Raw genomic sequence first — 230,686 nt, 5'->3', positions numbered from 1 at the left:
TAGGAAGCTTAATTGCCGTTCCTTTAGAAAAGAAATTTCGACGTGGTGTACTTATTCCTTTACTCCTATTTTTAGGAGCGCTTGGGTTAACATTTGCTTTGTGGAGTACATATTGGCTTGCTCCCGGAATTGCTTTCGGAATCGCGATGACATGTAATATCACATGGAATACGATTGTTACATCAATTCGGCAGGAAACTGTTCCATCCAATTTGCAAGGACGTGTTTTAGGTTTTTCTCGTGTACTTACACGATTATCTATGCCATTGGGGGCATTAGTAGGTGGAATTATTTCAGCCTACAATCCTGTATTTATATTTGCTTTAGCTGCTTTTACTAAAATAATTGAAGTCTTTATTGCCTTATATAGTCCGATACGAAAACTGTAAAGATTAAGATTTATATATTTCGAGATATTAATAAAATAAAAAAGGCATAAAACATGCCTTTTTTTATTACTTATTTGTTTATTGGATAACAAACTTCTGTAACCCACTTATTAGGATCGGATTCCATTGCTGGGCTCACATGATAAATATTAAACATCGGGCCTGCTAATTTGTAACCCTCTGTCTCAATCCATTTTGCTGCAGCCTCATTTACAGCTGTCATCTGTTCATAACTTCCATTAACTGTTATAGAAGCTACATTGGTTGATTTCATATTTTTAAATGTAACGTCTTTTGTATTTTCGTGCTTACCAAGAATACTTAGCTGTATTTCTATATCTACATCATTTTCTTTGTATTCACGATCATGGAAAACCGCAATACTATAACTCGGATGGGCAATACTAATATTTTTCATTTGAATTTCTTGCATTAATATACTCCATAAATCACCTTCGCAATTATACGATGGAATAATCTTTCTAACACTAGCTACAGTTCTTTCTGGAATTTCTTTTATGGAAACATGATAATTCATCTCAACAACATCCTCTCTCATCGTTTTCATTGAGTCTTCGAGGAGACGTAATTGTTTTTGGAGATTATTCATGTCTTCTTTAATTTGAGCACTACGATTAAAAAATTGCTCTTTTATGGTATCTATATTATCGCATTCTATTATTTCTTTGATGGTAGCAATATTAAACCCCATAGCTTTTAACGTTTGAATTTGATTTACTTTTTTTAATTGGTCTGCTGAATAAAATCGATATCCACTCTGCTCATCGACTTTTACTGGTTGTAGTAATTCCACTTTATCGTAGTGTCTCAACATTCGTATACTAATGGAAGATAGTTTTGAAAAATCCCCTATTTTAAACATGATTTCCTCCTATAAGTTACATCTACTTTGAAGCTCAACTTTATTTTAAACAATGACATTGTGTGAGGGTCAACTGTTTATAACGTTTGAATTATATTTCTTTATTTACTTTTATATCCTCTTCCTTCTTTAGGTTATAAAAATTCACTTATTGATTCGATCGCGACTAGCAATCAATTGATTTACCTTCATATGAACCTCTATTCTTATTTCTCATTAAAAACATATTTGCAATATAATAATTACATAATGAATATTACCTATTATGTAATTACCCTCTAACTTCATGAATCTTACCCTTGTATATTTCAAACCATTGTTGCCATTCATCTTTAGAAAATTCTTTCTCTTCTCCTTCTAAAACGCAAGAAAAAAGATTTAAACAAATATGCCAACCAGCTATATCTCTCGGTGTATGATCTGTTAATTCATTAATGTACTCTTTAAGGAATAAAAGAGTACTATTTTCCTCTTTATGTATTTCAAATCGGACACGGTCTTTATCCCAAGTAAATTCAAGTACTGAGTTTAGTTGACACTCTAAAATATCAATATTTATGAATGAACCGTCCATCATGTCGAACTTTATTATTCCACCAGTTTTAAGGCTTTCAATCTGTAAATTGGACATCCATTTTTTCAGCTTACTGTTTTCTGTTAATACAGACCAAACTTCCTCTACCGTATATGGAAATTCGCGTTCAAATTTTACAATATATCCATCAGTTAGTTTCCCAATTTCAGCTATCATTTTGATTGCCCCCTTATACAGAATATATGTTCCCGTTTCGTTTTACACGAATATAAATATAAAATAAATATTTATGTCAACGAAGTGTTAATTTAAAGTGAATGACGCTGAGAAAAACTTAAATATTTTCTAAATCGAGTTATATAGTATTGAAAATTAAATATAGATTTACGTACAAATAAAAAAGCCGCATTTGCGACTTATGAAATCATAGAATTAACTCCTTTTTTTGTTGAATGATTAGCGCTTAATCGCATCGACAATTAGCGATGGAAAACCAAGTTTATCGCCTTTATTTCTAGAATCATACCTTTTCGAACGGAAAATAACACCGTCGTTTGCATCCCATTCGTTGTAATAAAACCGACCACTTTCATCACAATATTCAAGTAAAACTACCTCGAATCCAGCAGTTTCAAACATTTTCGTTAATGTTTTATAATTATGAACGATTTTATGACTTGCTGCTGGATGATCTTTTGGACCGGGTCCCCCTATTTGAACTATATTTTGATATACCTCATCCTGAAAGAATGCATCAGGGACTCCGCACCGAATATGACCAGATGGTTTTAAAAATTCATAACAGATTTCAGCTGCTCTTACACCTTCTTCAAAAGTAAGGTGTTCCCATACATGCTCAGCTAAAATAGCTGAAATAGAGTTGTATTCAAATCTTTCTTCCCACGTAGCTTTATCTAGTAAGTTAAGTTCATCTTCTTGCGTTTGAATCCAGCCTGGATTATTATTAAACACTCCAGCTCCGACAACTACTTTAATTTCGTCTTGTTTTATTGCCACCATGTTCACCTCTTAAACATTTTAATTCATTAATATATTCTATGTTTACTATTATCCTTCCTCCTTCAACAAATGTAGTACCATGAGTCCAGTACAATACCGAACTCATGCCCTAAAACTCTCTAACGCAACGATCTGTCTAACTCTATAAAATTAGTTCATAATATACGATTTTTCTTACAGAAATATAGCACACCAAACATTAGCATAATACCAATTACGTAAAAAATTGTTGTTCCGCTCCCACCAGTATTAGGAATTACCCAATTATTCTTCGCATTTTTCACTGTTATTTTTTGTGTCTTTACTGCTTCTGTAATTTCTATTTCTATTGGATCCCTAAGTAACATGTATCCGTTCGGTGCTTTTATTTCTTTAATCGTATACTTTCCAATTGCTAATTGGTTGGAAATTACCTTTCCTTTTTCATCCGTTATTAATCTACTAACTTCTTTCCCTTCTTTATCTAACACTTGAAATACAGCGCCTTTTAGCTTTAATTCACTATCCTTATCATCAACTTTTTCAATTTCAAATTGCCCAGTCGGATCTGGCAATTTCTTATTTTCTATTTTAATTTCTACTACTGTATCTTTTCCTATTTTTACAGCTATTTTATCTTTTACTAATTCATAGCCTTTAGGTGCCTCTATTTCCACTAGGGTATAGTTTCCTATTGGTAAGTCTTTTGATATTACTTCTCCTTTTTCATCTGTTACTAACTCCCCAACTACTTTTTTATTTGAATCTTCTATATGAAACTTTGCGCCTGCTAGCTTTTTATTTTTATCTCCCGTATCTACTTTCACTAACTTCATTTTCCCCATTGGATCGGGCAATTTCTTATTTCCTATTTTAATTTCTGCTACTGCATCTTTTTCTACTTTTACAGTTATTTTATCCTTTAATAATTCATAACCTTTAGGCGCTTCTACTTCCACTAAGGTATAGTTTCCTATTGGTAAGTCTTTTGATATCACTTCTCCTTCTTCATTTGTTATTAGTTCTCCAACTATTTTCTCATTTAAATCTTCAATTTTAAACTTTGCTCCCGCCAATTTTTTATTATCATTATTACTATCAACTTTTTTTATTTTCACTTTTCCTGTACTAGGCTTGTTCCAATGTTGCCAGTTAAATTTAAAATTGTGAAATTCAAATCCACCAGTTTGTTGTACCGCACCGACAAATGCTTGTCCATTAATCGAACCGCCTTTTGTTTCTAATACAGCATTGGGAGCAAACACACTCCCAACGACACCATATCCCTCTGTTGTAATTTTTTTCGCATTTGGAAAAACCCAAATCATTTTCCCATATAGCTCAGTAAACGGGGAATTAGGCGAATATGGTTGTGATGTAGGAACTATATCTGTAGCCTTTCCAATATTGTTCGTGTCATATAGAATAGACCCATTTTTAAATGTAACCTCTATTGCATCTGAATACATTACAATAAAATCTTTGTCCTTAGCATTGGGCAAAAATACATCTCTTATATCTACATTGATTTTCTCTGTCAATTCTGATGAAACATAAATATTAGGATTGTTTATATCTTTTCCGATTCCATGACTCATATTTGGAATTGGGGCATTCGTTTTATATTGACCTGCATTTTTACTAACTTGGTTCACTATATTGCGAAATTCATTAAATTTCGCGTCAATTTCTAGTTTTTCTTTATAAACGATACGATCATAAGAAGGTTGTATGATGCGATCTGGATCACTCTCTTTTGTCATTACGACTATTCCGTTTTGAATGATAAAAGATTCTTCTCTTGATTTTTTTAGTTTTCCAGACAATAACAAGGACGGATATCTCTCATCAACCCATTTTTCACCTACTATATTAGATGTTCCTGCTGCTGCACCTACAATCGTATACCCCGATGCATCCATATCACCTTGAACTGCAATTGCTCCTTCAATGTCGCCACCTATTGCTTTATGGTTACCAAAGACAACAGCATTATAACGCGATATATCTCCTAGACCTTCTAAGGTAGTCGTGGATCCATATGCTTCTTTTGGTACATATACGACAAAACTTACACTTAACATTAACAAAACAATAAAATGAATACTTACCAGCTTTAATCGTAGCCTCAATTCCTTTGTTCCCACCTTTACCGTTTTTTTCTATAGTCGAATAAAATGAATTTTTATTAATGATGATTTACTTCATCCCCTATATACCGTCTTTACTTATCTTTGAATTTCCGGTCCCACTTCCCATTAATGCAGGATAAATACATTCTATCGAGTTAACTTTTTCTTATAAATTACGACTAGAAGCACACATAACAATAGGATTGTAACTATTACAGCCCACTTATTAAATATAAATATCTCTGTACTCACTTTTTGTTTTTCTTTCTCGTTTAACTCCACACGCTCACCTCGAACTAGCAATCTATTGGTGTTTACTCCATAAGGCGTACACGTAATTAAAGTTGTATAATCTTTATTTTCTACAATTTGTAGATCGTCCGTTTCATGTGGTGACACTACTTTAATTTGATTTACTTTATAAGCAAGAACTTTGTCTAAAGAATGAATAAAAAAAAGATCTCCTTCACTCAACTTATCTAAATCTGTAAATAATTTTGCTGATGGTAAACCACGATGCCCTGTTAAAATAGTGTGGGTATTTTCTCCACCTACCGGGAGCGAAGAAAAATCTAAATGACCTATCCCGCGGCTCAATACTTCCTCAGAGGTCCCTTGATAGATTGGCAGTTTTATATTAATTTTCGATATTTCAATATACCCCATTACATCTCCTAAATTTAACGCATCAGCATACGCTTGATGATTACTTTTTTTTTCAGAAAATGGATCTGTAAATGTTTTCATGGAAGTTTGAACTTGTTTATTATATTCGGCTGCTTCTTTTTCCCTACGTTCGACTTCTTTCTTTTGTAGCGCTTTAATCTTCTTATCGTAAGAGCTAATCTCAGAATAATGTGCACGGGTCGCCAACCAATTACTAATAGTAGGATATAAAAAAATACCTAATCCAAATAAAAAAATACCCCCCAAAACAAGATTTCGTTTCATATTTCCACCTCTGTATATGCTTAAATATCGAAAAGAGGAAAGCATTTTGCTTCTCCCCTTTTCATATAGTTACATGTTCCTAAAATCTTAATTTCTAGCAAATTTTTTTCTAAAGAAAACAAGTGCCGCTGTAAGCATTAAAGTAAGGCCTATTACAGTAAAAAGAGTCGTTCCTATACCACCCGTTACCGGAAGAATCCATCCACTTTTATTATTTTCTATCGTTAATTTAACCGTTTGATTATTTTCGCTAATCTTTACATCAATAGGGTCTTTTAATAATTGATAAGAAGCTTTTGTACCATCTTCTTTTGTATATGTCGGTGCTTTCGTTTCAAAAATTTGATAATCTCCATATGGAATGTTAGACCATTTAATAACACCATGCTCATCAGATACACCTGTTACTTCTTTTCCTGCTACGACAACTATTTTTCCATTATGATCTTTAAGTACAAACTCTGCACCTTTTAATTTATTCTTATTAGCACCATCAATTTTTGTTAACTCAATTATTCCAGTTGTTGGAACAACAACTACAGGTTTAGACTCCTTTTCTCCCATTACATCATTTTTATTTGTAAAATCAATTTTTGCTGTATTTAAAATTTCCGAACCAGATGGTACCCCTTCTTTTACTTGGGATTTAATTTGCAAATGAAATTCTTTTTTACCATCTAATTTTGTGAAATCTTTTACTGTAGCTGTTACTTTTTGACCTTCTATAGCTAGCTCAACAAAGTTTGCATTTACTTCTGCTCCATCAATTTTCACGATTGGCTTTCCTTGAATCACTAAACGATTGTCCAAAGTATCTGTTACCACATATTTTTTGTATTCCTTAATGTCTTCAGGAATTAATGTTTTAATATCATAATTATAATTAGTTAGCGGATTTATTGGTAACGCTTCCAATTTTGCGTTAATCTTTTTATCAATAGTTGCTTCTTCATAGTTTTTCACTTCTAATTTAACTACTGTACCAGAAGTAATAGTTCCATCTTCATTAATTGTTCCGGAATTCTTAACAAAAAACTCACGTTTAGTTGGATCTATTACGTAGCCCTTCGGAGCTTTTGTTTCTTGGAAATAGTATTCACCATACTCCAATCCTTGCACGCGAATATGACCATTAGCATCTGTTACTAACTCTTTTTTCACTTCTGTACCATCTTTTTTAAATAAAGAGAATACTGCACCTGCTAATACTTTTTCATTTACACCAGTTTTTACTAAATCCACTGCACCACGTTTAATCTCATTTTTGGGATACATGTGAACATCATAGTTTAGCACCTTACCCTCTTTATTCGTTAATGGGATATCCACTGTATACGTATTGGGGTTTAGATTAACATGTGGAGGTCCTGCCACTTCTTTCACCTCATAACGTCCTAGCGGAAGATCTTTTAATACAGCTTGTCCGTTATCATCTGTTACTACTTGATTTGGAGTGGCTCCCATTACAGGTTTCACGTCTTCTTTTACGATTTTCCCATCGTTTGAAATTTTTTCAAAAGAAGCAACCCTTTTCACTTCAAACGTTACACCTTTTAATGGTTTCACATCTTTTGGCACCTCTTGATTTGCAGAACCATTACCTTCTAGTCCCTGCGCTCCATCTTTTTCTTGTTCATACTTATGAATCGTTAAAGTACCTTTAGATGGTGAGTCTGCCTTTACTAATACACTAGACCATGTAGAAAATGTTAAGAATAACACTAAAAGCACACTAAATATTTTTTTCATTTCTCTTATCCCCTTTACTACTTCTATCATTTTAAAAATTTCTTTATTACTATTACCTTCTTACAAGCAATAGTGTGCCAAGTATCAGATTTAAACCAATAACATAAAACATAGTCGTCCAACAATCCATTGTTTACAATCACTTATTCACTTTTCTTATCTTCTATTATTACGTTGTCTCTCTGCATGATATATGTAATTTTCTCCCCTGAATTACCCTCATATCTCTACTTCAAGACTTATTACATTGTTACATAATAGCTTTCACTGCTAATTTCGACTAATCACTTACTGTCAATCCATTCATTTCTCCCTTCCTATCCCTATTTAAAATCCAATCTTAATCCTTTTTTGATACATATAAGTAATAACCAACAAATAAGTGTGACGATTCATATTTTACGCTACTGTCCAAAACTATTACCTGTATATTCAAATAATATGTGCTATTCATGTTAAATTATGGTATTATTCTTAGAAGTTTATAACTTTTATTTATATTTTTTATTGATAAAGATTTTCCGTTTCTACTTATGAAAAAAGGAATATATAATTATTCAACTATCACGCATAACTGTAAGGAGGAAGAATATGACTAAAAAGCTCAGTCTAGTTGAGATAGAGTACATTTGCAATATGTTTTTCCAATCTTTCGAAATTCCAGTTTGTTTTTTAGATTGTAACAACAATATTCTTTTAAAATTTAAATCAAAAAATGATTCACATTCGTTGTATACATCAAAAATAGAACAGTTACATATGCTTTTTCAAAGAAATGATACATATAATTCTCCCATCTTCAGAACTCACGAACATCTAGGGCACTTCATTTTAATTCACATAAAGAGTGATTATATGGTGAACGGTACTATTATTATTGGGCCCATGGCACATGTAAATTTTTCTACAAGTAAAGTGGATAGTAACCTTAATTTTATTCCGAATTATAAAAGAACAAGAGACCGTTATTTTTCATTGTCAGTGAAAGATCAAAATTTCTTTGTAAATATAGCAATATTGTTTTATAACATTCTCTATAAAAAAAATTCAGATGTAAGCACCTTTTCAAATAACAGTGACTCAGTTCATATAAGTCATAGCAGAATTTTAAACGAAGATGTATATATTTCAATGCAAAAAGACAAATCTGTTTATCATAATTTATATATAGAGCAGCAACTACTTGGGTCTATAGAAAACGGGGATAAAGAAACCGTACTCAAATATTATTACGAATTCCAACAAGAGACTCTTTCATCTTTATCTTCATTCCATCAATTAAGACGTCATAAAAACATTTGTATTTCATCCATCACGCTCGCTACTAGATATGCGATAAAAGGGGGACTTCCATCTGGGATTGCTTACAAAATTTATGATTTACATATTCAAAGAACAGAAGATTTAAAAGACAAAGAATCTGTTTGGGATTTATTAAAAAATGCTTTTTGCACCTTTGCAGACCGTGTAAAGGCACAAAAAACACAGCAACATTCACAGACTATTGCTATTTGCAAAAACTATATTTTTAAAAATATTTACAATCCAATATCTGTTAAACAACTTGCTAAATTTGCAAATGTGAATTCAGATTATTTATCTATATTATTTAAAAAAGAGGTCGGTATTTCATTAATTGAGTACATTCAACGTGAACGAGTCGAAGAAGCAAAGAAATTATTAACTTTCACCACCTATCCCTTATCAGACATATGCGCTTCGCTTAATTTTAGCGATCAAAGTTATTTCACTAAAATTTTCAAAAAATTCACCAATGAAACACCTGGTAAATATCGAAAATCTCATGTTGTCATTTAGAGTGAAACTTCCATTAAAACAAAATGTTTTCAGTAACTCATCAATGGCAGATTAGAAGCACTCCCAGATTCATGAACTATAGGATTTATGCTTTTTCCAAACCAAAAAACACGTTACTATTCTTTTATTTTAATGAGAATAGTAACGTGTTTTTTATGTAATGTAGTTTTGTAGACAGAACATGATCCAACTACAAATTTTTATAGAAGCCAAATGCACCGCTTAACTACTAAAATCTTATTAAGTAAAAAATCCATATTTTGTTTTACTTACTTTCTACTTTATTTCTTCTGAATAATGAACTCTTTTCTTCAAACGAATAATCCCTACTATTATTTTTGTATCTTTCTAAATTTGCGAACAAAAGTGAGTACTGTGCCTGTAATAATCATCAATATGCCGATTGCTGCACTGTTATTTGTACTTACACCCGTCTTTGGAAGCTCCTTATATGTATACTCTTTTTTATCGCTATTACTGTTGTTTGAGATATTACTCTTATTTGCCTTATTAGCAAGGCCATTAGCTTTGCTAGTTTCTTTATCTTTCACTAATACTTTTTGTTTTGTATTTACGTCATTACCCATGGAATCTTTGACACTATATATTATTTCATAAGTACCAGCTTTAGTTGTATCTATAGTTCCTTCATACGCTACTTTAGAAGTAAGGTCACCGTCCTCTTTATCAGTAGCTGATACCCCTACCAACGGATCAAATTGATCACCCTCAGTAATTGAAGTTGTAGCAGGTACTTTTAGTATTGGTTTTTCATTTGTAACTTCTTCTCTAACTTTAACCGTTACAGTTTGTTTCGCCGTTACTTCATGACCTTTAGAATCTGTAACCGTGTACGTTAATACGTAAGTACCGACTTTAGATGTATCTACTCCACCATCAACTTTTACTTTAGAAGTAAGATCGCCGTCTTCTTTATCAATAGCTTTTACTTTTATCATTGGATCGAATGAATCTCCTACATGCATTGTCGCTCCAACAGGCACTGTTAATTTAGGTTCTAAATCTAATATTTCTCCATTTCCCTCTACAATTACAGTCTGTCTAGCCGTTGTAGTTCTCCCTTGGGAATCAACAACCAAGTATTCCACAATGTATGTACCTGGTTTTGAAGTATCTACATCGCCTTTATGCTTTACTTTATTTGTTAAATCACCATCTTCTTTATCAACAGCTTTTACATTTCTCATTGGATCAAACGTATCACCTACACGTAGTGTAATGGTAAACGGCACAGTTAACTCTGGAGCTTGATTTTCTGCTGTTTTTTCGTTTTCTTTCACTGTTCCTGGAATTTTTGCCGCATCAAAAGCATTTTGGACTGCTTGAACTTCAATTGAGTTCGTTCCATATTTATTAGTTGCAACTTTAAGGCATGCCAATTTCAATTCAGAGAAATTAGAAGTCATGTTCAATTCATCAGTATTTGCATAATAGAAAATATCAAACATTTTATCTTCACCAATACCATTTACATTTACACCGTTATGAGTACCGCCTTGTGCAATTAAATACGCAACTTTATTAATAATACTTGAGTTAAAATGAACGCCTCCATAATCCTCTCCATTTAAATCATTATATTTACTATAATCATCGGGATACGGTAGTCCTTCTGAAAAATTAATTGCAGTTGGATTTTTCATATTACGAAAAATCGATCCAGTTTGTTCTCCTATTGTCCAGTTAAATTCCCTATTATTTATGTATTTCTCTATAGCCGTTCCCATAATATCCGATAATGCCTCGTTAATTGCCCCAGATTCTCCTGAAAATTCAAGGTTAGATTCACTTGATGTAACTGCATGTGTAAATTCATGACCGGCTATATCGAACGCTTTTACCATAGGATCTCCATATAAAAGCATACTAATGTTATTAATATTAGTACTAAATGCATTCTCCCAATTTTCAGGATCATTTGTCCCTCCAGAATCCCATGCATGTACCACTGAAACTACTTTTTTTCCTTTATTATCAAAACTATTACGATTATATTTTTCTTTATAAAAATCATATACCTTTGTTGCTAAGAAATGAGCGCTTACCGCCTTTGGATCATTAAATGTTGTTGAAGCGCTAGTTGCTAGTATGCCAGGATAATAACTTTCTTCATTTGTAATATCTCTATAATTTACATCATATGTCTCAATTCCTTGCCCTCTTGTGTAATCAGCAAGCGCATAATTCCCACTGGTCTGTTTAGAAATACCAAATGTACGAGTTACGCCTAAATCATCTTTTCCTGTTCCAGTTAATGATGTGAAATTGCTAGTTTTATTTTCCTTAACGGATTCAACATACTCTTCACTTATTTTCAAACTTGATTCTTGTACCATATCTTTTAACATATCGCCATTATGAGCATTCACTAAATAAGTTCCAGATACATAATTTGGTGTTGTAGCAGCAAATGTAACTTGATATGCATTGCTAGCCTGCCCATGATTTTCATCAACAAAAATAACCGCCTTAACTTCTGGTTCAGAAATAAATTTAATGTCGTTTCCGTACTTTTTATAAATATATTGTTTCGCTTCTTCTTTTGATAAATTAATAGGTTTCTTTAAATCTTCTTGTGTTAAATTTTGTGCGCTAGCTCCTGAAATGCTTTTAATAATACCTTTTTTATCTACGTGAGCAGTCAACTGGTGGCCATACACTTCTTTTCCTTCATATATTTGTTGCATGCGCACAAGTGTAGTTCCATCATAAGAACCACGTTTTTGAAGAACCTTGTAATCTACTCCTGTTTCTGCACTAACTTGTTTTGGAGACAAAGCATGCTCTGTATTTTCCTTAAGTGCATCTTTCACTACATTCTCTGGCGCCTTTTTTGATGGTTGTGTAAGATCACCTGTACGGAACGAATCCTCTTGAATTTCAACTTGCATTTGACCAGGTTCCTCTGCATGACCTACTCCATATGGTGTTACACTTGTTAAAACGAATCCTGTTGTTAATGCAACTATAGCTATTTCTTTTTTATTTCCCATGATATTTACCTCGTATAAATTTCTATTATTTATATGAAACTGCTAAAATGTATACAATCTATTCCTAACATAAAAAGATGACTTTTGTAATCTACAAAAGCCACCTCTTCAATATGTAATATCCCTAAAATGTTTTTAATACATAATTTCTATACAAAAAAGAAAAAAGCATTCATTAACGAGCATTTTGCAATACTTTTATTAGGTCATTTATATTTTCAACTTTCTGCTGAAACTGATCAAGTCTGCTATGTAGCAATGAAGGATTTTTATCTTCAGTTGAAATAACTTGTTTTAATTCATTTTCTAATTTATCATACATATCAAAGAAATTATCAAATTCTACACTTACAAGTTCTTCATTTTCACGATAGAATCTTTTTGCTTCTATATAAGTCATATATGATTTATTTAAAAATCCTAATGAAATTAAATATTTAGAAGTGTTTTCTTGATAAATAGCAATATCACATGCTATTTTAATATCAGAATAAGTCTTTTGAACGAGACAATGCAATTCAAAAATCTTAAACTTTAATCCATTATTCATTTCATCCCCTCCCATCGTATCTATTCTACATAAAATTAGAATATTATACAAAGAAAATTATTAGCATAAAATTGACAATTAAAAAAATAACTTAAGGATAAACAAAATCCCTCTCATTACAAATTATAATTGCGGAGCATTTACCAACATAACGGCTAAATAAAAAACGAAAAGAATAAATCTTTCCGCTCTTAGAGTAATAAATACATTTCATATTGCGCTAAAGAATTCTTTTCAAATCCACATTTCTTTAAAAAACCCTCCAATAAATTATTGTTAGGAAACCCAATTGATAAACTTGATAAATTTAATTCTTCTCTTGCTACTTGTAATAATTTCATCCCAACACCAATATTTCTATAACCTTTGTCTACGAAAATAAAACTAATTTTACCTTGTTCATTTACGCATAGAGAGCCTTTTAAGTCATTATCGACATATACTAAATCAATATTTACATCACTACACCTTTTATATTGAATCATATAAAATTGCCCTCCAATTGCTTGTATTAAACTAAACATGTACCCATATAATATATTCCATCTATTATAAATTTCAGCTCTTTATTTGAAATGAACGGACATTTCCCTACATATAACTCACTCTTAATTTGTTTTATAACAAACTATCTATTATTTACTACATTAATCTCATAAACACGTAAAAAAGCAATTAAATGCTCACATGCTCTTTCACATGCTAGCATTTTAAAGATTTTTTGTTCTTCTTTCGTTTTATCATTTGCTTGATCTGAAGCAGCTTTTAAACAGAGAAATGGTTTTTTATTTATTTGGCATACATAGGCGAAAGCTGCTAATTCTTGATCAACTGCTAATGCTCCATATACGGTATGGAGTAAATATCTCATTTCCGAACTACGAATACGTTGATCTCCTGATAAAAATGTACCGAAATGGATCGGATCATACGATCGTATTTTTTTTATTCTTCTTACAAGTGATTTTGTTGTTTCAATAGGTGCTGTTCTACCGTTATATAAATTAAAAACATCTTCCCCTGAACCAGCAGCAGTAACATCATGTTGTATTGCGTTTAGTGCGACTACAATATGACCGTTTTTCACCTTGTTTGATAAACTTCCGCATATTCCTGTCATAAACAACTCATCTGGCTGAAACTCACTAATTAACAATTGTACACAACTAGCGCAGCTTACTTTACCAACACCAGTAACAACTGATATAATTTCCAGCTCATTAATAGTATGAAAATGAAATTCCCAAGCAGCTCTTTTTTCAACACGTTCACTTGGATAATGTTGATGCAAATACGTCAGTTCTGGTTCCCATGCAGATACAATTGCAATACGTTTCATTACACACTTCACTTCCCCTATTGTCATTTAAATAAGTTATCTATACTTTCTCGTTCATAATCTGGAATCCATTCTTTGTATTTCTTATATAAATCTCGTATTATTTCTTTATTCTTCGCAATTACTTCACATCCTCTATCATCATACATAAACATGACAATATCTTTCGTTGCATTTATGAGAAATACATCTGGATAAGAAATTTCTTTTTTTCGTCCAAATCGAGGATATAGATCAAAGAAATCCTCATGATTAACAACTTGTATAAGCGATTCATATTTAATATGTTCCGCAAGGCATTGTAAAGAAAAATGATATGTACAATATAAATCTGCTTCTTCATCTTCAAATAAAAACGGTAACGTTTCTTATCTTATATGAAATCTTAAATCTCTTTTCTTAATATATTTATTGTATACATTTATTTTCTGTGGAGTTTTTATATTTTCCTTTTTAAATCTATAAACATTTGTCACTATAAACACTACATCTTCTTTTGAAAATATGTCTTCAAATAAGAATTTATTATATGTATATAGTTGAGAAAAGTATTCCGTATTTAAATTGTCGGTTCCTTCTACAATTTGATATTTATCTTTTCCAAAATCAAAATGTAAATGATTTTCCCATTAAGAATATAAGTAGGGTACTAATGTAACTCCTGGAAATGTTTGATTCATATATTCTTTTAATTGCATTTCCTTGTCCTTTCTACTGTACAATTCCTTTTAAATCCCAATATGCTTCTTCTAGCCATGGATGTATAACTTTCAATATATCTTTCCTTTCCCACAAATATGAAATATATACAAAAGCTGCTTTTTCCAAAGATTTTCCCAATCCTTTTTTTATTTTTATTAAATATGGTGGTGTCCCTTTTTGATCCCATTCTATTTTATCTGCAACAAATAATACTAAATCCATCTTCGTTGCATGTTTACGCAACGTTGTGTGGCAACAAATTGCATTTAAAATCTCTTCATCTTCTACTTTAAATATTTCTTTTGCGATTACTCTCGATAGTTTTTGATGAATGATCATAGGAAACTTTCTTTCTGCTTCCACTATTTCTATCCCAAATTCTTCAGCAACTGCAATCCGCTCCTCGTTCGGAAAAATGCCACTAATATCATGTAAATATCCTGCAATTGCTGCTTTTTCTTTATCTACGTGAAACTTTTCTGCAATCTTTTTTGCCACATTTGCCACACAAATTGAATGTTTATATGTAAACTCTTTATTATATTTTAGTAAAAAAACTTGAATATCATTTTCTATTTTTCCCGTTGCAGTAAATGAATATATATCGTCATACAGCATAACAAATCCCCCTCACAACTAACTTTCAGTATAATATAGAATATAAATATCCTCGTTATTTTATATTCGTTATTAATCTTTTTACTCCTTTTTAATACGTTACATGAAATTTTATACAGAATCGTCACTACAAGTACATAAATGTTTGATATTATAGTAATGTTGATGATTTGTAAGGAAAGGAACTACACAATGAATAAAAACATATTAATTATTGATGATGATAAAGAAATTGTTGAATTACTTGCTGTTTATTTGCGAAATGAAGGCTATAACATTTATAAAGCTTATGATGGCGATGAAGCATTGCAAAAGGTTTCTACATATGAAGTTGACCTTATGATTTTGGATATTATGATGCCAAAGCGAAACGGATTAGAAGTTTGTCAGGAAGTGCGTGAAAATAATACTGTACCAATTCTAATGCTTAGTGCAAAAGCAGAAGATATGGATAAAATATTAGGTCTTATGACAGGTGCCGATGATTATATGATCAAGCCATTCAATCCATTAGAATTAGTAGCAAGAGTGAAAGCTTTATTACGAAGATCCTCTTTCCAAAACGCTACTTCGCAAAAGAATGAAGATGGTATTATTCGTATTCGCTCTGTTGAAATACACAAACATAATCATACTGTTAAAGTAAATGGAGAGTATATTAAACTAACCTCTATTGAGTTCGATATTTTATATTTACTTGCAAGTAATACAGGAAGAGTATTTAGTTCAGAAGAAATTTTTGAACGCGTTTGGAATGAAGATGGTTACGGTTCAAATAAGACTGTAATGGTTCATATTAGCAACTTACGGGATAAACTTGAAACAGTAATAAATGGAGAAAAATTTATTCACACTGTTTGGGGAGTTGGCTATAAAATTGAGAAATGAAGCATTTGATATATTAAAAGATATCCCTAAATGGAAACTTATTTTTTGGCTCTTATTAGCTATCACACTCACGCCTATTACTGAATTAATTATTTATCGCCTCGTTACGAGTGTAATTGAGAGTTCACTTACTCTAACCGAACTTGGTAAAGAATTCATTCGAATTTTTGGTTATGAAAAGTATAAAGGGATTAAAGAATCTTTATGGATGATGATTGTATCTTATTTGTTTTTATTTTCTATCTTTTCATCCTATCTTTACATTTTTTATCGTCACGAGAAAAAACTTTATTATGAAACTTGTATTAAAAAAATGATAGAAGAAATTCGTTATATTGCAAATGGAAACTTCAATCATAAAGTTTCTATTGTAAATCATAATTATCTAGAAGAATTAGCAATCGGGGTCAATGAAATTGTTGAACAATTAAAAGTCTCCATTGATGAAGAAAGACAAGCAGAACAAGCAAAAAGTGAACTTATTACAAATGTATCACATGACTTACGTACTCCCCTTACTTCTATAGTTGGATACGTAAATTTAATCCATCATGATAATTATAGAGATGAAGTGGAATTGCGATACTATATTCAAGTCATTTACGATAAAGTCACTCGTCTTAATGCATTAATGAATGACTTGTTCGAATATACACGTGTTCAAAATAAAGAATTAAGCTTGTATTCTGTCCCTATTGACATAGTAGAATTACTTGGGCAATTAACTGTTCAATTCCGTATACAATTTCAAGAAGCAAATATAGAATGTCGACCTTCTTTCTCATCTCAAAAGCTCATGGTATTAGCTGATGGTGACAAATTAGTGCGTGTGTTTGAAAATCTTATTATAAACGCTATCGCTTATGGAAGCGAAGGTCGCTATATCGACCTTACTGCTTATGAAAGCAATAATATGATTACAATTGATATAACAAATTATGGACAACCTATTCCTAGTACGGATTTACCTTATATTTTTGAACGTTTTTATCGCGTTGAGAAATCTCGTTCTACAAACACTGGTGGATCTGGACTTGGATTAGCGATTGCAAAAAGTATAGTCGAATTGCATAAAGGAACAATTGAAGTATATAGTGATGATGAAAAAACAACATTCACTGTAAAACTACTCCCATACAAATGTTAATATTATAAATAAAAAGTTCAATTTCTTATCATACAAGAAATTGAACTTTTTCCATTAACACCCAAAATTTAATAATCCTTTATAATTCTTTAGAAATTCTTTACCTTTTCTTTCTTCCTAATTAAGCATTCCTTTTTACAATACTAGTATTGATGTCATAATAGGAGGATCGCTTATGCAATTCTTAAAGAAATTCGCTATTTTATTATTATCTTTTTTTATTACTGCACTTATCGTTTTATATTTTTATCTTTATGTAAATGGTCCCATTATTCAAGCTAAATCAGCTATTTTAATAAATGCTAATTCAGGTGAAATTGTTTATAAAAAAAATGAAGAAACTCCAGTACAATCAGCTGCTTTATCTAAATTAATGACAGAATATATCGTATTGGAGCAACTAAATGATAGAAAAATACAGTTAGATGACTTCGTACAAATAAGTAACGAAGTTTTCCGAGTAGAAACAAGCCCTATACAAGTAACATCGAATGATAAAACAACGGTTCGTGATTTACTTCATGCATTGCTACTGGCAGGGAATAATCGTTCTGCACTCGCTCTAGCAGAACACATTGCTGGAAATGAAGATAACTTTACAATATTAATGAATAAAAAAGCAAAAGAACTAAAGTTATTACAACCATCTCCATTTCTAAACTCTACTGGAATTAATAATGATACAAATAAACAATCAACTACAACAGCAATAGATGCAGCTAAACTAGCAGCACGATTAGTAAAAGATTTTCCAGATGTATTGAATATTACGAAACTAACCTCTTACCAATTTACCTTCAAAGATTCCCAGGTTTTCAATACGAATAAAATGATATATTCCCTTAATGAAAACATTAAACTTCAAGGTGTTGATGGCTTACAAACTAGTTTTTCAACTAACGGTAATTATAGTTTTGTCAGTACAGCAAAACTAGGAGACACTAGACTAATTTCAGTAATATTAGATGCAGATGAAGAAAACATTTCATTTATTGAAACAAAAAAGTTACTACAGTATGGTTTTGATCCTTCCTCGTGCTCTGCACTCCAAGCGTTTAAAGATGCTGTTACATCTTGGGCAGTTTTGCTTCAGTTTAAAAATTTGATCATACAAACATTATTGGTTTTCTTTATAATTACAATTTTAATGTTTTTACATATACGTCAAAAAAAATCCGAAGATTTCAATTAAGAAATCTTCTTATATATAAAAACCGACTTGCGTTTGAGATGCAAGTCGGTTTTTAATTCTATCATCCTCGTCCAATCAAATTTGCTGAAACAAATTGCAAGTTTAACTCCCTCGCCCATATAGATAGCTGACCAATATGATGAATTTTATATCTCATTACATGTCTTAAAACCTATGTTTTTCGAGGCATACATCCATCTCTGTTTCCGTTCGTTGTGTTCTTTTGTTTAGTATAAATGGGTTAATCTATTAATTCTATTAAATCCAACAATTTAACTATTACATATTAAAGTTCTATCCATATACTATAGTAGATTACTAGAAAGGAGGCTTAACTATGGATAGTTGCGTTGTATTTGTAAACGGGCAACCTTTTTTAGTTCTTTCAGTAGCTGGTATTGAAATTGCTAGATTAGAGATTTCCCTTCAAGTAGCATTAGCTCTAAGAGTGCTTGGGATACCAATCTGTGATTAATTACCAAATTAAAAGAAAAAGAGGGCATTAGCCCTCTTTTTTTATTTTCTTCTCACCTTTTCTTAACAACAAACAAAATTCAAATTTAATTAATTATAAAAAATTAAAGTATATGAACGTTACATGAAACACTTGCTAAGATAGCTGTCCTTCACACTATTTATTTCGCGACATTATATAATCAAAGCACACAATGATTAACTCTTTATACGGCTTATTTTAAGTATGCTAGCCAATACTTTTACTTGTATGTTCTATACACTCATTCTCTACGGTATACTGATACCAACTTATATTTTTTGATGAGGGCTCATTTCCCTATATCCCTCTTTATTCCCATGCACTTTTTTCTCAAATCCAAGCTAAATAATCTATATTGTTATCTTTTAAACTCGCCTCACTATCCGATTATATTAATAACCTATCACCTGGTAACCATTATCTAATTTATCTTCAATTGGATGGTCCATCATTTATACTTACGGATTGGCTTTCCCGTATCTATTGTGCATGGACATTAGGTTTTCTAGCATCTAGCTCATTTCTTTAAAAGTGTAGGGTTTTTCGTCTATTATTAAATGAATAATGTTTGGAAGGGTGATGTAATATGACAGAAATTAAAGTAGGGCTTACACAATTTTTAGACTTCACACTGAAAGGTAGTACAGCTAAAACAACCTTTATAAAAAATCTAAAATCCCAACCTGAATATCAACCAGCTTTTGATTACTGGAAACAATTACGAGAAACTGTTATTAAATTTCATCAAAACAAACTACCTTTTGAATGTTTTGAAACATTAGTACAAACGGTTGATCAGAAAAAAAAACAAAACTACATTGATGTCATAAAGCAATACAAAAAATTCATTAAAAATAAAGAAATCTCTTGGTTTGATCCAGGTAAATCATATTGGAAATCAGATGATTTAATCGTCCGTTCATCGCCTGAACTTGGCTTATTCATTAATAATGAGCCACATCTTATCAAACTGTTTTTTAAAGGAAAAAAAGAGCGAATTGATAAATACAACATTAACTCGACACTTACACTATTAAATGAATCAACATTTTCAAATGAACGAAACGATGTGAATTATACGGTACTTAACATCCAAAAGAACAGAATGTATACGAATAACTCTATTAATAATAATTATTTAGTAGCGCTTAAATCAGAAGCTAACCAGTTTTGTTATATATGGAATAATCTGTAAAGTTTACTATTCATCCCTTTCAATACCTTGTTGATGCATACTTTAGTTACAATTTTTACAGATTCATTCAGTTTCGTTTAATTAGGGCTCGTCCTCTTATTCCTCAGAAACAATGCAGGTGGGCCTTTTTCAAAAATGGTTTCTTTCTCAGTTTTAATATACTAGCTCTCCCCTGAAACAGCTGCAACTGAAATAATTTTTGTTTTATTATCCACTATATCCACCAATCCCCTTTTGTTAACATAATATAATTATAAATCACTATTATTACTACTTCTTCCATTCATATTCTAACATACTCATTTCCCATAAATTCCAATACGTTTCCCCTACTTTTTTCGACTCTCTTAATAATCCTTCTTTTACAAATCCTATTTTTTCGTAACATGAAATAGCCGACGTATTAAAATCATAAACACCAAGAGTTACTCTATGTAGTTTTAATTTGTCAAAAGCAATATGAAGTACTTCTTTCATCATATGTTTTCCTATAGAACGTCCTCTCATCTTCGTATTACCAACTAATACTTTTCCAATTCTAGCGGACTTGTTAATATTATCTATTTGCCCAAGCGAAATATGACCAATAACGTCTGAAGTCTCTTCATCTACCACTTTGAAAGCGAATGTATTTGCACTTTCTATATACTTCTCTAATTGCTGTTCGTCTAAAGGAAATGTGAAGGCATTACCTGACCATTGTATTAGAAATTCTTCGGAATTAATCCAATTTATTAATTGTTTAAAATCAGATTTTTTAAAGGTTTCTAGTTTAATCACTTCCTTGCTCCTTTCGTACATCATGCTTTATAACCTCAAACTTATTTCTATATAAAGAATATATTCTCCTTTTATATGAAATTAAAATAAAGCCATTCATGTGAATGGCTTTACAAAAAAGCAGCATAATTATGCTTTGTTTGCTACATCAATACCATTAAAATCAAAGTCAGCAGTAACCGTTGTAACAGGTGGGAAAATTGCTTCAATTTTGCAAATGGAAATAATTACTGCAACCGATCCAGGAATAGCCGCAAGCCTAACTACATCACAACTTACAGACGAGACAGTACCTACATAAGTACGTCCCTCTGTATTAATTTGAACTGTTCGATTAATTAATTTCTTAAGTTCATCTCTAATTCCTTGTACACAAGAATTATCACATTTCTCATGCTGTTCTTTTTTACACTCTTCGAATACTTCCCAACAATCATCTTGTTTACATGTACATTTCTTTTTACAATTATTAAATCGAGAACCCAATACCTCACCTCCTAATCCTTTCTATTAGTAAAGTATGTCCATTAGCTTAAAAGGGTACGAGGCAAACACATAAAAAGAAAAAAACAAACAATTGTACCAAACTTTCTTTTCATTATTCATTATAAAAACAGACCTGCCCTAATTAAAAGCTTGTTTAATTAGGGCAGGTGAGTTTAGTCCTACTTCATTTAATGTTTAGACACCACTTTTTAAAATAAATCTTTTTTCTTTTAAATAAGACGCCTCTTAAAAACACACTAGATTTTCCCATTAACTCATATATACATAGACTTTATTCATGGATTTTTCCTTTGTTATCGTAAAATATACATTTTAAAAAACGTACTTGAAAATAAGATATTATTTGTAATCAGAACATTTTCTTCAACAAATGTTTATTGAAAAATACCATAACTAGTAGTAGTTCCCTCCACTATCTCTTAAAAATTAGCATAGTTTGTATGAACTCTATACCGAGTAGAAAACACTCTATCATATAAAAATAAAATAGTAGGTTAATAAACAAGCCATTTTTTTATTAAAACATAGAATAATATGAACACTATTGAAAGGAGGTAGAAATGAATGTCCTGGAAAAATGATTGCTGGAGTTCTCAGAAAAAGCATTGTTGTGATGATTGGTGGAAATCTAAAGAAAAGCGTCATTGTGATGATGATTGGAGTTCTCAGAAAAAGCATTGTAATGATGATTGGTGGAAATCTAAAGAAAAGTGTCATTGTGATGACGATTGGTGGAAATCTAAAGAAAAGTGTCATTGTGATGACGATTGGTGGAAATCTAAAGAAAAGTGTCATTGTGATGACGATTGGAGTTCTCAGGAAAAACATTGTAATGATGATTGGTGGAAATCTAAAGAAAAGTGTCATCGTGATGACGATTGGAGTTCTCAGGAAAAACATTGTAATGATGATTGGTGGAAATCTAAAGAAAAGTGTCATCGTGATGATGATTGGAGTTCTAAACGAAATAAGTGTCGTTGTAAATGTTTCTTTATTTGTTGCCATTGTAAAAGAAAAAATTGGTAATATTCTTAATGTCAACTTAAAGGAAAGAATATGTCTTTTGGAACCAATCGGACTTTTCCGGAAAGTTGACCCCTCACCTACTTCCTTGCTTTCGCTGAATTTTTAGGTGGGGGCATTACTGCCTGACAAATAGCGAGATAAATACTAGAATGTAATATATAAAAAGCTGACTGAGTATAGTCAGCTTTTTATATATTAACACGTAAAGGTTTAAACAGACATATAAGCAGTCACGCTTTGTCATCACCTTGTTGTTGTAAAATAGTATTTCTCCATTGAATAGACATTCCATAATATCGTATTTTGATTAAAACTAAAAAACATACTTAACACTAATAGTAAAATTTTTCTTCTTCATCAAATTCACTTTTTTCTTTTTATAAACATAAAAAAGGAGCTCTATTTATATAGAGCTCCTTTCTAATTTTATAATTTACTAGACTGTAACCCCTGAATAAACGGAACTACTTCAGGATTTACAAGTGAAGACAAATCACCTAATTCTTTTCCTAAGTAAGCTGCTTTAATAACACGGCGCATTACTTTAGAGTTACGTGTTTTCGGTAAATCTTCTACAACGTGGATGTCTTTAGGACACAACGCTTTTCCAATATGAGAGTTTACTAAACTCATTAATTCTTTCTTTAATTCTTCTGTGAATGTTACATGATCTCTTAATACTACAAAACAATGACAAACTTCACCTTTTACTTCGTCAGATACACCAATTGCAGCAGCTTCAATTACATCGTTATGTTTCACAAGAATAGATTCATATTCAGCAGGTCCAATACGTTTACCTGCAATATTTAACGTATCGTCTGAACGCCCTGTGATAATATATTGTTCACCATCGTAAATGACCCAGTCACCGTGGACCCATTTATTTTCAAAACGCGACCAATATGTGTTTACGTAACGTTCATCATCTTCCCAGAAGCTTTTCGTCATACCTACCCAAGGTTTCTCTAAGCATAATTCTCCGACTTCATCTCGAATTGGTTTACCTTGATCATCCAGTACGACAGCTGCCATTCCTGGTAAAGATGCGTTAAAACTAATCGGTGCTATTGGCTTAATAAGAACATTACCGAAAATCCCACCAGAGATTTCAGTTCCACCTGAGTAGTTACAGATTGGGACATTTCCTTTTCCAACTGTTTCAAACAGCCACATCCATGGATTAGGATTCCAAGGTTCTCCTGTTGATGCGAATACTTCCAAACTCTTTAAAGAATGTTTATTGACATACTCATCACCTTTTGCCATTAATGCTCGGATTAACGTTGGCGAAATACCTAAATGAGTAATCTCATATTTATCAACTGTCTCCCATAACCGGTCTGCTTCTGGGAAGTCTGGAACACCTTCGTACATAACCATCGTTGCTCCATTAATGAGTGAACCGAATAATAGAAACGGCCCCATCATCCAGCCCATATCAGTTACCCATAATACACGATCACCTTGTTTAATATTCATTCCAAATCCTGCATCAAAAGCTGCTTTCAAAGGAAATCCTGCATGCGTGTGTACTGTTCCTTTCGGCTTACCAGTCGTTCCTGATGTATAAATGAGCATTAATGGATCATCACTTTGCATTTCCTCTGCATGTATGAATGGTTTTTCTTTTTCTAGCGTACTCCACGAAAAGTCATAGTTATGTGGTGTAAAATCATTCCCTGCATGACGAACGATAACAACTTTTTCAACAGTTGGGCAATGTTCACAAGCTTTATCTACTTCATCTTTTAAAGAAACAATTTTACCTCGGCGTGAAAATCCTTCTGCGGTAATAATCATTTTTGAACCTGCCGCTTGCACACGTGTCATAACTGCATCAGACGCAAAGCCTGAGAATATTGGTGAAATAATTGCTCCGATTTTCATTACAGCTAGCATCGCAACAACGGTTTCTGGAATCATTGGCATATAAATTGTTACACGGTCACCTTTCTCAATACCCGCGTGTTTCAAACCATTTGCAACACGGCTTACCCAGTTGTCAAGCTCTTCATATGTAAATGATTTTGAAGTTCCATTTTCCCCTTCGTACTGAAGTGCTGGCTGTATTCTCGTCTCTTCATCCGCAAGCCAGCGGGATAAAGCTGATTCTACAACGTTACATGTTCCGCCATTATACCACTGTGCAAACGGTGTACCATTTTCTAAATCTAACACTTCTGTATAAGGTTTCATCCATTGATAGCCCACTGCTTTTTCTGCCTCTCCCCAAAACCAAGCTGTTTCCTCAATAGATTTATTATAAAAAGTTTCATAGTCTTCATATCCCAATGATTTCATCCAACCATATAAACGTGTTTTTCCCTTGTACTCTTCTGTTGGAAACCAAACTGCTTGTTTCAATGTTTTCCCCTCCTTAACTTTTTGAGCAAGAAAGCCCTAAATAGGGCTTTTAAACTGGATATACAGGATGTTTACGATCCGTGAATACTTGATATTTACTCATATACATTTCGAAACGTCCTTTTAACTCTTCACGTAAATTGTTTGGATGAACAATACCATCAATCACCATCTCTGATGCTAAGTGGTATATATCAATATCTTTCTTATACTCTTCACGTTTTTCAGCAATGAAGCTAGCACGCTCTTCTTCTGGTAAAGCTGCAATTTTATTTGCAAATACAGCATTAACCGCAGCTTCTGGACCCATTACTGCAATAGAGGCTGTCGGTAATGCCAAGCAGCAATCTGGTTCAAATGCTGGACCTGCCATCGCATATAAACCAGCGCCATATGCTTTACGAACAACGATAGAAATCTTAGGTACAGTTGCTTCACTCATTGCAGAAATCATTTTTGCACCGTGGCGAATAATACCGGCACGCTCTACTTTTGTACCAATCATAAATCCAGGTACATCTGCAAGGAATAATAATGGAATATGATATGCATCGCATAAATTAATAAACTTAGCAGCTTTATCAGCTGAATCGTGGAATAATACGCCGCCTTTCATACGCGGTTGATTTGCAATAATACCAACTGGCTTACCATCAATACGTGCTAAGCCTGTAATTAGTTCTTGAGCAAATAATTTTTTCACTTCATAGAAAGAACCTTCATCAATAACTCTATTAATGAGATCTTTCATATTGAAAGGCGCATTTTGATTTTCTGGAATGATTTGTTCTAATGTTTTTTCGAATTGTTTCGGTTCTTGAGGTGTAACCAATGGAGTCTTCTCTAAGTAGTTGTTTGGAAAATATGAAATATATTGTCTTGCTTGTGTAATTGCATCTTCTTCGGTCTTACATAAAACATCTCCGCATCCTGATACAGAGCAATGCATACGAGCTCCGCCCATCTCTTCTAACGTTACCTTCTCACCGATAACCATCTCAGCCATACGAGGAGATCCTAAATACATAGATGCATTTCCTTCTACCATCATTACAACGTCACAAAAGGCTGGAATATACGCACCACCAGCTGCAGAAGGTCCAAATAATAAGCATACTTGAGGAACTTTACCTGATAACTTCACTTGATTATAGAAGATTCTTCCTGCACCGCGGCGCCCTGGGAACATTTCTACTTGATCTGTAATACGCGCTCCAGCAGAGTCGACTAAATAAAATAACGGAACACGTAGTTTTTCAGCTGTTTCTTGAATACGTAAAATCTTTTCAACTGTGCGTGATCCCCATGATCCAGCTTTTACAGTAGAATCATTGGCCATTACACACGCAGTACGACCATGTATTTTACCCGTTGCCGTTACAACGCCGTCCGCAGGTAAGCCTGTTTGTTCACAGTTAGCAAATAATGCATCTTCTACATATTCGCCATTATCAAATAGAAGCGCTAAACGATCTCGAACGAATAATTTTCCTTTTGCTTTATTTTGCTCATGATATTTCGGTGCCCCGCCTTGTTTAATTGTTTCAACTCGTTCTTCAAATGAATTAGATTGTTGTTTTTGGTCTAACATATTTACTCCCCCTTATACATCGGTTTGCGTTTTTCTTTGAATGCCTGTAATCCTTCTATTCGATCTTTCGTATGGATTACACCTTCATACGCTTGTTTTTCCATTTGTAATCCGGTATGTAAATCAACTTGAATACCGTTTGAAATTGCCTCTTTTGCTAATCGAACAGCAATAGGTCCATTACTAGCAATTTTCTCTGCTATTTCAATCGCTTTCTCTTCAAGTAAATTAGCTGGTACAACGAATTCTACTAAACCATATTCTTTCGCTTCTTGCGCTGAAATACGTCTACCTGTATAAATTAATTCTTTCGCTCTACCAACACCAATTAATCTCGGTAAGCGCTGTGTACCACCTGCTCCTGGTATAATTGCAAGTGTCGTTTCAGTAAGACCAAGACTTGCAGTGTCTGAAGCAATTCTAAAATCACAAGCTAAACTTAATTCCGTACCACCACCAAGTGCAATTCCATTTATAGCAGCAATAACTGGCTGTGGTAATTGTTCAACCATTTCCATAGTAGTGCGAATCATACTAACAGCATGGCGAACTTGTTCTTCATTCATGCCAGCACGTTCTTTTAAATCAGCTCCGGCACAAAATGCTTTTTCACCAGCCCCTGTTAAAATAACTACACGAGTATTTGACTCTTCACTTATTTGAGTTAGTATGTTTTGCAACTCTTCTAATAACGCTAAAGATAATGAGTTTGCTTGTCTTTCACGATTTAATGAAATCTTTACAACGTGTGGTGTTACGTAATCAACTGAAATGTTTTGTAATTGTAGCATCTTCTCACCTACTTATCGTTTTATGTTGAAGCGCTCTATACACATGACTCGGTAATTGGATATTTAATTTACTTTGAATAAATTGACTCGCTCTCAATAACTTCTCTTCATCAATATTCGTTTGTACCCCTAACTTATGGAGCATATGAACTAAGTCATCAGTTGCAACATTACCTGATGCTCCTGGTGCATATGGACATCCACCAAGACCACCACAAGAACTATCAAATGTTGTAATACCATATTCTAATGACTTAACTACATTCGCCAGAGCCATTCCATACGTATTATGGAAGTGCATTGCAAACTGTGAAGCATCATATTTCTTTAATAAATGTTCTAATACTTGCTCTACTTGTAACGGATTTGCTACACCAATCGTATCACCAAGAGATACTTCATAAATGCCGTATGAAAATAGCTGATTACATAATTCGTCAACTGCTGCGAGACTTATATCCCCTTCATAAGGACATCCAAATACAGTAGAAATATAACCTCTTACCTTTTTCCCTTCGAATAATGCCTGTTTTGTTATATCTTCAATTACAACTAATGCTTCTTTAATCGATTTATTAATATTACTTTTATTATGAGATTCACTTGCTGATAAAAAAACATTCACCTCATCTACATTTTGCAAAAAAGCTCGTTCCAAACCATTTTGGTTCGGAACAAGCGCAGCATATGTAACATTGGGATCCCTTTTCAGCTCAGAAAACACATCATTTGCATCCGCTAATGCTGGGACCCATTTTGGGTGAACGAATGAGGAAACTTCAACATACGACAATCCTGCTTCTGTAAGTAGTTGAATCCATTTTACTTTATCTTTTGTGCCAACAATCTTTTTTTCATTTTGTAAGCCATCACGTGGTCCTACTTCTTTAATGACAGCAAAATTAGGTAGTTTCAATTCGCTTCCCCCTATATCTCCCTATTCAATTTCTAATAATACATCTCCTTCATTTACAAAATCGCCTTCTTGCACATTAATTTTCATAACTGTACCGGCTTCCTCTGAAATGATTGGAATTTCCATTTTCATAGATTCCAAAATGACGACATCCTGCTCTTCCTCTACTGTGTCCCCTACTCCTACAACAATCTTCCAAACGTTTCCTGCCATCGATGCGTATACTTTCGTCATCATTTTTCCCCCTTAAAATTGTTAAATCTTATTTTTTAACGAGCTGTTTCGTTACAAAACCCGTTGTATAAATACCCTCTTTGAACACTTCGTCTTCCAAAACTTGCAGTAGCATTGGAGTATTCGTTTTAATACCTTCTACTTTTAATTCTTCTAGAGCATCATGTAATTTCGAAATTGCTTCTTCACGAGTCTCGCCATGTGCAATGACTTTCGCAATCATTGGATCATAGAAAGGTGTAATCGTTACATGATTTTCTAAGAAGTGATCAATCCGTACATTTGACGGTAATGTTAAATCTGTAATTTTCCCAGGTGATGGGAAGAATGTTTTCGGATCCTCTGCATAAATACGAGCTTCAATGGCATGACCACTACGTTTTACATCATCCTGAGTAAATGATAGTTTCTCTCCACTTGCGATAAGGAGTTGCTGTTCTACAAGGTCTAATCCCGTAATTTCTTCTGTCACTGGATGCTCTACTTGTAATCTCGTATTCATTTCTAAGAAATAGAAATTTTTCTGATCATCTACAAGAAACTCAACTGTACCTGCATTTGTATAGCCAAGTGCTTTGGCAGCTTGTACAGCAACTTCTCCCATCGCTCTTCGTGTACCTTCATCTAAAAATGGTGAGGGTGCTTCTTCGATTACTTTTTGATTTCGGCGCTGTACCGAACATTCACGCTCCCATAAATACACTGTGTTACCATGTGTATCTGCTAAAAGCTGAATTTCAATATGATGCGCGTCTGCTATATATCGCTCTAAATACATTTCTCCGTTACCAAAAAAGTTTTGCGCTCTTGTTTTATTACTTTCAAACGCTTTGGTGAGCGTTTGCTCAGTTTCCATCAACTGCATACCAATGCCTCCGCCACCTGCGGATGCCTTAAGCATTAATGGATAACCAATTTGTTTTGCAATTTCAATTGCTTCTTCAGCAGTTTCAATATTTGTAGTAATACCTGGGACTACTGGGACATCTGCTGCTTGCATTGCGATACGTGATTCAATTTTACTTCCCATCTTCGTAATAATTTCTTCTGAAGGACCGATAAATACGATTCCTTCTTCTTTGCAGCGAACCGGAAAAGACGGATTCTCTGATAATAAACCATAACCCGGATGAATTGCTTCTGCATTTGTCTTCTTAGCTATTTCAATAATTTTTTCAAGGTTTAAATAGCTTTCTTGAACACGCGGTCCACCTACTAAGTAAGCTTCATTTGCCATTTTCACATGAAGGGCATTTTCATCTGCTTCAGAATAAATAGCAACAGTACGGATGCCTAGTTTTTGACAAGTTTTCATAATACGAACAGCGATTTCTCCACGATTCGCAATTAATATTTTTTGAAACATAGTGATTCCTCCCTTTTATCTACATCCTAAATGTCTAGCAATTACGAGACGTTGAATTTCAGAAGTTCCTTCACCAATTTCTAATAGTTTCGCATCACGAATATGTCGTTCAACTTCATATTCACGCATATACCCATATCCACCATGAATCTGTACTGCTTGATTCGCAATACGGCTTGCCGCTTCCGATGCAAATAGTTTTGCCATTGCCGCTTCTTTGCCGAAAGGTTTATCGTTATCTTTTAACCAAGCTGCTTTATGTACTAAATTACGAGCTAACTCTACTTCAGTCGCCATATCAGCCAATTTAAATTGAATTGCTTGGAAATTAGAAATTGACTTTCCAAATTGTTGACGTTCTTTCGCATATTGCAATGCACGTTCAAAGGCTGATTGCGCAATACCAACTGCCAATGCTGCGATTGAAATACGTCCTCCATCAAGTGTATATAAAAATTGTTTAAAACCTTTATTTACATCACCAAGAATATTTTCTTTCGGTACACGAACACCATCAAGTACGATTTCACAAGTATTAGAAGCGCGAACGCCCATTTTATCGTAAGGACTAGAAATCGTTAATCCTTCACTAGTAGTAGGTACGATAAATGCTGAAATGCGTTTTCTACCATTCTCTTCAATACCATTGACAGCGGTTACAATAATGGTATTTGCATACTCTGCGTTTGTAATCCAACACTTCTCACCACTGATTACATACTCATCACCATCTAATACCGCTTTCGTTTGAGTACCACCTGCATCTGATCCAGCATTCGGCTCCGTTAATCCGAAGGCACCTAATGTTTTTCCTGACGCCATTGGAACTAAATACTTTTGTTTTTGTTCTTCTGTACCGAAATAATAAATTGGAGAAGCACCTAATGAAATTGTTGCAGCATAGCTTAAACCGGTGCCACCACAAGCGCGACCAATTTCTTCAACTGCTAACGCATACGATACCGTATCGCCACCTGAACCTCCATACTCTTCTGGGAATGGGATGCCTAGTAATCCTAGTTCGCCCATTTTTTGAAATGTTTCATATGGAAACTCTGCAGTTTTGTCATAATATACAGCTTTCGGTGCGATTTCCTTTTCAGCAAAGTCACGTACCATTTCTTTAATCATTTGTTTTTCGCGAGTTAGAGTAAATTCCATTCCGCTACACACCCCTTATCGAATATTGAGTTTCGACAGCGTGCGAGTTTCTACTACAAACATAACAACTTAAAAGACAAAAGTATTAGTTAGACAATTGCTATAATTCTGTCATAACTTAATTTTAAAACAGATTCTGTACTAATGCACAAAAAAATTCCTACATTGTTCTACAACAACATAGGAGATTTTGTGTCGAATTATGTAATTTATTGTTTAATAATCTCTACCTTTTCCTGAATCAGAAATTTCTACTAATGCTTCAGGATATGGTTCGAAATACGTCTGTCTTAATAAATACTTCTCATCAAATCGAATGGCCCATGATTTTAAAATTGTAAGTAAACTACTAAGTGGTATTTTCTTTTCTGCATACTTTTGTAACAGTTCTATAAAATGATCTTTTTCTTGTTTTTTTAGCTTTGTTTTAAAATATCCAAAAATGTGCTCGCATACATTTACATTCGATGTATAACGGGGTGTGCGCATAAATAATTCATATAAAGTCTTCTCATAGTTTTCAAATACCACTTCAATCTTTTCATTTTTGTGATTTGCAATTATACGCCCTAATTCCTTTTGTTTCACCTGATTATATGCCATAAATAAATATTTATTGTCCGACTGAAACGATACAAGGTCTTTCATATTTTTATTATGTTTAATCATTTTGTAATATGCGATTGTAAATAGCCTTGTAAAGAAATGCTCTCTAATAATAAAATTCGACAATCTGCCTTCCTCTTCAATAGGAAGATGCGAAAATTTTTTTATTACTGCTCCGCCAAATAAGCCTGATCCTTTTCCCTTTGCTGGTGCTTTTTCAAAACCAGAATAAATTTTCACATCGCGCGTACCACAACTTGGCGAACGATTCTTTAAAATAAAACCATCCACATCCGGTATCGTTTGTAAAAAGTCATTTGAAAACTGTTCCATTTTTTCAGTTACATCTTCTCGTGTCGACGGTTGCACAAGTCTATTCTCACCATTTTCTTCTACAATTCGTATCGTTTCTCGAGGAGTCCCCAATCCAATCTCGACTTCTGGACAAACAGGTATAAATGTAACAAATGGCTGCAAATTTCGTATTGTTACATCTGGAATCATCTCTCCATTATAACGACAAGCATCAAATTCTAAACATTTACTTACGACGATTGTAGGTTTTGCAAATTGTCGCATCTCATTACCTCCTTATTGCTAGTCCGTATAATATAAATTGTACTAAGATTAACATTTTAAGCAAAGTTTGATGCATTTATTTTTATGAGAAATATATATCCAATGAAATATTAACAATCATTCAACTCTATTTTCTATAAATGTGCGCTCTATTTAATGAGGGTTTAGATATTGTGAAATGAATAATACACACATGCTTCGGAGAACTTAATTATTAAGAAAGGAGGGATTGTTATGAAAAAGAAATTATCATCAACCTTAAGTGTTTTAGCACTATCTATTATGTTTTTAGGTACATCTGCGCAAGCTGAATACGATGGAAATAATATGAACAGAGTTAATAACACTGATATTTCAACTCGAGTAAATGACAATAATTTAGACAGAGTTAATAATGATGTGAGAACTCGAAATGTAAATACAACAAATGATTTAAATGATAATCGTGATAGAAATAATAATTGGGCTTGGCTTGGTTTATTAGGACTAGCAGGATTATTAGGTCTTAGAAGAAGAGACAAAGAAACACGCTGATTTAGAATGTTTTTATTAAACAAGTACTTATTTATCAAAAATATATAATGAAAATAAATCGCCTTTTTAAAGGCGATTTATTTTCACTTAAAAGTAATGTATGTAATTCACACTTCAACGATTAAATTCGTGGAGTTAATCCATACAATATAAATTGAATCGTATTTTCAATTTCCGCTTCATCATCCCATTTTTCTTCAGGCAATAATAAAAATCGTGTTAATAATAAACCTAATACAGCTGATAAAGTAAGACGTAATACGGAAGATGGTGGTATCTCAATTATTTCCCCTTCTTCTTGAAATTTCACAATCAACTTTTTGAAATGTGAAAACAGTTCTGTTTCTACTAATTGCTGTATTTCATTTTTCAGTTCTGGTTGAAATGGTACTTCTTGAATTAATATTTTTATCATAGGAAAGTGTTTTTGAGCAAATTTAAATCTATTATGAATTACAACCCTTAAAAGTCCTTCATACGATTCATACTCCGATTTAAATATTTCTTTTGCAAAGGTTTGTACGAAAAATGGTGCAGCGAACTTAGTTAAAGTTGGCATTACGACCGCTAGTAATAAATCTTTTTTCGTCTTATAGTAGCGGAAGATGGTTCCCTCCGCTACACCAGCACGCTTTGCAATTTCACTTGTTGAAGTTGAAGCGTATCCTTTTTCTCCAAACATATCAACAGCCGCCTCTAATATTCGCATTTGACGTTCATTTCGTTTATCCGTATTAGTTGCAGCTATTAATTCCTCCAGCCAATCTTTCTGCATTTATAAAGCTCCTTTTTGTCATTATTATATTTTGCGATGTTTCTTTAAAGCAAATACATTTCCTACTGCAAATAATAGTGAAAAAAGTAATAACACAGTAAGATCTAATGCAATCTCTGTAAACCCTTGATTCCGAATCATCACTTGTCTTATTGCGTCAGCGCCGTATGTGAGTGGAAATGCTTTCCCTAACATTTGTAGCCACTTGTTCATAGATTCCATTGGAAATAATCCAGAAAAGAAGATTTGTGGCACAATAACAAGCGGTATAAATTGAATCATTTGAAATTCATTATTTGCGTATGTCGATAAAAACGTACCTAATGTTAGTGCAGTTAAAGAGAGCATACATGTAATAAGTAGCGTTAGCCATATGGAGCCAGCTACGTATAAATCTAAAATATAAACGGAAAAGCTTACGATAATAATGGATTGTATAAAGGCAAAGAATCCAAAACCAATAATATAACCTGCGACTATTTCCCATCTTCTTACTGGGGTGGATAATAACCTTTCTAGCGTACCACTTAAACGTTCTCTTACGAAAGATACACCTGATAATATAAATACAAAGAAAAATGTAAAGAAACCAATTAATACAGGACCAAGCCCATCAAACATCGTAAAGTCTTTAGAGCCATGTAAATAATTTACTTCAGGTTTCATAATCGATACATCATTCTTCTCTGTGCTTTTTTGCAATACTTGAAGTACAGCACGATTTTTTGACGAATCACTACCTTCCAACAGAAGTTTCATTTTTCCATTCTCTATACGAAATACTGCATCTACCTTTTGTTTTTCCAACTCAGAAATCGCCTTTTCCTTACTGTATTCATAAATTGACGCTTCTTGATTTTTCATCACTTTTACTATTTGAGCGGGCATATCAACAACAGCAATTTGCGGTACATAGTCTTTCTGTGTAAACACTAGTGACAAAAGCCAAAGTAATAACATCGGTGCTCCAAACATCATTGCTAACGAACGCTTATCTCGAAAAAATTGACGAATAATACGAATGATTACACCAGTAACTCTCATGACGGAGCCACCTCTTCCAGCAAAAAGACATCTTCAATCCGTCCAGATGACACGCGTTTTTTCAATTCTTCAGTTGTTCCAACCGCAACTAGTTTCCCTTCTCTAATTAACCCTAGACGCTCACAAAATTCAGCTTCATCCATAATGTGCGTCGTTACAATAATCGTTGTACCTTTCTTTTTAAGGTCATAAAATTTTTCCCAAATTGTTTTTCTAAGAAGTGGATCTATCCCCACTGTAGGCTCATCTAAAATTAATATTTCTGGTTCGTGAAGGAGTGCTATCGCTAATGATAAGCGTTTTTTCATTCCACCTGAAAATTGTTGTACTTGCTTTTTCATATACTGTGACAATTGTACAAGTTCAAAAACCTGTGCAATTCTTGTCTTTTTACGTTTTCCCTTTAGTCCATACATCGTTGCTATAAAATCTGCATTTTCATATGCTGACAATTCTTCGTATAATGCATCCGCTTGGGCCATATAACCAATTCTTTTCATTTCATTTAAATTAGGCATATTAGTATTATTAACAAGCACTTCACCTTTCGTTGCCTCATTAATACCTGCAATCATTTTAATGAGCGTTGTTTTCCCCGATCCAGAAGGTCCAACAAAACCAAAAATTTCTGCTTTTTCAACTTGCAATGAAAGATTGTGTAACACTTCTTTTTTTCCAAAACTTTTTGATACAGTCCGTAAAATAATTGAAGGTTGTTGCACGTTTCATCCTCCTTTTCCAATGAAATGAGTGAGTACTCACTTTTATTTTACCCTTGCTTAATTATATGTCAAACTTCATTGATTAGTATGTATGTTCAATCAACGATATTAAACAATGAAACAGAGTCGACATTAGAATTTCATTTCCTAAAGCCGACTCTGTTTCATTTAAACTATAAATTTCACTTTACGTTTTTAAATTCATATACTTCCGAATTCTAGCAACATCTAAAGAATATTCAATAACTAATTGCTGTAACGGTAAAATAACTGTGTCAGGATATAAATGTGCATATTGTAATGTTTCTGCATATTTTTCTAATCTTTTTTCTAAATACTTTATTATTTGATCAGGATGACTTACTAATAAACATTTACAATAATAATGTATTTGTTCCTCAATCGCCGTGTATTCTTCAATTTCATATTCTTTATGCATGTGTACACCCCTTTAAGTTTTTTACATGAATTACTTATCACAATTTTCACTCGACAATTTTTAAGTTTTTTGATTATTTACACTATAACAAACAATCAGGGTCAAATTTTGTTACTTTATGTAACGTAGAAAATTTTTAACAAAATTGTAATGTTAACTCCTGCAAAATACATAAAATCTCTTTACTCACTTTTGTATAAAAAATCGTACAGCTTAATTTAACTGCACGACTACAATCTCTGGCCTATTCAAAATTCTTTGCGGAATGATACTATTTCCTAATCCTCTACTCACTACCATTGATGTATTTTGTTCTACATATAAACCTGCTGTATATTTAGGTAAAACACCTTGATTTGGAGCAACTAATCCACCGATAAATGGCAATCTAACTTGCCCTCCATGAGCATGTCCCGATAAAACCAAATCCAACCTCTCATTCGTATATTCCTTTATAAATTCAGGCCTATGGGATAATAATACATTATATCTCTCTGGCTGCATTTCAATTTTTGCTTTTTTAATTTCATCTATTATAATATTTCCTTCATCACGGTTTCCAGTACCAAACTCTGGATCATCAATACCTAGCAAGTTTATTTCTTGCTCACCCTTTCGAATACCTACATGTTCATTTCTTAAAATATTGACACCATATTTCTTCAACTCTTTTTCTAAACTGTTATACTTTCCAGACCATTGTTCATGGTTTCCTGTCACAAAATATACAGGATACTTCTTTACCATTTCTCGTATTAATTGCATACTAACTTCTGCATCGTATGATTTACTGTCAATTAAATCACCCGTAATCGCAATAATATCTGGGTCTATACTTTTTATTTTTTGAATTAACACATCTTGATTATCGCCAAATTTTTTATTGTGTAAGTCTGAAATTTGTAGAATTTTATACCCTTTAAAAGAGGATGGTATTTTACTAGAGGTTATTTTAACCTCAGTTATACTTATTAAATTGTTCTGTAAATATAAAAAGATTGTAAAACCTACTAATATACAAATAATCATTACAATTCTATTAATTTTCTTTTTCATATTTTCTCCTTTACATTCTCATCAAACACTTCTATATGCTAACTGAATTATATTATACTTTCTTGAAATTTATTTAAATTAATAAAATAATACAGTACATGAAATTTCGTATGAGATATGTCATATATATTCGTTATATTTTTACTTTTACCTTTTTAATAATAAGAATACAAAAACGACTCTTATCACAAGAAAAGAGTCGTTTTCTAACTTTATACTTTTAATACTTTCATGTTAAAAATGCGAAAACTAAAATACTATTACCTAAGAGCCTTAACTATAACTTTAGTTGCCTCTGCAATGAGTTGATTATCATAGGTTGCCTCTTTCTCATCTTTACTAGATAAAATTGCGATGATAATTGGTGCTCTATTTGGAGGCCAAACGATAGCAATATCATTTCTTGTCCCGTAACTACCAGCACCTGATTTATCTCCAACTACCCAGTCAGTTGGTACGCCTGCACGAATAAGTTTGTCCCCTGTAGCATTTCCTTTCATCCACTCTGTAAGAATTTTACGTTTTTCAGCTGGAAGTGCATTTCCGACCGTAAAAGCTTTAAGATTCGTAGCAATAGCTTTCGCTGTACTAGTGTCACGAATGTCTCCTGGAATAGCTTCGTTTAATTCTGTTTCAAAGCGATCAGACATAGTAATCCGATCCCCCATATGCCTAAGCGCTTTTTCATATCCTTTCGGTCCTCCTATTTTATTAAATAAAATGTTCCCTGCAGTATTATCGCTTGAACGAACAGCTGCCTCAGCAATTTCTCCTAGTTTCATTCCAGTATCTACATGTTTCTCTGTAACAGGTGAATAATCCACTAAGTCTTCTTTCGTATATGTGATTACTTCATTTAATGAATCAATTGAGTTTTGCTGTAGTAATACTCCCGCGGCTAAAGCCTTGTAAGTTGATGCGAAGGCAAATCTTTCGTTAGGTCGATAAGAGATTGTTTGATTTGTACCAGTATCAATCACATATACACCTAATCGAGCATCAAATTTTTTCTCAAGTTGAGAGAACTCTTTATGCGTTGCCTGATTTTTATGTTTCACTTGTCCAGTCTTTTCTTTCGCTTCAACTTGCAGTGACTCTCCTGTAAAAGCTTCTAGGCTTGTAATACTTAAACCTAATATACCAACGCATATTCCTATTTTTAGCATCCTCTTATTTTTCAAAATCATCATTCCTTCCAAATTTTTAGCACCTTTTTATACGTACACATAATAGACAATCACCGAACCAAATTTGTTCCATAAACTGAAAAAAATTTATAGCTAGTATGAGAGTTATTAACAAAATAAGAGATAGTAGCTATGATCGCCACTATCTCTTATTTCATATTTCATTTTTTTACTTATAAATGGCTTTATATAAACAGGTTCTCTTCCCTGAGAAAAGTATTCTAATTTTGCTTAGAACTACCTGTACTAGTAGATTCAGCATGTATGCGTTGCTGTTTCAAATCAAAGTATACATCTAAAACTTCCTTTCCAATTATAGAATTAATTCCATTTTTATCATCATGAAGCCATGGAACTACTACGGAAAATGCTACTTCTGGATTATCATATGGAGCATATCCAACTAACGTTAAGTTGTAACATTCCATACGTTCTCCTTTTGCATTTCTGCCAATCGGGTCATCTCCACCATATACAGTTTGGGCTGTTCCTGTCTTTCCTGCTGGTTTATATGGCGCGTTTTTGAAATATTTCACGCCAGTTCCATCACCTTCTTGGAATACCCATCTAAACCCTTCTTTTATACGATCAATATGTTCTTTCTTCATATCAATTCGATTTAATACGACAGGCTCTATGGAACGTATAACTTTGCCAACCTCTTCTTTTATTGATTGTTCTCGTATTTCTTGTACAATTTGAGGTTGCATTCTATAACCACCATTCGCAATCGTTGAAATATATTGCGCTAATTGCAACGGCGTATACGTATCATACTGACCGATAGAAAAATCTAGTAAAAAACCAGGTTGACTATCTACTTTTCTCGTTTGTCCAATTATTTCATTCGGTAAATCAATACCTGTTGGGACACCTAAACCAAATTGCTTGAAATAATAGCGCATCGTATCAAATGCTCCTTGTTTAATATCTAATGAGCCATTTGGTACGTAATTGACTCCCGCAATTTTTAAAGCTGTCTGGAACATGTATACATTCGAAGATACTTGTAAAGCCCGTAAATCATTAATATTACCAAATCCGGATACATTCCACGATTTCTTAACTTGTGTACCTTTAAATTTCATCGGTGCGTCATAAAATTGATCTCCTGGATGTATTGCCCCTGTCTCATATCCAGTTAATAAAGTAGCACCTTTTACAGCTGACCCTAGCTCATACGAAGTTGTCATGTTTCCTAATGCCAAATCCTCAACCTCTATTTTCCCTTCTTTTTCTACAATCTTTTTGCCTGCCATTGATAAAATTTGTCCGTTATTTGGATTCGTCATGACAACAAAAGCTCGATCGAGCAGTGGCTCTGAACTCTTAAAAGCTCTCAAGTTTTTCTCTATACTTTCTTCAACTTTCTTTTGTAATTCCATATCAATCGTTAATGTTAAACTATTACCACTTTTTCCTTTAGAGATTATTTCTGTGTTAACAATGTTTCCTGATTTATCAGTAATATTTTTCACTTCTTCTTTTGTGCCGTGTAATACATCTTCATATCGTTGTTCAATATAACTTTTTCCAACACGATCATTACGGTTATATCCACGTACTAAATAAGAATCTAAATTTTCTTTCGGTAATCCTTCTTCACTACTCGTAATATTTCCTAATACAGAACGAAATAAATTACCGTTTACATAATTACGTTCCCAATCAACAGTTGCATCTACTCCTGGAAAATCCGCAAGATTTTCGCTTATCCGCGCATACTCTTCATCTGTTACATCTTTTTTAATGATTTGTGGTGTTAGTTGATAACCTGAACTCATTTTACTTTTAATAGCTAACACCTTTAAATCTTGTGCTGTTAATTCTGCTAATTCTACCTCTGTAACACGACCTCGTCTTAAGTCTTCTATTTTTTTATCTAACTCTTTTCCCTCTATACCCTTTTCTTTAAACTTTTCTATATCTTTCTTAGTAATCTTTGCCTCCGCACGTTTCGAATTCAACTGCATCCAAAAATCTTTTTTATCGATATCTGTTAATTTATTTATATCTTGTTCAGGCATTTCAAGTACTTTCGCCAAGTCTTTTGCTGTTTTTAAAGTATCTTCACTCGTAATTCCCTTCACCCTTGTATACGTAATTGTGCGAAGAGATTTATTATTAACAACTGTTTTCCCTTCTCGATCTAAAATTTGTCCACGTGGAACTGGAATACTAGTTATTGCATTTTGACTACTTTCCACTTGGTTCTTATAAGCCTCTCCCTCAACGATTTGTACCTTTCCTAGCTGCATAATAATAGCTGAGAATAGTACAAATATGCAAAGGAACATTATATTTAATCGAATAGATATATATGTCTTCTGCTTCTTGCCTTTTTGTTCTTTCATAAATCCTCCATTTAATCCTTTCAGGAATTGCTACAAATACTAAAAGCATTCCTTATATATTAGATACCGATAATCGGTTATAAATATCGCCTCAATTTTTTGCTTAATCCTTGTAAGCAACCATTCCTTTTCGTTTAGCTACGGAATTAATAACTCTCCCTTCTTGTTTTCTCTCTATTTTTTTTGCCACTTACATTAGAAGTGCTAAACTGTATAATGACTCTTATTAATCTTACATATAAACTTGCTAGTAAATTTTCATGCTAATTATTCCTTTCTTCATGCTGTAATACTTAATAGACAACCTAAACAATAAAGTTGTTCCACATTTACAAAAAAAATAATTAAATATAAGATGAAATAGGCTACATAAGGGAGGGTTATATGTTACATACAAGAAGATGGAGATTTTTTGCGATTCTTTCTATTGTAGGTTTGATTTTACTGATTTTATTAAAAATCAACTTCATTTCAATTACTATCGCAACTTCTTCAGCTGAAAGAGGAAAGATTTTTGATAAAAATGGTGTAATGCTCGCTACAAATAAGAAAGTTAAGTCTCTATATTGCACTTCTAATGATGAAAAGCTATCGAAACAAGATACATCAAACACATTAGCTTTTTTCAACCAATTTTCAAGCGAGTTTCAACATGATATTTCTACAGAGAACATAAAATCTCAATTACAACAATCTTGTAAAAAGCAGACTATGAATGATATACCGTTATACTCTGATATAAATGAGAATGAACTTGCATTCATAAACAAAAACAAACCCAATAATGTAATAATTAAAGATGAATGGATTCGATATTACCCTAAACACGAAATTGGTTCACAAGTAATTGGGTATGTAGAAAATGACCTTAATTCAAAGCATATGGCTGTTGGAAAAAACGGGATTGAGCTACAATATGAAAATGATTTAAAAGGAAAACCAGGCAAAACTCTTATTTTTAAATTGAATAATAAAAAGTTCTTATGGAACATTCAAAAAGTACAAAAAGGAAAAGACGTGCGGCTAGCTTTAGACTCTGAGTTGCAGCAAAAGGCAGAAGAAGCATTAAAATCTCAAATTAAGAAAACACCTGATGCTAAAGCTGGTTATGCTATAGTGAGCGATGCAAAAACTGGCGCAATTTTAACTATGGCCAACTCGGTAGTTTTTGATCCAAATATATTAAATACACATGTATCTTCTAGAAAAGAAAACATTAAATCTCTTTCGCAAAATAAAGCAATTCAAAAATTAAAGTATGGTGAATCTTATGTAAATATGGCTTCTACTATAAAACCACTTACTATTTTAATTGGATTAAACGAAAAGCTTTTTCAACCAGAAGATACTTATTTAGATAAAGGTACTTTTCAGTATGATAATCAAAATAACATTACGAATGCGCCTGAAACACCAACAGGGGAGATTACACCGAGGCAGGCTATCATTAATTCATCTAACACATTTATGACAGCAAAAGTAGCTCTGCCCTTATTCAACCAAAATAATGGAAATATAGAAAAAGTGGCACATATATGGACAGATTATTTAATGCAATTCGGCCTACGTTCTAAAACTGGGATTGATTTACCCTTTGAAGAAGACGGACAATATGAATTCCATCCATCTAATAAATTTGAAAATGGGATTTCAGCATTATTAAATGCCTCTTGGGGAGGAAATGAAGTGCATACTCCTCTTCAACTCGCTCAATATGCAGCAACTTTGGCAAGTAAAGGCGACAAATATAAACCTCAAATCGTAAGTGCGATTATTGGTCAAGATGGTAAGGAAACCAAAAAGTTTAAACCCATTTTAGAAAGTTCAAATCGTTACCCGATGAACTTTTGGAGTGTCGTGCAAGGTGGGATGAGTCAAAATATAGAGGAAATTAAAAAGTTGCCCTTTGACGTCGCAGGTAAAACAGGTATTACAGGTTTTCCAAATGAGCAAGCAAGAATGATAAATCACTCTCTTTTCATTGCGTATGCTCCTACGGAAGATCCACAAATTGCCGTTTCTGTCGTTATCCTTGGTAGTAATTCAGAAAAAAACATTGCCGCTCTCGTTACATCAGAAATTTTAGAGTACTGGAATACTCTTCAAAAAGACAATAAAAACAAAGAGGAAGGTTCATTTAAGTGAACCTTCCTCTTTTACCATATAGAATTTATATTTATTATTTTCCATATACCTTCATTATTCTTTTCGAATGTAAATGAATATTTAATATCAGTTAAAACGTACTCTTTCTGTACATATCCAGTATTACCGTTAATTGTCGAAACTTTTATATATCCATTATTCTGTACTTTTTCTGGAATCCAAGCTTTTACCATTTCATTAGATACTTCATATAAAACTTGTGATTCTCGCTTTGGTTCAGCTAAAATTTTTGTTTTATTTCCAGTAACAGTCGCATATATAAAATGCGCTTGGTTTGGTTGATTACTTTCTGTCAATCCACTTGGTACTTTATATACTTGCTTTGTATCTTTGGCAAACTCTCCTCCCATTGTAAGGGCGACTTGCAACTCATGAAAGATATCTTCATCAAACTTCAGTTCATCCTTCTTATAACTCTTCTCTTTAAATAGAACTTCATCATTTAACGCTTTGTACAATTCATTTTCATTTTTTGAGTTCGTACTTTGATATAGTTCATTCATAAATTGTTTTAATGATGAATCTTGAGCAGACTCATCTTTTGTTTTAGGCTTAATTTGAGTACTACTTTGTACCGGCGATTTATTATCATCAAGCCAAGGTTGTTGAACAATGAAAAATAACATCGTACAAACCAAAACAACTACAATAGGTAATGCTTTTTTACGAAATGGTCTTTTATGTTTTACAAAATCCACTTCATTATTTTCATATATAGACTGCTTTATTTTAGAAATAAATTCTTCTTCATCTTTACGATTCTCCATTGGCCCTTTTTTTATTTTTCTATACCAGTCAGGATTTTGTTTATTGTTCATCACTACTACCCTCCCCTATTAATTTTGAAACCTTACTTCTCGCTCTACTTAATCTCGATTTTACAGTTCCAATGGATACTCCTAATGTTTCAGCCATTTCTTCATAAGATAATTCATATTTTGCGTCCAATATAATTATTTCACGGTGCTTTTTAGGTAGTTCTAATACAACCTTCCACACATCATTCATTTCTTCTTGCTTAAAAAATTCTTGTTCTGCTGACAGGGATTGCTTATCGTCACTAAAAAATCCTATTAAAGATATCCTTTTAAAATAGGAGGATTTCAAATAGTTTATTGCCGTATTTCTTGTGATTTTTAATATCCACGTTTTAATAGATGACTCCTTTCGAAATGAATTCCAATTTTTAAACACCTTTATAAATACATCTTGCGTGATATCATCTGATAAGTGTGGATCTTTCGTAATAATAAATGAATAATTCCATACATCTTGCCAATAGTCTTTTATAACATAGTCCAGCTCATCATGATTACACTTTTCAATAAACGTCTGTTCCATTTCCACACCTCAAACTTATTTGAATAAACATAAAACTGCCCTCACTTTTATTATGGTTTCAATATATAGACAAGATACAAGTTTCATTTGTTCCATTGTTTATCTTTTTTCAGGTAGAATAATACTACTAAAAAACAAGTAAAGCATACAATGATAAAAATCCACTCATGAAAATCTATTTTTTTGAATTTAACGTAACAATCTACTTGTCCATTTCAATTTACTATACTCTTCTATTTACCATTAGCAATGCCAACTTTTCAGAAATGAAAATAAAGATAAGGTATCAATTTTCTATAGTCGCAGCAAAAAAGCATTCTCGATTAGAAAGAATGCTTTTTTGAAATTTAATTGTTCTATATTTTCCCCAACTTATATCTTTGAGTTAAGCAAACATATAATAAAGTGAAACTTTAATCCGCCCTCAACAATCGGGCTTTTACGGGCAAATAGCGGGATAAATGTAGTGAAAAAAATTCACCTTATAATTAAGTTTTATTTCTGAAATACATGTTTTACTTTTTCACCTGGAACGTTACTTCCTCCTCTTCCTTTTACACCTTCAATCATCATGGTAACAATCATGTCTGGCGCATTTGCATCGAAAGCTGCGAACCATCCCAGTTCTTTTCCGTCTGCTTCTTTAGACTCTTTCAGTTCTGCCGTACCGGTTTTACCAGCAAGCGTAACACCATCAACCTTTGCAATTCTCCCCGCGCCATCAGGGTCATTAATGACTTTGATTAATGCACTCTTTAATATCTCTTGATTCTTTTTAGAAATCACATTTTCTTTCCAATTCCCCGCTACTTTTACTTCTTTTAAAAGGTGTGGCCACGGAATATTCCCTTCATTCACAATCGGTGCATATGTTAATGCTAAATGAAGTGGCGTCATTAATACTTGTCCTTGTCCATAGCCCGTGTCTGCTAGTTGAATATCGTTTTTTATCCCATCTTTTGCAATGATTGAAATAGGAAATTCGTATTCGATTGGTAATTTTTCATGAAATCCGTACTTTTTAAATTCATTTACATACTGATCTTTTCCCATTTTCAAAGCTTGTTGAGCAAAATAAATATTATCAGAGTACTTCATTGCCTTCTCAAAATTAATTGGACTTGCATCCTTTACACGCGTGACATAGTAATTTCCCCAAGATGAATCTTTTGTCCACTTCAATCCTTGAATTTTAAATTCTTCCTTTGGATTTATTGTTTTTGTTTCCAAACCAATTGCACCTGTAATCGTTTTAAATACGGAACCTGGTACAAATGCTTGCGTGAAGCGATTCATCATTGGTAGTTTCAAATCGTTACTCCATGCTTCTCGTTGGGCTTTCGATGCTCCTCTAACTATTATATTGGGATTATAAGCAGGGCTACTTACAAGTGCGATTGTTTCACCCGTTTTAGGGTTGACCGCTGCACTAGATCCTGCTTCAGTTTTCATCTCATTAAAGATTTTTTCTTGAATTGCAGCATCAATTGTTAACGTAACAGTTTCTCCTTCTTTTGCTTCTTTTTTTGCTACGTTTTTAATCTCTTTCCCCTTCTCATCTTCTATAAATACGCGTCCACCCTTTTCACCACGCAATTTATTTTCTAACACTTTCTCTAAACCGGTCTTACCTACTAAATCATCTGCTTGATAACCTTGTTTTTGAAGTGATTTTAACTCCTCCGCATTCACCTTTCCTATATATCCAGTTAAGTGTGCCGCTGCTTCACCTAATGGATACGTACGAATATTTACTGGGCGAGATGAAACTCCTTCTAATTCAATATAATCATTCTGTCTGGTTCCCTCTTTTAAAATTCCAATTGGTACAAAGGAGTCTGGTTTTATCCATTTCGCTGTGAGCTTTTGTTCGACCCCTTCTATAGACATATCAAGTAATTGTGCTACTATTTCTTTCGTTTGCGCTGCTGTTTCGCCTAGTTTCTCTGGAATAATTCCAACCTCAGTCGCTTTACCATTCGTTGCAAGCCCTTTTCCATTTCGATCATATATTTCTCCGCGTTTTCCTTGCTCTACTTGCATACGTACTTTGTAATCTTTTTTCATTCCTGGAAAAATGAAGTCCGGTGTCCAATCTATTTTCCAAGATTCTTTATCTTTCACAAGTTTTGCTTCATGGATGAATGAAACTGGTCCTACATCCGTATCCATCTTAACTTCAAAAAGAAAAAGCTCTTTATCTTTTGTATTCTCTCCTTTCATTTTAACTTTTAAATTCTTAGCTCCAATCCCCTCATAGATTTTTTGATATTTTTCTGTGAATTCTTTTTTAGAAATCGATTTTTGAGCATGATCTGATAATTGATCATACATATTTGCAAATTTTCTATCATTCCATAAATTAATATATTCTTCAAATGCTTGTTTTGGCGGTTCGTTTTTATTACATCCTACCAACATAACCGCGAAACAAACGAAAAGCAGCATCCATAATTTTTTCAATTCAATCTCTCCCTTAGTTAAAAATGATGATTCCTTTCTTAATTTATTTAATAAAAAATGTTTTAACGCTTAATAGACAGTGTAAGTAATGACATTGTTCCATATTTACAAAAAATAGACCTAATTGGAATTCATCAGTAATCAATAGATACAAAAAAACACTATACTTTCTGTCAGTTTCTACAGAAAGTATAGTGTTTTCTTATTTTATCTTTCTATATATGCTATACCGTGAGCTCCTTGATTTACAGAAGGATCTGCATTTCGATCTCCTGGATTAACTTTAATGGTATGAACATTCTTATAATCAACTAAATCTAATATACTTATTGTCCTTGATCTAAGGTTAGAAACGTATCTAACCGTTACGTCCGTAAAAGAACGCATTATAATTGGGAGTAAATCTCCTTCTATTGTACCTAACACATTTAACGATTCTCCATCAAGAACAGAAACATACCCTGGTGATGGAGAAAACATATTTCTTGTTCTCTCTCCATTCTTATTCTGGAAACATGTATGCCCTATCAATACTTTCCCATCATTCGTTACATGAACCGGGGTAATTAAATCTGAAAATAATTTTGTCTTTATAATCTTATCGGTTTCTGTATTAATGATGCTAAGTGTAGTTTTCCAATGCGTACTTCAAGTAAAATCAAGAGCATGAAACCAAGGAACAATCTAACTTTTATAAAGCCCTCACCCTATTAACATACAATCCAATAAAATAATTTGTTTCAGATATGTAGAAATATGGTTTAACCATCAATCAGTGATCAGGTCCTCTTACCCTAAGTAAACCTAAATCTATTTGTTTCCATACCGGAAGAGATAAATAGTTTTGTTCCCATCCATGTAATTAAGCGGATATGTATAATTACATATCCGCTTAATTGCTTTTAGTGCTATATTTTAATAGCGATGAATGCTATTATTTCATAAGTTGTCAACAAGCTTTATGTATGAGAAAAAGGAAGGAGCCAAATAGGCCCCTTCCTTTTTCTACTAGTTAAATAAATTACTCTCTGGTAAAAATTTATATAGTGATTCTCCTTTACAAGCGTCTGATTATGCATAAAAACCGCTAGCTTTGCTTGCTGTCGGAAAAATTAAAGATGATAGAATTAAGTTATTAAGAGACAAAAATTTATCTAGCCAAGACAGATTTGTCTTAGCTAGATAAATTTGGTGATAAATACAGGAAGTAACTCTTACGATTCAATGATTCCTTTTCCTGCCTTCTACACTTGCCACTTCTGTTTCATGACTTGTAAATAGAGATCTTCAAACTCGTTAAAATGGACGCGAAAAGCACCTAATGTATCGATATAAGCAGAAATCACATCTTCTTTATTAAAATGGAGCCCTTTCTGTACTATATCATAGCTATCATCCAGACTGTATAAATTAAAATATTCCTCATCCCAATACAGGCCACTGTTTACTAGTAAACGAGTGGAGCAGGTAAGAGCTTGTTTTACATTCCATTTCTGAGCTACTAACTTTTCATTTAAGACTGAAAGAAGGATGTTTACCGAGTGTTTTTCATCAACTATGCGGCTATATGATAGTAAAGCCGATTCTATATATATCCGTTTTTCTTTAGACATTAAGGATATCTCTATAATTTCATATGGTGGGTAATCAGTTGCTTCGATCAACCTATCACACCATGAAATTACATCCTCTCTATTCCAAAGTCTCCAGCCTAGTCCTAATGCATACAAGTGAGATAACGTTTGATAAGATTTCAACATGAATGTCATAGTGTAGTAGTCTCTAGTATCTTTTCATAGTATTTTAACGGCTATGCAATAAGGAGGCATAAAAAAAGACCTCTTACGGAAAGATAAGAGGTCATCAAGAAGATAAAAATGTTGTATTTGAAACACGCGAGTTTCTAATTCACATTATATCACTATATATCTATATATTCAACATATACATTTAAATGAGGAATGTATGTATAAAAACACACGTAATATTAATTTAGAACCGTATGTGTTCTTCTGTTATCCTATTTCTTCTACAATGCCGTGATTGTATGTATACTAATGAGCAATTGTAGCAAGTTCTTCTAAATTCCCTTCCGTTACCTCATAAATAAACAGAACAAAATTACTGTCGGATTTGGAGCCTGTTGAAATGGAACCAATTATGATTTAATACCGCTTCTGTTACTATTTCTTCGTAGGACTTCTTCACTTCAAACTAATATTTTTCCAGACGAACAAACATATCTTTCCAGACTAGATCTGCAATTTCTGTTTAATGATACCAGATAATACTTTTATATCCGGCTATCATGCCAGAAGTTTATTGGAAGATGATTGTTCTCATCATAAGCTTCAAATTCATACCCTTTTTCTTTTAATCCTTTTATAATTGCTGGAACAGCCGCAACAGATTGTGGATGAATATCGTGCATTAAAACAATTTCCTTTGAAGACGTCGCACCTGCTAAGACATTTTGAACAATTTTTGCGGCTGCTACATCCACAGGTAATTTATTGTATTTCCAATCTAGAGAATCAATTGTCCAATCCCATACTTTTAAATTATTTCCGACCACCTCATTTCGAAGTGATTCATTTAATCCAGGCATTGATCCATATGGTGGGCGTGTTAATTTCGGGGAGTTTCCAATAACATTTCTAATTAAAGATTGATCCTCTTTCATTTCCTTCACATATTCCTGATTGGTATATAGCTTTTTAAAATTATGTGTCATACTATGCATGCCCACATAATGGTTCTCTACATGCTCTCGTTTCACTAAATCTGAGAACCTTTTCACATTATCGCCAATTAAAAAGAATGTTGCTTTCACATCATTTTTCTTTAATACATCTAATAGATTAGCTGTATATTTTCCTGGTCCATCATCAAAAGTTAAATATGCAACTTTTCTTTCTTTACCATCAAAACGATTAGGTATGGATTTTTTCAATTCATTTTTAGGTAGACTGCTCACTTGTTGAACACTACTTGCCTCTTCCGCGTTTACCAGCTTAGGATTCGTAATAGATTGAAACATGTAATATCCTATTGCTACTAATGTAATAGACAACAATACACTTATAATTCTCTTTTTCTTAAGCTTAATTTTCATATTATAATTCTCTTCCTATCTTATTATCCCACTTTATGTTGTTATTTTTATTATTCTATTTGCTTATAGATTCATTAGCTTAACCAAACTCACTTTTGGACTAATCGTTTTAATAATCTATTTAGGTGAAAGTTAGTGGCCTGCACTAGCGTTCATGCCATTTCCTATAATAGTTAGAACCACAGGATATAATACTGGTCCTAAGGTAAGGAAAATGTTTAAAAGTATAATAAATTTATATAGTAAGCTATAATTTTTATCATTTCGATTTACAAATACCAGGACGACCAATGTTATTACAGTAATTAAATGTAGTAATAAGATTATCAACCAATAATACATCATTATAGTAAGATTCCACTTTCCTAATAGTTGGTATGTTATCCCTATTATTATTCCTAATACTGTAACATTAAAGGAAATAAACAAAGTTCTTTTTAGTATTTTAGAAAATGTTTTATAATTCACAATTTCATTATATAAATCTATTAAAATACTTAAAGATAGATATGCCAGCAATACCCCTACCCAATTCAAGACCCAATCTTGATTTCCCATTAAATTAAACAAAAACGCAATGATCCCTCCTACTGCAAGAATCAAGGAGATCATAATACTATTTAAAGCTGATTTCATAATATTTTCACTTCCTTAAAAATTTTATAATACAGCATTGATGTTTACTCTTAAGTTGTTCTTTACTTATTAGAATTCTTTTCATTCAGAATCTTTTATGGAAATACCATCAAATAATCCGGTCATCATACCTAATAGCATATACGAAGAATGGGGAATTACAGCAAAAAATACATGTACATGATCTTCATACAATAAACATCACCATATCCTACTCCACATAGTAGATATACAAATAGAGGATGAGATTCAGCAACTTTTATTTGCATATGTATTATTCAAACGAGAAGCAGCTGCTGACATATGTATATATGATGTTTTAAAATTAATCATACTTTATTATAATTAAGTATATATTAACAATATATTAAGTATAAGTAAATAAAATTAATTAAAATTTAATTTTATTACTTATTTAAAGGGGGTTACATATATGAACAATATTAATGTTGGTCAAAAAATTATGGCATTTAGAAAAGGTGCCGGATTAACCAGTAAACGTTTAGCAGAGTTAGCTGATATAACACCTTCCATGTTAAGTCAGATTGAGAAAGGAATCACAAATCCATCATTACAAACACTAAAATTAATTTCTGTAGCATTAAATATTCCATTGTTTAATTTTTTCTTAGAGGATACCAATACAGAAGAATTAGTTGTAAGAGCTAACCAAAGGAAAAAAATAACTTTTCCTGAAAGCGGCAATGTTTCGTATGAGCTATTATCTCCTAATCTAGATGGATCACTAGAATTGGCTCTAATGAATCTGTTACCTCAAACTGCTTCATCTATGCAGCCTGTGGCGCATAAAGGGGAAGAAATAGCATTTATTATGGAAGGACAAGTAAAACTACATCTAAATGATGAGGTTTTACTTCTCAATACAGGTGATAGCGTTAAAATTCCACCTTATGCAAAACATAAATGGGAAAACACTTCTTTAAACAAAGTCACTGTTATATTTGGAGTAACCCCACCATCTTTTTAATTTCAAATACTAGCAAAGAAAAGTTAGAGAAAATAATTCTCTAACTTTTCTTGTATACATAACTTTATTGTAAGAAAGTAAAAAACTTGTCTCATAATTATATGAGATTAAAAGTAGTGAAATATATCTTTTTAATTACATACTTAATTTATTTTTTAATGTCCAGTATTTTTCTCCATTCGCTTCAAAAGAGAATTCTACCCATCCATTTGGATCTTCACGATAAATAAAGATGGTTGTTCCAGGAGTTACTGTACCAACTTTATTCTCCTCGACAGCTACATCTGGTCTACTTTTAATTTTTAAATTAAATGGATAAGGTACCTGATAGTAAGTAGCTGATGATACAACATTTGAGCTTGAACCGTTTGCATACATTTTATACGGAATTTCATTAGATAACGCGTCGACATCTAATGTTTCAGCATTCTTTGGTAATTTTTTTGCATATGTATAGTCTTCTGCACGAAACGGTTTAATACGTTCCATAATACCCGCAATTTTTTTAGCCCAGCCTTTATCTGATGCATATTTCACGTTCATGCCAGTTAATGTTGGCCCGTTATAATACATACCACTTTCTTCTAAATATCTTTCTCGTACATAATTAGCGTTATAAGCAATACTATCGCCGTAGCTTGGTAAATATTTCGCATATTTAAACGGATCTCCATCATATGCACGTAGACCGAATAAATTATGTTTTTGATATGCGATTTCTGATTTTCCGTATCCAGATTCTAAAATCGCATGCGCCGCTAAATAATGAGCACTCACGCCATATTGATTTTGCGCATTGATAAAATCTTGCCCATGTCCAACTAAGGGACTATCTGAATGATATTTTGCAATAAAACTATCAATCTCTTGAGCTGTAATTTTCGAAGCTACTGTTAAATTTAGATCTTCATATGACGTAGCAGTAATAACCTCTTTTTCATCGTTTAAATTTTGTTGTAACATATCTGTTTTTGCAGTAAGTTGAGCAGCTTCCGCACGTGTTATAAATCTATTTGGTTGCCAACCGTTCTCAGTACCATTAGAAATTTTCAAACCGATTAAAATATTAGCATATTTTTCTCCCCAATGCCCTTTTAAATCTTCAAATTTAACCTGCTCGTTATGATTTGGTGTGCTTTGTAGTTTATATGCATTTACTAGCATCGTAGCCATAGCAGCGCGAGTTACTTTTCCGGATGGATTGAAGATTCCATTACCTTCCCCTTTAACAATACCGGCTTTTTCAGCAGCAGCAATATAAGGAGTAGCCCAGTGGTTTTGTGAATCTGTAAAAGATGGTTTTGCATTAGGATCAATTTGTATCCCTAAAACTTTTGTCATAATTTTTGTAGCCGAAGCTCTGTCTAATGAGTCATTTGAACCAAAAGTTCCATCTGGATAACCATTCAATACCTGTTTATTAACTAAATAATTAACAGATTTATCAGCCCAGGCAGGAACATCAGGGAATTTATGAGTATCTGCTAAAATATTAGAAGAATAGGATAATATAGCTCCTGCAAGGATACCTGTTGCAATTAATTTGTGCTTCATTAAAATAAACACCTCTACCATTGTATTTATCAAATTGAGATTTTCTATTTTTATATTTACATGTTTGTAATAAAAATAAAATCGTATTATCACTCATTCAATTTGATGTAACGAGTATAGTTACTTATATACACAAGTGTCAATGAATTTATTTTACAAAAATGCATAATATTTGCATTGATTTATAATTGACTTATGTATAAATCAGAAAGTTTTATTGCCAAATCTTCATACTTTCCCTCTTATATGCTCTGTTATTTACTCAAGTTCCATTCCTTGGTTGATTTATTTTTATACTGCTCTCCAATAACTCTATTCTGATTTTGTGAATTGCTGCAACAGCAGAGTTAGGGGCTATTTCAAACTCTTTCATTAATTTTTGTATTTCCACAGCTCTACTATCCTTCTAGGCTACAAAATAATTCATTATAAAATGAATTATTTTGTATGAAAGCTAAAATTAGCCTAAATAAATCTAGTGATTTATTGGTATAATCAATATCGTATTCCATTTTATGGATAAACAAATTAATATAAGGCTATGTTTTAAAACATATGAAAATACTGCTAATTTAATATTAAACATAATAAAATACATAGCCCTTTCTTTTTACTATTAAAAAACATATTGAAGTAAGGAGTTATATTATAATGGCAATCTTTCAAAGTAATGTTCTAAAAGCTGAACAAATTGCTACTCAAATGAGATCAGCTTCTGACGCAATTCAAAATGCAACAGGTAAATCAATAACGCACGCAACGCGTACAACTTTAACCGTTAATTCCAAAGCACAGGAAGCAAACCAACAAGCCTTAGAATTAACTAGACAATTTCTTGCTGCCTTTCAGCAATCCATTGACAATATACAGTCTGTAGCAACAGAGTTTGAACGAATGGACAACGAATTACAGAAGAATTTTTAGCTTTTTTAAGAATTTTTCCTTTATCCCTTCTATTAACTTATATATAAGCAAAAAGGTAGGCGGAAAAAATGAATCAAGAAATAGAACAAAAAATGAAGGTCTTGAGTCGAAATCTAATGAATCTATCCGAGGAACAATACCAAAATCAACGCGCAATACAAATACAAGAACAAGCAGAAGCAGACTTTCAAGAATTAAAAATACGCAGCCATCGCTTTTTTCATCGTATTTTAGAAACATGGCATGGTGATAAAGAACTCTTTCGCTTTTTTACCAATATACAATTAGACACTCAACAAATTGAAAGAAGCCTTTCTTATAAATTAGAAGAACAAAAGGAAATATTAATTCAAGAGAAACAAAAAATGCGCTTTCTTCATTTTTCCCTAAGGATTGGGATAGGGTACAGATACTTGATTCTATCAAAGAAGCATACGATAATAAGATTCAAGTCGATACAGTTAGATATGTAGGACAAACATCCCACGGATTTAAAGTAGAAATGATTATACAAAATAATGAGATAATAACAGCATATCCTGTTTATACTAGGAGGTAAAAAATGAAATATACATACGAATTTTATCGTGATGGACTTGGCGGATTAAGAATACGTTTGCCAAAAGAAATTTCTATAATTTCTCATTTCTTGGAAGATATTTTAGATGATGAAGCAGATGAGTATATACAAATTTTAGATAATGTAGTAGACCAAAAAGTTCCGCAATATGAAATAGAAGGGAACGTAGCAGCAGTCTACATTGAACCTAATTACACCAGTGCTATTAACTTATTTATGAGTGCTCCAAATAACCAATGTAAAATTGAGACCTCTGAATTTAGAAAACTACTTGTGTTGTGGCGAGATACAGTAGTAGCAGAAGGGAAAGATATAGAAGTATAAAAGAAAACTACCTTCTGTGATATTTAGATCATAGATGCTAAACTCAATAAAATCAAAGGTAGGGATATAAAAGATTTTACAATTAAGATGCTGCACTTAATATTGTTAACAATTATTTTTGCTTATCCCTCATTAAATGTAAACTACCACCCTTAACATCCCATGTTTTTCCGGTACAAGAATAAAATGTTAAAAACAGTTTTAAAATGAGTTTCTTTTTCACCTTGTAAGCTGTAGAGCTTTCATATATTCCCCTTTTCTTTCAAGGGCCTTTTTTGCATCCTCAGCCGTTAATGCAAAATCTACTGCACTGTTCTGTAATAACTCCTTATTAGCTTACCTGAAGAAATCTCTTAGTTGTTAATTTGCCAACCTTTCTTGTTTACTATTAATCAATTAAAAAAAGAATTTTTTGTTTAAGAGCTACTTTAAAATCTTAAGTTGATGGATGTGTGAACGTACCGCTACTAAAATTCTTGCTTTTAAATGATTATTACTATATTATATTTATGTATCAATATAAGGATTATGGTATATAAAAAGGAATCAAATCTATAAGTAAGAATTAAATCCTTTTCAAAATCAAAAAGACTTTACCAAAGTCTAATATAATTTATGCTTGTCTTTTTAATATGTATCTAGTAAAAACATATTTTTTATCAATAGAATTCTGTTTTCAATATAAATTGAAACTTTTAAAAGACGTTTATTTAGTTTCAATGATAGTGATTAGTGTTCTAAACAAGGAACCATGCAAAGTGATCTGAAAAACCTGAGAGGTATTGTATCTAGTTTGCTCATCTCCAGATACTACAATAAAAGAGCCTTACCTCTCTAGGCAAGACTCTACTAGTTTAGTTGTATGACATTTACATGATAACTAAGAAACAGAAAACATATAACACCAAATAGCAGCACCCTATTATTCCTCCTACAGCTAATACCTGTTTAACCCAACTCTTAAATTTTTGATTACTGTAAATCGCTTGCACTCTTTCCATATTTCCTCCTATTAAGGAGAACCTTTAAAGACTCTCACCTCGCTATAGTACCATTAAAAAATGAATAATAGAGATCTAATGTATAAATATGCAATATTGCATACGAAAATGCATTGTTTTAATTGTAAGCGCTTACTATAATAATGTTATAAAGATTTATCACATCTTAATACGAAAAAAGAGGAGAGAATAATATGGAAATCGCAATGGCAGTTTTAAAATTTATAGGTGGAGCTATCCCATTAATTCAAGAACTTCTAAAAGCATTTATGTAAATTCACTATTTAGCAATTATTTATAAAAATTATCATACAAATGATCTGTCTATCAAAAATAAATTGATTTACAGATCATTTGCGTGATCAAGGTCCCTTTAACATGATTAAGGGGACTTTTTAAAATTTTTAAATAATTAAGGTTACGTCACATCACCATCAAGTTAGCAAAATAAAATGAAACTTTAACTTGATGATGATGGGGTAACAGTTGTGATTTAGAGATAAGATCAGATTATACAAAGTTTTGCACGTCAGCGATACCGGAAATAGACTTCGCCTTTAGTAGCAAGAATCCCCACGAAAGATAGTCAAACTTGCCTCTTTAGGAATAAGAGTGTCAATTTAAATAATGCATTCTGAAACACTACTCTTCTTCTAAAATAGCGTAATAATATTCATCCCACCATTCATTCCCATGTGGTATACACTTCCTAAAATAACCTTCCCTTCTCATTCCAATCTTCTCCATCACTCGATATGATGGAATATTTTGTGGCTGACATGTAGCTATAATCCTATGTAATTTCATTTCCTTAAAGCCATATTTCAGTGTAGCTTGTGCTGCTTCAGAAGCATATCCTTTATTGAAGTATTTTGAATTGAACACCCAACCAATCTCATAAGTATGCTCACCAAAATATTTATGAAAAACTATATGACCAATCAGAATATCCCTATCTATTAATACTACAGGAAAGTTCTTAGCGTTTTCACCAATGTTTTCATTCACAAAGTTTCTTGTATTTTCTTCAGTAAAAACCCCTTCAGGTATGTACTTCATAACATTGATATCTGATGTATACTCATGAACAGCTGGCCAATCTTTGAACTCAAATTTTCGTATCAATAATCTTTCTGTTTTTATAAACATTTACTTTCCCCCCTCAAAAAATTACAATTATATTTGAAACCCACATTTAACCCTTAAAACAAAAAGAACTTGTAGGAATCTCTACAAGTTCTTTTTAGTTTAAGGTGAATATAAGGGACAAACAAACTATCTTACAGATTGACCGTAGAAACTTCAAGGGTAATGCTTTGACAAATATATTATATAACAAATATTAACATCTACAGAATTTATTTTTGAAAATTATGTGAATTAATAAATAAAATAGTTTTTTCTTAGCTATTATTGTTAATAACTGACGGTATCATTATATTTCATTCTGCAACTTATTTAGAAGAGCTATGTACATTTTGAAGAAGTTCTTCAATAAGTTTTGTTTTTTCATTTACCTTTGTGGCATATTTGAAATCACCATAACAATATGGATACCTAAAATTATTTTTATTTCCACCACAAGTGTACATTGCTGGATTTTGATCAACTTTCATCTTAGAAAATTTTTTGGCCGAATCCTCCGAGTGTTGTTTAATTTCTTGACTAGCAATAAAATCAATATACCCTGGCCCCATATTATAGCTTTGAATAATTGTATCCATGCTAACATCTTTTTCCGTTCCATACTTGTACATTTTAGCAAAGTGCTTTACCCCTTGTTTAATGCTCAAGCTTGTCTCTTGAATTTCATTTGGCTTTAATCCAAGTGATTCGGATGACTGCATAGGGTCGTTTCCCTCACCTCTACTCTCTTGATACATAATTCCTAATAAAATTGGTGTTTTCTCTCCTAAATTATATTTTTCTAATTCTTTTTTTAAGGTAGACTCATATTGCAATACACGTTTTTCGGTGGCTAGCGCTTTATTTTGTTGAATATTGGTTTTATGATTAAAATATAGCATTCCAAGTATTGTTCCTAAACCTAAAATACTAATAAGGAACACTTTTATAATTTGTTTTTTACTTGTATCCTTCATATATTCCTCCTCGTATAAGAAATTCAATTTTTTCAAAGGTAATTGGTTATACATAAACTATGTAATGAACATCTATCTCCCGCCCTTTTAGACTTATACATCAATACTTTAAGGTTTCAAGTTTAATATAAAAATTTAAAGATAAGGTAAAGATAAGATAAAGATAAAATAAAGGGTATTTTTTAGCCTACTTTAAAAGATATTGCTACAAAGGGATATGTGGGACAATTTGTTGATATGAATGGATTTAGTGATAATTGAAAAGTTATTGTACAAGTTATTAATTATGGAGATATCATTCCAGAAGAATTAACCTATCTTTTCAATATGCTTTATATAAAAACTACAACGTAACATATAATAAAAAACGGTAAACCCTCCACCTAGGAGAATCCACCATCACAAATAACTGATTATTTTACACCTAGTTTTTCTTTTGCTTTCTTAGAGAGCTCGTCTTTCTGGAATTCTATATCCCAGACTTCCTTGTAACGTTTTTACCCATGTTCTCGATGGGTGATGATCACTTGATAACGACCTTGCATGAATAGCATCTTTATAAAGGAATGTATTTTCACCATCTAACTTTTCTAGTGCGACCACATCTTGAGTTTCAAATACGTCCATATTTTGTAGAACACGGTCATCACTTGTTACCCTTATCGTACCCCTATCGACCAAGGAACGTGCAATATTCGTGGATATTTTACAAGCTTTTTTTCACCTCTCTACTTCGCAAATGCATCTGCATCTCGGAAAAAATATAATTTCGTAATCATCTCATCACCGCAGTAATGATAGATTTCACGTGCTGCCTCTTTCCCCCCATGTAACACCTTCATATGAAACTCTGTAATCATTAATACTTTCTCAATAAACTCCCACTCGAAACCAAGTTCCATTAAAAAGTGGCAAGCTCAAAGGGTACTATTCATGACCGTAATACGAATAGTACCCTTTGAGCTTTTTAAATACACAGCAAACGGTTTACCTGTATCATGGAGTGCTGCAGCACTTTGCAGAAGAAATAAATCTTCCCCTACATAATTCTCTGTTAAATGAGCGTATACCATATATGTGTGCTGACATAATGGTAAGGAATGATAGGGGTTTCCTTGATCATATTGAAACATATCAGAAAAGAACGGGATGTTCTTCATGACAAATTGAACACCACACCCATGCGTCCCCTCCTGGTTCACCATTACAGTTTGCTGTAAGTCCCGCTTTACTTGTTCGTTCATGGTTTCTTGTAGTTCGAATAAGACGATACATAATCCGCTCTGGTTTTATGTAATCTATTGGCTTGAATCGTTACTTAAATATAAAGGGTGTCTCGTTAACACATCCTTTTTTTCCTAAGGTAGTGTAAATGGTAACCTCTGAATAATTCATGAATATCTTTATACCGATTATGAAATTTATAATTTTCTCCCCAAGCAGCAATCAACCTATTTTCCATTAAAGTTTTTCTTTCCAATATTTCATCTAACTTCGTACGATTAATTACTTCCTGTAGTAGTCTTTCTACTGTATCTGCTTTTATCTCATTTGGTTTTCTCAATATTTTTTACTTCTATTTTTTGATTGTTATGACTGGCACTTGCTCAGTTTCGGAAATTTCACTGTAACCATAATAAAGTAGAAAAAACAATAAAATAATTTTCCAAATAAATATAAACACTTTATAACTATACTTCATATAAAAAACCTCATTTTCCCTATATAAGTGAATGTACATACACCTTGTAAATCCAATTACATAAATTATCGGATATTTTAGTTGTAGAGAATCATTAAGTATTAGAAATTGTTATTCATAAACATATCCAAGAAATCTTCAAAAAATATCATCTAGGCATTTTAACATTTCATAAAAATGCACAGATAATATTTTTACGTTTAGCTAAGTAATGCTTATTATGTAATAAATCCTTATCTCTATTTCACCTTAATGTTTATATGTACAAGAGTCTGTGTAGCAACTAGGCTGTACTTTAAATATGTACTAAATTGTGTGTGGGAAAGGAAGCACATTGTATTTAAAGTTGTTACTTTAACCCCCTTAATTAGTTGGTAGTCTTCTTCATTCAGACAGAAAGGAAATTTAAAGTGTGCACGTATTTTTACTCAGACTCTTTACTACACACACTCCTATACACATAAAAACATCTATAGTTTTTTGTAACAATACAGAAATTACAAGAAACAAAACAGAAATATTTTTAACACTGAGTAATGAATTTGTAACAAAAATGTAACATACTACATTTAATCGTACAATACTTTTTTAACTAATTATCAACAAATTTCTGTTAATATCGTTCAAATTTAATAATGTTCCCATATAGTATTACAATTACAGTTGCTTGTGTTTTATTTGGATAGATACGAGAGTTATATGCTTTATTAATTATCATTCATTTCAGTTCCATTTCGGCATGTGTCTTTTATACAATAAACATATATTTGAAAGACAGTGGAGTAACATTTTATGTATGTCCAACAAATAAGATAGCTTCCTGGGGACGTCATACATTGTCATCAATCTAAAGCTTATGAAGTTATACGTGATGGAATGCTAATGTTTACCATAGGTGATATTGGCTATAAAAGTATAAAAACTATTAACAAAGCATCTTAATGTTTATGAAATACTTTGTTAATAGTTTCTCTTCTCCCTAATCTCCTGCGAGACTATATTTTTTTATTGAAATTTTCCATATCTTATTTGATTTATTTATTCTGTAACACCAGATTGGGTTACTGTTACATCAGCTGTTACACGAAAACGTAAATGTTTATAGGATTCTTCCCATTCTTGACTGTTCCATTTTCTTACGTGAGTTCTACCAAGCTTCCTAAGTCCTATAGGATCTGTGTCTTTTTTAATAAATCTCTTTATCAATGTAGTTGCCTTTTTTTCTATTTCTGTTTCCATAATTTTTTCTAATTTTTTTATTTCTTTAGGATTATCTAGATTTTTTGTTTTTGTAAATTCTTGAATTTCAGCTTTAACTTGAATATGAGCATTTACGAATGGATGCTTACTATTCCCCTCCATCTTATATTTTGTTCTAGCTTTTATATTCTCTATCGTGGCGTAAGTATTTGAAGAACCAGGTAATTTGAATTGGTATGTACCTTGTTTAAAATTATCTGTCAACAATTTAAATACAAATAAATCTTTAGGGTTCACTTTATCAACCATTTTACATCTTTTAAAAAGTGCTATTCCATTTAACTCCAACACGTTACCTTTTTTAGATATCATCGGTAAATATGAATCTCTCGCATCATCATTAAGTTGGTTTAAAAACATAAAAAAATTTGTTTTTGGCTGCGTTCCGTTGTCCATATTTTGCTCCAGTAAAGAGGATAGATAGGAAGAAATTTCTTTTTCTTTAGAATAGTTCCCCTTTAATAGTGATTCCCCTTTTACATTTGTAATTGCTAAATAAATTGCATTTCCTACACTAGGATTTCGGTTCAAAGTCTCTAAAATTTCCTGCATTCCCTTTTCAATTATTTTTTCATTAAATATAATCACACGCAATTGACCCAACTCTAGAGGTCCAGAAGATTTTTCGGATGCTCTTGCAAGAACTTCTCTACCAGTCTGGCCTGATGCTGAATAGATTTTCGTTTCACCTTCCCCCCCTCCTTTATAAGCTGAAATCGCAAAGGTTCCTTTTAGCTTACCTTCTGCTTCAGTATCATATGCCGCAACTTGAACTAAATCAATGTCATCCACAATTTTCGTTTTAGCACAACCTATTAAGAAGACACTTACTATAATGAAAAGTATCCATCGCTTCATGTTTATCTCCTTAACTTTATTTTGGCGGTTTGAATTAGCCATAGTACAGGTAAGTATACATATATATATATAAAGCCAATTTGACCTGTCCAAGTATTTAATAAGTTAATTTTATTACGGTTATTCAAGAAAAATGATAAAACGAAGATGAATACGATGATAACTGGCAAAACATATTTTTGCTTTATCCCCAGCGCCTCTTTTATACCACGACTTACTCCCCACAATGTAAAGGAAACGTTAGGTAATATAAAAAAAGCCCAAACAGAAACAATAATGTATTCAAACCGCTCTATAAAGGGAAATTGTATAATTTTAATCATACTTAAATATGCCCATATCGCGCTCGCGAGTTGTTTTTCACTAAAAAACGCAAGAGTTAAAATCATAAGGTATGTGTAGACAATAGTCGTTACTAAATTTGCATAGTGCGCATATTTTTGAGACTTTCTTGCCTTTTTAATAAATGGGTAGTACAACAATAACATTTCAAATCCAAAAAAACTAAACATATTTCCTTTCATTCCTTTCATAATTTCTAGGAATGAATGCTGTGCAATTGGAAATAAATTTCGAAAATCTGCATACTGCAAAGGATAAAAAAATGTGAAGATTAGAATGCTTGGGATAACGATTCCAAAGAAGCCAATTCCGGCAACTACACGAAATCCTCCAGTCACAATGTAATAACATAAGCCTAAAAAAGCCCCAGCTATAACCCAAGATGAAATGGAAGGAAACATCCAAACATGTACTACTTCGATATAAGTATGTAGTGTTGTTGCACCTAACAATACAATATAGGATAAAAAAATGAAGTTGAACAATCCACCAATCCATTTTCCAAGTACGTCTTGATTGATTGCAATGATGTCTCCATTACCCTGATTTAAAATCTGATATATGATCCAAATCATAAGATTAACAGATATTCCAAAAAGTAGCGTACTAATCCACGCATCATTTCCAACTAATTTTGCACTAATCCTTTCAAAACCAAGCATACCAACCCCCATCTGTATAGTAATAATTAAAAAAAACACCATATATGGAGAGACTTGATACTCAATTGGGACCTGTTTCATAATGCTCCTCCCTGTTAATTTCAATCATCAAAATCATTTCGTGATTTGATTTTATTTTTCTCTACCTCTTCTGGATTAAAACGAAAACGCTGTTTAGATCTTGAAAAAATTGGGCGTCGGAACATCGCTGAGATTGGCAAACGGATAATGCTGTCTTTCCAATCTGTAGGGCGTGTAGGATAAAAAGGAAACAAATAAGGACGTCTTAATGATTCTGTACGTAATAAGCGTGCTAAAAGTAAAGAACTTGTTAAAACAATTCCTAATAAGCCCAACAGGTGTGCAGCTATTATAAAAGGAAAACGAATTACTCGAATTGTATTACCAATTCGATATATTGGTGCTGTAAATGAACTAAGAGCTGAAAGTGCAACAATGATAATAAGTACGTTACTTGTAAGACTTGCCTCTACCGATGCTTGTCCAATAACAATACCCCCTACTATACCGACAGTTAGACCCACTTTAGTTGGTAAACGTGTCCCCGCTTCTCTCAGTAATTCAATCGTTATTTCTAAAAAAAGTGCTTCAATGACTGGAGGAAAAGGTACTTTACTTCTCGATATAATCAACGTTTCAAGAAGTTCTTTTGGAATTAGCTCATAATGATATGTTAAGATCGAAACATATAATGGAGTCGTTAAAACAGAAAAGATAAAAGCAAAAATCCTTAACAGTCGAAAAAATGAGGCCATAATCCAAGGCATGGTGTAATCTTCTGTCGTAGAAAAAAAGTCAATTAATGTTGTTGGAAGAGTGATAGCATAAGGCGAGCCATCTACAAAAAGTGCAATTTTCCCTTCTGCTAATACAGCTGCCACACGGTCCGGACGTTCTGTATTCAAAAATTGAGGGAATATAGAATTCGGGTTGTCTGCAATTAACTGAATCAAATACGTGCTATCCAAAACGTGGTCTGTTTTTATTAGACTCACCCGTTTTATAATTTCTTGTAGATTTTGATCATTTACAATTCCCTCAATATATACAATCGCAACGGTTGTGTTAGATAGCGCGCCTACTTTCAATTCCTTCATTTGTAAATAAGGTGTTGGAAGCTTTCTACGTACTAAATTTAAGTTTACATCTAAATCTTCAACAAACGCGATTTATGGACCCACAATATTGTATTCAATTTCAGCTTTTGTAATATCTCTTTTTTCTTTCTTTGCCACATTAATTAACAAGCCATTTAATTTATCTGTATCGAACTGAATAAGTATATAGCCGTTTAAAATACTATCCTGAATATCTTCCATTTGATTTGTTATTTTTGAATTTTCAAAGGGTAAGACAGACCGAATATCTTGTAATGAATCGAAGCTCTTCTCTTTTATATAAGTTAAAACCTCTTCATGAAATATATTTACATCGATTAAGGTTCTAAAATATGAAATGACTATAGAGGATTTGTTTGAAGCGATCTCCAACGTTATAAAATCTTTAGATTTTTTTAGTAATTGCATTAATTCCTGCAAAGATTTTATAGAGTGAACAGGTACTTTTTCATGTGGTTTCAATTGATAATACCCTTCCTTTCAAAAAGAACCTATATATAGTTTTTAGAAATTTCTATTTTAAAAATGAGGGATATTTATATGTCAATATGCTCATTAAAAATAATACCTTTTTAACTAACTTAACCAAAATTAGTTAAAAAATGTATTACGAGTAAAAATTTGAAATGTCCCCAAGAAAAATTACAATATTAAAAACATCCTTTCTTTTGGTTCTAAAGAAAGGATGTTTTTATAACAGGCTTTTTCAAGTGTCTATTCTATAGGGTACATTTACCAGTGTTCTTCTCTTTATTATTTCATTAAGTAACATTAGCATTACATTCTGTATGGTTTCTTAAAAAATTTCAGTAAGAGAATATCTTAATTTTGAAGTGTACAAATAGGGAGAGTGACTTCAACTATAGTCCCCTTATTCATTTCACTCTCAATAAATATCTTTCCCTGATGTGTTTCAATGATTTTATAACAGATCATTAACCCTAAGCCAATCCCCTCTTCTTTAATACTATAAAAAGGTTCTCCGAGGTATGGTATACGTTCTTTTGGAATCCCACACCCTTCGTCGATAAAACGAATGCTTACTTGATTATTATCAAGTATATTTAATTGAATGAGAATTTCTCCTCCCATCGGCATAGATTCAATTGCATTTTTTAATATATTAACAAATACTTGTTTTAATTGATTTCCTTCACATGAAATCAATGGAATACCAGGGTTAAGATCGATTCTAAATTTTATATTATGCATCATTGCTTGAGGTTGTAGTAGCATTAAAACTTGATCCATTAGCACACTAATGTCATTATGTTGTATTTTTACCACCTGTGGTTTGGCTACCGCCATAAATTCAGTTGTAATGCTCTCTATACGCTCAATCTCTGATGATACTATATTAATATAACCCTGATTATTCTCATTTTCTGTTGATTTTAGTAATTGCATGAACCCTTTCATTGCAGTTAATGGATTATTAATCTCATGAGCCATTGCAGTCGCTAATTGTCCTACAACAGCAAGTTTTTCAGATTTTCGTAATAATTCTTCTGTTTTTAGCCGTTCAGTGATATCACGAGAAATACTTAGGAAAACCTTTTTACCATTTAAGTTAAAAACACGAACACTAAACTCAGTTGTTATTACTTTTCCTGTTGGAAAAACATATTCATCTTGCAAAGTGAAGGAAGTTTGTCCCTTTTTAATTTTTTCTAATAGCCTTACGATCATTTGAGAATCTTGTGGTACTATATTTGAAAATGATAATGAGAGCAACTCTTCTCTACTATATCCAAATCTTCTACACCCAACAGGGTTCACCTCAATAAATCGACTTGGAGCATTATCTTCATTCAGCTCTACTACATATACCGCATCAGTTGCTTGTTCGATTAGTGCACGGTACTTCATTTCACTATCTCTTAATTGCCGGTGTAATCGATGCCGTTCTCTTTCTGCTTGTTTTCTTTCAGAGATGTCTCTACATATTGCTGATAAAGCTATCACATTTCCTCTTACATCTAGTATAGGAGAAACTGTCAGACTAACATCAAGAAGACTCCCATCGCTCCTTTGTCTAACAGTTTCTAATTTAGTAAACACAGATTCAACTGTTAGAATTTTCTGAATATTTTCGAGCGATTCTTCCATTAAAAAATCTGGTACACAAGGTAATCTCTTACCTATGATTTCTTGTGATGACCACCCAAATATCTTTTCATAAGCTTTATTGGCTTGTAAAATATGCCCTTCTCGATCAGAAATGGTAATAGCATCTAGATTGTGCTTTATAAATGATTCCAATAATTCTTTGGTAGCGCTTAATTCTGATTCTACCTTTTTCCTTTCGGTTATATCAACTGTAGAACCAACAACTTCAATAACTTGTCCATTTCGTTTAATTGGCCTAAGCGCAATAAGAATAATAGTTTTATCATTTGGCCAAGGTAATTCAAATATAATTTCTTTTCCTTCCCATGCCTGAAGATAGTACTTCATCAATTGTGGAACTAAATGTGGAGGAACAATAGAAGCATCAATAGTACGTAAGCTTTTTCCTACCACCTGTTCAGAATAAAATCCGTTTTGATAATAAAACTGTCCATCACATAAAGTGTGTATAAAGTGCTTATCCACTTTTTTAAATTTAAAAATTCCTCCTTGAAGCTCATGTACGGTATCTGCAAGTTCTTGCTTCGATTTTTTTAATTCTCGATTCATTTTAGATAAGTCCTGTGTTAAATAATACAATCTCTGGTAGGCTTCCATAAGGAATAGCCCAATTAAAAGTCCTAACGCTATATATAATAGGCCTCCTGTGTAAAGTAATGTAGTATTAAATAATACGCCAACTAACCACTTTATTCCAATAAAAACAGAAAAATATAACGATGCACTTTTAAAAGGACGTAGTTTTTTAAAATAAGTTTTAAAGGTAGAAAATAGAATCCCCATACCTAAATAAGCAATCACAGGAGGTTCCCAATACCCTCCAGTGTAAAAGATACGCATTACAATTATGCTAATTAACGTAATCCAACCAGCAATACGACCAAAGTAAATAAAAGATAGAATAAGAGGAACAACTCGAAGATCGTAGGAAAATCCCATGTATGGAAAAGAAAAGAACATTAACGTAACTGCAATAATCCCTCCATAGAGCTTTTCGAAATATCGACTAGAATTAATTGTAAACACTTGAATAAATATTGCTGCGCTAACTAATAAAGAAAAAATAGAAAGGTTGATGAAATAATCTTTAATAATCATGTAATGTCCCTCCTTGAATTAAGTGTATTCGACAAAAAAGCTAAAAATCCTACAAATTGTATAAACAGTTCAAATGCATAAATTTTAAACTAGGATAAAATCTGGAAAAGTAAATAAGGAGCACAGCAGATGAGATATTTTAATGAAAAATAGTTCAAAAAAGATAATAGTAACCGTTGACTACTATTATCTTTTTTCTTTAAGTTATCGTAATACGTATGAAACTCTAAGGGACGTGGTATGTCATTTCATCAAACAATGATTATATGCTGAGTCATGAATATAGAAACTTCAACAGTAATTTTTGAAAAATAACATAAAAAACAAAACTATCTTTGAAAATGGAAAAAATCTATATAAATGTCAACTAATCTATGTACAAAAACGTTCACTTAATTTTGCATAAAGTCACTCCACTTAGGAAGCTAAGTAGTTCTTCAAGGTCGATAAGAACACCTGTAGATGCTTCAGGATAACTACATAATTGTATGAGTAATGTACTTGAAACATTTCGGTAAAACCATACACATAATACAACTAACTCCTTGGTTCAATATTTACTTTTTCGCTGAACAAATTCTTTTTCTTGAGCAAAATATTCTAGGATATAAGGAGATTTTTCAATTAACTTGGTGTCTAGTTTATTCTCCAGCTCCAATTACTTCCTTACTTTCAGATTCAGTTCATTATATTTTGTACTTTGTCTTTATACACAACATATTCCTTACCATCCACTACTGCTACTACCGCAAATTCATCATTTGGATTGAATGAAAGCCAATCAGCCCACATGTTAGTATTAGCCCCTCCACTCCACATATTATGAACAGTGTTTTTAGTTAAATTCATAACTTTATAAGACGCATTTGGCGCATTTGTTCCAGTCTTTATTTCAAAAGTGTATGCGTTATGAATTTTTTTATAAAAGTAGAAAACGTTTGATGGACGAAGCTGATTCAAAAAATCCTGTTCTTTTTTCTCTGCAATTTTTATCCCTTCTTGCAAAGTGACAACATCTGTTTTTAATGTTTTCCAACTGTTTTTCGCTGCATTCAAGCTAGGGGTTAAGAATTTATATTTATTTTGATCAGCTTTTTGATCAGCTTTACTAATATGTCCCAGTACACCCGAATATTGAGAATCTAAATCCTCCCATTGCGTAGACATATAAGTAAGAGCAGTGATAGCACTATCAAGCATACTATGCATATCACTAATATTATGAAACGCAACTCCAACTACACGATTCAATGTTATTTTATAATCTACAGTCTGACGCAATTTTGCTAATTCAGGTTCTAGCCAACCTAACTTACCTCTTGCATCACCTATCATTATGCCACCAGCAATCAAGGTTGGAATAAAGGGGATTTTCACCATGTCTAATCCCTTAGATTCTATGTCTTTCTGATATTTTACTTGTCCTAAAAGGTCCTCTAGACGCTTTTGGTCAGCCTCCACATCAGCACCTTGGTTTTTTAAAATCGATTGCAATGTCTCTTTATGACTTCCAAATGTTCTAACATCTTCTCCAATAGCATTTTTTAATTGAATTAATTCTTCTATTAATGCTTTTGCAGACTTTTGATTTTGTTGAATTCCTCCTTGTAAATCTGTAATCCCTTTTTTTAAAGTATCTCCATTTCCAGTATTGATCGCCTCTACTAATGTTTCATAATGATTTTCAAATTTTGTATCGTATTCTATAATGCCTGTCAATGTATCAAAAAGATGTTTTTTTACTTGTGTATTCCATGTCACAGCATGTGCTCTTGCATTCTTTTGATCTTGTACAATTTTACTAGGTAAATCTGCATTTCCATTAATAGTTATTCCTTCAAAACTCACATCTGGATTATTAATTAGCAAATAAGAATATTCATTCATAGCTTTTGCAAATAAACCAGCATCTTGCAAAGCTTTTTTCATCTGTTCTTCATTTGCTGAAAGAGACATATTTTCAGTGTTCGTTTGTTCAATTTCAATTGCAAAAGTTTCTAGTGGTATGACTGCATAAGTAGTTGTTATAGTTAAAAACGCTGATACAGCGAGTAGTTTATTAGGGATTTTTTTCATCATTTCGTATTCCTCCTATATAGGGTATGGTTTCAAGTTCTAATCTTATTAAAAAGCGATGTCTTTCAAAATAAGTTCTACCTCTTTTATCAGTATCGTTTGAACTTTCTTTAGCAGTCTTCAAATCATTAAGTATTAAAGAAAATGTATATAATCAGCTTCAAATTAACCGATTCTGTTGCAAATTTAAAAAAAGCAATTAAACTACAAGGTTATTCTTTTATTAGAATCATACTTATATATAATTGAAAGGCGAAGTCTTTAATGAGACTCCGCCTTTCTGTTATATAAGGATTTATCAATTATTACTTTTCTGTTTAACAGTGTAATCATAGACTTTCTATGTTTTAGTTCACTTTACAACAGAATTAATATTTCCCTATTTTTGTGGAGTAACAGTTTCCACTTTTAATTCCTTTATTCCTTCTTTTAATGTAACTGCATCTGTTCGTAATGTTTTCCAACTGTCTTTCGCTGCATTTAAATTAGGTTTTAAGAATTTAAATTTATTTTGATCGGCTTTTTGAGCTGCATTCTCAATATGCCCTAGAACGCCCGAATATTGAGAATCTAAATCATGCCACTGTGTGGACATATAAGTAAGAGCGTTAATAGCATCATCAAGCGCCTTGTGCATTTCATTAATATTACTGTAAGCAACTCCAACTACACGATTTAAGGTTACTTTATAATCCACGGTCTGACGTAATTCTGCTAATAAAGGCTCTAACTTACCTAAATTATCCCTTGCTACTCCCACTATAATACCGCCAATTATTGGTAGACCCAAAATAGCACCCTTCATTACATTAAACCCATCAGATTCTAATTGTTTATAATAGTTTACTGATCCTAATACTTCTTCTAGACGCTTTTGATCGGCATCAACATCTGCACCTTGATTTTTTAAAATTGACTGCAAGAGCTCTTTATTACTTCCAAATGCTCTAACATCGTGTCCAATAGAGTCTCTTAATTTAGTTAATTCTTCTATTAGTTGTTGTGCATACTTTTGATTTTGTTGAATTTCACCTCGCAAATCTGTAATCCCTTCTTTTAAAGTTTCTCCATCCCCTGTATTAATCGCCTCAATCATTGTTTCATAATAATTGTCAAATGTTGTATCGTATTCAACAATACCATTCAATGTATCTAAAAGCTGTTTTTTTACTTTCGTATCCCAAGTAACAGCATGTGCCCTTGCATTCTTTTGATCTTGCACGATTCTACCAGGTAAATCTACATATCCATTAATGGTAATTCCCTCAAAATTCACATCAGGGTTCTTAATTAACATATAAGAATAGGCATTCATAGATTTTGCAAATAATCCAGCCTTTTGCAAGGTCTCTTTCATTCTCGCTTCATTTGCAGAAAGAGCCGTATCTCCATTGTTCGTTTGTTCAATTTCACTTGCAAAAGTTGTTACTGGTGAAACTACATTTGCGGTTGTAATAGTTAATAGCGTCGATACAGCGAGTAATTTGTAAGGGATTTTTTTTATCATTTCATTTTCCTCCAATTTAGGTTTTAAATTTCAGTTCTACTCCTGTTTAAAAGCAATATCTTTTGAAATGAATTCTGCATCTTTATGAATATCATTCCAACTTTCTTTAGCGGCTTTTAAATCATCTGGTATTAAAGAGAATTTGTGGTCTTGCATAGAATCGATATTATCCAGTAAATCTGTATAATTTGCGCCCATTGTATTCCATTGCTTTTGAATATTTGTTAGAGACAATATCGCTTGATCTACAGTCTGATATAGATATGCCAATGTTTCTTTCGCGTTAGTAAGCGAAAGAACTGCTTGATTAGCACGATCTGCTTTCATACTTAATTCTCCGATTTTGTTAGAAATTTCATTATAGGAGTCCATATGCTTAGATGCTGTGACACCAGCCGCAGTTCCTAGACCGATACCAGCTGCACCAAGAGCCGAGAGTCCACCAACAACAGCCGGTGTTGCTGTACCGCCAGTTACAACAATAACTACCGCTCCTCCAATAGCTGCAATAACTAAAATAGCTGCTCCCAATCCACCACCAATTGACCATGCTAATACATCATCAAAATGTTTTTTCTGAGTAGAACGAAGTTGCTCAATTTCAGCTTGAAGTTGTGGAATCGTTGCCTGTTGACCTGCTAATATTGCAGTTAATCCACCTTTCCCATCTGGACCACCAACATTATTTTTAAAATCTGTAGAATTTTGATATAGTTTCCCTTTGAAGTCTTGTAGCATCTTAATCACATCTGTAACTTCTTTTGAATTTGTATTGATTGTAGTAATTAAATCATTTATACCCTCTTTTAGACCTGCCTTATCTTTCTTTTGTACAGTTTCTACTAATGTGTCGTAATAATTTTGAAATTGTTCATCGTAATTTACAATATTACGAGCAGTTTTTTGAATCTGTGGCTTCGCTGTATCTAACCAGTAATTTGCATTGATTCGTGACAGCTCTTGATTAAGGTGAATATTTTTGAGCAACTCTCCCCCCTCTGAGCCTAAATCGATATTAGATAAATTTACATTTGGTTGCTTAATCATTGTTTTTGCGTATAAATCCATTACTAGAATATGAGACCCTGTTTCAGCTAATGCTTTCTTCAGTCCTTCGGGGCCTAATGCATAATTGCCTACTTTTTGTTCTTGAGCGGTCGTTTCTTGTGCAAATGCATGAATAGTGTTACCGGTAGTAGCAGTTATAACAGTTGCTAATGTAGCTAAAGTTAGTACTTTGAATGGAAATTTTTTCATGACTATTCTCCTTCTTTCGCTAAATACTTATACTCTTTATAGATTTCCAAAAACGTAATATCAAAATTTATATACTTGCTCTTCAAGGTAACTTATTACATTTTTTAATTGTCTTAATGTATCTTTTTGAGACTGCTCGTTAGTTGTATCAACATTAGTAGATAATTTTGTAATGCTATTTTTTATTAGATTTAAATCTTCTTTATAGCGCTTTAGTAGATCAAGTTCTAAATCTACTTGATTTGCAAACGTATGCAAATCATTTTGTGTAAGAAGAAGCATTGATTTTTGTAAATCAGCTATTGATAATTTCGTTGTTAAATCATATATTTTTTGATTTTGTTTCTCTAAATCATCTAAATATGCTCGCTGTTCTGCTGTTAATTTATTTACTTCAGCAAAAACGCCAAATGTTTTCTTAATCTTTTCGGTATCAATGACCTTCATCAGGTCATACTCTTGTGTTTTTGCTGCGGCTGCGGCTGCTATTTCACCTTGTTTGCTTTTCTCAATTGCTTCACGAGCTGCTCTTTTTGCTGATTCAATCTCTAGAGCAGTTTTACCTTGCTCTGTTGCTTCTTGCACTGCTTTTTTCTCAGCTTCTAGAATAGAGTTGTTAATTTCTTTTCCTTTGTTATACGCTGCCACCCCTGCTTGCGCAGCTGGTTCAATAATTTCTTTTGAAAGACTATAAACTTCTTTGAATATAGCAAATCCCTGTTCATTTAAAGCCCCTGGTATTAATGCAATTTGCTGTAAATCATTTTGAATTGCTTTTTTGGTATTTAATATTTCATTTTTTAACTGATCTATTTTTCCTGTTCCATCTGTACTTAGTATGCCTTGCGCAGTTGCCACATTAGTATCAAAATCTTTTAATTTTTTATCAAGCTGTAATTTAAGATCTGTTAATTCATTGATTTGTCGTTGCGCATTTTCTTGATTCGTCATAGCCATTTCTTGAAGTACTTCAAGTCTATCCGAAAACCCTTCTCTATCTTCTTTATTGTCTACAAACGATTTTAATGCCGGGTAATAACTTTTAAATTTTGTTACAAACCCTTTACTTTTTGAATTTAATAGAATTAACTGTGGATAGAGTTCCGATGACCATTCCTTCATATCTTGTTTGATTAGGAATTGATTGGTATTTAAAGCTGGGACTTCCTCTAGCTGTACATTAGGACTCATTAAAGATTGATCAATATACGTTTGGATTAATTTAGATTGCGCACCTAATTTTCGTAATGAAGAGGAAATATCCATGCCTTCCTGTTGAGTTTCCGCTTGAACGATTGGTGTTGCGAGAGTATTGATAGGAATAGTTGCTCCAGTTACAATGGATGTGACTAATAATCCTGTCATTATTTTAGTTTTCATTCCGTACACTCCTTTACCATTGTTTTTATAACTTAATTCATATAACTTGTACGACCGCTCTCTTTGTAAACTGGATAAGAAGGAGAAATCTTTCAGATACGTTAATATCGTTGTTTTTTACTTCTAATAGGATGTAAGGATTTTATTTATCTCTCATTTCGATACTCTATTTTTTTAAATATAAATAACAAAAATTTATTAACTATATTTGAATCAGGCACCTTATGAGTAGTAAATTATTAATTCTTTCCTAAAGTTGCGGTTTAACTTACAGAATCGTGAGGATCAATAAACCAATGCTTACAGTTAATCTTGTCATAACATTGTTTAATTTTAATTTGATAATATCCCTCTTAGTTTTGTCAGCAAACTCCTTACTAGACAACAAAAGGTGAAATTATACTGTACATTGCTTATACTTTTATTGCGGAATAACTTCACTTTTGTTATGCAGAAACTTAGAACACGTTTATTACCAATTTGATTCTTGACCTCTTGTAAATAAATTTACTATTCAGAAAATTATTAAAGACATAATGTTACTTATAACTTCACTATAATTCCTATTAGCGTAACCTTCTCCTTTCTGTCTGGTCATACCAGTTATGTTGTTCATTAAAACATTAAATTTTCAATGCGTAAATAGAAAAATTTTGTCGATTATGCTCGATAATTTACTGTTAAATAAAAATATGAACCAAAAAAATTATATAAATATAGTTATTCGTAAATTTCATTTCTGTAATTGTAATGATTACAAATTAATGTGTATACGGTTAAAAATAACTATTTTAGCTCAACCAAGAAATTTTATTTTAGAAAAAATACTTATAGAATAATATAATAGGTTTTTTTATACTTTTTTACCTTTATTTAGTTATGTATAATTGCATAAAATGTAGATATATTTAGTAATATATGTTATATTGTTGATTTTTTTAAAAAACATCCTGATATCATCATTATTAAATATCTAATATGAAGATATTAATCTATAAACTTATCTTCGTTATAAACGTAGGTTCTAAATTACAAAAAAGCTGCAAAGCCTCCTTGAAACACTTTGCAGCCTTCTATCTTTTTGTTTCCTTTAGCAAAATAATGGTTAGTGAATTTTTATTTTTTAGGATACTTATACCCATGTTTAAGTCTTTACATTGGAGACAGCAGATAACAAGCTTATATTACTGTATATTTTTCACGGTACTGCCTAGGAGTCATACTAGTATTTTTTTTGAAAACTCTTATAAAATAACTTTGGTCATTAAAATTAAGCCAAGCACAGATATCTGATAAAGAATAAGTAGTAAGTGTTAATAATTTTTTTGCTTCTTCCACTCGTTCCCTTTGAATATATTCGCTGAAAGTGATTCCCATTTCTTTTTTAAATAGTTTAGACAGATAAGTAGGCGTAATTTCTAATTGATTAGCAAGTTCATTCAGAGATATTCCATCGTAAACATTTTTATTAATATGTTTTATACATGTAGTAACCGCGTAAGAATACTTTTTTGCATTGTATTCTTTCACACGATCTGCAAAGGTACGTAAAGCGTCCCCTGACAATCGCTTTACAGATTCTACATTATCTAATTGTTCTAGGGTTTGTATATATAAAATACTATGAGCAAAAGCAATATCTGGTGGCAGGTTTCCTTCTATTGCATATCGAGTGGCTAAGGTAATCGCAATAATTCCAAGGTTTTTTTGATTCCTGAGCGGATCCTCTATTAGCATAAGTTCAACATCTTCTTGCGAAACCGCATACATATACTGTATTAACTTTTTTTTATTTCCTTCTTTAATAGTCGAAAAGAAATCATTTACTAATGCCATATTGTGCGTTTTAGGTTTGTTTTGTCGGCGTTTTAAAATATATAAATCAGGTTTCACATTTTTATTAGGAATTTCCTCTAGTACTCTATTTTTTTCCAAGACAATATCTACATCTAACTTTTCATTGAAAATCATGTAATGTAATAAAATTCCCATATCAATTAATGTAGTTTTTTTAATCTCAGATAAACACTGATAATAGGCAAGTCTTTCTTGAATGTTATCATTTGATTTAAATTCTTTCTGAAATTTTATGATCATATCATCTGAATCTTTTGGATGTATAGTAGGACCGATTATAATAGTCCCTTTAATATCATCATGATTTTCTATATGAATTAGAACAAAATTTTCAAGATAGTTGTTACTTCGGAAAAGTGGCAAGTTAAAGGGATCGTTTTCTTGATAAATATCACTAAGATGTTCTTCTTTTGAAGAATAAAAAGGACTACAAACATTATCAGATGTAGAATGATATAAAATTTTTCTGTCTGCAGATAAAATATGTACAGGGGCATTAAATGCTTTATGTGCAAGATCACACAAGTGTTGTATATCGATAGAAGTATTCATTACATTCTCCTTTATAGATCCATAAAATATATTCTGTTAGATATAATTCATGACAAATAATACTATAAAATATCAAATTAGTACAATTCACAACAAAATATTACTATATCTTTTTTATAAAAATCATATATTATTTAATTGTAGTTAGCATCTAAATATCAGAGTAGATAAGTAAATGAAATACACTAAGTTCTTTTCTTAATTCTACAAGATATAATTATTGAACTTGAGAAAACAGTGAAGTACTACAAAATACAGTGGTAGTCAATGCGAGGACCAAGCTGGAAAAAGGTTTAAAATGCAGCGAAAGTTACAGGAGATACTGTACCACCGCAAGAAATAACAGTCAAAGTTCCAATTCAATCATTTATACAAATTGAATTCAAAAAATAAATACTGCTAATTTAAATGTGAAACTGAAAAACTATTTTGCTCCAAATTTTAGAAAAAGATAATAAAGAAGTTGTGAAATTGGAAACAGATGAAAGCGATACGGCTATTTTTGAAGCACTATGCTTTGAAAAATACAAGGTAGAGGAAATTCAAGTACTCAATTAAACATTTAATTGAGAGAAAGGTCTTTTCATCAACTAAAAATAAAAAACGAATGGAATATTCAAAAAATGACACTATATTACTGGTCGTAACATTAGTTTTACTTTCCACAAAAGAGGAAAAAATATATAGACTTTACAAATACTAAGAATAGCAAACTAGCTAGTTTTATTACCGTATCACATAAAGTGAAACTTTAATCAGTGGGGGTTTTGTTCATCCCCCACTGATTATTAGCCCATACCAATCGGGGTCTTACTGCCCGGCAAATAGCGGGATAAACTTATTATTAATTTCCAAATACAATAGTTGTTAATCAACAAAAAACTTCAATAATTAAGGTACACAGTAAATTGATCTCAAAACAGTAATTACTACAGTATCAGTTTTTACTTATTCTATAAAAAAAGAAATATCACTTAATAATTATTATTTTATATCGATTTAGACATAAAACATTTTATTATATCAGCTTAAGTATTATAGAATTAAAATTGCAAATAACACCAAAATACTTTTAAGGGCTCATACATCGTTCATACCGAATTTATCACCTTTAGATACCTATGTCATTAACATAACTAAAAAAGATTGTTACAAAGGAATCTGAGAGGTCTTTTCGATTTCGAAATTTGTTTTTTGTAAATTAAAGGAAAATAATCCGTATATATACGGATTATTTTCTTAGTGTAATCTATATTGACCTGTTAACTATTTTTCAGCCATTCGAACTAAGCGTTTTGTAATCTCTCCACCGATCCGAACCATTTGCAGATGATGTGATGTATCAGGTCCCAGTGTGACTCCTAGTTCAAAAGCAATTTCATACTTCATTTGCTCAATAGTACTTGTAGTAGCAGAAATAAGAATTTCATTTGTATTACTTTCGTATCTTTGAATATTTATAAATAACATGTGCCTAATTATGCTATTTACGCATGAGTAACCTAATTTCTTCTAGTACTTTTATGGGAACCCTTTCCCTCCCCTTATTCTACCAATTGAATTTGAAACACAAATGTACATTGCATTTCAATATAACAATAAAAGCTACAAAAGCAACGAATTTACTACTTTAAAGTTAAGTGTTTAACCTTGAAGTACTTAAATTCTTTTTTCCAGATAAAGCATACATTATATCTTGATGCTTTATTGTCCTCTTATAATTATGTGGTATCGGAAATTTGTTTCGGTGTTCTTTCATTATAATTAAAGTTTGAAGTTCTATGCTCAATACTTTTGCGAGAACATGATAGTTATATCCATTGTTTAACAGAGAAATTATGTCATAAAACATAGTTTTTCCGCCTACTAATTTTACTAATCTATTCTTTAACTCATTCCTTTTTTCTTTAGCTTCATCCATTTCTAACAACATGGATTTTTTATTTGTTTGCTTAATGTATTGAGTATATAACTCTGGGAATTCTTTTTGGACTTCTTTGTTTAATACTGGTTTATATTTAATCATATAAGTAACTTGTAACAATGAGCGTTTTAACAAACTATCTTCAATAAGATACGCTACTTTATTAAATAAATGTACATATTCCTTAATATTGGAATAACTATTAAAATGAGCTAATACTCTACTTTTTATACTAAAAGCCTTACCTATATAAATAATATTGTCATTATAATCTCTAATAAAATAAATACCACTGTCATCTTTTTCTAATTCATTATCCAGTTCTTCTAGACTCATAAAATGCAATTCACTCATACTTTCCTCTCCTTATTAGTTTTAAATCATGAAAAACAGGCAAGGTTTCTAAAAAAGGCACTCAGCTGTCCTAGGATTTTTCATTTTATTTCTTGCTAAATATCAAAAAACTGCTTCTATGTTACTCAACTATCAATATGATTATTAATACAATTTTCTCTCGTTATTATCTCGCAATTTTATCATGTAATTTCGAGATCGTTTCCTCATTTAAATTACTGTGTTTTATCGAATAAAAGAAATATATGACTGCCCCAATAGTAATCCAAATACTAAAGTACATCCATGTTCTTAACGGTAAATTTAGCATTAAAAACACACAACAAACAATTGAAACGCTTGGTAATACAGGTACAAAAGGTACCATAAATCCACGTTTTAAATTTGGGTGTGATTTACGGAGAATAATAACTGATAGACAAACTAACGCAAACGTCACCAAACTACCGATATTAACTAAATTAACCAATTCTTTCAAATCAATAAACCCAGCTATTATAGAACTCCCTATTCCTGACAATCCAGTTATAAAAGTGGGTGCTCCAGTTTTCTTATTAACTTTCGCAAATGATTTCGGTAACAATCCATCACGACTCATTGCAAAGAAAACTCGTGTTGCCGCATACATATTTGAAAAAATAACAGCCATAAGGCCAATTACAGCACCTGCAGCAATTGCACCAGCGACTTTTCCTTGTCCTACCACTTCCATTACATAAGCCATTGCCTCAGGAACATTTAATTCTTTATAGGAAACCATTCCTGTCATAACAATGCATACCATAACATAAATAATTGTACATATGATTAATGATGCAATAATACCGATGGGAAGATTACGTTTCGGATCTTTTACTTCTTCTGCTGAAGTTGCTAATATATCAAAACCCGTGAAAGCGAATAAAATAGCTGCTCCACCCGTAAAAACCCCACTTAAACCGTATGGTGCAATTGGTACCCAGTTCATTGGTTTTACATAGAATATACCAACTGTAATAAACAATAAAATCATACCAATTTTAATCAATACCATTATATTATTGATTCGTTTACTTTCCCTCGTACCACGGGATAACATCCATGCTAATATCAATGTAATGATTACTGCTGGTAGATTTACAATACCACCATGTGAAGGGATCGTTACTAGAGCTTTAGGTATCTCTAATCCAAATCCTTTTATTAAATTGTGGAAATAGCCTGTCCATCCAGCAGCGACAGCCGCTGTTGCCACGATATATATTAACAGTAAAGACCAACCTACTAGATGAGCAACAAACTCACCAATTGTTGCATATGAGTATGTATATACACTACCAGATGCCGGGAGTGTGGAAGCAATTTCTGCGTAACATAATGCTATAAATCCGCATATAATTGCTGCAAGTACAAATGAAAAAATAACTGCTGGACCAGCATCTCTTGCTGCTACTAATCCAGTTAACACAAGAACGCCCGTTCCAATTATTGAGCCTACCCCTAACATAATTAAATCAAATGCTCCTAATGTTTTCGTTAAGGTCTTGCTTTGATTATGCTCTAACAATTGTGTAACGGATTTCTTTTTTAATAACTTACTCATATTCTCTGTATCCCCTTTAAAATAAGGTTTGCTCTTCTCATTATTGTTGTATATAAATTTACTTAGTTATTACATAGTCTTATAATATTTCTTTTACGTTAAATAAATTTGTAACATTCTATTTTTTCTCTTTCCTCCACTGTTCAACAAACATCAGCTATAATGTGTTATAACTCATTCAATTTACCTCCAAAGATATAAATAAAAGATTTTGTCATTCCAAAGAGATAATTAGTTTTGTATGTTCGATAATGGTATGATAAACAAAAATAATTTATTTATTTAATTGAGTTTCACTAGAACTTAAGTTATTTTTCTTCCGTAATACACTAACAATATACCCACATACACCGCCTATAATAGCCGGAACCCCCCACCCTAAACCTACACTATATAAAGGAAGAAAATGTTCAAGAAAATTATGTATTATTTCACTTTCTATTCCAGCAGCTTTTAATCCATCTAACGAACTAAAAATAAATGTCAATATCAAACTCCCTTGATATACTTCAAATCTACCATTGAATACAGAGTGTAAAAATATTAGGAATATTAAGGTAATAGCAATTGGATACATAGTTATTAATACAGGGATTGAAATCTTAATTAATTGTGTTAACCCTATATTCGCAACTAGTATACTGAAAACAGACAAAATAATAGCAAGTTTTTTGTAAGAAATTTTTGGAAATAATTTATGAAAAAAAGAAGAACAAGCAGTGATAAGTCCTACGCTTGTAATTAAACATGCTACTATAATCATTACACCTAAGAAAATTGCACCATACGAACCAAAGTAATAGTCCGAAACTTTTTCTAAAACTTCAGCCCCATTATTTAAACGACCTAGTTTTTCTACACTAGAAGCGCCCATATAGGAAAGGGCAGTATAAATAAGAGCTAAGAGTGTAGCAGCAATAGCCGTTGCTTTTACACAAACAATCATAAGCTGCTTTTTAGTCGTAGCCCCTTTTTCTCTAATTGCATTCACGATAATGATTCCGAAAACAAAAGCTCCAAGGGCATCTAATGTTAAATATCCTTCTTGAAAACCTTTAAAAAATGAATCTGATGCATACAATTCAATAGGCGCTTGAATTCTTCCAATTGGATGAATAAAAGTCACAACTACGAGCATCCCAATAACAGTCAATTTGATAGGAGTCAAAATTTTCCCAACTATGCCAATAATCTTTGTAGGATTAAGGGATAACAAGCATGTAACTGTAAAAAATAAGATTGTAAATACAGTTAAGGCAACAGGACCTGCATCATGTGATAAAAAAGGTTTAATTCCAATTTCAAACGATACATTACCAGATCTAGGGATGGCGTAAAAGGGGCCAATCGCTAGATAGAGAACGGTCGTAAATACAATACCAAACACCGGATGCACACGACTAGCTAAAGATTGCAAATCATTTTCACCTGAAAAAACAAATGCTGTTATTGCTAACAATGGTAAACCAACTCCAGTAACTAAAAAGCCTGCATTGGCTATCCATACATTATTTCCAGCCATTTGACCAAGCATAGGTGGAAAAATTAAATTTCCTGCTCCAAAAAACAATGCAAACAGCATCAATCCTATAATAATGATAAAGGAAGTAGGAACTTTATTTGACATAACAACTCCTCCGATTATACATTTGTATACACTTTTTATTTTCCCTATAATTTATATATTAATCTATTTAATTCCATCCTAGAGCACCGTTGCGGAAGGCAATGTATGCCCCCGCTCCCTATAAGAGAATAGCAACAAATTTTCAATTTAAATAACTACTTACATTAATGGATGTGAAGTTACGCCTAAACAAAGCCTCTCACTTACTAGTTAAACGAGACATTTCCATAGATTTTTTCGTACAACGTTTCATAGCTGAAATGATAGCTGTTCTTAAACCTTTTTCTTCTAGTGTTGCTACAGCTTCTATCGTCGTTCCACCTGGAGAACAAACCATATCCTTCAATTCACCTGGATGTATTCCCGTTGCCAATACCATTTTTGCAGAACCTAATACAGCCTGAGCCGCAAATTTATAAGCTTGTTTTCTCGGCATACCGTCAAGTACAGCAGCATCTGCCATGGCTTCTATAAACATATACACATATGCTGGAGAAGAACCACTAATAGATGTAACAACATCCATTAGTTTTTCATTTACGACCTCCGTCTGGCCGAAAATATTAAATATATTTAGTACCTCTTTTATATCTTTTTCTGTAACCATTTCATTAAAAGATAATGCAGACATTCCTTCCCCAACAAGTACCGGTGTATTAGGCATTACCCTAATAACCTTTAACTTTCTATCAAATTCATTCTCAGTGCTCTTAATACTTTTTCCTGCAGCAATAGTTACAACAATTACATCATCTTTTATTTGGTCTTTTATTTGGTTAATTACCGATGTGTATAGGTCTGGTTTAATTGATAAAATTAAAATGTCAGCACTGTTAGCGACTTCATTATTGTTAGTAGTTATAGTTATGCCATATTTATCACTAGCATTTTTTAAATTGCTGACGTTTAAATCTGAACAAATTATTTGATTTGGAGACACTATATTTTTATTAATCATCCCACCTATCATAGCAATACCCATGTTTCCACATCCGATAAATCCTATTTGTTTATTCATAATAATTTGATCTTGCTCCTTTTATTCTAAACTTTATTGATTTTGAAATTATTATTCTAAGTTAGGGCTATTACAATTACTGGGTTTATCAATAGAATTTAAAAATTCTCCTTCCTATAATGAGCTACACTTTTGTATGTACTTTACAAGCATGCATTTAAAAAATGTAGAGACTTTCTATTCATAGAACTATTAAAAACAAGAGTAAAATGGTGATGATTTTTCGGAATTAATATTCTTTAACTATTCACCATTTTAAATAGAGCTTACATATTCCTCTAATAATTACTTATTTTCAAAATTTATAGTTACGCTTAAGAAAATGTATTTAAGTTCCAAATAATTATCGCCGTAGATAGTATGAAACAAAGTAATGCAGGAATTATCATTAAAATAGATTGTTTTGCTCGAAAAATATGAGCATGAATGGCTCCGACCATGAGAACTGCTAATAATATATTTGCTCCTAGCGCTAAGTATTGATTCCAAATACCACCGATTATACCTATTGCTCCAATAATTTCAATAAAACCAATTATAGACATAAACCATAATGGATATTGATATTGTTGCCAATGTTCCACCTGAAAAGATATACGAAAAATTTTTATGAATCCCCCTACTACAATAAAAATTGCTAAAACTACCTGAAGAACAATCATCATTTAAACTCTCTCCTTTTAAGACTTTGTTAATTTCTATTTTAAAATTGTTTCAATTAAATATTTTGTAATCCTTTTAGATAGCTCTCTATTGCTATCTTCTTTCCATGTATTCGGTGGAAACCTACTTCTTTTACCGTCTAATATTTCTTGATAGATTTCTTTTATTTGCACTGCTTTCGCTTGCACTTCAAACTCCCTCCTATTCAAGACATATAACGATTCCTCTTTCCTAACGTTAAATAAAACGCCAATAGTAACTATTGTGATCTACTTTTATAACGTAAAAGAAATGTATAGGGTAAAATCATTTCTTTAATCTATAATAAGAAGGACATAAAAAAACAAAAAGTTACAAAAATTTTCAAATTAAAATTTTTGTAACTTTTTGTTTTTGTGTAAATATAAGGTCAATTAAGACGTCTCACCGTTTTAAACTTGACGCTCCATAATCTTGTATAGTTACATTTATATGATATTTAATCGGTACCTTACTAAATGTTCGATCCCAATCTTTTTTGACTTCCTCCCATGTTCTCGGGTGTTTAATTCTTAATTGGTTGCCAAAACCCGCAATATCGACTTGATATTCTTTTTGTATTTTTTTTGTAACATGATGTACTAAGTGCTTTACTTCATTTTCAATAGCGTTTTCTTCCCTTTTTAAAAATTCATTTTCAAAATCTTTTCCTGGTTGCACCCAATTTTCAGACAAACGTCCTTCTGATTCAATGTTTACATCAAAGGAAATATTATTTCCGTTAACATGTGGTATGATTTTGCTTTTTATTGACTTTATTTCGTATATAATGAGTTTCTTTGATTCTTTATCAAAAGTTTTTATCACACCACCATTCCTTTTTCCGTTTATCCATACTACTCCTTCCAATTCCTGTTCATTTAAAAAGCCCATCAATTTTTTTGTCTTCCCTTTAATTACAGCAGCTCCTGCAAATTTTGTTTCCCCATTCATCGAGATTACATTTTGCAAAAGAAAACTGGACCCTGACCGCATCTTTCCTTCTAATTTAGCGAGCGATACAGGAGCCAAAATCCTTGTTGTTCTATTTCTATTATCTGCAATTCCAGACAAACGAAATGCTGGGATTTCTCCTTTTTTGTTTGATTCCAGTACCTCCTTCGCTAGCCCCTTGCTAATTAAGATCATAGAGCTCAGCCGAACTTCATTGTCACGGAGATACTGTTCAAGTAATTGTTCTAAACTGTATGTACGTACAAGACTATCACTAATAACAATGTTTTTTAAATGCGGGCTGAACATTTCGCTCTCTCTTTTCAATGAAAGCTCCCGAACAATTTGATGAATGGAATCACCGGTCTCAGAAACATTTATATACCGTTTTTGTTGTCCGTTTCCTTTACTTTGTGCTTGCGAACTAACAATTTGATAAGTAGCTGTTATAAGATTTCTTTTAGGATATCCTCCTTCCTCATCCTCTTTCTCAATTGTTGAATCCTTCCCTTTATCTAGTGCTATACCTGCAGTTAAACTCAACTCTTCTACTTCTTTACTGCTCCAACATCCTGTTAAAAATAGGAGCACAAGCATCGATAACAAAACCAAATAGAACCGCATATAATTAAATTTCGTTTTCACACTATTCCTCCTTTTAATCGCTTAATAATAAGAAGGAGCAGTGGCAGTAAACCAAATAAAAATATAGCAGCATTACCGAGCATATCCCCCAATTTAAGCAAATGATTTATATTTTTCGAAGTCATAGCAATGATGTAAATGATTGGAATCAAAGCAAAAATAAATGGATGAATACTCTTTTTAAAGAGTTGGGCTAATCCTAATGCAGCTGCATAGTAACTAATCGTATAGGTAGCAAATATTTGCATAATCCATATTACAAGTAGTAAAGATTCAAAACGTTCAAATATCAAACCAGAAATTTCAAAACTGCGCATAAGGTCAATTGTCGGCCATGTTCTTGTTACAACCCCATCAATTGATAATGCACCGATGACCATTACAACAGTTATTACATAAAAGATTAACGGAATAGAAATTCCAACTAAAATAGCTTTTACTGCTTTATTTCGTTGTTCCATAAACACCAAAAGAATTAACATAATTTCAGGACCTGTATATGCGAGAGACGTTGTTTTTATCCCATCTAACACTGGTTTAATCCCAAAACCCAATACGGGACGGAGATTATCTATCTCAAATATTCCGATACTCATAAAGGAAATGACTAAAAAAATAAAAACAGTAATAGGGAATATTATTTCAAACATCCGTGCAATTGAGTTAATACCACTCATAATCAAATAAAGACCTATCCACATAAAAGGCATAATAATAGCCCATGTAGGAGTTCCTTCGAGCAAAAAAAAGCTTATTACTTCTGCCATTGAACGAATTTGAAAAGCTGAGGTTGTAAGAAAATAACCTATAATAAGAAAACTAAGCAACCTGCCTATCCATTTCCCTACAATTTCTTGACTGTATTGATAAAAGGTTTTTTCTGGGAATCCTTGACTTAATTTGACCATGATTACTCCTGAAACCATTGCGAGTATTCCACCTAATATCACACTTAGCCATACATCTGGTGTTTTCACTTTTTCCACAGATGCTCTGGGCAGAGTGAGGATTCCTGTTCCGAGTATGTAATTTACAATAATAACAACTGCTTGCGAAGTTGTTATTCGGTCTTGGGATTTAGTAATCACTGAAGGCCACTTCCTTTCGTCATCAGCTACTTTTTGCGGATAGTTTTTTTAGTATGCATTATTTTTGGTCTACGTCTCATTATTTTTAATGGCATGCGAACCATAAAATCTTTCCAGTCACTAAATCGATACGGAACAGCAGGGCTAGTATAAGGAACGCCAAAACTTTTCAGTTTCACTAAATGACTGCAAAGTAAAAGAAAGAAGAGAATAACTCCATACAATCCAAATATCGCAGCACAAAACATAGCTACAAAACGAAGAATGCGTAACGTAATTCCCACACTATATTGTGGGATAGTAAAAGAAGAAATAGCTGTTACCGCAACAACGATAACCATTATTGGGCTAACGATTCCTGCTTCTACGGCAGCCTGACCAATTATTAAACCGCCCACAATTCCCATTGCAGGTCCAATCGGTTTAGGCAGACGTAAACCTGCTTCTCGTAAAACTTCGATGGCTACTTCCATAATCAACGCTTCGATTAAAGCGGGAAAAGGAACTCCTTCTCGCGATCCGATAATAGAAATAGCTAGCTTGGTGGGAATTAATCCTGGATGAAATGAAATAAAAGAAATATACAGTGCTGGAGCAAATAATGAAACAAACGCTGTCATGAAGCGTAATAAGCGGAGAAGCGTACCAGGAAGCCACCTTTCATAATAATCTTCTGGTGATTGCAGCAGCATACTAAATGTAACTGGAGCAATTAAAACAAATGGTGTTCCATCTAACAAAATAGCTACTCGGCCTTCCATCAAAGCACTAATAACACGATCAGGTCGTTCTGTATTTTGAATCTGCGGGAAAGGACTGAGATAATTATCTTCAATGAGTTGCTCTATATAACCAGATTCGAGTACACTGTCTATGTCAATTTTCTGAATTCTGTTTTTTATTTCTTCCACCAATTCTGTACTAGCAAGATCTTTAATAAATGCGACAACTAATTCTTTCTTTGCACGTTCTCCTACTGGTAGCTTTACTAATGATAAGTTCTCATCTGCACAATGCCGTCGCAAAAGTGAGGTATTATCACTTAATACTTCAGTAAAACCAACCCGTGGCCCTCTGACTAATGCCTCTGATACTGGTTCTTCCATGTTTCGTTTATTTGCTTTTGTTGTACCAAGAATAAACACATCTGCTAAACCATCAATTAAAAGAGCTGTTGAACCTATCAATACTTTGGATATCACATCTTTTATGTAATGGACTTCTGCTACTTCACTAATTGTAAGAACTTTATTTTTAATATATTCTTTTGAAACAGTCCCCTCCACATAAGAAGATTCATTTTTATATTCGTCAGAAAAATCATCCATTAGTAATTTCATAATATGTTTGTCAATGATCTCTTTATCTGATAGACCATCAACAAAAATGATCCCAGCTTGAATATCTGTGCGTCCAATATTAAACTTCCGAAAGCGAACATCAGAATTATGTCCGATCTGTTGCTTTATAAGTTCTAAGTTAGAGGCAAAATCGTTTGTGAAATGAACGGTTGCATTTTGAGAAGGTTTATACTCTTGTTTCGTTTTACTTTGAATATTATTTTTCTTCACTTGTTTGTCTCTGGACTTCCACCAACTCATTCTTCCCACTCTTTCTCTGTCATACGAACCCAATGAAAAAATCTTGAGATAGTATACGGAATTAAAAACAAAATAAAAGCTTGTACAAAGACTTTCCAATCTGGAAAATAAGAAGTAATTATGTTCCACATGTTTATCACCCAATTTATATACTCTGTTAGGATTGAAATTTCTAAAGAACGATATGTACTTAATAAAAAATAACGATAAGATTAAAGAGCAGAAAAGCGAGACATTATACTTATTTAGTACCAATAACCTAGTTAGTATAAAAACATTTCTGACCTAAAATACCATTTTTAATTATAATTTGTTAAATATTATCTCCTATTCCTTCATTTGTATGCCTGCATTTGAATTTCAAATAATATAAGTATGAATGATATTTTCTCTAAAAGAAAAAAAGATGCTAGAAGATAGCATCTTTTTTTAAATTCAACTTACTATGTAGTTATATTTTATTTTGGAAATACTCGTTTTTAAATGAATATTAATGTGTAAGAAATACATATTCTTTTGTTCCAAGTTAGTACATTTCTACCAAATCGATACGGAATTTTCTGATTTTAAAAATGATATGAAAGAAAGGAAAATACTCTCTTAGAAAAACTATATAAAACAAATAACATGAAAACAACTATCAATCTATTAATTGAAAATGATAATGAGCAAGAGTTTATCATCTTAATTCCAAGTGTATTCGTTTTGCTTCAAAATAAAGAACTTGAATGAATTTTTTCGTATCAATACGAGCAGGTACTGTTGGTTCATTATTCAATTCTGTCATCTTTCTCCTTACGGTAGTAAAATCAAAAAATCTAGAAGCATAATTTTCGAACTTCGGGTTTAAAAAATCAGTAAGTCCAAGAGATGCTAAATGGTTTAATGATTGATAAATTGCTCTCCGAATCCGTTGTTTGGAAGCTTCTATGAACCTTTTTAATTCGGTATCTTCAGCTGAATCCCCAAGTTTTTTTTGAGCTAAATTCATAAAAATCTCTTTTAGTGAGGGAAAACCTTGTTCCAACGTGTTATCTTGTTCATATTTATATAAATAATCTAGCATATCCATTAAATCTTTACTTCCATTTTCACTGGCTATTCCTAATTCCGACAAAAGAAAATGAATGGAATTTTGAAAATGATTAAAAGTATTTAAATGTTTTTCATTACGGTATTTTTCTTGCGCACTTGAATTACTATCCAATTTTAGTACCGTATTAAGCGATTCTTGAATGTTTTTTATCGATTTTTCCAAACGAATTCTTTCAATGACTTTCCGGACAACTGTTAATACTTCAATCCGGTTAATTGGCTTAATAATATAGTATTCAACGCCAAGCGAATAAGCTTCAGCAATTAATTCTTTTGATTCTACTTGAGAGACCATGATGATTTTCCCTTTAAACGAAGGCTTTATTTGACGAATTGTTTTTATTCCATCTTGAATGGGCATTAACAAATCAATAAATAAAATGTCTATATTTTTAAGGATCGGCATGTATTGCTCTAAAGATAAACCATCCTCAGCTTCTCCTATAACCTCTCCAAGATCTTCATCCTCGATAATTTGAGCCAACATTGAACGAACCGCTTTTTCATCATCTACTATATAAAAATACATAGAATCACCCTTTCGAAATTATATGATCAATCCCTAATCTAATTATAAAAATTGATCCTCTTCCTTCGGTTCTGTCCTCAAGCGTAACATCACCTTCAAGTTGTTCGACCATTTCTTTAACATACGATAGTCCGATGCCTGTCGATGGATTGCCTAAACCATCATATTTAGAAGTAAAACCAGGCTCAAAAATTGAATCTTTATATTTTGAAGAAATACCTGGACCGTTATCTCCTATTCGAAATTCAACGAAATGATGGTCTTTATTAATGTCAATTATAATAGTTCCCATACTTTGGATAGCCTCTACAGCGTTTGTCACGATATTATTTACAATAGATAGGATTGTATAAATATGATAATGAGGATGCACACCATCAATTTTATATACAAATTGGATGTCTTTCTCTAGCAACCGTGCATATTTCGTATTTGCCCGTATAATGATGTTTACTAGTTCATGTACAGACATATAATCTGTAAAACTTTCATCAGAAATTAGTTTTGAAAGTCCCGCAAAAATACGTTGATTATCCTTTTTAACGTCATGCACCTCACCAGCAATTTGTAATGCCTGTTGCCTTAAATCCTGAAACTGAAAATCCATCTGTTTATGCTCAAAAGAGTCTAAGGTTTTATATAAATCATAGGATTTTTTTGTTATATTCTCAGTATCTTGTAATGTTTTTTTTAAATGAACAGCATCTTCATATAAATTAGAAATGAGCATAAGCATATGTTCATTTTGTTTCTTTATGTGTCTCTCCCTTGATTGCGCTTCATACAATTTCATCATATTGAAAAAGCTTAGAACTATAAAACTATGGGAACATGCGATAACAACGATCTCATTTATTGCCTCGGATGTGATCGATGTTTTTAATACGAAATATTGAATCATTAATTCCACACAGTCTGACAATATTTCAATAACGCAACCAATCAAACCGATCATTAGTGGTTGATGATAAAAACGTTTAATTTTTGCTAAATGAAAGAGATACGAATACGTAAAATAAAAGAAAAAACTAGGATAGTGAGTATGAAAAGCGGCTAACCAATCCATATTTCCCTTTATTATTACATCCATTGACATACGAAATACTACAACGACTATTGCTGTTAAAAAACCCGGTAAAAATGCTGGAACTCGTCGAAACAATAACAAAAAAAAGAAAAATGTCGGTGCACCAAAGCTCATTCTAAATGTTTCGTTTAAGGGAAATGACTTTATTTCACCTACTAAGGGTACTGTAAGTATCATTAAAACAAGAATATAGATGTCTTTTTTTACTAAATTACTAAGATTCAAAATAATCACTTCCCACTTTCGCCTAACAGTCAGTATACAAACCTATTTGTATTAATACAACACTTACTCTATTTTTTTCAAAAACTAATAAATAAGATATAAACGAAAGTATTACAGATTGTGAGTATTCATTACAGTCTTCTACTTTAGAAAGATACTTTATAACTCAAAAATGTTCAGACACAATATATGGCCTGAACACTTTTGGACTCGCTCTAACACCAAAATATTTGTGCTCCTTTTTAAAATATACTCAAATCCCATTCTTTTGCAATATGTTCTAACAACATAACTCCTGGTAAACTATTCCCATATTCATCAATGGCTGGTCCGTAAATACCAATACCACATCCATCTTGAAACGATAAATCCTTCCTAGATTTTGAGGGAACAAGTGTCATAATTCCGCCGGATACCCCACTCTTAGCTGGTAATCCAATAAAAGCAGCAAATTTCCCGGAAGCATTGTACATTCCACAAGTAAGCATTAAAGCTTTTGTTAACCTAGCTACTTCTTTAGGGAGCACTTGTTCTTTGCGAATAGGATGATATCCATCATGTGCTAGTATAAGCCCTATTAAGGCAATATCTTCTGTATTTATTTCAATTGAACATTGTTTTAGGTAAACCTCTAGTGTCTCCTCCACATCTGATTCTAGAAAACCATTCTCCTTTAAATAGTATGCTAAAGCTCTATTACGATGAGCCGTTTCCCATTCTGATTGAAATACTATTTCATTAATAGCAGGACGCTTCTCTATCATTTTTTCAATTAATACGTATAGAGATTCTAATTTTTCTTTCACCGATATCCCTGGCAAAAGTGAAGCTATCGTAATCGCTCCAGCATTAATCATAGGATTAAAAGGTTTTCCTGGTTTATGTATCTCTAAACGAATAATCGAATTGAAGGCATCTCCAGTTGGCTCTACGTCAACTCGTTCTAATACATAAGAAATACCACGACTTAAACAAACGGCTATAAACCCGATTACTTTTGATATACTTTGTAATGTGAAAGGTACCTCCCAATCTCCTGACTTTATCATTGTTCCATCTGGCTTTACTATACAAATCCCTAACTGCGATACATTTATTTCCCCCAGAGCGGGAATATAACTGGCGCTTCGTCCCTTAGCTGCATACGTTCGATAATGAGCTACCCATTGATCTAAGCAAACTTTTTCTTGACCCTCAATTTGAACGATAGAATCCTTTATCATTTAACAATATTCCCCCGTACTATTAACTTTATATAGAATAATTTTTTCTTTAATATCATCAATAATATTTGCACTAGAACCAAGAAAGATATTCAGACACATTGCAGTCTGAATATCTTTCTTATTACACACTTTTCTTTTTTGAAGTTTCCTCATAACTATCCCAACATTCAACATTTTCAAGTCCTTTAATGCTTTCTTTATAAAAAACAGGATCTTTACCAGTTTTTTTCTGGTTTATATAATCTTGTAACGCCGCAAATGCTACTTTTGAAAGTAAGGTAATAGCAATTAAATTAATAATAACCATAAATCCCATAAATAAGTCCGCTAAATCCCATACAATTTGAACCTTTGCAACAGAACCAAATACAATCATAGCCAACACACTTATTCTGTATGTCATTAACCACACTTTACTTGTATGTAAGAAGCGAATATTTGTTTCACCATAATAATAGTTGCCAATTAACGCACCAAATCCAAATAAAAAGACAAAGATAGCAAGACAACCCGATGCCCAAGAACCGATGTGTTCACTTAATGCTGCTTGTGTAAGTGCAATACCATTTAACCCCGGTTGTTTATATGCATCAGACAGCAAAATAATAAAGGCAGTACTAGTACAAATGATCAGTGTATCGGTTAATACACCAAATGCTTGAATCAGTCCTTGTTTCACCGGATGACTTGTTGTTGCTGTTGCAGCAACGTTTGGTGCACTTCCCATACCAGCTTCATTTGAAAATAAACCACGTTTAACTCCATTCATAAGTGCTGCACCAATTGAACCTCCTGCTATTTGTTTAAAACCAAATGCGTTTTGAACAATAAGAGAAAGAACTTCCGGCATTTTTGATATGTTGGTAACTACAACAAATAATGCAACTCCAATGTATAATACCGCTAAAAATACCACCTTGTATTCAGCCATTTTTGCAATACGTTGTACACCACCAAAGATAATCGCGGCGAAAGCAATGGCCATGATTATCCCAACTGTTAAACGATCTGTACCAAATGAATTTTGAAAAGCAATTGTAACTGTATTTGATTGTACTGAATTGAATACAAGACCGAAAGTAATTGTAATTAAAATAGAGAATAATACTCCCATCCAACGTTTATTTAACCCTTTTTCCATATAATAGGATGGCCCACCGCGGAAACCAGTTTTATCTTTTACTTTATATATCTGTGCTAATGTGCTTTCAACAAAACTGGATGCCGAGCTAATAATAGAAATAATCCACATCCAAAATACAGCTCCAGGACCTCCTAATGCAATCGCAATCGCAATTCCTGTAATATTCCCTGTTCCAACGCGAGCTGCCATACCAATACAAAACGCTTGAAAAGGAGAGATTTGATCTTTAGAACCACTTTTTCCCTCCATTAATACACGGACCATCTCTTTTAACATTCGAAACTGTACAAAATTCAATTTAAATGTAAAATAAATTCCGCAAATAACAAGCATAATAATTAACAATTTAGACCATAAAAAATCATTTGTTGATCCGACTAACTCTACAAAAAATCTTTCCATATTATCACTCCATACCAAAAATTTATCTATCATAATCTATATAAAATCACCTATATTCCGTGGCATAAATACCTCATTCATATTCAAATACAACAAGGATAAAAATTTTCTATATGAATAGAATTGGCCTGTTTAAGCAAACATCGCAACATGCACCTAAAAACCCAAATTTTCAAAAAAATTATCGATTATACACACGATGCTCTATCCCTTTCTGCAAAACTAATATTCTTATCCACTATTGTTGTTGTACTATTACGTTTGTTTCGTTTACCGGTGATTTACATTTAAATCATAATAATCAATAGTGATTAAGTGGTTTTTTGTTAATTTTCTCAAGAACATGGAAATATCTCCTTTCTCACTACTAATCTCAAAAATAGGCTAGATAAAAACTTCACGAAAAATCTATAAAGCGCTTTCAATCTTCAACTAAGAGAAGCTTGTCTTTAATTTATAATTAAAAGTACAGAATGTTACGAAAAAGTACAGATTTTTATAAAAACAAAAAAATATTTTAAGATTTTTCATCTAAAAAACAGTGAGATTTTGTGAATTTTATACAGTATCCAAACATCGCGGATGCTGTTCTACCTAACCTTTGACAAGCCTCTATTTTCTTCATAAAAACATGCATATTTTTTCTCTTTTAGAAGTTCATATAAAGTATTTGAAATCAAGAATCAACGGGATATTATAAGAATATTTAAAAAATAAAACATTTAATTTATTTATGGTATCATACAAAAAACATTTGTTTTCTCAATTAATCCCCCTAGTTTGATTCGTCTATATTGCACATATTTGCAACATGAAAGACACTAAGAAAAAAAGGATTTTGTTGAAGGGATGAAACATTACAAAACTCTTATTTAGGACCTTATGACATCCTCTTTTCTAGCAATATCGAGTTATCCCAAAAAACGTATATTTACTAACATAGATTACAGGTGGTGTATTGTGAAAGAAATAGTATTCGTTCAAAATAAAAAAAGACTCCTTATGAAATTCGAATTTTTAAAAAAGGATTTAGTACTTACCATTTCACTGATACTAGCAATTGTAAGCTGCTTCATACATTCGCCAAAGGTCGAATATATTAACTTTGAAGTGTTAATTAGCTTATTTAATCTAATGGTGGCCATTAAGGCCTTGGAACAACTAAAGATATTAGACAAACTTGCCGTTGCGATTTTAAATAAATGCAATAACAGCAGGTCAATATCTATTATTCTAATTTTGTTATGCTTTATTTGCTCCATGTTTGTAACAAATGATGTTGCTCTCCTCACTTTTGTACCAATAACACTTGTCATTAGTAAAAAAACACAAATGAACATGATGGATACAATCATCCTGCAGACAATTGCGGCAAACATCGGTAGTAGCTTGATGCCTATGGGAAACCCACAAAATTTATATCTATATTCTTACTATGGAATTAAGCTCATCCCATTTTTAGGTTCAATCCTGCTTTTAGCTGTACTTGGAATTAGTTTGTTGTTTATATTTACTCAAAAACTTCAAAAAACAGATTTAAAAATAGAACTACCTGTTATTACCGTGAAGAATCGAAAAAAAGCTACCATCTGGATTTTGATACTTATCACTATCATTGCATCTATTTTTGGTTTCATTAATTATTACATTGCGCTAATAGTTACATTGATGGCAGCTTTTACGTTAGATAGAAACTTACTATTAAAGATTGATTACTTTCTTCTAATAACCTTTGTCTGTTTTTTTATTTTTATTGGAAACATTTCTCATTCTGATGCGCTGGGGACCTTTGCTCGCGCTAATTTAAGAGGAGATACTTCAGTCTTCTTTAGTTCCATATTTTTGAGTCAATTGATTAGCAATTTTCCTACTTCAATTCTTCTATCAAACTTTACTTCTGATTGGAAAGCTTTATTACTAGGAGTAAATATTGGAGGGCTTGGAACAATTATCGCATCTTTAGCCAGTGTAATCTCCTATAAACTATTCATTCAGGCCAATGTTAAAGAGAGTAAGGCGTATTTAATTAAATTTAGCATTTACAACTTTTCATTTTTAATCATACTTACATGTATACAATACTTTATTTTTAAATTTCTATAACTTTAAAAAGTGATTACTACTAGAATAATAAAAACCAAAACTTTCTCAACATTAAATTGAGAAAGTTTTGATTTTAAAGTAAATAATACTTACAATTAGCATTATAAGCAAGATCCACCCCTTACATCAATTAACTCACCAGTTATCCAACGACTGTCTGATGATGAAAGAAAACCTCTAAAAACTATTTGATAATCTTTTAGAATCTAACTTTCTTATAATACTCTTTGCTATTTCTTCAATATTTTCATTTAGAAAGAAATGATTACCTTCAAAAGAATGAAGAGTACACGTTCTACTTGTATATTGCTCCCATTTTATTACTTGATCATATGTAGTAAATTCATCATTTTCCCCATTAAATATAAGAAAATCAATATCACATGGTTGTATATTATTGTCATGAATATATGTCTCGACAATTTTAAAATCTGCTCTTAGAATTGGGAGAAAAATCTCCATTAATTCTTCTGATTGAAGTACCCCGGATGGTGTACCTCCCATTGCAATAACTTCTCTTTTAAATTGCTCATTAGAAAGATTATGTCGGATATTTTTTATTTTACTATTTGGATGATTTCTACCGGACAAAACAAGAAATTCAGGCGATACGTTTTTAGAATCTTTTATTTTTCTTGCTACTTCATAGGCAATCAAACTTCCCATGCTATGCCCGAATAGAATGTAGGGCGAATCATCTATCTGCATAACTATTTTATTGTAGACATCATTTACTGCCTCTTCCATACTTTGGTACAAGTTTTCTTCAATTCTATATCCTCTACCAGCTAACTCTATCGGGACTACCTCAATATATGGATTAAAGTGATTTTTCCATTTTGCGTAACTAAACGCAGATCCCCCAGCATGTGGAAAGCAAAAAAGTTTAGTCTTCTGCATTGATTTTCTCCTTACTTTCAAATTTGTATATATTTTGGCAAATTGCATAAATGTCTTTAATTATTATCTCTTGCGGAAATTCATCCCTTGTTGCACAAGCAGATATCTTATAATTTGGCTCAATGTTATATTGTCTAAAGTAAAAGTTTTGAGGTATATACTTATATGAAATTAAAGTTGGTGACTCTTTTTTTATAGAGAATGAATTTAACGGGATATAAAGCCCTTTTCCAATCGTTTTTATATAACTTTCTTTTAATGTCCATAAATCATAAAAATAATTAATTTGTTCATCAGAATTTATATTAGATATATCATAAAATTCTTCCTCTGAAAAAAATTCATTTGCTAATTTAAGAGCCTCTATCTCTGAAACCTTTTCTATATCAATACCCACATTAAAATTAGCAGTAGTACAAACCACCCATTCTCCTGAATGTGACAGATTAAAATGAAAGTCAGAAAAATTTTCAACAAAAGGTTTTCCATACTCATTATATATAAATCTAATTTCTTCATTATTAATTTTATACTTTTGGCAGATTAGAGATTGGATTAGTAAATCCCCTATCAAAGTTCTATTAGCATGAGTTTAATAAACGCTTCATTCGTTCTTTCTTCTCATTTGAAACCAAGTTACTAAGTTGCTTAAACAAATGACTTTCAATATTCTTTGGTATTTTCACAGCTTGAATGTGTATGATAAATCACTTCCTTTTTTTAAAGGATGGCTTCATATATGTGCGTTACATAAATTCAAATTAACTTTATTAAATTGCAAATACAATAGAAAAGGTGCATATTTACATATCAATGAAAATATGCACCTTCCCTCAGTAATATCATCAGGCATTCGCTTCTATTACAAAGATTTCATAGTATTTACATCATACTATGAATAACTCATAAAGATTTCTACGTCTTTACCAATTACTTTTTACATTATCCCCTTAAAAAGTAATGCTCTTAATATATTCATTATTCCCTGCACTTGATATGCAGGTATTGGTCTACCCTTTTCGTTCATTGCGTTGCATCTTTTATACTCTCTACTTTTCCGTTAATAAAATGGATTTCTCTTTTATCCCTTCAAATTCATTTAATAGGTACTTAGCTATCTTTTCAACTGCCGGGGAGCTCACTATTTCTTCATGTGATCCAGGGACAGAATACTTATTTACTCTTCCTTTTAATAAAGGTCCCCAATCTGTAAACAACTCTTTTCCCTCCTCAGCACTAAAGTAGATAACTTCCCCAAAGTATGGTATCAAGTCATGCTCTGCCATTATGTTCAGGCATTTCCTATGAGCATTGATAACTTGCTTCAAATTCATAAGATCTGCATCAGGTGGGAGTACGCCTTCAATAATTAATCGCTCCACAAGCATATCTTGTTGATGGACGAGGCCTCCTTCCTGCTCAGTAAGATCTCTAGGAATGAAATGCTTAGATATATATGAGAGCATATCCTCACTCGTTTTATAGTCCTGCTTTGAAGGTACTTTAGTATCCATGAGTACCAACAACTCAACTTCCTCACCTTGATTCTTTAACACAGTTGCGATTTCATAAGCAATTGCACCGCCTAAAGACCATCCTCCAAGACGATATGGGCCTTCTGGCTGAACACGTTTGATTTCTTCAATGTAAAGTTGAATTACTTCCGGCAAGGTCAATTCATCAATTTCTCCCTTTTCTATAAGAGGATTCTGTAAACCATAAAATGAACAATGGTTCTTAAGTAATCTTGCTAGTTGAATGTAACAGAATACATTCCCCATAAACGGATGAACACAGAAGAAAGGTCTTTTTTCTGATTCTTGTAGTGGAACTAGCCCTGCTACTGATTTCGTCATATCATGCTTATCACGAATAAGGCATGCGATTCCTTCCAATGTTGGATTCTTAATCAATGTAGACACCTTAATCTCTTTTCCAAACTTCTCCTTAATTTTTGAAATCAATTTAATTACAAGGAGAGAATGTCCCCCTCTATTAAAGAAATCATCATTTACATAGACATCTTCTATCTGTAACACATCCTGCCAGATTTTAATCAACTGATATTCAATTTCATCCCTTGGAATGATTGGTGTAGACAAATTATTTTCTCTTTGAATTGTTAAACTGTTCAATGCCTTTCGATCAACTTTTCCATTCGGTGTAAGAGGAATCTCGTCTACCTTTATAAAGTGTGCGGGAACCATATAATTTGGTACTTGTGTCTTGAGATACTCACGCCACTCATGCATACTACCATCTCCAACTACATAAGCAACCAATCTCTGCTCTCCTAATTTATCCTCTGTCACCAAAACTACTGCTTCTTTTACCAATGGATGCCTCTCTATACTCGCTTCAATCTCTTCAAGTTCAATACGAAAGCCCCTAATTTTCACTTGATTATCAATTCTTCTCAAGTAATCTAAATTACCATCAGGTAAATAACGAACCAAATCTCCCGTACGATATAAACGCTCTTCTTCATTAAATGGATGACAGATGAATCGCTCTGCTGTTAATTCTGGACGATTCAAGTATCCTCGCGCTATACCTGCACCACCAATATATAGCTCACCTGTTACACCAACTGGAACAGGTAACAAATTTTTATCCAATACATAAGTTTGCACGTTCGGCAACGGACGTCCAATTGTAACTCTCTTACTATCTTTTTTGATATGATAGCATGTTGCATCAACCGTACATTCTGTAGGACCGTATACGTTATAAAAATCAATTTTTTCGGTCTCTACTAGCTGTTCCCATAATGACGGCATGATTGCTTCACCACCGACTAATATCTTACTTGGTACATGAACATCAGCACTTATTTCTAGCAATCCTCCATCTATTAGTAATTGAAGTAATGAAGGTGTCATATCAAACATTTCCAATTTATTCTCCCTAATATAGGACACAAATTGTTCTGGATTAGTGCGAACTTCACTTGGAATAATATATAAACTTGAACCATAAAGCAGCATTTGTAATTGCTGAATAGATACATCAAAGGCAATTGACGCATTCAAACCGACGCGCATATTACTAGGTATCTCATGTGAGAAAACTTCTTTTTGTAAACCATAGGATAGGTTTATTACAGAATGGTGCTGTACTAAAGCCCCCTTTGGATTCCCTGTCGAACCAGAAGTATAGATAACATACGCTAAGTTTTCCCCTGTTACCTCACATATTGGTGAAAGTTTGCTTTCTTGAGAAAGCATTGCTTGGTCCCTATCTAGGCAAACTGTCTTAATGTCTTTAGGTATCCATCCTAGTAATACCTCATTTGTAACTAACACTCTAATTCCCGTGTCTTCTAAAATATATTGTAGGCGGCTTTCCGGATTCGATGGATCTAATGGAACATAGGCTGCTCCGGCCTTCCAAATTCCCATTAGACCAACAACCATCTCAACTGAACGCTCAAAGCAAAGGCCAACTAATGACTCTGTCCCAATTCCACATTTCTGTAAATGATGGGCTAATTGATTAGCTCTTTCATTCAGCTCCCGATATGTTAGTTGCTGTTTTTCATCTACCACTGCCAACGCGTCAGGCGTACGATTTACTTGCTCTTCGAATAGTTGATGGATTGCATTCTCACGTGGATAGAATATAGTATTATTATTCCATTCTTCCAATAGCTTTCTTTGTTCAGCTTCCGTAATATATACTAGCTCCGATAGATTTTGATCAATGTTTTTGAGCATTTGCATTAACACTTGGTGTAAATGACCCAGCATTCGTTCAATGGTTACTCTATTAAACTTACTACGGTCATACATTAACTTTAACGATAACTGGATTCCTGGAACTACAGCTAACCCTAATGGGTAGTGGGTTTGTTCTACCCCTTCCAATTCACCAATTTCCAGATTTTCTGAAGACTCCTCTTTCACTGGATAATTTTCAAACACATATAAACTATTGAACAGCGGTATTCCTCTAGGAACTTCACTCCACCCCTGAATCTCTGTCAAAGAAGCATACTCATATTGTCTTCTTTCTATCTCTTCCTCTTGTATCTTCTGCAACCAATCTATTAATTTTATATCATCCACCAATTGAATTCGCGTCGGTGACGTTGTAATGAAAGGACCTACGATGTTTTCAACATCAATAATCTCCGTAGAACGCCCTGAGCTTGTTACACCAAAAACAATGTCATTTTCTCCACTATATCGGCTCATGAGATATGCCCATGCACCTTGAATTACTGTACTCAAAGTAAGTTTATTGCGTTTCGCCCATCCTTGTAACGCTTGAGTCTGCTCTTCTGATAAATACGTAACCTTCTCTGTGTAACCTTTTTCTTCCTCTTTATTTTCTAAGCCCAGCAAAGTTGGCGCAGTAAAACCTTTTAGCTTCTCTCTCCAGAATTGTTCCGCCTGCTCCTTATCTTGCTCTCTTAACCATTGGATATATTTCTTATATGGTGAGGACTTAGGTAACTTCACAGCTTCTCCATTCATTCTCTTCTGATAGACTGTAAGTAATTCATTAAATACTAATGGTAAACTCCATCCATCCAGTAAAATATGGTGATGGGTCCAAACAATCCGATATTCTTCCTCACCTTCTTGAATGACTGTTACCCGCATCAATGGTGCTTCATCAAATTGGAAGGCTTGTTTTCGATCTAATGCCAAAAAGACTTTTCTTTTTTCCTCTATCTCTTCACTTGTCATTGTACGCCAGTCTTCTTTGTTCACTTTAAATGGGATATTTTCATACACCACTTGTACAGGTTCTTCAATTTCGTCCCATACAAATGCTGTACGAAAAATTTCATGCCGCTGAATTACAGATTTCCACGCCTGCTCAAATGTAGGAATATTCATTTTTCCTCGAATCATAAAACTCAATTGCACTATATACGGTGCAACATGTTCATCCCCTTGGTCATGCAATGTGTGGAAAATCATACCTTCTTGCAAAGGTGATAGTGGATATAAATCAGTAATCTGATTGTTCTTTCCGCGATGCATTTTGTTTAGTACATTTGTCAAACCTTCTTGGCTAAGATTAGCCATTGCAAAATCCGAAATGGTCAGTGCAGATTCTCTGTCTGAAAATTGAATCAATGTACTCAGTTGATATAGCATATTCTGTGCAATACTTTGAATCGTTGATTTGGCAAATTGTCCAACATTGTATACCCAAGTGAACTGAAGTTTTCCATCCGTTACAACCCCAATTACATCAATTACATGCGATCGCTTGGAACCGGCTGCATGATCTAAACGCTTAAATTCGTTCTCCGGAATAAACATTGCATCGCTAGAAAACATTTGGTCAAATTGTCCAAGATAGTTAAAACTAATAGACGGTGTATATTGGGAGCTTAATTGCTCACACATTGTTGCGTTCATGTAACGCAACACCCCATAATCAACACCCTTATTAGGAATTTTGCGAACTTGTTCTTTAACTGCTTTTAATGCTTCAATTGGCGTATTAGCACTAGTAATATTTAAATGAACTGGGTAAATACTTGTAAACCATCCCACAGTTCTCGATAAATCAACATCTTCAATAATCTCTTCTCGACCATGTCCCTCTAAATCTACGCTCAATATCGGCTGCCCCGTACATGCTGCCGTAGCTTGTACTAATGCTGCTAATAATACTTCATTGATTTGGACACGGTGAGTGCTTAAAGTCTCTTGCAATAACATACGGGTCTCATTCTCATTTAACACCACAGTAATTTCCTCAGTTACTGCGCTTACTGGATTACTTATAGTACCATCTACCGGCAATTTAACTACGTCTTGTTCAGCCTGCTCCTCCCAGTAATGTAGCACTTCTTTTGATAGTCCAGTTTCAGCGTAATGATGTAATTTCTCCGACCATTCTTTAAAAGATGTACTCTTCATAGGTAATTGAATTTTCTGCCCTTGGACTACTTGCGTATATGCTGTTTGCAAATCTTCCAATAAAATTCGCCAAGAAACACCATCCACGGCTAAATGATGAATTGTCCAAAATAATCGGCCAGCGTGCTCACCTTCATCAAAATACACCATTCTCATTAGCGGACCATCATGTAAATTCAAACTTTCTTGTGCAACATTAATCTCTTTTTGAATAACCTGATGCCAATCAGCTTCCGGCACTTCGTCTAATGAAATGACAGTAAGCATCAATTGTTCTTCTATTCCTTCATTCCACTGTTTCCAAACCCCATTAGGCAAACGTTCATATCTTAAACGCAGAGCATCATGATGAAGTAGAAGGTTACCTGCCGCCTTTTCCAGTGATCCTATGTCCAATTTCTCTTTCGTTCTAAAGAACATGGATTGATTCCAATGATGTGGGTTAGGATGATTTTGTGCAAAAAACCTTTGCTGAATAGGTGTAAGTATCGTCTCTCCAGTTATAATTCCCTGTTCAGCTTGTACACCTTGTTCTTCTTTGACTACTTGCGCCAACTCAGCAATCGTTTGGTGTTCAAATATTTGTTTTGGTGTCAATTGTAAACCAACTTGCTTCGCGCGCGAGACAATCTGAATGCTAAGAATTGAATCCCCACCAATTTCAAAGAAGTTATCATTCATACCAATACGTTTTGAACCTAGCACACGTTCCCAAATGATAGAAAGCCTATGTTCACGTTCATTTCTTGGGGCCACGTATCCTTCTTTTGTTCCTTGATAATCTGGTATAGGTAACGATTTCCGATCAACCTTTCCATTTATGGTTAGCGGTAATTCTTTCATTTCGACAAAGTAGGAAGGTATCATATGGATTGGCAGTTTTGTTTTAAGATACTCTCGCCATTCTTCTAAACTGCCTTCGCCCACTACATAAGCTACCAGCCTCTTATCTCCCGACTGATTTTCCCTAACCATTACAACTGCCTCTTTTACTAAGTAATGCTCCTGTAAGGTCGACTCAATCTCTCCAAGTTCAATTCGAAATCCTCTAATCTTCACTTGATTATCTATTCTTCCTAAGTAGGCTATATTACCATCAGGAAGATATCTCACAAGATCACCTGTTCTATATAACCTCTCGCCTTCTTTGAATGGATGAGAAATAAATCGTTCGGATGTTAACTCTGGACGATTCAAGTACCCCCTTGCTAGACCTGCTCCTCCGATATAAAGTTCCCCCATCACACCAACTGGAACTGGCAACCTATTTCTATCTAATACATAAGTTTGGATGTTAGGCAATGGACGCCCAATTGTTACTCTCTTACTATCTTTTTTAATATGATAGCATGTTGCATCAACCGTACATTCTGTAGGACCATATACATTATAAAACTCCATTTTATCAGTCTCTACTAGCTGTTCCCATAATGACGGCATAATTGCTTCGCCGCCAACCAATACCTTACTTGGAACATGAACGCCATCGTACGTTTCTAACAATCCGGCATCTATAAGTAATTGAAGCATTGAAGGCGTTATATCAAAGATTGCTAACTTGTTCTCCCTAATATAAGCTACAAACTGTTCCGGATCACTTCGTACTTCATTCGGAATAATATACAAACTTGAACCATAAAGCAGCATTTGTAATTGCTGAATAGATGCATCAAAGGCAATTGACGCATTTAAACCGACATGCATGTTAGATGGTATCTCATGTTCGAAAACCTCTTTTTGTAAACCATGCGACAAGTTTAGTACAGAATGATGCTGTATCAAGACACCCTTTGGATTCCCCGTCGATCCCGAAGTATAGATAACATACGCTAGGTTTTCTCCTGTTACTTCACATTTTGGTGAAAGAATGCTTTCTTTTGAAATCATTGCCTGATCCCTATCTAGACAAACTGCCTTGACTTCTTTGGGTATCCAGCCTTCCAATGACTCATTCGTAACTAATACTTGAATTTCAGTGTCCTCCAAAATATATCGTAGGCGACTTTCTGGATATGATGGGTCCAATGGAACATATGCTGCTCCAGCCTTCCAGATCCCCATAATACTAACAATTATCTCAACTGAACGCTCAAAGCAAATTCCAACTAATGATTCAGTCCCAATCCCACATTGCTGAAGATAGTGGGCCAATTGATTAGCTTTTTCATTCAGCTCTCGATATGTTAACTGCTGTTTTTCATCTACCACTGCTACCGCATCAGGTGTACGATTTACTTGCTCTTCAAACAGCTGATGAATCGTACTTTCCTGTGGATATGCTACATTATTATTATTCCACTCCTCCAACTGTTTTTGCTGTAATCCTGATAATATAGGCAACTTAGCTAATGATTTATCAGGATTCTCCACGATTACATTCAACCAGTTCCCAAAATGTTCAGCCATGGATTCAATAGTTAAGCTGTCAAATAAATCAGTTCTATAAACAAAAGTAAGTAATAAACCCTCTTCCACTTCTGCAGCAGTTAAACTTAAATCAAACTTAGTGATCGGAGCATTACTTTCCATTACTTCTATATTTCTTCCATGTAATTCTGGTAGCTTCTGTCCCGTATTTTGCAAAGTAAACATGGTTTGAAAAATCGGGGAATGGCTTGTATTTCGTTCAGGTTGGATAACCTCTACAATTTTCTCAAACGGAACATCTTGATACTCATACGCCTTCAATGCTTTTATCCGCACTTGAGACAACAACTCTTGAAATGCCGGTGCATTACTTAAATCAGCTCGATAAACCAAAGTGTTGACAAAGAAACCAATCAGCCCCTCAATTTCTCGATAATTTCGATTTGCAATTGGGCTACCAACAATAATATCCGTTTGTCCCGTATAACGAGCAAGGAAACTTTGATACGATGCCAATAAGGTCATGAAAAGTGTGGCCCCTTCTTGACGACTTAGTTCGTTTAATTTATCCAGTAATGAGCGTGACAACAAAACATTATGAGTTAATCCATGATGGGTTTGCACTGGCGGACGCGGACGATCCATTGGCAACATTAAGACTGGTAACTCACCAGATAATTCTTCCTTCCAATATGCAAGCTGTTGATATAGTACTTCATCTTTCAACCAGTCTCTTTGCCACTGAGCAAAATCGGCATATTGAACTTGTAGTGGTTCCAGCTCTGCTTGTTTTTCACCAATCGCATTCTCATAAAATGCCATCCATTCTTGAAGCAAGATTTCCATCGACCACCCATCCGAGATAATATGATGCATATTACACAGAAGAACCCATTCTTCTTCTGAAATTCTTATGAGTTTCCCACGGAATAATGGCCCTTGTTCTAAATCAAATGGAGATTCGACTTCAGTTTGAATCCATTGCTCCAACTTTCTTTCTCGCTCCTCTAATGAAAGCTTATTTAAGTCCATTTGCAGAAGCGGACGGAAAACGTACGTTTGAATCTGCTGCACAGGATGGCCATCCTCTTCATAAAATACAGTCCGCAAAGATTCATGACGCTCTATCAACTGATTCCATCCCAACTCCAATGCCTCAGGTAACCAATTCCCTGTAAGCCGGCATACCATCGGCATATTATAAAGTGCACTATTAGGTGCAAATTGTTCAATAAACCATAAGCGCTGTTGGGCATAAGACAGTGGAATATTTCCCCCTCGTTCCATCGGCATCAATGGTGGAATTTCTCGTTTTTCGCTCCCCTTACGTAACTGATCTATTCGTTTCGATAATGCCTCGACCGTTGAATATTCGAACAGTTCACGTACTGGCAATTTGATTTGAAAGACTTCCTGTAAGCGTGAGACCACTTGTGTAGCAAGTAGAGAGTGACCACCGAGCTCAAAGAAAGAATCCTGAACATCAATGTCTCTTATTCCTAGCACTTGACTCCACACTGAAGCAATAAGTTCTTCCAGCGGAGTTCTTGGGTATACAGTATTTTCAGCGGATTGTTCACTAAGTATAGGCAATGCCTTCAAATCAAGTTTTCCATTCGGTGTAAGTGGTAAAAATTCCATCTCAATAAAGTTTGTTGGAACCATGTAATTAGGTAAATGTGTTTGTAGATGTTCTCGCCATTCATGGACACTTCCTTCACCAACTACATAAGCTACTAATCTCTTATCACCTTGATTATCCTCTCGCACCAATACAACAGCTTCTTTCACAGAAGAATGCGCCTGCAAAACAGCTTCTATTTCTCCCAATTCAATCCGGAAACCACGAATTTTCACTTGGTCATCTATACGTCCATGGAACTGGAGATTACCATCAGAAAGATAACTTGCTTTGTCTCCTGTATAATAGAGACGTTCTCCTGACTTGAAAGGATGTGGAATAAATTTTTCCTTTGTAAGATCCGGACGATTAGCATATCCACGTGCAAGACTCTTCCCTCCGATATAGAGATCTCCAATTACACCAGTTGGTACTAGCTGAAGATGAGAATCTAACACATAAACTTCTGTATTCGCAATCGGTCGACCAATCGATGGCGTACCTGTTGTCACTCCTACAGGTACATAACAATCTGTGGTAACAACGGTATTCTCCGATGGACCATACTGATTAATTACCGCAAAAGGAATATCGTTAGATGGATACTGCGTTAATTGATCCCCACCAGTAATGATAAAACGAAGATCCGTTTTATCTGGCCAAGATAATTTCAAGAGTCTTTCCAGAATAGGCGTAGGTGCAAAGCTAGCTGTTATTCGTGAATCAATGAGCCAGTCCCTTAGTGCTTCTGGATTAATTCTCAGTTCCTCTGTTGACAAGTAGAGCGCTGCGCCAGCAGTTAGATACGGCCAAATCTCCTGGACAGCCGAATCAAAAGCAACCCCTGCAATCTGAGTCGCACGATCCTCTGCTGAAATATGATAAACTTCCTGATGCCAAGAAACCATATTCATTAATGAGCGATATTCAACCATTACACCCTTCGGTTTTCCTGTAGAACCAGAGGTATAAACAATATAGGCTAAGTTCTCTGGATTTATTTGACGTGTAGGTGCGATTACGCTTTCCACCGTTAATTCTTCTAACCTCACCATTTCGACGTGTGCGAAATGTCCGTCTTGTCCTTCCGCCGTCACTACAAATTGAATTCCTGCATCTTCAATCATGTATTCTAACCTTGATTTTGGATACAACGGATCTAAAACGACATAAGCTCCACCAGCTTTTAAAATGCCTAGTAAACTTACCATCAGCTCAGCTGATCTCGGAAGATAAACCCCTACCACTGACTCTGGAGCTACTCCCTTTCGCTGTAAAACATTTGCCAACTGATTTGCTTGTGTATCCAATTCACCATAAGTCCACTGTTTTGTTTGATCAACTACCGCAATCGCATCAGGACGCCTTGCTACTTGCTCCTCAAATTTGTCGCAAATAAGACCCTGATGAGACATTTCCATTACAGTGTCATTCCATGTTTCTAATAACAAAGTACGCTCGGTTTCTGATAGCATGCTCAGGTCATGCAACGGATTTTGTGGGCGATGAGAAACTTCATGTAGCCATTTCTCAAAGTGTCCTGCCATCCGTTCAATAGTAGTAGCATTGAATAAATCCTTATTGTACTCAAAAGTAAAAAGTAATCCCTCTTCCGTCTCAACTGCCATTACACTTAAATCAAACTTTGCAATTGGACTATGGCTTTCTATCATTTCAATACTTCTACTAGATAACACCGGTAACTCTTGTTTCATATTTTGCAAGATGAACATAGTCTGGAAAATTGGCGAATGACTTGTACTTCGCTCCGGTTGCACAACTTCTACAATTTTTTCAAATGGAATATCTTGATATTCATACGCCTTCAATGCCTTTTGACGAACCTGATACAGTACATCTTGAAATGTCGGTCTACCACTCAAATTAGCTCGATAAACCAGCGTGTTAACGAAGAAACCAATTAGTCCTTCAATTTCTCTATAATTCCGATTCGCAATTGGGCTTCCGACCAGAATATCTTCTTGTCCCGTATAACGAGATAGAAAACTTTGATATGCAGCTAAAAGCGTCATGAAGAGTGTAGCCCCTTCTTTTCGACTAAGTTCATTCAATTTATCATGTAGCGTGCTTGGCAGAACCAGAGTGTATGTCGACCCGTGATGTGTTTGTATTGCGGGACGCGGGCGATCCACAGGAAGTTGGAGTACAGGAAGCTCCCCAGACAATTCTTCCCTCCAATATTGGAGTTGTTGATCAAGCACCTCCTCCTTTAGCCATCCCTTTTGCCACTGAGCAAAGTCGGCATATTGAACCGGTAATGGTTCAAGTTCCGCTACCTTTCCATCCGTTGCTTTCTCATAAAATGCCATCCATTCTTCAAGTAGGATTCCCATTGACCATCCATCTGAAATGATATGATGTAGAGTACAAAGGAGTATCCATTCTTCCTCTCCCACGTGCAAAATACTTGTCCTGATTAATGGACCCTCTGTTAAATCAAATGGTACTTCTGTTTCTTGTTGAATTAAACGTTTAACTTCTTCTTCTTGATCTTCAGAAGAAAGCATAGTTAAATCCGTTTTCGGAATTGATTGAAAAGCATACGGTTCAATTTGCTGTACGGGTTGACCATTCACCTCTTGAAAGACCGTCCGCAGTGATTCATGACGTTCTATTAGTTGATTCCATCCCGTTTCCAATGCTTCAAGTAGCCAATTCCCTGTAAGACGGCATACCATTGGCATATTGTAAAGGGCACTATTAGGTGTAAATTGATCAATAAACCATAAACGTTGTTGGGCATAAGATAGTGGAATAGCTTCTCCTCGTTTCATTGGTATTAGTGGCGGAATCTCTCGTTTTTTATCTCCTTTACGTAACTGTTCTAATCGCTTTGCCAGTGACTCCACCGTTGTATATTCAAATAGTTCACGTACTGGTAATTCGATTTGAAAAATTCTCTGTAATCGTGACACTACTTGAGTAGCTAGTAGTGAATGACCACCGATTTCAAAAAAGGAATCCTGAACACTAATATTTTTTATTCCTAACACTTGGCTCCAAACGGAAACGATGAGCTCCTCCACTGGTGTTCGTGATGAAGTAATATCTTCACTTATGAACTGTTCTTCTAATTCCAATAATGCTTTCCGATTCACTTTACCATTTGGAGTGAGTGGCATACCTTCAATTTGGAAAAAGTATGCCGGAACCATATAATGTGGTAATTGCTTCTTGAGATATTCACGCCATTCTCCAGCATCCCCTTCACCCACTACATAAGCTACTAACTGCTTATCTCCTGGTCGTTCTTCCTTCACCAACACGACTGCCTCTTTTACAGATGAGTGATCATGTAAAGCTGCTTCAATTTCTCCCAATTCAATTCGGAATCCTCTAATTTTAACTTGGTTATCTATTCTTCCAATATATTCTAAGTTACGATCATTCATATATCTCACCAAGTCACCCGTTCGATATAATCGTTCCCCGTCCTTAAAAGGATGCGGAATAAAACGTTCAGTAGTTAAATCCGGTCGATTGAAGTAGCCACGTGCCAATCCTACTCCTCCAAGGTAAAGTTCCCCTGCCACACCAATCGGGACTACTTGTTGATATTGATCTAACACATACAACTCTGTATTATCAATTGGACGACCAATCGGAATAATCATTGCTTCTTTTTCTAAATCACAATTGTAATAAGTCACATCCACAGTCGCTTCAGTAGGACCATACAAGTTAATTAACTTTGTTTGCTGAACATTGTAAAAGATCCCCTTAAACCGGCGAACATGCTCAGTGTTTAACGCTTCTCCACTAGTAAAAACTTGAATTAAAGACGATACATCCCTTTTCGAATTATATAGTTCCATATAATCTAAGAAAGTAGATAACATCGACGGAACAAAGTGTATGGTGGACACGCGATATCGTTCAATATACTCCTCAATCACCGCAGGATCTTTCTCTCCTCCTGGTGGAAGTAAACAAACACGTGCTCCTACAAATGACCACCAAAATAATTCCCATACAGAAACATCAAATGAAAACGGTGTCTTTTGTAGGATTGTATCCTCCTCGGACAATGGGTATTTTTTCTGCATCCACTGTAGGCGGTTGATAACGGAATGATGTTCAATCATTACCCCCTTTGGATTTCCCGTCGAACCCGAAGTGTATATAATATAGGCTAAGTTATTTGCTGTTACTCCACTTACCGGAGCTAAATTACTCTCTTTAGAAATCATCACTTGATCCCGGTCTAAACAAATTGCTTGAATATCTTTAGGTAACCAGTCCTGTAGTGCCTCTTTTGTTAACAGCACTTGAATTTGTGAATTCTCCAAAATATATCTCAGGCGGTTTTCAGGATAACTTGGGTCCAGTGGGACATAAGCCCCACCTGCCTTCAAAATCCCAAAGAGACCGATAATCATATCAGGAGAACGTTCAATACATATACCAACCAATGATTCAGGTCCGATACCTCGTTTTTGTAGAAAATGTGCCAATTGATTCGATTTTTCATTTAGTTCTTGATACGTTAGCTTTCCACCCTCATAAACTACCGCCACTGCGTCAGGTGTCCGTGCAACTTGCTGCTCAAATAGCTCATGAATCATACAATCATGACCATAAACTACGTCCGTATCATTCCATTCTTCTAGGAGTTGTTTTTGCTCAGTATCCGATAACATTGACAGCTTTGTATATGATTCATCTGGATGATACGTGATTTCATTTAGCCAGTTCTCAAAATGTCCTGCCATACGTGCAATGGTACTACTATCAAATAAATCCGTGTTGTATTCAAATGAGACGAATAGACCTTCTTCCACTTCATAGGCAGTTAAGCTCAAATCAAATTTAGCAATAGACATATTACTTTCTACCATTTCAATACTTCTATCAGGCAAATCTAGTCGTTCTTGTTTTATATTCTGTAGCGTAAACATGGTCTGAAATATAGGGGAATGACTCATGCTTCGTTCAGGTTGCACAGCTTCTACCACTTTTTCAAATGGTATATCTTGATATTCGTAAGCTTTTAACGCTTTTTTCTTTGTTTGGTTCAAAATCTCCCGAAAGGTAGGGGTGCCACTCAAATCTGATCGATAAACCAACGTATTAACAAAGAAACCAATTAATCCTTCTACTCCCTTATGGTTCCGATTTGCAATCGGGCTACCAACTAGAATATCTTTTTGTCCCGTATAACGAGCAAGAAAGCTCTGGTATGCGGCCATTAAAGTCATAAATAAAGTGGATCCTTCTTGTCGGCTTATATCCTTCAATTGACTGAGCAATTTATAAGGAAAAATCACGTGATGCGCAGCCCCAGAGTAAGTCTGCTTAACCGGTCGAGGTCGATCCACTGGCAGTTGTAAGATAGGAAGCTCACCAGACAATTCTTCCTGCCAATACGTAAGCTGACGATTTAGCACATCACCTTGCAACCACCCCTTTTGCCACTTCGCAAAGTCTGCATATTGAATAGATAATGAACTTAATTTAGCAGGATTTCCACCCGTTTCTTCTTCATAGAAAGCAAGGCATTCATTCATGAATATACCAATGGACCAAGCATCAGAAATAATATGATGCATCGTACACAGTAATAACCATTCATCCTTCTCTAATTGAACAAGCTGATTACGAATTAAAGGACCATTCATTAAATCAAATGGTTCTTGCGCTTCGCTCGCAATTAAACTATTTACCTCTTTTTCTTTTACTTCTAGAGGAAGTTGAGAGTAATCCCTTACAGGTAATGCTCTAGGAAGGAATTCGACAATTTGTTGCACAGGCTGTTCTCCTATTTCTTTAAAAACAGTTCGTAATGATTCATGACGTTCAATGAGTCGATTGAATCCCTTCTCTAATGCTTCAGGTATCCAATTTCCTTTTAGATGCCATACTGTTGGAATATTATATAAAGAACTGTTTGGGTTAAATCTGTCCATAAACCACAAACGTTGTTGTGCATAAGACAACGGGAGTGCTTCTTTATTCTCCTTTTTTTGCATTTGCTTCTGAAGCCATGCTCTCTTCTCAGGAGAAAGTGAACTCAGCTTTGCAAGTAAATCACTTCTCATTTTTTTACCCCTTCCTCAATCAAATTACTCTCGAATATCCCATGTGCTTCTTCCTCTGATAGCTCTTCTAATTGCTTAAGCAGTTCTAGTAATTCTTCATCATTACTGACTTCTGCTTCTTTTTGAATATAGTCTTGAAGACTTACATTCTCCTTACTATCATTCTGCATTTCTTGATTTTTGTTATCGAGCAATTGATCAATCTGTTCTGCCAATTGCTGCACCGTATGAAATATAAATAAATCATGCAATGGTATCTCGATTCCAAAAGCCTCTTTAAGATTGGAAACAGCTTGCGTAGCAAGTAATGAATGTCCACCAATTTCAAAAAACGAATCTTGAATTCCGATGTTTTCCATACCTAAAACTTCATGCCATATCGAAACAATTGTTTTTTCCGTAGACGTACGAGGAGCAATATAACAACTTGCTATCTCCTGCTTCTCTGGTGCTGGTAAAGCCTTCCTATCAATTTTCCCATTAGGAGTGAGTGGAAATGCATTTAATCCAACAAAATAGGATGGAATCATATAGTTTGGTAGTTGTTCCTTGAGATAATCACGCCACTTTTGAGCATCCCCGTCTCCTACAACATAGGCAATCAAACGTGGATCGCCAGGATAATCTTCCCGCACCATCACAATAGCTTCGTTAACTAATGTATGCTTTTGTAATACCGCTTCGATTTCTCCTAGTTCAATCCGGAACCCACGAATTTTCACCTGATGATCAATTCGTCCAACATACTCCAAATTTCCATCCGGCAAATACCTTACTAGATCTCCAGTCCGGTATACTCGCTCGTCTTCTTTAAACGGATGCGTTATAAATCGATTTTTCGTTAAGTCAGGGCGTTTTAAATATCCACGTGCTAACCCTGATCCACCAATGTACAACTCACCAACTACACCAATTGGAACCATTTTTTGTTCAGCACTCAATACATATACTTCTGTATTGAAGATTGGTTTACCAATTGGTGGTACCCTATGCATGACACCCTTTTCTAATTCCATATACGTGGAATACGTAGTATCTTCAGACGGTCCATATAAGTTGAACACCTTCTCAATCGTACTTCTCTCGTATAAATCTTGAACAAGCGGATATGGTAACGGTTCTCCAGCCAAATTCATTACCTTTACTGAAGAAGGAATTGTTTTTGCTCGAACCAGTTCCTTTGCTGCCGATGGCACAGTATTAACCAAAGTCACACCTTTGGTAGAGAACTTGTCTAGATGTAGAGCATTTTCAGCGACAATCACCTTACCACCCATCGTTAAGGGAACAAATACTTCAAAAACGGATAAATCAAAAGATAGTGAAGTTGAAGCTAATACTCCCGCTAATTCCTTTCGAGAATACGTATGATGCGCCCAATGAATCATTGTTACTGTATTTCTGTGCTCAATCATTACTCCCTTTGGATTTCCCGTGGAACCTGAAGTATAGATAATATAAGCTAAGTTATCACCCGTCGCTTCACTCGTGCATACCGTAGTAACTTCTTGTTCTATTTCTGCTCGATTACGATCAATACAAATGACGTTGACGAATGTAGGTATAACCATTTTTTGTTGTAACTTTTCCTGTGTCACCAGTACCTTTATTTGAGCATCTTCTAAAATGTACTGCAGTCGACTTTCCGGATACGTTGGATCAATTGGGACATATGCTCCTCCTGCCTTCATAATCCCTAAGAGACCGACAATCATCTCGGATGAACGTGTAACGCAAATCCCAACTAATGATTCGCATGTTACACCATTTTTTTGTAAATAATGTGCCAACTGATTCGAGCGTTCGTCCAACTCTCGATATGTTAGTTCTTCATCTTCGCACACTACTGCAATTGCTTCTGGTGTTTTTTCCACTTGTTCTTCAAACATTGTATGAATCGTACTTTCTTCCATATCTATAACACGCGATTTATTCCATTCCTCTAGTAGTTGCTTATATTCTACTTTCGATAACATATTCAGTTCTGATAGGACACATTTTGGATGAGAGACAATTTGATTTAACCAATGTTTAAAATGACTTGTCATACGTTCAATGGTTGTATCATTAAACAAATCAGTATTATATTCAAAGGTTAGTGATAATCCTTCTTCCGTCTCAGAAGCAAATAAACTCAAATCAAATTTGGCAACAGAAGCATGGCTTTCCATGAGTTCCATTTGTCTTTCAGATAGCTGAAGAAATTCTTGTTTCATATTCTGTAAAGTAAACATAGTTTGAAATATTGGTGAATGACTTGTATTCCGTTCAGGTTTTACGGATTCTACCACTTTCTCAAATGGGATGTCCTGATGCTCGTATGCTTTTAGCGCTTTTTTTCTTACCTGCGACAAAAGTTCTTGGAACGTCGGATTTTCACTGAAATCAGCTCGATAAACTAACGTATTTGCAAAGAATCCTATTAATCCCTCAATCTCTTTCACATTTCGATTAGCGATTGGGCTTCCAACTATAATGTCGTCCTGTCCTGTATAACGAGAAAGGAAGCTTTGATACGCTGCCATCAATGTCATAAATAAAGTGCATCCTTCTTGCAAACTTAAATCTTTGAGCTTTTTCTGTAAGGAATTCGCCACTATTAAGGACTGACTTGCACCACGATGGGTTTGAACTGCAGGTCGAGGACGATCCATCGGTAATTGTAAAACCGGTAGTTCCCCAGATAATTCTTCCTTCCAATATTGAAGATGCTGATTCAAACTCTCCTCTTTTTGCCATTCCTTCTGCCACATAACAAAATCTGCATATTGGATAGATAACTCCTTCAATTCCACTGGTTTTCCGGTTAGTGCTCCTTCATAAAAAGCCATCCATTCTTCAAGTAAGATTCCCATTGACCATCCATCTGAAATAATATGATGCATCGTACAAATGAGAACCCATTCTTCCCTGTCCACTTTCAATATTCGTGTTCGAATCAGAGGACCTTGTCCAAAATGAAATGGTTCCTCCGCCTCGTTTTGAATAAGGCGTTTCATTTCTCTTTCCCTATCTTCCAAGGAAAGATCTGTTAGATTCGTTTGAGGAATATGTCTGAACACAGGAGATTGAACTTGTTGAAAAGGTTCACCCTCTCGTTCTAGAATTGTCGTCCTTAATGATTCATGACGCTCCAACAATTGATTCCATCCGACCTCCAATGCTTCAATTGACCATTTACCTGTTAAGCGACACGCTGCATGAATATTGTACATAGCACTATTTGGCATTAATTGATCAATAAACCATAGACGTTTCTGCGCATAGGAAAGTGGGATAACTTCTTCTCGTTTCATAGGTACAAGAGGAGCAACCTCTCGTTTTTTATCTTCTTTTCGTAACTGATCCACTCGTTTCGCCAATGCTTCCACTGTATCGTGCTTGAAAAGTTCACGTAATGGAATTTTAATTTGGAACAGTTCTTGCAATCTAGAGACGATTTGAGTAGCAAGTAGAGAGTGCCCACCACGTTCAAAGAAGGAATCTTGAATGCCAATATTTTCTGTTCCTAACACTTGACTCCAAACCGAGGCAATAAGCTCTTCCGATGGCGTCCGAGGTAGCACATTTAAATCTTCAATAGCTTGCTCATCAGGTGCTGGCAAGGCCTTTCGGTCAATTTTCCCATTCGGAGTAAGCGGGAAGTGTTCTAACTCTATATAGTGCGCTGGAATCATATGATTCGGTAATTGGTTTTGTAAATACTCTCTCCACTCCTCGGTATTTCCATCGCTTATTACATATGCAACCAATCGTTGATCACCTGGACGATCTTCTCTAACTAATACGACAGCCTCTTTAATAAACGAACATTTTTCTAAAGTTGCTTCAATTTCTCCTAATTCAATCCTAAAACCACGCATTTTGACTTGATGATCCATTCTACCTATAAATTCTATATTTCCATCAGTTAGATATCTTACTGAATCTCCTGTTCTATATAGTCGTTCCCCCAATCGAAATGGGTGCGAAATGAATTTTTCAGCAGTAAGATTCTGACGATTTAAGTATCCACGCGCTAAACCAGCACCACCAATATATAACTCACCCTCAGTTCCTATTGATTGCAAGCGTTGGTTTTGGTCTAATACATATAATTGCGTGTTCTGTATTGGCTGCCCAATAGAAACAAATTCTTGATTAGGCTGGATATCAAATGCATTCACATAAATAGTGGCTTCAGTTGGTCCATAAAAGTTGGTTAATTTCACTTGTCCACTATAATTCCATTTCTGCTGAAATCGTCTAACTAACCCTGAACTTAGTTCTTCTCCACCAGAAAATACATGGCGTACAGAGGAACAATTCATGTTCAATTCAATATGATTGAAGTGATCTAAGAAAACAGATAACATCGAAGGTACAAATTGAACTATAGTAACCTGATGTTGTTTAATCACTTCAGCTATAATAGAAGGATCTTTTTCTCCACCTGGAGGTAAGAAAGATACACTTGCACCAACGTGAATGCCCCAAAACAATTCCCAAACAGAGACATCAAATGAGAATGGCGTTTTCTGCAAGACCACATCCTTTTCAGAAAGCGGATATTTATGTTGCATCCATTCTAGATAATTAATTACTGAATGATGCTCAATCATTACTCCCTTTGGATTCCCTGTAGATCCTGAAGTATACATAACATACGCTAAATTTTCTCCTGTTACACCACTTATGCATGGGGTTGATTCTTCTTTTTCAATTGCAGTGTAATCTTTATTCATACAAATCGTTTCTATTTTTTCAGATACAAACAAATTTTTAGAATTTTCTTCCGTCACTAGTACTTCGATTCCAGCATCCTCTAATATATATCGAAGTCGACTTTCTGGATAAGTAGGGTCAAGTGGAACATACGCTGCTCCTGATTTTAGAATACCTAATAACGCTATCATCATTTGTAATGAACGTTCCATATATACCCCAACTAGAGACTCTGGGCCTACACCATGCTTTTGTAGATAATGAGCTAGCTGATTTGCACGCTTCTCCAACTCTTTATAGGTAATTTGTTCATTTTCGTAACTAGCCGCGATTGCTTCCGGTGTTTTTTTAACTTGCTCCTCAAACATCGTATGAATCATGCCTTCAGCCGAATAATTAAATTGAGTATGATTCCATTCCTCTAGTAACTGTATCTGTTCTTCTTCTGTTAAATGAGTAATTTCAAATAGTTTTGAATCTAGGCTCTTCGTCATCTGAATTAATATTTGCAATAAGTGATTCTGAATCAGATTTATTGTTTCTTCATTAAAATAGCTTCGATCATACATCAACTTTAAAGTAATTTTCTTACCGGGCATTACAATGAGTGTTAAAGGATAATTTGTTTGTTCCGTGCTTGTAACATCTAGTAATCTTAAATCATCATTTCTCTCACCTTGAATTGGATAATTTTCAAACACATACAAGGTATGAAATAAGGAGCTATTTCGCGGAACCTCACTCCAGCCTTGAATATCTATCAACGAATTATACTCATACTGTCTTCGTTCCATTTCTTTCATTTGTATTTTACGAAGCCAATCTACTACTGATGTATTATCCGTTAATCGAATTCTGGTAGGTAATGTGTTAATAAATAGCCCCACCATATTCTCTGCTCCCATTAAATCAGTAGGACGTCCAGCGCTAGTTACGCCAAATACGACGTCACTGTCACCGCTATACCTACTCATCAAATAAGCCCATGCACCTTGTACTAACGTATTCAACGTTAATCGACTATTTCGTACCCACTCTTGTAACTTCTCAGTAAGTTTCTCAGATACTTGATAAACACACTCTCCATAGCCCTTCTCTTGTCCTTGATCCTTTCTTTCCATTGCTAATGGCGTAGGTGCATAGTACCCTTTTAATTCTTCTTTCCAAAATTCCTCTGCTTGACTTTGATCTTGTTTATTTATCCACTGGATATATTTTTTATAAGGAAGAGATTTAGGAAGAGTCAATAATTCTCCCTTTATCATCTTGAGATAAACTTCCATCACTTCACTAAAGACCAATGATACACTCCATCCATCTAGCAAAATATGATGATGTGTCCAAATAATTCTCGTTTCCTCTTTTGCTTCTTTAATCGCAGTGACTCTCATCAATGGTGCTTCATCCAATAAAAATCCTTTTCTACGATCTACATTCAAAAACTGTTGTAATTTCTTCACCCTTTCCTCATGTGGATAGGTGCTCCAATCCTCTTGATGAATAGTAAAAGGAAGACGTTGGTAAACCGCTTGTAGTGGCTTTTCTACTTCCTCCCATACAAATACTGAACGTAAAACCTCATGTCGATTAATAACATATTCCCAAGCCTTTTCAAAAGTATCAACATCCAATTGCCCCCCGAGCAAGAAACCTACTTGTACAATATAGGAAAAAGAATGTTCATCATCTTGATCGTATAAAGTATGAAACAGTATTCCTTTTTGCAAAGGTGATAAACCATATATATCAATAACGTCTCCCATTTTTACACCCTCTTCTTTGTTAATTTAAGTAATACTTGGCTCAAGCTTTCTTCCGTAAGATCCTCTGCATCAGCAAAATCTGATACCGTAAAAGCAGACTCTGTTGTTGGTTTATTTATAAGTTGACGAAGATGCCTCAACATACCATCTGCTATCACTTGAATTTTTAATTTAGAAAACTGTTCCCTACTATACATCCAAATAAAATGTAACTTTTCATCTTTCACCATTCCGATAACATCAATTAGATGAGATGGTTTGGAATCTGGAGCATGATCTAAAAATGTAAATCCTGTCTCTTGCATAAACAAAGAGTCCCTTGAAAACACCTGATCAAATTGGCCCAAATAGTTAAAGCTTATTGAAGGCTTTTGCTGATAAAACGGAAGTAATCCTTTATTCAAGTAACGTAAAATACCATAGTCAACTCCGCGATTTGGGATTCGACGCAATTGCTCTTTGACTGCCTTTAACCCTTCAATAGGTGTCTGAGTTCCTTGAAAATTGAGATGAACGGGATAAATACTCGTGAACCAGCCCACTGTCCTTGATAAATCAATACCTTCAATCATCTCTTCTCTCCCGTGTCCTTCTAGATGAATAGAAACGGTTTGCTGATTTGTACAATCGACGATAGCTTGTCCTAATGCCGTTAATAGTACCTCATCAATCCTTGTCTTATGAGTGACTAGAACTTCGTGAAACAATGCTTGTGTTTCTTCTATTCCTAAAGTCCTCGTCACTTGATCCATCGATTCTTCTGTCGTTTCTTGTATTGGATAGTCCATTGGAATTTTCATCGTTTCTTTTTCTACTTGTTCATTCCAATAATCCTTTACTTCTTTTGAAATACCCGAATCACTGTATGTCTGAAGTCGTTCAGACCATTCTTTAAAAGATGTACTTTTCGCAGGTAAGCGAATTTCTTGACCTTGTTTCATCTGGTTATATACCACCTGTAAATCTTCCAATAGAATCCTCCATGACACTCCATCTACTACTAAATGATGTATCACCCAGAATATTCGATCATTTTCAGTCAAGTTATCTTCAAAGTACACTACTTTCATTAACGGACCAGTAATTAAATTGAAACTAGCTTGATGAATATTCATCTCTTCTTGTATTATTTTATTCCACTCTTTTTCATTAACTTGATTCCGTTTTACAACATGGAGTACTGACAGCTCATCAGTCCCTTCATTTCTCTGCCTCCACGTTCCGTTTGGTAACTGTTCGTACCGGAAACGTAAAGCATCATGATGTTTCAGTAAATTTAATATCGCTCCCTCTAGTAACTTCACATCCAATCTTTCTTTTACTCTTAAAAGCATTGATTGATTCCAATGCTCTGTATGTGGATGTTCTTGCTCGAAGAACCAGCACTGAATTGGAGTAAGAGGCACATCACCTATCACAATTCCCTGCTCCGCTTGTACTCCCTGCGTTTCTATAGCCACTTGTGCCAGCTCAGCGATAGTTGGGCATTCAAACATTTGCTTTGGAGTAAGTTTTAACCCCACTTGACTTGCTTGAGATATGATTTGAATACTGAGAATTGAGTCGCCACCAATTTCAAAGAAATTATCATAGATTCCCACCTTTTTAACACCTAATACTCTCTTCCAAATGGTAGTTAGTATCTGTTCGTTACTATTCCGAGGGCCAACACATTCACTATTAATCTGCTTTTTCTCCGGCATAGGTAAGGCCTCACGATCAACTTTACCGTTAGCTGTAAGTGGAATAGCTTCCATCGCCACAAATCCCGCAGGAACCATATAACTTGGTAGTTTCGCTTTAAGATACTCTCTCCACGCATCTACATTTCCATCTCCTACAACATATGCTACTAATCTTTTATCACCCGGCTGATCTTCTCTTACAATTACAACTGCCTCTTTTACATATGCATATGTATGTAAAGTAGACTCAATTTCCCCAATCTCAATTCTGAAACCACGTATTTTAACCTGATGATCAATTCTTCCACGATAATCTAGATTCCCATCTGGCAAATACCTCGCTAAGTCTCCTGTCCGGTATAATCTTGCTTTCGGATCACTACTAAATGGATGAGATATAAAACGCTCTGCTGTTAATTCAGGTCTATTTAAATACCCACGTGCCAATCCTGCTCCACCAATATAAAGTTCACCATCAACACCTATAGGAACAGGTTGTTGATAAGCATCTAGTATATACACTTCTAAATCGGGAATCCGCTTTCCAATATTACTTCTTGAAGCATGCTGCACATCATCTAAAGTAATTGGATAATATGTAACATGAACTGTAGTTTCTGTAATTCCATACATATTAATTAACTGTGGTTTTTTCTCCCCATACCTTTTAAACCACGGTAACAAGCTAATAGGTTCTAACGCTTCTCCGCCAAATATTACGTAACGCAGCTGCAAATTTTTATTCTTATCTTCTTGTTCACACACTCGTATTAATTGTCGAAATGCGGAAGGTGTCTGATTTAGAACTGTGACTTCTTCCTCCACCAATAATTGATAAAAATCCTTAGGTGATCGACTAATCCAGTACGGAACAACAACTAATTTTCCACCATATAATAATGCTCCCCAAATTTCCCATACTGAGAAATCAAATGCATACGAATGAAAAAGCGTCCAAGTATCTTTTTCATTAAATTGATACCAACAATCCGTCGATTTAAATAACCGAATGACATTGTGATGCTCTATCATAACGCCCTTTGGATTTCCCGTTGATCCCGAAGTATAGATTACATATGCCAGATTTTTGGGACCGACATCAGAAACAGGCAAAGTCTTACTTTCTTTCCCAATCTCATCTTGATCACGATCCAGGAAAATCGACTTAACATTTTCTGGTAAACATTTCAATTCTTTTAAACTTTCTTGCGTTACGAATAACTGAATGCTAGCATCTTCTAGAATATATTGAAGTCGCTGCTCTGGATATGTTGGATCAAGTGGAACATAAGCCCCACCAGCCTTCAAAATTCCTAAAATACCTACAATCATTTCGAGGGAACGTTCAACACACAGTCCAACTAAAGTATCAGGTCTTACTCCCTTTTTCTGCAAATAATGAGCTAACTGATTTGCGCGTTCATTAAGCTCCCTATAAGTAACTTTTTCTTTGCCATACGTAACTGCAATATCGCTTGGATAGTTCAACGCTTGCCGTTCGAACAATTCATGAATAGTTACTTGAGATGGGAAATCCAGCTTAGGATTGTTGAACTCAACTAAACTTTTTCTTTTATCTTCATCAGAAATGATTTCGATTTCAGCTACCTTCTGCTTTGGTTTTTCAAAAGTGTTTTCCATTATCGCTAACATCACGTTAAAAAACCGTTTTATCTCTTCCTTAGAAAATAGCTCCTCACGATAATCAATATGTACATGTAAAGAGTCAATATCAATTAGATTTTCAATATGCACTGCAAAATCTTGTACCTCTTCATGGTTTGGAATCCATAGTGAGTCACCACTTTCATCGCGATCCCTATAATCAATCGTAGTTCCGAAAAGTCTCACATTACTATTATTCTCTTTATTAATCTGCTTTAACAACAAATCAAATGGATATTTCTGGTGTCTCAATAATTTGCTTTGTTTTCTGGACACCCTACTAATAAATGAAAGTACTTCTTCTTCTGGATCAATATCCATTCTTAAAGGAACTGTACTCACCATCATTCCAATCAATTTTCGTTCCATTTTAGTCATACGGTTGCCGTAAGCCATTCCTAAACCAATATCAAGCGATAAAGTCCACCGATACATGGACAACGAGAAAGCAGCAACAAAAAAAGTGTATAAACTAATTTTGTAATCTTCAGAAAATTTTTCTATCTTTCTCTTCAAATGCTCCGTTAATATAAATGTCTCACGTGATGCTTTGGTACTAACTTGGTACGTATTATAGGGCTTCAATCCAGTCACAGATGGCAGTGTTTTAAATTCCTCTAACCAGAATTTTTGATCTTTTTGAAAGCGACTACTATTCAAGTATGTTTGTTCATTAGTCAGGAATTGAACATATGAATTTTTAATTTCGCCTTCCTCATTCTCGTTATGCATTTCATAATAATATTTTGCAATTTGCTCAGTAAATATTTGAATTGATAAACCATCCATAATAATATGATGAACATTTCCAAAGACTGCACATTCATTATCGTTTAATTTTATTAAAGCGAAATAGTATAAATTTGAATTAAATAATGTAAACGTTTCTTTTGTTTTCTGCTCAATCCATTCCTCAAGCAAATTTGTATTCTCCACATTACTGAAATCAAAAAACTCAAATTCTTGTTCTTCATGTTTAATAAAATATTGTTTTGGTTCCTGATGCCCATTTTCTTTTAACCTAATGCACAGACCGTCATTTTCACTGATAACGCGATTCACAACTTGGTTTAATTTTGAATAATTCATTTTCCGATGAAGTTTAAATAAAAATCTTAAATTACATATTCCTTTATCAGAATGAATAACTTCTGTATACCATATTCTTCGCTGCGGATGGCTTAATGGATAACATTCCTCATTGGTCATAAAAATCTCCCCTTCAAAAATTATTTGCTCTTATAGGTTCGTGTTTATGTTTAGCCCATAAATATTTCTGCAGTGAAACTCCAATTACTCCAATAATAACAAGCCCAACCCCTCCATAAACATAGAGTTGAGTTACTCCAAACAAATGCACTAATGGGCCACTCATAGCAGGAGAAATAATTAGAACTGCGTTTGTTAAACTGCTTTGAATACCAAATACTCTTCCTACTTGATCTTGATCGGATTCTATTTGTAAAATGACTTGATTAGATACAAGCATCAGCCCACTTCCAATACCAGCGATAAAACTAATTAAGTAGGCCAAAACGAAGACCGTACTGGGCGTTATCAAACCGATCCCGCCAAAACCAATTCCCATTAAAACCATACCTCCACATACTACCCAGCCATATTGAAATTGTTTTAATTTCTGAGTTAGTAATGCACCAAGTATTCCGCCAAGACCAATAATAGAAATGATATATCCCATTTTACTTTTATCATGTGGGAATAAGCTCTTAAATAAAGTTGGAAATTGTGAGTCTACTAATTGTAATACTGCCATGGCTATTGTAACGAAAATCATAGTTGATAATATTATCCGATTAGATAACACATAACTCCATCCTTGTACCCAAGCGGTCCAAGTACTTTGTTTTTGCTTTTCAACAAATTCTTTCGATATAGTTTCTTTAAATTTTATTGTGGGTATCAGAACTAAGGTAGCTAATAAACAACTTATAGCTCTTATAATGAGGCAGAACTCTGGTTGAAACCAACTCAGCAACATCCCCCCTATAAGCGGGCCTACTATTTTGGTACCCTGCTCTACTATTCCGTTGATACTTACTGCTTTAGTAAGCAAATCCGGGGATACAATCTGTCTTGTTAGTGTTTGCTGTGCAGGATAATAGAAAACAATAAAAATGGAACGAATCATTAATGCTACTAAGAGCCAGTGGATATCTTGTACAAATAAAAGAGCAATCGTTATTAGACCAACCATTAGATTACAGAACATCATAATTGGAATTTTTCTAAAACGATCTGCAATAACACCTGCCCATGAGCCAAAAATAATTCCTGGAAGTGCGTATGCAACAGGAATCAATCCAATCATAGTAGGATCTACTTCCCATTCAAATCCAACTATAGTCATAATCGCTAACATATCAATAAAAACACCAAGCATAAGCAATGAATAAGCAGAGAAAACTTGTAAATAAACCCTATTTCCTAATAGGCCTTTTGAATCAGTAGTTTTCATAAAAGCAAGCTCCTTAGGTTACTAATATAAACACCTTTGCGTATAAGGTACCCCTTTATTAAACCTAATTAATCATTATAAAGATTTCACCTAGAATTTAACTTCGTCAAAACCTAGACTAATCTCAAGGTTTCTCATATTTTAAATAGTCTGATAAATAAGATTGCACCTATTTCTTCGTCTTTATATCAACTGTTACAAAATAGACCTTTACCTTAGTTAAACATTACCTTAATATAACCATTTACAGTTGTTTGCACATTCAATTCACATCCTTTTTAAAGTTGGCTTTTTTCTATCTCAAATACTATCACACAAATATTTCACCTACTATATTCATAAAGTTGAAATATTTGAATCAGAAAATTCGGATAAAAAACCAAATCCACAAATCATAACAAAACTATTATTTAGTTATATTTTCATTTTATAGATAGCTTTAACCATAGGGATATTAAGAATAAAGTTTTTTAATTTTATTAACATAATAGTTTATAGAGACTATAAATCCTACTAAATAAAAAGATACATATACATTAAAGTATATGTACCTTTCTCTATCCTACATATTTTCTATTCAAATTAATTCCAATAACTAAAATAGATATTAAAAATATAATACTAACAATTACTAATGCACTCATAACAAAGATTGAATCATATAGTATTGAACCTATACATTTACTACCTATTTAATCTATTAGACATTACTGCTTCAAAAAATTACACATTATACACAATCGGGATAAATCCCTAAAATATAATTTGACTATATTATTATATAATGTTGTTATGAATCTCTTGTAAGATATAATATATTTTACGCTAATGTATCATCAGTTTTTCTATAAAAGAACTTAATTTTTATGTAGTACGAATTTATTTAGTAATCTAATATATTAATTTAGGTATAAGAATGTTTAAAGATCACCTATTTCCGTAGGTGATCTTTTCTTGTAATTCTGTATTTGTACACTACTTTAGAAATATATCGTAGATACGCTTTGTTTGCTAAATGTTTAGTTCTTTCCATTTATTAAAAAACATAGCTTAAATACAATTAATATCATATTTGTTAAATTACAAACTATTATTTTGTCTTCTGTACAGGCAAACTACTAAAAATCAATTCAGCAACTTTTACATATCCTTTTGAGTTTGGATGAATTAAATCCTTAGACCAAAGCGTATTGTCATTAACTAAATGATGATTCCAAAAATCAACATGATGAAGCTTATACTCTCTGCTCAGTGAATGTATAACTTCATTTGCCTCTAATAATTGTTCTTTTATTACTTGTTTTTTTTCAGAAGCAAAAGGAAGCCTAACTGTAAAATCAGGAAGGTTTGCTATAATAATATCAGCCCCTGCTTTACTTAATGTATCTATCATAAATTCCATATCGTTCTTATATGCATCATGATTCCAACGTCCTTTTAAAACATCGTTTGCCCCTGCAATGAGACTAACCAAATTTGGATTAAAAGTTAACGCCTTTTCCAATTGCTGCAAGCGAATTTCTTTAGTTACTAACCCACGCTTTGCAAAATTGGCATATTCTATATCTTCTTCACACAGTTGAACAAAATGATCTACCCAGCTTTTTAATGCGATTCCCTCAACTTCATCCCCTATCCCCTCTGTAAAACTATCACCAATTGCTACAAATCGCTTCCACATATGTATTCCCCCTTTATTTTTAAATATATCTATACTATACAATAGCTCACACCGTAATTGTTATTTCTAAGTGGTTTTCGATTTCAATTATATTCCACTTTACTATATTTACATTTATAATCCAAAATTGACCGATTCCCAAGTATACTTAGGAATCGGTCAGATTCGTATATTTAATAAAGAAATAAGATCTCCCCAGGAATTATACTTTTTTCAAAAAATTTGTTGTTCTTTGTTTTGCCCAGTTGATACATTTCTTTTCGATTAAATGATACGAAACTATAGAAAAAAGTATTGTCATTGCAATGCACAAAGTAAGAAGAAAAAAATACACCCTGACATTCCAAGCTATCCACATAAGAATCTATAGTGCTTTGAAACCTTTTGTTTCAAACTAATATTTAATTGTACCCTATAAAATTAGCTTTTTACCATATCAATCGCACTATCCCACATACCACTAAAAAAAGATCCAGTTTTACGCATAAAACGTGTAAACCAATTTGCTTGTTCGACATCAGATTTTGTTACAAGGTCTATTTGTAATGATTTACCTGATAAGAAACCAGAATCTGTATTATCTCTAGGAGAGATAATCACTTTACTAATAGTTACCCCCTCTTGAATAGGCGCTTCTTGTTCCATATTGGATACTTTAAATTCTTTTTTATAAATGTCTTTATTGCCCTTCGGCATTGGAAGTGAAACAGCTTGCTTCGTTTGAACTACTACATCTTTGTCTTTTGCATTTGCCACTCGAACTGTTTCATGTCCTTTTATTACTGAATCTTTTCCGTAGACATTCTTCACTTTAAAATTCGCAAATCCATAATCGTATAATTTCTTTGTTTCATCAAAACGTGCCGTATGAGATTTTGCTTTTATCACTACAGAAATTAGACGCATACCATTTCTTTCTACTGTACCAGTGAAACAATCTCCCGCTTCTGGAGTCGTTCCTGTTTTCAAACCATCTACACCTTCATATTGCTTAATTAAACCTTTTAACATCCAGTTAAAGTTCGCCATATCAATTGGATATTTACCACCCTCTTGAAATGTTTTTTTAGGAATTTTTGCTGTATTTAATATTTGAGGGAAATCTTGAATAAGACGTTGTGCTAAAATTGCACAATCCCTTGCAGACATTTTATTTTTCTCGTCTAGAGTTGTCCCTTCTAGGTGATATCCTTTTAAATCTTGATTTGTTAAGCCGGTAGAGTTTACAAACTTATAATCTTTCATACCAAACTCTTTTGACTTATCGTTCATCATTTTTACAAAATTCACCTCTTTACCAGCAATCTCTTCAACTAAAGCAATTGTTGCACCATTTGCAGAGTAAATTGCCATTGCCTCATATAACTCTTTTACCGTATAAGAGCCACCATTTTCTAATGGAACATTTGATAGTGAACGATCTTGCGAAATCTTATGTGCATATTCAGAGATTTTAACTTTTTGATCCCATTTAAGTTTTCCTTTATCCACCGCTTCATGAACTAAGTATTCGCTCATCATTTTTGTCATACTAGCAATTGCCAATGATTCATCTGCATTTTTTTCATATAAAATTTTTCCGGAATTTGCTTCTATTAAAATTGCTGATCCTGCTTCAACGTCTATAGCAGGAACTGTTTCCGCTGCTGCTTTTCCAATTGTAACGACCATGCTACAAAATATTGTAAGTACTGTTACTATTGCAATAAATCTCTTGCAAAACATACCTTTCACTTCTGTTACCTCCAATTTCTTTGTACTCAAAAAAAGCGTTATTCCAACATAATCCCGCAAAAAAATAGACAGTGTTCTCAAATTGTATATACATATAAAACGTTAGAATCGCTTTCATATAGACCATCTCATCCGAAACTTTTAGGTGCGCTAATACTTTTTATTCCCACACATATCCTTATTTTTAATCCCCTTATATTTTTCAAAATGATTTGCACTTTCATATTTTTTAGGATTACAGTTAATAGACAATCTAAATAATACGTTTGTTCCACATTTACAAAAAATAAAAAACCACACCCTATACTGGATGTAGTTTTTCTAACTGATTTATTTATTTTTCACTTCATTTTTATAAAAAGCAAATAATGATTCGATGGATGGACTAGATAACAGCGGAATTGCCTTCTTAATCAATTTCCTATCCCAATCAAACCAACGCATTTCCATTAACATATTTATCTCTATATCAGTGAATCGTTTCTTTATTTCCTTAGCGGGATTTCCACCAACTATTGTATATGGCGGAACATCTTTACTTACGACAGATCCTGCAGCAACAATTGCGCCTTCACCAATAGTAACGCCAGGCATTATTATAGCATTCATTCCAATCCAAGCATCACTTTTAATGACTGTATCTCCCTTAGGTTCATATGATTGTTTAATTTGCTCAGCGAATGGATATACTGTAATCCATTCTGAGTGATGATTATGATTACCACCCATTAAAATGACTACCCCACTTGCAATGCAAACATAATTCCCAATAATGAGTTTGTCAAGGTGCCATCCCATCTGTTCAATTGGATTGAACAGTGCTTGGGACTTAGCATCTCCCCACAAATACCTTACACATCCATCTTCAAAATTTTGATGACTATAATAGCCTGAATAATAGGAGTACTCTCCTACTTCAATGAGTGGATTTGTTACTATATCTTTTATATACTTTGTTTCTGACCAATGATTAAATAATGGATACTTCATAACTTTATTCCTCGCTTCTAAGTATTATATATATTGCTATTTACTTAGAAGCTTACTACGACTGCTACATTTTTTAGCTTTCTCAAACGACGAATCATTATCTTCAAGCCTTTCTTTTATACTAGAAAAAGCATAACGCAATACATTACACTAGTCAAATTGTGTAATTTTGAACACATCTTAAATAGCGTAATACTGCAATAGGAACATGAAAACACTCTAACTTTGATACAAATAATATATTGATTACATTTAGTTCATATTTTGTAAAAAAATCTTAATTGCCATGACAAAGCAAACAATAACCACTATTGGTCGTATTAATGCCGTCCCTTTTGTAAGCACCATCTTCGCCCCAATATATGATCCTATTATTTGACCAAGCATCATAATCAATCCAATTGTCCAATCGATTTGGCCAAAAATAATAAAATACAACAAAGCAGCGAAATTACTTGTAAAGTTCAAAATCTTAGCATTTGCAGTCGCCCGTGTAGCACTATATCCATATAAAAGAATGAATGCTAAAGCAATTAAACTACCTGTTCCTGGGCCGAAGAAACCATCATAAAATCCCAGTAACGGAGCCACTGTTAACGCAAACAACAACATACTTATTTTTCTCGGTCGATCTTCGTTTGCTATATTTGGAGATAATAGAAAATAAATGCCAATAAAAACAAGTAAAAAAGGTAATATCATAATTAGATATTCTGCTCGTATCTGTAAAACAAGCCATCCACCGAAAACTGATCCAAAAAAGGTCATTAAGATGGACAAACGCATTTCTTTAAGATTAATTTCTTTCTTCTTAATAAAAAACACTGTTGCCATGAGAGTTCCGCTACTCCCTTGCAGTTTATTAGTTGCTATCGCTACAGAAGGAGACATACCTACTAATAACATTATCGGGATAGTTATCATACCACCGCCTCCAGCAATCGTATCTATCCATCCTGCTAATACAGCTACTAAAAATAGTAGTATGAGTAATTCAATAGTAAAATCCATACAAAGAATATGGGAAGGCTTGAGCTATTATACCCCAAACCTCCCCATCATCCCTCCTCTCTTTAAACTAGTTAATTAAATCTGTAAAGTAACTTTCTTTCTGATCACGTAATCGGCTGGAAACGTATTGCCTGCAAACAATTCTTCTTCCGTATTTATTATTTCCAATCGGGATTTTATATTCTTCCTCAGATAATCTTTCCCTACCATGAGTTACATTTGTTTGTTTACCATAGTATGAATTTGGTATAAGTAATAAATCTTCAGATGTAAGTGGAACCTTATAAGTAGGCGTTGTTCGTAAGAGTTCTAAAAACATGTCAAATTTCAATTTTTCTTCTTCACTTTCTCCCACATAAATCAATCTATTTTCTGCTCCATTTAAACAAGTTGCAATAATATCGCCATTATCATCCAAAAATATAATTTGGTTTATTTCCCCTACAAATCCAGATATTTCACCATCAGCCATTCCTGCGATATGAGCAATAGGCATTTTACTTATCGCCAATATGTCATCTTTACTGAAGTGATTTTCTTCAAGATGCTTTTGAAGTAATTTTGGGGTTCCAATATGAGTTTGAGTTTTTAAATTTAACACTCCTTTTAATAAAAGAGCATCAACTCTAGTAAATTTGCCACAAGTAATTTCAGACACTATTCGTTCCACGGATTTATTAAGTCTATTTGATACAATTTCTAAATTCGTATTGAATGTATTCAATCTCGCTTCAATATCTGACTGGTCTTTCATATCTGTATACACTGTGGCATCGTTATGTTGATAAAAGTTCCCGCCACCGGTGCTTGCACCGACATTTCGCAAAACTTCATCGTTGTTTAAAGGGGAAATGAGATGAAATCTATTTTTCCCTGCATGTTCGGATGGATGAATTAAAGCATCATAATTAAAAAGTGTGGCAAAAAGCCATGTCACCCATTCTGCATAAAAATATTTTTTCATTCTATCGTTTTCGTCTTCACCATAATTAAAACCTTTGCGATTTTCTCCAGGTAATAGGGTTTCCATAGGATCACATGGAGTATTTTTAATAAGAGTAGGCGGTACGTTCCCACCACAATTCGCTACTTTTATCATATGTAGTAGTTTTTTTATATCTGAATTCGGAGTTTCCATTGAGTATTCAATCAAACAAGTAAGCCACTCTTTTGAAAAATATGCTGCTATTTCTTGATCACAAGTATAGGGATTATGGGTTTTCAATTCATTGTCTATCAAACTCTTCATTTTATCATTCAATACATTAGGAATAGTAATTTCTTCAATTTCCGTAATCTGCAGTATTCCTTTATTCATTATAAAACCTCCGTTGTTTTATTTTTTACACCCTATCTTCTATTAAACAAACTATCCACTTCTTTTTTACTCCTTTACTTTTCGTCAGAGCTATTAGAATTACCGATTTACAAATAAAAAACGTGGAGTATAAGAGATTTCTTCTTAGTTACATTTCCCCCACGAACCTCCATTGATTTGGCAAATTTAATTTGAAAATCTGATTCATTTTCATACTTTACTTTCAAACTATGTTTATATGATTTTCAATTCAATTAAGAGTATTTCATTTTCTAAAGCTTTCCTAATTTTAAAATCAGAATTTTCAATACAACTATGTTAACACTAAAAATATAACACGAAACAAAAAAATGTAAATAAATAGTTTTTTTATAAAAAATAGTCAGACTATTCATAAGGTAATCCGTATTTCATTGAACCAACTACGGCCTCTCAATTTTATTGATAACAATAAAAAAGCCCCCTAAATGAATAGAGAACTTTTTCCAAGTATATTCTATTTTAAAGTTCTTACTTACCTTTTACTTTAAAAGATATTGCTGTAACTTCTTTATTAACAGTTCCATACCGTTTGGACTTACGATAATCTTCCCATTCGCTAACGAAATATTGCTGTCTGAAATATCTCCTGTAAGTGCACAAGCTCTTGGAGATTGATATTTTCGTAAAATAATCTGCTCCTCTTCTATAAACATTTCAAGAGAATCTTTTTCTACAATTCCTAAACTCCGTCTTATTTCCATTGGAATAACAATACGCCCCATACTATCTGCTTTACGAGTAATTCCTCTTGATTTCATAAAATGCCACCCTTTATATTTATCTAATATTACGGTATTTATTTTAGCAATAAACAACAATTAGGAATAGTTCGTATTACAGTACTTTTTTAGGAATAAATAACAATTAGGAATAGTTTATGTTAGAATTCTTTCTCGTTTATTTTTGATTTTTAATATATTTTTCCTTGATCATTTTTATATATTGTTTTCTCTCTGTTAGTTCAAATATAAATAATGCCTTTTTTATGTATGTTAAACCAACTTCATTAGAGTGCTGAACTTTTAATAAAATTGCACCTTTTTCAAAGAATAATTCACCTAATAAGTATAAAGTATTCATATTTATGGCTAATTTTATACCTATTTCACTATACTTTATCGCTTCTTCATATTGATTTGCAAGGTGTAAACATTTTGTTAACGTATGAATGAGTCTTAATTTGATTTCTTTTTCTCTAGGGAATTCTATCTTATTAAAATTAATTAAACTTTGTTTTAATATATTTATGCTTTTCTCATACTCTTCATTTTCTGCATGTATTATAGCGATTGAATTCATTATGCTTATTTCTTTCTCTGATAAAAAGTTACTACTACTTAAAGTTTGTTTTAGTGCTCTATTTAAAATGTCAAAAGCATTAATTGTTGCTCCATTTACATAATATATAGCAATCGCTTCATGCCATAATAGAAATTGTTTATCTTCTTTTGATTGGAAATTATTTTCGTTTTTCTCTTTTTTCACTATTTCGTAAAGCTCATTATATTCTTTTTGTTTCACACAATCTCTCATTACACATTTTACATTTTCAATATATTTTATTTTTTTATTTTTAGTTAGTGCAAATATATAATTTGGATCAATACCAAGTCTTTCAGATAATTGATACAACAATATGCTAGATGGATAAATAATACCTTTTTCTATCTTACTAATTTGACTTTGTGAACATATTCCATGACATAATTCAGATTGTGACATGTTTTTTTTCTTTCTAAGTTCTTTAATAATAATACCAAGATTGTAGAATTCCATATTTCCTCCCTCAAATGTAACACTTTATGAGTATAAGAATATTTTCCAACTTTTAATGTAATGTAAAATTAATATAGTTATAATTACTAATTATATGGATTTATAGTTTCTTTTACAAACTTGTATCACAATACGAGAAATTATTAAAATATGGTTCACTAATAATTAAGGGGAGTTTTATCCCCCCACTGATTATTAGTCCACTCCAGGCAGGCTTTTACAGGGAGTCCGACTTCTTTGCCACATCTAAATTTTGAGGTGGAAGTCTTACTACCCGCAAATAGCCGGATTAAAATAAATATGATTTTTCACCTTTATTTCTTTTAATAGTTTCTTTTGATTTTTATATAAATAATTTCGAAGGAGCGTATTTTATGAAAAGAATGTTGACCGAAAGAGAGTTAGAAGTGGCTATTTATGTAGCAAAAGGATATACAGATGCAGAAATTTCCAAAAAAATATATGTTACCCCTCGAAGAATTTCAACGATAATTAATCATATTAAAGAAAAATGGCATATTAATTCTAGAGTGGAATTAGGTATTTTAGTTTATCATTATGGTTTTATAGATGCACCCTTATTTTCAAATAAAAAAATTCAACTATGTAAAAAGGTTGTACAATAGATAGCGGAATATAACGAGTTTAAATTGCAAATAAAAATATAAGAGCAGACATACTTTTATTATTTGGTTTACTCCATCACTTTTTAAATTTCAGACATTAATATAAAAAGGTTAGAGAATTAACTTCTCTAACCTTTTTATATACACTACTAGGTTTCAAACAGTAAAGATGCCCTAATGCTACCATTAATCCTGTTCCCTATTCAACCTTGTATAAACAAAAAAAAATCAGACATTCTCACTATTCAAAACCAGTTACAATTCTCTCTTTCATTTTCTGTATTACTTCACTGCTCAATACTTTTTGACCAGCAGGAAGTTTTAATATGGCAGCGGCACCTTTACTAAGGTATATTTCTTGATCATTATTTTGATTTACTACCAATATTCCTTGCCCTTCAAATTCGAAATAACTAATATCTTTTGTTTCATTTGTATTATTTTTTATTGCTTTATATAATCCATATAAATCTTTACTTTTATTTTCTCCGCCCGTTCGAATCGGTTCAATATCATTCGCAACAATTAGTCCTTCTGGCTGCTCACCCTTCATAATAAACCATAGCTTTTCATTTGTTGGTAATAGTAAATGCTTAAATTCAAAGCTATTTAAAATTTGCTGTGCTGAAATTGTTTCATAGATTGGTAACGAAAATGGAGATGTTGTTATTTTTTCAAAACTTAAATTTTCAGAAGAACTTCCCTTACTATATTGATAATCTTTTAATGCGATCGATTGTACTGATTCACTTTTATTTTTTGATGCATAACTAATTTTACTAGCGAAAATAATAACGGTCATTAAGCACATGCACGGTATCACAAGCTTAAGTAGTTTTCCCATTTATGAACCCCCGCTTTTAATATTATTAGTTTGCATGGATATTATAAACAGTTTCACTCCACCAAAAATTATTATTGTTATGGAACGTACTGAAATTATGATTATAATGATCACCATACCAAGGGTCCATGTACGTTATATAATCTGTTCCATTTGTCCCTTTATAAAATCCATCAAGTACTAGAAAGTGTCCGATGTTAGCTCCATTTTGCCACATAATGAGTGCAATCATCGGCTGATTACTATTAATTTGACTTTTGAACCAATCATACGATTTTGCTCCAGAACTTATAGCTGAGCTAACCCCATATCTTGATAATCCATATTGTATTTCACGTGAAGTTGCAGGATTATTATATGATCCACCCTTAACATACCTAACGTACTGATCTTGTGAAGGAGTTTTCCCAAAATAATTTAAAACTGAAACCGAAGTGCCTGCCCAACACCAATTTGATCTTTCTTGTAATATGTTAGGTACAGATAATTTACGGTCTTTTGGTGTACTTGGAGGATTTCCATTAATATACGCTGACGTTACATATACTTTTTTTCCATCTTTAAAATAATAAAACCAACGATTATCTAAATTTCCTGTCCAGTAATCTTTAACCGCTTCACCATACTCCCATCCTTTAAAAGATACTTTTGTATTTCCAGGAATCATATCTACAATATTTGCATTCAAACTTTTTGCCTCTCTAACATTTACATTCAATGGAGCTGTTGTTCCTGAAAATTCAACTTCTTCTGCTATTATTTTCTCAACACCAACAAAACTAAATATAAAGAACAATAAAAACATAATAACGATAAAATGTTTTCTTCCCTTCATTTCTCCACCCCTTCATCAGTACTAAAAAACATCAACAATTCATCCTTATTAATTGTTCAAGCTTAATATTACATACTAACGAAAAACGACTTCTCATAAAGTGAAACTTTAATCCGTAGTGGTTTTATTCATCCCCTACTGATTATTAGTTAAACCAATCGAGCTGCCCGGCAAATAGCGGGATAAATTCCAATACAAAAAAGGAGCCTATAAATTTTTATAGGCTCCTTTTTATTTCGTCGTTATTACTTAGCTAATTCTTTCGTACCCTTCATTACATCAACGAAGAATCCCCAGTTATTCACTACAGAAGAGATACTGATATGTTCATCTGGAGTGTGGACGTTAAAGATGTCTGGTCCGAATGAAATTGCATCTAATTCAGGCATCTTTTGAACGAATGCGCTACACTCAATTCCCGCATGTACAGCGAAGATTTCAATTTCTTTATTGTATTTTTCTTGATGTACTTTTTCAAATAAATTACGAATTTGTGAGTTTGGATTGTATGGCCATTCTGGATACTCTGACTCTATTTCAAATGTAGCACCAACTAATTCAGCAATATATTTGATTTCTTCTGCAACATGTTGTTTTAAACTACTTACAGAACTTCGCACTTCGTTACGTAATTTAATTTCATCTTGCAACGTTTCAATAACGCCTAAATTTGTTGAGCTTTCTACAAGACCTTTAATATCCATGCTCATACTTTGAATGCCATTCGGAATTAAGAATAATGATGAAATAAGCTGCTTTTGTGTCTCTTTAGCAAATACTTTTTCAACTTTTTTATCCAATTTTGTCAGTGTAACATGAACATCTGGATCAACAGCACGCATTTCTTCTTGTAATACACGTGTCCATGATTCTAGTTTTTCTTCTACTTGTCCTACATCTTCTGTACGAATTAAAATTGTAGCTACACTTTCACGCGGAATTGCATTCGTTTTTAATCCGCCGTGAACTTCACTTATGTAAAACTCCGTATGTACTGATAAATCACGTAATACTCGTCCTAATACTTTGTTCGCATTACCGCGTTGTTTATCAATTTCCATACCAGAATGGCCGCCTTTTAGACCACCAACATATAGACGGTATGCATCCATATTCGCTGGCGTTTCATCCCAAATTACTTGAATTGTTTCAACAGCTTTCGCACCACCTGCACTACTTACAAGTAATTTATGATCTTCTTCAGAATCAATATTTATAAATATCTTTCCTTCAAAATGATTTGGATCAATAGCAAAAGCCCCGCCCATTGTCGTTTCTTCTTCAGTAGTGATAACGACTTCAAGTGCTGGATGCGGAATTTCTTTTGAATCTAATAAAGCTAATGCATACGCAACTGCAATACCATTATCAGCACCTAATGTTGTTTGATTTGCATATAACATGTCCCCAATGATTCGTAATTGAATCGGATCTTTTTCAAAATCATGTACTGTTGCTTGATTTTTTTCGCAAACCATATCCATATGACCTTGAATAATAATAGCTGGTACATTTTCATAACCAGCTGTTGCTTCTTTTTTAATAATGACATTGAATGCTTCATCTTGAATAACTTCTAAATTACGCTCTTTTGCAAAGCCCACTAAATAATCACTAATTTCCTTTTCATTACCTGATCCTCTAGGAATCTTTGAAATTTCTGCAAAATGATAAAATACAGGGTGCTTTGTTAATTGTTCTAATGTAGAATACATTTTTCAAGCTCCTCTCCAAATGGCAAAATAATATGTAAGTCTCATATCATTATACCATGATTCATTATTTTACCTTTCTTTTTACTTTTATTGTTCATTTTATGTACAACACTCTTACAACATTGTAAGGGCGTTGTAAGCTATATCGATTTTTCTTATTAAATAATAGACGTATATTTTTTAAAGACACACTTTGAAGGAGATAAAGAAAATGAAAAAGTTTTTAACAATTATTACACTATGTTTATTATTTTCTAGTTTTACTATTAGCTGTGAGAGAGCGTCACTAAATAGAATTGGTAAAGATGTATATTACATGCAGATAAAAGGCGAAGGAAATATCGAAAAAGTAGATGGTAGAAACTTACGAAACTATACGCTGCCCGCATATGATGAAGATGGCGTCAAAAAACAAATTACATTTAGAAGTACAAAAAAAGAAAACGACCATAAATTAAATGAAGACGCGTTTTTACGCCTCTATGTAGATCAAGATGATAATAGCAAAAATGAAATATCATCAATTGAAGTAAAGTCTTATGAAGAAATTCAGAAAACAGATTTACCTAATAAAGTAAAAGATAAGTTTACTATTAAATAAAAAAACAAAAGAAAATGCTCTATGCATTTTCTTTTGTTCTTTTCACCTGTATATATTTTGAACTACTATTATTCATCAGTTTCTCTAACCGATTTATATTCTCCGTTAATGCACCTTTCACAAGAGAGAAATCTGTATTGGATTCTTCTTTTTTTTCTTTAAAAAACGAAGACTTTTGCACATTGACTTCAGCCATCTCTTCTCCCCCTTTTCAAAAAGATACAACCTTTTATTTATATTATATAGCAAATGTAGAAAGAGTGTACACTTATAATTTTCTTTTTAATTCTTCTTCTAATTCTTCTACTTGCTGCAACGTATCCCCTTTTATTAAAGAGAAATCTGTTGTATCTTCGTTACCTTCTTTAAAAAAATCATTGTCATAATTTTTTACCACTACAATCACCTCTACATGCTAGTGTAGGAATGATTGTCCAATTTTATTCAACTTTGTCGGATTTTGTTTTTAATTTATGTATAGAAGATAAGGACAGAAAAAGATTCTGTCCTTATTTACTAAAATAACTATGATGTATTGTTAAATTATATACATTTTCAAAATCCCGATCTTGCAGGTTATTTTTCTTTCCATCAATAACAATGAAAACGTCACTTACTATTTTTGCTGGTATGATCCCGACATTTTCTACTTGTACCGCTTTCTGCTCATTCAATTGCTCGATATGTTCTAACGGAACGATAATACTAAATTGCGAGCGAATACCACGAAAGTTTGTATTTAATTCCTTCGCGGCTTCAAAAACAACAATTTTCGCGCCAATCTTTTCCCCGTATGAATCTAAAAATGCATTTAAGCTCTTTGTATATTCCTCTTCCGTATGCCATTCCATCGTACCGAAAACTGATGGATTAACATTTTGAATAATTGTCGTGTATATTTCTCCTCTCGCTTTAGATGCAATTAATGATCGTTTGATTGATTGAACTGTCTTGCCAATATCGCTAAATTTGGCACCCCATATTTCTGAAATATTAGGTGTTAAAATGAATGCAATATCAACAAAAATAACCATTGCAGTAAACATTAAAAGATTCTTCCAAAGGGTTAAATCGATTCCTTTTATCATGAAATACACGGTGACAGATATGATAAACAAACCATACCAAGTCTTTCTAATACGTTGCTTTTTCTCCTCGTACAACTCCTCATTTTTCCAATAAAAGAAAACAAGGACTACAAAGACAATCGCTAAAACAAATAAGCCAATTCGAATGTTAGAGATCATTAATCACATCACCCTCCATTCAAAAACTACTCACGATACCATTACATGCGCAAGCTGCTCTCTTTATGACAAAAGACGTGGACAAGCTTCTAAATTTAGCTACATTGCATATATATTAGAAGGTGCCACGTCTTTTATCCTGCTATTTGTGGGCAGTAAGCCCCCCACTGATTAAAATTTTACTTTACCATGAGTCTATATTGTATATGTAGACAAGCATTCATTTCAAATTTTCGTATTAAAAAGAAATATGTTTCGGAATTTCGCCTTCAGGTACTTCTCCATCCATACTTAAATAATAATGACGAATCGGACGTAAGTTTTCGTCTAATTCATAAACAAGCGGAATGCTAGTTGGAATATTTAATGAAACTACACCATCATTTGAAAGGTTGTCTAAGTATTTTACTAGCGAGCGAATTGTGTTACCGTGTGATGAAATAATTACTTTATTACCACTTTTTAATGTCGGCGCAATTTCTGAATGCCAATAAGCAAGTACTCTCTTCTCCGTATCCTCTAAACATTCAGTTAACGGAAATTCACCTTTTTTGAGTGTTTTATATCTTGGATCGGTCGCTTCATATCGAGAATCGTCTTCAGTAAGAGCCGGTGGTCTTACATTAACACTTCTTCTCCAAATATGAACTTGCGCTTCACCATATTTTTGAGCAGTTTCATCTTTATTCAACCCTTGCAATGCACCATAATGTCTTTCATTTAGCTTCCAAGATTTATGTATTGGGACCCAAGTAAGATCCATCTCATGAAGTACAATCCATAACGTCCGAATTGCGCGTTTTAATACAGATGTATAAGCCACATCAAAAGTATATCCGTTTTTCTTTAATATTGCTCCTGCTTCTCTCGCTTCACTTAATCCATTCTCTGATAGATCAACATCTGTCCATCCAGTAAAGCGATTTTCAAGATTCCATAAACTTTGCCCGTGACGAATAAGTACAAGTTTTATCATTAAAATTCCCCTTTCGGAAATGTGAATTTTATTGTTCCATTGCGTACACGTATAAAGTATCTAGTAATGTATCTTTTTATCCATTCATTCTATGACCAAACGATAGTTGCCAAATGTATGGATAAAATTTGTTCTTTTTCAAACGATAAAAACAGAAGTTTTTTCATTATTTTTGATCGACTGGTATTTCCCGTTTCGATATCCAAGCATCAAAACCTGATCGGCTATTTGCCATTTCATTCATAACTTGGTGCCAATTGTCCTCACATGATTCACCAAATTTTGAAAAAATAGCACCCATTTGTTGTCTTTGTACATCACTCAGTTTTTTCTCTAAATCTGCACCTTGTTCTGTTAAAGACAACTGTTTCACACGGCGATCATGCATAGCTTCATTACTCTCAATTAAGCCCTTTTCCACAAGTTGACGTAGCGGCCCGTGAAGAGCTTGTTTGCTTATTTCTAATAGTGATAATAACTCATTTACACTTATCCTTGGAAAACGTGCGATAAAAAATAAAATTCGATGATGTACTCGTTGAATGCCATATTCTTTTATAATTTCATCTGGCTTTTCAGTAAATGTTTTATATGCAAAATAAAATAATGCTAATGCCTCATTCATCTGTTCTTCTTTATGTTGTGTCATCTACTTTCCCCCTGTATGTAAATTATACCACAATCTAGTAATGAATATTTTAATCAACGCATTAGAACTTGTTTAGTCTATTGAAACATTCATTGCATAATTAGGAGGTGATTCATTTGAAAAAACAATATACTGTAAGTACATATTTATTGGATAGACTACACGACTTAGGAATTGAACATACATTCGGGGTTCCTGGTGATTATAATCTTGCTTTTTAGATGATGTAGTACCACATGAAAATTTAAAGTGGATTGTATTATTAGTATTGGTGTGAAGTTAACTGATACTATTACAGGCGGCTTCACACAAGGTTTTACAAAAGAACAAGTTATAGAAATCCATCCCTACGCTGTGAAAATTATAGATAAAAAATACGGTCCAGTTGTAATGCAGGATATTTTACAACATTTAAGTGATTCAATTGAGCATCGTAATAAAGATACTCTTGACGTTAAGCCATTTATTCTAAAATCATCTCTTTTTACTGAAGAGTTCAATCCCAAATCACAAATGGTCACACAAAAACGTTTTTGGCAGCAAATGTACCATTTCTTACAAGAAAACGACATCTTAATTGTAGAGCAAGGAACACCTTTCTTTGGTAGTGCTGCTATCCCTCTACCTAATAACACTGCATATGTAGGACAACCGTTATGGGGATCTATCGGATATACACTGCCCGCTCTACTTGGTACACAGGTCGCCAATTTATCACGGCTCAACATTTTAATTATTGGTGACGGTTCTTTCCAAGTAACTGCCCAAGAGTTATCAACTATACTACGTCAAATTTAAAACCGATTATATTTTTAATCAATAACAACGGATACACTGTTGAACGTGCCATTCACGGCCAAAACCAACCTTATAATGATATACAAATGTGGGATTACAATAAACTATCAATGGTATTTGGGGCAGAAGAAAAAAGTCTAACATTTAAAGTAGAAAATGAATCAGAATTAGCAGAAGTCTTAACAAATATAACTTTTAATAAGAATCACCTTATCTTTATTGAAGTTATAATGAGCCAAAGCGATCAACCTGAATTGTTAGCTAAACTCGGGAAAAGATTTGGTCAGCAAAATTCTTAATATAAAAGTATAACCTAATTATACAATTGGTAGTGTAAAACTTGTTTTCAGAATAGTTTCGACACTCAAAATACATAAGGAAAAGGATGGAAAGCACCATCCTTTTCTATTTTAAGAGCGTTCTTCGACTAACGCCCCGTGCGACAAGCAAAAATTCTTAATCCATCTTTAACTTTATAGCTTTTGTCGCAATAAATGTTTTAATATGCTTATCTAATATCCTTGTTCCACCAAAATCATCCTCATAAAAACCTGTTATAGCAAAACCAGCTTCAATTTGGCCTTGGATTTGGTCTTCTAAAGTATGCGCATATTCTATTGTTTGATTTGAATCGATGTAATCTTGAACTTCATCCTCTGGTAAATAATCCAATGTTGATGAAGGAATTGAATGTTTAACATCAAGAATACCTTTTTGCTCTTGGTTATCATCAAAAATCCATAGTAACGGATTTGTAAATCCAGCAATAAGAATACCCTTATTCTTTAAAACCCTAGAAACTTCATTCCATACAAGATGAACATCTTTTACAAACAAATAAGCTACGCTTTTTCTTTTTTATTCAGCAAGAGTTAACTGCCAAGATACACCATACTTATCATTTAACCAGCCAAACTTTTTACTAAACGGATAAGAACCTAAAGGCATAAGAATCGCTCCATCCTGCGCTAGTTTATGAAAGACCGTTTCAATTTCTTCTTCTGTCTCACAAGTTACATAAAGAGACATAGCTGGAGTGAATGTAAAATTATGATTTACATAACTATCAATACACATAAACTCTTGGCCATTTAGCGTAAAAGTTGCATGAATTACAGTTCCCTCTTTACCAGGTCCATTTTCATCGTAGCGAGAAATACTTACAATTTCTGATTGATCAAATAGTGACGTATAAAAATTCATTGCTTCCTCAGCTTTGCCCTCAAACATTAAAAACGTAGTAATTTTTTGATTTGCGTTACTCATATGGAGACAGCCCCTTGTTATGTATTTATGTAAAACATACGCCAACAAAACCAAACGTACGTTCCTTTTAATATATTGTCTATAAAAACGATGAGTTTGTCAATTATCTACTTTATTATTTCTTCTTAAATAATGCTGTCCAAAGAAATGATTCTCCAAACATTTCTTTCGGTTGTTTCATTTGTTTCATTCTTCTAATCTCAATTACCTCAAATTCTTTAAATATCTCTCTTAACTTTTCTTCCGAGTATGCAAGACCCCCTTGTAGACTCCACCCTCTATATACGTCCCAATCTGTTATTTCCGATCCATTTCGCTCATCTAAATCACCTGCCGCAAAACATGTTAATCCGAAATAACCACCCGATTTTAATGAGTTTTTAATTAAATCCACATAATTTATTCTTCTATGCGGTGGAATGTGATGCAAACAGCCCGAATCGTATACAAAATCAAATTCGTTTTGAACCTCTAAATTAAAAATTGAATCACAAATAAAATGAATTGCTACCTCTTTTGCCAATGCCCTTTCTTTAGCCCAATTAATGCCTTCTACAGATAAATCCACTGCTGTTACATCAAATTCTTGAGTCGCTAAATAAATGGCATTTCTACCTGGACCACATCCAAGTTCTAATACTTTCCCTTTTGAAACTCTCTCTTTTTGTATATACGAAACTAGATTCTCATCTGGAACATTTTCAAAAAACGGAATATCCTTTTCTCTATTCTCATAAAACTCATTCCAAAATGGTTCTGCAGGTCTTAATAATGAATCAAGCATTTTTAAAATGTCTTCTTGTGTGTGTAACGTTTCACTTTTCATTAACACCCCTCCATAAATTAATAGTCAGAAAATTATTATATATCTTTTTGAACTTTCAAACAAAGAAAAAACTCCTACATTTTGAAGTGAACCCCTAAAACGGGACACCTATCAAAATACCTAAACCACCTTTCATTTGGTGCGGATGCATCGAATTGGCGTTCCAATCGATGAGGGGCTACTACTGGCTCCGCACCACTGATATATTTCTTTTTCTTTCGACCAACTTTTGAGAGAATCTGATTTTGCCTCATGATTCATAATACTTTTTTATGATTTACACACAGCCCCATTTTCCGAAGAGTTGCGGTCACTCTTCGATATCCATATCGTAATTTATGCCGAAGACAAACATCCTTTATTTTCTCTTCTATCCCTTAGGTCCACTGTTCGTTGTAACTTGTTTAAATTCACCTTAATTCATATCAAGGTTTCTTAACATTCGCATTAATAACTGTATAATATAATTAAACTATTTGTATAAGGGGGACTTATTATGAACTGGAAACAAAAATACAATCCAAGATATCTCTTTTACCGAATGTATAGTTATATTTATAAAGCCCTTGATGATATATCATGCTCCTTAAAATAACGCTTTTGTTCACTTTTTTTGATACATTTACGAAACATTCATGTGTTATCTTCATTAAGTTCTTTTCTTTTTATAATGTCGTGTGAGATATACCAACAGAGGAAGCCCTAGATCCCCTAATCCTAGGGCTTTTTTTATAAGAATTTTATACATTTTATTATTTCCATCAACTTTTCAAATTGTATAAACATAATATATTTTTTTATGTTGTTATATTTTTTGATGGCCTCTTATCTTTCCTTAAAAGGCTTTTTTTTCAAATAACGCTTTTGTTTAATTTATATTTAAAAAGTTCCTTTTCATAAAGACTTCCCTTATATGCTATACTCATTCTTAAATAATTGTATAAGGAATGTTAAAAATGGATGATAGATCGTCAAGACAATGGAAATTGCGACAAAAGTTAAGAGCACTGAAAACCAAAAACAACAATGACACAAACCCTTTGTTTAGTGAATGCCTTGAATCCCTAGGAAACGAAACTCTCATTTTCTCCCAAGAAAAAAGCCAGCAGATTGCTACTATTTTAATGAATTCATTTCCTATAACTGTCTCGGGAAGAATATATTGGGAACAGATAGATAATCAATTCATAGCTTCGAACAAAGAACAACTAATTTCCCTTATTAGAGCAAACCAACTAGATTTTGACGAACAGATTTTTATAATATGGGATAACTATGAAATCCCTGTAGTAAGTACAAATCTTGATAAAGTATTCCAATCACTAGTTGACGTTGATGCAGTCAGTTTTTATTACTGGCTATTAGACAAAGAATATAGATTCGTAATTGAAATAAATGATGAAGAATTGATTAGGATTGGGTTTCGCTAATACTCTAAGCATATGAAGCTAGTTCCCTTCATTTCTTAATATTTTCTTCGTCACCACCGCTATTATTATCATTATGAAACTAATAGCTAATATAGGTAAATAAATTTTCGTACTGAATCCTTCAAACATAAAACCATATACGACTTGCCCAATTGGTGCCATACATTGAGATACCGCTGTTATAATTCCCATTACTTTTCCTAGATTTTCATTTGGTGTTTTCTTTTGGACTACAGTAATCACATAGATGGATACAATTGTCATAATCATTGCGATTAGAAGAGAAGAAAATATAAAGAGGATAAATGGTGGATAGTATCCTAAATTAAGAGTAAACGGTGTAACTGATAGTGCCACTGGTATTACTAATAAAGCTATGATAAACATCCAATTATATAATCTTTTCATCTGTAACTTTTTAGCAAAGAAACCGATTGACAATGCCCCTAATATGGTTGCAAAATCAATTAATCCCATTCCAATTCCATACATCATATCGCTACTCTGCATAGTTACTCGTAACATAATAGGTCCTCCGACAACAAATAACGGTGTCAAAATTAAGTTTAGTAAAGCTGCAAGTAACATAGCCTTCAAAATAAAAGGTTGCTTTAAAACATAAAGAAAACCTTCTTTCATATCTTTTACAAGTGTAGGTACGATATGGCCTTCCTGTATTCTTTTTATAAATGGCATTGTAATAAACATTTCTAAAATCGCAGATAAAAAGAAAGCAAGACAACTTGTTATTACGAGCATTTTCAAACCAATTATGCCATACAATATTCCTCCTAATACAGGAGCAACTATATTAGATAATGCTTGCACACCATTTATGATACCGTTTGCTTGTTCTAACTTTTTCTCTGGAACTAATTGCGGAATACTTGCCATAACAACTGGTGCGTACATTGCACTAACGACTGCTAGTAAAAACATAATTGTTCCAATCAATAAAATAGATATCGATTCAGTTAATAACAAAACTATAAAACTTAATACAATAGCAGCGTTTATAAAATCCAAAATGACCATTACATTACGGCGGTTGAAACGATCTGCTATCGCTCCGCCAAGAGGAGCTAACAAAAACGGGATACTCGTTACGGCATATAACCCTGCAAATATATCGGCACGTCCTGTTATATCTAGCACATATAAAGACAGTGCAAAACGTAATAGTGTTGAACCTAAAATAGTAATAATTTGACCACTTACCATTAAGTGAAAATCTTTCAAGGAAGATTGAATACTTGCTGGCATCCTCATCACATCCTTCATTTAGCATAGACCGACTGCCGGTCTATAATACCCAAACAGAAAAAAGCTATTTCTGTTTCATTAAAACCTCGATCATATAATTAAAGGACCCTTCTTTCGCTCCAACAGATACTTCCATCATTTTAATATAAGCCTTAGCTCTTCTCATCATTTCTTCCGTTTTCCACTGGAATAAACCATCATCAAATATGACTTGTGCTGAAGAGAGTAATAATTCAATTGTTTCTTGTGGGTATGGAGTATAAAATATGCCTTCTTCTATTCCTTGCTCTAAAACTTCCGTTAATACAGGAGATAAATGTATAATGGATTGCACTAAACTTTTCTGATGCATTTCTGCATTATTTGGTTGATGGAATTGTTGGATCATTTTTTCTTTTACATCTCCTGATTTTGGTGATTGTTCCATTAAAATTTTAAATAACTTATCTAAAACGGGGATATCGGGATTGGAGACAATCCTTTTCGCCTTAGTGACATCCTCTTTAATAATCCTCATAATGATTTCATCCATTACTTCCTCCTTCGACTTAAAATAATGATAAAACGTCCCCTTTGCTATACCAATTTCTTTTAAAATATCATTCACGGTTGTTTTCGTATAACCTTTCGTAAGAAACAAAAGCTCAGCTGTTTCTAAAATTTCCTTTCTACGCTCCTCATACTCCTTTACAATTCGCATTCAAGTTCTCCTTCCCACCCGACCGACTGTCGGTCTATTAAAATTATATGTTTAGTTTGCAAAAAGTTTCCTATTACCGTACATATACAACACCATACTTTCCATTTCCTTTATAAATTTTTATTTTTTAACGTCCGCTCAATTTGTTTAAAACGTATCTCATGTTTCTTATCGTCACCTTTCATTTTAGGAAAAGAACGATGCCCTCCGCTTGATCCTATTTTTCTCGATTCTTTATCCAGACGCACAACACTTTGTAGTTTTTCAGCTCCTTCACCACAAGTCAGCGCATCTCCTTTACATCGATGACTTCAAAAAATGACAATTGATTCATACGATACGGTTCCCCTCCGTTCGATCTATGTACTTATCAATGGAGTATTTTGTTGAGTTCCAATATGTAATATTGCATATTTCGCACTTTTAATTTTTGCACATGCGATAATTTATTTATAAAAATATAAATTATTAATAAGGGTGATTTATATGAGCAAATTCCGAAAGAAGATGATTAAATATTTGCAAACATTTTGGGGATGCTTAACATTTGGTGTATTAATGTTTGCTATCTTCTTAATTACGGATTTAACAGATGCATCTTTAAATACATTAGGTTGGAGAGACTGGCTAGGTTCTGTAGCAGGCGCAACCATTTTATCTGTTGGGATGTTTACTTTAAATAAATTGAATTTAAAATAAACATTCGGTCAATACTGTATGTAGGCTGTATGCCAACATTCATTTAAAGTAGTCTTCTCTGTATCTCCTTGTATTGAGTATTGAGCAGTTAGCTTTTGCTAGCCGCTCTTTTATTTTGTTCCGGTTCTTGCCTCTTAAAGAACTCTTTATCTACTTTCCCCCAATAAGTACACATATCTATTCTCCATTGCTACAAAATGAAATCTTTATTTTGTTTTACGCGTCGCTTTTTCAATCAGCCAAGATACAATATTAAAATCATTAGCTTCCCCTTTAAAGATGTTCCGTTCCAAAAGCATTCTTTCATCACTTCAAGTAATTCTTCAACAGCTTCAATTCATCTCATATTCATTTTCCCTTTCTCCCAAATAACTATTTTGTTTTATTAATTAACTGATTAATAAAACAAACACCTTTATTAAACATTCCATGTTTCTTCACCCCTTGAATATTTTTTAAATAAAAATACATACTATTTTCAAGCCGCCGTGTCCACGGCTAATACCTCTTATCTTTTGTTACAGCAAAAGCAGGTAGGTTCTTCACTTATCTGCTTTCTCTGTATATTTTTTAAGAAATCGAAAATAATACCAACAAGCTGTTTGAACTAGCAGCTTCACTCTTCTCGCAATGGGGATGCAAATTATCACAATTAGCTAACTCATTGAGCTCACTGGCAGACAACCAAAATCGTTGTCTGCTTTTTGTATGAGATTTTTCGTTTTACATATACTACTTTTGAACCTGCAGACCAATACGAGCCATTTTGGTGCTTGGGATTTCCCTTCCGGGGATAAGTATCTTTTACTTATCCCTTTTTTGTATAGACATGTATATTTAGGGTAAAACTAATTACAAGCAGATTTTCTGTTTATGCGTAGTTCTAAACAAGATTACTTTTTCTCCTATTAAAGGACGGCAGGTACGACTGCTAGTCCTTTTTTCTTATTTCGCATATTATCACTACATTACCTTCATCGTCATAAGCAATTTCCCCATAAGGATGGCAGTGGTGCTTCTCGAGTTCCTCATCGATCAAAACTAACAAATTAGTTTTCCAGTTTCCAACAATCGTACACCAATACGAGTTTAATCCTTCATAAACTTCTCTTGTTCTATTTCGATAATTGCGGAATGTGTAATGAAAATACTCGCTCGCTTCAATACCTTTTCTTTTAATCAAAGTGTTCTGCTGAATGATAGTAATATCCTTGCTCTAATGGTTTTGGACTATAAAATTTCCTTTATAAATTTCAAATACGGTGAATGAAATTTTTGTTTTTTCTTGCCATCATCCTTGTTGTATACAAACAAAAAAAGAGCCACAATATTTTGCGACTCTTTTACAATTATAACTATTTAACGACCACGCCTTTGCTGACCTTGCTTTGTACTACCTTTTTTATTACTTGGCTTATTAAATGATCGGTTATTTTCATTTCTAGAACTATTTCTAGAACTATTTCTTGAACCACTTCTTGAGCTATTTCTGGAATCACGTCTTGAATCACTTCTTGAACCTTCGCGGCTATCTCTTTGACGATTTTGACCTGATTTCTTCGGAGCCGGCTTTGGTACCGGTTTTCCATTTTCATCAACATGTTTTATCTTTGGTTGTTCAATTATTTCTCTTTGTATTGGTGCACCAAGCGTTTTTTCAATTTCTTCTAAATGTTTTTCATCTTTCGCTGCAACGAACGTAATTGCAAGACCTGATCCACCTGCACGTCCTGTTCGGCCAATGCGGTGAATATAACTTTCTACATCTTCAGGGATATCAAAGTTAAATACGTGCGTTACACCATCTACATCAAGTCCACGAGCTGCTACATCCGTTGCGATTAAGTACTGAATTTTAGCTTCGCGGAAACTCTTCATAACTCTTTCACGTTTCGCTTGAGGTATATCACCATGAAGTTCAGCACAATTATAACCTAGTCCTTTTAAATTATCATAAAGTTTACTTACTCTAAGTTTTGTACGGCAGAAAATAACAGCTAAAAATGGCTGATCACGATCCATAACAAAACGAAGTGCATCTGGCTTTGCACGGTCTGTCGTCTCAATGACACGCTGCTCAATTGTATCAACCGTTACTTCTTCACTTTGTACTTGAATCATTTGCGGTTCATCCATATAACGCTTCGCCAATTTTTTAATATCTTTTGGCATCGTTGCTGAGAATAACATCGTTTGTTTACTACCTGGTGTCTCATCTAAAATATCTTCAATATCATATAAGAAACCAAAATAAAGCATTTGATCCGCTTCATCTAATACAATTGTTGAAAGATTACTTAAATCAATTGTTTCACGGCGTATATGATCTAATAATCGTCCCGGTGTTGCTACAACAATATGTGTATTACCTTTTAATTTTCTCAACTGTTGCGCAACATCTTGTCCACCATATATCGCTAGTACATTAATATCTTCTCTTTGAACAAGCATTTTTTTAATTTCAGTTGTAATTTGCAGTGCTAGTTCCCTTGTTGGTGCAACAATTAAAGCCTGAACATCACTAGACGCTGGATCGATTTTTTCTAAAATCGGTAACACGAATGCTAACGTTTTACCCGTTCCTGTTTTCGCCTGCCCAATAATATCTTTGCCTGACAGAATAACAGGAATTGCCTTCTCTTGAATTGGTGTTGCTTCTGTAATTCCATTTTCACGTAATGTATGATTAAAAGTTTCACTAATTCCTAATTCTAAAAAGTTTTTCAAATAGACCACTTCTTTTCCTTATTTTTCACATTAGCTTTCATTGTACCATTTGTTTCGCTAAATATGAAAAATAAAAAAATTCTTATCTTCTTTTTTTATATTCATCTTGTACTAGATGGACAAATTCTTTTTGCTTTTTCTCTGATTTTATTAGTACTTCCATATTTGCTGAATTCAAAATATACTTCTTAATTTTTCTATTACTCCAAATTAAACTTGTATACTTCGAATCTTCATGTAGATTTCGAAACCACTCTAATTCACTTAATTTTGCGATATGATGTTTTAATTTCATGTCACTTCGAGGGTAAAACAAAATAACATTTGCTATTACATCAAATAACGAACCCATCTTCTTCCCCCTATCCCCTTGCTCAAATTATATATTCTTCTTTACATATATATTTCAATTTTACCGAAATATAATGTTACTGATTTGCTCGAAATCGCAAAATATATGAACTAAAAAACCGATCTTTTCGATTTAGGAAAGACCGGTTTTCATTAGTTTATACAGTAAGCTTTCCTCCATGATAGCAATAATACTCTGCTGCTTTAAAACTTTTAATCCTATTTAAAGACTGTTTCGCTTTTTCTATATCTAAACAAAAATTCGGATTAGCTATTACTAACTCACTATTCTCTTGAACAGCCGCATCTCCCGTAATTACACAATCTAAATTCGGAAAATATAATGAAATATGCCCCGAAGTATGTCCTGGCGTCGCTACTATTTGACATTCATTATTCAAAATCATTTGACCATCATGCACTTTTTCATCGACGGAAATATGTTTTATATTTTTTAACTGTTGTATAAACCATTTACCAAATTCTTTTTCTTCATTTGGCATACGTTCTAACATTTCTTCAGCTTGAACTAACCTCTCTGATTTTATATCACCACTAATATAGTTAGATTCAATTTCACTAGCAATAATATTAATGTGAGGATATTTCACTTTGAAATCATATAAAGCCCCTAGATGATCATCATCATAATGAGTAATAATTATATTTTTTAAGTTTTTCATCTCATATCCAGGTTTTAATATTGCATTTTCAATTAAAGGTAAAAAACTTGTATATCCTGTATCGACTAATGTTAATTCATTATGTACTATAATTAAACTTGGATAAACACATTGTTTTTGCCCGTTAAATTCGAATTCAATTGGTAGTTCTATTATTTTCATTTTTCTTCCCCCATACCGCTTATAAAATGCATAATAATAACTAAATCATCCACATACATTTTACAATATATATACTATGTAACGGAACAATGTGAATCATTGTATAATCCACATTATATTATTTTAAACAGTTAATCCCCTATTTTTATGGAAATATATAATTAAGAAAAACAATAAAATTGATTAATCTCTCACTTCTTTGTCCATCCTTTTAAAAAATCTATATTTTGTAAAAGGAGTGTTTATATGGAGAAACAGACACTTTGGAAAAAGTTCAAAAAAAGCTCTGTAAACCTCGGTAAATCTAGCGTATATGAAAGTATTATTTTATTCTACACAATGAAAAAGAAAGAATTACCTACTAAGGCGAAATTCATAATATTAGCCGCTTTATCTTATTACGTATTAACAATCGATTTCATTCCAGATATAGCTGCTATTATTGGGATTGGCTTATTAGATGATGTTTTAGCAATCGCTGTAGCGCATAAATACGTTATGAGTCACGCAGATGCTGAAATTCGAGAAAAGAGCAAAGTAAAGATGGAATCATTATTTACTTCAGCACAAGCATAATGAAATTATCTAGTCATTTACCTACCTTTTTACTTTCAAATAAAGCTAACTGTAATTAATGATAGTTCCACCTCACTGAATATTCCCCTTCACCATGAGAGCATAGCAGAATAAATCCCTAAACAAAAGTATTTCTCTTAGCTCTCAAACCGTAAACAAATAAGGCGTCAGCACTTGTTCCTAAGTTCTGACTCCCTTTTATTTGTTCTTATATCTATCTGTTATACAGTTGCATGTGTCCCCTTATACAAAACTGCTATTGCCGCTACTATAAGAATCATACCCATAAAAGCAGGTGCGGTATGACCAAGTGATACATAGATTTGTCCTCCAAGAATAGGACCAATCATTCTTGCTAAAGCTTGAATAGATTGGCTTCCACCTTGAATCCTTCCTTGTTCACTAGAACTGACAGACTTTGAAAGCATCCCGTTGAATGAAGGTCCGAAAATTGAATCCCCAAAACCATACATCAGCGTCCCAACGATAAGTAGTGGATAGAGTGAAAACAAAGCTGATGCCGCAATAAAACTGTATCCTATAATCTCCGAAACCATCCCAAGAATTGCTATTTGTTTATCACTAAGCTTGATCAAAAGCTTTGGCATTATAAAACTTTGTGAAACAATGTCTTGAAAGCCCAAAATTGAAAACATAAGTCCGATTAATGCAGGTTTCCAACTGAAAGTATCCATTGTAAATTGCGTGAAAATTGCTTGTAAAGATCCGTTAGGTATCCAAAGTAAAAACGCTGAGACAAGTAACCACTTTAAATTTTTCATGGAAAGTATGTTTGCTAGCTGTACAAAAGGATTTAACCTTACAAAAGTAATCTCTTTCAACCTATTATTTTTTTCAAGGCTCTCAGGCATATATTTGATCCCATATACAACATTTATTAGCGTTATGATTGCACCAAAATATATAGGTACAGTATCACCAAACTTGGCAAGTATCCCCCCAATGGTTGGGCCAATGATAGTTCCCGCACCTACAACTGCACTCACCCATCCAAAATATTTCGTTCTCTGTTCTTTTGGAATGATGTCTGCAAAATATGCGAAGATAGTACTTATGCTCCCGCCTGTTATTCCTTCTATTATGCGTCCAGCAAATAGTACCCATAAAGCTCCTCCTATTCCAAAAACTAAGTACCCAATTGCAGAACCAAATAAGCATATTAAAAGTAGTGGACGACGGCCATACTTATCGCTTAAAGCTCCGAGTACTGGTGCAGCTAAAAACACGCAGGCCGCATATACGGAAGTTAGTAGTGTAACAACTAATGCTTGTTCTTCCGGATTACTTGTATATGGCTGTACTAAGAATGGGACTACAGGCATGATGATACTGAAACCTATACCACAAAGAAATACAGAAATAAGTCCGAATAGTAAAGCATGTTTATCTATGCTTTTTTCAGTTCCCCTTTCATTTTTCGATCTAAATATAGACATTTAACTTCTCTCCTAAAGATTTTGTTGCTTTGTCAACAAAATAATAACTCTGTTTTGTTGATTAGTCAACAAAAATAAAATAATAAAAAAGCAGCCTATTCTCATTAGAGTAAGGCTGCCCGTAAAAGCCCGATTGGTGAGGGCTGATAATCAGTGGAGATGAAGAAAACCCCACTGATTAAAGTTTCACTTTATTATTAAAATGTATTACGATTTAATATGTATACCTTGTTTCTTTATTTCTGCATCCAAATGTCTACTATACTTTTCCACAAAGCTAATTATACTGTTGAATTCTTCTTCAGTTACTTGCTCAAATACAGCTTTATCCCGCTCTTGAAACTCTTTGTGCAGATCTTCATGGATTTTATAAATTTCTTTCCCTTGTTCGGTGAGCCTAAAATAAATTTCTTTCTTATTTTCTGACTTTTGGTAGCTTTCAACAAGGCCTTTTTGTATGAGCTTCTTAGTCATTCTACTTATAGCACCACGAGTCACATAAAAAGCCTCTGCGAGTTGTGTCACGTTAGAATCTGCATTGTTTTCAATATATTCAATACAGTGGACTTCAGAAGACTTAAACCCTTTAAGACCTTCTTCCATCTTATCTTTATTAAGCCAAACCAGCTTATTATATAATTCCCTGAAACCGTTCATGACCTGTTCTTCTTTATTCATGACCTGCCCTCCTCACCGCTCATTAGCACATTAAGACTATTATATTAAATTTCTGCTTACGTTTCGACAATATTGAAATAATTATTGTAACATTAAAGATATGTGCAAAAATTGGCGCTTAAATAATACAATTAATTAAACGGAAAATTCCGCAAGTTTATCGCTACTTACAGTAAACGGTAGACAAAAAGTAAGAGCTAAGATTATTTCTCTTAGCTCTTCTTTCATAAAACTATTTTACTTCATTAGCAACAAAAAAGTGCTCACATACACTCGATATGCGCTGTAAGTCCACGTTCCCACCAGATATAACTGCTACTACCTTTTTTCCTTTTGTATAGCTATCAACTTTTCCTGCAAGAAGTGCAGCAGTTGCTAACGCACCTGCACCTTCTACAACAGCTTTCCCACGTTGTAATAAATCTTTCATCGCTACTTCCAGCTCTTTTTCTGATACAGTTACAATATCATCTACTAATTCTTTTACAATTTCAAATGTTAATTCGCCTGGTATTTTAACTGCACAACCATCTGCAATAGTAGGCGCCTCATAATGTTCTACGATTGCGCCTTTATCGTAAGATGCCTTCATTCCGTGAACATTATCTGCTTGGACACCAATTATATTAATGGATGGATTAAAAGATTTCAATGCTACAGAAATACCAGAAATAATTCCGCCTCCACCTATTGGTACAATGACAGTATCTACATCCCACATATCATCAAGAATATCTAATCCAATTGTACCTTGACCAGCCATTACCTCTACATCATCATATGGATGTAAGTATGTTTCACCTGTTTCCCTTATAATTTCTTCACATTTTGCCTTTGCATCATCAAAGGTTTCACCATGTAAAATTACTTCAGATCCATATCCTTTAGTTGCTTCAACTTTCGCCTGCGGTGCAGAAATTGGCATAACAATTTTACTCTTAATACCGAGTAAATGAGCAGATAATGCAACTCCTTGTGCATGATTACCTGCTGAACATGCAATTACACCTCTTTCTTTTTCTTGATCCGTGAGCCGCGACATTTTATTAAATGCGCCACGAAATTTAAAAGAACCCGTTAATTGCATATTTTCTAATTTCAAATGAATTTCTCCGCCCGTTTTACTAGTCAAGTAAAACGATTTTACTAATGGCGTTTTACGAGCATTTCTATCTAGAATTTTGTGAGCTTTTTTAATATCGTCTATATGTAATGGTAGTTTTCTAGTTATCATACTTACACCTCTTCCAATGTTCTATTCCTAAGTTTTCGTAAGTCTTAGCTCCTTTATACGAAAAGAAAAAGTCTTTATATATGTACCCCACTCTAAAATAAACACATTTGCAAACAATTTAACATCCTCTTCATATCGCGTTCTTTATAATGATTTAAACATGCAATTTGAATCCAATTATTCTTTTGCAAATAAGATGACTCATAATGAACAATGTATCCTTGTAATGCTAACGCATCGCCTACTACTTTAGAAGAATGATCTTCGCTCAATACAATAGTAAGTATAATTGGCGCGGCATGTTCTTTAGGTGAAACAAGCTTTAACCCCATATCAGTAATAACTTCTTCAACATAATCGTATGTCTCTTTAATTTTTACAAATGCCTTTTCATCTTCAAATCTCTTCAACGCTTCTTGCAATGCGTAAATTAAATTCCATGATTGTGAGTATGGAATGCTTTCATTTTCTTCATACATGCCAATGTCCATATAGGCCGGCACAGCCTCGTTTATTTTTACAATGTGGTTATGAAAAACGAAAGAAATTCCGGTATATGATTTAATCGCTTTACCGCTAACACCACTTGCAAAATACACATCTTTCAGGTCTAATGGTATTGCTCCAATTGAACTTATACAATCTACACATAGTTTCATTTGATTCTCGTTACAAAGAGTATTTAACTCGTCTAAATCGTTTAACATTCCAGTAGATGTTTCATGATGAACAAACCAAAGCCATTCATAATTTCCAGTTGTTATTATTTCTTCTAATTCGTTATAAATAAACGGTTCTCCCATTTCTTTTTTATACGTATCAAAATGTAACCAAGCTCGTTTTGCATGTCCAACTAATCTATTTCCAAATTCTCCATTTGTTAATATTAGTCCTTTCCCTTTTAAAGAACGTAACTGTAAAGCAATCGCATCATTTGCTAACGTCCCTGTTCCTAACATAAGCTGTACATGTTTTGCTTTTGTCATGTGAAGTAACCGTTTTTTCGCATTGTCCATTGTCACTTGAAATGACTTAGATCGATGCGAAATAGGCCGCGTAGAAAATGCCTTTCGAACATTCTCTTCAATATCTACTGGACCAGGTAAAAACGTATATTCTTTCGTCATAATCCCCCCAACACTCGACTCTTCAAACATAGCAGGAGTAACATACATTGGCTGGAAGGTTGCTTCTTCTGTACCAACTAACGTATGGAAAGATTTGAATCCCATTTGCTTATATAAAGCTAGTTCACGTGTTGTTGCAGAAATGAGTGCTAATTCATATCCGTTTAGAAGCAAATAACGATGTAGAAAACGAATTAATCCTAACAACGCTCTTCCATTTCTATATTCACGTTCTACTGAAAGTAAACGAATTTCATACACTTTTTCTCCATGCTCTTGCAAATAAACATCTAAATTTGAGATTTTATAATCTAACGAGAATGGTCGTTTTCCCCGCACTGCGACCATACCTACTAATCTATCCTCATCTAAACAAATTAAATATGTATTTTCTTTATGAAACCGATCTATACGAAACCGGTCTTTCGTTTCTTCATGTTGTGGTATCTCTTCCACAAAAGTTTTATAATTTAATTTATGTATACTTTCAAATTCCCAATCTTGATCAGCAACTTTATAAATTAACCCCATGCCTTATCTCCTTTATCTATTTAATAAAAAATGATAAGTGGAGATTATCTCCACTTATTAAACATTCATTTTATTCTCGATTTACATATAGAATAAGTACAATAATCATTCCACTTAATATAGTGGTAACAATAGAATAAGAATAAAGAATCATACAAATTGGTAAACAAGCAATCGTAATTAGTCCTGGCTTCGTAAACCCTTTAAATATTAAATAAAATACAATAAAAATGCCTAAGAGGGTAAGCGCTATCAAATAATCAAATGCGATTAGTCCTCCTATAAATGTTGAAATACCTTTACCGCCCTTGCCTTTAAATAAAACTGGGTAAATATGTCCAATAATAACGGCCAATAATGTTAACATTACGAATGTAGGATCTTTAAAAAGAGATTTTGCTACAGCAACAACTATTGCCCCTTTAATCGCATCACCTAAAAATGTAGCGATGAAATACCTTTTTCCATATACGCGCCCCATATTTCTTGCGCCAGGATTTCCGCTTCCTTCATCCCTAATATCAACGTTATGTCTCAATTTTGTTACTATATAAGCGGTCAATATGTTTCCAATTAAATAAGAAGCCACCAAATATAAAAACTGCATACTATTAATCATGTAATCATTCACTTTCTACATGGGAATACATATACAATATTCAATTACTACGTATATTGTACGTTTTTAACATACATCCCTTTATACATTTTAACATCATATTTTTACAAATCATACAAAAATTCTCATACACTATTTTTTAAAATATATATCCCTCATTAAATAATATGTTCCTTTCACTGCCATTTCTGCTTGTGCTACGAATCTAATTTCTTTCATACTTTCTTCACAGCATTTCTGAAATACAGCAAATATTTCAGGAACTAAACGCAATATACTGCCACTTACTGCAATTGGCGTTGAGTACTTAAAGTTCAACTTGTTATAAACATTTACTGTAATCCTTGCTAATTCCTTTCCAGCTTGCATCATAATTTCATGCGCATCATCATTGCCATTTCTCGCTTCCTGAATAACTAATGGCGCGATTGCTGCAATTTTATCTTTAGAAGAAGTATATACTAAGCTTTTTATATGAGACGGTGTCAAAAGTTGAAACTGCCTTTGAATATTCAAACTCAATGGACAAAGACTGATTCCTTGATCGAACTGAATTGCCATTTTCTTTAAAGCTTGTAATGCAATCCAATATCCGCTCCCCTCATCTCCTAAAATATGTCCCCATCCACCGCTATACTGATATACTTCTTCTTTCTTTCCGATACAAATTGCACCTGTACCACCTATAGTTAATATTCCATCCTTACCTTTTAAAGCAGCTGCATGTGCGATCATTGCATCATTAAAAATTTCAATTTTTGTTCCATATTTCTTTTTTAAACGTAATGTTAATTCATTTGTATTCGCTCCGCTTATACCAGCTAATCCTAAACAAACACAAATGCAATGCCCATTTATTAAACTCTTCTGGCATTGATTAATTGCTTCCATAATATGCACAAGAGCTTCTTCAAAATCTATTAATATGTTTCCAAAACCACTGGTAGCTCTTACAAGTTCATTTCCGTCTTTATCAAATGCAATTGCCTCGGTCTTCGTTCCCCCGCCATCTACTCCAATCATATACTTCATATGTTCGCCTCATTTTCATCTGCGTATGGAGGGAATGTTATATTCCCTAAAATTACGGAATTCTTAGCACCTGTTGCGCTCGGCACATTACTCGGATTACGATGATACGTTTCGTTTGCTAAAATAGCAAATGCAATTGCTTCTTTCGCTGCTGAAGAATGACCAATATCTTCTTGTATACATATGCTACATTTCTCTTCTCTTAATCCATTCCGTAACATTTCAACAAGTGTATTATTATAACTTCCACCACCACCTAAAATCACCTCATCAATTTCATAATACGGCAAAATAAACGCCTTATAATGATGAACAATTGAACATGCTGTAAACATCGTGACAGTTGCCAATATATTTTCTTTACTATGCTTTTTAAATCGATTCAATAATTCAGTCACAAACGCTTCTCCAAACTGTTCTCTACCTGTTGATTTTGGTGGTTTTATGTTCAAAAATGGATGGTTCATACAGTATGTTAAAATTTCATCTACAACTACCCCCTGCTTTGCAATCCAACCATTTTGATCATATGGTACATGAAATAATCTTTGACATACTTCATCGATTACCATGTTGCCTGGTCCAGTATCGAAAGCAATAACACTCTCTTTACTTCGTTTACTTGGAACCACTGTAACATTACTAATCCCACCAATATTTTGTAGTAGTCTATTTTTAGTTTGATGCCGATATAAAATAATCTCTGAATATGGTACAAGTGGTGCACCTTGTCCCCCTGCCGCCATGTCCATCGTTCGGAAATTCGAGATAACCGTCGTGTTCGTTTCATATGCTATTACTGCTGGTTCCCCAATTTGCAATGTTGAAGAAATAATATTCCCTTCTTGCTTTGGCTGATGATAAATCGTTTGTCCGTGAGAGCCTACTAAATCTAATTGTCTCAAAGGAAAATTGGCCTCTTTACAAACTTCCTTTACAGCATTGGCGAAGAATAAACCAAGTTTAAAATTTAAACTACATATAAGTTGGACATTCGAAGTTTCAATTGATAACGCTTGTTGGATCTCATTTTTCATATCATTACAAAATGGAACAGTAGTAAAATGGATGAGTTCGATTTTAGAATCTACACCACTTCCTTCTATATGAACGAGCGCTACATCTATTCCATCTAATGAAGTACCAGACATTATCCCTGCAATATACATAACGTGCATGACCTCCTATTTACTAAAAAACAAGCATGTAAGTAACGAACGTACAACCAATCGAAAACAATATAAATCTAAAAAACAACTGAGCTTTCGATGCAAACGATCCATCAATGAAAGAAACAACTACCGTAAGCAAAACGCTTGCCGCAATACTTGTAACGAGCCATATACTATGCATTTGTGATAGGTTTAGCATGCCTAATAAAGGGACAAAAAGTAAATTTGCACAAATCACTCCAAATAATAATAAAAATACGCCTTTATAACTAAATTTTATATTCATTCTATTTCCCCCTTTCTAGTTTTAATGTGAAAGAAGTGATAGACAAAAAGTCTATCACTCAAAATAACAGCGTGCAGATTAAGGATTAACAGATTCCCCGTCACCATTTTTTTCAATTTCAAGCATATTTTTGTCGTACATTTTAAAGAATGGTAAATAAATAAGGAACGATATTGCTATATTTATAAAAACTAATACAATCGCACGCCAATCTCCACCTGTTGCTAAATATGCACCAATTGGAGCAGGTAGTGTCCATGGCGGCATAATATGCGTTGGTGTTACAAATCCCATCGCAGTTGCTGAATATGCAACAGTTGCTGTTACAAGTGGTGTAATGATAAATGGGATAATTAAAATTGGATTTAGTACAATCGGTAGTCCGAATATGACTGGTTCATTAATATTAAAAATACCCGGAACAATACAAGTTCTTGATAATGCTTTCGAATATTTCGATCGACCAAATACAATCATAGCTAATACAAGCCCTAACGTCGCACCAGAACCGCCAATCCATATAAACCATTGATATAACGGCTCTGGTGAAATAAATGGCAACTGATCTGCTCCACTAGCAACTGCTTCACCATTTTTCCCTAGATATACTTCCCATAATGGCCGAGCAACAGTTCCAACAACCGACACACCATGGATTCCAAATGACCAAAAAAACGTAATTAAAAACACTGGAATAATTACACCGAAGTAACTATCCCCAGCTTTTACTAATGGTGCTGCTAATTTATCAACAACATGGTGTAAATCAATGCTAAAAACGACAGTTACTAGACTCATTATAATAATAACGAATGCTGCAGGTATAAGTGCTTCAAACGAACGCGATACTGACGGTGGTACTTGTTCTGGCATTTTAATCGTTACGTTGTTCTTCTTACAAAACCTTAAAATCTCAACTGATAAAATAGAAACAATCATAGTCACAAATAGTCCATGCCCTCCGAGATTTGTCATCGGAAGCATGAATCCTTTTTTATCAATTAATTCAGGAGTTAATGTTAAAAGTAGTGAACATACTGCAAGCTGAGCTCCCGATAAAGCATCTAACTTATAACTCTTCGCTAAATTATATCCTATTCCAAATGCTATATATAAAGACATAATAAACATAGTTAAACGATATGGTATTAATATACTTGTTTGATTCTTTAATGCCCAAACGGATATGAAACTATCTTTCGGTAATGGTGGAAATGCTACGATTAAAAAGAAACTTCCTACGATGATAAATGGTAATGCTGAAATAACTCCATCACGGATTGCTTGTAAATGTCTCTGTTCAGAAAGTCTTGCCATCGGTCCAGATAAGTTTTTATCAAGAAACGTGACAAACTTATTCATAACGGTTCCCCCTAACGAATTAAATCATTTACAGTCTTTAATAAAGTCGCTCCACCAAGCGGCGTATATGCTTGCGGCGGAATGATACCACACGGAATAGACTCCTCTTCTGCAAATTTTTTTACAGAGTCAAATCGGTGTCTAACTTGTGGTGCAACCATTACAACATCCCAACCATTCTTTACTTCTTCCTCTACCTCATTCGTTCCAATTGCATGCACTTCCATGTTCACACCATTTTTCTCCGCTTCTTTTTTTAAAGCGTTTACAACAATTGCACTGGACATTCCTCCAGAACAGACGAACAAAACTTTCATTTGTTAATCCTCCTATACTTATAATTTATTACCCTTCAAATGAAAGGAAGTTTCACTTTACTAACAAGCATATGAAGTAGTAAATGAATTTATTTATAATGAAAGTAAATTTCATTATAAATATTTCCCCTATTAAATTAATGTTTCAATATGTAATTTTCTCTATTGCAAGGTCAACCTCGCCTCAGATATTATTTTAACTAATCATATGATAGGAGGCGTATAAATGATCGTTAAACGTTTATTAATGATATGTTGTATCGTCATCTTGTTCATCCCTTTCTCTTTCATTCCCCCTCACTCTACTTATGCTGAAGTAAATACTGCATACAAAAAACACGAATTACGTGCTGTATGGATTGCATCTGTTCTGAATATTGATTGGCCCTCAAAAACTGGCTTACCCATTGAAAAACAGAAACAAGAATTTATACGATTATTAGACGATGTAAAAAGCACTGGTATGAATACAGTTGTTGTACAAATTAAACCAACTGCTGATGCTTTCTATCCTTCAAATTACGGTCCTTGGTCTGAATACATTACGGGGACACAAGGAAAAGATCCTGGTTATGACCCGCTCGCATTTATGATTGAAGAAACTCATAAAAGAAATATAGAATTCCACGCTTGGATTAACCCATACCGAATAACGATGAATCATACCGATATAAATCGATTATCAAATAATCATCCTGCAAGGCAACATCCCGATTGGGTTGTACCTTATGGTGGAAAGTTATATTACAATCCTGGTATTCCGGAAGTGAAAAAATTTATAACAGAAGGTGCTTTAGAAATCGTACAAAATTACGATATTGATGCGCTGCATATGGATGATTATTTTTACCCATATAAAGTAGCCGGTGAAGAATTTCCAGATCAGAAAACGTACGAAACATATAATAACGGTAGATTTACAAATATAGAAGATTGGCGACGTAACAATGTAAATGAACTTGTAAAAGATTTAAATACTGCTATAAAACAAGAAAAATCATATGTAAAGTTTGGCATTAGTCCGTTCGGCGTATGGCGAAATATAGCTGACGATCCGACTGGCTCTAACACAACCGCAGGCCAAAGAAACTATGATGACCTTTATGCTGACACACGTGAGTGGATACAAAAAGGATATATTGACTACATTACACCGCAAATATATTGGAATATAGGTTTCACCCCAGCTGCATATGACATATTAGTAGATTGGTGGGTTAAAGAAACAAATAACAAACCGATTCACCTATACATCGGTCAAGCGGCCTATAAAATTAATAATAACTCCGTCCCTGCTTGGTCTGATCCAGAAGAATATCCGAGACAAATTGCATTAAACCGGCTATATCCTGAAATAAAAGGTAGTATGCATTTTAGCTTAAAAGATATTAATAACAATCCACTTGGAGTTAAAGATCGACTCTCAAAAGACATATATAAATATCCTGCATTAATCCCACCTATGCCTTGGCTTGATCATGATCCACCAAAACAACCGACTTTAAAAGGTGCCATTCCAAGAAATGAAGGTATTGCAATCGGTATCATTGACAATAGAGATAATGATTCTGCTTATTACGCTATTTACCGCACGAATGGGAAAAATGAAGTAGATATACAAAACCCCAAAAATTTACTTACTACTGTAAGAAAAACAAAACTTGGAGAAATTTATGTAGATAAAACCGCTATTTCTGGAGAAACGTATACGTATGTCGTAACTGCAGTTGATCGATTGCATAATGAAAGTGTGGCTTCTAGTAAATCTACTATTCAAGCAAAATAAAAGTAAGAGCCCGCATTTTTTTGAATGCGGGCTCTTACTTTTATTTTCGTAGTTCACTATATTGAATATGAATTCTATTCTCAGGGTTTTTATCTACTGTGTAAAGTACAAATAAGAAGAACCATTCTAGTGGCTTCATTAAAATATAAACAAAATCAGCCGACCATTTCGTATTAATATGTTTACTAATTGGATAACCGTATTTATCATAAAAATTACGAATAACTTTATGACATTTTGGTACCCGCTCCTCAATTACATTTTCAAAAGCGTTCGCAATTAATAACTGTCGATTAACTGTAATTCTTTCCCCATGCCTAATTCCTGCTCGTAATGGCTTAACGATGTTTTTATGACCTTTCACAGAAACTGTACATAAATAATGCCCATCCCCGGAGACAATTTGAGGACTTGGGGCGGGAATCTTAGAATAATTAAAACTACTTGTTTCCATAAACACTCTTATAAAACTATCTGGTTTTTGGCCAAACAGTATTAAAATAAATTGAACAATTAACAAGACAGGAAATAAACTTATCATCCAGACTGTAGCCATTTTTTGATATCCAAAAGAAATGCGATACAGCAATAATATAATTCTGTTGCTCTGCGTATAATCTTTCTCATTCTGAGATTGTATGAAATAACCTAATGTATTTCTTAATTTAGCTAAGAATAATAGACTAAATGCAAGCATTCCAACTTGAATACAAAAGACTGGAATGTATCTCAATCCTCCTAATTCCGTATAAAAAGCAGAGCCTGTATGAGTAATATAGATGAATGTATATACAATGTTTACTATCATTAAAGTACTATAAAAAATATAAAATATTGGTGAAAGTTTTATTAAGCCTGTTGTTAATCTCCAATACGAAACTCCACCTAAAATAACTAAAAGAACTACTATCGCAATGTGGTCATGTGCTAAAGAAGCATATTGATCAGACATCATTCCGTTCTTTTCGAATTTATGTAATGGTATTCCTGCTCTTACATCATTTGCATTCCACATAATACCTAAACCAAAGATAAAATAACTCAAACCTATTGATAATATTTCCTGTGGCTCGAACTTTAGTATACTTGAGGAATTCTCCTTCTTCAATTGGAAACTATCCCATGCTTTACTAATAGGGTAGCCAAGAAATAAAAATAGAATTACAAATAGTATGACTAACTCAATTAGCACAATATCATACCCCTTTTATAATAATTGTTTACACAAAGTATAAAAAAACACTCTATATTTTACCACTTATTAACGTTTGTATATACAATTTCACAAAAGATTACACTCTCTCAACTCACAAAAAAAACGCCTAAAAGCTGAAACATTCAACTTTTTAGGCGATCTCTTCTATTTATTCTTAAACTTCTCAGTCGCTGCTCTCATCTTCACATTTAAATCGTGATCAATTGAGTCGCGAATATCTCGCTCTACTACTTCCATTTCTTTTTGGAAATTTTCCAAGTAGATTTTCAATTCTTCTTCCTTCTCTGGTCTTTGTGAAGGTGGTAATTGTACTACCAACGATAACATGGCCGTTAAATCTTTCATTAAGAACGTTTCAAGTTTATGTTGTTGTTCAAACATGCGTTGCTCTTGATAGTACGGAAGTGCATTCAATACTGAAATTGTAATATCATCAACCGTTCTTTGTAATGAAGGATTTATTGAGCGTTTATACGCTTGAATTGTATTTAATGCGTCTGGATAACGGTCATAAAAATACAATTTGTAAAATGATAAGTCTGTCGGTTTTACAGTTTGTTGTGTTTCTTGTCTTAAGAAATCTTTCACTTTCATCGCAGCCACATCGATATCTTCATTCGTAAACTTTTTCGTAGTTTTTGCCATTACATGCACTTTTTTCTGCTTTTCTTTCGGTAACATCGAGAAGACTTGTTCTCTCGTACGTTGACCTGATGCACAAAATAGAGTATTTAATGTATTTTGTTCTTTCTTTCCTTCAGTGCGAATCCAGCGATAAAACAGTGGATGTTGTGTAAATTCTTGTAGAAACGGTATTGATTTGTTTGATAACTTATCTAAAGAATCTTGCGCTCTTTTATATGGCTTCGCCCATGAAAAATACAACTTCCGTCCGAAATATACGACTAAAACAACAACAGTAAATGCTATTAAAAGCAATGTACCGAGTAGTAATAGTACTGTTTGAATGAAACTCATTTGTTCACCTCCTCTAATAATCCGTTATTTCCTTGGACGCTGAATGAGTTTCTGCTTCATCTCATCATTAAATGTGTCTAGTTCAATAACGAACTTCTTACTTGACTCGATAATACGTTCTGACGATTTTTCAGATGCTTCAATTGCAGCGAACACATTTTGGAATGATTCACGTAATTTATCCATGCTAATAGCGGGATTTTCAAGCAATTTCGTCGTCTCTTCTGTATTTTGTTTTAACGCTTGAGAATTACTTAATACCATCGATTCAATTGCTTCATTCGTCGCATTTACAGCGTCAATTGTTTTACGTTGATTCGTTAATGCTAGCTGAATAGCAGCTGAAACTGTTACAACGTTTTGCGTCATCGTAATTGCATTTCGTATTGCCTCTGTTAACTTTTCGTTATTTTTCTTAATGATGTCTACAGAAGCTATCGATTGTAATAATACACTTTTCGCTTGCTGCATATTACGTGTACGTACAAGTATCTTTTCTAACGCATCGTTAATTAACGGAATATCTCTTTGACGCTCTGGGTTTTGTTTCTCAGCTTCAAGCATGCCAGCAAGCTTTTTCCCTAAGTATACTTGTTTATCAAGCGCATGAATTTTATCGTGCGATTGTTCTTTTAACATTTCAAGACCAACTGTATCCTCTTGTAAGTTATCACGGCCAATTAGAAGGGATCTAATAATTTCCTCGATTTGTTTATCTATAGATTGGTATTTATGCACGTATGTTTCAAGTGGATTTTTCTTGAATACTTTAAACATTATTTTCTTCATACCACTTGCTTTAAGTGAATTGGGATCAAGCTCTGATACCACTTTTCGTAATTCTAACAATGTATTTGGAATTTCTTCATTTTTCCCATTCATCATCGCTGTTACAGGGCGTTTTAAAGCTGATAACGTTTGTCCTGCTGCTTGTTGCTCTTTATCCCCTAAATCTCCTAGCTGAGACAATACTTTTGATAAATCTGTATTTTGCTCGCTATTTAACTTTTGTACATAAAGATCAGCTTCTTTATTTAGTTCCTCTAATTCTTCATCTTTTATAACTGTATCAACTACTACTTCTACATTATTATCTTTCACAATGGATACAGGTTCTTTTTTCTCGAGTTCAGTCAACAAAATCGCTCCTTTATTTATATGTGCGAATTTATATGCACTATATTTCATCAATTATATCGTATTTCATATACATTCTGACTGCTTGAAATCGATTTTTTTAGAAATGTCTGTTTATGCAGTCATTCCCTGTTTCTTACTATAAGTATACCTGTAATCAACATAATTTTCCTCAGACTTAAGACCTAGAGAACTACATGCTGAAGGCGGATTCTTCATATATTTCCTAAATAATTTATGTTCTTTTAATCGTGCTACACTCAATCTTTTGACATTCACCCGTTTTCAATGTGATAATTCTATTACACTCACTTCTATTTATTTTTGCGAGCTACAAATGCTCCCTTTTGAAACGCTAATAACACCGTTTCAAACGTATCATCTTCTTCAATCATTTTTATAAACTCATCTAATTCACTCGCATGAGAAGTTGCATTATCAACAACAAGAAAACCTTTTGGTTGTAACATACGTTTTATATGCTCAAACCACCACATGTATTGCGTGCGCTCTGAATCTAGGAAAATAAAATCAAATGAATGATCTAATTGTGAATCTAAAAATGCCCCTGCTTCTTGATTATGAATATCGATTCTTTGTAACAGGTTTGCCTTTTCAAAATTGACAAGTGCCTCTCCAACTCGTTCTGAAGAAAGCTCTACAGTTGTTACATTTCCATTTGTTTCTTCTACTGCATTAGCTAACCACAATGTAGAATAACCATTAGAAGTTCCAATTTCTAAGATGTTTTTTGCATTACACCCTTTTACTAAAATTGATAAAAATTGCCCCATCTCACGAGAAACATTCCGTAATTTTTCTTCCCTTGTTTTTTTATTTCGATCATGCTCTTCTCCATATTGTTCAAGTTGCAATAATAATGAATCTACTGTATCCATTCTTTTCATCGCCTTTCCAAGCAATATGATGAAAAAAGCTCTTGCTGCCCGTCTACTTTTTATTATATGCGAAACAAAAACCTTTTTCCTGTTATATGACAAAGATTTATAATTTTTTATAGCATATTGTTTCGTTTTTTGGTAAAGTTAATTTCTACGTGCAATTATTCCATTCATATTATTTCATATTAAAATTGCAGTTATTAAATTATATAAACCCCATTTAAATGAATCGGTATTTCAAATTCAATTAAGCGCCCTTTTCGGACGCATTTTCTTTGTTTATATATTTCCAGAAGAAAGGATGCTTACAAATGAACGTTATTAGCTTAGATGCTGCTCGAAAACGAAAGCAGCATAAAAAATTAATGATTACTATACCGATTATTACACGTATTTATGAAGAAGACGGGGAAATTAAATTTGAGGTAGCCGGCGAAAAAGATGTACCTCTTGAAATGTTAGAAAAATAATAAAAAACGCATTTCTGAAGAAATGCGCTTTTTTATATTTTTACATTTAAATGCATAAGTTTTTCAGGATTAACCATCATATAAATATTTGAAATCTTCTCATCCTCAAATGCAAACGAAAGAACATACGTTACTTTATTATTTATTGTAACTATAACTCCTGGTATACCATTTACCATTTTGAAATCAACAGTGTACTCTTCTGTCAATCGTTGTGCAATCCCAAAGAACAAACGTATAATTCGATCTGCAGAATAAATCGGATTGATCGCAGTCGTAACTTTACCGCCACCATCAGCTTTGAGTATAGCATCTGTTTTTAATACTTCTAACATACCTTCCGCATCCCCACACTGTAATGATGATACAAACTTTTCAACATAAGAAGCCATTTTCTCCGTGCTTAATTTTGATTGCTTCGGTTTCTCCAACATGCTTTTTCGAGCACGTTGAAAGATCTTCCTGCAGTTCACACTACTCTTATCAACAATTGAAGCTATTTCTTCGTATTCATAACTGAAAACCTCTCTTAATATGAAAACAATCCTTTCTACCTCAGATAACTGTTGTAAAAGTAATAAATATGCGGTGGAAAGGGATTCTTTCATTATAAAAGACTTTGATGGCTCATCACTCTCTTCTACAATTGGCTCTGGTAACCACATCCCTACATACACGTTACGCTTATGCGCTGCCGATCGTAATTTATCAATTGAACGATTTGTCGCCATCTTACATAAATATGCTTTCATATTTTCTATAGATTGAGGATCTTCTATATTATTTAGCGAGATAAATACATCTTGAACGATATCCTCAGCATCCATAACACTCCCAAGGATTCTGTATGCTAACGAAAATAATAATGGTTGATACGCTTCATATAACTGCTCCGTTTCCATGATGAACTGCCTCACTTTCATATTGCTTTAAAATGTGTAACGCTGCACGTTTCCCGCTTGCTACCGCAGCATCAGCTAATATTTCATCATGCCCTGCCCAATCTCCTGCAACATAAACACCTGGCATTTCAGGTATATTAGGGCCCGGTTTTTCAACACGGTCAATATGAGGAAAATCATGTACTACTGTTATTTTCGGTAAATATTGCTGTGCAACAACTTCTCTTTTCCAATTTGGATGTAACAACTCCATCGTACTTTCCAATTGTTCTTTATCTTCATGAATATGATTCATCTCTAGCACAGGATTATGGTACTTAATTAGACTCACTGCAATTGATCCATCTTCACTTAATTTAGCTGCTCTCGATTGATTTGTGAAAAATATAGGTTGATCTAATCCTAATACAAATTGATGTGTAGGATTGGGTAATTGTCTCAAGCCAATATCTAATGCAGCAACAGTAACCGGTACCGATTGTTCACTCCATCTATGCAAACTTGTTCCTTCTGCACCTTTTATTATTTTACAAGCTTCTTTCGGCGGAGTCGTCACGATAACTGTGCCTACTTCAAAAACCTCATGATCAACACAATGTATTCTTTGTTTATCTTCGGAATGCTCAATTTCCACAACATGCTTTTTAGCCAAAAACTGTACCCCAATATCATTCGCTATAGCTCTTAATTTTGTTATTATCGTCTCCCAACCACCATCTACATAAAGCACCCCCTCTTTTATAGAAAGCTGTATTTGCTTTAGTACAGATGATGCTAATTGTATTGTAGGAGCAAACGTATATGTTGTTGTCCGGCATAGCGCATAAAATATATTGCGAACCATTGGATCTTTTATTTCATTTTCTGCCCATGTAGTTAGACTCATTTTCGGAACTTCTCCTACATCTAAATTTCCTAAACGCATCATAAGACGTGAGAATTGTACTTTTGCAGACCAAGAAAGTAGTGGTGTTGATAAAATTGAGTAAAAATCTGTTGGGATAGTGAATATATCCCCTTTCCATATTCCATGTGCTTTTGTAGATGGTATTCCACCTGGAAGATTCATACCGAGCTCATTACAAGTTATAAACGCTGTCCCGCCTCTATATAAAGCATGTGCACCAAGATTCATGCAGATTCCATTTTTATTTATAGTCATCCCTCGGCCACCGAATTGACTAGACTTTTCTAATACAATCACTTTCCTTCCAGCTTTCGCTAAATATATAGATGCTGTTAATCCAGCAAGCCCACCGCCAACAATTGCTATATCAAATGTATCCATAATAAAATCCCTCCTCAATCGTTCTACATACAAGACGAACGATTAAGGAGGGATGTGACATAAAAATAAATTTTTATTACCCTACTTTATTTCATTACTTTTTAATTCGATCATATTGCATACGAAATAACTCAATTGCAAATGGAATATCCTCTTCACTCTTTAAATAATAACTGATCCATCCTGATTCAGGTAATACGTGATGTGGTTTTACCAATCCTTGCTTCACTAATTCATCTCTCTTTAACTTCGGAAATGGTAAATCAGCTAATTTATCACCATGAAGATGCCCAAGTTCTTTCTTACCATAATTTATTTCAATACCACCAAATCGATGCGGTTTTTCAGAAACACCCGCCCAGCTGAGTACTTCATTTCTAATCATTTCACTAAATGACATGAACATTCACTCCTTATAAATGATTGATGTAATTTTAAATTAACATTTTCATTACTTTTTTCCATCAATCCAAAGTATGAATGGGAATACGAATATAGTTTAGTCTTAACACCTTATTCTTTATGGAATAAGTGAATTTATTAAGCTACCGACAACAGCACAAAACAAAGACTAGACACATATCCTAATTTTGTAACCTAACTTACCTATAGAAAGGCGGGTAATACAATTGACTGCCAACATCGACTATACCTCCCCCTCAACCAATTTTACTTATGATGTAAATAAAAGTAATTTTTTTCGGAAAGATGCCAAAAATTATATAAATGTACTTGGTATTAAACAATTAAATACTTTAGAAAATACTTCATTATTAGATATTTATTTAAGTACAGGAAATGTTGTAGAGCCACATATTCATCAAAATGCAGCTGAACTTGTTTATTGTATTTCAGGGTCTGCTGTTGTTTCTTTACTTAATCCATTTACGAATCAAATATTAAACTTACCGATAAAACCCAGGCAAGTTGCCAACATTCCACAAGCATGGTGGCATTATGAAATTGCTACAGCAGATAATACTCATTTATTAGCTATTTTCAATGCCCCAACGCCAGAAGTTATTTTCGGTTCTGACATTTTAAGATTAACTCCTGCTCATATGATGGCCCATACTTATTGTCTCAATGAACAACAATGGAAACAAGCGGTTTCTCCTATCCAATCAACTGCTGTAATTGGCCCTCCGGCAAACTGTAATCAAAACCGCGAAATGAAAAATTATCCACCCCAGCCCCCCGCTCAACAACATAATCCGTATTGCCAAGACTCTTATTACTTTCCTCTTTACTGGGGTTATTAATTTATAATTTTTCAAAAGAATCATCATTTATCTCCTAGGAAAATACCGAGGAGATTTTTTATTGTATCTTCTCTTCCTATTAATAATAGTAACAATTGATAGTGTACATACATATAATATTTATATATTAAATTGGAGGTGATAGTACTATGAGTAATTATAACTATCGAAAAAACTACTCTTATAATAAAAATAGTAGCTCTTCAGCATCCTCTCAATCTTCCAATTCGCAATCTTCCAATTCCCAATCGCAAAGAGACTTAACTCAGCAAGGCTATGTAAAGAAAAAAGGATGTAACTGCAATAAAAATAAATAGTTTATTTTATGGATGAATTCTTTTTTAAAAGAATTCATCTTTTTTTGCTGATTGAAATTTTTTAAGTTACATAATTTATTCCTTAAATAAGAAAGGGGAAATTATACTTTTTTATACGAACTTAACAAAGAGTAATTGTTCATTTAATTTATTACATATTTCCCCCAAAAATATAGTCCTTCCTAAATTTATTAGGAAGGACTATATACGAACCCCTGTTTAATTTCCTATTAACATTGTAACAAATTAGACGATATTAAGACCTGCGCTTACAAATCCGGCAACTGCAGCTATTGGACTAGCTCCTGTTAATGAAACATATACTAATATTTTATCCCCAGCAACTACTGGAACATTATAAGCTTGGATTCCTGTTGCTGTAGTACCAATTGCTATTGCTGGTAATGCTGGTGTTAATAATAGAGGTGGCGCTACTGGTGTAAACGTATTACTTGCAGCAGGTGCGATAAATATTTGCATCTGAATTTGAACAGGTGCTAATGGAGCTAACGCCGCTGTTGCACTAAAGAATCCTGCTAATGACGTGATAATTCCATCACGTGGTGCTACAAATGCATAATCACCTACAACACCTGGTAGTATTGTGAGAGTTCCTCCCACACCTGGAGCTATGCCAGGCTGACTAAATCCAAATCCAAGAAGAGTTCCTGTATTAGCTAATGCCGCATTAACTAACAGAGCTGGTGTTGTACCTGAAGCGAATGGAATAATAGCTCCGCCACCAGTTGCTCCCGTTGCACCAGTTGCTCCCGTTAGACCTGTTGCTCCTGTCGGGCCTGTTGCTCCTGCTAGACCTGTTGCTCCTGTCGGGCCTGTTGCTCCGGTTGGACCCGTTGCTCCTGCTAGACCTGTGTCTCCCGTTGGACCTGTTGGGCCTGCTGCTCCAGTATCTCCTGTTGGACCTGTTGCTCCCGTTGCTCCTGCTAGACCTGTGTCTCCCGTTGGACCTGTTGGACCTGTTGGGCCTGTTGCTCCTCCTCCTGGACCTGTTGGACCTGTTGGGCCTGTTGCTCCTCCTCCTGGACCTGTTGGACCTGTTGGGCCTGTTGCTCCTCCTCCTGGAGTAGCACCAATTAATTGAGTTAATAAGTTTAATAAAAGTTGTAAACTTGCAGGGTCAATAATTAAAGAGAAGAAGAATGGTGCAAGAGCACTATAGAATTGTTGTAATAAAGAAAGCAATTGACCTAAATCTGGGTTAGGAGATTGTAGTAAATTGATAATACTTTGAATTAATTGTTTTAAGAAATTCCCTTCTGGAGAAGGTGCTAATTCATTTAGTAAGTTCAATAGTTGAGTAAACAAATTGAGTAAAGCTAATCTGTTTGCATCACTTGGGTTTGCAAAAAACGCTGCAATAGCCGCTATTAAAGAGTTTAGTAAAGTAATTAATCTACCTAATTGCTCACTAGTAATTGGAACTGTTTGTGGATTATTACAACAATCTGGAGTGAAAACAATCGGATTATTGCAGTGGTTATGACCAAAACAATTATTGTTTGTCATTTATGTCCTCCTTACTTGTTTTATATTTGAGTTTTTCCTATTATAAGGATCATAAAGTTGTAAAAAAACATGTTATATATTGACTTAAAATAGGAAACATGAAATATAATTAAACTTAAAAACGTTATTTAATTATGTTCATGACTCACATATTAATTATATGTTTTTAATAATTGACTGCTTAGATTAAATACCTAAACTTACGGGTTTATTTTATTTTTCCACGTTTATCTCTTAGGTTTAAATACACATATTAATTTGAATATACTCAACAATTAACAGTGCCATTTTTTTATATAAATATACATTATTTCTTTACTAAGATTGTGTTCTCTTTTTAAACATGAAGCCGTTTGTATTATAGAGGACTCTCATATAATATATTGAAAAATTCATTTTATATTTTATTCCAATACACTGTGGAAAGGATTGAAGTTAAAATTCCTATCATTCAACCATTTATGACAGCTAGAAATTGAATGTACCTTCACTTAATTTTAACTATTTAAATATAAAACAAAAAAGGACAGATTCCTTTTCATTAAGGATCTGTCCTTTTAATTAATAATGATAAATTGTAATATAATTGAAGATCCTTGCGATGGTGGTTGCGTATCCAATAAAGTTAATTTACCAGTACTCACTTCATATAATGGTTGTGGTTGTAGTATTCCGTTAACAAACAAATTAATATAAGAAACTTCACTAGGAGACAAAATATTCGTTGTACCATATTGAGGTATCCCGTCAGCATCTGTATATATAAGTTTCTCTCCATCTGCAAAAGTGTAATATAACAAATTGGTTGTGGTTATAGGACCGATACCCCCAGTAGGACCTGTTGCTCCGGTTGGGCCTGTTATTCCAGTCGGTCCTGTTTCTCCGGTTGGACCTGTTATTCCAATTGGGCCTGTTTCTCCGGTCGGCCCCGTTATTCCGGTTGGGCCTGTTGCTCCTGTTATTCCGGTCGGCCCCGTTTCTCCGATTGGGCCTGTTATTCCGGTCGGCCCCGTTTCTCCGGTTGGGCCTGTTATTCCAGTCGGTCCCGTTTCTCCAGTTGGACCTGTTATTCCGGTTGGGCCTGTTGCTCCGGTTGCTCCTGTTATTCCGGTCGGCCCCGTTTCTCCGGTTGGGCCTGTTATTCCGGTCGGCCCCGTTTCTCCGGTTGGGCCTGTTATTCCGGTCGGCCCCGTTTCTCCGGTTGCTCCTGTTATTCCGGTTGGGCCTGTTATCCCTGTTGGTCCAGTCGGTCCTGTTTCTCCGGTTGGAATATAAATTGGTGGAAGAATCGGAAAGGTAGGTCCAATATTTTCTGGTCCTATCATCCCCTTATTCAATGATAAATTGTCATTGCGTTTCAATTTAATACCTCATTCCACATGTTTTTTAATTCATACACATCATTATGACCCTATCATTAAAGAAAAAATTTATAACTATTCTCTTTTTTCTTCCCAAAGAATTATTACATATATTAAACATTTTACCGTTGCTATAACCGCTTTAATTAATATAATAAATTAATCATTCTATTTAAAAAGTACTAAATCTATAACATTCTTATTTAAAAAGTTGAGGTGATTTATATTCAAGATAATAATGAAATTAGAAAAAAGGAATTAATATCAATGGCTCTTGACATTATTTTCCCTTACAGGCTTACTGGACCTACGGGGCCTACCGGGAATACTGGATCTACCGGCAGTACTGGGCCTACCGGCAGTACTGGATCTACTGGGTCTACTGGGTCTACTGGGAGTACTGGGCCTACCGGCAGTACTGGGTCTATCGTTACAACCAACTCTATGTTCGCTAATAATACATCAGGTGGTCCTGTTTCAGTCATATTAGGAGGAACAAACATTCCACTTTCAAATAACCAAAGTCTTGGTAATTTTACAGTTAACGCTTCAAATGACGTATTTACAATTCCTGTAACTGGAAGATATCATTTAACCTATCAAGTTAATACGACAACCGCTCTACTTGCTGGAACTAGACTACTATTAAACGCTTCTACGCCAATTCCTGGCTCTATTTTTTCTCCCGCTTTATCAACTTCAAATTATAGTAATAATTTAATTACTAATTTAAATGTTGGTAATACAATTTCACTACAATTATTTGGTATATTATCTGTCGTGAATTTAGTTGGAGGTGGATCAACAGGTGCCTCTCTTACAATTATACGAATTGATTAAAAAATGATTCATTCTTTTTATAATAAACAACCTAAATACTCAATTGGTAAATATTACGATAGTAATTACGTAATAAAAGTAAATTGTACTATATCCATAGTAGAAAACATCTATACTAAATTTTCCGTATATATATTATCAATTTACACTTCCCCCATGTCGATGTTACATTAAAGATGAAGATTGTTTCTTTTTTACAGACCATCTCAATATGTATTTGAGGAACATCTCCAATCCTATACGCGAGAGCAATACTATATTGACACTCAATTGAGTGTCTTTTTTTATATTCAAAAAAATAAAACCATCTCTTATAGATGGTTTTAACAATACACTTTTACTCTTCATATTATTGCCAGCTTATAAAGCTGGATAATAAATAGTCATACTTAACCGAGTTAATGTTCTTCCTGAGTTAGTATAAGTATGCGGTCTATCCGCCTTAAAGCGAATTGAGTCCCCATTATTTAACGTATATTGACAATCATTTATGTCAATTGTCAATTCCCCTTCAAATACTGTTATAAACTCCTCTGTTCCTTCTTTATGCGCTTCTGAACTTAATTTCCCTTCTGTATCAATTTCAACCATATAGATTTCAAAGTTCCTATCATCTTGGAAAGGAAATGAGGGATACACCTTATATTTCCCATTGTCTTCAGACAATACTTGAACATCATTTCGTAAAACTACTTTCGTATCAGGCTTTGGATTATTGATTAAAGAGGTAAAGGATACTTTCAAACCATTAGCAATTTTCCATATTGTCGTTATTGTCGGGCTTGAATCTCCTCTTTCTATTTGTCCAATCATTGTTTTACTTACACCTGTTAATTGAGAGACCTTTTCTAAACTTAATTTTTCTTTTTCACGTATTGATTTTAAATTTTTTGCCAGAATAAGTTGAATTTCTTCCATAAAAAACACTCCTACACTGTATACAATATAACGACCGTTATGTATAATAAAAAACGTTATATTGTTCTTTTTGGTCATTATAACACACAAAAAATAAGGAGGTTGAAATGCCTATATTTTCTTTTTTGTTATTTGTATTTATAAGTAGCTTCACACCTGGTCCTAACAATTTCTTAGCTATGACATACGCAAATCAACATGGATTAAAGAGAAGCATAAACTTTTGCTTTGGAGTAGCATTCGGTTTTTTCATCCTCACTTCTTTATGTAGTTTCTTTAATATTGTATTAATTAATATTGTCCCTATAATTGAATTTCCTTTAAAAATTTTAGGTGTCACGTATATGCTATATTTAGCCTTTAAAATAATCACTAGTAAAGGCGGTGCAGATCACAATGAAAAAAATAATAAAAACTTATTTACAGTGGGTATTTTCCTTCAATTTTTTAACCCTAAAGGAATATTATTCGGACTCACAGTAGTCTCTACTTTTATACTCCCTTACTACAATTCATATTCAAGTTTTCTACTTTTCTCATTATTTCTAGGTATAGTCGGTTTACTGAGTACATTTAGTTGGAGCCTTTTTGGTTCCATGTTTCAAAAACTTTTATTAAAACATAATCAATTATTTAACATCATTATGGCTGTTTTATTAGTTTTCAGTGCTATTTCAATTGTTATCCACTAGCTATCAACTCATTCTGGATGCTTTTTTTCATCCTCTTTTCTGTATACACCACATCATTATTATAATAATCTTAAAATGTTTTTATTAATAATCCATTTCGTAGTTCTAATTTATGGATTGGGACTACGAAATAAACTAGAATGTTTCTCACTTTATAATATTAATTTTGTTTTGTGACGCTAGCTTAATAAAGCTCTTCAATATTATTCAATTTAATATTATACGATTGTATGCAAAATGAAAACAATAAGTCTACAACATAGGCATTTGAAAATCTTTTTATAATTATAGAAAAAAGATACGTTATAATATAAATTACTGTTCTTTAGGAGGATCACAATGTCTGATAAGTATAAATTTTTAATTCTCATTGTTACCGCATTTTTTCATTCTTTTCTTTAATAAAAGATTTTCGCAATACTTCAAAAAGTTTCTTTTGGGGTAGTTTTATAATTCTTACAAGCTTCATGATACTATTAATACATGCTCTAGATTTAACTCAAATATTTTTTTATCCAAAGCAAATTGCGCTTGAATTTATTACAATACCACGTAAATTATTTCTACCATCTGTCACTGAGGCCGCCAGTTTCCCTCCAACACTAAGATAATAATTTGATGAAGAGCTCTTTCTAAAAGAGCTCTTTTTTAACCTGAACGTACCATATACAAAATCCAACCTTAATCACTTAATTACTTATAAGAATCTAACTTGTAAAACGCATAATAATTATATTTATTTACTAGTATACAAGCCGTATCTCTTAGTAGAAGCACAGCATAATATACGATACAGGACAAAACTTTCAAAAAAACTTGTCTGAGTTAATTCTCAAAAAGGGGTGAATATAAATGCCTATCGTTAAACCTTTTATAGCTGGAAGACGATTTGTAAGTACAGCAGCAACAGGAACTGCTGCTGGAGCAGATTTAACTTTTGCTAACACAGACTTCACTGATGACACTGGTGCTGTAACAACATTCCCTGCTTCATATGCCTTTTTAACACTTTATATTAATGGTGTTATTCAAACAGGTGATACTATTACTGGTGTAACTACTACAGCTGCTACTATTGTAGGAGGAGCTGTCCTAGATGGAGGCACTCCTATCGCAATTGAATTTACTATAACGTAACTTTAGTTGTCTTTTTAGAGGTTTCATTAAAAGAAACCTCTAATTTTAAAAGTTCATATCAATTTTAGTAGCAACTACATAATACAGTGCATATACTAGATAGAATGATAGAAATTTATACTCACTCTCAAAAAGAGCACTTATCTATAGTGATCTTTTATATAGCGCAATAATTTTTCGTCTATTTGCTCTTGGAGAACCTACTAAGCAGTTAGCTAAATTAGCTAACTGCTTTTTCCATATAGTATTTATTATTATTCATAGCTTTATCCGTAATAGTAACGCTTATGCACTATCTACTATAAATTTTCATATATTGTATTATGCTTGTCCAAAATGTGAAGTTAATACTCACGAAATCTAAATACAAGAAAGGAGTGAAAATATGCGCTCATCCATTCGTAAATTCGCTAATTTTAATTGTGAAGCACAAGCATCTAGTACACTACCTGCCCTAGGTTTTGCCTTCAATGCTACTTCACCTCAATTTGCAACATTATTTACACCACTACTATTACCTAGTACAGGCCCAAATCCTAACATTACTGTCCCTGTAATCAATGATACAATTAGTACTGGAACTGGTATTAAAATTCAGGTAGCTGGTATTTATCAAATTAGCTATACATTAACGATTAGCCTTGATAACGTTCCAGTAGCCCCGGAAGCAGCACGCTTTTTCTTGACATTAAATTCATCGACTAATGTTATTGCAGGATCCGGAACCGCAGTCCGTTCTAATATTATCGGAACTGGTGAAGTCGATGTATCAAGTGGTGTCATTCTAATTAACTTAAACCCTGGTGATTTAATTCAAATTGTCCCCGTTGAAGTAATAGGTACAGTAGATATTCGTTCTGCAGCGTTAACAGTTGCGCAAATTCGTTAATAAAGTGAAACTTTAATGAGCTCTCACCAATCGGGCTTTTACGGGCAGTCCAGCCCCCACCTAACTTCTTTGCTTCCACTAAATTTTGAGGTGGGGGTCTTACTGCCCGGCAAATAACAGGATAAAAACAAAAGACTTGGCTAATTAACATTTAATATGTTCCTTATACACAATATCTTTTTATAGATTTTACACACATTTATATCAAACAAGCATATTTTATTGTATGACTATATAGTCATACAAATCTAAAGCGTTCATAAAAGCACACTTATATGTGTGCTTTATTTTTAATTAAAACCTACAACATTCTCACACAATATCCATATATTATCTTGATTCCTCTCTAAATATATGGTTTGTCTCAGAGCGCTTTTAACAGTGCTCTTTTTATTTAAATTCCAATTTTTAAGGTTCAATTTTATGATTTACGTTATACACATGCTACGCTACTTTTGAAACAAGGTATACATCCAAAGACTGTAAGTGAACACTTCAGTTATAAACATATGTTCATAACATTAAATCGCTATTCACATGTTTTGCCTGGAATGCAGGAGGATACTGTTAAAACATGTAGTGAAAAACTATTTGAATAGTAATATTTATAAATATAAAAAATGCGGTTTCTCCTCTCAAGAGAAACCGCAACATATCAATGCTTTTACTATATTTTAAACTGACTCGTATACAAATCAAAATAGAATCCTTTATCTTTCATAAGAGATTCGTGATCCCCTCTTTCTAAAATTCTTCCATCCTTTATAACAAGGATTTGATCTGCTTTTTCAATTGTTTTAAGTCGATGAGCGATCACAAAACTTGTGCGACCTCTCATTAAATTATTTAGTCCTGCTTGTATTTGTAATTCTGTTCTTGTGTCAATATTAGATGTCGCTTCATCGAGAATTAATATATCTGCATCTGCTAAAATTGCTCGTGCAATCGCAAGAAGTTGTTTTTGTCCTTGACTTAAATTCGATCCTTCTGAAGCAATTTCTGTTTCATATTGATTTGGCAAATGCTTAATAAAAGTATGTGCAGATGCTGCCTTAGCCGCAGTGATGACTTCTTCATCAGTAGCATCTAAGCGTCCATAACGGATATTATCCATAATCGAACCAGCAAATAAATACGTATCCTGTAAAACTACTCCTATTTTACTTCGTAAAGAATTAATATCATAATCTTTTATATCTTTTTCATCAATATGAATTTGTCCTTGCTGTATATCATAAAAGCGAGTTAACAAATTAATGATTGTTGTTTTCCCTGATCCAGTCGGACCAACTAAAGCAATTGTCTCTCCTGGCTGCGCTTTAAGACTCACTTCTTTTAAAATCGTTTTATTCTCTGCATAGCCAAATGAAACATTCTCAAGTGCAACATGCCCTTGTAAATTTTGTACAACAAATGCGTCTTTTTTATTTTGAATTTCTGGTACCTCATCCATAATCTCAAAAACACGTTCTCCACCAGCAACTGCCGCTTGAATTGTATTCATTAAAGTCGCAAATTGACTTAACGGTCTTGAGAATTGACGAGAATAATTAATAAAAGCTGCAATAACACCTACTGTTGTCATTCCGTTTAAGACCATAACTGATCCAGTCCCAATGACAAGCCCCATACCTAAGTTATTAATAAAGTTCATACTTGGAAAAATAAAAGCTGAAAATGTATCAGCCTTCGTAGCTGAAACTCTTAGCTGTTCATTAATTTTATTGAAATTTTGTACAGTTTCTTTTTCTTTTCCGTACAACGTCGTAACATCCGCACCTGTAATTGCTTCCTCAATAAATCCATTTAATTCACCTAAATCTTTTTGACGCTTCGCAAAGTTTTTACCACTATATGCAACTAGTTTTTTTGTAACGTAAAACATAATAGGTACTGTAATTAAAGTTACAATTGCTAAAATCCAATTTAAAGCGAACATCGCAATCGTTACACCTATAAAAGTTAACGCTGATGAAATAATTTGTACAACACTTTGTGTCAAAGCTTGATTCAAATTATCTATATCATTTGTCACCCGGCTCATTAAATCACCTTGAGAACGCACATCAAAGAACCGTAAAGAAAGCGTTTGGATTTTCTCAAAAATATCTTGTCTTATTTTTTGAATTGTTTTTAATGCAACGTTAATCATGACAAATGTTTGTAACCATGTTAAAAGTACAGTTACACCGTAAATCGCGATAAGTAACATACACATTCTTGCTGTACCACTTAAATCTTTCGGTACAATATATTGATCTATAATGACTCCCATAAAATAGGGACCTAATAATCCAAGTAAAGTAGTAACAACGACTAGAAATATAACAAACATAAGAGCAGCTTTTTGATAGCCCATATAGTTCCATATCCGCATTACAGTTCCTTGAGCATTTTTAGCTTTCCCCATCTTTGGCGTGTTTCGTCCACCTTTATTAGCAAATTGCCCTTGAAAATTACGCATGTTCTTCCCCACCTTCTTTATGCAAATTACCACCTTGGGAAAGATAAATTTCCTGATAAACCTCACTTTGTTCTAATAATTGTTCATGTGTACCATTGCCAACTAATTCACCATTATCTAATACAAGTATTTTATCCGCATCCATTATGGAAGAAATTTTGGACGCAATTAATAAAGTCGTTGTGCCTTTATATTTTGTTTTTAAAGCTGTTTGAATAGTAGCCTCTGATTTCGCATCAACTGCTGATGTAGAATCATCTAATATGAGAATCGGTGGTTTTCTCACAAGTGCCCTTGCAATTGATAGACGTTGTTTTTGTCCACCTGATAAATTTGTCGCACCTTGTGTTAAATTATATTGATAAGATTCTCCCAGCTTATTGATAAACTCAGTCGCACAAGCTGATGCAGCTGCTACTTCCAGCTCATCATGTGTTGCATCTTCTTTACCATAACGTAAATTCTCTTCTATACTACCTGAGAACAACAAAGCCTTCTGAGGTACAAACCCTATTGAAGCACGGAGTTTTTGCAAATCATATGTTTTAACATCTATTCCATCTATACATATTTCACCTTGATCAACATCATATAGACGTGGTAACAGCTTCGCTAAGGTAGATTTACCACTTCCAGTCGATCCAATAATCCCTACTTTTTCACCTTTTTGTATGCTAAACGAAATATCTTTTAAAACGTATTCATTATTTTTCGTATAGCTATAACTAACATTTTTAAATTGAATATTCCCCTCGATTTTCTCAGGTTCGATCGCATTCGCTCCGCTTATAATATCAACCTCTGTATTTAACACTTGCTGTACACGATCCGCAGATGGAAAAGCTCGCGCAATTTGAATAAATACCATGCTAATCGACATAAGTGACATTAAAATGATATTCAAGTAATTAATAAATGCCAAAATCGCTCCTACTTGAAGCGTTCCATTGAATACTTTTTCCCCACCAATCCATAATGTTGCGACAATCCCGCCACTTACAACTAGCATAATGATTGGCATCATTAAAGAAATAAGCTGCACAGCTCGAATATTTATCTTCGTTAAATTTGTATTTACATTTCCAAATTGAGCGATTTCATATTTTTGTCTTACATACGCTTTTATAACACGCACACCAGATAAATTTTCTTGTAACTTTGTATTGACTTTGTCTAATGCCTCTTGCACCTTTTTAAATGTACCACTTGCTTTGCTTGCAATTAAAATAATCGCAAGTAATAAAATTGGAATAACTACAAGTAATATTGGAAATAACTCTCGCGCTGTTACAAAAACAATAATTATACTTCCAATAAACAACAGCGGACCACGAACGAGAACACGTAATGTCATTGTCATTGCCGATTGGATGGAAGTGATATCATTCGTCACAATCGTTAATAATTTACCTGTTCCAAATGAATCACGATTATTACTAGAAAATGTTTCTATTGTCGCAAACACATCTTTTCGTATGTCTGTAGCGAAATTAACAGCTGCTTTTGTAGAATACATCATACACCCAAGCCCTCCAACTAAACCGAGTGCTGCTGCTCCTATCATAAGAAGCCCCATTTTTATTACATAATTTAAATCCCGATTTGCAATCCCAACATCAATGATATGTTGCATAATAGTCGGTTGAATTAAGTCCATCGCAACCTCAAGTACCATAAATAGCGGTCCAATAATAGCGAAGAACATGTATGGTTTTAAATACTGTAATAACTTACGAAATGATTTCATACATAATCTCCTTTTCCTATGAAATTACCACTGAATAATTCATATCCCTCCTTATTTAAGCGATATTTTTTGCAATTTCTTCATTACTTCTATTATATTATGTAAATTAATATTTAACATTATTAAATGATAAGTATTAATGACTTTCTGGTCAATACATATGCTTTATATTATGTAAATACAAAAACCGCATTCTTAATAAAAAGAATACGGTTTTTTCATCTATATTTCTTCAATTGTAAAATTTAAAAACTCAGTCTCAAATCCCTTATTTTTAGAAGGACTACACGTGTAAAAACCTATTTTAATAGGCTCATTCCCTATATCCTCCATTAAATGAGCGATTCTTATTTGTTCCCATTGATGGCTCTTTTTCACATATATTGTATAATCACCGCGTTTTCGAATAATGCGAAAACGAAGTTGTTGCTTAGCTGCTTCAGTTGGATAATCTTGCGTTGACCAGTCAGAATATCCATTATTCGTTACGACAGCACCTAAGTGAGATGGACCATCTGGAATATATTCTAATGAAGTTTTCAGCCAACAGTTCTCCGAAATCATAACAAAAAGACCTGCTTGATCGAATTTTGAATTTGGATTCATACGTAACTGAACTTCAGCTTGAAAGTCTGTCATCATCTCATTATAAAATACATGACCATTCATTACTTCAAAACCATAATGTGTTTTAAGCCAAAAATCGGTTTCTGCTTTCGAACGGACAATAAACGCATGATTGTCATTAATTTTATAGTATTCAGGTACATTCATTATAGTGAGTTGCTCAATACTTTCTGGTATATACGATATATTCATAGCTCCTCCATAACAAAGCATTTATATAGACATTTAAAACTCCGCTAATACTGGGAATTTATAACCTTTAAAATCTAACTCTTTATCACTTCGAACCATTAAATACTTGCTAGACTGTAATTCTGTAAACTGTACATCCTCAACCCCTAATTGATCCGGAGAAAAATAAAATTCGATTTCCGTAAACCTTTCATTGATTTCTCCACATAATTCATCTAAAACCGGAAGTACTGGCGCAAATACTCCAAATAATTTCAACTTTTCATTGTCTACTTCATAAACGATTAAAGCATCTAGTTTCTCTGAATAATACAGTTTCTCATTCCATTCTGAATCATACATATTCAAATAAAATGAAGGATGGAAGTTTAAAGTTGAAAAACTATTTGAAAGTCTTTGGCTACTATCAATAGTTTCATGTATTAACTGTCTATTCTCTATATTATAGAAATCTAACTTTTTAAGTAGTGAATCGTTATTATTAATATTTTTATCATATGGTATAGTCATCAAATATTCCTGCACAACTTCAAATCCAAATGCTGTATATAGTTCAGGTTTTTCCGTAAACAATAATGCACATTCACATTTCTTATCGATTTCCTCTATCATTTTACTCATTAATTGTGTCATTAGCCCTTGTCTACGGAAATTAGGGTGTGTCATTACTGATTGAATACCCGCTGCATTTATTTTTTCACCATTAATTAATAATGGGAGTGAAAATGCCGAAACATTTGCAATCACTTTACCTTCTTGTAAAAATGATAAAGCTTTATATGTATCATCCCAATATCCTTTATCCGAAAAATCATTTAATGTTTGAGTTGCAATTCCAAACACTTCTTCAAATAAAGGAAATAACTGCTCTCTTTTCGGTTCTTCTATTAGAAGACTTGCCAATTTTTCAACATTCCCCATGTTGTACCTCCAAATGTTAAATTCCATTAAATTAGATATACTTATATGACCTACTCTTAAAAATAGAGGTCTTACCAATCAATATACTATCATAAAACATAAAAAAAAAGTCTAATTAATTTTATGTTTTGAGTATTTGAAAATAAGTCGAATAAAAAAATATTAAGATTTTCGGATATTAATTAGTTTATTTTATAAAAATAGCGCTTTCTAATTAGCTTTTACTAATAGAAATACACTATTTATAATAAAATATTTTTATTCTTTTATCCCTTCAAGTCTTTCCTTCGTATTAATTTCTTCTCCACTTATACGCTTTTCAAAAGACTTTCTCCAACTATTTGAAAGTGCATTTACTTCTAATATTCTTTTTACCCCTTCAATATTTTGTTTTTCCTTGTGCATAATACGGTTAGCGAATGCTACTGAAACACCTTTTGGATCAGACTGTAGTCTTTTTAAGGTGTCGACTGATGATACCCATCCTTCTTTTAATACACGAAAATAAAATCCTGTATATCCTGTTTCTTGAAAATATAGTGGTAACTTTGGAATATTATATTTTTTTGCTAATTTAAAACAAGGTTGCCTTGGTTGTGTTACCTGTACGATTGCCTGTCCTAGCTCAAACGTATCACCAATACAAACATCCTCTTCGCTCATACCACTAACTGTTACATTTTCTCCGAAAGCCCCATATACAAGATCTTGATTCAATTCTTTTTCCCAGTATGGATAGTGATCACCAGTATAAACACAAACTGCTTTATCTACTCCTCCATGATGAACTAAGTCAGCTTGTCCATCCCCATTAAATTTTACAAAGGATAAATATACCGGTTCCTTTACTTGTTTCTTATTTATGCCTGTATGAACTACCTTTCCGCCGTATGTAACCTCTTTTGGTAACCCTATATTTAAAGATAATAATTGATATTCATTAGCCATTCTATTTCCTCCTTCAAAGGTGTTACATGTATTTTCTCTCAATTAATTTTTACAACCCTCTCTGTTATATAAAGATGATTATAAAACCTCTAAAATCATTGTTCAATTCAATTATTTATATAATAATGATAGGTATAACCTATTATTATACTTGAGGTGATTCCAATCGAATTACGACAACTTGAATACTTTTTAGCTGTTTCAAAAGAATTACATTTCACAAAAGCAGCTGAGAAATTAAATATTTCACAGCCTTCTCTAAGTCAACAAATACGTGCATTAGAGCATGAACTAGGAATGCCACTTTTCGATCGAATTGGTAAAAAAATATCTTTAACTGAAGCAGGGAAGATTTTATTATCACATAGTAAAACCATTTTTCATGAAGTCGAACAAGCTCGTTCAGCTATTCAAGACCTAAACGGATTACAGCAAGGTTCCTTAACAATAGGGGCTTTGTTAACCGTCGTAAATTATTTACTACCACTAACTATTTTAAATTTCAATAATTTATATCCCAATATAGAGCTTTCTGTATTAGGGCTTCGTACAGGAGATATTCGTGAAAAATTATTACAAAACGAACTACATATTGGAATTACATTTCTCCCGGTGCAAGATAAAGAGATTATCTCTATACCTCTATACAAAAGCGATCTTACATTAGTCGTGCCCACTGGTCATCGATTAGCTGAACGTAATCATGTATCTATTGCTGAATTACAGAACTATCCTTTAATTCTTTTACCTAAAAATTTCTTTTTAACCGAACTAATTACATCTTATTGTCAAAAATTCAACTTTAAACCAAGACCAATTTTAGAAATTAGCACGATGGAATCTTTAATCCAAATGGTTTCCAAAGGAATGGGAATTACAGTGTTACCCAAACCATATATAGACTTTTTACAAAATAATAACATTCAAGCTATTAAAATAGAAAACCCTACTCCAACAATTGAAATAGGGTTAATTTATAGAAAAGATAAATATATGTGTGCTGCAACTCAAGAATTTATTGAACAACTAAAAAGCACAGTAAGTTCTTTCCAAAACTAAAAAAAAGAGATTATCCTATGAAACCGTTTCACAACGATCTAGTAGAATAATCTCTTTTCAAAACAAAGTAAACATTATATTAAACTCTTATAGATTTTAATGTACCTTTTTAGATATTGGAATATATTTAGTAAAATATGCACCAACTAGCAATAATACAATTGAAAATAACCAAGTAAAAGCACCGCCAAAGTGAAACCAATATGCAAACATATTTAAAATTGCGAGTGAAAAGAAGCAAATAGAAGTTAACGCACTTTTCAATCCTTTTATCCCGGTTTTTTTTCTCTTTTGATAAGCAATATACATCGCAATGACAAGAAAAAAGATAAGAATAAATGGTAACATAACTTTTAGCATTGGTAATCCCTCCAGTGTAAATGCACTCTCTTCATTATCATCTTATCTCATTTATCTTTTAGGCATCAATTCATTCTTATCTTCCCTCCAAAAGTCAGTATAAGTTTTATTTTTAAAGTTCACGTTCACCTCAGAAAACGGCATACTTCCTCCAACTTTCAATGAGTACCAGTCGTTTAAAAGTGGTGATCCGAAACAAATCTTCATTGTACGATCATGTAAATCGAATAATACAGAATGTAAAGTTCCAAACCATTCTTCATAGTTATGTACAGTCAGTCCATCAGGATATTCTTCTTCTACTAACTTTTTTAAAGACTCTATGCTCACTTGTTCATATCCATTTAAATGCTCATGTAAAACATGATATCTCTTTGTAGATTGTTCTAATTTCCTATTATTTAATTTCTGAATTGATGAACTAACTGCATGGTTTGTTGATACAATAAAAGCTTGGTTGTCACCATCAATCGTTGTTGTGGATTTATGACCGTCAAATATTTCAATATGTGCTGCGTTTAAAGGATCAGCTACTATTAAATTAATATTACTAGCAATTGGTATTTCTTCTATTAGTGATTTAGCTTCCTGCACATTTTTACATTTCTCCAACAACAATCGAATTACCGCAAAACACTGTAAACCATTTACCATTGGCTTTCTTAAACCTGCAATGTTTCCTACTGGTTGACCACATGCTGAAAATGTAACAGATAATCCATGTTCGTTAACCCCTTCTGTTCGACCAAAATATTGAGTAGAAAAGCCACTATGCGCATACGCACCTTCAACATGCGTCGAGCAAAAACGCATATCATCTATTACTGGTGACAAATCATAATTTCTTAATACATAAGTGTGAGTTAAATCTGTCTTTTTAGGTAATACTGCACAATGACTACAACCTGCTTTCAATAGTGTTTGATAGTAATACATCATATTTTTCGAAGGAATTTTTAACACTTCACAAAACCCTTCAATTTCTTCATTTATGCCTGGACAATGTTTGTTTAGTATATTTCTCGATTCTGTCCAATGGTTATTAGATATTATATTTTCTTCGTGTATAAATTGCGGGATGAGATACGGATTTTGTTTCACGAATTCCCCTTGTTGCTTTCCAGTCTCATAATAACTTCCTTTTAATGATGAAAAATACCCCTTTACTTGATACATCAAATTCCCCCTCACATTGGATATATCCATATCATACCAAATGGATTTCATTCATCCTTGATGTTTTTTACTATCTTTCTTTAACACCATCCCATTTTAATATCTCCACTAATAATTATTTACTAGACAATTAAAGTTTTGTTAATATTGCTGTAATAGCTTTATTTCAAAATAAAGTAGTTTGGATATCAAATGAGCAAAATACTTTGTTAAACCCACTTATAAGCAATCATCTAATTCATGAAACTAAGAAACTTATTTATCAAAACAAAAAGAGAATTTATGTATGAATAATTGCAAACCAATTGATGAATTAACTATTGAAGACCTAAAACAAAACCCCATATGGGAATGGGCAATAGATGAAGAGGAAAATGAAGAACATGACGAAACATGGGTAAAACCAGCAGCAACTACTAATCTTACAGAAGAATTAAACGGTTCAATTGTACTAGGCGAATTATTCTTACATAATGGTGAAAAATTCCCTATGATGTGTGAAATTGATATCGAAGGTGACGAGGCCGTAATTCGTTCTGTTGTTTATTATAACGAAGCAGAAAATGAGTATATTGCTATAGAAGATATTGTGAAAACGGTCGAAATGCCGTTATCGATTATTATTAACCTTACAATTCATGTAGAATCCAAAACCTTACGCTTCTCTGCACATAAAGTAGATATTTATAAAAATTCAATAACAACTAATTTAAATTAAAGTTGGCCGAAATAAAGAAAACAATTATGAAATACAAACTGGGGAATCATTAACGATTCTCCAGTTTTTTTTAACTATATTAAAGTATCCCCTTTTCCACTAAAGTCTCTGCGATTTGAACTGAATTCCAAGCCGCACCTTTTAATAGGTTATCGGAAACAATCCAGAGGTGGAATCCGTTTGGCATATCAGGATCTTTACGTATTCTTCCGACAAATGTATCTATTTTCCCTTCTGCATATAATGGCATTGGATACAGCTGTTTACTAGGGTTATCCTGCAAAATAACACCTGGTGCATCCATTAATACTTCCTTAATTTCCGTAACGGTTGCTTCTTTTTCCAGTTCTATATAAACCGATTCTGAATGCCCTGATACAACTGGAACACGTACACAAGTAGCTGCCATTTTCAGGTTTTCATCTTCTAATATTTTCTTCGTTTCTTGAATCATTTTTACTTCTTCAAAAGTAAAATCATTGTCTGTAAATATATCTACTTGAGGCAGTACATTAAACGCTATTGGGTAATGTTTTTTATCTTTTTTCGCCGGTAATATATTACTTTTCACTTCTTCACCAGCAAGCATAGACTTAGCCTGCTCTTGTAATTCATGAATCGCATGAATGCCAGAACCCGATACGGCTTGATATGTTGAAACGATGATTCTTTCTAAACCGAATGATTTTCGAATCGGCTGAAGTGCTGTTACCATCTGTAATGCTGAACAATTTGGAACTGCAATGATACCTTTATGCTGCTTTAAAGTATGCGCATTCACTTCCGGAACAACGAGCGGTACACCTTGTGCCATTCGGTACTCACTTGTGTTATCAATTACAATCGCACCACTAGAAACTGCATGAGTTACAAATTGTCTAGATACTTCTCCCCCAGCGCTAAAAAAGGCAATATCTACACCTTCAAAGCTAGTTGTTTTTGCCTCTTTTATAATTATCTCTCGTCCTTTGAATCTTACTTTCTTACCAGCGGATCGTTTTGACGAAAGCAATGTAACTTCAACTATATTAAACTTCATTTCATTCTCTAACAGTTCAATAATTTTTTGCCCTACCGCACCTGTAGCCCCAACAACAGCTACATGATAGCCCTTTTTTTTCATCTTTTCTCCTCCAATATCACCTGAATGAATATTTCTACAATTTCATTTTATACAGAATTTAATCATTTGGAAAATTAAAATACATGATATAATCATTCACAAATCATGATAATAAAAGAGGGATCGCTTATGGAAATGAGACATGTTAAAACATTTTGCGCCATTGTGAAGTATGGTAATTTTTCTAAGGCTGCGCATGCGCTAGGTTATGCGCAATCTACTGTTACAGCACATATGAAAGCTTTAGAGAACGATTTACATATTCCTCTTTTCGATCGGTTAGGGAAAAAAGTGCTACTTACAAAAGCAGGTCATCAATTTCATCCTTATGCATTAGAATTACTTTCAATATATGAAAAAGCGCGAGAAATCCCCCAAAATACAGATTATTTAGAAGGTACATTAAGTATTACATCTAATGAATCATTAGCGGTATACCGATTACCACAATTATTACGTACTTACAAACAGAAAAATCCAAAAGTAAATATCGTACTTGAAACAAACACAAATGAACAAGCATTACAAAAATTACGTGAAGGAGAAACAGACGTTGTCTTCATAATTGGAGAAAGTATAGAACATAATGATTTTATTACGCGTACTTTTAGTAATGAAACATTTGGATGGATTTTACCAGCTTATTCCTCTGCACATACAAATCCATTCCAGTTATTACAGGACACCCAGTTCATTTTTACAGAACAAAGCTGCGGCTATAGGCCAATGGTAGATCGTTTTTTACGTCAAAGTGGAAATATTCCAGCTAAAACATTTGAAACTTCCAATGTTGAAGTCATTAAACAATCCGTTATGTGTGAGTTAGGCATTTCAATTCTTCCTTATATCGTTGTACAAGAAAGTTGCCAAAAAGGACAACTATGTTTTCAACCTATCGAAACTCCAACAGTTATTCAAAGTTATGTAATCTATCATAAATCTAGATGGATTTCCCCGGTATTACAATCGTTCCTTTCCTTACTTGAACGAGACTAAAATATTAAGACGTACATAGAAAAAGAGTAATTGCCTAATAAGCAATTACTCTCTTTCATTAATTAGTATACTATTTATTAGTCTGTCCCCCACCTGCAATTAATTTACTACCTGAATATGTACCTTTGTTCATAAACACTTGATTAATTAATTCTTTTTGCTCAGCTACCGACATTACTCCTTTTCCTTCTCCTAAATTCCCACTTTGTAATTTCCAAATCTTATTATGATCCCCATCAACCTTTTCATATTTTCCTTGTTTCCATCGTTCTAAAATTTCTACATATGTACTTCCCTGTACAAGATCATTACTCTTTACAATATCAATTAAGCTTTCAATCCGCTCTTGTGTAATAAAAATATAGCCCCACTTTTGATCAGCTTTCGCTTTTTGATGTGCCATTTCATGTAATGCTGTCTGTATGTTCTCATCTGTCCATTTAAAATTTTTATTAAAACCACTATTCGGCAATGAATAATTTCCATTTTCTAAAAGCTTTGCATCTTCTGCTTTTACGTTACTATCAGCTAATACTTCTACTGCTGGAGCAGCTGGTGATGCCTTTTTCGCAGCTGGTTTACTATTATTTAAATAATGCAGCATACCATATGTTAAACCTACTCCAATTACCGCCATACCAGCTATAACACCTATTATTTTCAAAAATGTTTTCATCTCGCTTGTTTCCTCCCAAATTTCTCTGTTCTGACTACCTAATTATTTCTTATATAAAAACTGTTACTTCATTCAAAATATCGCATCCCATCCCCTATCATATTATTTATATATACTTCCTCATATTGTATTTCTTTTTCTTTAAAATTGAAAGATTATTCTGTTAAATAATGAAAATATTCTACAAATTTTTCCTTTATATTTATAAAGAAACAAAAAAACAACGAGCGCGTTCTACAACACTCGTTGTTTTTACTTTATGCACGATTTTCTTTTAACCACTTCGTAATAGCATCTAACTTCGAAACATCAAAACGTCTTTCTTCACACACGTTCAAATTTTGTGAGTTTCTCACTATTTCTAATTCATTATTTCTTACACTTTTTGCCTCAATTAATTTACAATACCCATCTGTAACAGTATTTAAATTTTCATAATAACGCTGAAACGATTTTGATATATGTAAATGTTTTTCAAAGTTTCTTCTTCTTTTCGTCTCATCAGATACTTTCCGCTTTCTAAGTTCTTCATCGTTCGTATATAAATAAAAATATTGATCCGGAAAGCCAATTTCCCTATTTATCATCTTTTCTTTATAAAAATTTTCTATTAAAGATAATGGCTGATTAAATATATCAAAATGAAAACACCAATTATAACTAAGTGGCTGATAAATATCGCCATCGAGTATTACTAATTCATATTGCTTTGACTTCTGAACAGCTATATTCCAGCGCTCAACTTGTTTTTCAAAATACCATGTTCTATGTTCATTTTTTGGCCTTTCAAATAAAGAATTCACTTCAGGTATTATATAAGCACCATAATTCTTTTCTAATTCACGGCACGTGGTACTTTTACCAACAGCGCTTGCTCCCTCAAATGCTATTATCCCCATAGTTTCTCCCTCTTTCATTAACTAAAATTTCGTTGTTTCACTTTTCTTCCCCATAACTTTCTCCATAAAACAATTGAAGCAATAGTGAGCATGATTGTTGTAATGATACTACCTTCAATTCCGAACGTGCCTCCATGCAATGTTTCTGGTCCATTTGTTATAGACTTAAAAATTGGAGTAGAATATACAGTTGTGCCACTAACTGCAAAACCATATACATTATATTGAGCCCAGTTCCAAATTGAGTGCCATGCACATATTCCCCACAGACCGTCTTCTTTCAATACATATAAAGCTGCGAAAACACCCACTAATATTATATTCGATATAGATAATATTGTAATTCCTGGATTAAGTAGATGAAGAAATCCAAATAAAAATGAAGTTACAATTATTCCAACCCATATACGACTTCTAACAGAAAGAACCGGGAATAACCAACCTCGTACAATAATTTCTTCCGTTGCCCCTTGTATTAAAAATGCAACTAGAGATCCTACTATTCCTACTATCACTGTTGAGGTAATATGTTGTACTTGCAATTTCACACTCCCCATTAGTAATAGTAGAATAACTGGCGTTGAAATAAATACAAACCCTATTAACGCACCTTTTAAATATTTTCTCATCCATTTCTCTTTCCAAAAGCCAATAGATGAAAAAGGTCTTTTTTCTACAAAACGAACCCATATAAATAAAATAAATATAGCTCCGCCAAACGTTAACACCATTCTAACATTGTCATAAATACCTTTCATGAATATCGTTTCAGCTTTCGGTAAAAATAACATAAATAACATAAAAAGTTCGCCTAAAGTCAAAAATATAATGGCTAATATTACAGCAAAGACTGGATGGACCTTTTTTCTCCCTGCTTTTGCTGCTTCAATTATTAAAAATGAATTATTTTTCACTTTCTTTTCTCCTTTTATAATATTTAACTACCAACAGTAAACATCCATATTTTACCACAAAAAATACATTATTAATATTTACTCTAAGTTTTTCTTACATGATTTTGCATAAATCCAAATTAGGAATAATATATAAATAAAAGAGGTGCCTTTGTGCCTTTACTATTATCACCCAGATTACTCAGTGGTATTACCAGCACTTGCTATTTCCCACCATTTGTTGTAAGATAGTAATTAAGGTCAATTTAACACTATATTTTCTTTGCATATTATCAAGTATCAATCAGGGACAGTTTGTACTCCTTATGGGTTTTTGATAATATGTGAAATTTTATTTTCATTCAAATAAGGCCGATCATATTGTAATTTTTCTACTTTTAGGAGGCATTACCATGACATTAACAGGTAAAGTAAAATGGTTTAACAGCGAAAAAGGTTTCGGTTTCATCGAAGTTGCAGACGGTAACGATGTATTCGTTCACTTCTCAGCTATCACTGGCGACGGCTTCAAGTCTCTTGACGAAGGTCAAGAAGTTAGCTTTGAAGTTGAAGAAGGTAACCGCGGACCTCAAGCTAAAAACGTTGTAAAGCTATAATTCAAACAATAAAAAGGTTGTTACCAGCAAGGTTAACAACCTTTTTAATATATAACTAAAATTTTTTACATAAAAGGAGTGGTTACATGTATCGCAATCGAAAGAACGATGTAGCAGAAGTACCACCAGAACAAACCCCTGTTTGGGAATGTGAATCAGAGGATTGTTTAGGATGGATGAGAAAGAACTTTTCATTTGAAGAAGAGCCTAAATGCCCTTTATGTAAAAGTAGCATGAAAAGCGGAGAACGTTTATTACCTAAATTAGGTTAATTTATAATAAAAAAAACCTCTTTTAATTAAGAGGTTTTTTTATTATAAATTTATGTCCTCAATATCAGTTCGTACTATAGAATACAATAATGCATCGTGTTGCTTATTTCCTTGATGAATATATCCGCGCAATAGACCTTCCTTTTGGAAGCCAATTTTAGATAACATTCTACAAGAAGTAACATTTTCAGGATATGTAATAGCTCCAATTCTAAACAAACCTAAATCTTTAAATCCATAATCAATAATTTCTCGAGCTGCTTCTGAAGCATAACCATTTCCCCAATAATGAGGATGCAGATCATATCCAATCTCAGATCGTTTGCTCCATAATTGTAAATTGTTTAGTCCAATTGTTCCTATTAAAACATTCGTTTCTTTTAACACAATTCCCCATCGTATTGCCTTTTTCTCAAAGTAATTTTTTGAAAAAGATTCGATCATACGTGAAGCTTGTCCAAACTCCGTAAAAGAATTCATACCGTAATAACACGTCACTTCATCCAATGAAAAGATTTCATATATTTTTTGACAATAAGATTGTTCTATTTCAACTAAACGTAAGCGTTCTGTTTCTAATATAGGAAATGCCATAGGATCACTCCTTTCTCTCTACTCGTTCATTATATCAGAAAAAATATGTATAATTAGTAAAGTCCTTATTGTTCCATAAATCAAACATTTCTAATGGCGCATTCCCTCTTTATTCTATATACACGAATTGGATACCTTCTGATTGCCAATCAAACATGACGCTATAATTTCCATAAATCTAATTTTAAATTATCAAGAACTGTAAAGAAATTGTTTCTTCATTTTCTCCTTCTAAACAACCACCCTACCCCATACATTTATGGTAAAATATAGTTAATGTATTTTTTTATTGTGGAGGTGTAAATTTCCTATGTATATATTCATCGGCTTATCCCTCTTACTCATATTACTTATTTTTTTATTCGCAAAAAAATTCACACCAAACTCATTCATGATGACTAGCTTTAAAGGCAATAGCTTTAGGACATTTTCAATCGGTATTTTAATCGCTGCCATACTCTCACTTTCATATGGAACTTATCATGCAGTAACATATCAACCTAGTTATTTAGATATTAAATTAAAAAATCAAAATTATACTGTTTTCGGTAATGTAGGCGAATTCGGTTATTTCTCCGAAGAATTATTAAAAAAAGATACAGAAGTACAACTATATTTCGTCTCTTGGAAAACAATACAGTTAAAAAATCCGGTAATACTTATAGAATATCCTTCAGGAAAACAAGAAACATGGAAGCCAAATATCGTATCAATACCGGTAAATAAATTACAAGAAAAACATGATATAAAAGATATTTATCAACTATCACCGTATTCATTTAAAGAGTCTGGAGAAATAACATTAACAATAAAAGAAAACAATGTAAAAAACAATACAATTTCGATTCAAATAAAATAAATAAAAACTGTTCCTCCATTTTGCTGAAGGGACAGTTTTTATTTATTCTACAGTATTATTTATTTAATGTAGCCATTATTTCATTGGCTATATTCTTTCCATTTCCAATACACGCACCAATTCCGACACCGTAATATGAGGCACCAGCTAAATATACATTTGGATAAAGATTCGTCATTTTTTCTTGCAATGTTTGAACCGCTTGATTATGTTCTAAATGATATTTCGGCATTAAATCTTTCCAATTTGTAACTTTGACTACTTCTGGTTCACCTTTAATTCCGAGACTTTTTTCAATATCATATAAAGCAACTCGTACTAATTCTTCTTCACTATAATTTTTGATTGTTTCATATACCGGATTGGTGCTCTTATAAAACATTCTTACTAATAATTTTTGTTTACCCGATGTATGTTTCCACTTTCGACTTGTCCATGTGCAAGCATCACAATGTAAATCACTGTTTTCCGTTACAATAAACCCTGTGCCGTCAGCTGGTAGTTGTTCATCTAGTATGTCAAATCCTAAGTAAATACTTATAAGAGATGAGTTTTTAAATGTATTAAACTGCTCATTTAACTCATTAGACTGTAATAAAGTTTGTGCTATATCATGTGGAGCTGCTAAAACAACATAATCAGCTTGTATTGTTTCATGATTTACAAAAGAAATCTCATATCGATCTTCTTGTTTACTTACAGCCGTCGTTATAGCACCTTTTTTTACGACAGTTTCAGTCAGCACTTCTTCTAAGCGATTAATTATCGTAGATAGTCCACCTTTAAATGATACGAATTTTTTATTTCCTGCTGATTGAAATTGTTTTTTATTCTCTTCAAAACCTTTAATAATACTTCCATACTTATTTTTATAATCCAGTAAATATGGTAATGTAGATGCCATTGTAAGCTCATTCAATTTACCAGAATATACGCCTGAAAGCACAGGAGCAATTTGTCTTTCCACTAACTCTTTCCCTAAGAAACTTTCTAAAAATAGAGCAAGTGATGTGTCTTTCGTAAACTCTTTATTTTTCGTTATGAAATCTTTTAAAGCTACGATTTTCCCTTTCGTTGAGACTAGCGTACTGCTAAACAACGACCGGGCGCTCATAGGTATCCCAAATATAGTATCAGAAGGAATCGGATGTAACATGTTTTCAGAATATATGTAAGAAATACCCGTTTCATTATATACCATTTCATCTTCTAAATTTAAATCTTTTACAAGTGGCATAACATATTCATTACGAGCAACGATTGAATCCGCTCCTGACTCCATAATGAAATCCTTTTCTTCCACACTATGGATTTTACCACCTAAATACTCTTCTTTCTCAATAAGAATTAAATTTAAATCGATATTATAATCCTTTTTTAATTTTTCTAAATAAAACATAGTAGAAAGTCCCGTTATACCTCCACCGATAACAACAACTGTTTTCATATGTGCTGCGCTCCTAACCGATACAATTAATAATTCCTTTTTATTATAACCAAAAGTCCTTATATTCGACTAGCAAGTTGCGCATTCTGTAAGAAATTAGACAATATATTTGAATATATTTTCAAATTACCTAATAAAAAAGAACTATAACATTTACAAACCCCGTCATAGTTCTCTTTATTTTAAAAACATAAAGTAATTGATTAATTTGTCTAGTTCTTGACTCAATGCCAATACTTTTTCATGTTGAATTCCATAATCCGATACTAAATATAAAAGTTCTTCTTTTTTTATTTCAATTACTTTTTCCAATTTCGCTAGTTCCATGTCGTTTTACATCTCTCCAAAAATAAAATGTATGTATTTCAGTATAGCCTACTTACATAATTAGTAAAAGTAAAATACGCATGTAAAATCTTACATATTTGAAAAAATAATATACTACTAACAAAAAAAGAAACTAGATTAAGCTTCTTTTTTCAGATTATTAAAGTTCATTAAGAATGAATAACATACCGGAATTTTTCTAATGTTATATCTTTATAATTTGGAGCTCTCTTTATATGATTAAAATAACTAGCAATTGCAGCTGCTCCAAAATGCGCATGCCAAATATCATTTGTTTCTTTTTTGCATTGAGAAATAATTGAAAGGCCGCCTTTTAAAATACTTTTGTTTTCCATTTTCTTTCTCCCCTAATTAAAATCACTATATTTTCATCCTAAAGATGGTGTCAGGACAAATAAAATGTGATTCGATTCATCACTTTTATTCAAAAATCGATGCTTCACATTTGGTGGAATACGTACAACATCGCCTTCTTCTAAAAAATATTCTTTTCCCTCCAATTCTACGTATACTTCCCCTTTCATAATAACAGCAATCTCTTCCTTATCTTCATGGGAATAATGGCTTTCTGTTGTGTTTGCTTGTTTATTTAAATCCATCATTAGCATTTCAATACGTGCTTTCATAAAATCAGGTGTTAATACATCATATACAATGTGATCATTGTTTTCCCGATATACTTTTTTTCGATCTTTTTTCTTGGAAATGAGCGAATCTGTATCAATATCGTTAATAAAAAGTGTAAACAGCGGTACATTTAATGCTTTTGCAATTAACTCCAAAACATTTAAAGAAGGATTAGCATGTCCTCTTTCAATTTGGCTAATTAGTGATGTACTAATCCCTGCATACTCAGCGAATTCACGAATTGTCATATTATTTTTCTTACGATAACTTAATACCGTTTGTCCAAGCCTATCATGTATCATAGTAAAACTTCCTTTCGTCCATCATAATGCATATTTCATTGTCTTTGTGCTGACATACTAAACAAAGGCAAATAATCCTTTCCTATTATCTCCGGGACTTATATACTTACCTTTGTATATTATATCGCACTAAGTTTATTATAATAAACAATCTATCGGAGGGACAAACTTTGAAATCACCTATTCTTTCATATTTCATCTTATTTTTTGGTGTATTCGCCTTATCAACTTCAGCAATTTTTGTAAAATTGGCAGCTGCTCCTGCGACAATCATTGCTTTTTACCGATTATTCTTTGCCACACTGATTCTGTTACCGTTATTACTATTTAATAAAAATAGTCGAAATGAGCTAAAAACTTTAACGAAAAAACAATGGACATTCGGATTCATATCTGGGCTATTTTTAGCTGCACATTATGTACTATGGTTTGAATCATTACAATATACTTCTGTAGCAAGCTCTACAGTTATCGTAACGTTACAACCTTTGTTCTCAATAATTAGTGGTTATTTTTTATTTAAGGAGAGATTTACGAAAGGAGCGGTTATTGGTTGCCTCATCGCCATTTCAGGTAGTATCATCATTGGCTGGCAAGATTTCCAAATTAGTGGAGAAGCTTTATATGGAGATATTTTAGCATTTATCGCTGCTGGTATCATTACTGCTTATTTTTTCATTAGCCAACACGTCCGTAAAGATTTGTCACTTATACCCTATTCGGTAATTAGTTATGGAAGTAGTGCTGGCTTTCTTGGCATATTTGCTTTCACGCAACAAGAATCTTTCATCCATTACTCTACACAAACTTGGTTGTGCTTTATTGGATTAGCTTTCATTGCTACAATTTTAGGACAAACCATTTTTAATTGGTTATTAAAATGGATGAGTGCTACTGTAATTTCAATGAGTATTTTAGGTGAAACAATTGGCACTTGTATGCTAGCGTACTTTATATTACATGAGACCATTTCTTTACAACAAGGACTAGGAATTGCCGTTATTTTTATTGGTTTAGCATTATTTTTATTACAGCCAAATTCTAATGAAAAAGCATGACAGTATACTGTCATGCTTTTAACTATCAATTATGTACAATTAAACCATTCGGTCTAAAACGACTCATCATAATTTCATTAATAAACTTTCCGTGAGCTTTCAAATTCCCTATCTTTACCCCCTCTTCTACAAATCCAAATTTTTCATATAAAGCTCTTGCTTTTGGATTCGTTTCTAACACACCTAGTTCTACTCTCTCTAACATTAACCAATTATCAGCCAGATCAAGCATCTTCATAAGAAGTGCTTTCCCAATTCCTTTATTATGATATTCACTGTCTACCCCAATGAATAAATCGCCTGAATGAGATCTTCGGCCTGGACTTTGTGTTAAACTTACAAATCCAACAACTTCTCCATCATATTCTGCAACAAATTCAAATTGATTTGGTGCTAAATTTCGAATTCTATTTTCCATAGCTTCTACACGCATGCTAGGTAAGAAAACCATATACGGTAAAACGTCATCTTGTATACATATACAATGAATTGCTCTAGCATCTTGTATTTCTACTGCTCTAACGTTAACCCCCATCTTTCTCTCCTCCATATAAATAACAATATATTTGTGTGTATTCTAGAAATGTTCATGAATGACCTTCTCGTCCGTATTTCTTTATGTCATTTTTACATAATTATTCCGATATAATATTTAATTTCCAAAAAGATTAACAACATATCTATATGATTAGCTTTTCACCTTGCTATATAAATTAAGCAAATTTTCAATTTGAATACCATTTATTTCCATACCGACTATATCACAATTTTCTATTTCAATATTTTTCAGATTACTGTTACTTATGGTGCTACCTTCCAAGTCACATTTATCGAATACAATAGGTTCCTTCTCATCTCCGAGACTTGTATTTTTGAATTGTACTCCACCTAAAGTCACCAAATTAAATTTACTGCCAGAAAGATTTAAATCTGCATATGATGAACTTCTAAAATTTATATTTCTAAACTTTGATTGACTTACATTGCAATTACTCATATTCGTATTCATTATATTGCTACCAACAAATGAACTGTTTTTTAAATTCACTTGATAATACCCTGTATTTGCTAAATTACAGTTTTCGTATTGACTATTTTTCATATCTTTATTTGTAACTACACTCTCTTTGTTTGAGCTTGTTTTTATTCTTTTCACGTAACAATACTCATCTTCCGATTCAAAAATCATTTGGTAGCCCATCTTTTTATAAAAGTGATGATTATTAATTTGTCTACTAGATGTTTCGAGATCCCAAATCTTTATGTTTGGATATTCCTTTTCTATTAATTTCATAACATGTGATCCAATTCCTTTTCCTTGATAAACAGGAGCTACAAAAATACGATCAATTCGACCGTACGACTTACCAGAAATCGTAACTATTATCCCTCCAATTATTTCTTTATCCATTACAACTTTGAAAGAATCCAATTCTTCAATGGAATATTCCATCATTTCAACTGAAGAATACCCTGGCGGTTGAATGTTATAATCAATGACATCATCTTGGCCGTATAGCCATTGTTTTGCTTCTGCATCAAATGTTCTTTTCATTATTTCTGTTAATTTCTCAGCATCTAAAATTGTAGCTTTTTCTATAGATATTCTCGTCATTTTCGTTTTCCCCTTCATTATTACAAACCAACCATTTTTGTGAATGGCATAATTATCAATTCACTTTTGTTTTTAATGCTTTTCCCATTATTACATATGGAACATCATTTGTACTTGGATGAAATGGCTCCAATACATTTATCCAATCTAATCTTTCATATAACGAACGTGCTTTTTCATTGTTTATTTGTGTTGTTAAAACACTCGTTCTATTTGGAATCCCTTCTAGTAATTCATTATGTAATTTCGTTCCAAGACCTTCATTTTGATATTGTGGGTGGACTGCTAACTCTACAAATTCAAAACAATCTTGTAACCATTCGTCTACTTGCTCTAGATGTAACGCTTCTCTCATTAATTGATTATAGTACTGTCCCTCCATTGAGCGATAACCATAAGTAAAGCCAACTACTTCATTTTCATCATTTATTGCTACTATACCTTTAAAACCTGTATATTCTATATGCCTATTCATTCGCTCGATCATTTCATTGAAATTTATTTTCTCAAATACTTTACAATACAATTTTGCCATATCCCCAATTAAGATTTCATCTTTTTTAATGCTTACGAATTTCACTTTATCCCCCCCTGTTAAACATTTATATACTTAAAATTTTAAAAACAAAGAAAATTAATACTAATCACTCTCTTTACTATTAAACTACAAATCACCCTATATTTTCCACAATTACTTAGTATTAATGAATAAAAGAAGAGACCATGTAATACCAACATGGTCTCTTCTTTTATTCATTTTCAATTTTATCCCGCTATTTGCTGGGCAGTAAGACCCCCACCTCAAAATTCAGCGAAAGCAAAGAAGTTAGGTGGGGGTCGGGCTAATAATCAGTGGGGGCTGAACAAAACCCCCACTGATTAAAGTTTCACTTTATATAATTAAAAATTAAATATTATTTAAGCCACTCGTTGCAAGTATTACTTAACTGCTGTAAATCTTCTATAAATTGACTCGCATCATATCCATCACAAACCGAATGATGTACTTGCAATGAAACTGGTAGCATAACCTTGTTTCCTTCATTAAAATATTTCCCACAAGTTATAATTGGCAATAGAAAATTTTCATCATTATTAATATTAAGATTAAATCCAGTAAAACTAGTCCAAGGTATACTAGAAATCGGAAATACATTAGGTGGAATATTTTCTTTCGTGAAAAAACCATGAACACTAGCATAGCATCTCATATCGTCTTCATAATTCTTATAGAAAGTGCGGAAATCACTTGAATAATCCGTCCATATACTTGAAAAAGACTTATCATCTTTATGAAAGATTGTATAACTCGGTATCATTTCCTCCCAATAGCCTAAAACTCCTTCATCGTTAAAACATGTTCGAAATTTTTTATGATTATTTACTACTCTAGAAATTAAATATATAAAAACGGGATAAAATTTTATTCCCTTTTGATATAATTCCTCTAATAACATCGTGATATCAACATTAACAGTCATACTAAATGTACATTTCAACTTTAAATAATGCTCAAAATACTGCTCTCTATTCCAATCTTCTCTATCAATTACATGAAACTTCATTCTAATAGCCTCCTAAAATTTTCTTTTTATTTTAGAAGGCTATTTCCCTTGCTTTCACCATAATTGTTCACTCCTAACAGTTTACATTTCACCCTAATTATTTATTTAATTATATAACATATGTAAGAATCAATTCACATATTTCTTGAAATCCATCCACATACTATAGATAAATCAAATGAAATTTGGAGGATACATACATGAATAACAAAAATATGAATAAAAAAGAAAATATTACTGAAAATACTACATCTATTCAAAATAATAATACTGCAAACCTTACTATTGAAGAACAAGCAATGAACGGCTTATACGGAATGCCCGAAACAACAATTGAAGATGCTGATCACGCTGCAGCTGATGATTTGACTTCAAAAAATTAATTAACTACATTGAAAAAGCCAAGGAAAATACCCTTGGCTTTTTTAACTATGCATCCACCTTTTGTATTTCTTCACTCTTTCTTGAAAGTTTACCTGGCCAAAAAGCAAATCGGCCTAACACAACTGTAATTGCGGGTACAAGTAACGGTCTTACAATAAACGTATCTAGTAATACGCCAATTGCAGTTACAATACCAAATTGAACTAATACTTGAATTGGAAGTGTACCTAACACTGCAAAAGTTCCTGCTAAAATTAAACCTGCCGATGTAATAACACTACCTGTTTGTATTACACCATTTTTTACTGCATCCAAGTGATTTTGTGTCTTTCTGTTTTTCCATATTTCTGAAACCATAAAGATATTATAATCTTCACCTAAAGCAACTAAAAATACGAATGCGTACAACGGTATCGCACCTTGAATGGCCGGCGCTCCCATACCGTAATGAAGTAATATCCATCCTGCTCCTAACGCTGAGAAGAATGATAAGACAACAGTTACAATTAAATAAATCATCGCAACAACCGATCGTAAGTAGACAAGTAATAATAAAGCGATAATGCTAATCATTACTGGAATAATTACTGATTCATCACGTTCAGTAATTTGCTTTGTATCATATAATGAAGCTGTTTCTCCACCAATCCACAATTGCTCTTCAGCATTACTAATCCCAGCATCTTTTAATACTTTTTCTACATTACTTTTCAATTTAGGAATTTGATCTAACGCTTCAATTGAGTATGGATTTTCCGCTAAAGAAACTTCATACATTTGTATTTGCTTATTTTCTTTTCCCTCTTTTGGCTCTTTCACTGTATTTATGAAAGAAAATTTCTCTAGTTCTTGTTTAATAGGAAGCTCTTTTCCTTTCGTATCAACAACAACTTTTACTGGTGCTAGTTCACCAGCTGAGAAATGATCACTAATTAACGTAAACCCTTCACGAGAAGGCATATCCTTTGGAAACGATTCTAATAAGTCATATGTGTATTGAATACGTGGTACGAACGAAGCCAATCCACCTAATACAAACACAGTTAGCATAATTATTGTCCACGGTCTTCGTACTACTACATCTCCAAGTTTTTTACTAAAGGAGCCTTTTGATTTTTCAACTTTTACAGCCCTCTTTTTCTTTCTTGCAAACTCCTCATTCATTGAAGTTGTTCTCGGTATAAACGGGAAAAATGCAATCCTACCGAAAATTAATAATAGTGCTGGTAAAATCGTTAAAGCCGCGATTCCCATTATAAATACAGCAACACTAAATGGTACTGCAAATCGATGAAAGGCACCATAATGAGCAAGTAATAATGTTCCCAAACCAAGTACAACAGTTAACGCACTCATTATAATTGCACCGCCAGAAGCTTTAATCGCAAGTTGTAATGCTTTATATTTACTTTCTTCTTCTAACAAGTACTCTCTATATCTCGAAATTAAAAATAGACAATAGTCCGTTCCAGCGCCAAACAATAATACTGTCATAATTGATATTGCTTGGGCATCTACTTTAATCCATCCGTGATCAGCTAAAAAACCGAGTGTAGGACTAATAATACCGTATGCAAAGCCAACAACAAGTATAGGTAAAATCGCTAAAATTGGTGAACGATACAGTAAAATTAACAAAACTAACACTAGTAGTACTGTAGCCACTAGCAATTTCACATCTGCTTGACTAAATAAACTAACTGCATCCGTTTGAATACCTACAGGTCCAGATAATCGAACATGTAAACCAGATTCACTTATTTTTTGTTTAAATGGATCTTCATCCACCTTACTATTCACTATTTCTCTAAACTCTTCAAGATTTCCTTTTAATATATCCGTACCAGCAGATTTATTAAAGAATACCGGTGTAACAAACGATGTACCATCTTTTGATGCACTTTTTGATAATACTTGCTCTGGGATTGTATCAAATGGTGGTAACGTTGATTGTTCTTTTAAAGGACTAACTTTTAACTCTTTATAAACGTCTTGTATGAGTTTATAATCCTGTGACTGTAATCCACCATCTCTATACCATACTACTAACAACGGATTCCCTGCATTATTCGGAAACTCTTTTTTCATAAGCGCTTCCGCTTGCTGTGACATAGCTGTTTCAGGTAAATTTTTTGGATTCGGTTCTTTCGTACTGTTTACTTGTGGTAACGTAAATGAAAGTAATAATGTAATAAGAACCCACACCGATAAAGTGATCCATTGCGTATTTTTTCCTGCTACAAGCCTCCCTAACATATGTAACGGGTGCTTTTTCATAAAAACCCACCTTCCTTTTTTCCTTCATTATTAATTATATATACTGGTAGGTTAATTAATCAAGAATGATTGAAAATTATGTTATAATTATCTCAAGAATAAATGTCAGGAGCGAATGGATTTGGAACAAAAACAACGTCCTCTCGGAAGGCCACGTCAAAATAAAAATACAAAATCTACAAAAGAAACCATTTTAGAAGTGGCAACTCGCTTATTTCTTACACAAAATTATCAAGTCGTTTCTATGGATGAAGTCGCAAAAGTTTGTGGTGTTACGAAAGCAACCGTCTACTATTACTATTCAACAAAAGCCGATTTATTTACCGCTACTATGACCCAAATGATGATACGTATACGAGAGAATATGTCTCAAATACTCTCTACAAACAAAACTTTAGAAGAAAGATTATTAGACTTCGCCAAAGTTTACTTACACGCAACGATGGATATTGATATGAAAAATTTTATGAAAGATGCTAAACTGTCGTTATCTGAAGAACAATTGAAGGAATTAAAAAATGCTGAAAATAATATGTATGAAGTGCTAGAAAAAGCACTCGATACTGCGATGCACATGGGAGAAATTCCGAAAGGAAACGCTAAATTTGTGGCTCATGCTTTCGTATCTTTATTATCAATTGGGAATTTTAAAGATGAAAATCACAATCCTATTCTGGCAAATATAGATGAATTAGCACAAGAAATCGTTTCTTTTTATTGGAATGGGTTAGCTCATTCATATTAAACTGATTTACTTTAATAAAAGAGCATGTTTAATTTTTTCAAACATGCTCTTTTATAATTTATTTATATACTAATAATCAGATTATACTTCAACGTCACTTAACAAAAAACTCCATTTTAACTTTACAAATTTTGAAGTTGAACATTTATATTCTCCTTACTTAATCCCCCATGGTAACAAACTACAGATTCAATATGTAAATTTAAATACTTCTTCAAAGACTGCTTTGCTTCCTTAATATTTATAGTTGTTGGGGCGTGAATTCCTCCTAACATCCCATTCACACTATACATAGAGTCTCCTGCAATAAGAATTTTGCTTTGTTTCAAATATAAACTAATATGACCCGGAGTATGCCCTGGAGTATGAAGAATTAGTATTCCACCGCAATACGGAAGTTCTTGCCCGTCAATCACAGTATCACTCACTTTTCCTTTTGGGCGGTTCTCTACATTTCCGTCCTTCAATAAAGGTAAATCCCCCTCGATATATGGCTTATCTAGTTCGTGCGCATAAACTTTAATATTACTTCGACAGCGCTGCAACAATTCTGGCAGACTACCTATATGATCAATATCCTGATGCGTCAAAATCACGACTTTTAACTTATCAAATGATACCCCAATCTTTTCCATCTCTACTTGTATATCTTCAATTTGTCCTGGGAAACCCGTATCTATTAATACTGCCATTTCATCATCCCATAAAAGAATTGGATGAATAACAAATTCTTGAAATTCAAGTTGTAACATTTCTATCCCTTTAGCAATCTCCATACAGCCATTCTCCTTTATATTGAAGTTTGAAAATATGTACGAGTAAACTGAAAATATAAAGTGAAACTTTAATCCGTGGGGTTTTACTACCCGACAAATAGCGGGATAAAGCACCTCTATCTTATAATATGTTTTGTCATCCCAATAGAGAATGCTTCAAACCCTATAGATTCATAGTAAGATTGCAATTTTTCTACACACATAAGTTGTGGAATAACCTTATTTTGTTCACAGTGCTGGATTAATCGTTTCACTATTTCTTTTCCGATGCCACTAGACTGATATTTTGGCAATACACCAACTCCACAAATAATGCCTGTTATGACTCCATCTGATATGACACGCCCCATCCCTACTAACCTCTTATCATCAAAAACAGAAATTGCATACCAACTTTGCTTACACATTCGTTCTAACTCGTTAACCGTTAATTTAAGAGAATTCCATCCTAAAGATTCGTATAAGGATAATAATCCATTAAAATCTGTAGGATGTTCACTTGTGTAGCGTATACTATTTTCCATGTCAATACTCCCTATTCTCAGGCTTGTTTTTATTTCATAAAATTCCCTTTACACAAATCTGATCGATGTAAAAATAACTAGAACAAACTTCAATAAGAAAGATAGAATTCCTTCTCAATATAAAATAAAAAGAAGTTATCTCACTTAAGATAACTTCTTTTATATAAGACTCTCATTATATTATCAACCAAAAAATATACAACTGCATACGATTAGCACAAACAAAACTAATAAACCATTTGAGAAATAACCCATTGAATACTACCCCTTTATTAAATTATGTAAAAGATTTTATCATAAAATGATTTACAACTTAATAACTGAAAAAGACATTGTATTCATTAGTTACGTATATTTAGTAATATTTTAATTTCCAGTCATATTCTCCTTATCTAAAAACACTTCTCATAATCCTATACTTAAATTCTTATAATCTCAAAACAATAAATAAAGAAGACCTCGACATATCGATGTTTTCTTTTCAACTATGCTAATTGCTAACTCACGTTTTTTTATTAAATAGATACAAACCTTTCACAAACAGGGCATATAAGAAAAGCATTCCCTACTGCATAAATATATAATCTGAACATTAACACATTTCCTTTATATTCTTTAAATCTCATCTTCAGTTATTTTAATAGCTTTCTTATTCAAAAATAGATTTTTAAAAATTCCTACTCCCACAATTAATAAACCTATACCAACTAATTTATTTATTTGTAATGGAATGCTCTCCATTCCAAATAATCCGAATGTATCAATGAATAACGCAACGACCAATTGAGTAATAAGACTAATTAGCACCGTATATGCTGGACCTAAGCTCTTTATTGCACCCATTATGCAAATAATTAACCCGATGCCAAACAGTCCACTTACATAAAACAAATAATTTGTAGTATACACTTTAATGTTACTACTGTTTTCTGTAATGATATAAAATAGAATAGAACTAATGAGACCTATTCCAAGGACACATGTAGTCGTTAACCACTGTCCTACATTTTCATTTACTTTTGCATTAAAAACAGATTGTAAGCTAATTAATATTCCTGCTAATATGGCTAAACTAAATCCAATCAAAATCTTCCTCTCCCTTTCATTGCTCATATATATTATCTTTAGCGACTTCCTTCATTCTAGAAAAATCCTTAATTACAATAACTCCATTACTCTTTTCAATTAGTTTTTCATTATAAAATCTTTGTAATACCCGAATTACGTGCCTATAACTTACCCCTATAAAATCTGCAATACTCGTTACCGAAGTTGCATCCAAATCCCCTTTATACATATTCCCGTTACTATCTGTTGAAATTGAAAGTAAATAACTAGCTACACGTACTTCTACAGGATACAGTAAATTAAGAGCAGTAAAACGAGTCGATATTTTTAACGTGTTCGCAATGTTTTCAAGCAAGAACTTCATAAATATAGGATCATGTAATAACTTGTTTCTAATAACCGTATTAGAAATAGAGATTGCTACAACATCTGAACAAGCTTCAACGACATTATGTGCTTTGCTATTTTGAATTAATTCAATATCACCAACAATGGCCAATGGATTGATAAAGCGAAGAATTAGTTTCTTCCCTTCAGGTGTAATCGTATAAACTTTTACTTTACCTTTAACAACAAAATATAAACGATCCATTTCGTCATCTATATTGCAAATAAGCTCGCCTTTTTCAAAGTGATTTATTTGAAAATACGCTGTATCTATTTCTGAAAATACCTCGAGCGTTTTATTGTTTTTTAAATAATGCGTAATTAAACTTGATCTATCCCACATATTCATTTCCCCCTTTCATTTACATATTAAATAAAACAATACCTATAATCATTACTATTGTTCCCACAATATGATATCTCTCCATCTGTATCTTTTTTATATGAAACAGTCCTTTCATTTCAATAACTGTTGCCGTTAACAATTGAGCAACCATTAGTGTACCAGCTGTCAATGTAACTCCTAATGAATATATCGACATAGTTTCTGCACAAATAATGAATCCACCAAATGCACCCGCTGCTAAATATACTTTTTTCACACTCTTTAAATCTGTTACTTTCTCTTCTTTCTTTAACAAAAATACAGTTGTTGCAATAATGAATCCAATTAAATGGGTTATAATACTCGTCGACCATATACCGATATGTGAACTAAGTTTCGCATTAAAGGTTCCTTGAAGTGTTATAAATATCCCCGCAAAAACAGCAAATATAATACCTTTCAAAAAATCATCTCCTCATCTTTTATTTCTGACTTAATTAAAAGCTATAATCCTATAATGGCAAAAGGACAAATGTCACATCACTATGAAAATAACTAGGAATGAACAAAAAACCACACCTCAAAAATGCGAGGTGTGGTTTTTATTTGTATATAATGTTTTTTAAATTATAATTACGCTACATTAAAAGATTTCTTTTTCATAACAAACTTTGCAAATAAGAAACGCACAAGCGGTCCCATAATAATTAATTGTAATGGATATGCCATTATGAAATTTTTAATAAAAATTGAAACATAAATTGAAACAAATGAATCTCCTTGTAGTCCACCATGTAAATGCATCATAGCCATACCGAAAAATGACATAAAGAACACCATTCCGATTACCATAGTTGTCGCCATCGCAACGATAATATTTATTTTCTTAGATTTATCAAATGGTAACATAAATACAATTTTTTTCGCACAAGGTCCAACGATACATATTTCAATTAATAGCGCAATAATAAATCCAATCAATAGTTCTAATGCAATCTCTTTAATATAAATTGGTCCTCCTGCTTCATTCATTAGTAAATTGTAAAACGTCATTACGATAACCATCCCAAGGCACATCATCATGCCAAATTGGAGGTTTTCCTTTCTTGTTGTTGGCAAACTTCATCATCCTTTCTCTTTGAGTCTTTGTCATTATATCGACATTGGAAACCCCTTCGTAAGTGAACATTTTGTGAACAAACTTAAAACGTTTTCATATATTCTCTTTACTTTCATCTCAAATTCTAACTTTTACTTATAAAGGTTTTATATATTTCGATGTTGAATTACTAAATTTAAACATTACTACTAGGAGGAGAACCATGAATGAACAAGAATTTTTCGTATATCATATCGTAACAAAGAAAAAAATGCATATCGGACAAATCATTCCTGTTAACAAAAATCAACACAATACTCTATATCACTTCTTTTTTGAAAGAGAACAATTAAATGCTAGTGGTGAAGATGGCATACAAATTTTAAATAATCACTATAAAAATGAAGAATTACATATAAATAATGAAAATGCTAAAGTAATTATGAGTTATATGGATCAAACAATTAGAGCAGTTAGAGAAACAATTGTAGAAATGGTTAGACTACAAGAATTCCCTAAATACCCTTCCAGGTTATCTTGCTTATATGCTGCTAAAAGCTATGAAGATGCTTTAAAATGGAAAGCATTATTTGATTCTTACAATCGAGAAGTTTTACAGATTGTTAAACTACGAGTAATCGGAAGTTCTTTTGAAGGTGACGGTAATCTTTTACCGAAAGAAGATGGTATTCCTTTTTCTCAAAAATTCGAACAAGCTAGAGAGTATTGGAAAGGAAATATTAGAAATGAGCTTCCTGAGCTACTGATTAATGGAGAAATTGAAGTTGTGGAAATTGTTGATGACTTCTCCTCAATTCATATTTAATTTCTAACTAAATCATATAGGATGGAGATTACAATGAAGAAAAAAGTGTACTTCAATCATGATGGCGGCGTAGATGATTTAATTTCATTATTTTTATTACTTCAAATGGAAAACGTTGAGCTTACCGGTGTATCTGTTATCCCAGCAGACTGCTATTTAGAACCCGCAATGTCTGCCAGTCGTAAAATTATCGATCGCTTCGGCAAAGGTAATATTGCAGTAGCCGCTTCAAACTCTCGCGGGCAAAACCCGTTTCCAAAAGACTGGCGGATGCATGCATTTTATGTAGATGCTTTACCAATTTTAAATGAGTCTGGAAAAGTTGTAACACCCGTGGCGGCAAAACCCGCGCATCATCATTTAATAGAAATACTTCTACAAACGGAAGGAAAAACAACTTTATTATTTTCTGGGCCCCTAACTGACCTTGCTCGTGCATTATATGAAGCTCCCATAATCGAAGATAAAATTGAACGTCTCGTTTGGATGGGTGGTACATTTCTTACAGCAGGCAATGTACATGAACCAGAGCATGATGGAACAGCTGAGTGGAATTCGTTTTGGGACCCTAAAGCAGTGGCTCGTGTATGGGATGCAAAAATTAAAATCGACTTAGTGACACTAGAAAGTACAAACCAAGTTCCGTTAACTATAAACATACGTGAACAGTGGGCAAAAGAACGAAAGTATATTGGTATGGATTTCCTTGGTCAATGCTATGCAATGGTTCCCCCTCTCGTTCACTTCTCAACGAACTCTACCTACTATTTATGGGATGTACTAACTACCGCGCTTGTCGGAAACACTAACCTTGCAAAAACTGAAACAATTAATAGTATCGTTCATACATACGGACCAAGCCAAGGACGTACAGAGGAAGCTGCTAATGGACGACCTGTAAATGTCGTTTACGATGTAAAACATGATACTTTCTTCGAGTATATTACTGAATTAGCAAAGAAAGCTTCTACCTGAACCCCTATAAAGTGATATAACTTCAGATAACGAGCCCTAATTTTAGAAATTGGTTGTAACTAGATATTTAACTATTAAAAAGAGTATTGAATTAAATTTCAATACTCTTTTTGTGCAATTTAATTATATTTGATTAATGTAGTGTCTTACAGATTATTCATTTCATAACCATTGACAAAATACGTTATTGTTTCTAACTCATCTGCATTTAATTCTCTATCTAGCTCTTGTTTATACGCTGTCTTTATCTTCTCTTCATCGCCTTTATGAGCTTCTGTATATGTTCCTACTGTTTTTAGCAAATGAATTTCTTGTAAAAACTCGTCTCGATTTATAGCTGTCCCATGAGAAAGAATATATGTCTCAGCATCAAATTTCTCTAATTCATCTATCAATTTAAACGTTCTTTTCTTCGTATCGTTCCACTTTGAAGAAAAAATATCTGCATATATACAATCTCCTACAAACAATATCTTTTCTTCTTTTATATACATAACAACTGAATCATGCGCATGATCTCCGCCCACATGTTTTAACACGCATGTCACTTCACCAAGGTCTAATTCCATTTGATCCTGGAACGTTAAGGTTGGAGGAATAATGTTAATATTTCTCGCTTTTTCTTCAAACTCTTTCTTGATACAATCCGCACAAAATGCAATTTCAGTACCCTCTTTTACGCGTGCGTCCAACGCTTCATCTGTCCATTCATAAGATACTATTGCCTGCATTTCTTTTTTCGTTTCAGCGTGCGAAATAGTTAATGCATTCCGTAATACGGATAATCCAAAAATATGGTCCCAATGCCAATGCGTTAATGCTACAAAATCAGGATTCGATATATTTTGTTCTTTTAACATTTCTAAAAATAATTGTGCATGTTCTTCTGAATTTCCTGCATCAATCATTAACGTTTTTTCTTGTCCAACGACCATTCCTAAGATAGGCCTATCTGTTTCAGAAACAGGTGTCATATACCAAAATGAGTTTCCTATTTTTTTAATTTGTTGCATAACCAATTCCCCTTTTCATTTTCTCACTTAAAATTAATATATAAATTATAACGAATCACTACTTTTTTCTCTATAATCAAACACAATTACTTGGACTAATCTAACTTTCCTTTTCGTAAGCTAAAAATAAGGGAATAGAATCGGAGTGTGATACTATGGAACGTTTATGGATTCCAATGATTGTAACATTTTTTTCGTTCGGTGGATTACTATTAGGAGGTGCTGTTGGAGTAGCAACACGCCAACTTATTGAAGAAAAGATGCACCGTTTATACGCATTATGTGGTGGTATTTTACTTGGGCTTTTATCCCTTGAAATTATTCCTGAAACATTTTCAAGCTACGAAATGGTTGGGCCTATACTTGGTATAGCTATCGGTATTTTAGTTATGAGCTTATTAGATAACTATTGTCACCATCCAATGATACATAAAAAAGATCAACAAGCATGGCAAACCTTCCTTTTTCTCTCTTTCGCTATATTTATTCATAATATACCTAGTGGATTTGCGTTAGGTACAGCTTTTATAAATCATAATGACTCTGCCATTCCCTTTTTAATAGCAATTGTCGTTCACCATATTCCAGAAGGATTAGCTTTAATTATTCCATTTCTTTTTACAAAACATAAATATATTTCCTTTTTATTAACGACTTTATTACTTTCTCTTATTCTCGGTACTGGCACAGTTTTTGGAATTTTGATGGAAGGAAAAGCTCTTCATCTGCAAGGGCTCATTATGGGAAGTGCTATCGGTTCACTTGGATATGTCACAATTCATGAAATGCTTTGGAAAGCTAAGAAACAGCTCTCTTTCCTTACATTTCTAATGTGGGCAACTAGTGGTTTTCTCCTAATAATAGCGTTTACTCTACTAGCTGGACATCACTAAATTAAACAAAAAAGATAGCTGAAAACAATTTGTTTTCAGCTATCTTTTTTATTCTTTCTATCTCTCTATAGAAAGAATAATTCCAACAATTATAGAACTAATTCGCTCTAAAATATTCCCTAGAAAAAACGTGCATACACTTTGTTTCCAACTAACTGTAGTATTTCTTTCATACTTCAGATCGTTTCTCTTACTAAAACATTATCATTTTAGTAATTTATTAGAAATAATATTATATTTTTCGACCATTATCCAATCTTTTCCTTCTTTATAAAAAACATAAAAAAGAGCCCTTATTCTCAACACAAGGACTCTTTTCATAAACTATTTAGCTACTTCTTCTTTCGGCATTACCATACCTTTATAAAGTTGAACAGTTATCCAGTAATACATGAAATAAATGACTAAGAAAATCCCTATCGGCACCCATACTTTTACAAACGGGTCAACTAATATAAAGCTGAATAAGTTAAGCCCTACTAATACGTGAGAAATGCCAATGATCGCTGGGAAGATAAATAAATATGAAATTTCTTTATATATACTTTTCGTTAACATACTACGTCTTACACCAATTTTTCGTAACATTTCATAACGGCGTACATCACGAGAAGCACCTGTTAATATTTTGAACATAAGGGAACTTGCCATCATTGCTAAAAAGGCAATTCCGAGGAAAAATCCCATAAACATTGTTCCGCTCATGAAGCTGTTCATAAACTGATAAATTGTCATTTTCGTAAATATGTCTACTTTTGTACCTGTTGTTTTTTCAATTTGTTCTTTTTGTCTCTTATCTATTTCAATCAATAACGGTTTATACTTTTTCATATCATCTACTTTTGCTAATGTTACAGTGTGTTCTGTTCCTTGAATTCCTTTATAATGCTCTTCGTCTGCAATTCTTACTGGTTTTCCGCTAAATTGATTATGCGTAATTTGTATCTCTCTTACAACTGCGTCTTCCCAATCCTTTGGCATATGAGGGAATTTTGCTAATTCAGGAGCCTCTAAAGCTGAATATACAGGTTCAGTTAAAGGTTCAGTCACACGTTTACGAACAGGCTCTTTTAACGTTTTTGTATCAAAATGGTCTGAAACAAGTGGTGGTTTCGCAGTTAAGTCGTTACGTAAATAATAAACCGCTTCTCCATCTACTTTATAGTTGTACTTGCTTTCTTCAACAATTTCCATTTCTTTTAAGGCAGCTTTGTCTTGATCATTCGGATCATGAATTACAACATCATATACACGAGAAAAGTCTGTCATAATACCTACATTTTTTTGGAAAGCCATACCTGCAGTCATCGCACCTGCTCCTAATGCAATTAACATCGCTACAGTGCCCAATACTCTCGATAAACTATTTACTCGAAAGCGTAGCTGTGCATATGTAAAACTATTTAAGCCCGTTTCATTTCGCTTTTTATTCCCCTTAATTTTCATCACAAAAAATGGGAGTAATGAACTAAAGATAAAATATGTTCCAAGTGTTGTAACGATGGTTGCTATAATAAAACCTAATTCAGCATATATTTTTACATTGATCATAAAATAGTACCCTGTACTTACTAGTAATACACCAAGTACTGTCATTATTATAATGCGAGTTTTACTTTTCTTCACTTCATCTAGTGTTTCATCTTCACGAATTAACTCTAGTTCAGTTTTACGTAACAATCGGACACCGTTCATTAAGCCAGTAATGAAAAATAGTATTAAGAAGAAAATAGCTGTAACTAAAATTGCTGGTGTGTATACAGATGCATAACTACCTTTTGCTGAAATTTCCATTCCATTCATTAAAAAGTTTCCTGCTACACTTGCAAGTAACATCCCTACTAAAATACCGATAATAATACTGACAATACCCATACCGAATGTTTCAATAAATAATAACTGTGCTACTTTTTTCTTTTTTGCACCAAGCATCATGTACATACCGAGTTCTTTTCTTCTTAACGTGAGTAAGAAAGAGTTGGCATATATAATATAAAATACAGTAATGAAAGATAATAGTATTGCACCTACCCAAAAGACGAGTCTAATACTACTAATTAGGCTATTATCTTTCGTAAATTCACTATTCATCGCCATCGTTTGGAACATGTAGAAAATACTAATACTAATAACGAGGCCAATAAGTAAAACCATATAATCTTTTAACATCTTTTTCATACTATGACGTGATAATTTAAATAACATAGTTTCGCCCCCTACTTAGACTCAGCAGCTGAGCCCATATGAGCGAGCACACCTAAAATGTCTTGATAGAAATTCTCTCGAGTGCCTTGACGATTTAATTCTTTATAAAGAAGACCATCTTGAATAAATAAAATACGCTCACAATAACTTGCACTAAATGCATCGTGTGTAACCATTAAAATACTTACATTGTGATTTTCATGTAAATCTTGCATCGCTTCTAATAAACTTTTTGCATTTTTACTATCAAGCGCTCCTGTCGGTTCATCTGCTAATACAATTGCTGGATTATGTACTAAAGCTCGTGCTGCCGCTGTTCTTTGCTTTTGTCCTCCAGAAACAGCCGTCGGATATTTTTTTAAAATTTCAGTGATGCCTAATTTCTTCGCAACGTCATTTACCTTCCCAGTAATCTCACTTGATGGTACGCCTTGCAAAGAAAGTGGTAAAGCTATATTTTCATAAATTGATAAGTTTTCTAGTAGATTAAAATCTTGAAAAATGAAACCTAATTTTTGAGAGCGAAAATCAGATAACGCATTGCCCTTCATAGAAGTAATATTTGTACCAACTATCGTCACACTACCACCTGTCGCTTGGTCAAGTGTACTTATCACATTAAGTAACGTCGTTTTTCCAGACCCAGAAGGTCCCATGATCCCGACAAATTCTCCTTCTTTAATACTTAACGATACACCCCTTAATGCTTTTGACTGATTCTCATTTCTTTTTCCATACGTTTTTTCTACACTTTCTACAGTAACTACATTTGCTGACATCTCTTTCACTCCATCCCTTTTGTATAAAATTAATTTCTCACATATTTCTTATTATTTTGTCATGTAAATCCTTAATAATTTTTTAATTATTCATTCAATAAGAGTTACACCCTTAACATGAATCTATTTCCTATTTCCTACTTCATATTCTCATTTTTCTACAACTCGTTCCCTCGATTTCGCTTACATTTACCTTACATTTTTGTAAGATAAAAAAGAACACACACTAATTTCTAAGAGTGTGTGTTCTTTACAATCAATATTTTCTATTCTTTATTTCCTCTTCAATACTTGCCACAAACACATCTAGCGCAACAACTTCTGACTTCTCTTCCCCATATTTACGTACATTTACAGCTCCTTTTTCCATTTCCTTATCGCCAATAACAAGAACATACGGTACTTTTTGCATTTGTACTTCTCTTATTTTATATCCTAGTTTTTCATCTCGTGCATCTTGTTCAACACGAATCCCAGCTTGTGCTAATTTATGTGCAACCTCACTGGCATATTGTTCATGTACTGCATTTGAAACTGGAATTACTTTCACTTGAACTGGTGCTACCCATGCCGGGAACGCACCTCCAAAGTGCTCAATTAATATTGCTAAGAAGCGATCTAATGAACCTAAAACTGCCCGATGAATAACAACTGGTCTTTTCTTTTCATTATTTTCATCTATATAATTTAAATCAAATTTCTCTGGCATTTGGAAATCAAGCTGGATTGTTCCGCACTGGTGACTTCTATTTAAAGCATCTTTAATATGAAAATCAATTTTCGGCCCGTAAAATGCACCGTCACCTTCATTTAGTCTATATTTATAATTTAGCGATTGTAATACATTTTCTAATGCTGCTTCTGCTTGCTCCCATAACTTATCATCCCCCATTGAATCTTCTGGACGAGTAGAAAGCTCTACTTCATATTCGAATCCAAAAGTTTTATAAACGTAATCAATTTGCGCCATTACTGATTTAATTTCATCTTCAATTTGTTTTGGAGTTACAAATAAATGTGCATCATCTTGGCAGAAAGTACGTACTCTTAATAACCCGTTTAATGCACCACTAAATTCATGGCGATGTACTTGACCAAATTCACACATACGAATCGGTAATTCACGATAAGAATGCAATTTATTTTTAAACATAAGCATGTGCCCTGGACAGTTCATCGGTTTTAATGCAAAACTTTTATTATCTACTTCAGAGAAATACATATTATCTTTATAATGTCCCCAGTGCCCTGATCTCTCCCATACTTCTTGGTTCATCATGAACGGAGTGCGTACTTCTTGATACTTATACTCTTTTTGAATTTCTCTTAAAAATGCTTCCAATTCGTTACGAATCATTTGTCCTTTCGGTAAATAAAATGGCATCCCCGGAGCCTCTTCAGAAAACATAAATAACTCAAGCTCACTGCCTAACTTACGATGATTTCTTTTTGCTGCTTCTTCAACGAAATGTAAATACTCTTCTAATTCTTTTTGAGAAGAGAATGCAACGCCATATATACGCTGAAGCACTTGGTTATTACTATCACCTCGCCAATATGCACCGGAAACGTGAGTTAATTGAAATGCTTTCAAATAACCTGTAGATGGTAAATGTGGTCCTCTACATAAATCTACAAATTCCCCTTGTTTATATAGTGTTACACTTTCCCCACTAGGAATTGCTTCTAAAAGTTCTAATTTCAAGAGATCGTTCATTTCTTGAAACAGTTTAGCTGCTTCTTCTCGAGAAACCTCAACTCGTTCTATCTTTATATTTTCATTTGTGATCTTTTTCATTTCTTTTTCGATTTTTCGTAAATCTTCCATGTTTACACTACTTGGAAGATCCATATCATAATAAAATCCATTTTCAATAACAGGCCCTACTCCAAGATTTATATCACCATACATTCTTTTTACAGCTTGCGCTAAAATATGTGCTGCTGAGTGTCTTGCAATTTCTACCCCTTCATTTGAATCTATAGTAATGATTTCCACTTCCGCATTTTCTTCAATATTTCGGCGTAAATCATATAATCCATCATTTACTTTCCCCGCGACTGCTTTCTTTTTCAAACTACTGCTAATGGATCCCGCAATTTCTTCTAAAGTAATTCCTTTTACAAATTCTTTCACGCTACCATCTGGAAATTTAATTTCAATCATTTGTTCTTTCATTTTTCATCTCTCCATTTCATAATAAAAAGCACACTCATCCCTAAAATAGGGACGAGCGTGCTTATACCCGTGGTTCCACCCAGATTCCCATTGTGAACAAACAATGGCTTCTTTTACGGTAACGTCGTTTATACGGCACTAGATACTTAATTTCCCCAGTGCAGCTCTAAGGTGGTAAGTTATTTTTCTGCGTTAGGAAGTTCTCAGCTTTCCTTCCTTCTCTGTATAACCGGGGAAAATAACTCGTGTCCTTTTCTTCGCTTATTATGAAATTGAATGCAAAAAAAGCATATTCATCCCTAAATATAGGGACGAATATGCTTATATCCGTGGTTCCACCCAGATTCCCATCACAAAAAACATAATGGCTTCTTTTGCGATAACGTCGCTTACACGGCACTAGATACTTCGTTTCCCTAGTGCAGCTCTAAGGTGGTAAGTTATTTTTCTGCGTTAGGAAGTTCTCAGCTTTCCTTCCTTCTCTGTATAACCGGGGAAAATAACTCGTGTCCTTTTCTTCGCTTTTGTAAAACATCCATTTATTGTTATTTAATATATCTTATTCATTTTATTTTTGCAAGTGTTTAAAAAAATTATTTATTTAATTTAAAAAAGTTAAACCAAATTTTTTTGGTTTCACTTCACAATTTTACCAATCTTGTGGTTCGTAATTTAAGTCTGCAAATAGACGTCTTTTCTCTTTCTTCGTTAAATCTCTCCACTGTCCAACGGGTAAATTATTCAATTCAATATTCATAATTCTCGTACGTTTTAACGTGTATACTTGATAACCTAAAGCTTCACACATACGACGAATTTGACGATTTAGCCCTTGTGTTAAAATAATTTTGAACTCATATTTTGATAACTGTGTGATCTCACAAGGAAGTGTTTTCGTTCCTAAAATTTTCACACCAGCTGCCATTTTTTCTAAGAAATCAGGGGTAATAGGCTTATCTACTGAAACGATATATTCTTTCTCATGTTTATTTTCAGCACGTAAAATTTCATTAACAATATCACCATCATTCGTTAACAAAATTAAACCGTCTGAGTCTTTATCAAGACGACCAATGTGACTAATTCGTAAAGGATGGTTCACTAAATCGATAATATTACCTTTTACAGCTTTTTCACTGGTACATGTAATACCTACTGGTTTATTTAAAGCGATATATACATGATCTCGAGCAATTCGAAGCTGCTCTCCATTTACTCGTACATCATCACCTGGGTTCACTTGGTCACCAATTTTTGCAACCTTACCGTTAATAATTACTCTTCTCTCATTAATTAGTTTATCCGCTCCACGTCGAGACGCTTTTCCAGCTTCACTAATAAATTTATTGATACGCAAATTAGGCACATCCTTTTCTAAAAAAATTTCAAGCTCACACTGCTTCTACCGTACAATACAAAAGGGTAAGCCTCCTATTATAACTTAAATATATTAACATGAAAGGGTATATAACGTCTTCTATTAATTACTTGTTTATAAGAAAATATCTTTATTATACATTCATTTATGCACTTTTTCTTTGTTTAATATACAAGCCATTCTTCCTTACATACAGCTTGTTTTCCTTTTATCTCTTCTGTATCTTCATGAATATTAGCTAATTTATATAAATCTGGGAAAATCTCTTCCACATAATGTTGATGCGTCTTTTCATCTTTCCAATACGTTAACACTATGTAACGATTTTCATTTTTTAAAGACTTCCCAACTACTCCACCTAACATTCCTTTTGCTTTTTCCATTCCTTTATTCCAAATTGTTTCTTGCTTATGTAAAAAATGATTTTCCTTTTCCACCTTTACATCACATATAGCAACTCTTACGAATGATCCTTCTGTAACAACGTCTTTTAAATGCGTATCAGTTATATCATACAACGTTTGAAATAATTCAATTTCACATGAAAGAAACGTATCCTCTTGATTACTATTTAAATAAATTGTATCGTGAGCACCATTCATAAATGATTGATATGCATTTCGATTTTCCCATAAAGTAAATACACATGCCTCATCTTTATTCCATCCACCAAATTGTCCATGAAATCCATCTAGATGCTGTATATCGCGCCATTTTTCTTGTGCGTTTGAAAATAACTCTTTTTTCTCTTCTTCCACTTCACAGTAAATTGTTTTTAGTAACATTTTTAATTCCCCCTTAAGATATAATTTATCTTCCACTTACAACTTTTAATTTACATAATGTTTTTATGGTCTCTTCGATGCTTTTTATCAACATATAGAACTTATCATATTTATCACTACATCTATCAAACCATCTATCTAATTTTATTTCAAATAATTCAGAATCAAAAAAAGATGTAACCCTTAACGAATTACATCTTTATCTTATCTCCCATATTCACCTTTTTCTCAAATAAATAAAACGTTAGTTCTCCCGGATAATGTATTACAGTTACATTCCTCTCCCCTTTTTTAAAAGTAACAGTATGCCCGTTTTCCCCTAAGCTCTCCCATCCACTGGCCTTTGTAATAGGCATTACACTTATATATTGATAGTCCTCTTCCTTATCATCGTTAATATGAATTGCTGACATTGGTACTGGAAAACCTTTAATTTTAGATTCTTTATCCGTAAATATGAATGCAATTAAAACAACTAATAACATAGCCATTGAAATATTTGAAACTAGTTTTCTTCTATTCATTTTCACTAAAAACCCTCTTTTCTCGCATATAACTTTCATCATTTTACTAACTTTAATTATTTATGTATAGAAAAGAAATAATTTAAATTATTTCTAGCCTATTTTCTCTACTTTAAGCAACATTATTGTTATATATTATAATTATAAGTTTTTAAATTTTGGAGGCGTTACATATTGCAGAAATTACTTTTTACTAAATGGACAGTTGTTATTTCTATTTTCATCATTTTCGGTACGATTCTCTACGCTACTAATGTTAAAAATAACAATGAAAAAGCAACTGTAGAAACAGCGGAGACAAAAACTTTCAAAACTAAATTACAGCCTAAAATCAATGAATTGACTACTCATTATAATGACATCATCGAAAACGATTGGTTACCTGCCTGGGAAGAGATTCACACGAATGGAGATTCAGTAGATCGAAATAAACTATTAGTTACAATGAGTGCTGTTTCCAAGCAGTACGAAACAATTATGAACGAAATAGACACGCTTAAAATTGAAGAAAACATAACAGATATAGATATACAAAAACAACTACTTCAGTTCACAACTCAGTTTAAATCCGCATCAAATTTCATGAAAAATGCAGCAAATTTAATTATAGACGGAGCAAATAACTCTACTCCAACCGATGAAACTATTGAAAAAACAAAACAAGCTTTAGGACTTGCGGATCAACATATTGTCATCGCTTTCTCTACTTTAAATGAAGTTAAAGATAAATTAGGAATTACAAAAAAATAAAACTATTTACTATTTTAAAATAAAAAATGATTGCAATTCACAATTTGTATGTCTATAATGTTTTTATTGATTTACAATCAATGTGTTTATAAATTTTATAATTCGGATGAACCATTCAGGAGAAGGTCTATTGATCTACCGACGGGGCAAAAAGTTGTTATACCAACTTTGAAACTCTCAGGTCTTGGTTACAAGTAGAACTGCATGGGGACGAATCTCTGGAGAGACTCCCTCTCGCTTTCATAGAGCGCGGAGGAAAACGAGCACCGAAGGAGCAAATCCGCTACTTTAGCGGATAATCTCTCAGGTAAAAGGACAGAGACAAGCGAAAGAAAAAGCCGATTGTATCGGTTTATTTTTCTATCCCTTGTTTCTCCAGAGACCATTTCATTTACTTGAAGTGGTTTTTATTTTTTCTAAATAAAGGAGAATAAAGATGGAGACAGTAAGTAAAGTATTAGAACAAATGAATCAATACGTGTGGGGATTACCAACTTTGTTGCTACTCGTTGGAACTGGTATCATTCTCACAGTGCGTTTGAAAGGTTTACAGTTTAGTAAACTATTATACGCTCACAAACTAGCATTTAAAAAATCAGAAGATACCTCTTCTTCTGGAGATATTAGTCACTTCCAAGCACTTATGACAGCTATGGCCGCAACGATTGGTATGGGAAATATCGCAGGTGTTGCAACAGCTGTTACAATTGGTGGTCCTGGTGCAATATTTTGGATGTGGATTACCGCTTTATTCGGTATGGCAACAAAGTATGCCGAGGCAATACTTGCAGTGAAATACCGTGTTAGTAATGAAAATGGTGAATATTCAGGTGGACCAATGTATTATTTAGAGCGTGGTTTAGGTAAGAAATGGCTTGCTATATTATTCGCTATATTTGGTACAACTGCTTCTTTCGGTATTGGTAATATGGTGCAATCTAACTCAGTTGCAGAGGCAATGCGAATTAATTTCTCTTTCCCTCCTGCTTTAACTGGTATACTAATGGCATTTTTAATCGCAATTGTTATTTTAGGCGGTGTAAAAAAAATCGGGAAAGTGACGGGTTATGTCGTTCCGATAAAAGCTTTCTTTTATATAATTGCTGGTCTTATAATTATTTTCTATCACTACGACCAAATTCCAGAAGCATTTTCACTTATTTTTTCTGGTGCATTTAATGGTACGGCAGCTGCTGGTGGTTTTATTGGGGCAACAGTTGCATCAGCTATCCAAATCGGAATGGCGCGTGGTGTATTTGCGAACGAAGCTGGTTTAGGGAGTGCACCAATTGCTGCTGCGGCTGCAAAAACTGATTCGCCTGCAAAGCAAGCTTTAGTTTCAATGACTGGTACTTTTCTAGATACGTTTATTGTATGTACAATTACAGGACTAGTATTAATTACTACAGGCGCTTGGAAATCTGGTAAAACTGGCGTTGAAGCTACAACACTTGCATTCCAATCTGTATTCGGTACTGCTGGTAGTATGATTCTCGGTATCGCAATTATTTTATTTGCCTACTCTACTATTTTAGGCTGGTCGTATTATGGAGAAAAATGTGTAGCTTATTTATTCGGAGAAAGTGCAGTTAAATATTATAAAGCAATCTTTATTGTCATGATTGCAATTGGTGCTAATTTAAAACTAGGAATCGTATGGACATTTGCTGATATTGCAAATGGACTTATGGCAATTCCAAACTTGATTGGTCTAATTGGATTAAGTAGTATTGTTGTTGCTGAAACGAATCGCTTTTTACAAGCAGAGAAATTGAAAGAAAGTAATAAAAAACAGGCAAGTTAATCTATGAAAAAAGGAATGACTCATACATGTTGAGCATTCCTTTTTTCATCCCCTCTTTTACTTAATTACTGTCATTAAAAATATATTTATATCAACTTTTTATTCCTCCAAAAGTTTTTCACATAAATGTCATAAATCGTATGGTCTAACTATATAGTTGAAAAGGAATGCGACATTAAAGAGTCGCTGAAAAACTCATCCAAGAAAAGGGAGGAAAAATCTTTTGAAAAACAAAATCATTGCTTTCCTATCTGTTTTGTCATTTATTATTGGTGGTTTCTTCTTTAACACAAATACTTCAAGTGCTGAAACTTCATCTACTGATTACGTTCCTAACCAATTAATCGTTAAGTTCAAGCAAAATGCATCTTTAAGTAATGTGCAATCTTTTCATAAATCTGTCGGAGCTAATGTCTTATCTAAAGATGATAAGTTAGGTTTTGAAGTCGTACAATTTTCGAAAGGTACTGTAAAAGAAAAAATAAAGAGTTATAAAAATAATCCAGATGTGGAATATGCAGAACCGAATTATTACGTTCACGCCTTTTGGACTCCAAACGACCCATATTTTAAAAATCAATATGGATTGCAAAAGATTCAAGCTCCACAGGCTTGGGATAGCCAACGAAGTGATCCTGGTGTAAAAGTAGCTATTATTGATACAGGAGTCCAAGGATCACACCCTGATTTGGCTTCGAAAGTAATTTACGGGCATGATTATGTTGATAATGACAATACATCTGATGATGGTAATGGTCATGGTACACATTGCGCTGGAATTACTGGAGCACTTACAAATAACAGTGTCGGAATTGCTGGTGTTGCCCCACAAACTTCAATTTATGCTGTCCGCGTATTAGATAATCAAGGAAGTGGTACTCTTGATGCTGTAGCGCAAGGTATTCGAGAAGCTGCTGATTCGGGTGCAAAAGTAATTAGTTTAAGTTTAGGAGCTCCAAATGGTGGTACTGCATTACAACAAGCCGTTCAATATGCATGGAATAAAGGCTCTGTTATAGTTGCAGCTGCTGGAAATGCTGGAAACACAAAAGCTAATTACCCTGCTTATTACAGCGAAGTAATTGCAGTTGCTTCTACAGATCAATCAGATAGAAAATCTTCATTTTCTACTTATGGTAGCTGGGTAGATGTTGCAGCACCAGGTTCAAATATATATTCAACATATAAAGGAAGCACGTATCAATCATTAAGTGGTACATCTATGGCAACACCTCATGTTGCAGGAGTCGCTGCTCTTTTAGCAAATCAAGGATATAGCAATACACAAATCCGCCAAATTATTGAGTCAACTTCTGATAAAATTAGTGGTACAGGTACGTACTGGAAAAATGGTAGAGTCAATGCATATAAGGCTGTACAATACGCTAAGCAATTACAAGAAAATAAAGCTTCTTAATAAATAAAGTAAAATTTTAATCGGTCGATCTACCATTAATGCCGGATAAAATAGAAGGAGAGACTTCTACAATTACAGCCTCTCCTTCTTACAAACTATATTACTCTCCCTGCTTTTTAACCATATGTAAATACAGTACAAAATCCATCATTGTCGACGAATGACCAAGTTGACGGATCATCGCTGTTATATTTCCTCTATGATATGTACCATGATTTACGACATGTTGCACTAATTCTAAAATCGAAGTTTCTAATTTCCCTACGTATGGATTCTCAATAACAAATACAGCATTCACATCTTGTATTGTAATTAAAAACTCTTTATATTGATTTGCCATGTTTTCAAACATTTTTTCTAATTCATGTAACGATTTAGTTTCAATTTGTTTTCGTAAATCTTCTCGGTCTTGTATTGCTTCATTCATACTTTTACCATGCAATATATGTAACCACACTTGATCTGTAATATAAATATGCACAAAAGTATCCTTAATGGATGGGAATACACTCTGTATCTGCTCATTAAAAATTGTCTCATAGTTTGGTAACTCTTTTAATCGATTGAATAATCTAGTATTAGCCCAAGCATGGTAATCACACTGTTTTAATATATAATCTTTCAATTTATATTACCTCCTTATTGTATGAAACGAATGGTTTGTTTCTTCATTTCTGATTCTCTATCAGCCTTTGCAATCCCTTTTTCTTTCATTTCATGCTTATTTATCGTTTTATATTTTACATACGTATAAAATTCCGTTTGAAATAGAAATGGTGTAATCCGAATTGTTTCCTCGTCCACCCATTCAGCTTGAATAAGTTTCTCCTCTTTACTATTAAACATTTCTGTTCCTTCAAAACCATCTTTAAATAAGTCAATTTCATCTTTCTTTTTGACACCAGGCTTATTCATACATACGTATAAAGAAAGTTCATCACAAAACTTTAATAATCTATAATGCTTATCGAACATCGCAAACTGTTCCTTTGTTAACGTTTTCAAAATTCTTTTTTGTCGTTCTAATTCATGTTTATAAAATGACATCATTTCTTCATCTTCCTCGTTTAGTGGAAATGATAAAAAATGTTTACTACAAAGCAATGCCCCGTATGGATTAGAATTTTCAATTTCATTCAACCCAATCGTATAAAAAACAAAACGTAATGGGCTTGGACAATCCATAAATGTATATGGAATATTTTTAGCATCATTCAAAATTGGTACTTTATCAAGCTCTATCCATCCTCTGTCATGCTCATATATTGCATCAACTGTTTCTTTTAAATATGTTTTATCTTCAAAAAAGTCTTCTTTTATATGCTTTGCAATCTCTCCAGCTAAAAAACCATGATCATGTTGACGAATTAAAATACTTTCCTTCTCATTTTTTTCACGAAAAATCATTCGTATACTCCCCCTCATCCTCATATTAAAGCTTTTTATATGCATCGATTCTTAATTAATCCCTAAATAATAGAAGGGATTCAGTCTCTTGCAACGAAATTAACATAATTATATAGTATTCTTTCTAATCATAGTGATAGCTTTATCTTTACTATCTATTATACTAAAACATTCATTCCAAAAATTTTTTTATGAGGTGAAAACATGAACAAAACAGAATTAATTAAAAACGTAGCCCAATCAGCTGATATTTCTCAAAAGGACGCTTCTGCAGCTGTACAATCCGTATTTGACACAATTGCTAATGCATTACAATCTGGAGATAAGGTTCAACTAATCGGGTTTGGAACTTTTGAAGTACGCGAAAGATCTGCTCGTACAGGACGTAATCCGCAAACTGGCGAAGAAATTCAAATCGCCGCTGGTAAAGTTCCTGCATTTAAAGCGGGTAAAGAATTAAAAGAAGCTGTTAAATAAAAACAAGAAACCAGCCATTTTATAGGCTGGTTTCTTGTTTTTATTTAAGCAATCGCTTTATATTCTCTGCATGATACACTTCACAAATATAAAATACACATTTGCAGTTACTTACAATTTGATACTTTCTAGTTGGATACACATTCGCTGTAACAGAACATCCATCAAACAATTCAATAATATTTCCAGATGGCTGATATCCTTCATATAATACGTTTCTTCTTACTTCCATCTTTTCTATAAGCTTTTCAACAGGAATATTTCCACTCTCTAATTCACTCTTTATTGCGTCCGGTAAAAACGAAGTGTCTGCAAAAATTAGATTTTCAGATAACACCTTTCCTTTATAACTAACATTAGATACACGGTAAAGAAATGTTCCATCTTTATCAAAGAAATTCTTTGCTTCTTTCGGAATGTACTGTCTACCAAGTGCCTCTTGTTCAAGAACATCAAACTGAACTGTATCATTTAAAAGCTTTTCTAAAGCATGAATGGATGATGTATCTCCAGAAAATAAAATATTTTTAATTGCTTGTACATTATAAGTGAATTCATTCTTTCTATTTTCCGCTACTAACATGAGGAACACCTCTTCTGTAATTTTTTTATTTAAGATTTAAAAGTGCTGCTGCGTCTAATTGCGTAATTTCAGTCACTTCCTTACTGAATATTGCAACAGAAGCCCTATAATCTAAACTAGGCCTTACATCTTCCATCATTGTATTACTTGCTAACTCTTGTCTATCCTTAAAAACCAACAAGTTTGGAGGATCATTTGGAGCTGATACTGTAATATGTACTGGTGGAATCATTAGTCCTTCACCTGTCGCTTTCAGCACCGCTTCTTTTCGAGTCCAATATGTTAAAAAACCTTCTATTTTCTGTTCATTTGACAGTTTCATAACTTGCGCTATTTCAATGTCTGTTAATACACCTTCTGCCATTTTCATAACATCTATACTTGGATTCATTTGTTCTACATCTATGCCAACAGGTGCGGATTTTGTAAATGCAACGACAACCCACTCACCTGAATGCGAAACGGATAATTGCGGCATACCTTCTGGTAATTGTGGTCTTCCATGCTGCAATTTACATACTGAGCACATTCGATCAATTGGTACTTGGACTGGTGACATAGAAAGTATCTTGCCGAGAACTAATCTACTTATTACGCAACCTATTATAAAACGAGCTCGATCTGCCGAATGATGATACGAATTTGCTTTCTCTCGCTCTATATCATTTAGTAAATTGTAATGCCATGATTGTAAATCCGAAATTCTTGCCCACCATATTTGACAATCATTCTCATTCAAAGTTGGAATAGAATCTACAACTTTACTTTCTATCATGTAAACTCTCCTTTATTCAACGAATATCAATTTTCATAAAAAAGCATACGTATATTGTTATTCATTGACAAGTACTTTCTCTTTTTCTGATACAGATAATGTTTTTTCTTTCTTCTTTGACATTACCTCTTTATCGGAAATACGTAAAGAAAATAGTAGTGCTATGAGCAAAAATATTGCTGACCCAATTAATGCTGCTTGATATGGTAAAAAATCGGATTGAACGTTATTACCTCCAAAACCAGCTAGTATACTAGCTAAAACCGCTACTCCTATTGCTGAACCTAGTCGATTTTGCACATTGAATATAGTAGTCGCTCTCCCCATAGAAGGCGGCGTGATATTGTTAAAGGCAGAAAATTGAACCGCACCGACAGATTGACCTAAGAAAATACCGATACCAAACAATAATGCCCGGATTTGCCACGGATTCGTATCGTGATTTACAAAACTTAATAAAACAAAGATAACCGCGGTACAAATTAATCCAATAGAAATTACCTTTCGAGCTCCTAATTTCTTATATGACCATGGTACAATTTGTGAAGAAATCATTAATCCAATCGCCTCTGGAAATGTCGTAAGTCCTGATTCCAGTGCAGAAACTCCTATCACATTTTGATACATAAGAGGAAAAACAAATAACATTCCTAATAAACCAGCTGATGAAAATAATGATATAAGGCTCATCTTTCTAAAGACTGGTTCTTTTAATAAGCGTAAATCTAACATCGGTTGCTTTACTTTCAGTTCTACAATTATAAACAATGTAATGAATACAACCCCAACTATCCCAGTACTCATAATTTCTGGAGAAATCCACCCTTTTGATGGTCCCTGGCTGAGTGCATATATGAGCATCGCAAATCCTGGTGCTGATAAAATAAAGCCGAGCGAATCAAAGCGACCAGCTGATTTTTCAACATGTTCTGCTAAAAATAGAAGTCCAAATAGCAATGCAACGATTCCAAACGGTAGATTAATATAAAATGCCCAACGCCAAGACATTTGATCTACAAAGAAACCACCGATGATAGGGCCAATTGCTGGTGCTACAGCAATTGGAAGTATAATGAACCGGGAAATCTTCGGTCTTTCCTCTGGTGAAAATGTTCGAAATAACATCGCCATTCCAACCGGTGTTAAAAGCCCTCCGCCAGCACCTTGAATAATACGGAAAATATTCAATGAAGTAATATCGTTAGCCAT

192 protein-coding genes, 18 pseudogenes, 1 riboswitch and 2 other annotated features (2 of these 213 running past the window's edge) are annotated in these 230,686 nt (G+C 33.2%); of the genes and pseudogenes, 49 read left to right on the top strand and 161 right to left on the bottom strand.

Going from position 1 to position 230,686, the window contains the following annotated elements:
* Window positions 1–389: pseudogene (locus ACTFRH_RS09005) on the top strand (MFS transporter); it begins 838 nt to the left of the window's first position.
* 70 nt (window positions 390–459) lie between these two features.
* Here ACTFRH_RS09005 and ACTFRH_RS09000 read toward each other — a convergent pair.
* From ACTFRH_RS09000 to ACTFRH_RS08975, 6 genes are all read right to left on the bottom strand, one after another.
* The gene (locus ACTFRH_RS09000; RefSeq protein ID WP_000472626.1) at window positions 460–1,272 is read right to left on the bottom strand and encodes a MerR family transcriptional regulator; all 813 of its coding nucleotides are present in this window, start codon (window positions 1,270–1,272) and stop codon (window positions 460–462) included.
* A 271-nt stretch (window positions 1,273–1,543) separates the two neighbouring features.
* On the bottom strand, window positions 1,544–2,023 hold the full coding sequence (locus tag ACTFRH_RS08995) for an SRPBCC family protein (RefSeq protein WP_000559846.1): 480 nt from the start codon (window positions 2,021–2,023) through the stop codon (window positions 1,544–1,546).
* A 240-nt stretch (window positions 2,024–2,263) separates the two neighbouring features.
* Window positions 2,264–2,824: a class I SAM-dependent methyltransferase gene (locus ACTFRH_RS08990; protein ID WP_033673015.1), complete on the bottom strand. Its 561-nt coding sequence runs from the start codon at window positions 2,822–2,824 to the stop codon at window positions 2,264–2,266.
* A 158-nt stretch (window positions 2,825–2,982) separates the two neighbouring features.
* Window positions 2,983–4,938: a SpaA isopeptide-forming pilin-related protein gene (locus ACTFRH_RS08985; protein WP_001239481.1), complete on the bottom strand. Its 1,956-nt coding sequence runs from the start codon at window positions 4,936–4,938 to the stop codon at window positions 2,983–2,985.
* 147 nt (window positions 4,939–5,085) lie between these two features.
* Window positions 5,086–5,889, bottom strand: coding sequence for a class C sortase (locus ACTFRH_RS08980; protein WP_003301355.1), 804 nt, complete (start codon window positions 5,887–5,889; stop codon window positions 5,086–5,088).
* A gap of 87 nt (window positions 5,890–5,976) precedes the next feature.
* Window positions 5,977–7,638: an LPXTG cell wall anchor domain-containing protein gene (locus tag ACTFRH_RS08975; RefSeq protein WP_000719310.1), complete on the bottom strand. Its 1,662-nt coding sequence runs from the start codon at window positions 7,636–7,638 to the stop codon at window positions 5,977–5,979.
* 591 nt (window positions 7,639–8,229) lie between these two features.
* Here ACTFRH_RS08975 and ACTFRH_RS08970 point away from each other — a divergent pair.
* Window positions 8,230–9,456, top strand: a complete 1,227-nt coding sequence (locus ACTFRH_RS08970; RefSeq protein WP_000162849.1) for an AraC family transcriptional regulator — start codon at window positions 8,230–8,232, stop codon at window positions 9,454–9,456.
* A 332-nt stretch (window positions 9,457–9,788) separates the two neighbouring features.
* Here the strand turns inward: ACTFRH_RS08970 and ACTFRH_RS08965 are convergent, their stop codons facing one another.
* The 6 genes and pseudogenes from ACTFRH_RS08965 to yqeK all read right to left on the bottom strand — a co-directional run bounded on the left by ACTFRH_RS08965 (window position 9,789) and on the right by yqeK (window position 15,679).
* Complete coding sequence (locus ACTFRH_RS08965) at window positions 9,789–12,470, bottom strand: M4 family metallopeptidase (protein ID WP_440048722.1); 2,682 nt, start codon at window positions 12,468–12,470, stop codon at window positions 9,789–9,791.
* A gap of 175 nt (window positions 12,471–12,645) precedes the next feature.
* Window positions 12,646–13,020, bottom strand: coding sequence for a hypothetical protein (locus ACTFRH_RS08960; RefSeq protein WP_001059022.1), 375 nt, complete (start codon window positions 13,018–13,020; stop codon window positions 12,646–12,648).
* Window positions 13,021–13,211: 191 nt separating this feature from the next.
* A pseudogene (locus tag ACTFRH_RS08955) lies at window positions 13,212–13,460 on the bottom strand (GNAT family N-acetyltransferase); the annotation flags it as partial.
* Between the two features lie 188 nt (window positions 13,461–13,648).
* The gene (locus tag ACTFRH_RS08950; RefSeq protein ID WP_033690110.1) at window positions 13,649–14,386 is read right to left on the bottom strand and encodes a phosphorylase family protein; all 738 of its coding nucleotides are present in this window, start codon (window positions 14,384–14,386) and stop codon (window positions 13,649–13,651) included.
* Window positions 14,383–15,057: pseudogene (locus ACTFRH_RS08945) on the bottom strand (DUF3885 domain-containing protein). The gene ACTFRH_RS08950 and the pseudogene ACTFRH_RS08945 overlap by 4 nt, the downstream one beginning before the upstream one ends.
* 13 nt (window positions 15,058–15,070) lie before the next feature.
* Window positions 15,071–15,679: a bis(5'-nucleosyl)-tetraphosphatase (symmetrical) YqeK gene (yqeK, locus tag ACTFRH_RS08940; protein ID WP_000964996.1), complete on the bottom strand. Its 609-nt coding sequence runs from the start codon at window positions 15,677–15,679 to the stop codon at window positions 15,071–15,073.
* A 192-nt stretch (window positions 15,680–15,871) separates the two neighbouring features.
* On the opposite strand from yqeK, the gene ACTFRH_RS08935 reads away from it, so the two are divergent.
* The 3 genes from ACTFRH_RS08935 to ACTFRH_RS08925 all read left to right on the top strand — a co-directional run bounded on the left by ACTFRH_RS08935 (window position 15,872) and on the right by ACTFRH_RS08925 (window position 18,906).
* Window positions 15,872–16,567, top strand: a complete 696-nt coding sequence (locus ACTFRH_RS08935) for a response regulator transcription factor (RefSeq protein ID WP_001038807.1) — start codon at window positions 15,872–15,874, stop codon at window positions 16,565–16,567.
* Complete coding sequence (locus tag ACTFRH_RS08930; RefSeq protein WP_001243310.1) at window positions 16,557–17,714, top strand: sensor histidine kinase; 1,158 nt, start codon at window positions 16,557–16,559, stop codon at window positions 17,712–17,714. Before ACTFRH_RS08935 ends, ACTFRH_RS08930 begins: the two co-directional genes overlap by 11 nt.
* A gap of 175 nt (window positions 17,715–17,889) precedes the next feature.
* Window positions 17,890–18,906, top strand: a complete 1,017-nt coding sequence (locus tag ACTFRH_RS08925) for a D-alanyl-D-alanine carboxypeptidase family protein (protein ID WP_001160046.1) — start codon at window positions 17,890–17,892, stop codon at window positions 18,904–18,906.
* Between the two features lie 61 nt (window positions 18,907–18,967).
* Here ACTFRH_RS08925 and ACTFRH_RS08920 read toward each other — a convergent pair.
* Window positions 18,968–19,078, bottom strand: a pseudogene (locus ACTFRH_RS08920) (DinB family protein); the annotation flags it as partial.
* Between the two features lie 165 nt (window positions 19,079–19,243).
* Between ACTFRH_RS08920 and ACTFRH_RS08915 the strand changes: the two are divergent.
* On the top strand, window positions 19,244–19,381 hold the full coding sequence (locus ACTFRH_RS08915) for a DUF3956 domain-containing protein (protein WP_000376554.1): 138 nt from the start codon (window positions 19,244–19,246) through the stop codon (window positions 19,379–19,381).
* Between the two features lie 607 nt (window positions 19,382–19,988).
* Window positions 19,989–20,597, top strand: coding sequence for a hypothetical protein (locus ACTFRH_RS08910; protein WP_000136051.1), 609 nt, complete (start codon window positions 19,989–19,991; stop codon window positions 20,595–20,597).
* Window positions 20,598–20,867: 270 nt separating this feature from the next.
* On the opposite strand, the gene ACTFRH_RS08905 is transcribed toward ACTFRH_RS08910, so the two are convergent.
* On the bottom strand, window positions 20,868–21,401 hold the full coding sequence (locus ACTFRH_RS08905; protein WP_000990085.1) for a GNAT family N-acetyltransferase: 534 nt from the start codon (window positions 21,399–21,401) through the stop codon (window positions 20,868–20,870).
* A 105-nt stretch (window positions 21,402–21,506) separates the two neighbouring features.
* Window positions 21,507–21,863 (bottom strand): hypothetical protein, encoded by a 357-nt coding sequence (locus ACTFRH_RS08900; RefSeq protein ID WP_000535575.1) that lies wholly within the window; start codon window positions 21,861–21,863, stop codon window positions 21,507–21,509.
* Window positions 21,864–22,428: 565 nt separating this feature from the next.
* On the opposite strand from ACTFRH_RS08900, the gene ACTFRH_RS08895 reads away from it, so the two are divergent.
* Complete coding sequence (locus ACTFRH_RS08895) at window positions 22,429–23,016, top strand: hypothetical protein (protein ID WP_332309760.1); 588 nt, start codon at window positions 22,429–22,431, stop codon at window positions 23,014–23,016.
* Window positions 23,017–23,336: 320 nt separating this feature from the next.
* On the opposite strand, the gene ACTFRH_RS08890 is transcribed toward ACTFRH_RS08895, so the two are convergent.
* The 8 genes from ACTFRH_RS08890 to ACTFRH_RS08855 all read right to left on the bottom strand — a co-directional run bounded on the left by ACTFRH_RS08890 (window position 23,337) and on the right by ACTFRH_RS08855 (window position 32,521).
* On the bottom strand, window positions 23,337–25,277 hold the full coding sequence (locus ACTFRH_RS08890) for an AMP-binding protein (RefSeq protein ID WP_440048723.1): 1,941 nt from the start codon (window positions 25,275–25,277) through the stop codon (window positions 23,337–23,339).
* Between the two features lie 49 nt (window positions 25,278–25,326).
* Window positions 25,327–26,868 carry an acyl-CoA carboxylase subunit beta gene (locus tag ACTFRH_RS08885; protein ID WP_000886746.1) on the bottom strand — a complete coding sequence of 514 codons (1,542 nt, stop codon included), beginning with the start codon at window positions 26,866–26,868 and terminating at the stop codon, window positions 25,327–25,329.
* A 2-nt stretch (window positions 26,869–26,870) separates the two neighbouring features.
* Complete coding sequence (locus ACTFRH_RS08880) at window positions 26,871–27,659, bottom strand: enoyl-CoA hydratase (RefSeq protein ID WP_000939809.1); 789 nt, start codon at window positions 27,657–27,659, stop codon at window positions 26,871–26,873.
* 4 nt (window positions 27,660–27,663) lie between these two features.
* Entirely contained in the window at window positions 27,664–28,575 is a 912-nt protein-coding gene (gene mvaB / locus ACTFRH_RS08875; RefSeq protein ID WP_000775423.1) for a hydroxymethylglutaryl-CoA lyase, read from the bottom strand.
* Window positions 28,576–28,596: 21 nt separating this feature from the next.
* Window positions 28,597–28,812: an acetyl-CoA carboxylase biotin carboxyl carrier protein subunit gene (locus tag ACTFRH_RS08870; RefSeq protein ID WP_001987345.1), complete on the bottom strand. Its 216-nt coding sequence runs from the start codon at window positions 28,810–28,812 to the stop codon at window positions 28,597–28,599.
* Window positions 28,813–28,837: 25 nt separating this feature from the next.
* Window positions 28,838–30,175 (bottom strand): acetyl-CoA carboxylase biotin carboxylase subunit, encoded by a 1,338-nt coding sequence (locus ACTFRH_RS08865; protein ID WP_000486751.1) that lies wholly within the window; start codon window positions 30,173–30,175, stop codon window positions 28,838–28,840.
* Window positions 30,176–30,190: 15 nt separating this feature from the next.
* Window positions 30,191–31,336, bottom strand: a complete 1,146-nt coding sequence (locus ACTFRH_RS08860; protein ID WP_000397279.1) for an acyl-CoA dehydrogenase — start codon at window positions 31,334–31,336, stop codon at window positions 30,191–30,193.
* 216 nt (window positions 31,337–31,552) lie between these two features.
* Complete coding sequence (locus ACTFRH_RS08855) at window positions 31,553–32,521, bottom strand: YbgA family protein (protein WP_001248641.1); 969 nt, start codon at window positions 32,519–32,521, stop codon at window positions 31,553–31,555.
* Between the two features lie 234 nt (window positions 32,522–32,755).
* On the opposite strand from ACTFRH_RS08855, the gene ACTFRH_RS08850 reads away from it, so the two are divergent.
* The gene (locus ACTFRH_RS08850) at window positions 32,756–33,055 is read left to right on the top strand and encodes a WGxxGxxG family protein (protein ID WP_000728164.1); all 300 of its coding nucleotides are present in this window, start codon (window positions 32,756–32,758) and stop codon (window positions 33,053–33,055) included.
* 121 nt (window positions 33,056–33,176) lie between these two features.
* Here the strand turns inward: ACTFRH_RS08850 and ACTFRH_RS08845 are convergent, their stop codons facing one another.
* From ACTFRH_RS08845 to ACTFRH_RS08815, 7 genes are all read right to left on the bottom strand, one after another.
* Window positions 33,177–33,830 (bottom strand): TetR/AcrR family transcriptional regulator, encoded by a 654-nt coding sequence (locus ACTFRH_RS08845; protein WP_001168190.1) that lies wholly within the window; start codon window positions 33,828–33,830, stop codon window positions 33,177–33,179.
* Between the two features lie 24 nt (window positions 33,831–33,854).
* Complete coding sequence (locus ACTFRH_RS08840; RefSeq protein ID WP_001266756.1) at window positions 33,855–34,874, bottom strand: ABC transporter permease; 1,020 nt, start codon at window positions 34,872–34,874, stop codon at window positions 33,855–33,857.
* Entirely contained in the window at window positions 34,871–35,596 is a 726-nt protein-coding gene (locus ACTFRH_RS08835) for an ABC transporter ATP-binding protein (RefSeq protein WP_001187072.1), read from the bottom strand. Before ACTFRH_RS08835 ends, ACTFRH_RS08840 begins: the two co-directional genes overlap by 4 nt.
* A 187-nt stretch (window positions 35,597–35,783) precedes the next feature.
* Window positions 35,784–36,035, bottom strand: coding sequence for a hypothetical protein (locus ACTFRH_RS08830; RefSeq protein WP_000548621.1), 252 nt, complete (start codon window positions 36,033–36,035; stop codon window positions 35,784–35,786).
* Window positions 36,036–36,248: 213 nt separating this feature from the next.
* Window positions 36,249–37,091 (bottom strand): metallophosphoesterase, encoded by an 843-nt coding sequence (locus ACTFRH_RS08825; RefSeq protein ID WP_000727192.1) that lies wholly within the window; start codon window positions 37,089–37,091, stop codon window positions 36,249–36,251.
* Window positions 37,092–37,351: 260 nt separating this feature from the next.
* Window positions 37,352–38,278 (bottom strand): class A beta-lactamase Bla1, encoded by a 927-nt coding sequence (gene bla / locus ACTFRH_RS08820; protein ID WP_033703554.1) that lies wholly within the window; start codon window positions 38,276–38,278, stop codon window positions 37,352–37,354.
* Between the two features lie 221 nt (window positions 38,279–38,499).
* The gene (locus ACTFRH_RS08815) at window positions 38,500–40,632 is read right to left on the bottom strand and encodes a peptidoglycan D,D-transpeptidase FtsI family protein (RefSeq protein ID WP_000662993.1); all 2,133 of its coding nucleotides are present in this window, start codon (window positions 40,630–40,632) and stop codon (window positions 38,500–38,502) included.
* Window positions 40,633–41,016: 384 nt separating this feature from the next.
* Here ACTFRH_RS08815 and ACTFRH_RS08810 point away from each other — a divergent pair, with 384 nt between their 5' ends.
* Complete coding sequence (locus ACTFRH_RS08810) at window positions 41,017–42,777, top strand: peptidoglycan D,D-transpeptidase FtsI family protein (RefSeq protein WP_000903418.1); 1,761 nt, start codon at window positions 41,017–41,019, stop codon at window positions 42,775–42,777.
* 11 nt (window positions 42,778–42,788) lie between these two features.
* Here ACTFRH_RS08810 and ACTFRH_RS08805 read toward each other — a convergent pair whose 3' ends face one another.
* The 8 genes and pseudogenes from ACTFRH_RS08805 to ACTFRH_RS08770 form a co-directional block, all read right to left on the bottom strand.
* Complete coding sequence (locus ACTFRH_RS08805; RefSeq protein WP_001060764.1) at window positions 42,789–43,616, bottom strand: hypothetical protein; 828 nt, start codon at window positions 43,614–43,616, stop codon at window positions 42,789–42,791.
* Window positions 43,606–44,139: an RNA polymerase sigma factor gene (locus tag ACTFRH_RS08800; protein WP_000438327.1), complete on the bottom strand. Its 534-nt coding sequence runs from the start codon at window positions 44,137–44,139 to the stop codon at window positions 43,606–43,608. Before ACTFRH_RS08800 ends, ACTFRH_RS08805 begins: the two co-directional genes overlap by 11 nt.
* A 495-nt stretch (window positions 44,140–44,634) precedes the next feature.
* Window positions 44,635–46,602, bottom strand: a complete 1,968-nt coding sequence (locus ACTFRH_RS08795; RefSeq protein ID WP_000737761.1) for a penicillin-binding transpeptidase domain-containing protein — start codon at window positions 46,600–46,602, stop codon at window positions 44,635–44,637.
* Between the two features lie 207 nt (window positions 46,603–46,809).
* Window positions 46,810–47,082 carry a hypothetical protein gene (locus tag ACTFRH_RS08790; RefSeq protein ID WP_000492688.1) on the bottom strand — a complete coding sequence of 91 codons (273 nt, stop codon included), beginning with the start codon at window positions 47,080–47,082 and terminating at the stop codon, window positions 46,810–46,812.
* Between the two features lie 764 nt (window positions 47,083–47,846).
* Window positions 47,847–48,359 (bottom strand): hypothetical protein, encoded by a 513-nt coding sequence (locus tag ACTFRH_RS08785; protein ID WP_033673011.1) that lies wholly within the window; start codon window positions 48,357–48,359, stop codon window positions 47,847–47,849.
* Between the two features lie 536 nt (window positions 48,360–48,895).
* Window positions 48,896–49,717 (bottom strand): peptidoglycan-N-acetylglucosamine deacetylase, encoded by an 822-nt coding sequence (locus ACTFRH_RS08780; RefSeq protein WP_000694608.1) that lies wholly within the window; start codon window positions 49,715–49,717, stop codon window positions 48,896–48,898.
* 132 nt (window positions 49,718–49,849) lie between these two features.
* Window positions 49,850–50,353 (bottom strand): DUF3902 family protein, encoded by a 504-nt coding sequence (locus tag ACTFRH_RS08775; RefSeq protein ID WP_000833533.1) that lies wholly within the window; start codon window positions 50,351–50,353, stop codon window positions 49,850–49,852.
* Window positions 50,354–50,443: 90 nt separating this feature from the next.
* Window positions 50,444–50,622: pseudogene (locus tag ACTFRH_RS08770) on the bottom strand (D-serine ammonia-lyase); the annotation flags it as partial.
* Window positions 50,623–50,786: 164 nt separating this feature from the next.
* Here ACTFRH_RS08770 and ACTFRH_RS08765 point away from each other — a divergent pair.
* Complete coding sequence (locus tag ACTFRH_RS08765; RefSeq protein WP_001059813.1) at window positions 50,787–51,341, top strand: helix-turn-helix domain-containing protein; 555 nt, start codon at window positions 50,787–50,789, stop codon at window positions 51,339–51,341.
* A gap of 135 nt (window positions 51,342–51,476) precedes the next feature.
* On the opposite strand, the gene ACTFRH_RS08760 is transcribed toward ACTFRH_RS08765, so the two are convergent.
* Window positions 51,477–52,895: an S-layer homology domain-containing protein gene (locus ACTFRH_RS08760; RefSeq protein WP_000680973.1), complete on the bottom strand. Its 1,419-nt coding sequence runs from the start codon at window positions 52,893–52,895 to the stop codon at window positions 51,477–51,479.
* Between the two features lie 651 nt (window positions 52,896–53,546).
* On the opposite strand from ACTFRH_RS08760, the gene ACTFRH_RS08755 reads away from it, so the two are divergent.
* The 5 genes and pseudogenes from ACTFRH_RS08755 to ACTFRH_RS08735 all read left to right on the top strand — a co-directional run bounded on the left by ACTFRH_RS08755 (window position 53,547) and on the right by ACTFRH_RS08735 (window position 55,999).
* A complete protein-coding gene (locus ACTFRH_RS08755; RefSeq protein ID WP_033690113.1) occupies window positions 53,547–53,819 on the top strand; it encodes a TIGR04197 family type VII secretion effector in 273 nt (90 codons plus the stop codon).
* Window positions 53,820–53,887: 68 nt separating this feature from the next.
* A complete protein-coding gene (locus ACTFRH_RS08750; RefSeq protein ID WP_440048724.1) occupies window positions 53,888–54,292 on the top strand; it encodes a DUF3958 family protein in 405 nt (134 codons plus the stop codon).
* A pseudogene (locus tag ACTFRH_RS08745) lies at window positions 54,223–54,378 on the top strand (EndoU domain-containing protein); the annotation flags it as partial. The gene ACTFRH_RS08750 and the pseudogene ACTFRH_RS08745, both read left to right, overlap by 70 nt.
* A 3-nt stretch (window positions 54,379–54,381) precedes the next feature.
* Complete coding sequence (locus ACTFRH_RS08740; protein ID WP_000878117.1) at window positions 54,382–54,723, top strand: hypothetical protein; 342 nt, start codon at window positions 54,382–54,384, stop codon at window positions 54,721–54,723.
* 1,089 nt (window positions 54,724–55,812) lie between these two features.
* A pseudogene (locus ACTFRH_RS08735) lies at window positions 55,813–55,999 on the top strand (hypothetical protein).
* A gap of 367 nt (window positions 56,000–56,366) precedes the next feature.
* On the opposite strand, the gene ACTFRH_RS08730 reads toward ACTFRH_RS08735, so the two are convergent.
* Together ACTFRH_RS08730 and ACTFRH_RS08725 are read right to left on the bottom strand one after the other, a co-directional pair.
* A complete protein-coding gene (locus ACTFRH_RS08730; RefSeq protein ID WP_000470141.1) occupies window positions 56,367–56,873 on the bottom strand; it encodes a GNAT family N-acetyltransferase in 507 nt (168 codons plus the stop codon).
* A 305-nt stretch (window positions 56,874–57,178) separates the two neighbouring features.
* The gene (locus ACTFRH_RS08725; RefSeq protein WP_000655728.1) at window positions 57,179–57,826 is read right to left on the bottom strand and encodes a lysozyme family protein; all 648 of its coding nucleotides are present in this window, start codon (window positions 57,824–57,826) and stop codon (window positions 57,179–57,181) included.
* A 213-nt stretch (window positions 57,827–58,039) separates the two neighbouring features.
* On the opposite strand from ACTFRH_RS08725, the pseudogene ACTFRH_RS08720 reads away from it, so the two are divergent.
* Window positions 58,040–58,162: pseudogene (locus tag ACTFRH_RS08720) on the top strand (vancomycin resistance histidine kinase VanS); the annotation flags it as partial.
* 108 nt (window positions 58,163–58,270) lie between these two features.
* Here the strand turns inward: ACTFRH_RS08720 and ACTFRH_RS08715 are convergent.
* From ACTFRH_RS08715 to ACTFRH_RS08650, 14 genes and pseudogenes are all read right to left on the bottom strand, one after another.
* Window positions 58,271–58,507: a hypothetical protein gene (locus tag ACTFRH_RS08715; RefSeq protein ID WP_002164022.1), complete on the bottom strand. Its 237-nt coding sequence runs from the start codon at window positions 58,505–58,507 to the stop codon at window positions 58,271–58,273.
* Between the two features lie 47 nt (window positions 58,508–58,554).
* Window positions 58,555–58,728 (bottom strand): hypothetical protein, encoded by a 174-nt coding sequence (locus ACTFRH_RS08710; protein WP_002164021.1) that lies wholly within the window; start codon window positions 58,726–58,728, stop codon window positions 58,555–58,557.
* A 15-nt stretch (window positions 58,729–58,743) separates the two neighbouring features.
* Window positions 58,744–59,070, bottom strand: a complete 327-nt coding sequence (locus tag ACTFRH_RS08705) for an HD domain-containing protein (RefSeq protein ID WP_002181547.1) — start codon at window positions 59,068–59,070, stop codon at window positions 58,744–58,746.
* Between the two features lie 1,071 nt (window positions 59,071–60,141).
* Window positions 60,142–60,246: a helix-turn-helix domain-containing protein gene (locus ACTFRH_RS08700; protein WP_002181550.1), complete on the bottom strand. Its 105-nt coding sequence runs from the start codon at window positions 60,244–60,246 to the stop codon at window positions 60,142–60,144.
* Between the two features lie 320 nt (window positions 60,247–60,566).
* Window positions 60,567–61,646 carry a Ger(x)C family spore germination protein gene (locus ACTFRH_RS08695; RefSeq protein ID WP_000832856.1) on the bottom strand — a complete coding sequence of 360 codons (1,080 nt, stop codon included), beginning with the start codon at window positions 61,644–61,646 and terminating at the stop codon, window positions 60,567–60,569.
* Between the two features lie 2 nt (window positions 61,647–61,648).
* Window positions 61,649–62,731 (bottom strand): GerAB/ArcD/ProY family transporter, encoded by a 1,083-nt coding sequence (locus ACTFRH_RS08690; protein WP_000815829.1) that lies wholly within the window; start codon window positions 62,729–62,731, stop codon window positions 61,649–61,651.
* A 20-nt stretch (window positions 62,732–62,751) separates the two neighbouring features.
* Window positions 62,752–64,251 (bottom strand): annotated as a pseudogene (locus ACTFRH_RS08685) (spore germination protein).
* A 360-nt stretch (window positions 64,252–64,611) separates the two neighbouring features.
* On the bottom strand, window positions 64,612–67,017 hold the full coding sequence (locus ACTFRH_RS08680) for a PAS domain S-box protein (RefSeq protein WP_000584307.1): 2,406 nt from the start codon (window positions 67,015–67,017) through the stop codon (window positions 64,612–64,614).
* 430 nt (window positions 67,018–67,447) lie between these two features.
* Window positions 67,448–67,675: pseudogene (locus ACTFRH_RS08675) on the bottom strand (hypothetical protein); the annotation flags it as partial.
* Between the two features lie 20 nt (window positions 67,676–67,695).
* The gene (hblB, locus tag ACTFRH_RS08670; protein ID WP_000976162.1) at window positions 67,696–69,096 is read right to left on the bottom strand and encodes a hemolysin BL regulatory component HblB; all 1,401 of its coding nucleotides are present in this window, start codon (window positions 69,094–69,096) and stop codon (window positions 67,696–67,698) included.
* Between the two features lie 376 nt (window positions 69,097–69,472).
* Window positions 69,473–70,600, bottom strand: a complete 1,128-nt coding sequence (gene hblA, locus ACTFRH_RS08665) for a hemolysin BL binding component B (RefSeq protein WP_000591969.1) — start codon at window positions 70,598–70,600, stop codon at window positions 69,473–69,475.
* Between the two features lie 36 nt (window positions 70,601–70,636).
* Window positions 70,637–71,857, bottom strand: a complete 1,221-nt coding sequence (gene hblD / locus ACTFRH_RS08660; RefSeq protein WP_000714435.1) for a hemolytic enterotoxin HBL lytic component L1 — start codon at window positions 71,855–71,857, stop codon at window positions 70,637–70,639.
* A 60-nt stretch (window positions 71,858–71,917) separates the two neighbouring features.
* A complete protein-coding gene (gene hblC / locus ACTFRH_RS08655) occupies window positions 71,918–73,237 on the bottom strand; it encodes a hemolytic enterotoxin HBL lytic component L2 (protein ID WP_000850233.1) in 1,320 nt (439 codons plus the stop codon).
* Between the two features lie 1,179 nt (window positions 73,238–74,416).
* Entirely contained in the window at window positions 74,417–75,646 is a 1,230-nt protein-coding gene (locus ACTFRH_RS08650; protein WP_001097908.1) for a helix-turn-helix domain-containing protein, read from the bottom strand.
* Window positions 75,647–76,075: 429 nt separating this feature from the next.
* Here ACTFRH_RS08650 and ACTFRH_RS08645 point away from each other — a divergent pair, with 429 nt between their 5' ends.
* Complete coding sequence (locus ACTFRH_RS08645) at window positions 76,076–76,204, top strand: hypothetical protein (RefSeq protein WP_000939299.1); 129 nt, start codon at window positions 76,076–76,078, stop codon at window positions 76,202–76,204.
* Between the two features lie 708 nt (window positions 76,205–76,912).
* Here ACTFRH_RS08645 and ACTFRH_RS08640 read toward each other — a convergent pair.
* The 15 genes and pseudogenes from ACTFRH_RS08640 to ACTFRH_RS08570 form a co-directional block, all read right to left on the bottom strand.
* Entirely contained in the window at window positions 76,913–77,116 is a 204-nt protein-coding gene (locus ACTFRH_RS08640) for an alpha/beta-type small acid-soluble spore protein (RefSeq protein WP_000897402.1), read from the bottom strand.
* Window positions 77,117–77,282: 166 nt separating this feature from the next.
* Window positions 77,283–77,924, bottom strand: a complete 642-nt coding sequence (locus ACTFRH_RS08635; RefSeq protein WP_001292181.1) for an excinuclease ABC subunit C — start codon at window positions 77,922–77,924, stop codon at window positions 77,283–77,285.
* Window positions 77,925–78,090: 166 nt separating this feature from the next.
* Window positions 78,091–79,506, bottom strand: coding sequence for an amino acid permease (locus tag ACTFRH_RS08630; protein ID WP_000040553.1), 1,416 nt, complete (start codon window positions 79,504–79,506; stop codon window positions 78,091–78,093).
* Window positions 79,507–79,780: 274 nt separating this feature from the next.
* Window positions 79,781–81,133: a branched-chain amino acid transport system II carrier protein BrnQ5 gene (gene brnQ5, locus ACTFRH_RS08625; protein WP_000066880.1), complete on the bottom strand. Its 1,353-nt coding sequence runs from the start codon at window positions 81,131–81,133 to the stop codon at window positions 79,781–79,783.
* Window positions 81,134–81,332: 199 nt separating this feature from the next.
* Window positions 81,333–82,151, bottom strand: a complete 819-nt coding sequence (proC, locus tag ACTFRH_RS08620) for a pyrroline-5-carboxylate reductase (RefSeq protein WP_001041304.1) — start codon at window positions 82,149–82,151, stop codon at window positions 81,333–81,335.
* Window positions 82,152–82,465: 314 nt separating this feature from the next.
* A complete protein-coding gene (locus tag ACTFRH_RS08615) occupies window positions 82,466–82,816 on the bottom strand; it encodes a DoxX family protein (protein WP_000973720.1) in 351 nt (116 codons plus the stop codon).
* Between the two features lie 36 nt (window positions 82,817–82,852).
* A pseudogene (locus ACTFRH_RS08610) lies at window positions 82,853–83,002 on the bottom strand (DUF4046 domain-containing protein); the annotation flags it as partial.
* 235 nt (window positions 83,003–83,237) lie between these two features.
* Window positions 83,238–84,431, bottom strand: a complete 1,194-nt coding sequence (locus ACTFRH_RS08605; RefSeq protein ID WP_000850040.1) for a Ger(x)C family spore germination protein — start codon at window positions 84,429–84,431, stop codon at window positions 83,238–83,240.
* Entirely contained in the window at window positions 84,428–85,519 is a 1,092-nt protein-coding gene (locus tag ACTFRH_RS08600) for a spore germination protein (protein WP_000629019.1), read from the bottom strand. The genes ACTFRH_RS08605 and ACTFRH_RS08600 overlap by 4 nt, the downstream gene beginning before the upstream one ends.
* A gap of 26 nt (window positions 85,520–85,545) precedes the next feature.
* Window positions 85,546–87,120 carry a spore germination protein gene (locus ACTFRH_RS08595; RefSeq protein WP_000119240.1) on the bottom strand — a complete coding sequence of 525 codons (1,575 nt, stop codon included), beginning with the start codon at window positions 87,118–87,120 and terminating at the stop codon, window positions 85,546–85,548.
* Entirely contained in the window at window positions 87,117–87,251 is a 135-nt protein-coding gene (locus ACTFRH_RS08590) for a hypothetical protein (RefSeq protein ID WP_000267086.1), read from the bottom strand. The genes ACTFRH_RS08595 and ACTFRH_RS08590 overlap by 4 nt, the downstream gene beginning before the upstream one ends.
* 548 nt (window positions 87,252–87,799) lie before the next feature.
* Entirely contained in the window at window positions 87,800–88,744 is a 945-nt protein-coding gene (locus ACTFRH_RS08585; RefSeq protein ID WP_000274091.1) for a response regulator, read from the bottom strand.
* A 4-nt stretch (window positions 88,745–88,748) separates the two neighbouring features.
* Window positions 88,749–90,065: an ATP-binding protein gene (locus tag ACTFRH_RS08580; RefSeq protein ID WP_000584815.1), complete on the bottom strand. Its 1,317-nt coding sequence runs from the start codon at window positions 90,063–90,065 to the stop codon at window positions 88,749–88,751.
* Between the two features lie 233 nt (window positions 90,066–90,298).
* Window positions 90,299–91,279, bottom strand: coding sequence for a glutaminase GlsA (glsA, locus tag ACTFRH_RS08575; protein WP_000588633.1), 981 nt, complete (start codon window positions 91,277–91,279; stop codon window positions 90,299–90,301).
* A 124-nt stretch (window positions 91,280–91,403) separates the two neighbouring features.
* Window positions 91,404–92,828 (bottom strand): alanine/glycine:cation symporter family protein, encoded by a 1,425-nt coding sequence (locus ACTFRH_RS08570; RefSeq protein WP_000439288.1) that lies wholly within the window; start codon window positions 92,826–92,828, stop codon window positions 91,404–91,406.
* A 960-nt stretch (window positions 92,829–93,788) separates the two neighbouring features.
* On the opposite strand from ACTFRH_RS08570, the gene ACTFRH_RS08565 reads away from it, so the two are divergent.
* Window positions 93,789–94,931, top strand: a complete 1,143-nt coding sequence (locus ACTFRH_RS08565; protein ID WP_000659270.1) for an anion transporter — start codon at window positions 93,789–93,791, stop codon at window positions 94,929–94,931.
* Between the two features lie 101 nt (window positions 94,932–95,032).
* Here ACTFRH_RS08565 and ACTFRH_RS08560 read toward each other — a convergent pair.
* From ACTFRH_RS08560 to ACTFRH_RS08490, 15 genes and pseudogenes are all read right to left on the bottom strand, one after another.
* A pseudogene (locus ACTFRH_RS08560) lies at window positions 95,033–95,107 on the bottom strand (short-chain dehydrogenase); the annotation flags it as partial.
* A gap of 1 nt (window position 95,108) precedes the next feature.
* The gene (locus tag ACTFRH_RS08555; protein WP_001172939.1) at window positions 95,109–95,831 is read right to left on the bottom strand and encodes a thioesterase II family protein; all 723 of its coding nucleotides are present in this window, start codon (window positions 95,829–95,831) and stop codon (window positions 95,109–95,111) included.
* Window positions 95,818–96,517, bottom strand: a pseudogene (locus ACTFRH_RS08550) (4'-phosphopantetheinyl transferase family protein). The gene ACTFRH_RS08555 and the pseudogene ACTFRH_RS08550 overlap by 14 nt, the downstream one beginning before the upstream one ends.
* 363 nt (window positions 96,518–96,880) lie before the next feature.
* Window positions 96,881–111,763 carry a non-ribosomal peptide synthase/polyketide synthase gene (locus ACTFRH_RS08545; RefSeq protein ID WP_440048725.1) on the bottom strand — a complete coding sequence of 4,961 codons (14,883 nt, stop codon included), beginning with the start codon at window positions 111,761–111,763 and terminating at the stop codon, window positions 96,881–96,883.
* On the bottom strand, window positions 111,760–118,230 hold the full coding sequence (locus ACTFRH_RS08540) for a non-ribosomal peptide synthetase (protein WP_000503044.1): 6,471 nt from the start codon (window positions 118,228–118,230) through the stop codon (window positions 111,760–111,762). Before ACTFRH_RS08540 ends, ACTFRH_RS08545 begins: the two co-directional genes overlap by 4 nt.
* Before the next feature lie 2 nt (window positions 118,231–118,232).
* Window positions 118,233–122,789 (bottom strand): non-ribosomal peptide synthetase, encoded by a 4,557-nt coding sequence (locus ACTFRH_RS08535; protein ID WP_000180437.1) that lies wholly within the window; start codon window positions 122,787–122,789, stop codon window positions 118,233–118,235.
* Between the two features lie 13 nt (window positions 122,790–122,802).
* Complete coding sequence (locus ACTFRH_RS08530) at window positions 122,803–124,056, bottom strand: MFS transporter (RefSeq protein ID WP_000858617.1); 1,254 nt, start codon at window positions 124,054–124,056, stop codon at window positions 122,803–122,805.
* 1,090 nt (window positions 124,057–125,146) lie between these two features.
* The gene (locus tag ACTFRH_RS08525; protein ID WP_000265871.1) at window positions 125,147–125,737 is read right to left on the bottom strand and encodes an SGNH/GDSL hydrolase family protein; all 591 of its coding nucleotides are present in this window, start codon (window positions 125,735–125,737) and stop codon (window positions 125,147–125,149) included.
* A 202-nt stretch (window positions 125,738–125,939) separates the two neighbouring features.
* Window positions 125,940–126,065 (bottom strand): annotated as a pseudogene (locus ACTFRH_RS08520) (acyltransferase family protein); the annotation flags it as partial.
* 92 nt (window positions 126,066–126,157) lie between these two features.
* The gene (locus ACTFRH_RS08515) at window positions 126,158–127,471 is read right to left on the bottom strand and encodes a D-alanyl-D-alanine carboxypeptidase family protein (protein ID WP_000677641.1); all 1,314 of its coding nucleotides are present in this window, start codon (window positions 127,469–127,471) and stop codon (window positions 126,158–126,160) included.
* 330 nt (window positions 127,472–127,801) lie between these two features.
* Window positions 127,802–128,461 (bottom strand): CatB-related O-acetyltransferase, encoded by a 660-nt coding sequence (locus tag ACTFRH_RS08510; RefSeq protein ID WP_000876935.1) that lies wholly within the window; start codon window positions 128,459–128,461, stop codon window positions 127,802–127,804.
* Window positions 128,462–128,713: 252 nt separating this feature from the next.
* Window positions 128,714–129,472 (bottom strand): TSUP family transporter, encoded by a 759-nt coding sequence (locus ACTFRH_RS08505; protein ID WP_000347989.1) that lies wholly within the window; start codon window positions 129,470–129,472, stop codon window positions 128,714–128,716.
* A gap of 67 nt (window positions 129,473–129,539) precedes the next feature.
* A complete protein-coding gene (locus ACTFRH_RS08500; RefSeq protein WP_001032375.1) occupies window positions 129,540–130,790 on the bottom strand; it encodes a hypothetical protein in 1,251 nt (416 codons plus the stop codon).
* Window positions 130,791–131,311: 521 nt separating this feature from the next.
* On the bottom strand, window positions 131,312–131,590 hold the full coding sequence (locus ACTFRH_RS08495; RefSeq protein ID WP_000842217.1) for an AbrB/MazE/SpoVT family DNA-binding domain-containing protein: 279 nt from the start codon (window positions 131,588–131,590) through the stop codon (window positions 131,312–131,314).
* 139 nt (window positions 131,591–131,729) lie between these two features.
* A complete protein-coding gene (locus ACTFRH_RS08490) occupies window positions 131,730–132,608 on the bottom strand; it encodes a helix-turn-helix domain-containing protein (protein ID WP_000397975.1) in 879 nt (292 codons plus the stop codon).
* A 374-nt stretch (window positions 132,609–132,982) separates the two neighbouring features.
* Here ACTFRH_RS08490 and ACTFRH_RS08485 point away from each other — a divergent pair, with 374 nt between their 5' ends.
* On the top strand, window positions 132,983–133,234 hold the full coding sequence (locus tag ACTFRH_RS08485) for a response regulator transcription factor (protein WP_000827560.1): 252 nt from the start codon (window positions 132,983–132,985) through the stop codon (window positions 133,232–133,234).
* A 241-nt stretch (window positions 133,235–133,475) separates the two neighbouring features.
* On the opposite strand, the gene ACTFRH_RS08480 is transcribed toward ACTFRH_RS08485, so the two are convergent.
* The 3 genes from ACTFRH_RS08480 to pepD all read right to left on the bottom strand — a co-directional run bounded on the left by ACTFRH_RS08480 (window position 133,476) and on the right by pepD (window position 136,628).
* The gene (locus ACTFRH_RS08480) at window positions 133,476–134,078 is read right to left on the bottom strand and encodes a hypothetical protein (RefSeq protein WP_000517277.1); all 603 of its coding nucleotides are present in this window, start codon (window positions 134,076–134,078) and stop codon (window positions 133,476–133,478) included.
* Between the two features lie 25 nt (window positions 134,079–134,103).
* The gene (locus ACTFRH_RS08475; protein WP_000678378.1) at window positions 134,104–134,913 is read right to left on the bottom strand and encodes a papain-like cysteine protease family protein; all 810 of its coding nucleotides are present in this window, start codon (window positions 134,911–134,913) and stop codon (window positions 134,104–134,106) included.
* Between the two features lie 245 nt (window positions 134,914–135,158).
* Complete coding sequence (gene pepD, locus ACTFRH_RS08470; RefSeq protein WP_000287535.1) at window positions 135,159–136,628, bottom strand: beta-Ala-His dipeptidase; 1,470 nt, start codon at window positions 136,626–136,628, stop codon at window positions 135,159–135,161.
* A gap of 211 nt (window positions 136,629–136,839) precedes the next feature.
* On the opposite strand from pepD, the gene ACTFRH_RS08465 reads away from it, so the two are divergent.
* Window positions 136,840–137,229 carry a YxeA family protein gene (locus ACTFRH_RS08465; RefSeq protein WP_000714181.1) on the top strand — a complete coding sequence of 130 codons (390 nt, stop codon included), beginning with the start codon at window positions 136,840–136,842 and terminating at the stop codon, window positions 137,227–137,229.
* Between the two features lie 19 nt (window positions 137,230–137,248).
* Here the strand turns inward: ACTFRH_RS08465 and spoIISB are convergent, their stop codons facing one another.
* The 5 genes from spoIISB to ACTFRH_RS08440 all read right to left on the bottom strand — a co-directional run bounded on the left by spoIISB (window position 137,249) and on the right by ACTFRH_RS08440 (window position 140,101).
* A complete protein-coding gene (gene spoIISB / locus ACTFRH_RS08460) occupies window positions 137,249–137,425 on the bottom strand; it encodes a stage II sporulation protein SB (RefSeq protein WP_000852629.1) in 177 nt (58 codons plus the stop codon).
* Between the two features lie 72 nt (window positions 137,426–137,497).
* Entirely contained in the window at window positions 137,498–137,626 is a 129-nt protein-coding gene (locus ACTFRH_RS08455) for a hypothetical protein (protein WP_000240516.1), read from the bottom strand.
* 112 nt (window positions 137,627–137,738) lie between these two features.
* Window positions 137,739–138,476: a type II toxin-antitoxin system SpoIISA family toxin gene (locus ACTFRH_RS08450; protein ID WP_000624982.1), complete on the bottom strand. Its 738-nt coding sequence runs from the start codon at window positions 138,474–138,476 to the stop codon at window positions 137,739–137,741.
* Between the two features lie 238 nt (window positions 138,477–138,714).
* The gene (gpmA, locus tag ACTFRH_RS08445; protein WP_000594147.1) at window positions 138,715–139,452 is read right to left on the bottom strand and encodes a 2,3-diphosphoglycerate-dependent phosphoglycerate mutase; all 738 of its coding nucleotides are present in this window, start codon (window positions 139,450–139,452) and stop codon (window positions 138,715–138,717) included.
* 166 nt (window positions 139,453–139,618) lie between these two features.
* Window positions 139,619–140,101 carry a MarR family winged helix-turn-helix transcriptional regulator gene (locus ACTFRH_RS08440; RefSeq protein ID WP_000191914.1) on the bottom strand — a complete coding sequence of 161 codons (483 nt, stop codon included), beginning with the start codon at window positions 140,099–140,101 and terminating at the stop codon, window positions 139,619–139,621.
* A gap of 252 nt (window positions 140,102–140,353) precedes the next feature.
* On the opposite strand from ACTFRH_RS08440, the pseudogene ACTFRH_RS08435 reads away from it, so the two are divergent.
* A pseudogene (locus tag ACTFRH_RS08435) lies at window positions 140,354–141,198 on the top strand (thiamine pyrophosphate-dependent enzyme); the annotation flags it as partial.
* A 157-nt stretch (window positions 141,199–141,355) separates the two neighbouring features.
* Here ACTFRH_RS08435 and ACTFRH_RS08430 read toward each other — a convergent pair.
* The 4 genes and pseudogenes from ACTFRH_RS08430 to ACTFRH_RS08415 all read right to left on the bottom strand — a co-directional run.
* A pseudogene (locus tag ACTFRH_RS08430) lies at window positions 141,356–141,745 on the bottom strand (SAM-dependent methyltransferase); the annotation flags it as partial.
* A gap of 12 nt (window positions 141,746–141,757) precedes the next feature.
* Window positions 141,758–142,165 (bottom strand): VOC family protein, encoded by a 408-nt coding sequence (locus ACTFRH_RS08425; RefSeq protein WP_000063589.1) that lies wholly within the window; start codon window positions 142,163–142,165, stop codon window positions 141,758–141,760.
* 115 nt (window positions 142,166–142,280) lie between these two features.
* Window positions 142,281–142,991, bottom strand: a complete 711-nt coding sequence (locus ACTFRH_RS08420) for a class I SAM-dependent methyltransferase (protein ID WP_000834394.1) — start codon at window positions 142,989–142,991, stop codon at window positions 142,281–142,283.
* Window positions 142,992–143,113: 122 nt separating this feature from the next.
* A pseudogene (locus tag ACTFRH_RS08415) lies at window positions 143,114–143,365 on the bottom strand (IS3 family transposase); the annotation flags it as partial.
* A gap of 582 nt (window positions 143,366–143,947) precedes the next feature.
* Here ACTFRH_RS08415 and ACTFRH_RS08410 point away from each other — a divergent pair.
* Window positions 143,948–144,421 (top strand): CDI toxin immunity protein, encoded by a 474-nt coding sequence (locus tag ACTFRH_RS08410; protein WP_000342731.1) that lies wholly within the window; start codon window positions 143,948–143,950, stop codon window positions 144,419–144,421.
* Between the two features lie 18 nt (window positions 144,422–144,439).
* Here ACTFRH_RS08410 and ACTFRH_RS08405 read toward each other — a convergent pair whose 3' ends face one another.
* Together ACTFRH_RS08405 and ACTFRH_RS08400 are read right to left on the bottom strand one after the other, a co-directional pair.
* Window positions 144,440–145,684 (bottom strand): MFS transporter, encoded by a 1,245-nt coding sequence (locus tag ACTFRH_RS08405; RefSeq protein ID WP_001111725.1) that lies wholly within the window; start codon window positions 145,682–145,684, stop codon window positions 144,440–144,442.
* A 64-nt stretch (window positions 145,685–145,748) separates the two neighbouring features.
* Window positions 145,749–146,384, bottom strand: coding sequence for a TetR/AcrR family transcriptional regulator (locus ACTFRH_RS08400; RefSeq protein ID WP_001223564.1), 636 nt, complete (start codon window positions 146,382–146,384; stop codon window positions 145,749–145,751).
* A gap of 486 nt (window positions 146,385–146,870) precedes the next feature.
* On the opposite strand from ACTFRH_RS08400, the gene ACTFRH_RS08395 reads away from it, so the two are divergent.
* Complete coding sequence (locus tag ACTFRH_RS08395; RefSeq protein WP_000033163.1) at window positions 146,871–147,083, top strand: hypothetical protein; 213 nt, start codon at window positions 146,871–146,873, stop codon at window positions 147,081–147,083.
* Window positions 147,084–148,442: 1,359 nt separating this feature from the next.
* On the opposite strand, the gene ACTFRH_RS08390 is transcribed toward ACTFRH_RS08395, so the two are convergent.
* The 3 genes from ACTFRH_RS08390 to ACTFRH_RS08380 all read right to left on the bottom strand — a co-directional run bounded on the left by ACTFRH_RS08390 (window position 148,443) and on the right by ACTFRH_RS08380 (window position 151,006).
* Window positions 148,443–149,819 (bottom strand): DEAD/DEAH box helicase, encoded by a 1,377-nt coding sequence (locus tag ACTFRH_RS08390; RefSeq protein ID WP_003301266.1) that lies wholly within the window; start codon window positions 149,817–149,819, stop codon window positions 148,443–148,445.
* A gap of 73 nt (window positions 149,820–149,892) precedes the next feature.
* Complete coding sequence (locus tag ACTFRH_RS08385; protein ID WP_000535042.1) at window positions 149,893–150,162, bottom strand: hypothetical protein; 270 nt, start codon at window positions 150,160–150,162, stop codon at window positions 149,893–149,895.
* A 157-nt stretch (window positions 150,163–150,319) separates the two neighbouring features.
* Window positions 150,320–151,006 carry an MBL fold metallo-hydrolase gene (locus ACTFRH_RS08380; protein ID WP_000691177.1) on the bottom strand — a complete coding sequence of 229 codons (687 nt, stop codon included), beginning with the start codon at window positions 151,004–151,006 and terminating at the stop codon, window positions 150,320–150,322.
* Between the two features lie 246 nt (window positions 151,007–151,252).
* On the opposite strand from ACTFRH_RS08380, the gene ACTFRH_RS08375 reads away from it, so the two are divergent.
* Window positions 151,253–151,582, top strand: coding sequence for a YkvA family protein (locus ACTFRH_RS08375; RefSeq protein ID WP_000415090.1), 330 nt, complete (start codon window positions 151,253–151,255; stop codon window positions 151,580–151,582).
* A gap of 221 nt (window positions 151,583–151,803) precedes the next feature.
* Here the strand turns inward: ACTFRH_RS08375 and ACTFRH_RS08370 are convergent, their stop codons facing one another.
* The 10 genes from ACTFRH_RS08370 to ACTFRH_RS08325 form a co-directional block, all read right to left on the bottom strand.
* Window positions 151,804–153,039, bottom strand: a complete 1,236-nt coding sequence (locus ACTFRH_RS08370; protein WP_000021789.1) for an MFS transporter — start codon at window positions 153,037–153,039, stop codon at window positions 151,804–151,806.
* Between the two features lie 207 nt (window positions 153,040–153,246).
* Window positions 153,247–153,717 (bottom strand): MarR family transcriptional regulator, encoded by a 471-nt coding sequence (locus ACTFRH_RS08365; RefSeq protein WP_001030902.1) that lies wholly within the window; start codon window positions 153,715–153,717, stop codon window positions 153,247–153,249.
* 232 nt (window positions 153,718–153,949) lie between these two features.
* Complete coding sequence (gene tdcB, locus ACTFRH_RS08360; protein WP_000632956.1) at window positions 153,950–154,951, bottom strand: bifunctional threonine ammonia-lyase/L-serine ammonia-lyase TdcB; 1,002 nt, start codon at window positions 154,949–154,951, stop codon at window positions 153,950–153,952.
* 92 nt (window positions 154,952–155,043) lie between these two features.
* Entirely contained in the window at window positions 155,044–156,609 is a 1,566-nt protein-coding gene (locus tag ACTFRH_RS08355; RefSeq protein WP_000523053.1) for an aminotransferase class V-fold PLP-dependent enzyme, read from the bottom strand.
* A 70-nt stretch (window positions 156,610–156,679) separates the two neighbouring features.
* Window positions 156,680–157,228 (bottom strand): glycerol-3-phosphate 1-O-acyltransferase PlsY, encoded by a 549-nt coding sequence (gene plsY, locus ACTFRH_RS08350; RefSeq protein WP_000610877.1) that lies wholly within the window; start codon window positions 157,226–157,228, stop codon window positions 156,680–156,682.
* Between the two features lie 132 nt (window positions 157,229–157,360).
* Entirely contained in the window at window positions 157,361–158,260 is a 900-nt protein-coding gene (locus tag ACTFRH_RS08345) for a BadF/BadG/BcrA/BcrD ATPase family protein (RefSeq protein ID WP_000876584.1), read from the bottom strand.
* Window positions 158,257–159,429, bottom strand: coding sequence for an anhydro-N-acetylmuramic acid kinase AnmK (gene anmK, locus ACTFRH_RS08340; protein ID WP_000274953.1), 1,173 nt, complete (start codon window positions 159,427–159,429; stop codon window positions 158,257–158,259). The genes ACTFRH_RS08345 and anmK overlap by 4 nt, the downstream gene beginning before the upstream one ends.
* Before the next feature lie 22 nt (window positions 159,430–159,451).
* Window positions 159,452–159,718 carry a hypothetical protein gene (locus ACTFRH_RS08335; protein WP_001021965.1) on the bottom strand — a complete coding sequence of 89 codons (267 nt, stop codon included), beginning with the start codon at window positions 159,716–159,718 and terminating at the stop codon, window positions 159,452–159,454.
* Between the two features lie 78 nt (window positions 159,719–159,796).
* Window positions 159,797–161,080 carry a PTS sugar transporter subunit IIC gene (locus ACTFRH_RS08330; protein WP_001032293.1) on the bottom strand — a complete coding sequence of 428 codons (1,284 nt, stop codon included), beginning with the start codon at window positions 161,078–161,080 and terminating at the stop codon, window positions 159,797–159,799.
* A gap of 11 nt (window positions 161,081–161,091) precedes the next feature.
* Window positions 161,092–161,397: a PTS sugar transporter subunit IIB gene (locus tag ACTFRH_RS08325; protein WP_000865909.1), complete on the bottom strand. Its 306-nt coding sequence runs from the start codon at window positions 161,395–161,397 to the stop codon at window positions 161,092–161,094.
* A 226-nt stretch (window positions 161,398–161,623) separates the two neighbouring features.
* On the opposite strand from ACTFRH_RS08325, the gene ACTFRH_RS08320 reads away from it, so the two are divergent.
* The gene (locus tag ACTFRH_RS08320) at window positions 161,624–163,183 is read left to right on the top strand and encodes a glycoside hydrolase family 10 protein (protein ID WP_000636013.1); all 1,560 of its coding nucleotides are present in this window, start codon (window positions 161,624–161,626) and stop codon (window positions 163,181–163,183) included.
* A gap of 40 nt (window positions 163,184–163,223) precedes the next feature.
* On the opposite strand, the gene ACTFRH_RS08315 is transcribed toward ACTFRH_RS08320, so the two are convergent.
* From ACTFRH_RS08315 to ACTFRH_RS08300, 4 genes are all read right to left on the bottom strand, one after another.
* Entirely contained in the window at window positions 163,224–164,375 is a 1,152-nt protein-coding gene (locus ACTFRH_RS08315) for a DUF6688 domain-containing protein (RefSeq protein WP_000904387.1), read from the bottom strand.
* Window positions 164,376–164,543: 168 nt separating this feature from the next.
* A complete protein-coding gene (locus tag ACTFRH_RS08310; protein WP_000008360.1) occupies window positions 164,544–165,377 on the bottom strand; it encodes a DUF3974 domain-containing protein in 834 nt (277 codons plus the stop codon).
* Window positions 165,378–165,401: 24 nt separating this feature from the next.
* Complete coding sequence (locus ACTFRH_RS08305) at window positions 165,402–166,514, bottom strand: toxic anion resistance protein (protein WP_000137407.1); 1,113 nt, start codon at window positions 166,512–166,514, stop codon at window positions 165,402–165,404.
* 314 nt (window positions 166,515–166,828) lie between these two features.
* The gene (locus tag ACTFRH_RS08300; protein WP_002094007.1) at window positions 166,829–167,422 is read right to left on the bottom strand and encodes an O-methyltransferase; all 594 of its coding nucleotides are present in this window, start codon (window positions 167,420–167,422) and stop codon (window positions 166,829–166,831) included.
* Between the two features lie 305 nt (window positions 167,423–167,727).
* On the opposite strand from ACTFRH_RS08300, the gene ACTFRH_RS08295 reads away from it, so the two are divergent.
* Window positions 167,728–167,886: a hypothetical protein gene (locus ACTFRH_RS08295; RefSeq protein ID WP_001100984.1), complete on the top strand. Its 159-nt coding sequence runs from the start codon at window positions 167,728–167,730 to the stop codon at window positions 167,884–167,886.
* 32 nt (window positions 167,887–167,918) lie between these two features.
* On the opposite strand, the gene ACTFRH_RS08290 is transcribed toward ACTFRH_RS08295, so the two are convergent.
* From ACTFRH_RS08290 to ACTFRH_RS08280, 3 genes are all read right to left on the bottom strand, one after another.
* On the bottom strand, window positions 167,919–168,788 hold the full coding sequence (locus ACTFRH_RS08290) for a sigma-70 family RNA polymerase sigma factor (protein ID WP_000447142.1): 870 nt from the start codon (window positions 168,786–168,788) through the stop codon (window positions 167,919–167,921).
* Complete coding sequence (locus ACTFRH_RS08285) at window positions 168,766–170,076, bottom strand: phytoene desaturase family protein (protein WP_000379300.1); 1,311 nt, start codon at window positions 170,074–170,076, stop codon at window positions 168,766–168,768. The genes ACTFRH_RS08290 and ACTFRH_RS08285 overlap by 23 nt, the downstream gene beginning before the upstream one ends.
* A gap of 94 nt (window positions 170,077–170,170) precedes the next feature.
* A complete protein-coding gene (locus tag ACTFRH_RS08280) occupies window positions 170,171–170,476 on the bottom strand; it encodes a luciferase domain-containing protein (protein ID WP_000010319.1) in 306 nt (101 codons plus the stop codon).
* Window positions 170,477–170,705: 229 nt separating this feature from the next.
* On the opposite strand from ACTFRH_RS08280, the gene ACTFRH_RS08275 reads away from it, so the two are divergent.
* Window positions 170,706–171,338 (top strand): cupin domain-containing protein, encoded by a 633-nt coding sequence (locus tag ACTFRH_RS08275; protein ID WP_000126316.1) that lies wholly within the window; start codon window positions 170,706–170,708, stop codon window positions 171,336–171,338.
* 563 nt (window positions 171,339–171,901) lie between these two features.
* Here ACTFRH_RS08275 and ACTFRH_RS08270 read toward each other — a convergent pair.
* Both ACTFRH_RS08270 and ACTFRH_RS08265 read right to left on the bottom strand, forming a co-directional pair.
* Window positions 171,902–173,182, bottom strand: a complete 1,281-nt coding sequence (locus ACTFRH_RS08270; RefSeq protein WP_440048726.1) for an exosporium glycoprotein BclB-related protein — start codon at window positions 173,180–173,182, stop codon at window positions 171,902–171,904.
* 557 nt (window positions 173,183–173,739) lie between these two features.
* Window positions 173,740–174,543 carry a DUF4183 domain-containing protein gene (locus ACTFRH_RS08265; RefSeq protein WP_440048727.1) on the bottom strand — a complete coding sequence of 268 codons (804 nt, stop codon included), beginning with the start codon at window positions 174,541–174,543 and terminating at the stop codon, window positions 173,740–173,742.
* Between the two features lie 216 nt (window positions 174,544–174,759).
* Here ACTFRH_RS08265 and ACTFRH_RS08260 point away from each other — a divergent pair, with 216 nt between their 5' ends.
* Entirely contained in the window at window positions 174,760–175,383 is a 624-nt protein-coding gene (locus ACTFRH_RS08260; protein ID WP_003301219.1) for a BclA C-terminal domain-containing protein, read from the top strand.
* A 360-nt stretch (window positions 175,384–175,743) separates the two neighbouring features.
* On the opposite strand, the gene ACTFRH_RS08255 is transcribed toward ACTFRH_RS08260, so the two are convergent.
* On the bottom strand, window positions 175,744–176,379 hold the full coding sequence (locus ACTFRH_RS08255; protein ID WP_003301221.1) for a helix-turn-helix domain-containing protein: 636 nt from the start codon (window positions 176,377–176,379) through the stop codon (window positions 175,744–175,746).
* A gap of 29 nt (window positions 176,380–176,408) precedes the next feature.
* Between ACTFRH_RS08255 and ACTFRH_RS08250 the strand changes: the two genes are divergently transcribed.
* The 4 genes and pseudogenes from ACTFRH_RS08250 to exsF all read left to right on the top strand — a co-directional run bounded on the left by ACTFRH_RS08250 (window position 176,409) and on the right by exsF (window position 179,019).
* Entirely contained in the window at window positions 176,409–176,993 is a 585-nt protein-coding gene (locus ACTFRH_RS08250; protein ID WP_001121277.1) for a LysE family translocator, read from the top strand.
* A gap of 339 nt (window positions 176,994–177,332) precedes the next feature.
* Window positions 177,333–177,604 (top strand): annotated as a pseudogene (locus ACTFRH_RS08245) (hypothetical protein).
* Between the two features lie 241 nt (window positions 177,605–177,845).
* Complete coding sequence (locus tag ACTFRH_RS08240) at window positions 177,846–178,130, top strand: DUF4183 domain-containing protein (protein WP_001123247.1); 285 nt, start codon at window positions 177,846–177,848, stop codon at window positions 178,128–178,130.
* Window positions 178,131–178,515: 385 nt separating this feature from the next.
* Entirely contained in the window at window positions 178,516–179,019 is a 504-nt protein-coding gene (exsF, locus tag ACTFRH_RS08235; RefSeq protein WP_001257879.1) for an exosporium protein ExsF, read from the top strand.
* 667 nt (window positions 179,020–179,686) lie between these two features.
* On the opposite strand, the gene ACTFRH_RS08230 is transcribed toward exsF, so the two are convergent.
* The 5 genes from ACTFRH_RS08230 to ACTFRH_RS08210 form a co-directional block, all read right to left on the bottom strand.
* The gene (locus tag ACTFRH_RS08230) at window positions 179,687–181,483 is read right to left on the bottom strand and encodes an ABC transporter ATP-binding protein (protein WP_001243553.1); all 1,797 of its coding nucleotides are present in this window, start codon (window positions 181,481–181,483) and stop codon (window positions 179,687–179,689) included.
* The gene (locus tag ACTFRH_RS08225; RefSeq protein ID WP_000834795.1) at window positions 181,476–183,230 is read right to left on the bottom strand and encodes an ABC transporter ATP-binding protein; all 1,755 of its coding nucleotides are present in this window, start codon (window positions 183,228–183,230) and stop codon (window positions 181,476–181,478) included. Before ACTFRH_RS08225 ends, ACTFRH_RS08230 begins: the two co-directional genes overlap by 8 nt.
* 222 nt (window positions 183,231–183,452) lie before the next feature.
* On the bottom strand, window positions 183,453–184,049 hold the full coding sequence (locus tag ACTFRH_RS08220; RefSeq protein ID WP_001027685.1) for a DUF1349 domain-containing protein: 597 nt from the start codon (window positions 184,047–184,049) through the stop codon (window positions 183,453–183,455).
* Window positions 184,050–184,082: 33 nt separating this feature from the next.
* A complete protein-coding gene (locus tag ACTFRH_RS08215; protein WP_000528662.1) occupies window positions 184,083–184,970 on the bottom strand; it encodes a GNAT family N-acetyltransferase in 888 nt (295 codons plus the stop codon).
* Window positions 184,971–185,228: 258 nt separating this feature from the next.
* The gene (locus ACTFRH_RS08210) at window positions 185,229–185,918 is read right to left on the bottom strand and encodes an MOSC domain-containing protein (RefSeq protein ID WP_001263004.1); all 690 of its coding nucleotides are present in this window, start codon (window positions 185,916–185,918) and stop codon (window positions 185,229–185,231) included.
* Window positions 185,919–186,074: 156 nt separating this feature from the next.
* Here ACTFRH_RS08210 and ACTFRH_RS08205 point away from each other — a divergent pair, with 156 nt between their 5' ends.
* Complete coding sequence (locus tag ACTFRH_RS08205; protein WP_000612228.1) at window positions 186,075–186,977, top strand: LysR family transcriptional regulator; 903 nt, start codon at window positions 186,075–186,077, stop codon at window positions 186,975–186,977.
* 96 nt (window positions 186,978–187,073) lie between these two features.
* On the opposite strand, the gene ACTFRH_RS08200 is transcribed toward ACTFRH_RS08205, so the two are convergent.
* Together ACTFRH_RS08200 and ACTFRH_RS08195 are read right to left on the bottom strand one after the other, a co-directional pair.
* Entirely contained in the window at window positions 187,074–187,337 is a 264-nt protein-coding gene (locus ACTFRH_RS08200) for a hypothetical protein (protein ID WP_000921852.1), read from the bottom strand.
* 51 nt (window positions 187,338–187,388) lie between these two features.
* On the bottom strand, window positions 187,389–188,513 hold the full coding sequence (locus ACTFRH_RS08195; RefSeq protein WP_000285238.1) for a C45 family autoproteolytic acyltransferase/hydolase: 1,125 nt from the start codon (window positions 188,511–188,513) through the stop codon (window positions 187,389–187,391).
* Window positions 188,514–188,799: 286 nt separating this feature from the next.
* Here ACTFRH_RS08195 and ACTFRH_RS08190 point away from each other — a divergent pair, with 286 nt between their 5' ends.
* Window positions 188,800–189,231 (top strand): hypothetical protein, encoded by a 432-nt coding sequence (locus tag ACTFRH_RS08190; protein ID WP_001057956.1) that lies wholly within the window; start codon window positions 188,800–188,802, stop codon window positions 189,229–189,231.
* 79 nt (window positions 189,232–189,310) lie between these two features.
* Here ACTFRH_RS08190 and ACTFRH_RS08185 read toward each other — a convergent pair whose 3' ends face one another.
* Window positions 189,311–190,354: an aspartate-semialdehyde dehydrogenase gene (locus ACTFRH_RS08185; RefSeq protein ID WP_000726549.1), complete on the bottom strand. Its 1,044-nt coding sequence runs from the start codon at window positions 190,352–190,354 to the stop codon at window positions 189,311–189,313.
* Between the two features lie 129 nt (window positions 190,355–190,483).
* Between ACTFRH_RS08185 and ACTFRH_RS08180 the strand changes: the two genes are divergently transcribed.
* Window positions 190,484–191,350 (top strand): LysR family transcriptional regulator, encoded by an 867-nt coding sequence (locus ACTFRH_RS08180; protein ID WP_000425906.1) that lies wholly within the window; start codon window positions 190,484–190,486, stop codon window positions 191,348–191,350.
* A gap of 70 nt (window positions 191,351–191,420) precedes the next feature.
* Here ACTFRH_RS08180 and ACTFRH_RS08175 read toward each other — a convergent pair whose 3' ends face one another.
* The 3 genes from ACTFRH_RS08175 to ACTFRH_RS08165 form a co-directional block, all read right to left on the bottom strand.
* Window positions 191,421–192,026, bottom strand: coding sequence for a PRK06770 family protein (locus tag ACTFRH_RS08175; RefSeq protein ID WP_000846985.1), 606 nt, complete (start codon window positions 192,024–192,026; stop codon window positions 191,421–191,423).
* Window positions 192,027–192,283: 257 nt separating this feature from the next.
* Window positions 192,284–192,943: an AAA family ATPase gene (locus ACTFRH_RS08170; RefSeq protein WP_002005064.1), complete on the bottom strand. Its 660-nt coding sequence runs from the start codon at window positions 192,941–192,943 to the stop codon at window positions 192,284–192,286.
* Window positions 192,943–193,839, bottom strand: a complete 897-nt coding sequence (locus ACTFRH_RS08165; protein ID WP_000794831.1) for a CPBP family intramembrane glutamic endopeptidase — start codon at window positions 193,837–193,839, stop codon at window positions 192,943–192,945. The genes ACTFRH_RS08170 and ACTFRH_RS08165 overlap by 1 nt, the downstream gene beginning before the upstream one ends.
* Before the next feature lie 392 nt (window positions 193,840–194,231).
* Between ACTFRH_RS08165 and cspD the strand changes: the two genes are divergently transcribed.
* Both cspD and ACTFRH_RS08155 read left to right on the top strand, forming a co-directional pair.
* Window positions 194,232–194,435 (top strand): cold-shock protein CspD, encoded by a 204-nt coding sequence (cspD, locus tag ACTFRH_RS08160; RefSeq protein WP_000176366.1) that lies wholly within the window; start codon window positions 194,232–194,234, stop codon window positions 194,433–194,435.
* 86 nt (window positions 194,436–194,521) lie between these two features.
* Window positions 194,522–194,707 (top strand): cold-shock protein, encoded by a 186-nt coding sequence (locus tag ACTFRH_RS08155; protein WP_000286203.1) that lies wholly within the window; start codon window positions 194,522–194,524, stop codon window positions 194,705–194,707.
* Window positions 194,708–194,749: 42 nt separating this feature from the next.
* On the opposite strand, the gene ACTFRH_RS08150 is transcribed toward ACTFRH_RS08155, so the two are convergent.
* Entirely contained in the window at window positions 194,750–195,301 is a 552-nt protein-coding gene (locus ACTFRH_RS08150; protein ID WP_000885386.1) for a GNAT family N-acetyltransferase, read from the bottom strand.
* Window positions 195,302–195,611: 310 nt separating this feature from the next.
* Here ACTFRH_RS08150 and ACTFRH_RS08145 point away from each other — a divergent pair, with 310 nt between their 5' ends.
* Entirely contained in the window at window positions 195,612–196,160 is a 549-nt protein-coding gene (locus ACTFRH_RS08145; protein ID WP_000275250.1) for a hypothetical protein, read from the top strand.
* 55 nt (window positions 196,161–196,215) lie between these two features.
* Here the strand turns inward: ACTFRH_RS08145 and ACTFRH_RS08140 are convergent, their stop codons facing one another.
* From ACTFRH_RS08140 to ACTFRH_RS08125, 4 genes are all read right to left on the bottom strand, one after another.
* Window positions 196,216–197,607: a protoporphyrinogen oxidase gene (locus ACTFRH_RS08140; protein ID WP_000860363.1), complete on the bottom strand. Its 1,392-nt coding sequence runs from the start codon at window positions 197,605–197,607 to the stop codon at window positions 196,216–196,218.
* Window positions 197,608–197,784: 177 nt separating this feature from the next.
* Window positions 197,785–197,934, bottom strand: a complete 150-nt coding sequence (locus ACTFRH_RS08135; protein WP_000417698.1) for an aspartyl-phosphate phosphatase Spo0E family protein — start codon at window positions 197,932–197,934, stop codon at window positions 197,785–197,787.
* A 170-nt stretch (window positions 197,935–198,104) separates the two neighbouring features.
* Window positions 198,105–198,290: a hypothetical protein gene (locus ACTFRH_RS08130; RefSeq protein ID WP_000428904.1), complete on the bottom strand. Its 186-nt coding sequence runs from the start codon at window positions 198,288–198,290 to the stop codon at window positions 198,105–198,107.
* A gap of 33 nt (window positions 198,291–198,323) precedes the next feature.
* Window positions 198,324–198,884: a helix-turn-helix domain-containing protein gene (locus ACTFRH_RS08125; protein WP_000581041.1), complete on the bottom strand. Its 561-nt coding sequence runs from the start codon at window positions 198,882–198,884 to the stop codon at window positions 198,324–198,326.
* A gap of 170 nt (window positions 198,885–199,054) precedes the next feature.
* On the opposite strand from ACTFRH_RS08125, the gene ACTFRH_RS08120 reads away from it, so the two are divergent.
* Window positions 199,055–199,942, top strand: a complete 888-nt coding sequence (locus ACTFRH_RS08120) for a DMT family transporter (RefSeq protein ID WP_000841804.1) — start codon at window positions 199,055–199,057, stop codon at window positions 199,940–199,942.
* A 25-nt stretch (window positions 199,943–199,967) separates the two neighbouring features.
* Here the strand turns inward: ACTFRH_RS08120 and ACTFRH_RS08115 are convergent, their stop codons facing one another.
* From ACTFRH_RS08115 to catA, 4 genes are all read right to left on the bottom strand, one after another.
* Complete coding sequence (locus tag ACTFRH_RS08115; protein ID WP_000538743.1) at window positions 199,968–200,477, bottom strand: GNAT family N-acetyltransferase; 510 nt, start codon at window positions 200,475–200,477, stop codon at window positions 199,968–199,970.
* Window positions 200,478–200,630: 153 nt separating this feature from the next.
* Window positions 200,631–201,575, bottom strand: coding sequence for a GNAT family N-acetyltransferase (locus ACTFRH_RS08110; RefSeq protein WP_003301200.1), 945 nt, complete (start codon window positions 201,573–201,575; stop codon window positions 200,631–200,633).
* 37 nt (window positions 201,576–201,612) lie between these two features.
* Complete coding sequence (locus tag ACTFRH_RS08105; protein WP_000673978.1) at window positions 201,613–202,137, bottom strand: GNAT family N-acetyltransferase; 525 nt, start codon at window positions 202,135–202,137, stop codon at window positions 201,613–201,615.
* A 334-nt stretch (window positions 202,138–202,471) separates the two neighbouring features.
* The gene (gene catA, locus ACTFRH_RS08100) at window positions 202,472–203,122 is read right to left on the bottom strand and encodes a type A chloramphenicol O-acetyltransferase (protein ID WP_000668527.1); all 651 of its coding nucleotides are present in this window, start codon (window positions 203,120–203,122) and stop codon (window positions 202,472–202,474) included.
* 200 nt (window positions 203,123–203,322) lie between these two features.
* On the opposite strand from catA, the gene ACTFRH_RS08095 reads away from it, so the two are divergent.
* The gene (locus ACTFRH_RS08095) at window positions 203,323–203,505 is read left to right on the top strand and encodes a DUF4021 domain-containing protein (RefSeq protein ID WP_001060656.1); all 183 of its coding nucleotides are present in this window, start codon (window positions 203,323–203,325) and stop codon (window positions 203,503–203,505) included.
* A 46-nt stretch (window positions 203,506–203,551) separates the two neighbouring features.
* Here the strand turns inward: ACTFRH_RS08095 and ACTFRH_RS08090 are convergent, their stop codons facing one another.
* Window positions 203,552–205,783 (bottom strand): MMPL family transporter, encoded by a 2,232-nt coding sequence (locus ACTFRH_RS08090; RefSeq protein ID WP_000716582.1) that lies wholly within the window; start codon window positions 205,781–205,783, stop codon window positions 203,552–203,554.
* A 121-nt stretch (window positions 205,784–205,904) separates the two neighbouring features.
* Between ACTFRH_RS08090 and ACTFRH_RS08085 the strand changes: the two genes are divergently transcribed.
* On the top strand, window positions 205,905–206,528 hold the full coding sequence (locus tag ACTFRH_RS08085) for a TetR/AcrR family transcriptional regulator (RefSeq protein ID WP_000436038.1): 624 nt from the start codon (window positions 205,905–205,907) through the stop codon (window positions 206,526–206,528).
* Between the two features lie 122 nt (window positions 206,529–206,650).
* Here ACTFRH_RS08085 and ACTFRH_RS08080 read toward each other — a convergent pair whose 3' ends face one another.
* The 6 genes from ACTFRH_RS08080 to ACTFRH_RS08055 all read right to left on the bottom strand — a co-directional run bounded on the left by ACTFRH_RS08080 (window position 206,651) and on the right by ACTFRH_RS08055 (window position 210,727).
* Window positions 206,651–207,304 carry an MBL fold metallo-hydrolase gene (locus ACTFRH_RS08080; RefSeq protein ID WP_000401468.1) on the bottom strand — a complete coding sequence of 218 codons (654 nt, stop codon included), beginning with the start codon at window positions 207,302–207,304 and terminating at the stop codon, window positions 206,651–206,653.
* 116 nt (window positions 207,305–207,420) lie between these two features.
* Entirely contained in the window at window positions 207,421–207,828 is a 408-nt protein-coding gene (locus ACTFRH_RS08075; protein ID WP_000431734.1) for a GNAT family N-acetyltransferase, read from the bottom strand.
* Window positions 207,829–208,443: 615 nt separating this feature from the next.
* Window positions 208,444–208,914, bottom strand: a complete 471-nt coding sequence (locus tag ACTFRH_RS08070; protein ID WP_000579015.1) for a DMT family transporter — start codon at window positions 208,912–208,914, stop codon at window positions 208,444–208,446.
* Between the two features lie 16 nt (window positions 208,915–208,930).
* Window positions 208,931–209,626, bottom strand: a complete 696-nt coding sequence (locus tag ACTFRH_RS08065; RefSeq protein WP_000263514.1) for a Crp/Fnr family transcriptional regulator — start codon at window positions 209,624–209,626, stop codon at window positions 208,931–208,933.
* 19 nt (window positions 209,627–209,645) lie between these two features.
* On the bottom strand, window positions 209,646–210,071 hold the full coding sequence (locus ACTFRH_RS08060) for a DMT family transporter (RefSeq protein WP_000676016.1): 426 nt from the start codon (window positions 210,069–210,071) through the stop codon (window positions 209,646–209,648).
* Window positions 210,072–210,241: 170 nt separating this feature from the next.
* Window positions 210,242–210,727, bottom strand: coding sequence for a DUF2798 domain-containing protein (locus ACTFRH_RS08055; RefSeq protein ID WP_002164010.1), 486 nt, complete (start codon window positions 210,725–210,727; stop codon window positions 210,242–210,244).
* Window positions 210,728–210,930: 203 nt separating this feature from the next.
* Between ACTFRH_RS08055 and ACTFRH_RS08050 the strand changes: the two genes are divergently transcribed.
* Together ACTFRH_RS08050 and ACTFRH_RS08045 are read left to right on the top strand one after the other, a co-directional pair.
* Complete coding sequence (locus tag ACTFRH_RS08050; protein WP_001005207.1) at window positions 210,931–211,533, top strand: DUF2441 domain-containing protein; 603 nt, start codon at window positions 210,931–210,933, stop codon at window positions 211,531–211,533.
* A gap of 21 nt (window positions 211,534–211,554) precedes the next feature.
* A complete protein-coding gene (locus ACTFRH_RS08045; protein ID WP_003301141.1) occupies window positions 211,555–212,508 on the top strand; it encodes a nucleoside hydrolase in 954 nt (317 codons plus the stop codon).
* A gap of 146 nt (window positions 212,509–212,654) precedes the next feature.
* Here the strand turns inward: ACTFRH_RS08045 and ACTFRH_RS08040 are convergent, their stop codons facing one another.
* Window positions 212,655–213,521 (bottom strand): MBL fold metallo-hydrolase, encoded by an 867-nt coding sequence (locus ACTFRH_RS08040; protein ID WP_001184111.1) that lies wholly within the window; start codon window positions 213,519–213,521, stop codon window positions 212,655–212,657.
* Window positions 213,522–213,676: 155 nt separating this feature from the next.
* On the opposite strand from ACTFRH_RS08040, the gene ACTFRH_RS08035 reads away from it, so the two are divergent.
* The gene (locus ACTFRH_RS08035; RefSeq protein WP_000440631.1) at window positions 213,677–214,414 is read left to right on the top strand and encodes a ZIP family metal transporter; all 738 of its coding nucleotides are present in this window, start codon (window positions 213,677–213,679) and stop codon (window positions 214,412–214,414) included.
* Between the two features lie 324 nt (window positions 214,415–214,738).
* On the opposite strand, the gene ACTFRH_RS08030 is transcribed toward ACTFRH_RS08035, so the two are convergent.
* From ACTFRH_RS08030 to ACTFRH_RS08005, 6 genes are all read right to left on the bottom strand, one after another.
* Window positions 214,739–216,619: an FtsX-like permease family protein gene (locus ACTFRH_RS08030; RefSeq protein ID WP_000897850.1), complete on the bottom strand. Its 1,881-nt coding sequence runs from the start codon at window positions 216,617–216,619 to the stop codon at window positions 214,739–214,741.
* Between the two features lie 11 nt (window positions 216,620–216,630).
* Window positions 216,631–217,398: an ABC transporter ATP-binding protein gene (locus tag ACTFRH_RS08025; protein ID WP_001275723.1), complete on the bottom strand. Its 768-nt coding sequence runs from the start codon at window positions 217,396–217,398 to the stop codon at window positions 216,631–216,633.
* A gap of 256 nt (window positions 217,399–217,654) precedes the next feature.
* A complete protein-coding gene (thrS, locus tag ACTFRH_RS08020; RefSeq protein ID WP_000663060.1) occupies window positions 217,655–219,577 on the bottom strand; it encodes a threonine--tRNA ligase in 1,923 nt (640 codons plus the stop codon).
* A 44-nt stretch (window positions 219,578–219,621) separates the two neighbouring features.
* Window positions 219,622–219,844 (bottom strand) — a binding site (T-box leader).
* 37 nt (window positions 219,845–219,881) lie between these two features.
* Window positions 219,882–220,105 (bottom strand) — a binding site (T-box leader).
* A gap of 121 nt (window positions 220,106–220,226) precedes the next feature.
* On the bottom strand, window positions 220,227–220,934 hold the full coding sequence (gene rluF, locus ACTFRH_RS08015; RefSeq protein ID WP_001222158.1) for a 23S rRNA pseudouridine(2604) synthase RluF: 708 nt from the start codon (window positions 220,932–220,934) through the stop codon (window positions 220,227–220,229).
* Between the two features lie 185 nt (window positions 220,935–221,119).
* Complete coding sequence (locus ACTFRH_RS08010) at window positions 221,120–221,740, bottom strand: YdbC family protein (protein ID WP_000925137.1); 621 nt, start codon at window positions 221,738–221,740, stop codon at window positions 221,120–221,122.
* Between the two features lie 191 nt (window positions 221,741–221,931).
* A complete protein-coding gene (locus ACTFRH_RS08005) occupies window positions 221,932–222,306 on the bottom strand; it encodes a hypothetical protein (RefSeq protein WP_003301144.1) in 375 nt (124 codons plus the stop codon).
* A gap of 132 nt (window positions 222,307–222,438) precedes the next feature.
* Here ACTFRH_RS08005 and ACTFRH_RS08000 point away from each other — a divergent pair, with 132 nt between their 5' ends.
* The 3 genes from ACTFRH_RS08000 (at window position 222,439) to ACTFRH_RS07990 (ending at window position 226,235) form a co-directional block, all read left to right on the top strand.
* Window positions 222,439–223,014, top strand: a complete 576-nt coding sequence (locus tag ACTFRH_RS08000; protein ID WP_001170895.1) for a hypothetical protein — start codon at window positions 222,439–222,441, stop codon at window positions 223,012–223,014.
* A 208-nt stretch (window positions 223,015–223,222) separates the two neighbouring features.
* Window positions 223,223–223,343, top strand: a riboswitch (glycine riboswitch).
* 107 nt (window positions 223,344–223,450) lie between these two features.
* Window positions 223,451–224,818: an alanine/glycine:cation symporter family protein gene (locus ACTFRH_RS07995; protein WP_000451045.1), complete on the top strand. Its 1,368-nt coding sequence runs from the start codon at window positions 223,451–223,453 to the stop codon at window positions 224,816–224,818.
* Window positions 224,819–225,041: 223 nt separating this feature from the next.
* The gene (locus ACTFRH_RS07990; protein WP_000790911.1) at window positions 225,042–226,235 is read left to right on the top strand and encodes a S8 family peptidase; all 1,194 of its coding nucleotides are present in this window, start codon (window positions 225,042–225,044) and stop codon (window positions 226,233–226,235) included.
* A gap of 100 nt (window positions 226,236–226,335) precedes the next feature.
* On the opposite strand, the gene ACTFRH_RS07985 is transcribed toward ACTFRH_RS07990, so the two are convergent.
* Window positions 226,336–226,860, bottom strand: coding sequence for a DinB family protein (locus ACTFRH_RS07985; protein WP_000656270.1), 525 nt, complete (start codon window positions 226,858–226,860; stop codon window positions 226,336–226,338).
* Between the two features lie 14 nt (window positions 226,861–226,874).
* Window positions 226,875–227,642 (bottom strand): DUF3891 family protein, encoded by a 768-nt coding sequence (locus ACTFRH_RS07980; protein WP_000577280.1) that lies wholly within the window; start codon window positions 227,640–227,642, stop codon window positions 226,875–226,877.
* 204 nt (window positions 227,643–227,846) lie between these two features.
* Between ACTFRH_RS07980 and ACTFRH_RS07975 the strand changes: the two genes are divergently transcribed.
* Complete coding sequence (locus tag ACTFRH_RS07975) at window positions 227,847–228,119, top strand: HU family DNA-binding protein (RefSeq protein WP_001043905.1); 273 nt, start codon at window positions 227,847–227,849, stop codon at window positions 228,117–228,119.
* Between the two features lie 40 nt (window positions 228,120–228,159).
* On the opposite strand, the gene ACTFRH_RS07970 is transcribed toward ACTFRH_RS07975, so the two are convergent.
* The 3 genes in view from ACTFRH_RS07970 to ACTFRH_RS07960 are tightly spaced (at most 57 nt apart) and all read right to left on the bottom strand, a layout consistent with a single transcriptional unit that may run on beyond the window.
* Window positions 228,160–228,702 (bottom strand): hypothetical protein, encoded by a 543-nt coding sequence (locus ACTFRH_RS07970; protein ID WP_000959128.1) that lies wholly within the window; start codon window positions 228,700–228,702, stop codon window positions 228,160–228,162.
* A gap of 25 nt (window positions 228,703–228,727) precedes the next feature.
* The gene (sfp, locus tag ACTFRH_RS07965) at window positions 228,728–229,477 is read right to left on the bottom strand and encodes a 4'-phosphopantetheinyl transferase Sfp (RefSeq protein WP_000573001.1); all 750 of its coding nucleotides are present in this window, start codon (window positions 229,475–229,477) and stop codon (window positions 228,728–228,730) included.
* Window positions 229,478–229,534: 57 nt separating this feature from the next.
* Window positions 229,535–230,686, bottom strand: the 3' portion of a protein-coding gene (locus tag ACTFRH_RS07960) for an MDR family MFS transporter (protein WP_000660201.1). The gene runs 279 nt beyond the window's last position; only the last 1,152 of its 1,431 coding nucleotides appear in the window; the start codon falls outside the window, past its right edge; the stop codon is at window positions 229,535–229,537.

It is taken from the genome of Bacillus cereus group sp. MYBK216-1 (assembly GCF_051916495.1).
GTDB lineage: Bacteria > Bacillota > Bacilli > Bacillales > Bacillaceae_G > Bacillus_A > Bacillus_A thuringiensis_K.
This window is presented reverse-complemented; position numbering and strand designations above follow the sequence as displayed.

What these genes read in the sequence shown, in the direction of transcription:
- ACTFRH_RS08850 (WP_000728164.1), top strand. Translation starts at nt 32,756, where the DNA reads ATGAAAAAGAAATTATCATCAACCTTAAGTGTTTTAGCACTATCTATT.
- ACTFRH_RS08130 (WP_000428904.1), bottom strand. Translation starts at nt 198,290, where the DNA reads ATGGAAAACAAAAGTATTTTAAAAGGCGGCCTTTCAATTATTTCTCAA.
- ACTFRH_RS08200 (WP_000921852.1), bottom strand. Translation starts at nt 187,337, where the DNA reads ATGCTAAAAGTTATGTTACCATTTATTCTTATCTTTTTTCTTGTCATT.
- ACTFRH_RS08365 (WP_001030902.1), bottom strand. Translation starts at nt 153,717, where the DNA reads ATGAATAAAGAAGAACAGGTCATGAACGGTTTCAGGGAATTATATAAT.
- ACTFRH_RS08995 (WP_000559846.1), bottom strand. Translation starts at nt 2,023, where the DNA reads ATGATAGCTGAAATTGGGAAACTAACTGATGGATATATTGTAAAATTT.
- ACTFRH_RS08810 (WP_000903418.1), top strand. Translation starts at nt 41,017, where the DNA reads ATGTTACATACAAGAAGATGGAGATTTTTTGCGATTCTTTCTATTGTA.
- ACTFRH_RS07980 (WP_000577280.1), bottom strand. Translation starts at nt 227,642, where the DNA reads ATGATTTTTCGTGAAAAAAATGAGAAGGAAAGTATTTTAATTCGTCAA.
- ACTFRH_RS08840 (WP_001266756.1), bottom strand. Translation starts at nt 34,874, where the DNA reads ATGAGAGTTACTGGTGTAATCATTCGTATTATTCGTCAATTTTTTCGA.
- ACTFRH_RS08330 (WP_001032293.1), bottom strand. Translation starts at nt 161,080, where the DNA reads ATGAATAAGTTTGTCACGTTTCTTGATAAAAACTTATCTGGACCGATG.
- ACTFRH_RS08830 (WP_000548621.1), bottom strand. Translation starts at nt 36,035, where the DNA reads ATGCATAAAGAATATGAAATTGAAGAATACACGGCGATTGAGGAACAA.
- ACTFRH_RS08035 (WP_000440631.1), top strand. Translation starts at nt 213,677, where the DNA reads ATGGAACGTTTATGGATTCCAATGATTGTAACATTTTTTTCGTTCGGT.
- ACTFRH_RS09000 (WP_000472626.1), bottom strand. Translation starts at nt 1,272, where the DNA reads ATGTTTAAAATAGGGGATTTTTCAAAACTATCTTCCATTAGTATACGA.
- hblA (WP_000591969.1), bottom strand. Translation starts at nt 70,600, where the DNA reads ATGATAAAAAAAATCCCTTACAAATTACTCGCTGTATCGACGCTATTA.
- ACTFRH_RS08030 (WP_000897850.1), bottom strand. Translation starts at nt 216,619, where the DNA reads ATGTTATTTAAATTATCACGTCATAGTATGAAAAAGATGTTAAAAGAT.
- spoIISB (WP_000852629.1), bottom strand. Translation starts at nt 137,425, where the DNA reads ATGGCTGAAGTCAATGTGCAAAAGTCTTCGTTTTTTAAAGAAAAAAAA.
- ACTFRH_RS08095 (WP_001060656.1), top strand. Translation starts at nt 203,323, where the DNA reads ATGAATAACAAAAATATGAATAAAAAAGAAAATATTACTGAAAATACT.
- ACTFRH_RS08885 (WP_000886746.1), bottom strand. Translation starts at nt 26,868, where the DNA reads ATGTTAGACCAAAAACAACAATCTAATTCATTTGAAGAACGAGTTGAA.
- ACTFRH_RS08345 (WP_000876584.1), bottom strand. Translation starts at nt 158,260, where the DNA reads ATGAAGTATATGATTGGAGTAGATGGCGGGGGAACGAAGACCGAGGCA.
- ACTFRH_RS08065 (WP_000263514.1), bottom strand. Translation starts at nt 209,626, where the DNA reads ATGTGGGATAGATCAAGTTTAATTACGCATTATTTAAAAAACAATAAA.
- plsY (WP_000610877.1), bottom strand. Translation starts at nt 157,228, where the DNA reads ATGATTAATAGTATGCAGTTTTTATATTTGGTGGCTTCTTATTTAATT.
- ACTFRH_RS08220 (WP_001027685.1), bottom strand. Translation starts at nt 184,049, where the DNA reads ATGAATATATCGTATATACCAGAAAGTATTGAGCAACTCACTATAATG.
- ACTFRH_RS08650 (WP_001097908.1), bottom strand. Translation starts at nt 75,646, where the DNA reads ATGAATACTTCTATCGATATACAACACTTGTGTGATCTTGCACATAAA.
- ACTFRH_RS08195 (WP_000285238.1), bottom strand. Translation starts at nt 188,513, where the DNA reads ATGTATCAAGTAAAGGGGTATTTTTCATCATTAAAAGGAAGTTATTAT.
- ACTFRH_RS08090 (WP_000716582.1), bottom strand. Translation starts at nt 205,783, where the DNA reads ATGAAAAAGCACCCGTTACATATGTTAGGGAGGCTTGTAGCAGGAAAA.
- ACTFRH_RS08780 (WP_000694608.1), bottom strand. Translation starts at nt 49,717, where the DNA reads ATGAAAATTAAGCTTAAGAAAAAGAGAATTATAAGTGTATTGTTGTCT.
- thrS (WP_000663060.1), bottom strand. Translation starts at nt 219,577, where the DNA reads ATGAAAGAACAAATGATTGAAATTAAATTTCCAGATGGTAGCGTGAAA.
- ACTFRH_RS08905 (WP_000990085.1), bottom strand. Translation starts at nt 21,401, where the DNA reads ATGATGTACGAAAGGAGCAAGGAAGTGATTAAACTAGAAACCTTTAAA.
- ACTFRH_RS08480 (WP_000517277.1), bottom strand. Translation starts at nt 134,078, where the DNA reads ATGGGAAAACTACTTAAGCTTGTGATACCGTGCATGTGCTTAATGACC.
- ACTFRH_RS08970 (WP_000162849.1), top strand. Translation starts at nt 8,230, where the DNA reads ATGACTAAAAAGCTCAGTCTAGTTGAGATAGAGTACATTTGCAATATG.
- brnQ5 (WP_000066880.1), bottom strand. Translation starts at nt 81,133, where the DNA reads ATGTCAAATAAAGTTCCTACTTCCTTTATCATTATTATAGGATTGATG.
- ACTFRH_RS08255 (WP_003301221.1), bottom strand. Translation starts at nt 176,379, where the DNA reads ATGACCAAAAAGAACAATATAACGTTTTTTATTATACATAACGGTCGT.
- ACTFRH_RS08040 (WP_001184111.1), bottom strand. Translation starts at nt 213,521, where the DNA reads ATGCAACAAATTAAAAAAATAGGAAACTCATTTTGGTATATGACACCT.
- ACTFRH_RS08140 (WP_000860363.1), bottom strand. Translation starts at nt 197,607, where the DNA reads ATGAAAACAGTTGTTGTTATCGGTGGAGGTATAACGGGACTTTCTACT.
- ACTFRH_RS08080 (WP_000401468.1), bottom strand. Translation starts at nt 207,304, where the DNA reads ATGGAGATTGCTAAAGGGATAGAAATGTTACAACTTGAATTTCAAGAA.
- ACTFRH_RS07995 (WP_000451045.1), top strand. Translation starts at nt 223,451, where the DNA reads ATGGAGACAGTAAGTAAAGTATTAGAACAAATGAATCAATACGTGTGG.
- ACTFRH_RS08400 (WP_001223564.1), bottom strand. Translation starts at nt 146,384, where the DNA reads ATGCGAATTGTAAAGGAGTATGAGGAGCGTAGAAAGGAAATTTTAGAA.
- ACTFRH_RS08150 (WP_000885386.1), bottom strand. Translation starts at nt 195,301, where the DNA reads ATGGCATTTCCTATATTAGAAACAGAACGCTTACGTTTAGTTGAAATA.
- ACTFRH_RS08045 (WP_003301141.1), top strand. Translation starts at nt 211,555, where the DNA reads ATGGAGATTACAATGAAGAAAAAAGTGTACTTCAATCATGATGGCGGC.
- ACTFRH_RS08615 (WP_000973720.1), bottom strand. Translation starts at nt 82,816, where the DNA reads ATGATGATTGTTCTTCAGGTAGTTTTAGCAATTTTTATTGTAGTAGGG.
- ACTFRH_RS08910 (WP_000136051.1), top strand. Translation starts at nt 19,989, where the DNA reads ATGACAGAAATTAAAGTAGGGCTTACACAATTTTTAGACTTCACACTG.
- ACTFRH_RS08635 (WP_001292181.1), bottom strand. Translation starts at nt 77,924, where the DNA reads ATGAGTGAATTGCATTTTATGAGTCTAGAAGAACTGGATAATGAATTA.
- ACTFRH_RS08175 (WP_000846985.1), bottom strand. Translation starts at nt 192,026, where the DNA reads ATGAAAACATTTTTGAAAATAATAGGTGTTATAGCTGGTATGGCGGTA.
- ACTFRH_RS08485 (WP_000827560.1), top strand. Translation starts at nt 132,983, where the DNA reads ATGAAAAGAATGTTGACCGAAAGAGAGTTAGAAGTGGCTATTTATGTA.
- hblC (WP_000850233.1), bottom strand. Translation starts at nt 73,237, where the DNA reads ATGAAAACTAAAATAATGACAGGATTATTAGTCACATCCATTGTAACT.
- ACTFRH_RS08505 (WP_000347989.1), bottom strand. Translation starts at nt 129,472, where the DNA reads ATGGATTTTACTATTGAATTACTCATACTACTATTTTTAGTAGCTGTA.
- ACTFRH_RS08190 (WP_001057956.1), top strand. Translation starts at nt 188,800, where the DNA reads ATGAATAATTGCAAACCAATTGATGAATTAACTATTGAAGACCTAAAA.
- ACTFRH_RS08705 (WP_002181547.1), bottom strand. Translation starts at nt 59,070, where the DNA reads ATGAACGAACAAGTAAAGCGGGACTTACAGCAAACTGTAATGGTGAAC.
- cspD (WP_000176366.1), top strand. Translation starts at nt 194,232, where the DNA reads ATGACATTAACAGGTAAAGTAAAATGGTTTAACAGCGAAAAAGGTTTC.
- ACTFRH_RS08385 (WP_000535042.1), bottom strand. Translation starts at nt 150,162, where the DNA reads ATGGGTTCGTTATTTGATGTAATAGCAAATGTTATTTTGTTTTACCCT.
- ACTFRH_RS07975 (WP_001043905.1), top strand. Translation starts at nt 227,847, where the DNA reads ATGAACAAAACAGAATTAATTAAAAACGTAGCCCAATCAGCTGATATT.
- ACTFRH_RS08860 (WP_000397279.1), bottom strand. Translation starts at nt 31,336, where the DNA reads ATGGAATTTACTCTAACTCGCGAAAAACAAATGATTAAAGAAATGGTA.
- ACTFRH_RS08250 (WP_001121277.1), top strand. Translation starts at nt 176,409, where the DNA reads ATGCCTATATTTTCTTTTTTGTTATTTGTATTTATAAGTAGCTTCACA.
- ACTFRH_RS08215 (WP_000528662.1), bottom strand. Translation starts at nt 184,970, where the DNA reads ATGGGGAATGTTGAAAAATTGGCAAGTCTTCTAATAGAAGAACCGAAA.
- tdcB (WP_000632956.1), bottom strand. Translation starts at nt 154,951, where the DNA reads ATGATAACTAGAAAACTACCATTACATATAGACGATATTAAAAAAGCT.
- catA (WP_000668527.1), bottom strand. Translation starts at nt 203,122, where the DNA reads ATGAAGTTTCATGTAATTGATAGAGAAGATTGGAATAGAGAGCAGTAT.
- pepD (WP_000287535.1), bottom strand. Translation starts at nt 136,628, where the DNA reads ATGTATTCTACATTAGAACAATTAACAAAGCACCCTGTATTTTATCAT.
- ACTFRH_RS08230 (WP_001243553.1), bottom strand. Translation starts at nt 181,483, where the DNA reads ATGCGTAATTTTCAAGGGCAATTTGCTAATAAAGGTGGACGAAACACG.
- ACTFRH_RS08845 (WP_001168190.1), bottom strand. Translation starts at nt 33,830, where the DNA reads ATGCAGAAAGATTGGCTGGAGGAATTAATAGCTGCAACTAATACGGAT.
- ACTFRH_RS08355 (WP_000523053.1), bottom strand. Translation starts at nt 156,609, where the DNA reads ATGGGGTTAATTTATAAAGTTGCTGATCAAGATTGGGAATTTGAAAGT.
- ACTFRH_RS08490 (WP_000397975.1), bottom strand. Translation starts at nt 132,608, where the DNA reads ATGGAATTCTACAATCTTGGTATTATTATTAAAGAACTTAGAAAGAAA.
- ACTFRH_RS08115 (WP_000538743.1), bottom strand. Translation starts at nt 200,477, where the DNA reads ATGGGGGTTAACGTTAGAGCAGTAGAAATACAAGATGCTAGAGCAATT.
- ACTFRH_RS08005 (WP_003301144.1), bottom strand. Translation starts at nt 222,306, where the DNA reads ATGATGAAAGTTATATGCGAGAAAAGAGGGTTTTTAGTGAAAATGAAT.
- ACTFRH_RS08145 (WP_000275250.1), top strand. Translation starts at nt 195,612, where the DNA reads ATGTATATATTCATCGGCTTATCCCTCTTACTCATATTACTTATTTTT.
- ACTFRH_RS08285 (WP_000379300.1), bottom strand. Translation starts at nt 170,076, where the DNA reads ATGGATACATTTGATATAGCAATTGTTGGCGGTGGGCTTGCTGGATTA.
- ACTFRH_RS08135 (WP_000417698.1), bottom strand. Translation starts at nt 197,934, where the DNA reads ATGGAACTAGCGAAATTGGAAAAAGTAATTGAAATAAAAAAAGAAGAA.
- ACTFRH_RS08155 (WP_000286203.1), top strand. Translation starts at nt 194,522, where the DNA reads ATGTATCGCAATCGAAAGAACGATGTAGCAGAAGTACCACCAGAACAA.
- ACTFRH_RS08760 (WP_000680973.1), bottom strand. Translation starts at nt 52,895, where the DNA reads ATGAAGCACAAATTAATTGCAACAGGTATCCTTGCAGGAGCTATATTA.
- ACTFRH_RS08335 (WP_001021965.1), bottom strand. Translation starts at nt 159,718, where the DNA reads ATGAATATAAAATTTAGTTATAAAGGCGTATTTTTATTATTATTTGGA.
- ACTFRH_RS08765 (WP_001059813.1), top strand. Translation starts at nt 50,787, where the DNA reads ATGAACAATATTAATGTTGGTCAAAAAATTATGGCATTTAGAAAAGGT.
- ACTFRH_RS08210 (WP_001263004.1), bottom strand. Translation starts at nt 185,918, where the DNA reads ATGGCTAATGAATATCAATTATTATCTTTAAATATAGGGTTACCAAAA.
- ACTFRH_RS08640 (WP_000897402.1), bottom strand. Translation starts at nt 77,116, where the DNA reads ATGTTATTTATAAATATTCAAAGATACGAAAGTAATACAAATGAAATT.
- ACTFRH_RS08880 (WP_000939809.1), bottom strand. Translation starts at nt 27,659, where the DNA reads ATGCTACAATTACAAAACATTTCAGTTGATTACGTAACACCACACGTT.
- ACTFRH_RS08310 (WP_000008360.1), bottom strand. Translation starts at nt 165,377, where the DNA reads ATGAGTTTCATTCAAACAGTACTATTACTACTCGGTACATTGCTTTTA.
- ACTFRH_RS08185 (WP_000726549.1), bottom strand. Translation starts at nt 190,354, where the DNA reads ATGAAAAAAAAGGGCTATCATGTAGCTGTTGTTGGGGCTACAGGTGCG.
- ACTFRH_RS08825 (WP_000727192.1), bottom strand. Translation starts at nt 37,091, where the DNA reads ATGAAAAAGAAAATTAATAGAATTGTAATGATTATTTGTATATTAGTA.
- ACTFRH_RS08595 (WP_000119240.1), bottom strand. Translation starts at nt 87,120, where the DNA reads ATGAGTTGGTGGAAGTCCAGAGACAAACAAGTGAAGAAAAATAATATT.
- ACTFRH_RS08240 (WP_001123247.1), top strand. Translation starts at nt 177,846, where the DNA reads ATGCCTATCGTTAAACCTTTTATAGCTGGAAGACGATTTGTAAGTACA.
- ACTFRH_RS08300 (WP_002094007.1), bottom strand. Translation starts at nt 167,422, where the DNA reads ATGAAAAGAATGGATACAGTAGATTCATTATTATTGCAACTTGAACAA.
- ACTFRH_RS08680 (WP_000584307.1), bottom strand. Translation starts at nt 67,017, where the DNA reads ATGATTATTAAAGATTATTTCATCAACCTTTCTATTTTTTCTTTATTA.
- ACTFRH_RS08570 (WP_000439288.1), bottom strand. Translation starts at nt 92,828, where the DNA reads ATGGAAAGATTTTTTGTAGAGTTAGTCGGATCAACAAATGATTTTTTA.
- ACTFRH_RS08690 (WP_000815829.1), bottom strand. Translation starts at nt 62,731, where the DNA reads ATGAAACAGGTCCCAATTGAGTATCAAGTCTCTCCATATATGGTGTTT.
- ACTFRH_RS08380 (WP_000691177.1), bottom strand. Translation starts at nt 151,006, where the DNA reads ATGAAAATAATAGAACTACCAATTGAATTCGAATTTAACGGGCAAAAA.
- ACTFRH_RS08465 (WP_000714181.1), top strand. Translation starts at nt 136,840, where the DNA reads ATGAAAAAGTTTTTAACAATTATTACACTATGTTTATTATTTTCTAGT.
- ACTFRH_RS08170 (WP_002005064.1), bottom strand. Translation starts at nt 192,943, where the DNA reads ATGAAAGAGGGAGAAACTATGGGGATAATAGCATTTGAGGGAGCAAGC.
- ACTFRH_RS08225 (WP_000834795.1), bottom strand. Translation starts at nt 183,230, where the DNA reads ATGAAATCATTTCGTAAGTTATTACAGTATTTAAAACCATACATGTTC.
- ACTFRH_RS08740 (WP_000878117.1), top strand. Translation starts at nt 54,382, where the DNA reads ATGAAATATACATACGAATTTTATCGTGATGGACTTGGCGGATTAAGA.
- ACTFRH_RS08925 (WP_001160046.1), top strand. Translation starts at nt 17,890, where the DNA reads ATGCAATTCTTAAAGAAATTCGCTATTTTATTATTATCTTTTTTTATT.
- ACTFRH_RS08495 (WP_000842217.1), bottom strand. Translation starts at nt 131,590, where the DNA reads ATGAAATCAAGAGGAATTACTCGTAAAGCAGATAGTATGGGGCGTATT.
- ACTFRH_RS08500 (WP_001032375.1), bottom strand. Translation starts at nt 130,790, where the DNA reads ATGAATAAAGGAATACTGCAGATTACGGAAATTGAAGAAATTACTATT.
- ACTFRH_RS08790 (WP_000492688.1), bottom strand. Translation starts at nt 47,082, where the DNA reads ATGTTTTCTCCATCACCAGGGTATGTTTCTGTTCTTGATGGAGAATCG.
- anmK (WP_000274953.1), bottom strand. Translation starts at nt 159,429, where the DNA reads ATGTATATTGCAGGGATAATGTCTGGTACTTCATTAGATGGAATAGAT.
- ACTFRH_RS08425 (WP_000063589.1), bottom strand. Translation starts at nt 142,165, where the DNA reads ATGAGTAACGCAAATCAAAAAATTACTACGTTTTTAATGTTTGAGGGC.
- ACTFRH_RS08800 (WP_000438327.1), bottom strand. Translation starts at nt 44,139, where the DNA reads ATGGAACAGACGTTTATTGAAAAGTGTAATCATGATGAGCTGGACTAT.
- ACTFRH_RS08025 (WP_001275723.1), bottom strand. Translation starts at nt 217,398, where the DNA reads ATGTCAGCAAATGTAGTTACTGTAGAAAGTGTAGAAAAAACGTATGGA.
- ACTFRH_RS08710 (WP_002164021.1), bottom strand. Translation starts at nt 58,728, where the DNA reads ATGGAACTTGGTTTCGAGTGGGAGTTTATTGAGAAAGTATTAATGATT.
- ACTFRH_RS08975 (WP_000719310.1), bottom strand. Translation starts at nt 7,638, where the DNA reads ATGAAAAAAATATTTAGTGTGCTTTTAGTGTTATTCTTAACATTTTCT.
- ACTFRH_RS08075 (WP_000431734.1), bottom strand. Translation starts at nt 207,828, where the DNA reads ATGGAAAATAGTATACGCTACACAAGTGAACATCCTACAGATTTTAAT.
- ACTFRH_RS08405 (WP_001111725.1), bottom strand. Translation starts at nt 145,684, where the DNA reads ATGCCAGCAAGTATTCAATCTTCCTTGAAAGATTTTCACTTAATGGTA.
- ACTFRH_RS08545 (WP_440048725.1), bottom strand. Translation starts at nt 111,763, where the DNA reads ATGAGAAGTGATTTACTTGCAAAGCTGAGTTCACTTTCTCCTGAGAAG.
- ACTFRH_RS08410 (WP_000342731.1), top strand. Translation starts at nt 143,948, where the DNA reads ATGGATGATAGATCGTCAAGACAATGGAAATTGCGACAAAAGTTAAGA.
- ACTFRH_RS08750 (WP_440048724.1), top strand. Translation starts at nt 53,888, where the DNA reads ATGAATCAAGAAATAGAACAAAAAATGAAGGTCTTGAGTCGAAATCTA.
- ACTFRH_RS08695 (WP_000832856.1), bottom strand. Translation starts at nt 61,646, where the DNA reads ATGAAGCGATGGATACTTTTCATTATAGTAAGTGTCTTCTTAATAGGT.
- ACTFRH_RS08855 (WP_001248641.1), bottom strand. Translation starts at nt 32,521, where the DNA reads ATGCGACAATTTGCAAAACCTACAATCGTCGTAAGTAAATGTTTAGAA.
- ACTFRH_RS08125 (WP_000581041.1), bottom strand. Translation starts at nt 198,884, where the DNA reads ATGATACATGATAGGCTTGGACAAACGGTATTAAGTTATCGTAAGAAA.
- ACTFRH_RS08530 (WP_000858617.1), bottom strand. Translation starts at nt 124,056, where the DNA reads ATGAAAACTACTGATTCAAAAGGCCTATTAGGAAATAGGGTTTATTTA.
- ACTFRH_RS08290 (WP_000447142.1), bottom strand. Translation starts at nt 168,788, where the DNA reads ATGGAAACGGAGCAGTTATATGAAGCGTATCAACCATTATTATTTTCG.
- ACTFRH_RS08700 (WP_002181550.1), bottom strand. Translation starts at nt 60,246, where the DNA reads ATGATAATTAATAAAGCATATAACTCTCGTATCTATCCAAATAAAACA.
- ACTFRH_RS08180 (WP_000425906.1), top strand. Translation starts at nt 190,484, where the DNA reads ATGGAAATGAGACATGTTAAAACATTTTGCGCCATTGTGAAGTATGGT.
- bla (WP_033703554.1), bottom strand. Translation starts at nt 38,278, where the DNA reads ATGATTTTGAAAAATAAGAGGATGCTAAAAATAGGAATATGCGTTGGT.
- ACTFRH_RS08805 (WP_001060764.1), bottom strand. Translation starts at nt 43,616, where the DNA reads ATGAACAATAAACAAAATCCTGACTGGTATAGAAAAATAAAAAAAGGG.
- ACTFRH_RS08935 (WP_001038807.1), top strand. Translation starts at nt 15,872, where the DNA reads ATGAATAAAAACATATTAATTATTGATGATGATAAAGAAATTGTTGAA.
- ACTFRH_RS08375 (WP_000415090.1), top strand. Translation starts at nt 151,253, where the DNA reads ATGGAGAAACAGACACTTTGGAAAAAGTTCAAAAAAAGCTCTGTAAAC.
- hblD (WP_000714435.1), bottom strand. Translation starts at nt 71,857, where the DNA reads ATGAAAAAATTTCCATTCAAAGTACTAACTTTAGCTACATTAGCAACT.
- ACTFRH_RS08730 (WP_000470141.1), bottom strand. Translation starts at nt 56,873, where the DNA reads ATGTTTATAAAAACAGAAAGATTATTGATACGAAAATTTGAGTTCAAA.
- ACTFRH_RS08475 (WP_000678378.1), bottom strand. Translation starts at nt 134,913, where the DNA reads ATGAAGGGAAGAAAACATTTTATCGTTATTATGTTTTTATTGTTCTTT.
- ACTFRH_RS08755 (WP_033690113.1), top strand. Translation starts at nt 53,547, where the DNA reads ATGGCAATCTTTCAAAGTAATGTTCTAAAAGCTGAACAAATTGCTACT.
- ACTFRH_RS08295 (WP_001100984.1), top strand. Translation starts at nt 167,728, where the DNA reads ATGAACGTTATTAGCTTAGATGCTGCTCGAAAACGAAAGCAGCATAAA.
- ACTFRH_RS07970 (WP_000959128.1), bottom strand. Translation starts at nt 228,702, where the DNA reads ATGTTAGTAGCGGAAAATAGAAAGAATGAATTCACTTATAATGTACAA.
- ACTFRH_RS08325 (WP_000865909.1), bottom strand. Translation starts at nt 161,397, where the DNA reads ATGAAAGTTTTGTTCGTCTGTTCTGGAGGAATGTCCAGTGCAATTGTT.
- ACTFRH_RS08510 (WP_000876935.1), bottom strand. Translation starts at nt 128,461, where the DNA reads ATGAAGTATCCATTATTTAATCATTGGTCAGAAACAAAGTATATAAAA.
- sfp (WP_000573001.1), bottom strand. Translation starts at nt 229,477, where the DNA reads ATGATAGAAAGTAAAGTTGTAGATTCTATTCCAACTTTGAATGAGAAT.
- ACTFRH_RS08395 (WP_000033163.1), top strand. Translation starts at nt 146,871, where the DNA reads ATGAGCAAATTCCGAAAGAAGATGATTAAATATTTGCAAACATTTTGG.
- ACTFRH_RS08630 (WP_000040553.1), bottom strand. Translation starts at nt 79,506, where the DNA reads ATGAGTAAGTTATTAAAAAAGAAATCCGTTACACAATTGTTAGAGCAT.
- ACTFRH_RS08535 (WP_000180437.1), bottom strand. Translation starts at nt 122,789, where the DNA reads ATGACCAATGAGGAATGTTATCCATTAAGCCATCCGCAGCGAAGAATA.
- ACTFRH_RS08320 (WP_000636013.1), top strand. Translation starts at nt 161,624, where the DNA reads ATGATCGTTAAACGTTTATTAATGATATGTTGTATCGTCATCTTGTTC.
- ACTFRH_RS08050 (WP_001005207.1), top strand. Translation starts at nt 210,931, where the DNA reads ATGAATGAACAAGAATTTTTCGTATATCATATCGTAACAAAGAAAAAA.
- ACTFRH_RS08775 (WP_000833533.1), bottom strand. Translation starts at nt 50,353, where the DNA reads ATGAAATCAGCTTTAAATAGTATTATGATCTCCTTGATTCTTGCAGTA.
- ACTFRH_RS08870 (WP_001987345.1), bottom strand. Translation starts at nt 28,812, where the DNA reads ATGATGACGAAAGTATACGCATCGATGGCAGGAAACGTTTGGAAGATT.
- ACTFRH_RS08965 (WP_440048722.1), bottom strand. Translation starts at nt 12,470, where the DNA reads ATGGGAAATAAAAAAGAAATAGCTATAGTTGCATTAACAACAGGATTC.
- ACTFRH_RS08420 (WP_000834394.1), bottom strand. Translation starts at nt 142,991, where the DNA reads ATGAAAAGTGAAACGTTACACACACAAGAAGACATTTTAAAAATGCTT.
- exsF (WP_001257879.1), top strand. Translation starts at nt 178,516, where the DNA reads ATGCGCTCATCCATTCGTAAATTCGCTAATTTTAATTGTGAAGCACAA.
- ACTFRH_RS08110 (WP_003301200.1), bottom strand. Translation starts at nt 201,575, where the DNA reads ATGAAGGGGAAAACGAAAATGACGAGAATATCTATAGAAAAAGCTACA.
- ACTFRH_RS08450 (WP_000624982.1), bottom strand. Translation starts at nt 138,476, where the DNA reads ATGATCTCTAACATTCGAATTGGCTTATTTGTTTTAGCGATTGTCTTT.
- ACTFRH_RS08585 (WP_000274091.1), bottom strand. Translation starts at nt 88,744, where the DNA reads ATGTATTTTTATATAGTAGATGATGAAAAAGCGGTTCGTTCAATGTTG.
- ACTFRH_RS08865 (WP_000486751.1), bottom strand. Translation starts at nt 30,175, where the DNA reads ATGTTTCAAAAAATATTAATTGCGAATCGTGGAGAAATCGCTGTTCGT.
- ACTFRH_RS08960 (WP_001059022.1), bottom strand. Translation starts at nt 13,020, where the DNA reads ATGAATAATGGATTAAAGTTTAAGATTTTTGAATTGCATTGTCTCGTT.
- ACTFRH_RS08815 (WP_000662993.1), bottom strand. Translation starts at nt 40,632, where the DNA reads ATGAAAGAACAAAAAGGCAAGAAGCAGAAGACATATATATCTATTCGA.
- ACTFRH_RS08370 (WP_000021789.1), bottom strand. Translation starts at nt 153,039, where the DNA reads ATGTCTATATTTAGATCGAAAAATGAAAGGGGAACTGAAAAAAGCATA.
- ACTFRH_RS08980 (WP_003301355.1), bottom strand. Translation starts at nt 5,889, where the DNA reads ATGAAACGAAATCTTGTTTTGGGGGGTATTTTTTTATTTGGATTAGGT.
- ACTFRH_RS08540 (WP_000503044.1), bottom strand. Translation starts at nt 118,230, where the DNA reads ATGGGAGACGTTATTGATATATATGGTTTATCACCTTTGCAAAAAGGA.
- ACTFRH_RS08440 (WP_000191914.1), bottom strand. Translation starts at nt 140,101, where the DNA reads ATGACACAACATAAAGAAGAACAGATGAATGAGGCATTAGCATTATTT.
- proC (WP_001041304.1), bottom strand. Translation starts at nt 82,151, where the DNA reads ATGAATAAACAAATAGGATTTATCGGATGTGGAAACATGGGTATTGCT.
- ACTFRH_RS08525 (WP_000265871.1), bottom strand. Translation starts at nt 125,737, where the DNA reads ATGTGGAAGCGATTTGTAGCAATTGGTGATAGTTTTACAGAGGGGATA.
- gpmA (WP_000594147.1), bottom strand. Translation starts at nt 139,452, where the DNA reads ATGATAAAACTTGTACTTATTCGTCACGGGCAAAGTTTATGGAATCTT.
- ACTFRH_RS08270 (WP_440048726.1), bottom strand. Translation starts at nt 173,182, where the DNA reads ATGACAAACAATAATTGTTTTGGTCATAACCACTGCAATAATCCGATT.
- ACTFRH_RS08555 (WP_001172939.1), bottom strand. Translation starts at nt 95,831, where the DNA reads ATGCAGAAGACTAAACTTTTTTGCTTTCCACATGCTGGGGGATCTGCG.
- ACTFRH_RS08950 (WP_033690110.1), bottom strand. Translation starts at nt 14,386, where the DNA reads ATGACAATAGGGGAAGTGAAGTGTGTAATGAAACGTATTGCAATTGTA.
- glsA (WP_000588633.1), bottom strand. Translation starts at nt 91,279, where the DNA reads ATGATAAAGGATTCTATCGTTCAAATTGAGGGTCAAGAAAAAGTTTGC.
- ACTFRH_RS08280 (WP_000010319.1), bottom strand. Translation starts at nt 170,476, where the DNA reads ATGTCATTTAGTGAAATGATTAGAAATGAAGTACTCAGCTGGGCGGGT.
- ACTFRH_RS08010 (WP_000925137.1), bottom strand. Translation starts at nt 221,740, where the DNA reads ATGTTACTAAAAACAATTTACTGTGAAGTGGAAGAAGAGAAAAAAGAG.
- hblB (WP_000976162.1), bottom strand. Translation starts at nt 69,096, where the DNA reads ATGATGAAAAAAATCCCTAATAAACTACTCGCTGTATCAGCGTTTTTA.
- ACTFRH_RS08915 (WP_000376554.1), top strand. Translation starts at nt 19,244, where the DNA reads ATGGATAGTTGCGTTGTATTTGTAAACGGGCAACCTTTTTTAGTTCTT.
- ACTFRH_RS08725 (WP_000655728.1), bottom strand. Translation starts at nt 57,826, where the DNA reads ATGAAGGATACAAGTAAAAAACAAATTATAAAAGTGTTCCTTATTAGT.
- ACTFRH_RS08590 (WP_000267086.1), bottom strand. Translation starts at nt 87,251, where the DNA reads ATGTGGAACATAATTACTTCTTATTTTCCAGATTGGAAAGTCTTTGTA.
- yqeK (WP_000964996.1), bottom strand. Translation starts at nt 15,679, where the DNA reads ATGCTGTATGACGATATATATTCATTTACTGCAACGGGAAAAATAGAA.